Raw genomic sequence first — 224,226 nt, 5'->3', positions numbered from 1 at the left:
CATCTTCGAGATAGATGTCGCTGATGGGCCGGAAACCCAGCGACTGGTAAAAGCCATTGAGATAGGCCTGGCCACCGATGGTGTTCGATTGACCCGGATAGCAGCGACTATGTTCCGCCAAGGCTTCCAGCATCAGCGCCTTCCCGGTGCCATTGCCGCGGGCGGACGCCGCGGTCACCACCCGGCCGATGGACGGCGTCGGGTACTTGTGGCCAGCCGGCACCAGGCGCAGATAGGCGACCAATTGGCCGCTGCCATCACGGCCCAACAGGTGGCGGCTCTCCGGATCGATATGATCGAGATCCGGAAACGGGCATTGCTGCTCGACGATAAACACCGACTGCCGCAGTACGCCGACCTCATGCCACTCGGCTGCGGTCAGCGTATCCAGCGTCGCCCAGCGCCAGTTCAGCATCAGGCATCACCCAGGCGGGCACGGGCGCGAATGATCGCGGCACGAACCTGCTTGGGGGCGGTCCCGCCAATATGGTCGCGGCTGGCGAGCGAGCCTTCTGGTGTCAGTACGTCGAACACATCCCCGCCGATCAACGGCGAAAAGGTTCCGAGCTCCACCAGGCTCAGTTCGGCCAGGTCCTTGCGCTGCTCGCCGGCATAGCGCACGGCCAGGGCCACGGCTTCGTGGGCATCACGGAACGGCAGGCCTTTCTTGACCAGATAGTCGGCCAGGTCGGTCGCGGTGGCGTAGCCCTGCTTCACCGCACGGCGCATGGCTTCCGGCTTGACCACGACACCACGCATCATGTCGGCGACGATACGCAAGGTGGCCGTCAGAGTGTCCACCGTATCGAACAGCGGTTCCTTGTCTTCCTGGTTGTCCTTGTTGTAGGCCAGCGGCTGTGCCTTCATCAGGGTCAGCAGGGCCATCAGGTGGCCGGTGACACGACCGGTCTTGCCGCGGACCAGCTCCGGCACGTCCGGGTTCTTCTTCTGCGGCATGATGGATGAACCGGTGCAGTAGCGGTCGGCCATGTCGATAAAGCCGAAGCGTGGGTTCATCCACAGCACCAGCTCTTCGGAGAGGCGCGATAGATGCGTCATCACCAGTGCCGCGGCCGCCGTGAACTCGATGGCGAAGTCGCGATCGCTGACGGCGTCGAGCGAGTTGTAGCAAACCTCGTCAAAGCCCAGCTGCCGCGCCACGTATTCGCGGTCTATCGGGTAGCTGGTGCCGGCCAGTGCAGCCGAGCCCAGTGGCAGGCGGTTGACCCGCTTGCGGGTATCCAGCAGTCGCTCCACGTCGCGGGCCAGCATTTCCACGTAGGCCATCAGGTGATGGCCAAAGGTGATGGGCTGGGCGACCTGCAGGTGGGTAAAGCCCGGCATCACCGTTTCGGCATGCTTCTCGGCCAGTTCCAGTAGCGCGCGTTGCAGGTCCTGGGCCAGCAGCACCAGTCCGTCGATCTCATGCCGCAGCCACAGGCGAATATCGGTTGCGACCTGGTCATTGCGACTGCGACCGGTGTGCAAGCGCTTGCCGGCGTCACCGATCAGGTCGGTCAACCGCTTCTCGATATTCATGTGCACATCTTCGAGATCCAGCGACCATTCGAAGCGGTCTTCGCGGATAGCGGTCAGTATCGTGCTCATGCCGTCGGTGATGGCCGCAAGGTCGGTGGCGCTGAGCACCCCGACCTTGTTGAGCATCTGGGCATGGGCGAGCGAGCCCTGAATGTCGAATTCAGCTAGGCGTTTGTCGAAAAACACCGACGCCGTATAGCGTTTGACCAGTTCGGCCACGGGTTCGGAGAAGCGGCCTGACCAGGCTTTAGGGGAAGCGTCTTGCATGAACGCAGGTTCCAAGTTTGGTGCGATGGCGCGATTATAGGGCAATAGGTACTTTTGCCGCAGTGCGACAAAGACTTGCAGAGAGTCAGCGTCTATTCAGAGTAGCTGGCTATAATGCGCCGATTCGCGTGGCGTAAGCCGCGCCGCACCAGAGTGGAACATGGGCAAGGACTACAAAAACTCCAGCAGGAAGCCCGCATCGAGCGGCAAACGTGGCGGTGGCAGTGGCGGCGGGTCGGTATTTGCCGGCCTGATCATCGGCCTTTGCCTTGGGGTGGCGATCGCCGTGGCGGCAGCCCTTTACCTCAACAAGACACCCAATCCCTTTGGCAACAAGGCGCCGAGCAGCTCATCCGCACAGCCGGCTGCGCCGAATGCCCCCAAGCAACCCGAAGTCCTCGCGCCCAGCGGCGGCAGCAAGTCTGCACCCGGCAAGGTCGAGGCACAGCCGCCGGCCGCGCAGGCCAAGGCGGGCAATAACCAGCAGGATGACCGGTTCAAGTTCTACGACATGCTGCCGGACCAAGGCAAGGAACCGAAACCGAATACCGTTGCCAAACCGGCCGATGTGACCCCACCGACCACGGTGCAGCCCGCCAAGGGCAGCTATCTGCAGGTCGGCGCCTTCCAGACCGAGAAGGACGCCGACAACCTCAAGGCCAAGCTGGCCCTGCTCGGCATGGAAGCCACCATCCAGACCAGTGAAGTGACCGGCAAGGGCCTGCTGCATCGTGTCCGCGTTGGCCCTCTGGCGGCTGCCGAGGATATTGACCGGGTCCGCGCCCAGCTCAAGATCAACGGCATTGAGTCTGCACTGGTCAAACAGTAACCCGCCATAAACAAACGGAATAAATCAGGAGTCTTGCATGCGGATCGCCAAGCTGTTCACCCGCCTACTTGCCACTGGCCTTGCCCTGGCAGCCTTTAGCGCCCACGCCGAAGTACGCGCCGGGGTGGATTTCGACTACCTGCCCAACGTGATGCCGACCGAGGCGCCCGGCAAGATCGAAGTGATCGAGTTCTTCTGGTATGGCTGTCCGCACTGCTACCACCTGGAACCCAAGGTCGCCGCCTGGGAAGCCACCCTGCCGAAGGACGTCGTGTTCCGTCGTGAGCATGTGATGTGGGATGGCCGCAGCGATATGGCAGGCCACGCCAAGGTTTTCGTCGCGCTGAAGGCGCTGGGCCAGGTCAACGCCCTGACGCCCAAAGTATTCAATGCCATCCAGAAGGACGGCATCGAACTGCGTGACGAGAAGACCCTGTTTGACTGGGTCGCCAAGCAAGGCGTCAACCGCGCCCAGTTCGAGTCGGCATACAAGTCCTTCGGCGCCCAGAGCACCTTCGCCCGTGCCGCTCAGCTGACGCGTGACTACCGTATCGATGGCGTGCCCAACTTCATCGTCAACGGCAAGTACAAGACCTCGCCCAGCAAGACCGGTGATGAGGACAAGCTGTTCGGCGTCATCAATGAGCTGATCGCCAAGGAGCGCGCAGCCAAGCCTGCTGCCGCTGCGGCGCCTGCCGCCAAGCCGGCCAAGAAGTAATCGCGGTCTTGGCCAAAAAAAAAGCGCCCCGTGCAGGGCGCTTTTTTTACGTCCATCGTCATCACTCAGCCGGATCGTCGCGCCAGCAGGAGATAGCCCTCGATGGCCGATACCATCGACCCCACCAGGATGCCCAGCCGGCTGGTGACCAGCAGATGCGGATCGGCGTGCTCGAACGCCAGCCCCGAGATGAACAGGCTCATGGTAAAGCCGATGCCGCACAGTACCGCCGCGCCATAGATCTGGCGCCAGCCGACCCGCTCCGGCAACTGCCCCACTCCGCTCTTCACCGCCAGCCAGGCAAAGGCCAGTACACCGATCTGCTTGCCCAGGAACAGCCCCAGCGCGATGCCCAGCGGCGCCGCCTCCAGCAGGTTGGCCGGTGTCAGGTCGGCCAGCGGCACACCCGCGTTGAAGAAGGCGAATACCGGCAGTACCAGGAAGGCCACCGAGCCATGCATGCCTTCTTCCAGCGCACGCAGCGGCGATTCGCCATGCCGGTTCTTCGCGCGCAAGGGCATGAAGAAAGCCGCTGCCACGCCGGCCAGCGTGGCATGCACGCCGGACTTCAGTACCGCCACCCACAGCACCAGGCCCACGACCAGGTAGACAATCCAGTTTGTCACCCCGCGCCGATTCAGCAGCCACAGCACCAGCAGGCAGGCCCCGGCGATGGATAGCGCACCGAGGTCGATCCCGTGCGAATAGAAGAACGCAATGATCAGTACCGCGCCCAGATCGTCGATGATGGCCAGTGAGACCAGAAACACCTTGAGCCCCATAGGCACGCGGCTGCCCAACAGGGTCAGCACCCCCAGCGCAAATGCAATATCGGTCGCGGCTGGTATCGCCCAGCCCCGCAGGGCCGTCGCATCCGGCCAGGCACAGGCCACATAGATCAAGGCCGGCAGCAGCATCCCACCCACCGCCGCGATGGCCGGCAGCATGGCCTTGCGGCGGTCGGCAAGCTCACCTTCCAGTATCTCGCGCTTGAGCTCCAGCCCCACCAGATAGAAGAACACCGCCATCAGGCCATCGTTCACCCACAGCAGCAGGGGCTTATCGATGGCAAAGCTGCCGAGGCGCACGCTGGTCGGCAGGTCCAGCAACTGGGCATATTGCACCGCCCAGGGGCTGTTGGCCGCAAACAGCGCCAGCACGGTGGCCAGCATCAGCACGATGCCGCCGGCTGATTCATGGTGGATGAACTTCTGGATGCTATTGAGCAAAGGCGCTCCTTTTCGATTATCGGGTGGACAGATCGGCCGGGTGGTCAATCCTTGGCAGAAGCCACCGGCTTCTTCTGGATGAATTCGATCTTGTAGCCATCCGGGTCTTCAACAAAGGCAATCACGGTCGTGCCATGCTTCATCGGCCCGGCTTCGCGGGTCACCTTGCCGCCGCGGCTGCGTACCGCATCGCAAGTGGCATAGGCGTCATCCACCTCGAGGGCGATATGGCCATAGCCGTTACCCAGTTCATAGGCCTCGGTATCCCAGTTGTGGGTCAGCTCGATCACCGCGCCGTCGGCCTCGTCCTGAAAGCCGACAAACGCCAGCGTGAAGCGGCCTTCCGGGTAGTCGTGGCGACGCAAAAGACGCATGCCCAGCACCTCGGTATAAAAAGAAATTGCGCGATCAAGGTTGCCTACACGCAACATGGTGTGCAAAATACGCATCTAGTGGACTCCAAGTCGGGGAACAAGAGGTGCTTAGTTTAACCGCACCGGTGGTCGTTCCCCAGAATTTGCAGCAAAGCTCTTGACGCCGGGAAACATGTCGCTATAATGCGCGGCTCCCTAGGGGTCGTTAGCTCAGTTGGTAGAGCAGCGGACTTTTAATCCGTTGGTCGCAGGTTCGAGTCCCGCACGACCCACCACAGGGAAAACCGAGTAGTACATCGGGGCGTTAGCTCAGTTGGTAGAGCAGCGGACTCTTAATCCGTAGGTCCACAGTTCGAATCTGTGACGCCCCACCAGAACATCAAAAAGCCGTAGCGTAAGCCGCTACGGCTTTTTGTTTTTTCGTTCACGTACCAGCCTATCTACTTAGCCGCGCACCATGCTGCTATGCCAGTGCGGGCCGGACCAACCATCCTGCAACGGACGACGTAAATCGGCCCGCCCTTGGTGCCTAGATCGGTAACGTCACCAGCAGCAGGCCGCCACGCTGGGCAACCACAAAACGGCGATTCCCCTGGTAGCGTATTGCAACTGGGTAATCTAACCCACCCGGCAGCGCGCCAAGCCGGGTACCAATGCGATGACCCGTCTCGTCGCCAGCAACCGTGCTGACGGCGCCATTGCTGACCTTCTGGATCAGGCTTCGTAAATAGTTGGCCAGATAGACGCTGCCGTGCTCATCAACCGCAATCCCCTTGTATTCCCGGTCCAGCATTGGCCCCCGATACAGGGTACTGACTACACCTGCGGGGCTAATTTTCCTTACAGCTGCGGCGGCGAACTGCTCGGAACTGTTGATCGGAAGGCCAGTGTCAAAGACATAGAGATTGCCGTCGGCATCAATGGCCACGGCAGTCATGACGCCAAACTGTGCGTTTTGGCCCGTTCCGTCTGCGGTACCCGGCGTCAGCTGGCCAGCCAGCGTGCTTAAGGTACCATCCGGCGTCAGTTTCTGGACCTTGTAGCCACCGCCAACCACATAAGCATTGCCCGCGGCATCGGTAATGGTTGCCAAGGCCTGTTGCTGGCCGCTGACTGCGGTGCCCGCTCCTGACGGGGAGTACTTGCTGATCAAGTTGGTGCTCGGATTTGCGCCAAACAGGTTTCCGCTCCGATCAACCGAGATGCCGTACAGATTCCACTTGTAGGCATCGTCAGTAAGCGGGGGAGGAAAGGCATAACCTGTCGATACCGCCCCTTCCAGGCTGACTTTGCGCAAATAGCTGCTACCTTTGCTCAGCGGTGTGTCCACAAGGTAGATCAAGCCATTCGCATCCGTGGTCATCGCGATAATGCCGCTAAAGATCGCCTGGCTGCCTACGCCGTCCCTCATCTGGTCGCCCTGGGGGGGCGCTGTGCCGGCCAGGGTACTGACGGTGCCGTCTGGCGCGACCTTGCGTACCGTGCCATTGCCCCGGTCAACCACCAGCAGATTGCCCAGCGCATCCAGGCTCAGACTGTCTGGGTTATTGAAACGGGCGGCCACGCCACGGCCATCTTCACTGCCATGCTGGAACGGCATACCGGCAAACACGGCGGCGGTGCCGTCTGGCGCTATCCGCAGCAGATAGCTTTCGATCACGACAGGGTAGTACCACTGGCCGTTGGTGTAATCACCAACCGCGAAGTAGAGACTGCCCTGGCTATCGAGGCGCATGTCGGAGAACTGGGTACGTAGCAACGGGCCGGTCTGTGAGGGGGGCTCGACATAACCGCCGGGTGGCGGGAAGAGTGTCGGTATCGCAAATTGTCGGTTGATCGTACCGTCTGGCCGGATTACATAGATCGTTCCCGGGCTCGATGTCGCGGCATAGATCATTCCGGCATCATCAACGGCGATCTGTTCGATACGGTCGTTGACGCCGGGAAGGGCCAGCGTGCTGACCTGGCCTGCCGCTGTAATGTGGCGGATCACCTTGGATGGTGCACTGGCCACATTCGGGGTATCAAGCAGATAGAAACCACCACTGCCATCGGCACACAATTCGGATGGCGAGTTGAAGCGTGCGCTGGCCAACGGGCCATCCAGCAGCGTTGCTGGTTCGACTGCGGCGCTTACACCACCCAGGGTAACGACGGTACCGTCGGGGTTGACCCGGCGGATCGTGTTCTCGTCAATCAGGGTGAGATTGCCAGCCTTGTCCGATACCAGGCCAGTGACACGGCTGAAGCGGGCTTCGCTACCCTTGCCATCTTTCAGTTCCCTGCTCATGTCGGCACCGGCCAGTGTGCTGACCACGCCATCCGCGGCGATCTTTCTTACCGTAAAGCGGTAGGCCTCAAAAAGATAGACATTGCCGGCACCGTCACTGGTGATATGGGATGGCGAATGGAATCGCGCATCCCGTGCCTGGGGCGCATCCAGCGTGCCGAGGCCGCCTGTGGTGCCGGCCAGCAGACTGATGGAGCCGACCACGGGAGGCGTCGGGGGCGAGGGTGGCGGGCTGCTATCGCCACCGCCGCCACACGCAGCCAGAGATAGTAGCAATCCGGCACTGGTCACCCCCAGCAGGGCGTGATCGAATCTCCTCGTACTGAATACCATCGAATTCCACCTCAGCTATGTTGTTATTCAATGGTCACCACAGATAGCCTGCAAAAAGGGGGCCGGTTTGTACTCAGCTATCTTGTGAGTGACGCCACGCTACGCATCTTTGCGAAGCAGGGGAATCCTCTACCTGGGGGATGGGCGGTGAGGATTGTGATGCTGCTGAAGCCGGTATGGCTGATTCGATGGACTCGGAATTGACTGTTAACGTCTTTGCCAGACGGTTTGCCGAGAGGGTGCCAAGGCTGTGCTCGGGCTTTTGCCTTGCATGGGCCCGCGCCATGCGAGCCCACGCATCCGACTACTGCAACGCTTCGATCGGCTGCAGCGCGATCGCTAGGCGGACATGCCGCAAGGCGGCCAGACCCGTAATCAGCAAGATAGCGACGCAGCCCAGTCCCAGGGCTAGGACCGGGCCGGCAGTGATGCTTACCCAGTACTCACGCACGAGATCATGAATTCGCTGACGTCCATCCTCAGCCTGAGCCAGATCGCGTTGAGACAACTTGATGAACCTGCTGCGGAACCCGAGTTGCGCGGTGCGCTGGATGCGATCACTCCTCGGGCCAGAAGCCTGTCGAGCTTTGCTGGGACCTATCGCAAAGTCATTCAATGGCCAGTACCCAGCATGGCTTTCATGAGTCTGCAGGACCTGTTTCGGCGTTTGCAACAAGCGATCGAGTCTGACTGGTGTGAGCGTGGCGGGCGGCCGGCTTTGAATTGGCTGCCTCGAGCCTGCTTGCAGATGAATAACAACGGGAACAGGCCATGCTGGCACTTCATTCGCAATGTTGAACAGGTCACGGTGGAGCAAGCCACGCCGCGGCTGTGGGTGCAAGCCCGGCAGGGCCGCGGTGGCCGCCAGCAGATCAGACTGAGCGACAATGGTCCCTGTTTGCACGCGGGTCTGGAGCGGCAGACATTCCTGCCTTTCCTCTGCGCGCGGGAGGGCGGTCAGGGCGTCGGCCTGACCGTGCAAAGACAGCTGATGTACGGCGTGGGCGGGCGGGTCCGCCTTGTTCGTCCGATCGAAGACGACGCCGCCATGGTGCTGAGTGCCTGATCGTTAACGGTTGGCGACGTACATGGCCTTGTATCTCGGTCGCTTCTTGTGCCTAAATGGGCCACCTCAATCCGGTACATGCTCATGTCGTCCTGCCGTCCACTGTGCCTGGTGCTTTTGCTGGCCGCTGGCAGTGCCTCCGCGGAATGGCAGGGCCTGCTCGACCTGCGTGCCGTCCATGCGCAGGGCGCGCCTGGCTGGTTGGAGGCTGGTATGGGCAAGCAGCGTATCGACAGCCGCCATGACGGCTTGCGTCTGGGCCAGGCCATGCTGGTCGGACGTGGTGAACTGATCGATGAGTTGACCGGTACCGTGGTGCTGAATGCGGCTGACGATCGCAGGCACCTAGTTGACATCACCGAAGCCTACCTCAACTGGAAACCCATCCCGCAGGGACCGTGGCGTAGCCGTGTCAGGTTAGGCGCCTTTTTTCCGGCCATGAGTCTGGAGAACGATGGCCTGGCCTGGACCACAACCCGTACCCTGTCGGCTTCGGCGGTCAATAGCTGGATCGGCGAGGAATTCCGGACGCTGGGCCTCGAGTACACCCTGTCACGGCCCGGTGTATTCGTCGGTACACCACACGATCTGTCGCTTACCGCCGCCCTTTTCCAGGGCAATGATCCATCAGGCACCCTGCTTGCTTGGCGAGGCTGGGCCATCGGTGACCGTATTACAGGGCTGACCGAAACGCTCGTTCTGCCCAATCTGCCTGTCTATCGCCCCGATGGGCAAATTTCACGTCAGGACGCCGAGGTCGATAACTTTCGCGAACTGGATCATCGTCCCGGTTATTACCTGTTGGCGAGATACGGCTACGCCGGTCGCTGGGCCGTGGGGGTCATGCATTACGACAACCGCGGTGACCCGCTGGTGGTCAAGCGTGGTCAATACGCCTGGGACACGCATTTCAGCCATATTGACCTGCGGTACCTGCCGGGTGCTGATTGGGAAGTACTCGCGCAGGCGCTGGGTGGCAAGACCAGTATGGGCCCGCGCGCGGTCTATCTGACTTACCGGGCCTGGTATGTATTGCTGGCAAAGCACTTTGGCGAGAACACCCTGGCGATCCGCTACGACCATTTCCTGACTCACCAGAACGACAGGTTGCCGGCCGACAACAATGATGAAAACGGTCACGGCCTTACCCTGTCCTACACCCATGCCATCGACCGGCAATGGCGTCTGACGGGCGAGTGGCTGCATATCAGCAGCACGCGCCCAGCCCGCAGCCTGATCGGCCAGGCACCCTACGCCCGCGACGACAGCCTGACGCTGGCGCTACGCTGGCAGTTCTGAGCGACGACTGGGTAGGCACGATAAGCTGCAACAAAACCGGTGTTAGATGTCGTGGCCGCGGCCGGGGTCTGCTGCTCGAATCGCAACAGTGACGGGGCCGACGGGGGTATCTGCTTGAGTGTGTCGGCCAGCTGGGCGACACTCACTTTCGGCCGTGCAGGTGATCGCTGCCGGTGCAGGTATCGAACTCACCTACCCAGGAGTCATCCACGAATGCAGAAACACATCCGCACCATGGAACCCTCATCCGATGCGACCATGTCCGCATTGATGAAGACACCGGCCACCACTGAACAGCAGCACCTCAAGCAACGACAGCACAAGCGCGAAGTCCGTCGCAAACTCGAGGACTTGCTGGAAATGGCATCCGAGACCAAGGAATTGTGGTGAGCATCGCCTGACCGATATCCCGATACAAGGCCCGTTTACTTCAAGGTAAGCGGGCCTTGTTCTTTCCAGGACCGCCCGTCGCGGTAGTGCCGGTACCAATCCACGAAGTAGCCAAGGCCAAGCGCCAGTGATGTCTGCGGCCGGAATCCCGTCAGCGCTTCCAGTGCATCGGTATTCGCGCAGGTGGCCAGCACGTCACCGGCCTGCATCTCCACCAGCTCCCTGACCGCCGGCCGGCCGATCACCTCTTCCAGTGTCGAGATCATTCGCAGCAGCGGCACGCTCTCGCGGTTGCCCACGTTCAGTATCCGCCACGGTGGCTGGTCGCCCTCGCCAACCGGCGCAAGCGGCAGCAGGCGGATCAGGCTGTCGACGATATCGTCGATATAGGTAAAGTCGCGCCTGAGCTGGCCGTGGTTATGTACCCGTATCGGCCGGCCTTCCAGGATGGCCTCGGTAAACAACCAGGGCGCCATGTCCGGCCGGCCCCAGGGGCCATAGACGGTAAAGAAGCGCAAACCGGTACAAGGCAGGCCGTGCAAGTGCGCATAGGCGTGCGCCATGGCTTCATTGGCCTTCTTGCTGGCTGCGTAGAGGCTCAGCGGGTGGTCGCTGTCATCGCTTTCCTGGTAGGGCAGGCGGGTATTGCCGCCGTAGACACTGGAGCTGCTGGCATACAGCAAATGCCCGATCGCATGTTGCCGGCAGGCTTCCAGCAGATGGCCAAAGCCGACCAGGTTGGACTGTATATAAGTGGCAGGGTGGTTTGCCGCATGGCGCACGCCGGCCTGGGCCGCCAGATGGATGACGGCGTCGAAACGGTCACGGGCAAAACAGGCCTCCAGTGCGGCGGCATCTGCCACATCCACCTGGGTGAAACGAAACCCGTCCAGCGGTTCAAGCTGCGTCAGCCGCGCCCGCTTGAGGCTGACGGCGTAGTAGTCGTTCAGATTATCGATGCCGACCACGGTGTGGCCTGCCCGCAGCAAGGCGCGGGCGGTATGCAGGCCGATAAAGCCGGCCACCCCGGTCAGCAGGATGTTCACGAGCCAGGGTGCTCGTGCCGGTGCCAGCGTTCGATCAGCTTGGCGTATTTGACGAAGGCAAAGAAGCTGCCGATGGCGATGTGGGCGAAGCCGGCGGCACCGTCCAGAAAGCCGAGACGGAATACGTAGTAACGGAAAAAACGCACCAAGGGCGAGGCGATCAGCTTGACTGCCCCTGCCCGCTTGCCTGCTGCGAACAGCTTGTCGGCCTGGATATCGGTATAGCGGTTCTGCTTGTTCAGATAGTGACCGATATGCTCGGCCGAGTCGTGCAGCAGGTCACCCGCCAGCGTACCGGCCTGGCCGCTGGCGAGCCTGACGGTTTCATGCACCATGTCCTCGCTCCAGTTGGCCTGGCGGCGGTCGAACAGCCGCAGGCACCAGTCCGGGTAGGCTTCGCCATGCCGCAGGTAGCGGCCGAAGAAACGGTTGCGGCGCGCAAAGCGATAGGCAATCCGGTCCGGTGCGGCCAGGGCCGCTGCGATGCTGTCGCGCAGCTCGGGTGTCAGGCGCTCGTCGGCATCCAGGCACAGTACCCAGTCATGTTGCGCCAGGCTGACCGCCAGGCGCTTTTGCGGACCAAATCCGAGAAAGGCCTGATGCACGACCCGCGCACCATAGCGTTGGGCAATTGCAACGGTCTCATCCTCGCTGCCCGAGTCGAGCACCAGGATGTCGGCGGCCAGCGAACGGGCCGATTCCAGCGTTTGCGCCAGTTGGCTGGCGGCATTGTGGGTAATCAGTACCAGGGAGAGGGCAGGCGTAGTCATGGGCCGGATTGTAGCGGCGAATCCGCTACGCCGCGCGAGCCCACTGGACAGTGCTGCTAGAATTATCGGATGCCGAAAATCCTGCTGATCCGCCTGTCGTCGATGGGCGATATTATTCATAACTTTCCCGCCCTGACCGAACTGCGCCAGCATTTCCCTGAAGCCGAAGTGCACTGGGTGGTGGAAGAAGCCTATGTGGGCCTTGCCGGCCTGCACAAGGGCATCGACAAGATCATTCCCTTTGCCTTGCGCCGCTGGCGCAAGAAGCTCTGGTCCGCCAGCAACCGGGCGGAGATACGCGATTTCCGCAACACTATCCAGGGCGCCCGTTACGACCTGGCGCTGGATTCGCAAGGCCTGATCAAGAGCGCCTTGGTCGGCAAGCTCAGCGGCGCACCACTAGCCGGCTACAGCCGCAAGACCGCGCGTGACCCGCTCTCCAGTTTCTTCTACGACCGCCCGATCGATATTCCGCGCCTGCATGTGATCGAGCGCGCCCGTCAGCTGACCGGCCGGGCGCTGGGTTATGAACCGCAAGGCCTGCTCGACTATGGCGTCACTCCGCCGGCCGAAAAGCTGTCCTGGCAGCCGGCCGACCCCTACGTGGTCTGCCTGACCGCCACGGCGCGCGATGCCAAGCTGTGGGAGGAGTCCCGCTGGATAGCCCTTGGTCGCTGGCTGAACCAGCAAGGCCTGCGGCCGGTCTTCCCCTGGGGCAACGAACAGGAGAAGCAGCGTTCCGAACGTCTCGCCGCCGCGCTGGACTTCGCCCTGGTCCCGCCGCGCTTCAGCCTGGTGGACGCGGCCCGCCTGCTGGCGGATGCACGGCTGGCCATCGGTGTGGATACCGGCCTGATGCACATGGCCGCCGCGGTCGACATTCCCACGGTCGGCATCTTCTGCGACTCCACCTTCGAGCATGCCGGTGCCACTGCCCGTACCTTCTCGCGCAATATCGGCGGGCTGAGCCAGCAACCACCGCTCGAAGCGGTCCAGTCGTTGGTGGCCGAGGCTCTGCAGCAACCGCCTCGCTCGCAATGATCTGGCGCGCCTTCTACACGCTGGCCTGGTTATTGGCGCTACCCCTGGCCTTTCTCTACCTGTGGCGACGTGGCAGCAAGCAACCGGACTATCGCCTGAACTGGGGTGAACGACTGGGCCGCTATCCCTCGGCACCCGACAAGCCGCTGATCTGGCTGCATGCCGTCTCGGTGGGCGAGACTCGCGCTGCCGTACCGCTGGTGCGGTCACTACTGGCACGCCACCCCGACCACGCCATCCTGCTGACGCAGATGACACCGACTGGTCGCGACACGGCGCGTGAACTGTTCGGTGACAGCGTGATCGTCGCCTACCTGCCCTACGACCTGCCCTTTGCGGTCCGGCGTTTCCTGCGCCATTTCCGGCCACGCTACGGCGTACTGATGGAAATGGAGATCTGGCCCAACCTCTTGCACGGCGCGGCGGCGAGCCAGATACCGCTCTATCTGGTCAATGCACGCCTGTCCGAGAAGTCGCTACGGGGCTATCGCAAGGTGGCAGGCCTGGTGCGCCCGGCACTCGCCTGCCTCACCCGGGTACTGGCACAGAGCGAGGCCGATGCAGACCGGCTGCGCGAAATCGGTGCGCCGTCGCCGCAGGTCCTGGGCAATATCAAGTTCGACATGTCCCTCGAGGAGAGCGTGCTGGCGCGCGGCCGCCACTGGCGGACGCTGTTCGGCGACCGGCCGGTCTGGGCGGCCGCCTGTACGCGAGAGGGAGAGGAAGCCTTGCTGCTGGCCGCGCTGGCCAAGGCCGACCTGCCGGCAAATACCCTGCTGGTGCTGGTGCCGCGCCATCCGCAGCGGTTCGATGAAGTTGCTGCACTGCTGGCGGTACAGGGTCTACGCACCGTGCGTCGCAGCGCCTGGTCGATGGACGCACCGCTGCCGGCGGATACCCGGGTCCTGCTGGGGGACAGCCTCGGTGAACTGGCTGCCTACTACGCGGCGGTGGATCTGGCCTTTGTCGGTGGCAGCCTGCTGCCCTTCGGCAGTCATAGCGTGATCGAACCCTGTGCCCAGGGGGTGCCGGTATTGCTCGGGCCGTCGAGCTACAACTTTGCCGATGCCGTGCGCGACACGGTCGCGCAGGGTGCCGCGCGGCAACTGAACGACGCGGACGAAGTATTACGACAGGTTGGCGAGCTGTTGCGACAGCCGGAACAGCGGCAGCGCATGGGTGAGGCCGGGCTGCGGTTTGTGAGCGGTCATCGCGGTGCCCTGCAACGCATACTGGCGGTCCTGCCCTGAGCCGACAGGTCGGGTGAAGTCAGCGTTTCTGGCGCTTGGCGACCAGTTCCGCGAAGGCGTCGCGCAGCGGAGACGGCGGCAGGGTATCGGCGGCTTCCTGCAGGATGGCAAGGGCCGGCGCGCTGATGGTCAGGTTCTTTGGTGGCTTCTTTTGCTCGTGCGACCGTCTTTCGACTTGTATTCGGCAGCGTATTGCGTTAATTTTCAAGCCCTTATCATTCAGTTGCAGCACGAGCCGTGCTTCCATCTGCCTGAGCTTGCTCGCCACCGCCGCACTGCGGGTCGATACCTCCAGGCAATCTCCCTCTATCCCTACCGCCTCACTCAAGCCGGCAAAGCCGGCAGGTAGCGTCGAGCGCCACAGCTTTTCAAGCTGGCGCTGACCCGCTGCCAGCTTTGCAAGGCGGGCCAGCTCGGGGGATTGCAGGAAGTTCTGGAAGGCGCGGGTGCTCATGGCTTGGCGCCTGGCTGCAACGAGGCTATATCAGTAAGCATGAATATCATTTTAGTCTCCAACCGCCTGTCGAGGGCGGTCACGCTGGGTCCGCGCCACCTGTGGCTGGTCGGCCTCTTCTGTGGATTCGCCCTTCTGGGCCTGCTCACCGTCGCCAGCTGGGCCACCTACAACCTGACCCGGCCCTTTGGCATCTCCCTGCCGACGCTGCCGGGCACACCGGTATCGCAACAGCGGCAGATCGACCTGCTGGCGGTGCGCCTGGGCCAGATGCAGGCGCAGCTGGTCCGGCTCGACGGTCTGACCAAGCGCGTGGCGGATCGTACCGGTATCGACGCCAAGCCCTTCCAGAGCAATGTCGCGGCCCCGCAGGGTGGCGCGGTATCGTCGCTGCCTCAGCATACCCTGGCGCTGAACGATTTGCAGGCCCTGGTGAATGGTGCCAACAGCAAGATCGAGGACGCCATCGACCAGTATGACCTGTTCGACACCATCCTGACCCAACGCAAGCTCAATGCCTTCCAGGCCCCGGCCAATCTACCGACCTCGGCCGGCGTGCGCTCCTCCCCCTACGGTTGGCGTATCGATCCGTTCACCGGCCATCAGACCTTCCATGAAGGTATCGACTTCATCGGCGATGTCGGCACCCCGATCTACGCCGCTGCCGGGGGCAAGGTGCTCAAGTCGGAGTGGCATAACGAGTATGGTAATATGCTCGAGATTGACCATGGCAATGGCATCATCAGTCGCTATGCGCATACGTCGCAGCTGCTGGTGAAGGAAGGCATGCAGGTGAACGTGGGTCAGAAAGTGGCCTTGCTGGGCAGTACCGGGCGCTCCACCGGCCCCCATCTGCACTTCGAGATACGCTACAAGGGCGTGCCACAGAACCCGCTGTATTTCCTGCAGCTTGCCGCCAAGCCGACCACGGTCAATGTGGCTGCAGATTGAAGGTTGTTGCAATCGGTCGGCGTCGCCCCCACATGGCTGAGGCGATCCAGAATTGATTGCAGGGAATTGAGACTGCACGGCGGATCGGTTACCCCCGGTCCGCCGTGTTTTTGCGCACCTAAATAGTTTGGCCGACAGGGCCCATCTGGAAACACCATGATCTCTTCTCTCCTGAAGAAAGTATTCGGTAGCCGCAACGACCGGCTGCTCAAGCAGTACGCCGTCAAAGTCCGGCAGATCAATGCGCTGGAAAGCCAGATGCAAGCCTTGTCGGATGCCGACCTGCAGGCCAAGACACCCGCCTTCAAGGAGCGGGTCGCCAATGGCGAGTCGCTGGAATCCATCCTGCCGGAAGCCTTCGCGGTTTGCCGCGAAGCCTCGCGCCGGGTCATGAACATGCGCCACTTCGACGTGCAGCTGATTGGCGGCATGGCGCTGAACGATGGCAAGATCGCCGAAATGCGTACCGGCGAAGGCAAGACCCTGGTCGGCACCCTGCCCACCTACCTCAATGCCCTGAGCGGCAAGGGGGTGCACGTGGTCACGGTCAACGATTACCTGGCCCAGCGCGATGCCAACACCATGGCCAAGCTCTACAACTTCCTGGGCCTGTCGGTCGGCATCAACCTCAGCCAGTTGCCACACGCCCAGAAGCAGGCCGCCTACGCGTCCGACATCACCTACGGCACCAATAACGAATACGGCTTCGACTACCTGCGCGACAACATGGTCTACACCGTGGCCGAGCGGGTACAGCGTGGCCTCAACTTCGCGGTGGTCGACGAAGTCGACTCCATCCTGATCGACGAAGCCCGTACCCCGCTGATCATCTCCGGCCAGGCCGACGACAATGTCGAGACCTACGCCCGCATGAACCTGATCGTCCCGCACCTGACCCGCCAGGAAAAGGAAGACAGTGCCGAGGGCGATTTCTGGGTCGATGAAAAAGCCCACCAGGTCATCCTCTCCGAGCAAGGCCACGAGCACGCCGAGCAACTGCTGGCCTCCGCCGGCATCCTCGCGCCGGGCGACAGCCTGTATGCCGCCAGCAACATCGCGCTGATGCATCACCTGTACGCTGCCCTGCGTGCCCATGCGCTGTACCACAAGGACCAGCACTACGTGGTGCAGGACGGCGAGATCGTGATCGTCGACGAATTCACCGGCCGCCTGATGGCTGGCCGCCGCTGGTCCGAAGGCCTGCATCAGGCCGTCGAAGCCAAGGAAGGCGTGACGATCAACAAGGAAAACCAGACCCTTGCCTCGATCACCTTCCAGAACTACTTCCGCATGTACGGCAAGCTGTCGGGCATGACCGGCACCGCCGATACCGAAGCCTACGAATTCCAGCAGATCTACGGTCTGGAGACCGTGATCATCCCGACCAACCGACCCATGGTCCGCAAGGACATGAACGACCAGGTGTTCCGGACCTCGCAAGAGAAGTTCAACGCCATCCTGGTCGATATCAAGGGCTGCCAGGAACGTGGCCAGCCGGTGCTGGTCGGTACCACCTCGATCGAGAACTCCGAGCTGCTGTCGAGCCAGTTGACCGAGGCCGGCTACCCGCACAATGTGCTGAACGCCAAGCAGCACGCCCGCGAAGCCGAGATCATCGTGCAAGCCGGTCGTCCTGCGATGATCACCATCGCCACCAACATGGCCGGTCGGGGTACCGACATCGTGCTGGGTGGCAATGTCGAGCCGCAGATCAAGCAGATCGAAGCCGACGAGAACCTGTCGGAAACCGAGAAGCGCCTCGCCATCGACAAGCTGCGGGCCGAGTGGCAGCAGCTGCACGATCAGGTCGTGGCTGCTGGCGGCCTGCATATCATCGGTACCGAGCGTCACGAAAGCCGTCGTATCGACAACCAGCTGCGTGGCCGTTCCGGCCGCCAGGGTGACCCGGGCTCCAGCCGTTTCTACCTCGGCATGGAAGACCAGCTACTGCGTATCTTTGCCGCCGAGCGTATCGGCGCGCTGATGCAGCGCCTCAACCTGCCGGAAGGCGAAGCGATCGAATCGGGCCTCCTGAGCCGTGCCATCGAAAACGCCCAGCGCAAGGTCGAAGGCCGCAACTTCGATATCCGCAAGCAACTGCTGGAATACGACGACGTTTCCAACGAACAGCGCAAGGCCATCTACGCCCAGCGCAACGAGCTGCTGGAATCGAGCGACATCTCCGAAACCATCGCCAACCTGCGCGATGGCGTGGTGGCCGAGCTGGTCGACCAGTTCCTGCCACCGGGCAGCATGGAAGAGCAATGGGATGCCGCAGGCCTCGAAAAGGCCCTGACCGAATTCCAGCTGGACATCCCGGTTGCACAATGGCTCAAGGACGAGACCACGCTCGAGATCGAACAGCTCAAGGAACGCGTGATCGTTGCAACGCGCGAGACCTACGCCAACAAGACCGAAGCGGTCGGCGTCGATGTCATGCGTCACTTCGAGCGTGCGCTGATGCTGCAGATCCTCGACCAGCACTGGCGCGAGCATCTGTCGTCGCTCGACCACCTGCGCCAGGGTATCCACCTGCGTAGCTATGGTCAGAAGAACCCGAAGCAGGAATACAAGCGCGAAGCCTTCGAGCTGTTCGAACACCTGCTGATGAGCATCCGCCGCGAAGTGGTGCAACTGGTGATGACCGTGCAGATCCGTTCGGAAGAAGACGTCGCCGCGCTCGAGCAGCACGACGAGCCGGCCGAACTGCAGTTCCATCACGCCGACTACGAAGAAGCCCTGGCTACGGCCAATGCCCAGACCGCCGAGCAGGCCGTCCAGGAGCCGCAAGTGCGTGCCTTCGAGAAGATCGGCCGCAATGACCTCTGCCCCTGCGGTTCCGGCCAGAAGTACAAGCACTGCCACGGCAAGCTCGCCTGATCGCCTGTTTGAAGTAGTAGGCGGCGAGTAGAGCTGCAGTACAAGCGCCCGGGGGAACCCGGGCGTTTGCATTGGTGGGTGCGGATATAGCTGCGCTCCCTTTAGTGACCCTACTCTTACCGTCCCCACTCGCCCTAAGTCCCCGTTTCGCATGTTCACCAGAAACCCTGGCAGCCCCGCGAGGGAGCCTCGGTCGGCTGAGCGGACATCACTTCATCGCCATGAAAAAAGCCGCCTCAAGGCGGCTTTTTCGTGTGTGGCGCCGGTGCATCACGGCTGCCAGCGGGCGATGATCTGCGCCAGCTCGCCGCTCGCCTGCAACTGCAGCAGGCCGGCCCGCAGCCGGTTTGCCGCGGACGGTGGCTGCTGACGCGACAGCATCAGGTGGAATCGGTACTGGTCCACCACATAGGGCAATACCTCGAGCTGTTCACCCAGTTGGGCGAGTTCGATCTCGCGCTTGAGCCCCTGCAGGCGGTAGTAGAACAGGCGGCCGCGACGATTGACCAGCTTGGCCAGGTTCTGCTGCGGTGCCATGGCCGTGGTATCAAGACGGATATCGCTGCGGCGTTTCAGATTCTCGATCACGCCACTGCCGGCGACCAGGAGCACGGTGTTGTCGCCGGTGAGCTGCGCAACCTCATCCCAGTTGGCGGGTTTTGCCGTGTCACCGCGGCGTACGGCAAAACCGTAGCTGGCTTCGTAGGCGGGGGGCTGGACGACCTGGAATTTATTGGCGCGACTAGGGTTGAGGGCCAGGCCGCAGGCCATGTCCAGGTCACCGGTTTCCAGCATGCGTTCGATACGCGGCAAGGGGTAGAGCTGCTGCTCCCCACTGAAGCGCAGGCCGGCGTCGACCTTGCTCAGGGCCTGTAGCAGTTCTATGCAGATGCCGCCGATCTGCTTGTCCGCCAAGACCACGAACTTGGGGCTGGACCCCTCTTGGGCGGCAGTGCGCAGGGTCAGCGTATCGGCTGCGGCACTCAAGCTCAGCAGCGCCAGCAGCATTGCCCCTCCGAGCCAGCTCATGGATGGCAGCCCATTTTTTATTCCTCCTGAACCTTGTTATAGCAAAGGCTCAGGCGGCTGGCTGGCGAAGGCTAGGTCAGGTTCAGCAGGTTGGCCAATTCCACGGCCGACTTCACGCCCATCTTCTCCAGCACGCGGGCACGGTGTACTTCCACCGTCTTCATGCTGATATCGAGCTCGTCGGCAATCTGCTTGTTGAGCTTGCCTTCCAGGAACAGGGCCATGACCTCCTGCTCGCGCGGGGTCAGTTCACCCAGGCGGCGCTCTACCTGGCGCCGGTTTTCCCAGGCGGTCCGTCGCTCCTGATCCAGGTTGAGGCAACGCTCCACCAGGCTGACCAAGGCATTGTCATCAAACGGCTTCTCGATGAAGTCCACCGCCCCCAGCTTCAGGGCCGCCACGGCCTGCGGCACGTCGCCATGCCCGGTCAGGAATACGGTGGGTGGGGTATAGCCCCTGCCCTGCAGGGTCTGGAACAGCTCCATGCCGCCCATGCCTGGCATGCGCAGGTCCAGTACCAGGCAGGCAAAGCGGCTGGCATCCCGGTCTGCCAGCAACGCGGCGGCGGATTCGAACGGCGCAACCTGATGCCCGCGCGAGGCAAACAGCCATTTCAGCGCGTCGCGTACCGCGGCATCATCGTCAACCAGGGCAATTCGGGGGTCAGACAACATGATCTTCAGCTTCCTTCAAGGGCATCGGCGTGTTCAGGGGGAGGCTGACGACAAAGCGGCTGCCGCCACCATCGCGTGCCTCGACGGACAGGCGGCCCTGATGATTTTCCACAATGGTACGACAGATATTGAGGCCCATGCCCATCCCTTCCGCCTTGGTGGTATAGAACGGCAGGAACAGCTTCTCCACATCGTCCGGCGCAATACCGGGTCCGCGGTCCGCCACGATCATGTCGAGCCACTCACCGCGCACATGGGTCTCCACCGTCAATATCCGGCTCGACTGCACGCCTTCGGCCATGGCCTCGATCGCGTTCTTGCCGAGGTTGAACAACACCTGCTCCAGCATCACGCGGTCGGCGTACAGCACCGTATCGTCCGCCAGGCGTCGCTCCTTCAGTCGGACATGGTGGCGGTTCAGCGGGGCGGCCAGCAAGGACAGCACGGTATCGACCAGGTCACCGACCTCGCAACGCGAGCGCTGCGGCTCCCGCTTTTGCACAAACTCGCGTATGCCCCGCACGATGGAACCGGCCCGGCGCGACTGCTCGGCGATCTTCTGCAAGGCGCCATCGAGCTCCTGCTGGCTCAGTTGGCCGCTGGCGACCAGGTTGCGGCAGGCCGTGCTGTAGCTTGAGATGGCGGCCAATGGCTGGTTGAGCTCGTGCGCCAGGCTGGACGCAATCTCCCCCATCGCAATCAGCCGGGCGGTCTGTTGCAGTTTCTCGGTCTGCTGCCGCTCGCGATCCGCCGCCAGCTTGCGCTCGGTCACGTCGCTGGCGATATCGAGCCAGACATTGGAATGATCCACCCACTGGGTCTCGCGCCGATGATGCTGGTACCAGCGGCCGAGAATGGGATCGAACCATTCGCCGTCCGGGTCGTGGTGACGCAAGGGTAGCGCGCACAAGGGACCGTCGGGTGCCGGCAACTGGAAGGCTTCATGGAAGGCGCGATTGGACAGCAGCAGTTCGCCGTTGCGCCGGTCGGTCACCGCCACCGCCGCATCCAGGCCATTGAGCACCGCCACGAAACGCTCATGCGAAGCCTTGAGCGCTACCCGCTCGCGCTTCAGCTCGGTTACGTCGGTGATCGACGCGACCCAGCCGGTATGCTGCCCGTCGGCGTCGATCAGTGCACTGGAGTACAGCCGCACGTCAAAACGCTCGCCGCCCTTGCGCATATAGCGCAGCGAGAAACCATTGACCGGGCATTCGCCGCGCTGGATGGCGGCATAGACCTGCTCGCACTGCTGCAGGGTCTCCGGGGGCCAGTAGGGGAAAGGCGGTAGGCCGCCCAGCAGCTCGGCCGCCTCGAAGCCTGACATGCGGCAGAAGGCGCGGTTGACGTGCAGCATGCGGCCGGACTGGTCGATGGCGAACACGCCCGATACCAGCGAATCCTCCAGTGCCTGTCGCAGGTTCATTTCCCGCACCAGCGCGCGCTCGGTACTCAATCGCTCGCGCATATGGCGCTTGAGTACCCATAGCGACCACAACATCAAGCCGGACAAGCCCGCCAGCACCCAGTACAGCACGTGCTGCCACAGCGGCCAGCCAGTCTGGAACAGCACGGCACGCAGCTTCAGGCCATAGCCGGGCGGGTCGACCGAAATATCGTAGACCAGCGGGCCGGGGTCGGGCAGCGGCTGCTCGGGCCGGGCCGCCAGGGTCTCGCCTTCGATGTCCACAAAGCCCAGGTGGTAACGCTTGGCGATCCACCAGGGCACATAGACCCGCAACAAGCCCTTGAGCGATACCACCGCCACAAAAGTACCCAGCGTACGGTTGCCCTGTACGGCCGGGAAAGCCATCGCCACCGCCTGCCCGGCGCCAGGGAAGTCGAACGGCGGCGTGCTGGCCGGTAGTCCGATGCGGGCCGAGCGTTGCAGGGGTTCGATCACCGCCGGATGCAGCTTGAGCGGCGCCATGGCCTGGGCCGGATAGCTCCAGACCGCGTCGCCATATTCGTTGGTGTAGGCCAGCGCCAGTACCTCGGGGCTGCCGGCCATGATATTGGCGGCACGTTCGTAGAACGCACCCTCGCTGAGATTGCCGCGCACGAAGTCATGCGCCAGCCCGTCCAGTTGCCCCTGGCGCGTGGCAAGTTCGCTGCGCAGGGTCTGCACCTGCCACAGCGTGTCCTCGACCAGCTTGTCATGCTGCCGCTGCCGCTCGTTGTGGCGTATGAACAGCAGCAAGGCCACGCCGACCGCCAGGAAGCAGATCAGCGCGAGATTGGGCATCGCCCACAACCAGCGGTCCGGTCGGGGCAGGAGAAAAGCACGTCGCATCCAGCTAACGATAAGACGTGGCTGGCCCGATGCCGCTTGGGGCTTTCCCTCATGAGGCTGGGAAAGGGGGGCGGGGGCCGGCTTGACGGAGTAGCCGCTGACCGGGTCGCGCGGCGCGTTAATCCTGAGGGCCCTCATCGGTCTTGGCGCGGGGATGGGCCGCGTCGTAAACCTTGGCCAGGTGCTGGAAGTCGAGCCGGGTATAAATCTGGGTGGTCGCGATACTGGCGTGGCCCAGCAGCTCCTGGGTAGCACGCAGGTCCTGGCTGCCCTGCAGGAAGTGACTAGCACAGGCATGGCGCAAGCGGTGGGGGTGCAGCCGATCGGCCAGGCCCAGCCGGTCGGACCAGCCCGCCAGCCGCTGCTGCACCGCCCGGCTGGTCATGCGGCGGCCAAAACGGTTGACGAACAAGGCGGTCTCATCCGCCTGTGCCAGGCCGGTACGCGTGGCCAGCCAGCGTTGCAATGCCTGGTCGGCTTCTTCGCCGACCGGTACCTGCCGCGTCTTGCCACCTTTGCCCAGGACCTGCAGGCTGGCACCGCCATCGCGGAAGTCACCGCAATCGGCGCCGACCAGTTCCGATACCCGCAAGCCCGATGAATACGCCAGTTCGAACATCGCCCGGTCCCGCAGGCTCAGGACATCGTCGCCGTCCAGGCTCTCGAGGAACCCCATCGTCTCATCGACGGCAACGGGGCGTGGCAGCTTGCGTGGCGCCCGCGGCGCCTTCACCCCGTCGACCGGGTTGGTAGCGAAGCCCGCCTCGCGCACCAGCAGCTTGAACCAGCTGCGCCACGCACTCAGGCGACGGGCGATGCTGCGATGATCATGTCCCTGCAACTTCATTTGCCGCACATAGCTGCGGATCTCTCGCACCGTCAGTGCGTCCAGCGCGGTATCGCCGGCAAAGCGCAGCAACAGTTCGGCGTCGGCCAGGTAGGCCTCGCGCGTTGCCGCAGCTTTGCCCTGCTCACCGGTAAGGTAACGATCCAGCCGCTCCAGGGGGCTCATGCGGGATTCAATCCAGGCAGCGCCCCAGCGCGGCCGATGCCAGCTCGCCGATGCGGGAAAGATACAGCGTCCCCATCTCCGGATAGAAGCGCTGCGGGTCTTCGCTGGCCAATACCAGGATGCCGAAGGGAACCCCCTCGGTCTTGAGCGCAACCTGGGCAAAGGACTTGAGCCGCGGTGCGGATTCGCCAAGCCAGCCCATCACCTCGTCGGTCACGTAGGGACCGCAATAGGGCGTGACCAGGCTTAGCGCGAGCTTGTTCACCTCTTCGCCAACCGGGGCGAACTCGCTCAATGTCGCGTCTGCCTCGCCACCCCACAGTCGCACGGCGAGATGCGGGATCTGGAAGTTCTCCTGCAGGTGGTAGTTCAGCGTACCCAGTACGCCGGCCAGGTCACGTGCCTGCATCAGTGCGATCGACAGCTTGTGGACCTTGTCGCCGATCTGGTCATTCTCTTCGCCAAACTGCAGCAGCTCACCGAGCTTGTTTTCGATCAGCTTGTTCTTTTCCCGCAGCGTCAGGATCTGCCGTTCGGCAATCGGGATCGCGCGTCCGCCGTGCGGATGGGGAATGAAGATCTCCGCCACCAGGTCGGCATATTCCTCGAAGAATTTCGGATTGGCTTGCAGCCAGTTGGCAACATCAGTGCTTTGCATGGCAGTCCTGTCCTTCACGTAGGGTGTGCATCAGATTTCAATTTCGCCTTCGAATACGCTGACCGCCGGGCCGGTCATCAGCACAGGCTGGCCGGGTCCACCCCAGCGTATGGTCAGATCGCCACCACGGGTGTGAACCCGCACCGTGGCATCAAGCAAGCCCCGGCGTATGCCGGCCACCACCGCTGCACAGGCGCCGGTACCGCAGGCCAGCGTCTCGCCTGCCTCGCGCTCATAGACCCGCAGGCGGATCTCGTTGCGGCCGACTATCTGCATAAAGCCCGCGTTCACGCGCTGCGGGAACAGCGGGTGCGATTCGATGATCGGCCCATGGACCGGCACCGCGGCGGTATCCACATCGGGCACCACCTGTACCGCGTGCGGGTTGCCCATATTGACCACGGTCACCTCGATCAGCCGCTCCCCCACCTCGATGGGGTGGCTGATCGCCTCGGCATCGGCCAGGAAAGGGATCTCCGTCGGCGCAAAGCGCGGCGCGCCCATGTCCACCGTGACCAGGCCGTTCTCCTCCAGCTGCGGCACGATCAGGCCACGCGCCGTTTCCACCTTGATCGCCCGCTTCCGGGTCAGGCCTCGGTCGTGCACGAAACGCACAAAGCAACGTGCACCATTGCCGCACTGTTCCACTTCGCCGCCATCGCCACCGTTGAAGATCCGGTAGCGGAAGTCGGCATCGGGGTGGTGCGGATTCTCGACCAGCAGGATCTGGTCGCAGCCCACGCCGAAGTGACGGTCACCGAGCTTGCGCAGCTGTTCGGTACTCAGGGCCAGCGACTGGCTCACGCCATCGAGCACGACAAAGTCGTTGCCCAGGCCCTGCATCTTGGTAAAGCGAAGTTTCATCGTATGGCCGTCGGTGTCAGGAAGGGCGGGAGGGCGATAGCCGGGGCAGGCCCAGGCGTGCATGCTCGACCATGATGCAGCGGTCCATCACCACGATCAGGCCGGCGGCTTGCGCCTTCAGCGCCGCCGCTTCGTTGATGATGCCCTGCTGTATCCAGATGGCCGGCGCACCGATCGCGATGGCGCTGTCCACCACCGCCTCGACCTCGCTGGCATTGCGGAACACATTCACCAGGTCCACCTTGCCTGGCACCTGCTCGAGTTGCGCATAGGCGGTCTCGCCCAGCACGGCATCGACCAGCGGCCGTACCGGCACGATCTGGTAACCCCAGGATTGCATCTGGCGAGAGACACGGAAACTGGGCCTGTCCGGTTTGGGCGACAGGCCGACCACCGCCAGACGGCGGCTTTGCGTCAGCAACTGACGCAGGGTGGCATCGGATGGATTCTGGAACATGACAGGATGATGCCATGACAGCGCGCAACGGCATACCGGCCGGCGGATATTCGGCAGCGCTGGGCAGTGCTGCGCGGCGAACTAGAACAGCAGCGAGAGACCCGCCAGGGTGGCACCGATGCCGGCACCCGCCAGTACATCGCTGGGATAATGCAGCCCCAGCACGGGACGGGAGACGGCTACCAGCAACGTGAACGGAACCAGCAGACCTGCCAGTGCCGGAAAATACGCCAACGTGACCAGGGTCAGGCTGACGGCGTGCAGGGTATGGCCGGAAGGGAAGCTGTACTCGTCCAGCGTCTCATAGGCCCGCAGGATGGCGGCCGAGCGCATGAACGGCCGTGGCCGGGAGGTCGCGCGTTTCAGCCACTTGTACAGCAGCAGGCCGACGACGCCGACCACCACCATGCGCAGTACCGCCGGCAATGCCGCCTTGCCCTGGATCAGCAGCAACAGCGCCATCAGCCCGTACCAGAACACCCCATTGCCGAGCCGGCTGATCATGGCAAAGAAGCCACGCCAGAAGTGATAGTGGCTGGCGCGGTTACAGCGCAGCGTCCAGCGTTGATCAAGGGCCAGCCAGTCTTCACGGTTCAGCGGGATACGCATGCTGTTCTCCTGGCCAGGCCCTGGCTCACGTCAGCGAAGCGGCGGCCCGACCCAGGCCGTCGTCGAGATAGTCATTGCGCCCCAGCGCCGTATAGGCCACTTCCTCGAAGCGCTGCACGATCGTCTCCCAGCCCAGGTGCTCCGCCGTCAGGCGTGCCACGCTGCCCAGCTCACGCATCACATTGGGATAGCGGGCGGCATAGCAGGCCTGCTCGATAAAGTCCGCATCGTCGTCGAAGGTCGCCAGCAAGCCATTGTGGTTATGGCGTATATGCGCCTGCGCAGCCGCATAGTCATAGGTGACCACGCCCAGGCCGCTGGCCATGGCCTCGATCGTCACGTTGCCGTAGGTCTCGGTCGTGCTGGCAAACAGGAAGACATCGGCGGAGGCATAGTGGCTCGCCAGCGCCTCCCCGCGCTGCATGCCGGCGAAGTACTGCTCGGGATGGCCCGCCTGCAAGGCTGCCCGTTCGGGTCCATCGCCTACCCATACCATGCGGCTGTCTGGCCGTATCTGCCGCATCGCCCGGTAGGCGTCGAGTACCAGCGGCAGGTTCTTTTCCGCCGCCATCCGGCCGACATAGGCCACCACCAGCGTGTCGGCACCGGCATGCCAGCCGGCACGCAGCTCGGCCGATCGCTTGGCCGGGTCGAACAGCACGGTATCCACCCCGCGGGAGACAATCTCCAGGTGCCCGAAGCCCTGCCCCTCCAGGCTGGCCTTGACGTCGGCACTCGGCACCAGCGTCGCCAGGTTGCGGTTATGAAAGCTGCGCAGATAGCCCCGAAGCGGGCGCTGCAGCCAGGCCATGCCGTAGTGCTGGCTGTAGCTATGGAAATTGGTGTGGAATTCCGATATCGCCGGAATGCCTAGCTTGCGGGCGGCCCGCAAGGCGCTCCAGCCCAGTGGTCCCTCGGTCACCGCCACCACCAGGTCTGGTCGTTCCCGCCGCCACTGCCGCAGCAGGCGGCCGGTCGCCGGCAGGCCAAAACGCAGTTCCGGGTAGTTGGGTATGCCCAGGCCCCGCACCAGCAGATCCGTCTCGTCCGCACCGGGGTCGGCCTCCTGGCGCGGTCGGACCAGGTCCACCCGGTGCCCCCGGCCGCGCAGGCCCTGCACCATGCGGCCGCAGCTCATGGCTACCCCATTGACCTCGGGCGGGTAGGTTTCGGTAACGATGGCAAGGTGCAGGTGCGATGGCTTCATGCACCGCATGATCCGGAGTGTTCGGTGTCGGTGGCGTGACCGGGCGATGAAGTTTTTATGAACCATCATCGCGCCACCCCGGGTCCGTCCGGCGGCCCGGTGTTCCGCCCGGCCTGTTACACCTCGACCTGCACGTCGGCGGCAGCCGCAAGGTTCGCCGACCCCACCCGGCTGCGCGCCAGGGCGGCACGGTTTGCTTCCAGTGCCTGAAAACAGACACTGCGCCCCAGGCATAGCGCACGGGCGAGAGTATTGAGCTCGGCTAGCTTCTGGCGGGCGATATCCTCCCCCGCCTGATCCGGCCCGGGCGCCCGCTGCAGCAAGGTAGGGCTCGACGCCAACCAGAGTCCCTCCCCCAGCTTGCTGTGCAGCGGCGTGAGGAGGTTGAGGGCGGCATCCAGGTCGGTCTGCTGGTCATCGCGGCCGTCGACGATACCGACCGACAGCACCTTGCCCCGTGACCAGTCGCCAAACCGGGCCAATTGCGCCGGGGCCGAGACCAGATCGATGTGCACGCCCGCCACCGGCAGCGATCGGAGCAGTTCGGCATGCTTGCCTACCCCCTCACCATAGCTGGCCAGCAGGATCTGCGGATGCGCCAGGGCCAGCTCGCGATAAACCGGAGGGAACGCCGCCAGCCAGGGACCATCGAGTTCGGGGCCGAGCAAGGGTTCGTCCAACTGCACCCAGCTACCGCCCTCCGCCGCCAGTTGCCTGAGTAGCCGCACATAGGCCGGCACCAGCCGCGGCAACAGCGCTAGCGCGTCGATGCCATCCACCCTGGCCTGCCTGAGCAGCGTCAGCGGCCCCAGCAACTGCACCTTGGGTTTGAAGCCGGCTTGCACGGCCTCCCGTAGTACTTCGAATAGCCATGCCGGCCCGCCATCAAAGCGGCTGTCGATATCGAACTCCGGCTGCAGGTACGGATATCCGCTGCCAAACCATGGCCGTTGGCTACAGGCAGGCTGCTCGTGATTGCCATGCGCCAGCTCGAAGTACTGTCGACGGCTCAAGTGCTGTGCGTCAAAGCCGAAGCGATGGGGCAAGGCGCCCAGCAGCACCGCGGTATCTAGTACCTGGTCGGCGTAGGTGAAGTCGCCCACGGTGACAAAGCGCTGCCCTGCGGCCTCTTGCCTGCGCCAATACTGCAGCCGCAGTTCGCTACCCAGGGCGAGCCATTCCGCCTCTTCCCGCTCCTTGCGCCGGAATTGTTCGACCACGGCCGGCAGCTCGCCGTGGCGGCCTATGCACGGAAAGCCGAGCAGGTGGGTGGTGATCATGAGCGTGCCTCCGTGAATTGAAGAATATGAATGAATGCTTTGCATGATGCGCGTCAGCTGTCTATGATCAAAACGCATATTTTTCCAATCCAACATCGATACGGCTCATGAACTCCTTGCTCGAATTCCGTCATCTGCGCACTCTGGCCGCGCTGGTGGAAACCGGCGGCGTGGCCAAGGCGGCCGAACGGCTCAACCTCACCCAGTCGGCACTGTCGCACCAGCTCAAGCAGTTGGAGGACCACTTCGGCCTCAGCCTGTTCGAGCGTAAATCCCAGCCACTCAAACTCACCCCGGCTGGTCTGCGCCTGCAAGGCCTGGCGCAGGAAGTACTGCCCAAGATGGCCGACGCCTGCCGCGACATCGCCCGCATCCGCGACGGCGCAGCCGGCAGCCTACGGGTCGCGGTCGAATGCCACACCTGCTTTGACTGGCTAATGCCGGCGATGGATGAATTCCGGCCTCGCTGGCCCGAGGTTGAACTCGACATCGTCTCCGGTTTCCACGCGGATCCGGTCGGCCTGATCCATCAGGACGAGGCCGACCTCGGCATCGTTTCGGAACGCGACCCGGGCGAACCGATGCACTACTTTCCGCTGTTTCGTTACGAGATCGTCGGTCTCGTGGCCAATGACCACGCCCTTGCCGGCAAGCAGCAACTCGACGCCATGGACTTCGCCCAGGAGACCTTGATCAGCTATCCGATTCCCGACGACATGCTCGACGTGGTCCGTCAGGTACTGCGCCCGGCCGGCGTGCAACCCAAGCGACGCAGCAGCGAACTCACGGTTGCCATCCTGCAACTGGTCGCCAGCCGTCGCGGTGTCGCCGCCCTGCCGGCCTGGGCCGTCGCCCCCTACCTGGAGCGCCGCTACGTCACCGCGCTACCGATCACTACGCAACGGCTGTATGGCGAGCTCTATGCGGCCGTACCCAAGGCGCGTGCCGAACTGGCGTATGTGGAGGATTTCGTCGATACCGTAAAGGCAACCTGCGCCGCCAGCCTGCCGGGCATCACCCTGTTGTAAAACGGCTGCCGGCTGCGACGGGGTCCGCAGGCGCACGAAAGCGCGGTGTGGCATGCCCCTACTTTCCCGTGGCGACATGCAAGAATGTTTGCCTTTCAAGCACTTGCTTGGTTAAAGTGAGCGCCGCATGAACGATACCGCGAAACGCATACTCGACCTCGCCGAAGCCCTCTGGCTTGAGCGTGGCTTCAACGGCTTCAGCTACCAGCATCTGGCTGAGCCGCTGGGTATCCGCAATGCCGCCATCCACTACCATTACCCCAGCAAGGCGGATCTGGGCGTGGCGCTGGTGGCCCGCTTCCGGCGCCGTTTTCTGCGGACGGTCGAGCAATACGCCGCGACGACCACCGACCCCTGGGTCAAGCTGGAGTGGTATGTCGACCTGCTGACGATGGACTACGCCGATAGCGAGCGGCTTTGCCCCACCGGCATGCTGGCAGCCGAGTGGGCGACCCTGCCCGATCCGGTACGGGTCGAGGCTCGGGGTTTCATGCGGGAGCTGTATGAATGGTGTGCCTCGGTATTGCGCGATGGCGTCAGCCAGGGGCATTTCCGCTTTGCAGGCAGCTGCGAGGACAAGGCCGCCACGCTGCTGGCCACCCTGCAAGGCGGCCTGCAGGTCGCGCGTTTCGAGCCTGCCTGGCTCGATGCGATCAAGAAGCAGGTACGGCTCGATCTGGGCGCCCGCTAACGGCCCCGGACGTTTCAGGGAATATGAGATTCAAGCGCTGACTGCGGCTTGAGACCACTCCCTTGGCCCGCGTCAGCGTGGGCAGGGGTTTATCTGACAGGAAAGTAGACATGGAAAAGTTCAGCAACGCCTTCAGCCGTATCGTCGCCAAGTTCGAGAAGGTCCCCGGCCCCCTGCGCCGCTGGGCGCGCTCCAAGGCCCTGGGCAGCTATGTGAAGTTTGCCGGCACGGCCGGGATCGATTTCGAGGAGATCAGCACCGAGCGCGTGATCTGCCACATCCGCAATGTCAGCAAGAACCAGAACCATATCAAGGGCGTCCACGCTGCCGCCATGGCCCTGCTGGCCGAGACGGCCACCGGCTTCGCCGTCGGCATGAACCTGCCGGACGACAAGCTGCCGCTGCTCAAGTCCATGAAGGTCGAGTACAAGAAGCGTTCGCAAGGCGACATGAAGGCCGTTGCCGCGCTGACTGCCGAACAGATCGCCAATGTGCGCACGCTGGAGAAGGGCGATGTCACGGTGCCCGTCACCGTCACCGACGAAGCCGGCAACGAACCCATCATCTGCGAAATGATCTGGGCCTGGATTCCCAAGAAGCGCGGTTGAACCCACGGCCGTCTATCCTGTCCCTGATCATTATGAGGTGGCGGTGATCGTCCAGCCTGTGCGTGGACGCCCCCCGCCCTGAACCGAGCGGAGTCCCCATGAGCGTGCCTAGCTACACTACCCTCAGCCTGACGCTGGAAAACCACGTCGCCCATATTGCCCTCAACCGGCCGGATCGTGCCAACGCCATGAACGAGCCGATGTGGCGCGAGCTGCGCGATGCCATGCGCTGGCTCGATCAGGAACCCACCGCCCGGGTGGCGGTGATCAGCGGCAACGGCGCCAACTTCTGCTCCGGTATCGACCTGGGCATGCTGATGGCGGTACAGGGCCGCATCCAGGATGAATGCAACGGCCGCCAGGCCGAGAAACTGCGCCAGTTCATCATCGAGCTGCAGGACAGCCTGACCGCCATCGAGCTATGCCGCAAGCCGGTCATCGCCGCCATCCACGGCTCCTGCGTCGGCGGCGCCCTCGATCTGGTCGCTGCCTGCGACCTGCGTTACAGCACCCGCGATGCCGTCTTCTGCCTCAAGGAAGTAGACCTCGGCATCGTCGCCGACGTCGGTGTGCTGCAACGCCTGCCCAAGATCATCGGCGACGGTCGCACCCGAGAACTGGCTTTCACCGCCCGCAATTTCAGCGGCAAAGACGCCTTGCACATGGGCCTCGTCAGCCAATGCCTGCAGGATCGCGATTCGCTGTTCATGGAAGTGATGACGGTCGCCGACACCATCGCCGCCAAGCCCCCGCTGACCGTTCGCGGCATCAAGGAAAACCTCAACTTCGCCCGCGACCACACCGTCGCCGAGGGCCTGCGCTACGTCGCCACCTGGAATGCGGCCATGCTGATCTCCAAGGACCTGGAAGCCGCCGCCATGGCCCACATCACCAAGCAAGCCCCGACCTATCGCGACTGACCCATCGCGAGCACCAAGCAAAAGCCCGGCATCGCTGCCGGGCTTTTGCTTTTCCTGAGTGCTCGAACCGAAGGATTGTTCGCTGCCTCTTGCTTTAGCGGCTGTCGCCGCGAGATGCGCACTGCGTGCGCTTTAGAGCGGGAGTGCGTCCCGCGGCCGCCTTACTTTCTTTTGCTTCGCCAAAAGAAAGTAAGCAAAGAAAAGGCGACCCCGACAGCGCCGCCCGCTACGCGGGTTCCTTGCGCTTCTCGCGCCCTGCGGCCTGAGAGCGAAACTCGCCGGCAAGCCGGCTCAGACAACGCTCCCCGGACTACCCCGCAGGTCGCTGCGATGCTCAGCAGCGCTCACGGGGGCCTGGGCACTCCGTAGCCCAGAGCCGCGATGCCTTTACCCTTGCAGGGTGGAAAAGCGTAGCGCCTTCCACCAAGAACCTCACCCACAAGCCATCGAAGCCACCAACGAGCGTCAGCGAGGCTCCCTCGCGGCTGCCAGAGTTCTTGGTGAGCTTGCGAACCTAGAACCTGTGCGTGCAGAGCCGGCGAGGGCGGGGGGAGTGGGTGATATAGAAGCAAAAGGCTGCTTACACGTTCATATGCAGCAAAACGCCCGGCTATGCCGGGCGCTTCGTTGAGGTCATTGCTTCACCGATGGTGCTACTTTTCTATCAATGTTGCAGGATCTTCGACAAGAACTGCTGCGCCCGCTCACCACGCTGGCTGCCAAAGAACTCATCCTTGGAGCAGTCTTCCTCGATCTTGCCCTTGTCCATGAAGATCACGCGATTGGCGACCTTGCGGGCAAAACCCATTTCATGGGTCACGCACATCATGGTCATGCCTTCGTGGGCCAGCTGCACCATCACGTCCAGCACCTCATTGACCATTTCCGGGTCCAGCGCCGAGGTCGGTTCGTCGAACAGCATCACGATCGGGTCCATCGCCAGCGCACGGGCGATCGCCACGCGCTGCTGCTGGCCACCGGACAGCTGGCCGGGGAACTTGGCGGCGTGGGCCTTCAGGCCAACGCGGTCCAGCAGCTTCATGCCCTTGTCCATCGCCTCTTCGCGCGAGCGGCCGAGCACCTTCTGCTGGGCGATCGCCAGGTTGTCGGTGATGGACAGGTGCGGGAACAGCTCGAAGTGCTGGAACACCATGCCCACGCGCGAACGCAGCTTGGGCAGGTTGGTTTTGGGGTCGCCGAGCGAGATACCGTCGACGGTGATATCGCCCTTCTGGAACGGCTCAAGCGCGTTGACGCACTTGATCAGGGTGGACTTGCCCGACCCGGACGGGCCGCACACCACCACCACTTCGCCTTTTTTGACATCAGTCGTGCAGTCGGTCAGGACCTGGAAGCTGCCGTACCACTTGGAGACATTGTTGATTGCAATCATGGAGTAATCCTCAAATCCTTAGCGGATGACGGCGATGCGCGCGTGCAGGGTCTTGACCGCGCGCGACAGTGCAAAGCTGACGACAAAATAGATCACGGCGACCGCGGTATACATCACCACCAGCGAGTTATCACGGTGGGCAACCTTGTCGGCCGCACCCAGCAGGTCGGTCGCACCGACCACGTAGACCAGCGAGGTATCCTGGAACAGCACGATGGTCTGGGTCAGGAGCAGCGGCACCACGTTGCGGAACGCCTGCGGCAGGATCACGTAACGCATGTTCTGCATATAGGTGAAGCCCAACGCCTGGCCGGCACCGACCTGACCGCGCGAGATGGACTGGATACCGGCGCGCATGATCTCGCAGTAGTAGGCCGCCTCGAAGATCGCGAAGGTGACATAGGCGGAACGCTCGGCGCCCACGTCGTAACCGGTGATCAACGGCACCAGGATGTAGAACCAGAAGATCACCAGCACCAGCGGGATGGAACGGAACAGGTTCACATAGCCGGAGGCCAGGTTGCTGATCAGCTTGTTGCTGGACAGCCGGCCCATGGCCAGTATCGTGCCGAACAGGATGCCGAAAGTCATGGCAAAGCCGGTCAGCGACAAGGAGTACTGGAAGCCCTGCCAGAGAAAATCGGCAGAACGGGGAAGGGAGGACCAGTCGAGTTGCATTATTTGCCCCCTCCGGTGATATAGCCTGGCACCCGGACACGACGTTCGACGAAGGCCATCAGCCGGTTCACCGAGAAGGCCAGGATCAGGTAGATCGCGCTAACGATGGTCATCACCTCGATCGGATTGGACGGCGCGTACTCACCGGTGATCTGCCGCATCTGGAAAGTCAGCTCGGTCAGGCCGATCGCCAGCGCCACGGCGGAGTTCTTGAACACGTTCATGAACTCGGAAGTGAGCGGCGGAATGATGATCCGGTAGGCCATGGGCAGCAGCACATAGCGGTAGGTCTGCGGCAAGGTGAAACCCATCGCCAGACCGGCATTGCGCTGACCGCGAGACAGGGTCTGGATGCCGGTGCGCACCTGCTCGGCCACCCGGGCCGAGGTAAACAGGCCCAGGCCGATCATCGCGGTAAAGAATTCGGGATAAGGCATGCCCTGCTTCATCCAGTCGCCGGCTGCCTGGGGCAGCAGTTCGGGCAACACGAAGAACCACAGGAACAGTTGCACGATCAGTGGAATATTGCGGAACAGTTCCACATAGGCGGTGGCAAGGCCAGCCAGCCATTTGTTCGGCGCGGTACGCAAGGTACCGACCAGGGAACCCAGCAGCAGTGCGATCACCCAGGCCGACAAGGCCACGGCCACCGTCCAGCCCAGGCCGCTGATCAGCCATTGGTAGTAATGCTCACCGGTACCCATCACCTCTTCGAAGATGATGCCCCAGTTCCATTGGTAATTACCCATCTGTTTCTCCAAGCAAAGAGGGGCCTGACGGCCCCCCTTGCAAGCCCGACTTCAGCCTAATCAGATACCCACGTCGTTCGGGTTCTTGATCGCTTCCTTGAGCTTGTCGCTCATCGGCAGGTTGATCACGATATTCTTCGGCGCGATCGGCTGCATGAACCACTTGTCGTAGATCTTGTTGATCTCGCCCGACTTGTAGATACCGACCAGGGTATCGTCCACCACCTTCTTGAATGCTGGATCATCCTTGCGCAGCATGATGCCGTAGGGCTCGACCGAGAGGGCCGGACCGACGATGGCGAATTCCTTGGGGTTGGTATAGTTGGCGATCAGGCCGGCCAGCAGGATGTCATCCATTACGAAGGCGGAAGCACGACCGGTTTCCACCATCAGGAAGCTTTCCGAGTGGTCCTTGCCGTAGACGTTCTTCACGTCGATCTGCTTGCCCTGCTCGTTTTGCTTGATGTAGCGGTCCGAGGTCGTACCGGTGGTGGTGACCACGGCCTTGCCGTTCAGGTCATCCAGCGACTTGATGCCGGCGTTGGCCTTGGTCAGCATGCGCACGGCGGTCACGTAGTAGTGATCGCTGAAGGCAACCTGCTTCTGGCGTTCCTTGGAGTTGGTGGTCGAACCACATTCCATATCGATGGTGCCGTTGACCATCAGCGGGATACGGGTCTGCGAGGTGACCGGTACCAGCTTGGTGATCAGCGAAGGCTTGTTCAGCTTTTTCTTTACTGCATCGACGACCTTGGTGCAGAGGTCCATCGCGTAGCCGACGGGCTTCTGGTTGGCATCCAGATAGGAGAAAGGGATCGACGATTCGCGGTGACCGACGGTGATGATGCCGCTATCGGCAATCTTTTTCAGCGTACCGGTCAGTTCCTCGGCTTGTGCGGCGCCAGCGAAGGCGGAGGCGACCAAAGCCGAGACGATCAGGGATTTCTGCATTGCCATTGCTCCTTTTTTGGGGGGTGGTTCGACTGCCCTGCAAAAACTATAGCCGCTGCGCGGCGTGACGCGTAGTCCTGTGCGCTCAAGGCAACACGGAATGCCGAAGGCGCCGGCTAAGCTGGCAAAAGAAGGCGGTTCACGACCCCCTTATTTCGGCTCGGCAAGTGTAGCGAGGCCGAACCCCACAGCAAGCGGGGAATCCCTAATAAGTTGTCATAAGCGCGGAAAAGCCCTGAAAAAGGGGGCGTTTTCAGTGAATGTGTCTCGTCCAGCCGACAAACTGCCGGCTGGTGTGGGTACGGGCCGGCGCTTGCCGCATGCTGACGGCGGCGCTGCCGGCCCGGCCGTACTCAGACAGCCAGCGCGTTGGACAGCCGCACGTAGTCGTGGACCGACAGGTTTTCCGGCCGGATGCTGGAATCGATGCCCAATTGCTCGAACAGCGCGTCGTCGACCACGCCCTTGAGATTGTTGCGCAAGGTCTTGCGACGCTGGCCAAATGCCTGCGCCACCAGCCGCTCCAGGGCGGGCACATTGCTGGCCGGCAGCGGGTAGGGGCGGGGAATCATGCGCACGATGGCGGAATCGACCTTGGGCGGCGGATTGAACGCCTCCGGTGGCACATCCAGCAGCTTTTCCATATGGAAGTGGTACTGCAGCATCACGCTCAGGCGGCCGTAGTCGGCGCAGGCAGGCTCGGCCACCATGCGCAGCACCACCTCGTTCTGCAGCATGAAATGACAGTCGCGCACCAGTTCGGCATAGCTCGCCAGGTGGAACAACAAGGGCGTGGAGATGTTGTAGGGCAGGTTGCCGACCAGGCGGATCTGCCCACCGGGTGCAATCTCGCGGGCCAGCGCCGCGAAGTCATACTTCAGCGCATCGGCGTTGTGGATGATCAGCTTGCCCTTGGCGAAGCGGCCACTCAGGCGGGCAACGATGTCGCGGTCGATCTCGACGGCATGCAGCACATCGAGCTTGGCCAGCAGGGGCGTGGTGAGCGCGGCGAGGCCGGGGCCGATCTCGACCATCGCATCATCGGCCCTGGGGTCGATGCAGCTGACGATATCGGCGATCACGGCCTGGTCTTCCAGGAAGTTCTGGCCGAAACGTTTGCGGGGGATATGTGTACTCATGCCGCTATTGTAGGGTGCCTGGCCCCTTCCTACCCAGCACTGCGTAAGCGCAAGGTGCACCTCGCCATGCTCAATGCCTGCGGGAAGCCAGCTCCAGCGCCAATGTCACCGCCGCCGCCAGGCTGCCGCCATCGGCCCGGCCGGTGCCCGCCAGGTCCAGCGCCGTGCCATGGTCCACCGAGGTACGGATCAGCGGCAGGCCCAGGGTCAGGTTGATGCCCTGGCCAAAGGTCGCGTGCTTGAGTACCGGCAGGCCCTGGTCGTGGTACATGGCCAGCACGGCGTCCCCTTGCGCCAGCACCGGCGGGTTGAACAGGGTGTCGGCCGGCAGGGGGCCGATCAGCGTCATGCCCTCGGCCCGCAACTGCGTCAGTACCGGCATGATGACATCGATCTCCTCACGCCCCATATGGCCGCCTTCCCCGGCATGCGGGTTGAGCCCCGCCACCAGGATGCGTGGTGCGGCAAGGCCGAATTTGTCGCGCAGATCGGCGTGCAGAATGCGCAGCGTCTCGGTCAGCAGTGCCGGGGTGACGGCATCCGCCACCTCCCGCAATGGCAGGTGCGTGGTGGCCAGCGCCACCCGCAGTGCATAGCCGGTCGCGACCGCCGGGCAATCTCCGGCCAGCATCATCACGACGCGAGGTGTCGCCGTCAGCTCGGCCAGGTACTCGGTATGGCCGGTGAAGTCATGGTGGCCGGCATCCCGTATCACGCCCTTGTGCAAAGGCGCGGTGACCATCGCGGCAAACTCGCCGGACTGGCAGCCCGCCACCGCGCGGTCGAGCAAGGCCAGCACATAGTCGGCATTGCGCTGATCGAGCTGGCCGGCGGTACTGGCCTGCGCCAACGGTATATGCAGCACCTCCAGGCAACCGGCGGCGGTGGGCTGGTCCGGACGATAGGGCGCCAGCGCGACGGGCCGCGCATGGATGTCGGCCCTCGCCTGCAGCATGTCCCTGTCGCCCAGCAATACCAGGCGAGCCGGAAAATCGGCGCTCGACAGCGCCGCACACAATTCAGGGCCGATACCCGCCGGCTCGCCGGTGGTGATGGCAATGGTCGGGCGCGTAGCAGGCAGGGAAGTCACCGTCATGGCCGGGTCCTCATGTGAAAAGGGCCTGCCAGCTGGCAGGCCCATGGTCGGCGGCGGACAGGGCAGCTAATGCCACCACCGTCTTACTTATCGTCCAGGCGCAGTTCCACGAAGGCGGTATCGCGCTGCTGGCGGATCCAGTCTTCATACTGCTCGTCTGCCTTGCGATCACGCAATTCCATCCGCACGCGGGTGCGTTCTTTATCCTTGGTCACATCCTGCTCGCGACGCTCGATCACCTGGATCAAATGCCAGCCAAACGGGCTGCGGACCGCTTCAGACAGATCGCCAGGGTTCAGCGCGTTCATGGCAGTTTCGAATTCCGGCACGGTATCGCCCGGGGAGATCCAGTCCAGATCGCCGCCCTTCTGGGCCGAACCGTCTTCGGAGTGCAGCTTGGCCAGCTCCTCGAACTTTTCGCCCTTGAGAATACGATTACGCAGATCGTCGATCCGGGCCTTGGCATCGCTATCAGAGTTAAGCTCGTTGACCTTGATCAGGATATGGCGGGCATGGGTCTGCTTGATGATCTCCTTGCCATCGCGCTGGCGCTTTTCAGCCAGCTTGATCAGGTGAAAACCGGCGGGGCTGCGCAAGATCGGCGTCACGCCGCCATTGGACAGCTTGTCGATGGCATCGAGGAACACCGGTGGCAGACGACCGGCGGAACGCCAGCCCAGCTCACCGCCCTGCAACGCGTCACCGGCTTCGGAGAAGCTGGCCGCCACTTCGGCGAACGGCTTGCCGGCCGCCAGTTGGCGTGCGGCTTCTTCCACCCGCTTCTGCTTGGCGGCCACCACGTCCTGGCCGGCACCTTCCGGTATGGCGATCAGGATATGCGCCAGTCGGTATTCCTTCTCGGCCCGGTCCTGGTCCTTGTTGGCGGCAAGGTACTGGTCGATCTCGGCATCGGTCACAAACACGCGGCTGTCGACTTCGCGCTCGCGCAGGCGCTGGATCAGCATGTCCTGGCGGATTTGGTCGCGGAAACCACTGTAGCTGGTGCCCTCACGCTCCAGTGCCAGCTTGAACTGCGGGACCGTCAGCTTGTTCTGCTCGGCGATCCGCTCCACCGTCTGGTCGAGCTGGCGATCGTCGATACGCAGGCCGGTGTCCCCGGCATAATCGAGCAGCACCCGCTCGCTGACCAAGCGGTCCAGCACCTGGCGGCGCAACACGTCTTCCGGCGGCATGGCGACCTTCTGCCGGGCCATATTGGCCTTGACCGACTGGATACGGGTATTGAGCTCGTTTTCGGTCACGACGGACTTGTTGACCACGGCGACGATGCGATCCAGCGTCACGGGTTCAGCGGCAACGGCAGGGACTAGCGTGCTCAGCGCCATGAGCGTGGCGACGATGCGGGGGGTAAAAGAGGTCATGGTGTGTTCAACTTGGTGTAACCGGGAATGCTGTCTTTGAGCGTTTGCAGCGGATTGGAACCGATCCGCCCCACATCGTTCAGCTCAAGCTGCACAAAGAAAGGACTGCTGGTCTGGTTGCCGGAGGTGACGAAGCGTTGGGTAACCATGCGGAACACCCAGCAGCCACCATTGTATTCGAGCCCGACCAGCCGCTCCAAAGAGCGACGATCCTGGATGGACCAGTTCTGGCGGGCGACCAAGTTCCAGTTGCGGGCGATAGGCCACTGCCCGGATACGTCGACCTGCTTGATATTGGTCAGGCGGTCGAGCCGGTAGCGCAGGTTCAGCAGCTTGCCGGATTCCGGCTGGTAGCGCAGGTTGAGCGAAGACTTGTTGGTCTTGCCGCCGTTGCTGTCGGTCTGGATCGACGCATCGACCCACCAGTTGTCATAAGGCTGCCCACCCACGGTCGCGATCAGGTCAGAAGAGTTTACGTCCTGATTGCGGGCCGCTTCGTTCAGCGTCACGCGCTGCGGGCTGAAATAGAAACGCTGGCCGATCGCCACGCGTGCTCGCTCGATACCGGTATCAGCCTCGAACAGGCGCGAGGTGATGGCCATGGTCAATTGGTTGGCATCGTTGATGCGGTCACTTCCGGTGTACTGGTTCTCACCGAACATCTGCGCGAAATTGAAGTCGGCAAGGCCGGAATCAAAGTTCGGGAAGGCCGACTGATCGCGGTAGGGAATACGCAGGTAGTACAGGCGCGGTTCCAGCGATTGCACCACATCATTGCCCATGAAGCTGCCTTCACGGTCAAAGAACAAACCGGAATCCAGGCTGAAGATGGGCAGGTCACGGTTCAGCGTGCGGCCGTCGGCCAGGTTGTAGCGCGTCAGGTGGGCGCCGACCTTAGGCGTGACGAAACCCCAGGCCTGTTCGAGCGGCAGGCTGAAACTCGGGTAAAGCACGGCCCGCTCGCCATTGAGCTGGGTCGGATGACGGAATGACACCGCCTCGCTCTGCAAGTCGAGCCGATAAGGCGACGGCAGGCTGGGCTGGTAATTGAACGTCAGCTGCGGCATCCGTGCATAGGGGATGGCCACGGGGTTGGTCGGATCCTGTAGGGTCTGGTAGCGCTGGAAACGTGCTACGGCCTGCATGCCCGGCTGGGCGTAGCTGATAAAGCCTTCGCGCGGCAGAAAGGTCTGCGAGGCCACCGAGATCCGGTCGCCAAAGTCGGCGAAGTAACGATCGTCGGTTACCTTCTGCAGGTTCATCTCGCCATGCCAGCCCGGCGCAAAATCCTGGCGATGCTGGTAGTTGTAGGCCGCCCGGCTGCCGCCGAACATGCGGTCCTTGCTGATGGTCTCGGCCGACAGCTGCCCGCTGTAGCTCTCTCCAAGGTAACGGAACTCGTTACTCAGCATCACACCGCGCTTGGACATGATGCGCGGCGCAATGGTCGCGTCCATATTCGGCGCGATATTCCAGTAGTAGGGTATCGTCAGCTCCAAACCGCCCGAACTGGAGCCGAAGGACGGCGCCAGGAAGCCCGACTTGCGCGAACCATCCAGCGTGAAGTCCAGGTAAGGCGAATAGAGGAAGGGAATACCCTTGAATTCGATGGTGCTGTTATGCGCTACGCCAATATTGCGGGTGTAGTCGAGCTCCAGATCCTTGGCACGGATGAACCAGTCATCCTGCCCCACGCTACAGGTAGTGAAGCGTGCTGCCTCGAAGCGGTACTTGCTGGGGCCTTCGAACAGCAGCTTGACGGCGTCGCCGCGGCCCTGCCGCTCACCCAGCTGGTACTTGGGGGTCGCGAGCTCACCGGTGCGGGTGTCATTCTTCAGGTACAGCTCCCCCCCCTCGATCACGTCCTTGTCCTGGGTGATGCGTGTCTTGTCGCCCGCGCGGATCTCGGTCGTTTCCTGAAACAGCTTCATCCAGTCCGCCTGGATGCGACGGCCGTCCTGGTCGATCTGCACATTGCCGCGGGCAACGATCTCCTTGCCGTTGGTACCTTCCACGGTATCGGCGAGCAGGGTTGCGGGGCCTGCTGCCTCTTCCGCATGAGCGGTCAGGGCATAGCAAACGGCAAGAGCGAAAGGTAATGGGGCAAAACGCGGCATCGGCGCGGGAAGGGGGATAAAACGAAGTGCGCTAAAATCGCATACTTTCGGGTTACGCACAAACGGGCGATCACCGGCTTGTCACGCTTTCGCATCGCCAGATCGTGGTGACGATGCAATCCTGACGGTAAGAAGCGCGTCGGATAACGCCCCGGCGTCCCGGCAATCCTCAATTAATCAATGGAATACCTGGCCATGGAACGAATCGACTCACTGCGCAATTGGCTACACCAGCAACTCGATGGCGAGTATGCGCTCTCCGCCCCGATCGGGGATGCCAGCCAGCGTCGCTACTTCCGCCTCACGCTGGCCGACGGTAGCCGTCGCATCGCGATGGACGCACCGCCGGCCCATAACGACTGCCGCCCCTTTGTCCGGATGGCCGCCCTATTGCGCCCGGCCATCCGGGTGCCGCTGGTGCTGGCACAGGATATCGAGCAGGGCTTCCTGCTGCTGGAAGACCTCGGTGATATCGACCTGCAGACGGCGCTTGCCGCTACCGACGAAGCCGGCGCCGAATGGCTGTACCGCTGGGCGATCCAGAGCCTGGTCAGTATGCAGAGCAAGGTGGATGTCACCGCCGTACCGGCCTACAGTGCCGAGATCATGGTCGAGGACCTGAACCGTTTCACCGAGTGGTATGCCGACCGCCACCTGGGCCGACCGCTGCAGGGCGACGATCTCGCGGTGTGGGAGCGTAGCCGCGCCCTGCTGGTTGCGCGCGCCCAGTCGCAAGCCAGGACGGTGATCCACTTCGACTTCCACTGCCGCAACCTGATCGTGGCTGACAGTCGCGAGGGGGCCGGCGGCACCGACGCAGGCATGGGCGTCATCGATTTCCAGGATGCCCGCTCCGGCCCCATCGGCTACGACCTGGCCTGCCTGCTCAAGGACATGTACGTGCAATGGCCGGAAGCCTTCCGGCTCGACCTGTGCATACGCTACTGGGAGGCGGCCCGCAGCGCCGGCCTGCAGGTACCGGCCAGCTTCGACGATTTCTACGCCGACTTCGAATGGATGGGTGCCTTCCGCCACATTCGCACCCTGGGCACCTTCGCCCGGCTTGCTCACCGCGATGGCAAGCAGCAATACCTGGCCGACATGCCCATTGCCCTGCACTACCTGCGGGAAACCTGTGTGCGTTACGCCGAGCTGCACCCGCTGTACAAGCTCATCAACCGGCTGACCGATTTCCAGCCCGGTGTCGGCTATACCTTCTGATCCCTGGCCCGGTTTTCCGCCGGGCCGGCCTAACGCTAGGCTGCAATGCCCCTCTCCGCCCTCGCTCTGGTCGTCATCGCCGCCTTCACGCATGCATCCTGGAACCTGCTGGCCAAGCGCGCCGCAGACAGCCGCCATTTCGTCTGGCTGTACTCGGCCGGCACCGTGTTCCTGTGGTTCCCGGTCATCGTGTTGGTCTGCTGGGTCGAGCGCCCGCACATCGGCTGGCCGGAGGCCATCGCTCTGATCGGCAGTGCCCTGCTACATACGGCCTATTCATTAAGTCTGCAACGTGGCTACAAGGTGGGGGACCTGTCGGTGGTCTACCCCATGGCGCGGGGCACCGGCCCGCTGATCTCCTTCTTCGGTGCCATGCTGGTCCTGGGTGAGCGGCCGGGCTGGGTCGCCGCTGGCGGCGCTCTGCTGGTCGTACTGGGCGTATTTCTGCTGGCGGGTGGCCCGCGGCTGTTCAAGCCGGGTGCAGATCGCAAGGGCCTGCTATGGGGTGTGCTGACCGGCATTTTCATTGCCATGTACACCGTCTGGGATGGCCGGGCAGTCAAGGTACTGTTGCTGTCGCCCTTCCTGATCGACTATGCCGGTAACCTGCTGCGCCTGCTGCTGCTGACGCCGCGTGCCTTGTCGGACCGGCCGGCCCTGCTGCCGGAGTGGCGCCGCTACTGGCAGCCTGCGTTGGGGGTCAGCGTGCTCGGCCCGCTGGGTTACACCCTGGTGCTGTTTGCCATGCAGATGGCACCGGTCAGCCATGTCGCCCCGGCGCGCGAGCTGTCCATGATGGTCGGCGCCTGGTATGGCGCTCGCCTGCTGGATGAAGGCGACCTGCACCGCCGGCTGCTGGCAGCCGCGATCATCGTGGCCGGTGTGCTCTGCCTGGCGCTGGGTTGACGCCACCCGTCCTTGATCGCCAGCGTTCGTAGTGGACTTTTCAGCGCTTCTCACCCACTGTTTATCGCCTGTCCCCAGTTGAAGGAACCCACCATGAGCTACCCCCAGGCCCACACCGGCCCCGTCCTGTATGACTTCCGTTCCGATACCGTCACCCGGCCCACGCCGGGGATGCTGGCAGCCATGCAGGCCGCCGAGCTCGGTGACGATGTCTGGGGTGACGACCCGACCGTCAACCGCCTGCAAGCGGTCGCGGCCGAACGCCTGGGCTACGAGGCGGGCCTGTTCGCCCCCTCCGGTACCCAGACCAACCTGATCGGACTGATGACGCATTGCCAGCGCGGCGATGAGTACCTGGTCGGCCAGGACGCCCATACCTACAAGTACGAAGGCGGTGGGGCTGCCGTGCTCGGCAGCATCCAGCCGCAGCCGCTGGAAAACGCGCCGGATGGCACCATTCCGCTCAGCAAGCTGCAAAAGGCCGTCAAGCCGGACGACGCCCACTTCGCCCGTACCCGCCTGCTGGCCCTCGAGAACACCATCGGCGGCAAGGTGCTGCCGGCCGACTATGTCGCCAGCGCGACCGCTTGGGCGCACGGCAAGGGGCTGGCGACCCATCTGGATGGCGCCCGCCTGTGCAATGCCGCGGTCAAGCGCGGCGTCGAACTGGCCGAGATTGCCCGTGGTTTCGATTCGGTATCGGTCTGTCTGTCCAAGGGGCTGGGTGCGCCGGTCGGTTCGCTGCTGCTGGGTTCCCGGGATTTCATCAACCAGGCCAAGCGCTGGCGCAAAATGCTCGGCGGCGGCATGCGCCAGGCCGGCCTGCTGGCGGCTGCCGGCCTCTATGCGCTGGAGCACCACGTCGCCCGTCTCTCGGACGACCACGCCAACGCCGCCAGGCTGGCCCGCGGCCTCGCCGAACTGCCCGGTATCACGGTGGAGACACCACAGACCAATATCGTGTTCATCGAGGTCGCCGAAGCGCACGCCCAGGGCTTTGCCGACCACCTGGCGCGCCACGGCGTGCTGATCAGCGGCACCGCCCAGCAACGCTGGGTGACCCATCTGGACGTGAACGAAGCCGCCGTGGACGGTGCCCTCGCGATCGCCCGACAGTTCTTCGACTGACCACGCCAGTCGGAAGCGGGCATGTACGTGCCCGCCTCCGCTGGCGCATAATCTCGGCGCTTCCCTCAGCCCGACTGAATCACCATGATCGTTCGTCCCCGCCCCCACTGGCTGCGCCTGCTCTTTGTCTGGCGGGGGTCGGTCTTGCCGCGCATCCTGCCGCAGCTGCTGCTGGTCATGGCCCTCTCCATCGCCGTCGTACTGAGCCACGGCGAACTGGCCGACCGCAAGGTCACACTGACCGCCACACCCTTTACCCTGATCGGTATCGCGCTCGCCATCTTCCTGGGCTTTCGCAACAACGCCAGCTACGACCGCTACTGGGAAGCCCGCAAGCTCTGGGGCGCCATGCTGGTGGAGTCGCGCGCCCTGGCGCGACAACTGCTGACCGTGGCTGACCTACCGCCCGAGCACAGCCACCGCCTGATCCGCATGATCATCGCCTGCGTGCATGCATTGCGCCTGCAACTGCGCGAGCAGGCCGATCTCAACGCCCTGGCCGGCTGGCTCAGCGCCGAACAACTGGCCCGGCTCAAGGGCAGCGTTTCGCGCCCGACCCAGATCCTGCTGATGCTCGGTGAGGAACTGCGCCAGCTGCGCCGCGACGGTCAGCTGTCGGAGTGGCTGGCGCCGTCGTTGGAGCGGCATCTCGACGGGCTGGGTGAAGCCGTCGGTGGGTGCGAGCGCATCGCCGGCACACCGCTGCCCTTTACCTATGCGGTGATGCTGCACCGTACCGTCTACCTGTTCTGCTGCCTGCTACCGTTTGGCCTGGTGGACAGCATCGGCATCATGACGCCGGTCATGGTCGGCTTCATGGCCTACACCTTCTTCGCGCTGGAAGCGATCGGCGAGGAAATCGAAGAACCCTTCGGCACCATGCCCAACGATCTGCCGGTCGATGCATTGGCCGCCAATATCGAAATCAATCTGCGCGAACTGAGCGGCGAGACGGACCTGCCTGCGCCGCCCGCCGCCGTGAACTACCTGTTGCGCTGAACGTAATCCGACGAGAGAGCCGCCCATGCGCGCCATGATCCTTGCCGCCGGCCGCGGCGAACGTATGCGACCCCTGACCGACCACACACCCAAGCCGCTGCTGGACGTGGCCGGCACCCCCCTGATCGGTTGGCACCTGCGGCGGCTGGCGCAAGCCGGCATCCGCGAGGTCGTGGTCAACCATGCCTGGTTGGGGGGGCAGATCGAGGCTGCGCTGGGGGATGGCAGCGACTACGGCGTGACGATCCGCTACTCGGCAGAAGCCGTGGCGCTGGAAACCGCCGGCGGCATCGCCAAGGCGCTGCCCTTGCTGGGGGATGCGCCCTTCGCCGTCATCAATGGCGACATCTGTACCGACTATCCTTTCGAGCACCTGCCCTTGCTGGCGGCCAAGCTGGCGCAATCGCCACTGCCCACGGGCCATCTCATCATGGTTCCCAAGCCCGACTACAAGACCGGCGCCGACCTCGCGCTTGACCCCTCCGGCCTGGTACAGCCGTGTACCGAGGGCTGGATACCGCTCACCTTCTCCGGCATGGCGGTCTATACGCCGGCCTTCTTTGCCGGCGTGCCGTCGGATCGTCCCGGCGCCCTGTTGCCGCTATTCCAGGCCGCAATGTCCGAGGGGCGGCTCCATGGTGAGCTGTACCAGGGGGCGTGGCTGGACGTGGGCACGGTGGAACGTCTGGCCCAGGCCCGAGCGCAAAAGCGATCATGAGGCGGGGCGTAGTTAACAGCTTGCCACAGGGTTCTGGCCGCCTGTCGCCGAACTGGCGCAAAAGTATCGGGTATCGCCTATAGCTGCTGTATGGCACCCATATTGCGGTGTTATCAGGAGACCATCATGCGCCTGCTTGCCCTGACCGCCTGCCTCGCCTTGCTTGCAGGCTGTGCAACCCAATCCGAATACGTACTGGATCAACAGTACATCACCAAGGTGAACGAAGGCGCCAGGATCGGCGGCGGCCAGATCGTCTGGATCAACTATCCCACCAAGCGTGTTGCTCAGCAGCCTGCCACTGGCTCCTGACCTCCGTACCCGATCTGCCCACACCCTGTCGACAAGCTGTTGCAGCCATGCTGCAACAGCTTGTTTGCTTTTCAGGGCAGGGGATGAGCAGAAACCCGCAGCCGGGATATCGCCTGGCCGAGTAGGGGTTGGGACTGATCAGTGCTGATGGGCCGTTGCGTCGTGCACGGTAAACAGGGCGGGATGGTCCGGCATGGGCTTGTCGAGGTAATAGCCCTGCACCATGTCGACGCCGAACTCCACCAGCATCTTCAAGGTCTCTTCGTCTTCCACGAATTCCGCCACCGTCTGTTTGCCCATATCGCGGGCAATGGCGGCCATGCCCTTCACAAAGACCTGGCTGTCGTGGTCCCGGGGCAGGTCGCGGATGAACAGGCCGTCTATCTTCAGCACATGCGCCTTCAGGTGCTTCAGATAGGCGAAGGAAGAGAAGCCGGCGCCAAAGTCATCCAGACACACCGTACAACCGGTCGCCCGCAAGGCTTCGATAAAACGCTGGGCATCGCGCATATCGCTGACGGCCGCCGTCTCGGTCAGCTCCACCATCAGCCTTTCCGGCGCTACCTGGTAGTCGCGCAGCAGGTCGCTGATGTAGTTCGGCAGGCTGGTCTCGTCAAAGCTCCGGCCGGAGATGTTCACCGCCACCGACGGCATGTGCGGCTTGGAGGCCAGCAGTCGGATGCTCTGGCCGATCACCCAACGGTCGATGTCTAGGATACGGCCGCTCTTTTCCGCGTGCGGAATGAAATGCCCGGGTGGAATGATCTGGCTCGGATTGTTGGGGTCCTTCATCCGCACCAGCGCCTCCAGATGCGCGACCTTGCGGGTCTTGGCCTCGTAGATGCCCTGGAAGTACAGGACGAAGCCATCGCATTCCAAGGCCTGCTGGATGCGTTCGTTCCAGGTCAGCCGGTTGACCATCTCGCGGCTGCCATCGCGTTCGGCCTGGTACATGCGCCAGGTCGCCTTGCCGGCGCTCTTGGCCTGGTACATGGCGGTGTCGGCATGCGCCACCAGGTCCTCAGCGCTCTCGGCGTGCAACGGATACATGGCGATGCCCAGGCTGGACGAGAGACGCAAGGGCTGGTTGTCGACATTGAGCTGGATGCTGGATACCGTACTCACCACCCGCGCCGCCAGATGGCTGACCTCGGCCTCATCGCAGTTGGGGACCAGCATGGCGAACTCGTCGCCGCCCAGACGGGCGAAGAACTCGTTGCGGCGCACCTGGCCGGAAATATCGTGTGCCACCCGCTTGAGCAGCTCGTCGCCGGCACCGTGGCCAAAGGTGTCATTGACGTACTTGAACTCGTCAAGGTCGAAGTACAGCACCGCGAGCGCGTCCTGGCTGCGCTCGGCCTCGGCCAACATGCGCTCCAGCTGTTCCTGGAAGGCGTGCCGGTTATGCAGGCCGGTCAGCGCATCGCGCTCGGCCAGGAACACCATGCGTTCATTGAGGAAATGCTCCTGGGTCACGTCCTCGTAGACCCACAGCCGGCCGGTGAAGATGCCGGTCTCGTCGCGTACCGTATAGCTGTGCTGGGTGACGATACGACCATCGTTCATGGTCAGGTCCCCGGGGTAGACGTCCAGCGTGGTGATGGCGTCGCTGGCTTCCAGGTGGCTGGTGAAGTCGTAGTTGGCCGGTCGGTTCAGCGCGGTCTGTAATACCTGCCCGATCGGCTTGTCGATGATCACGGTCGCGTCGTCAATCAGCCACAGCGTCTTGAACGCGGGGTTGTGGAACACCACCAGGTTGTCGTTGTCGACAAACAGCACCCCGAAGCGCATGGCGGACAATAGCGCGGTCAGGCGCGCCCGCTCGGCCTCCGCCCGTGACAAATAGGTCTGGTTCAAGGATTGCGATTGCTGCAGTTCGAACACGGCACGCTTGAGCGCCAGCCGGTCTTCCTTGAACTGGCTGTTGTCGTAGATCGAGGCGCGGATACCCAGGTAGTTGGCCTGCGCATCGTAGATCGGTTGCCAGCTCATCGCCGACCAGAAGGTCTTGCCATCGCGGCGCATGGCACGGAACTCGAAGTCCTGCCCCTGGGTACCGGTCAGCGCCTTGTGCAGGGCCTCGCTGAGCTTGTTGCGTTCCTCCAGGACCGCCAGCGGCACCGGAAAGTGCAGCATCTCATGGCATTCGGCCACGGTATAGCCGGTCAGGCGGGTAACCGACGCGTTCACCCACACCAGCTTGCCTTCAGGGTCCAGCCACAGCTCCACCCCGTAGGTGTAGTCGGCAATGGCGAGGAACTTCTCCTCGCTCTGCTTCAAGGCCTCCAGCCGCTCCTGGATGCCGGCCGACATCTGGTTGAAGCGATGCGCCAGCTGGCTGACCTCATCGTCACCGTCGACCAGTATCGGTGCCGGCGCGGGTGCCGACGCCTGCTGCTCGGCCGCATCGATCAGTTGGTAGAGCCGGCGGGTCAGCCAGAAGCCGATCAGGGCCAGCAACAGTGCCGAGACCACGGCACCGGTGATCACCACGCTGGCGATCTGCCAGACGATCCGGTCGGCCGATTCACGCAACAGCTCGGTGGAAATACCAAAGCGCAGCAAGCCGTAGCGCTGGCCCGCCATTTCGATCGGGGTACTGACGTGCACGATAGGCGGCATGTCCTTGCTGGAGGTCAGCAGTCGCAAGTCGTCCGGCGGCGGCAGAGGGCGGCCTATACCCTGCTCACCGGCGTCCCAGCCCTGCTTGGCCACCACCTTGCCCTGCCGGTCGAACAGCACCAGATAATCGATGCCCTCCGGCGTACGGACACCACTCAGCAGCTCGGCGGCGGGCGCATAGTCCAGCGAGGCCATGGAGGGGGCGAGCGAGGCGTTGAGCAGGCGGGCCAGTTCCTGGACCCGGACATCGGTGGCTTTCAGCACCATTTCCGACCAGACCTGGCTGACGCTGGACAGCAGCACACCCAGTACGGCGAACTGCACCACCAGGATGGAAAGCACCAATCTGGCGCGCAAGGTGCGGAAGAAAGGAACCTGCATCGGGCTTAGTCCGCTCTCAGACGACGTTTCAATTCAAGGACGAAGGGGGCGACCGATGCGAGCTCTCCCGGCTTGATGGCATCGACCCCGGCGAAGCCGACACGACCGGCGAAGCTCTCGCCGTGCTCGCGCGAGTTCACGAACCCGGCCAGGCTGTCGGTGTAGGTTTTACGCTGCTGCGGGTCTGCCGCCTTGCTGATCAGGACCACCATATGTGGCAAGGGCCGGGTCTCGGCCAGCACCCGCAGTCCATCGCGGATGTAGGCCGGCATGTTGGCAAAGGCGGTCTTGTTGATGATGGCCGCCTGCGCGTCGCCGTGAATCACCGCCATCGCAGCGGCGTTATGGAAATCATAGTAGCGCAGCGCAGTTCTGAGGCCCTGCTTGCGCAGCCACTCCTCACCCAGCATGGCGGTTGCGGTCAGCGGGTCCGGCATGGCAATGGTGGCCTCGTTGAGCTCGTTCGCTTGCCGCGCACCCTGTTCACGTCGGACCACGACCAGGCCGATCAAGTTGCTGCGGCCGATCAATACCGGGACATAGCCCGCCGTTTCCTCGGCGTAGAGCGCCGTGTGTGGGCCGATCACCACGATATCGAACTCGTTCGCCTCGATACGGCGTACGAACTGTCGGTAGTCCGGCGCGGTCAGCAGCACGACAGGCCGACCCAGGCTTTTCTCCATGGCCAGTTGCAGCGGCTGGAAGCCGGAGATCAGCAGGCGCGGGGTGAAATAGGGCTCGAGTCCGATACGGACGTCCCGGTTTTCCGCGCACAGGAAGGGACTGATTGCCAGGAAGGCAAGCAGGTACAACCACCGCCACATCGTTGATCTCCGCCCGGTCTATGGGTCCGTCCGCCCGGTAGGCGGCGTGTAACCTCGTCGGTTCATTAAGCCTAGCAGATGGGCTGCCCCCCTTGCTTGGGGAAAAGTTACCGGCAGCCTTTCATGCAACGATCACAGTGGTTTGATGAAGACCTTGGAGCGGCGCTGCCAGTTATAGAGCGTCTTCTTCTTCATCGGCAGCACATCGAGGTCGGCCGGCTTGAAGCCGCGCTCGATGAACCAGTGGGCAGTACGGGTCGTCAGCACGAACAACTGCTTGATCTTGAGCCGGCGTGCTTCGCGCTCCACATGCTTCATCAATTGCTCGCCGCGGCCGCCGTCACGATAGTCCGGATGTACCGCCAGGCCCGCCAGTTCGGCGATTTCGCCTTCCTCGAAGGTATGCAGCGAGACGCAGCCGATGATCTTGCGGTCATGTTCCAGCACCGCAAAGCGTTCGATCTCACGTTCCAGCAGCTCACGGCTGCGCTTGACCAGCACGCCCTGCTCTTCCAGGGGCTCGATCAGCGCCAGGATGCCGCCGACATCGTCGATCGTCGCGCGCCGCAAGGTTTCCAGCGACTCGCGCGAGATCATGGTGCCGATTCCCTCATGGGTGAACAACTCGGTCAGCAGTCCGCCGTCCATATGGCGCGAGATTAGGTGGGCGCGGCCCACGCCGTGCCGCACCGCCCGGATGCAGCAGGGAAGGTAGAAGTCGATATCGTCGGTCACCCCGATCTCGGCCGGCACGAACTGCTCGGCTTCGGCGGCGGTCAGCTCATTGAGCAGGATGCCGTCCTCGTCGATCACGCCAGGTTGGTCCAGCAGGAAGATCAGCTTGTCGGCCTGCAAGGCCACCGCAGCCGATGTCGCCACGTCTTCCAGGGTCAGGTTGAACGCTTCGCCGGTCGGCGAATAGCCCACGGGCGAGAGCAGGATGGTTTCACCAAACTCCAGCCGGTCACGCATGGCGGCCACATCGAGCTTGCGTACTTCACCGCTGTACTGCATGTCCTCACCGTCGCGCACGCCCATGGGCTGAGCGGTGACGAAGTTGCCGCCGGCGACGCGGATATCCGCGTTGGCCATCGGCGAATTGGCCATGGCCATGGAGAGACCGGCCTCAATCTCGAAGCGGACCTGCCCGATGGCCTGCAGCACCGGCACGATGGAATCGCGGTCGGTGATGCGGATACCCTGCTCGAAGCGGCAGGGCAGACCAGCTTCGGTCAGACGGTCATTGATCTGGGGGCGGGCGCCGTGTACCAGTACCAGGTTGACGCCGAGGCTGACCAGCGTATTGAGGTCGTGGGCCAGGGGCCCGAAGTCCCCGTCACGGATCAGGTCGCCACCGAAAGCCACCACGAAGGTGCGGTTACGAAAAGCATGGATATAGGGTGCAGCCTGGCGGAACCAGAATACGAATTCGGGGGAGCCTATGTCGGGCATGGCGTTGTGCTCGCGGGCGGGGTCGGGAAACCGCGCAAGGTTAGCAGAAACTGTCGTCAGACCCGTGCAAAAAAAGCCTGCTTGATCCCGCGTTTGTCCGCGTCGCTGCTGATTATTTCACGGGTACTGTCTCACGGGCATTGCGCCAGTCCACGAAGGCCGGCGCCATCATCGGTTTGCCAAACACATAACCCTGGATGCGGTCGCAGCCCATTTCCCGCAATACGTCGACCGTGGCCAGGTCCTCCACGCCCTCCGCCACCACTTTCAGGCCCAGCCGATGACCGAGTTCGATCGTGGAGCGGACGATCTGCGCATCGCCCTCGTTCTGGGTGAGTTCCAGCACGAAGGCGCGGTCGATCTTCAGTTCGGTTACCGGTAGCCGGCGGATATAGGCCAGCGAGGAGTAACCGGTGCCATAGTCGTCGATCGCCAGCGACAGGCCCATGGCACGCAGCTTCTTCAAGGTATCGAGCGCCCGGTTCGGGTCCTCCATCAGGCCGCTCTCGGTAATCTCCAGGCACAACCACTCCGGCGCCAGCTTGGCCCGGTCGAGCAGGCTGGCCACCGTGGCAGCCAATCCCGGGTCCAGCAAGTCCTGGGTCGCGAGGTTGACCGATACCTTGACCGGTTGTCCGGCGTGCGCCCATTCGCCGGCCTGGCGTATCGCGTTGCTTAGCACCCAGCGGGTCACTTCGCGGATATAGCCGGTCTGCTCGGCAAAGGGGATGAACTCGTTCGGTGGTACAAAGCCGCGGGTAGGATGGATCCAGCGCACCAGCGCCTCGGCCTCGTCGGCCCGCCCATCGGCGAGGCTGACCTTGGGTTGGTAGTAGAGGGTCAGCTCATTGTGATCGACGGCTTGCTGCAACTCACCCAGCAAGGACAAGTGCTCCTCGCGGAAGCGCTGCATGCCGGGGTCGTAGACCAGATGGTGCTGGCCGCTGCTCTTGGCACGATACATGGCCATGTCGGCACAACGGATCAGGTCGATGCCGTTGTCGCCATGCTCCGGATAGCCGGATGCACCAATGCCGGCCCGCACATCCAGTTGTCGGCCATCCAGCTCCATCCGCCGCTCCAGCGAACGACGGACCCGGTCGACGCTGTGCATCGCTGTGCCGACGGCAACCCCAGGCAACAGGATGGCAAACTCATCGCCGGACAAGCGGGCGACGACATCGCCCTCGCGCACACACTCCGTCAGGCGCTCACCCACCTTGGCGAGCAGCCGGTCCCCAGCCGGATGGCCAAGGGTGTCATTGACCTGCTGGAAGCGATCCAGGTCCAGCAGCAGCAGGGTCAGCTTGCCGTGATCGCGCTTGGCACGGGCGACGGCCTCATCCAGCAACTGACCGAAGCGTACCCGGTTGGGCAAGAGGGTGAGCGAATCCTGGAAGGCGAGCGTGCTGATTCTCGCCTCCCGTTCGGCAATGGCTACCTGCATGTGGCCGAGGGAGTCCGCGAGCTCGCCGATCTCACTCCTGTCGTCGGTGAGAATGTCCTGCATATAGTGTCCCTGCTTGATCTGCCCGGCCGCCACAGCCAGGTTTTGCAGCGGGCCGGTAATGCGGCGGGCAATGCGAAAGCCGACCAGCAGGCAGACTGCCAGTGCAATCAAGGCCAGCACGATCAGGGTCCCCTGCAACTGGTAGAAGGGCTCCATCACCTCGGCCAGTGAGCCGGCCAGCAGCACATAGATCGGCCCCTCGGGGCTGTCGCCAAGCTTGATCAGGCGGATTTCATAGGCCACCTGGGCCAGCGTCAGGCTGCCGGTCGCCTGTTGGCGGTCCAGCAGGGCCGGCAATGCCTGCCGTTGCTCCGGCGGCAAGGTGGAGGCCTGGATACGCCAGCCCTGGCCACCGTGGCCGAGAAAGGAAACCTGCAAGCCGGACACGGCGCGCAAGTCCTGCGCGGTGCGATCGTTGATCTCGAACCCCATGGTGACCCAGGCGATGATGACCGGACTGCGGACCGGCACGGTGACCAGCTGGTAAAGCCGACCATCGATACGCTCGATGCCACTGGCACCACCACGCTGGCTGGCACGCGTCAACAGGGCCCTGAACGGGTAGGGTTGGCCAGCCCGCTCGGGCCGGACAGTATCGGCCTGTATGATGTTGTCCAGATTGGACAGCATTACCAGATCGGCGCGGATGCGTGCGCCATGGTTTTCCAGTGCTGACAGCAGGGTATCGGCATCATCGGCGGCGATCGCATCGCGCAAGCCGAAATCCTTGGACAGTACCTGGGCGCCTAGCGTCAATTGCTCGCCACGTTGTTCGAGCAGACGGCGAAACACCCGTTCGCCGGTTTCCAGGTCCTGAGCAGCCTCCTGCCGCGAGATACGCAGGTTGCTGAAGCTGACCAGCACGAAGGTCATGAGCAGGACCAGCGCCAGCAGGCTGGAGAAGGAGACGACGATGCGAAAGCCGAGGCTGTGAGTACGCATTCTTCCTGGCAGGTTGCTAATAGGCATTGCCACTCTGACGACTAGGCGGAGGGGCAAGTTTCAATCGGAAATTGAATCGGGTCTCGGCGCCTGCGCCAATCTTGACCTTCTGGCTCGCGGCGGCAGCTGTCTGGTACGGATGCCAGACCTTCAGCTCATAGTCGCCATTGGGCAGATCGGTCAGGACTACCTTGCCCTTGGCGTCGGTCTTGGCAAACCAGGGGGTATCGACGACCAGCAGGAAAGCCACCATCCAGTCGTGGATATTGCAGCCCAGTACCACCTGGCCTTCCTTGTCGAACACGATGGGGTTGGAGGGTGTGCCGGAGTAAAGCTTCAGCTCAAAGCGCTTGGCCGGCGAGAAGGAATAGATGCTGTGGCGGATGTTGTCCTTGTTCGGGAAGCTGATCGCCGTACCAACCTGGACCACGTTGACCAGCGGGGTAAACTCCTTGTTGACTTGGTCAATCACGCCGGTCATCTTGCCCTTGGTCAGTTTGCCGCCTACCGGCTCTGCATACACAACAGTTTCCAGCAGCGCCTGGCCACCGGGGTCCTGCACGGTCACCTCCAGGTTGGCGGCAAGCGCAGGCCAGGCCAGCAAGGTCAGCAGCCAGAACTTCATGGTTTCTTGTCCACTACGTCACGTTTCATCGGTGCCAACAGGGTCAGTAGGGCATTCTTATCGGCTTGCGTCACCCCCCGGGTGTCCAGAATCTCCCGCAGGTGCCCCACCATGCCATAGAACTCGCTCTCGGTGATACCGAGCCCAGCGTGGGATTGCTTCATGGTGTCGCCGCTGTACTTGCAGGGACCGCCAGTCAGCTGGCAAAGCTGCTCGCCCAGCAACTGCTTGAGCCGCTTCATGTTGACCTTGTCGAAGCTGCGCTGGGTGGCCGGATCGCTGGCGCTCCTATCGAGCGTCTCGGCGGCGATGGCGTTGACACCTTGTACGCCACCCAGACGGTCAAACAGGGTATCTGCCGATACTTGCAAGGCCAGGCAGGTGAACAGGGCAAGCAAACCATGACGAATACGCATGATCATTTCCTCCTCAGGTACAAATCAGCAGGTATTTCGTCAAAGTATAGACTGCATGAAAACGCATCATCGAACCAGGAGGAAATCCCATGCGCTACATACCCTGTATCGTGCTCTCGCTGCTGGTCGTCGGCAGCCACGCGGCCGGCGGTCGTCTACCGGCCACCGGCGGGATGACCCAGCTGGAAGGCGCCGGTGGTGCCGGTTTGGCACCCTGGGCCTTGATCGGCAGCTATGCCAGCCGCGATGAAGTGGCCGGCAATGCCTTCTATACCCGGGTTGAATCGCAGGGTTACCGGCTTGAATCAGCCGGTGCCGCCGTGGGTCTGTTCGATCGGGTGGAGCTGTCCTTTGCCCAGCAGCGCTTCAATCTGGGCGATACGGTGCCGGGCGAGCGAATCAGGCAGGACATCCTGGGCATCAAGGTGAAGGTCTACGGTGATGCGGTGTTCGACCAGGACAATCCCTGGCCGCAGGTGGCCGTGGGCCTGATGGCCAAGAAGAATCGCGACTTCGACTTTGTCCCCAAGCTGCTGGGCGCCCGGCATGACAGCGATGTCGAGCCCTATGTGGCCGCAACCCGCGTCTGGCTCGACGGCATCGACGGCAGGACCACCCTGCTCAACGGTACCCTGCGCTATACCCGCGCCAACCAGCTGGGCATCCTGGGTTTCGGTGGGGACAAGTCCGACAAGCGCAAGTTGCGCTTCGAGGGCAGCGCAGCCCTGTTCCTGACCGATGCGCTGGTGCTGGGGGTCGAATACCGGCAGAAGAACAACAATCTGTCGGTATTCAAGGAAGAGCGCTTTGCCGACCTGTTCCTGGCCTGGGCGCCCAATCGCACCTTCTCGGCCACGATCGCCCATACCGACCTTGGCAACATCGCCAACAAGGACAACCAGCGCGGCCCTTACGTCAGTCTCAAGCTCGATTTTTAGACTGGCTTTGTTTCGGGAAGGTATCTGGGAGTAAGCGGCTGTCGCCGCGTTATCCGCACCTTGTGCGGTTTGGGGCGGGAGTGCGTCCCGCAGGCCGCCTTACTCTCTTTTGCTTCGCCAAAAGAGAGTAAGCAGAGAAAAGGCGACCCCGACAGCGCCGCCCGCTACGCGGGTTCCTTGCGCTTCTCGCGCCCTGCGGCCGGAGAGCGAAACTCGCCGGCAAGCCGGCTCAAACAACGCTCCCCGGACAACCCCGCAGGTCGCTGCGATGCTCAGCGGCGCTCACGGGGACCCGGGCACTCCGTAGCTGGCAGACGCTCCGCTTTTGTAGGGAGGAAGCACCCGCAAGGGGTAGGCCGGGATGGTAGGGCGCCGATGGCGCCGACAATCCCGCTCAGCAACGCGCCTTCCACCAGATCCGTGCAAGAAAATGATCAGATGACGCCAAACCATTTCCTGCGGACCGAGCTTGATCGCTATCGAATGTTAACCACTTCGCCCACCGCTGATACCTGCCGTCCACCCCGCCCCCGGTCTACAATCGCCCCCCATGAGCAAACGCATACTGCTGATCGAGGACGAAGCCTCGATTGCCGATACCGTCATCTACGCCCTGCAACGCGAAGGTTATGCCGTGCAATGGCACACCCTGGGCAAGGCCGGCCTTGCCGCGCTGGATGCCGAGGGTGCCGATCTGTTGGTGCTGGATGTCGGCCTGCCCGATATCGACGGTTTTACCTTGTGCCGAGAGCTGAGGCAGCGTCATGGCCTGCCGGTGGTGTTCCTGACCGCGCGTGGCGATGAGATCGACCGGGTGGTGGGTCTGGAGCTGGGGGCGGACGACTATGTGGTCAAGCCCTTCAGTCCGCGCGAGCTGGTCGCCCGGATCAAGGCCATCCTGCGACGGGGGCAGGTCGTTGCGCCGGCCGTCGTGCTGCCGGCCGACCACGGCGGCCTGCAGCACGACGCGGCGCGTGCCCGTATCTGCCTGCATGGTCAGCCGCTGGCCTCACCCGCTATGAATACCGCCTGCTGGCACTGTTGCTGGGCCAGCCAGAACGGGTCTTCAGCCGCAGCCAGCTGATGGATGCGGTCTGGCAGGATTCGGCCGCAAGCTTCGACCGCACCGTGGATGCCCACATCAAGAGCCTGCGCGCCAAGCTGCGGCTGCTCGACCCGGACTGCGACCCTATCCGCACCCATCGTGGGCTGGGTTATAGCCTGTCCTGGACCGGTGACGCCCAGCCATGAGGATCGGCCTGCGGATTTTCCTCGGCTACTTCGTCATGACCGGCCTGGTCGCCTGGTTCCTGCTTTATACCGCGCGCGACCGACTGCAGCCCGCCTTGCGCCAGTCCATGGAAGACACCCTGGTCGATAGCGCCAACCTGCTGGCCGAATTCGCTCGCGAGGACCTCAAGGCCGGCATCGTGAACCAGGGCCAGTTCGCCAGGAATCTTGAGGCTTTTGCCCAGCGTCGCCTCAATGCCGAGATCTGGGGTGTGCGCAAGGACAAGCCCAATCATCGCATCTACCTGACCGATGCCCAGGGCAAGGTGCTGTACGACTCCGACCATCTGGCCGAGGGACAGGACTACTCCCGCTGGAACGATGTCTACCGCACCCTGCAGGGACGCTATGGGGCGCGGACCAGCAGGGGGGACGAAGCGGACCCGGAGAGTTCGGTGATGTACGTCGCCGCACCGGTCATGGATGCCGGCAAGTTGATCGGGGTCGTGACCGTGGCCAAGCCATCGGGTGCGGTACAGCCCTTCTTTGACCAGGCCTTCAACGGCCTGGCCAAGGCCGGAGTCGTGGTGCTGGTAGCTGGCCTGTTGCTGGGCCTCTTGCTGTCGTGGTGGATCACCCGCTCGCTGACCCGGCTCGAGGACTATGCCCATGCTGTAGGCCGTGGTGAACGCATCGGGCTGCCGCGCCTGTCGGGGCGCGAGGTCAAGGTGCTGGGGCGGGCGCTGCAGGACATGCGCGAGCGGCTGGAGGGCAAGCAGTACGTCGAGCACTATGTGCATGGCCTGACTCATGAACTCAAGAGCCCGCTGGCCGGCATCCGTGGCGCGGCCGAGCTGATCGGCCCCGACATGCCGGCGGCCGACCAGGCCCGCTTTCTGGGCAATATCCGCCAGCAGTCCGCCCGTATGACCGAGATCATCGACCGGCTGCTGGCGCTGGCCAAGCTGGAGAGTCGCCAGTCGCTGAGCGATGTCGGCAGGGTAGGTTTGTACGATCTGGTCGAAGAGGTCGTCGCCAGCCGCACGCCTTTGCTGGCGCAACGGCGGCTGCAGGTCAGCAATACGGTCGCACCCACGCTTGAGATACTGGGCGAGCGCTTTCTGCTGGGGCAGGCGCTGGCCAACCTGCTCGACAATGCGATCGCCTTCTCCCCGCCAGACGACACGCTGGTATTCAGTGTCGAGATGCGTGAGGACAGCGTCGGCATCCTGCTGCGTGATCACGGCCCCGGTGTGCCGGACTACGCCCTGCCCAGGGTATTCGAACGCTTCTACTCGCTACCCCGTCCCGACGGCAGCGACAAGTCCACCGGCCTGGGCCTGCCACTGGTGCGTGAAGTCGCCGCCTTGCACGGCGGCAGCGCCAGTCTGCATAACCATCCGCGGGGCGGCGCCGTCGCCCGCCTCGACTTGCCTGCCAGCGTGTCCTGAGGCCGTACCCGGACTTCATACAACTTCACACTGGCCGCACGCTCAGCGCACATGCCGCTTGCACACTGCCCACCATTAACCAAGGAGGGTGTGATGTTCAAGTCCATCATGTGGAAACTGGCGGCCATCGCCGTACTGGCGCTGTTGTTGCTGATCCCGCTGAGCATGGTCGGCGGTCTGGTGTCGGAGCGGCAGCACTACCGTACCCAGGCGCTGGCTTCCATTGCCGACGGGACGGCCGGGGACCAGGTCGTCGCCGGACCGGTCTGGGTACTGCCCTACAAGCAGCGCTTCATCGAAGTGACCGATGAAAAGACCGGTGCCAAGCGCGAAGTCTGGCGTGATGCCCAGGTGCGCATCCTGCCGGACAAGCTGGCCGTCTCCGGCCGCCTGCGGACCGAGCCACTGCGACGCGGCATCTACGAGACGCGTCGCTATACCGCCGAGCTGACCATCAACGGCCAGTTCAAGCTGCCGGCACTGGCGGGCCTGTCGGAAGGACAGGACTATGCCTGGGGCCAGCCCTATCTGAGCATCGGCCTGCAGGATGTACGCGGCATCAAGGCCAGTCCCTCCGTCAACTGGGGGAGTGAGCAAGTGGGCTTTGCACCCGGTGCACAGTTGAAGGCACTGGGCGGCGGTATCCACGCTACCTTGCCGACCTATGATGGCGCGGCGGCCAGCAAGGCCTTCAATCTGCGTCTGACCCTGGAAGGCATGGACGAGCTGCATGTGCTGCCGCTGGGTCGGGATACCGAAGTCTCGCTGCAGTCGGACTGGCAGCATCCCGGCTTTGTCGGTCGCTTCCTGCCCGAGAGCCGCAATATCAGCCCGGAGGGCTTTGTTGCCCGCTGGCGCAGCAGCTGGTTCTCCACCAACCTCAACGAGCATTTCGAGCAGTGTGTTGCCAGCACGGATTGCGACAGTTTCCGTTCCGCACGGCTGGGTGTGCGTCTGGTGGAGCCGGTCGATGTCTACCTGCAGACCGACCGGGCGGTGAAGTATGGCTTCCTGTTCGTGTTCCTGACCTTCTGTACCTTCTTCCTGACCGAAGTCCTGAAGCGCATCGCCATCCATCCGGTGCAGTACGGCCTGGTCGGCATCTCGCTGGCGGTGTTCTTCCTGCTGCTATTGTCCTTCGCCGAACAATGGACTTTTATTCCGGCCTACCTGCTGGCGGCGAGCGCCTGTGTGCTGCAGAACACCTTTTACGCCAGCCATGCCCTCGGTAGCCGTTGGCGTGGGCTGGGCTTCGGTAGTCTGCTCGCAGCGCTTTACGGCCTGCTGTTCGTGCTGCTGCGTTCCGAGGACCACGCCCTGCTGCTCGGCTCGTTGCTGATGTTCGGCTTGCTGACCGTCGTCATGGTGCTGACGCGCCGTCTCGACTGGTACAACCTGAGTACGGTGATGCCCACCGTCGCGGAGCTGGCTCGTGCGGATGAGGTGGCATGATGATCGCGGCCTCGTTTCCTGTCACAGTCCGGGCCGCACAGCGGCCGCGTCTGCGCCTGATTCGGGCAGCGCAATGGTGCGGCTTGCTGCCGGCGCTGCTCGGCACGGTCATCGTCTTCAGCTGGGTACAGACGGCCTCGACCTTGCTACCCTTGCTGGGTGCCCTGAACGTGGTGCTGGGGCTGACCCTGTTCGGCATCGGCCTGGGTCTGCTCTACGGCCTCTACCTGCAGGCGGGTCGTCGCCACCTGCCGGGTACCGGTCTCGCTATTGTCCTGCTGCTGGCCAATTTCCCGCTGGCCGTGGGCTATGGCGTACTGGCTGCGAGGGTGGAGGAGCGTCGGCTGCATGAGGCGCGCTGCACCGTTGTGCCTGCGGATGCCGGCGCAGAACCCACCGGGCTTGCCGATGCGCGCCGCCGGCCGTGCTGAAGTCGGATTTGTGTCAAAAACCAAGAAAACCGGTCCGTCGTGGCGGGTTTTCTGCTCGATGCAGGAGTAGGTCGTCATGCCAACCATCATGACCCATGCCGCAGTCCCGCTCGCCTTGGGCATCGGGCTCGGTAGCAAGGTCATTCCGCCGCGCCTGCTGGTCCTGGGGATGATCCTGGCCATGTTGCCGGATCTGGATGTACTGGATTTCAAACTGGGAATTCCCTACGGCGCCAATCTGGGGCACCGGGGCTTCAGCCACGCCTTGTTGACGGCCGCCTTGCTGGCACTGGGCCTGAGCGGGTTTCATCGGTGGCTCGGCACAGGGTGGCGTATCGCCTGCTGGTTCCTGTTCGGGTCGATGGCCTCGCACGGCCTGCTCGATACCCTGACCAACGGCGGCCATGGTGTCGCCCTGTTCTGGCCCTGGTCCGATGTCCGCTGGTTTGCACCCTGGCAACCCATCGAAGTCTCGCCTATCGGCCTGAGCCGTTTCCTGACCGCCCGCGGGGTGGCGGTGCTGTGGTCGGAGTGCTGCTATGTCTGGCTACCTGCCAGTGTGCTGGCCCTGCTGCTGTTCTGTTGGCGCAAGCGATTCACGCGCGCCGGGCCGGGGCGGCAAGGTGACGCGGGTTCAAGCGTGTTGTGAGGCGGTGGCGTGGGCGAGTTGCACCGCCTGGGTGTGGGTCGAGTACTGTGCCAGGTTGCGTTCGATATGGTGTTGCGAGACGCGGGTCAGGCCTTGTACGCAAACAAACATGGTCAGGCCGACGACGGCAGCGGTACCCAGGCGGAAGAAAGTGTTCTGGTTCTGCATGATGTGGCTCCTTCGTGATTCGGTTTTGATGGACGTATCCTGACAAAGCCGGGCGCACCAGGCAGGCGGCTTGCGACGATATGCAGAAACCGGGCAGCGAATGCCGCTGTGGTGGGATGAAATGCAAGCGGTGTGCTGAAGCAGCGAAAGCCGCTCACAACAAAAGAGGCTGCCAAGGCAGCCTCTTTCAATAACCAGCACACCCGCGATCACAACACGTAGCGCGCCAGGTCCTCCGATTGCGCCAGCTCGCCCAGGCGCTTGTCGACAAAGGCCGCATCCACGCTGACCTGGCCGGCGAGTGCACCGAAGGCGACTTCTTCCAGCAGGCGTTCCATCACCGTGTAGAGACGGCGCGCGCCGATGTTCTCGGTCTTCTCGTTCACTTGGTAGGCAATCTCGGCCAGGCGGTGCACGCCGTCCGGCGTGAAGATCAACTGCACCTCTTCAGTGGCCAGCAGCGCCTCGTACTGCCGCGTCAGGCAGGCGTCGGTGCCGGTCAGGATCTGCTCGAAGTCCGCCACGCTGAGCGAGTCAAGTTCCACCCTGATCGGGAAGCGACCCTGCAACTCGGGGATCAGGTCGCTGGGCTTGGCCAGATGGAAGGCGCCGGAGGCAATGAACAGGATATGGTCGGTCTTGACCATGCCGTACTTGGTGCTGACGGTGGTGCCTTCCACCAGCGGCAGCAGATCCCGCTGCACGCCCTGGCGCGATACTTCGCCACCCTGGCCTTCGCTGCGGCTGGTGACCTTGTCGATCTCATCGATGAACACGATGCCGTTCTGCTCCACGGCGGCGAGCGCCTCGGCCTTCAGGTCGTCCTGGTTGACGAGCTTGCCGGCCTCTTCCTCGACCAGCAGTTTCATCGCTTCCACGACCTTCAGCTTCTTGCGCTTGCGCTTTTGCGGCTGCATGCCGGCGAACATGCTCTGGATCTGGTTGCTGAGGTCTTCCATGCCCGGTGGTGCAAAAATCTCGGCGTTCATGCTGGCCTCGGCCACCTCGATCTCGATCTCCTTGTCGTCGAGCGCACCCTCGCGCAGCATCTTGCGGAACTTCTGCCGAGTCTCGTTCGATTCCCCGGTCGATGCCGGGTGGATGCCGAACTGGGCCGGCGGCGGTGGCAACAGGGCGTCGAGCACGCGTTCTTCCGCGGCATCCTCGGCCAGTGCCTTCACCCGCTTGGTGGCAAGGTCACGCGTCTGCTTCAGTGCCATCTCCACCAGGTCGCGGATGATGCTGTCCACATCGCGGCCGACATAGCCCACCTCGGTGAACTTGGTGGCTTCCACCTTGATGAAGGGGGCGTTCGAGAGGCGCGCCAGGCGGCGGGCGATCTCGGTCTTGCCCACGCCGGTCGGGCCTATCATCAGGATGTTCTTCGGCGTGATCTCGTTGCGCAGCGGCTCGGCGACCTGCTGGCGGCGCCAGCGGTTGCGCAAGGCCACGGCCACGGCGCGCTTGGCCTTGTGCTGGCCGACGATATGCTTGTCCAGCTCGTGGACAATTTCCTGCGGGGTCATCTGGGTCATGTTTTGTCGCCTGTCGGGCCCGGGTCGGTCGCGGCGGGCAAGCCGCCACCCTGCGCTCGGACCGCATCCGGATTACAAGGTTTCGATCACGTGGTTCTGATTGGTGTAGATGCAGATGTCTCCGGCAATCTCCAGCGACTTCTTGACGATCACATCGGGCGGGAGCTCGGTATTGTCGAACAGCGCCTTGGCGGCCGCCTGGGCGAAGGCCCCGCCCGAACCGATGGCGGCGATACCCTGCTCCGGTTCCAGCACGTCGCCATTGCCGGTAATGACCAGGGTGGCCGTCGGGTCAGCCACGATCAGCATGGCCTCGAGCCGCCGCAACATCCGGTCGGTCCGCCAGTCCTTGGCCAGCTCCACCGCGGAGCGCAGCAGATGCCCCTGGTGCTTCTCCAGCTTGGCCTCAAAACGCTCGAACAGGGTAAAGGCATCGGCGGTGCCGCCGGCAAAGCCGACTAGCACCTTGTCGTGATAGAGCTTGCGTACCTTGCGTGCCGTCGCCTTGATCACCACGTTGCCGAGCGTGACCTGGCCGTCGCCACCCAGGGCAACGCTGTTGCCCCGGCGGACGGAGACGATGGTGGTACCGTCAAATTGCTGCATGGATGGACTTCCCGTTTGGTGAAAACGATAGTCCAAAGATGGGAACTGCCAGCAGGATTGCAAGCCAGTCTGGATAACCGGCAGGCGGGAAGGGCTTACTTGCGGCGGATGATGGAAGCGACTTCGGCGATGCCCATGATGCGGAACAGCGCCACGATCAGCTCGTTGGCACCCATGATCACGACCTGCTTGGACTGGGCGGTCAGTGCCACCACGGTATTCATCAGCATGCCGGCGCTGACGAAATCCACCCGGGGTACATGCGAGAAATCGACCCGCACCTGCTGGTGGGTTTCCGCATAGCTGCACAGGCCGGCAAAGGTGGCCTCGCTGGCCGAGATGATCGGGCCTTCGAAGCGATAGGCGTCGACATGCAGCTCAGGCAACGGCGACTCGGCTTGCAGCTTGGCCTCTTCGGCGGCGACTTCGGCAGCCGTCTTGGTCTTGGCGGTGGCATCCCAGGAAGGCGGCGACATCTCGAACGTCACGGCGTAGTCTACCGCCATGTTCTCGAAGTCCTCCTGCAAGCCCAGCATCTGGAACAGCTCCAGCAATAGCAGCCAATAAGGGGCTTCATCTTCTTCGCGGCGCATGACCTCGATACGGGACTTGAGCTTCTCCACCAGGGTCGGGCCGCCGGCGGCCTGGAACTTGGCTTTCTTTTTCTTGAACTTGGCCCAACGCGTCACGATGGCAGCGGCCGCCGCCGGTTCGATCTCGTCGATGCGGCCGAACTCCACCCGTACCGGTACGCCGGCCAGCGTATGTTTTTCCAACTGGTCGAGCTGCGTCTCGATGTTGTCGGCCAGTAGCTTCTGCGGGAACAGGAAGCTCGGCCCGCCTGCCTTGGCAGCAGCGGCCGGGGCGGCAGGCTTGGCGCCACCATTGCTATCCCGCCATACCGGCGCGCTGCGCTCGAACTCGACCACGAACTTCAGGGCGAGCTCGTCGAATTCGGCGTGGCGATTGCGCATCTGGTACAGGTCGAACAGCATCAACCAGGTGTCGAAGGCATGCTGGCCTTCGGCGGTCTCGATATCCGCGGCGATGATGGAGATGGCGTCGTCGATCTGGTCATTGGCAAAACTGACCGCCGCCTGTTCCATGGCCGGCGACAGCATGTCGCTGGATTCGACCACCTGGATCTTGGCACCGGAGACCGTGGTCGGGCCGATGGTGGTGAAGTCGAGCACAGGCAGTTCACGCTGTGCTTTCTTGTCGGTTTCTTCGGTAGTCGATGCGGGAGCGGCCGGTGCGCCGGGCAGCGGTGCAGGCGGTTTGGGCTGGACGAGGCGAGGCCTCGCCGGCATCGACTCTTCCGGCTCTGCGTCTTTTTTCTTGAAGAAGGAAAACACCACAATTAGGCCCCGATTGTCCGCTGTCGCATCGCGCGGTCGGCAGATTCTACTGCCTCTACCCCGCCTTGCGCATCCCGGATTTGTATCAAATCGTTCCTGCACGGGCCTTGCCGGCTAGTGGGATACCCTAAGGGCGTCCCATTTTTTCCCGCAGCGACTTCGTTCCAGAAGCTGAAATTTGACTACAAATCGCGGTTTCCCCTGTTGTTCTACCAGTGCCGGCCAGTAAGCGCCAGCGCCCGGCGTCCAATCCGCGTGAGGGGCGTTGCACCGCGGCAACGCGCCGTCCAGTTGCCAGTTTAGACCGTCTGTCGTGCTGGCGCGAAATCGGATGTGTTGCCGATATCGCCACTCACTCGCCTCCGGACCCGTCCCGACCTCTCTCCAGAATAGACAATGCAAGACCGCCGACCGCCCGAAATGACCGGGCATTCCCTTGCCGGCGTGCGGTGCTGTCTGGAAAAGAATTTTTGTTGCAGTGCGGAACCTGCCAGGAAAAGGCCGGTCGTACCCAGCAGTTGCGTGATATGCCCCGCTTATCGCGTTGCTCTCCTCGTATCCTGTCCCCCAACAGGATAACTGCACGGCGCGGATTCCCCTCCGCGCCGTTTTTTATGGGCGGCTCAGGCGAGCATCAATACTTCGCCATGGCAGGGTCGACCGACTCCGCCCAGGCGGCAACGCCACCGGCCAGGTTGTAGACATCGTCAAAACCGGCCCGCTCCAGGAAGGCTGCGACCTGGTAGCTGCGCATGCCGTGGTGGCAGATCACGACAGTGGGGCGCTCGGCATCGAGTTCGCCATGGCTGGCGGGGATGGTCTGCATCGGGCGGTGCTCGGAGCCGGCGATATGGCAGAGCGCATATTCCCAGTCCTCGCGCACATCGAGCAGCAGCGGTTGCTTGGCACTGGCATCGGCCAGCCAGCTGGCGAGTTCGGCGGGGGCGAGTTGTTTCATGAAGGGTCCCTAGGGCTTGGTCAGGACGGCGATGGTAATGATGCGGCGCCCGCAAAACAAATCCTGCCGTGAGCCAGGGCCGGGCTCAGCTGGACGGACCGGCCAGTTCGGCCGGGTATAGCTCGCTCTTGCCATCGCGTGACATGGCGGTCCGGTTGCGGCCGGTATGCTTGGCCTGGTAGAGCGCGCGGTCGGCCGATTGCAACAGTTCGGTCGCCACCTGCTCGACCGGGAAACCATTCAACTCCTGCGGCAGCGAGGCACAGCCAAAGCTCATCGTTACCGGCACCCGGTCGCCATGCCAGCTGACGCTGGAGCATTCGATCAGCTTGCGCAGCCGGTCCGCCACTTCGGCGGCACTTTCGGTATCCGCCTCTGGTAGCAGAATGGCGAACTCCTCGCCACCGAGCCGTCCCACGGTATCCACCGCGCGGCGGTTGCCGTCGAGCAGCCGTGCCACATGGACCAGCACCGCGTCCCCGGCAGCGTGGCCCAGGGTGTCGTTGACGGCCTTGAAGTGATCGATGTCGGCCATGATGACCGACAGTGCCCGGCCACTGCGCTGGCTGCGCTTTGCCTCGGTCGCCAGCGCCGCCAGGAACTGGCGCCGATTCGGTATGCCGGTCAGCGAGTCGGTGGTGGCGAGCTTGCGCATCTCCGCCTCCACCTTCAGCAGCCGGGTGTGCTGCTCACCCAGCTTGGCATAGGCGCGGGCGTTGGCCACCGCTACCGCCACATGCGCGCTCAGGGTACGGAAGATCAGTTGCTCGCGCGGGCCATAGGCATGCTCGGTCGCCGACTGTATGGTCAGCACCCCCAGCAGCTCCTCACCCACCAGCAGCGGGCCGAACCAGGAGGCCAGCACCTGCTGGGTGCCGGGTATATGCGAGGCCCCAGGCTGGCCGGGCTGGTGCTCGACCAGGATCTCGCGCCGCTCACGGGCACAGCGCGCCGCGACCGAAGTCGGGCTGTCGAGTGGTACCCGCCGGTCCGGCATGGCCTCGCCGTTTTCCACCCCGCGCCGCAGCAGGTCCTTGCCATTGGGCTCCAGCAGTGACATCCCCACATAGGTTACCTGCATCAGTTTGCCCAGGTGCGACACCAGGGTCTGCAGCACGCTCGCAATATCCAGGTTGGCCGTGATGTCGCGGCCGATACGCCCGAGGTTCTCCAGCACCTGCATCGATGCTTCCAGCTCGCGGGTACGCGTCAGCTGGTTGTCGGCCAGCGTACGCTGATGCTCGGCCTCCATCCGCTGCTGTTCGGACTGGTGCCGCAATTCGAGCGCTACCAGCTGGTTGGCCACCCGCTTGTGCTCGGCCTTGTCGGCCTTGGCGTGGGCCTGGCGAGCGTAATCCAGTGCACGCGCCAGGTCGCCGTTCTGTTCGTAGGCCCGGGACAAGGATTGCAGCAGGGTCACGCTCTCGGAGTGCCCACCCATGCTGTTCATGACCTCGATGGCGCGCTCTAGGTGCGGCAGTGCGCTACGGCCCGGTTGCGGAAAGTTGCCGTCAATCTCGGCCAGCGCCTGCAAAGCATCGACCTGCCAGAACGGCAACTGATGTTGTTCGGTCAGTACCAGCCCCGCCTCGACCAGCTGGCGCGCGCGTTCGCCGTCGCCGAGCCCGGCGCAGGCACGTCCCGCCAATATCCGTGCATCGGCCACCACGGCATGGGCGCTGAGCTTGATGGCGATCTGCTCGGCCGTCAGCGCGTGCTGCAGCGCCTCTTCATAGCGGCCGGCGGCGAGCTTGACCTGGCTCAGATAGCAGTTGGCCGTGGCCATGCTGCGGGAATCCGGTACGGCCTTGAGCCAGTCCACCGCCTCGGTCAGCAGGCTGATGCTGCGCTCGGTCTGGCCGACGGCGTGGACCAGGTTGCCCAGCAGCGCCAGGGTTTCGCCCAGCGCAACCGGCCAGCCACTATGGCGCGCCAGCGCCAGCGTCTGCTCCACCCAGGGCAGCGCGCTTTCCTTGTCATCGAGATTGGCAAAGGCGGCGCTCAGCGTATTGCCGATCCGTATGCGCCAGTGCAGCATGCCTAGCCGCTCGGACAAGCCGATCAGGCGGGCGAGGTTTACCGCCGCATGGGCATACTGGCCGGCATTGAACTGATTGAAGGCCTCGGCCATGCCGAGTATGACCTGGGCCGGTTCGGCAAAGTCGGTATATTTTGCGCGCAGATCCTTGACACGCTGCGGGCCATTGGCCGGGTCCTGGTAGCTGCTGGCGTGTGTCGCCCAGGCTGCTGCAATCTGGCCACGGGTTAGGTCGCCTGCGCCTTCGTACCAGGCTGCGGCGGCTTCCGCCTCATGCAGGTTGGCCGCGCTGTCGCCGCGCGCGCTGGCCAGCAGGGCCGCCGCCATATGGCAGTCGCCTAGGCCCAGCGCATCATTCAGCGTCGTGAATACCTGCCTGGCGGTGTTGATCAGCTTGGCCGCCGAGTCAAAGCGGGTAAACAATACCTCGGCCTCCGCCCGCAAGAGGGCGATACGCGCGCGCAAGGACGCGTGTTCGGGGAGATCCTGTGCCAGCCGGGTCGAGGCTTCCGCCGCCAGCATCAAGGCCCGGCGCGTGTCGCGTTGGCGCAAATGCCAGGCCAGCGTCACCTGTCCCAGCGGCGTATAGCCGTCCTGGTCCGCAACGCGGGCCTCTAGCGATACCAGTTCGGCATCGTCGGCATATAAGTCTAGGTACATCGTTTCGGTACCCACGGGAGCGGTGGTGTGACGAACTGCTTCTCAGTAACTTTGCATACTGTTTCACAAAATGGCGTGCTCTGCTGCCAAATTTATATTGCGGCAAAGCAAGCAGGCGCTCGCTAGACCGTGCCTTGCCGCTGCAGCCCGCACCATGCTTGTCAACATAAAAGGCTGCCGGATAGGCAGCCTTTTATCTGTCGTGCCGGACAATCAATCCTGTCCGCAACACTTCTTGTACTTCTTGCCGCTGCCACAGGGGCAGGGATCGTTACGGCCCACCTTGGGCGACTCGCGCACGATGGGTGGGTGCTTGGGCGCATCCTCCAGCTCATCCTCATCGTCCTCATCCGGCTGGAAGCAAGCCCAGCGGCCGATTTCCGCCACGATATCGCGCGGGTAACCCCAGCCGTGGGCCAACTCGTCCTGCTGGCAACTGGCCCAGTCCCGCTCCAGCCGCTTCTGCGATTCGGCAGGCTCCAGAAACGCATCGTCGATCAGGCCGTCCTCGAACCACTCCGCCACGCGCGGGGCCATCTCGCTGGCACCGATCTCCTCCATGGTCACGACCAGTTCGGACAAGTAGTCGGTCTCGGTCCCTTGTTCCGGCTGCAACTTGTCGTCCACCATGCGTTCGGCTTCCCGCTCGCTCTCAGTCTGCAGCCAGGCAAGCAGGTCGGCACGCGGGTAGTCGCCTTCCAGCGTGCGCAAGGCCAATGCCCGAAGTGCGGCCGAACGGCTCCAGAAATAGGCGCCGCGGTCCGACGCCATGGCCTGCAGGGCTGCCTCGTTGCCAGGACAGGTGGCGGCCAGGGCGCGTGGCAGACCCTCGGTCAAGTGGTCACCCAGCAAGTTCTCCAGGGTTTCGCCATCAAGCCGGGCGATGCCCAGCAGCGGCGTAAACGCCCGCGTGTCGCGCAGCGTCGCCATCAGATGCATGGCGTACAGGTGCAGCATCCAGCCTTCGGCATCATCGGTGCGCTTTTGCGGCTCACTCGCGCAAGCTTGCAGCTCGGCCAGGAGGGCATCGCTGTAGGCGGCTGGCTGGTGCAGCACCGCCAGCAGGGCCAATTCCGGGAAGCGTTCCTGGAAACGGGCCAGGTCGGCTTCAACGGCGGCCCAATCCTGGGGCAGGTTGTTGCGCTGGAAGGAAGACAGCGGGGGGAGCGGGCGGGTCATCTGGGGAATCTTTCGTCAGGTACAGGCCTACGTGGCCAATACGGACCGTATTGTAGCCCGTGCCCGAGGCTGTCGCGAAAAGCCGGACCGGACGTACCGCTGTTCGGGCTGCCGCGCAAAGCCATCCCGGCTCATGGCACTATGCACCGCATGCTGCTCTCCACCCTACTTTCCCAACCCTCCTCGCCAGGCCGGTTCATAGGCTTCGCTCTGCTGCTGGCGATGGCGGCGGGTGGTGGCGCCACTGAGACGGTGCCTGCGCCGGCACCCGAGGCCCAGACCCGCGCACCACTGCAATTCACCGGCCTGCGTGATACCGAATGGCGCCGCTACCGGCAGATGGCCGAGGCCTTCACCGCCTACGACAGCTACCGCAAGCACGCCCCGACCGCGCCACTGGTGCTGGAGCTCGAACCGGTGGCCGAAGAAGCCATCCTGCAAGGTGTACGGCTGACCATCGTCAGCGACAACCTGCATATTCCCGTCCCGGTCGACAGCTGGGGGCGTTTCATCCTGCCCTTCAGCAAGGAGGCGCTGGACGAGGACGCCAGCGTGCTGATCAACCGCAAACAGGGCGAGATCAAATGGGGCGTCGCCATCCGTAGCGCCGACGTACCCTACAACGCCGTCCGCCTGGGCGATCTGCGCCTGGCCTGCCGCATCACCTGGGCCGTCGAACAGCTCGACACCCCTCTCGTCGTCCGGGAACGCATCGCCGCCGTCGGCGGCCTATGCGATTCCCCGCGCGCCCAACTCGCCCTGGCCCTGCCCGAGCCCGGCGCGAAGATCACCATGCTGCTGGGCCAGACCCGCACCGTGCTGCCACTGCGTTTCTACACCGGCTCGCAGGCAAGCTGGAAACCACCGGTCTACGACCGCGCCCTGCCGGACGACACCCTGTTCGAATTCGCCTCACCGGACCGTCCCCCCGTCATCCCCGCCGCATGCCAGGGCCGCCGCGCCAAGCACGGCCTGCATCCTGAGGACAACGACTGTTGAAGATGTTCTTGATGCACCGAATGCTGGAGCTTCAGCTCATCGCCCGGCTTATCCCCGCAAGGGGGAGGCCGAAGTAGTAAGCCACCTGAAGGTGGCAACGACTTCGCTCAGCCGGGCGCTAAGCTGCAGTTGATGCTCATACGCGCTTTGCTTTATCGAATCCGCTCCCCCCGAGCTCTGCACGCACAGGTTCTAGGTTCGCAAGCTCACCAAGAACTCTGGCAGCCTCGCCACCGCGAGGGCGCCTCGCTGACGCTCGACAGATGCAGGCTCAGCCGTTATCGAAGGTCCGCACACTGCATCTCCGCATGGTTTAGACCGGGGTAGCAAGCCTTATAAAGACGGCAACAGCCTCGTTTAGCCGAGGGCCAAGCACGCGGGCATCCCGCAGGCGTCGTGTTACTGAGAATGTTATGGGTTAGCGCTTTTGAACGGGGTGGCGAACGCCAACGCGTATTCAGAGGGCTGACGAGCGTCAGCGAGGTTCCCCGCCGGCGGGCGGGGCGGAGGGGTAGGGGTTAAATCAGGGAAGAGCCGCGGGCTCAGCCATCACCAATGGCAAGCGCCCGGGTTTCCCGGGCGCCAGCGCTGCACCTATCTACACGGTGCCGTCAGTAAAGGAGAGAGGCTCAAACCTTGTCGTACAGCTTGCCGCCACCCTTCATGAACTCGATGGATTTCACTTCCATCCCCTTCTGCAGCGCCTCGGTTTCGGCCAGACCCTGCTTCTCGGCAAAGTCACGCACATCCTGCGTGATCTTCATCGAGCAGAAGTGCGGGCCGCACATGGAACAGAAGTGCGCCACCTTGGCACCCTGCTGCGGCAGGGTCTCGTCGTGGTATTCGCGGGCGCGGTCCGGGTCCAGGCCCAGGTTGAACTGGTCTTCCCAGCGGAACTCGAAGCGGGCCTTGGACAAGGCGTTGTCGCGGATCTGCGCACCCGGGTGGCCCTTGGCCAGATCGGCCGCATGGGCGGCGATCTTGTAGGCCATGATGCCTTCCTTCACGTCGTCCTTGTTCGGCAGACCCAGATGCTCCTTCGGGGTCACATAGCAGAGCATGGCAGTGCCATACCAGCCGATCTGTGCCGCACCGATGGCCGAGGTGATGTGGTCGTAGCCCGGTGCGATATCGGTAGTCAGCGGCCCCAGCGTGTAGAACGGCGCCTCGTCGCACCAGTCCAGCTGCAGGTCCATGTTCTCCTTGATCAGCTGCATGGGCACGTGGCCCGGGCCCTCGATCATGGTCTGCACATCGTGCTTCCAGGCAACCTGGGTCAGTTCCCCCAGGGTCTTCAGCTCGCCCAGTTGCGCATCATCATTGGCATCCCAGCCGCTACCGGGGCGCAGGCCGTCGCCCAGGCTGAAGGACACGTCGTAGGCCTTCATGATCTCGCAGATATCCTCGAAATGCGTGTAGAGGAAGTTCTCCTTGTGATGCGCCAGGCACCACTTGGCCATGATGGAGCCACCGCGCGAGACGATGCCGGTCATGCGCTTGGCCGTCATCGGCACATAGCGCAGCAGCACGCCGGCGTGGATGGTGAAGTAGTCCACGCCCTGCTCCGCCTGTTCGATCAACGTGTCGCGGAACATCTCCCAGGTCAGCTCCTCGGCCTTGCCGTCGACTTTCTCCAATGCCTGGTAGATGGGCACGGTACCGATAGGCACCGGGCTATTGCGCAGGATCCACTCACGGGTCTCATGGATATGCTTGCCGGTACTGAGGTCCATGATGGTATCCGCACCCCAGCGCGTACCCCAGGTCATCTTCTCGACCTCTTCTTCGATGCTTGAGGTCACGGCCGAATTACCGATGTTGCCGTTGATCTTCACCATGAAATTGCGGCCGATGATCATCGGCTCGCTTTCCGGGTGGTTGATGTTGGCCGGGATGATGGCCCGACCGCGCGCCACTTCCTGGCGTACGAATTCGGGCGTGATGTCCTGCGGAATCGCGGCGCCGAAGCTCTGACCCGGGTGCTGGCGCGTCAGCAGGTCGACCATGCGGTCCGCGAGCTTGCCACCGGCAAGGCGCAGGGATTCGATGTATTCCTTGCGCTTGAGGTCCTCGCGCAGGGCGATGTACTCCATCTCCGGCGTGATGATGCCGCGCCGGGCATAGTGCATCTGGCTCACATTGGCGCCGGATTTTGCCCGCAACGGCTTGCGGGTCAGCTCGAAGCGCAGGCTGTCGAGCGACTTGTCGCCCTCGCGCGAGCGGCCGTAGTCACTGCTGAGTCCGTCTAGCTGCTCGGTATCGTTGCGTTCGGCAATCCAGTTGGCGCGCAGCGGTGCAAGGCCGTTGCGCACATCGATGCGAACATTCGGATCGGTGTACGGGCCGCTGGTGTCGTATACATAGATAGGCGGGTTCTTCTCGCCACCGAAGCTCGTGGGCGTATCGGTCTGGCTGATCTTGCGCATGGGTACGCGGATATCGGGCCGACTGCCCTCGACGTAGACCTTCTCCGAACTCGGAAATGGTTGGACCGAGGCTTCGTCTACATGGGCGGTTTGCGAGAGATGCTGGTGCGGCGCGTTCATCGTGCTTCCTTTGAACGGCGCAGGGGCGGTGTACGGATATCGGGACCGTGCGACGCTTCCCTACGCCGGTGTTAACCGGATCAGGTGCTGAGGGTTTTTCTCATCCCCTGCTACCTGATAGATAGCAAGCGGAACCCCTAGCGTCTGGCTGACCATGAAATCATGGTGAGCCGAAGTGCTGTGAAGCTAAGGCAAGTATGAAATAATTACAAGGATTTGATTCGATTGCCGACGCCGCCCTCGAGAGCGGCGATTTCGTCTGGAAAGGAAGTCCCCATGGATTGGGAAATAGCCCGTTTCAATATGGTAGAGCAGCAGATTCGTCCCTGGGACGTCCTGGACCTGACCGTGCTCGGCCTGTTGTCTGAAGTAAAACGCGAAGAATTCGTGCCCGCCGCCCGTCGCGACATGGCGCTGGTCGACATGGAAATCCCGCTGACCGCCAATGCCCGCATGTGGCATCCCAAGCAGGAAGCCCGTGCCGTGCAGGAAGTCGCCCTGACCGGCAAGGAACGCGTGCTTGAGATCGGCACCGGTTCCGGCTATCTCGCCGCGCTGCTCAGCAAGCTGTCCCAGCATGTCTACACGGTCGAAATCGACCCGATGCTGGCCAAGCAGGCGCAAGAGAACCTGGCCAAGGCCGGCATCCAGAACGTCACCGTGGAAACCGGCGACGCGGCCCTCGGCTGGAACGCCCACGCGCCCTACGACGTGATCGTCGCCACCGGCTCCTACCCGATTGCCCCGGAGTTCCTGTTCGAACAACTGGCCGAAGGCGGCCGCCTGTTCGCCATCGTCGGTGAAGAGCCTGCCATGAGCGCCACCCTCTTCGTCAAGCAGGGTGGCTCGGTCGTTGCCACCAAGCTGTTCGAAACCGTGGTCGCCCCCCTGGTCAACGCCCCGCAGCCAGAACGCTTCAGCTTCTAAGCAGCACACGCCGTAAATCGAAAAGCCCGGCATTGCTGTCGGGCTTTTTCTTTTCCTGAGCACTCGCGCCTAAGGATTGGTCGCTGTCTATTGGTTTAGCGGCTTACGCCGCCTATCCGTGCTTCGCACGGTTTGGAGCGGGAGTGCGTCCCGCGGCCGCCATACTTTCTTTTGTTTCGCCAAAATAAAGTAAGCAAAGAAAAGGCGACCCCGACAGCGCCGCCCGCTACGCGGGTCCCTTGCGCTTCTCACCCGTCTCGGCCGGAGAGCGAAACTCGCCGGCAAGCCGGCTCAGACAACGCTCCCCGGACAGCCCCGAGACGGGCTGCGATGCTCAGCGGCGCTCACGGGGACCCGGGCACTCCGTAGCTGGCAGACGCTCCGCTTTTGTAGGGTGGAAAAGCGCAGCGCCTTCCACCAAGAAGCTCCCTCGCGGCGGCGAGGGCGGGGGGAGTGGGTGATATCACGGGGCAAGCGCGTGTCTGAACATCAAGTGCCCGCAAACGCCCGGCTGTGCCGGGTGCTACCACTCAGTAATAGCTTGCTTCACCCTCAGGCCGAGTCTTAAAGCGCTTGTGTAGCCAGAAATACTGAGCCGGCTGCTTGAGCACATGCGCCTCCAGGATACGATTCATGCGCTCCGCATCCTGCAGCGGGTCCTCGCCGGGGAAGTCCCGCAAGGCCGGTTCGATCACCAGCGTATAGCCATCGGCCTCGCGCCGCGGATAGCAGGGCAGTACCGCCGCGCCGGACGCCTTCGACAAGCGGGACAGCGCGGTGATCGTCGCGGCCTTCACCCCGAAGAAATGGGCGAACACCGAATCGCGTGCACCAAAGTCCTGGTCGGGCAGATAGTAGAAGCGATAGCCCTGCTTCAGCGCCTTCAACGCCGGCCGCACGCCCGCCTGGCGCGACAGGATGATGCCGGTGTCAAAGCGCAGCCGCTTCTGCTCGACATAGGCGTCCAGCCCCTCGTCCTTCTGGCGCGAATAGATGCTGACCACCGGTGTTTCCAGGGAGATACGCAGGCCGGCCATATCGAGGCCGGTAAAGTGGCCGATGCACAGGATGACTGGTTTGCCCTCCAGTGCCTGCAGATGTTCGATGCCCTCGATGCGCATCAGCGAGGTGAAGCGCTCGCGTGAGGCAAACCAGCAGTAGCCGTACTCCAGCAGCATGCAGGCCAGCAACTTGAAATGCTCGCGCAGGATGGCCTCGCGTTCTGCTGCCGGCATGTCGGGAAAGCACAGTTGCAGATTGGTCTGGCCGATGCGGCGGCGGGAGCCCGCGACGCGATAGAGCAAGGCCCCCAGGGTCCGGCCCACGGATTCCAGCGCCGGGAATGGCAACCAGTGCATCAGCAACAAGGCTGCGGCGGTAAGCCGGGCGATCATGCCATGCCCTCTTCGGCGGTCGGTGCGCCGGTGGGGTGTTTGTAACGGTTGTAGCTCCACAGGTACTGGGCCGGGGCGAGTTGGATCATGGCTTCCACATTACGGTTCAGGGTTTCGGCATCGGCGCGCTTGTCGCCGGTAAAGGCACCTTGCATGGGGAACACGCGCACGACATAGCCGCGCCCCCAGGACAGACGCTCGGCAAAGAAGAACAACACCACCGCATCGGCCGATTCGGCCAGGCGCGGCAGCAGGGTCATGGTGTAGGCGGGCTTGTCGAAGAAATTCACCCAGATGCCTTCGCCGCCGCCCGGCGCCTGGTCCGGCAGGATCACCGTCGCCTCGCCGTTCTTCAGCGCCTTCATCAGCACCCGTACGCCCGCTCCGGTCGCCGGTGCGGTGCGGCCGTTGTCGCGCATGCGGCCGGCCTGCATCAGGGGTTCCAGCCAGCGCAGCTTGGGCGGGCGGTACATGGCCGTGAGCGGGTAGGGCAGCCGGCTGCTGACGTAGCGGCCGGCAATATCGAACCCGCCAAGATGCGGCGTGACAAACAGGATGGCGCGCTTGGCGGCGATCGCGGCCTCGGCATGTTCCCAGCCGTGGCACTCCTTCACCAGCCGGACGACGGCATCGGCCGGGCGGCCCCAGGCCGCCAGCAGCTCCAAAGCACCCTTGCCGTGCTGTCCAATGCTTTTACCAAGCAATCGGTTATAATCGTGCGGATAGGCTTGGCGCAGGTTGTCAAGCAGGCGCCGACGGTAACTGCCGTCCAGCCACCAAGCCAGCCAGCCCGTCAGTACGCCGATGGCGTGCAATATGACAAGCGGCCAGCAAGCCAGGAATTTCAGTAGTAAAGTCAGCATCTACATCATGTTCATTATGAATCCGCCTATTTTAGCGGGTTTGTTCACCCTGCCGCGCTAACTGCGGCACTGCGACAAGAGGAAAAATCCATGCGCGAGTTCCTGTTCTCCTCCGAATCGGTTTCGGAAGGCCACCCAGACAAGGTTGCCGACCAGATTTCCGATGCCATCCTCGACGCCATTCTGGAGCAGGACAAGCATGCCCGCGTGGCAGCCGAGACCCTGGTCAACACCGGTTTGTGCGTGCTGGCAGGCGAGATCACGACCCATGCCAACGTCGACTACATCCAGGTAGCCCGTGAAACGATCAAGAAGATCGGTTACGACAGCTCCGACCTGGGCTTCGACCACAAGGGCTGTGCCGTGCTGGTGGCCTACGACAAGCAGTCGCCGGACATCGCCCAGGGCGTGAACGAAGGCCAGGGTATCGATCTGGACCAGGGTGCTGGTGACCAGGGCCTGATGTTCGGTTACGCCTGTGACGAAACCCCGACCCTGATGCCGGCCGCCATCTACATGGCCCACCGCCTGGTGCAGCGTCAGAGCGAACTGCGCAAGGATGGCCGCCTGCCATGGCTGCGTCCGGACGCCAAGAGCCAGGTCACCCTGCGCTACGACGCCGATACCGGCCGTCCGATCGCCATCGACACCATCGTGCTGTCGACCCAGCATCACCCCGATATCGCCTACGAAGTCCTCAAGGAAGCCGTCATCGAGGACATCATCAAGCCGGTACTGCCGGCCGAACTGATCAAGGGCGACATCAAGTACTTCATCAACCCGACCGGTCGCTTCGTCATCGGCGGCCCGCAGGGCGATTCCGGCCTGACCGGCCGCAAGATCATCGTCGACACCTACGGCGGTGCCGCACCGCACGGTGGTGGCGCGTTCTCCGGCAAGGACCCGAGCAAGGTGGACCGTTCGGCCGCCTACATGGGCCGTTACATCGCCAAGAACATCGTGGCTGCCGGCATTGCCCGCCAGTGCCAGGTGCAGGTGGCCTACGCCATCGGTATCGCCAAGCCGGTTTCGATCATGGTCGACACCTGGGACACGGGCAAGATCAGCAACGACAAGATCGTCGAGCTGATCCAGCGTCACTTCGACCTGCGTCCCAAGGGCATCGTCCAGTCGCTGGACCTGCTGCGTCCCATCTACAGCAAGACCGCCGCTTACGGCCATTTCGGCCGTGAAGAGCCGGAATTCAGCTGGGAAGCGACCGACAAGGCCGACGCCCTGCGCGCCGACGCCGGTCTGTAAACGACCTGTCGTGACGTCCGGAAAAGCCGCCTGCGGGCGGCTTTTTTGCGTCCTGTCCCGGCAGGATGGCGACCGGCGGTCATGGCCGAATCGCCTTCACGCGTGCAAGCGCAATAACCTTGGTTATAATTGCAGCCTACCGGGGAGCGTTGCGAGGTCGTCCGATCCCAGGCCCGGTGTCTAAAACTGCGCTCACCTGACCAACCCCGTGCCGGGCACGGGATGCACAACAGGTGAGAACCGCATCCCGCATTACCCGGCCACATTGTTCAAAGGATGAACACCGTGGCTGAAACCAAAGACTACGTCATTGCCGATCTCTCCCTGGCCGATTGGGGCCGCAAGGAGATCCGTATTGCAGAAACCGAGATGCCTGGCCTGATGGCCATCCGTGAAGAGTTCGCCGCCAGCCAGCCGCTGAAGGGCGCACGTATCACCGGCTCGCTGCACATGACCATCCAGACCGCCGTACTGATCGAGACCCTGCAGGCGCTGGGCGCCCAGGTCCGCTGGGCCTCCTGCAACATCTTCTCGACCCAGGATCACGCCGCCGCTGCCATCGCCGCGACCGGCACCCCGGTCTTCGCCGTCAAGGGCGAATCGCTGGCCGACTACTGGGAATACACCCACCGCATCTTCGACTGGACCGACGGTGGCTACTCGAACATGATCCTCGACGACGGTGGCGATGCCACCGTGCTGTTGCACCTGGGCGCCCGCGCCGAGAAGGACCTGAGCGTGCTGGACAAGCCGGGCAGCGAAGAAGAGACCATCCTGTTCGCCGCCATCCGCGCCAAGCTCAAGACCGACCCGACCTGGTACTCGGTGCGCCTGGACAAGGTCCAGGGCGTGACCGAAGAAACCACCACCGGCGTGCATCGCCTGTACCAGATGCATCAGCGTGGCGAACTCAAGTTCCCGGCCATCAACGTCAACGACTCGGTCACCAAGTCCAAGTTCGACAACCTGTATGGCTGCCGCGAATCGCTGGTTGACGGCATCAAGCGCGCTACCGACGTCATGATCGCTGGCAAGGTCGCCGTCGTGGCCGGCTACGGCGACGTGGGCAAGGGCTCCGCCCAGGCCCTGCGCGCCCTGTCCGCCCAGGTCTGGGTGACCGAAGTCGACCCGATCTGCGCCCTGCAGGCCGCCATGGAAGGCTATCGTGTCGTGACGATGGATTACGCTGCCGACAAGGCCGACATCTTTGTCACCGCCACCGGCAACTACCACATCATCACCCATGACCACATGGCTCGCATGAAGGACCAGGCCATCGTCTGCAACATCGGCCACTTCGACAACGAAATCGAAGTCGCCGCGCTGGAAAAATACCAGTGGGAAGAAATCAAGCCCCAGGTCGATCACGTGATCTTCCCGGACGGCAAGCGCATCATCCTGCTGGCCAAGGGCCGTCTCGTGAACCTGGGTTGCGGTACTGGCCACCCCAGCTACGTGATGTCCTCCAGCTTCGCCAACCAGACCATCGCCCAGATCGAGCTGTTCACCCGCACCGCAGACTACCCGGTCGGCGTCTACACCTTGCCCAAGCATCTGGACGAGAAGGTCGCCCGCCTGCAGCTGAAGAAGCTCAACGTGCAACTGACCGAACTGACCGAAGCCCAGGCCGCCTATATCGGCGTGTCGAAGTCCGGTCCGTACAAGCCAGACCACTACCGCTATTGATCCGTAGGCGCTCGTTCAGGCTTCACGCTCAAACGCCCGGCTCTGCCGGGCGTTTTTGCTGTGGCCTACCCTTCGCGCCCCGGCTCCCGCGGGATCTGCCCGCTGTACCTATGATTCTGGTGCTCTTGTGCTACTAATCGCGTCCCCGGGGGCGACGTAGACTTGCTCTGCTTACCAGCACTTGTCAGTCCCACCCGCGGGACTGTTCCGATTGTCATCCGTCAGGGGATACGCCATGCAGCAAGCCATACCCACGCTCGATACCGCCCGCCTGCAACTGATCCCGCCAGACGAGTCGCACCTCGACGCCCTGCTGGCCTTCTATAGCGATCCCGAGTCGATGGCACACATCCGCGGCGGCCAGACCTTTGATCGTTCCGGCACCTGGTACAAGATCGCCACCCAGCTTGGGCATTGGCAGCTGCGTGGATATGGCTTCTGGTCGGTACGCGAAAAAGCCAGCGGCGCCATCATCGGCAATGCCGGCTTGCTGAATCCCGCTGACAACCCCGCCCTTGAGATCGGCTGGGGCATCAGCAAGGCCTATTGCGGCAAGGGCTATTCGCATGAATTCGCTGCCGCCATCCTGGCCTACGCCTTCGATATCGTCGGCGCGGACCGGGTCATGGCCCATATCGCGCCGGCCAACCTGGCGTCCCTCGCCGTCGCGCGCAAGCTGGGCATGGTGCTCGATGAAGCGATGTCGGACCACCAAGCCAGCATCCTGTTCGTGAACAAGCCGCAGGTCGCCGCATAAGCACATGCATATAATTCATTAACTGGCTTGGTTTGCGGTGCTAGCATTCATGTAATTCAAATCTAGCCTGCCGAGACTGCCGTGAGCCAAACCTTCAGCTTCGAGTTCTTCCCCCCCAAGACTGCCGAGGGCATCGAAAAGCTGCGCAATACCCGCCGGCAGCTGGCGCAGTTCAAGCCGGAATTCTTCTCCGTCACCTTCGGTGCCGGTGGCACGACCCAGGACGGAACCCTGGCCACGGTGCTGGAAATCCAGTCCGAAGGCTTCGATGCCGCCCCCCACCTGTCCTGTGTTGGCTCAACCCGTGCCAACGTCGCCAGCCTGCTGCAGACCTATCGCGACCATGGCATCCGTCGCATCGTCGCGCTGCGGGGCGATATCCCCAGCGGCATGGTCGAGTTCGGCGAGTTCCGCTACGCCAACGAGCTGGTCGAATTCATCCGCGCCGAGCATGGCGACTGGTTCCATATCGAAGTCGCCGCCTACCCGGAATACCACCCGCAGGCCCGCTCCGCCCACGACGACATCACCAACTTCGTGCGCAAGGCCCGCGCTGGCGCCGATTCGGCCATGACCCAGTACTTCTTCAACCCGGACGCCTACTTCGCCTTCGTCGACGAAGTCCGCGCCCGCGGCGTCGAGATCCCCATCGTGCCGGGCATCATGCCGATCAACAATTTCTCGCAACTGGCCCGCTTCTCGGACACCTGCGGCGCCGAAATCCCGCGCTGGCTGCGGCTCAAGCTGCAAAGCTACGGCGACGATACCGCCTCGATCAAGGCCCTGGGCCTCGACGTGATCACCGATCTTTGCCGCAAGTTGCTCGATGGCGGCGCGCCCGGCCTGCATTTCTATACACTGAACGCCGCCGGCAATGTCTCGACGATCTGGCAACGGCTCGGCCTGTAAGTATCGCGTTTCACGGGCACCGAACCGCCCGGTCTGGGTCGGATAGGAAGTGGTTGTTTTTGCACCGTTTGGCCGGTCAAGCATGCGCTTGGCCGGCAGGTGTTTATAATTGCACGCTTATTCCGGAATTCAGATCACTGCATGCTCAAGTATCTTGGCCTCGACAGGCCTTTTTTATTGCTCGCGCGCAAGCTGCTGTTCAGTGTCGTGCGCACCCATACCCTGTCCGATACCCCGCAGGCGCTGGGTCTCGACCCTAGCAAGCCGGTCTGCTACGTCCTGCAGCGCCGCTTCCTCAGCAACATCCTGGTCCTGGAGCGTGAAGTCCGCCGCGCCGGCCTCAATTCGCCGCTCGATGGCCTCAGTACCGACGGCGTGCGCGAAGATCGCGCCTTTTTCTTCACCACCCGGGCCGAAGCCTGGTTTGGCCGCAGCAACCCCACCGGCCAATCGCCGCGCCTCGAGCGCCTGGTCCAGGCCGTCCGCAACCGGCCGGACTTCGATGTCCAGCTGGTACCGGTCAACATCCTGTGGGGTCGCACGCCCGACAAGGAAAGCTCGATCTGGAAGCTGCTGTTCTCCGAGAGCTGGTCGCCGCGCGGCTCGCTGCGCCAACTGTTCACCATCCTGCTGCACGGCCGCAATACGCTGATCCGCTTCAGCCCGCCGCTGTCGCTGCGTGAACTGGTGAGCGACGCCGAAGACAACGAGCGCGCCCTGCGCAAGGTCGCCCGCGTGCTGCGCGTGCACTTCCGCCAGCAGCGCGAAATGGCCATCGGCCCCGACCTTTCGCACCGCCGCACCCAGGTCGAAGGCATCCTCGAGACCGAATCGGTCAAGGCCGCGATCGAGGCCCTGGCGCAGGAACAGGGCGGCGGCGCCAGCGCCACGCTGCGCGCGCAGGAAAAAGCCCGCAGCTACGCCTGGGAGATCGCCGCCGACTACAGCTACCCGGTCGTCCGCGTCTTCCACCGTTTCCTGACCTGGGTCTGGACCCGCCTCTACGACGGCGTCGAGCTCGGCAACTTCGACACGGTCACCAACGTCGCCCCCGACCATGAAATCGTCTACGTCCCCTGCCATCGCAGCCATATCGACTACCTGCTGCTGAGCTACATCGTCTACCAGCAAGGCTTGATGATTCCGCACATCGCAGCGGGTGCGAACCTGAACCTGCCCATCGTCGGTGGCATCCTGCGCCGTGGCGGCGCCTTCTTCCTGCGTCGCTCCTTCAAGGGCAACCCGCTGTACGGCGCGGTATTCAACGAATACCTGCACACCGTTATCTCCAAGGGCTTCCCGATCGAGTACTTCGTCGAAGGCGGCCGCAGCCGTACCGGCCGCCTGCTGCAGCCCCGCCCCGGCATGCTGGCCATGACGGTACAGAGCTACCTGCGCGATGCCAGCCGCCCCATCGTCTTCCTGCCGGTCTACATCGGCTACGAGAAACTGTTCGAGGGCCACAGCTACGTCGGCGAACTGATGGGCAAGCCCAAGCAGAAAGAATCGCTGTTCAGCCTGATCATGAGCGTGCGCGAGCTGAAGAAGAACTTCGGCAAGGTCCACGTCAACTTCGGCGAGCCGATCAAGCTGGCCGACGTACTGTCCGATGCCCACCCCGACTGGCGCGACGAACCCGCACTCGGCGAGGATCGCCCGGCCTGGTTCAGCCAGAGCATCAAGCAGCTGGGCCAGCGCATCGGCGACGGCATCAACAATGCCGCGGTCGCCAACCCGGTCAACCTCTTGAGCCTCGCGCTGCTGGCCACGCCACGCCACGCCATGGACGAAGATCAGCTGGTCGCCCAGCTCGACGGCTACCGCCGCCTGCTCAGCGCCGTACCCTATACCGATCGCGCCCAACTGACCGAACTCGACGGCCAGGGCATCGTCGCCCACTGCGAGAAGCTCAAGTTGATCCAGCGCCATCCGCACGCCCTGGGCGATGTGCTGCACTTCTACCCGGAGGACGCCGTACTCTGCAGCTACATGCGCAACAACGTGCTGCACTGCGTCGCCATTCCGGCGCTGATCGCCTGCCTGTTCTCGCGCAACGCCAGCCTGAGCCGCGAGCAACTGGCCAACCTGACCCGCACCGTCTACCCCTTCCTACGTGCCGAGCTGTTCCTGCGCTGGAAAGAAGACGAGCTCGCTGCTGCGCTCGACAGCTATCTCGCCGCCCTGGTCAGCATGGGCTGGCTGGCCGAGAGCCCAGGCCGCGAAGGCATCTACCACGCGCCCAATCTCAACAGCGACGAACACGCCCAGCTCATGCTGCTGGGCAATGCGGTCCGGCCGGCGCTGGTACGCTACTTCATCTCGCTGTCGGTGCTCACCCAGCAGGGCAGCGCCGCAGTCAGTACCGACGAACTCGAAGGCCTCTGCCACCTGCTGGCCCAGCGCATGTCGCTGCTGCGCGAGTTCAGCGCGCCGGAATTCTTCGACCGCGCGATCTTCCGCACCTTCATCTCCACGCTCAAGCTCAACGGCCTGGCGGCCGAAGACGACGCCGGGAAGCTCACCTTCAACGGCGCCCTGCGCGCCGCTGCGGCGGAATCCCGCTACGTGCTCTCGCCGGATGTCCGCCAGAGCGTGCTGCACCTCACCCGCATCGACCGCAGCACCATGGAACAAGCCCTCTCCCGCCTCGCGGCCAAGGGGAAGGCGTGACCGGGGCATAGTAGGACAAGAAAACGGGGCCTGAATGGCCCCGTTTTTTAATATGCGCTGCGCCGGATCATGGCATATATCCATACCCCGCATAGATCCGCTTCACCACCCCATGCTTGTTCAACTCCATCAACTGGCTGTTGAGCAGGTTGATATGCTCATCCGGCATACCCTTCTGGCAGGCCAGATACATCTCGGTCCGGTTGAACACCAGCACCGGCTCCAACTGGTCGATCTTCTGCTGCTTCAAACGATACTGGCCGATCAGCTTGCCGGTCGCCCAGAAATCGATCCGCCCGGCCAACACCTTCTTCGGGTTCACGTCGTCATTGGGCGCCACATCCACGATATAGCCCCGGGTCTGCAACCAGCTGACGATCGCATCGCCCTGATAGCTGCCGATGCGGGCGTTCTGCAACTGCTCCAGGCTCGCGGGGTGGGTGGCGGGCTTCTTGGCAAACAGCGCCCAGTCATTGGTCACCAGCGGCCCAACCCACTTGTATAGCGTCTCCCGCTCCGGCGTGCGCGACATCGAGAACACGCAGGTATTCACCTGGGTGCTGGCCATCTGGATGGCACGCGCCCACGGGAAGATCCCGATCTCATAGTCAAAATGCGCGGCCTGCATCAACTCGCGCACGATATCGGTCGATACCCCGGTCACCTCGCCCTTGTCGTTGCTCATGTTGTAGGGCGGGTACTCCTCGGTCACCAGCATCAACCGCTCGGCCAGCGCCGCGCCTTGCACCAGGCTGGTGAGCAACAGGATCAGCAGCACGCGCATGATGTACCCCCAGTCCGATCAACAATATATTCACTACCAATCTAGGCCACGGAATCCCCTGCCCGCCCGGCAGGGAGACGGGCGGCGGATACCACTTCCACCACCAAGCAAAAAGGGCCGGATTCAACTGAATCCGACCCCCTTGGTCTGCCCAGTGCCGTCGCGCCGCGACGCCTAGAACTTCTCGTCCGGACGCAGGTAGCGCCATTGCCCCATCGGCAGGTCGGACAAGGGAATCCGCCCGATGCGGATACGCTTGAGCCCCACCACCTTGATGCCGACCAGCTCGCACATGCGGCGGATCTGCCGCTTCTTGCCTTCGCGCAGCACGAAGCGCAACTGGTTCTCGTTCTGCCAGCTCACCTTGGCCGGGCGCAGCGCCTGGCCATCCAGGCTCAGGCCATGGTTCAGCAATGCCAGCCCTTCGTTGGACAACATGCCCTCCACCCGCACCAGGTATTCCTTCTCGATCTTGGTGTCATCACCGATCAGAGTCTTGGCCACCCGGCCATCCTGGGTCAGCACCAGCATGCCGGTCGAGTCGATATCCAGCCGGCCGGCCGGCGCCAGGCCACCCAGGTGGCGACGCAGGAACTCGATGCCGGAGCGGTCGCCCACATAGCGGTTTTCTGGCGTGATCAGCAATACCGCCGGTTTGTAGCCCTGCTCGGCCTGACCGGAGACAAACCCGATCGGCTTGTTCAGCAGGATGGTAACGCGCTGGGTCTGGGCGACCGCGGCCCGTTGGTCGAGCTCGATCCGCTGGGTCGGCAGGACACGGCTGCCCAGTACGTCGACCACGATGCCATCGACCTTCACCCAGCCACGCTCGATGTATTCGTCAGCCTCGCGGCGGGAGCAAAGACCCAGCTCGGCCATGCGTTTGGACAGTCGGAGGGTCTCGTCAGCTTCGCTCATCTTGATGTTCCTGCACTAAAACGCCATTTTAACCGTCTGTACCGCACCACGCCCGCGTAAAATCCAACTCTATGAATACACCAGAAGACCTCGATTACCAACGTCGCTTCGGCGGCGTCGCCCGCCTGTACGGCGATGCCGGCCTGGCGCGCTTCGAGGCTGCGCATATTTGCGTCATCGGCATCGGGGGCGTCGGCTCCTGGGCGGCCGAGGCTGTCGCCCGTAGCGCCGTGGGCCGCATCACGCTGATCGACCTCGACCACGTCGCCCCATCCAATGTGAATCGGCAGCTGCACGCACTCGATGGCAACCTCGGCAAGGCCAAGGTCAGCGCCATGGCCGAGCGCATCCAGGCCATCAATCCGCGCGCCCAGGTCACCGAGATCGACGACTTCCTGACCGACGACAACCTCGCCAGCCTGATCCCGCCTGGCCAGTTTGACTACGTGCTCGACTGTATCGACCAGATGCGGGTCAAGGTCGCCCTGGTCAACTACTGCAAGCGTCACAAGATCCCCTTGCTGGTGTCCGGTGGCGCCGGTGGCCGGCTCGATGCCAGCCGGGTGACGATCGCCGACATGGCCCAGACCACCGGCGACGCCCTGCTCTCCAAGATCCGCGCCGAGCTGCGCCGCAATCATGGCTTCCCGCGGGAAGGAAAGAAGTTCGGTATCGAAGCCGTCTACTCGACCGAACCCATCATCCGCCCCAAGCAAGACGCCTGCGAGCCGGCAGCGCCTGGCGGCGCCGGTCTCAACTGCGCCGGCTACGGCTCTGCGGTCACGGTCACCGCCAGCTTCGGCATGGCGCTGGCCGGCCGTGCGCTGGCCCGGTTGGCGAACCGCGGCGGCTGAGCTTGGTCAGAGCCTCAGGCCCCCATGCTATGATCACGAAAATCACGCTTACGCAAATGTCATGCAGTTTCTCTACCTCATCCGCCCGACCCGATCCGATATGCTGAAGCAAGGCCTGACCGACGCCGAATCACAGGCAATGGCCGCCCACTTCGCCTATCTGCAGGCCGCGCAAGCGCAAGGCCAACTGATCCTCGCCGGCCGCACGCTGGAGGTGGACGAACGTGGCTTCGGCATTGCCATCTACAACGCGACGGACGAAGCGGCCGCCCAGTCCTTCGCGGTGATGGACCCGGCAGTCCAGGCCGGCGTAGTGCGGGCCGAGGTCTATCCTTACCGGGTTGCCCTGATGAGTGCCGCCAACGCGGAGGTCGCCGCATGAAACGCTACCTGCTCCTGGGTTTGCTGGCCCTGCCGGCCCTGGCCGACATCTACAAGCATGTGGATTCCGAAGGCCGTGTCACCTTCTCCAATATCCCGATCAAGGGCGCGCAGAAGCTGGACCTGGGCCCCATTCCGCTGACCGTGCCCGGCCCCCGCGCCAAGACCGGTGCCGGGGCGCCGCGCGCCAGTGCCAACCCCACGCCGGCCAGCTTCCCGCGTGTCGATAGCGCCACCCAGAAGAGCCGCGACCAGACCAAGCTCCAGATCCTGCAGGACGAACTGGGCAGTGAGCAGAAACTGCTCGATGCCGCACGCCAGCGCTACACCGCCAGCCCGGCCGACGTGAAGCAGCGCGACAACGTCACCATGCACGAAAAGAACATCGAGACCCTTCGCAAGGAAATCGCCCGGGTCCAGTAAGCCCGGCCACGCCTCCTGCCTGCAGGGGCGCTATCCCCGCAGGGCATTGCGCCGCATGGCCCTTGGCGTTACCGCTGTCGAATAGATGCTATTGGTCTGGCAGGGCGGGTCTTCAGCCCGCGCATACCGCCTCCGCCAGAAGGCGAAGGGTTAAGCGGTCGACGTCGCCAGCGCCATCCCCAACGCAACCCCACCACCCTCACCTCAATGCACTACTATGGTGCATGAATGCGCCACGACCATGCTCCAAAACGGCGCATGCATGCCCTGCTTTCGTCTGCCGTCGCTAGGGGCTTGATTTCACAAGCGATTTGCAAGGCACACTGGCGTGGCCCGTTAATTGCTAATCCCTAGCCAACCATAGCCTAGCGATACATATGTCTCACCCTGCCTACGCCGGACTGGATCTGCTCGAAACCGCCGTCATCGTGCTCGATACGGCGCGTACCGTCCGCTATCTGAACCCGGCGGCAGAGACCCTGTTCGAACTCTCGGCGCGCGAGACCATCGGTCGCCCACTGTCGGCCTGCTTCTCCGAGCCGACCGAAATCCTGGCCGCGCTCGACGCCGCCGAAAAACAGAACGCCAGCGTCACCGAGCATGACGTCGCCCTCGCGGTCCGCCTTGGTAACACCATCCATGTTGGCTTTACCGTACGGGATGTCGAAGCGCCGGCCCTCACCGTGCTGGAATTCCGCCAGACCGACCAGCAGCGCCGCATCGCCAACGAAGAACGCCTCGCCGCCCAGCAGCAGGCCAACCGCCAGCTGATCCGCAACCTCGCGCACGAGATCAAGAACCCCCTTGGTGGCATCCGCGGCGCCGCCCAGCTGCTCAAGAAAGAGCTGCCGGACCCCGCCCTCAAGGAGTACACCCAGGTCATCACCGACGAGGCCGACCGGCTGCAGAGCCTGCTTGACCGCCTGCTCACCCCGCATCGCCTGCCGCAAGTCGGCGAGCTGAACATTCATGAAGTCCTGGAACGCGTCCGCAGCGTGCTGCTGGCCGAATACCCGAACGGCCTCGCCGTGCGCCGCGACTACGACACCAGCGTGCCGGACCTGTACGGTGACAAGGAGCAACTGATCCAGGCGGTGCTCAACATCGTCCGCAACGCTGCCCAGGCCATGCACGGCGCCGGCCAGATCGTGCTCAAGACCCGCGTCGCCCGCCAGGTCACGCTGAACCGTCGTCGCTTCCCGCTCGGCCTCACGCTCGAGATCATCGACAACGGCCCCGGCATCCCTGAACACATCCGCGAAACCATCTTTTATCCGCTGGTCTCGGCCCGCCCCGGCGGCACCGGCATCGGCCTGCACCTGGCCCATACCTTTATCCAGCAACACAACGGCACCATCGATTTCGAGACGCAACCCGGCCGCACCAGCTTCACCCTGACCTTGCCGCTGAACGGCTGGACGCCGCTCGACGTCAACAAATAAACCACCCAACCGCATGCTGCGCTCCCACGCCTCAATGACCGCCCGCTTGCGGTACCGCCACAAGCGGATAGGCCACCTAACGCAGCCTGCATGCAGCAAAGGTACAAAGGCATGAAACCTGTCTGGATCATCGACGATGACCGTTCCATCCGCTGGGTGTTCGAGAAGGCCCTGGGCCGCGAGGGCATTGGCTTTCACGCCTTCGCCTCGGCGGCGGAAGCCGTGGAAGCGCTCAAGCGTGAAACCCCGGCCGTGGTCGTCAGCGATATCCGCATGCCCGGCGAGTCCGGTCTGGACCTGCTGGCCCAGTTGAAGGAGCGTTTCCCGCGCCTGCCGGTCATCATCATGACTGCACATTCCGACCTCGAAAGCGCTGTCGCCGCCTTCCAGGGCGGTGCCTTCGAATACCTGCCCAAACCCTTCGACGTCGATCACGCGGTCGAACTGATCCGCCGCGCCATGGACGAGAGCCTCAAGCAGGAAGTCATCGAGGCGCCGCTGGAAGAAAGCCCGGAAATATTGGGCCAGGCGCCGGCCATGCAGGAAGTGTTCCGCGCCATCGGCCGCCTGAGCCAAAGCTCCGCCACGGTACTGATCACCGGCGAGTCCGGCGCCGGCAAGGAACTGGTCGCCCGCGCCCTGCACCGCCACAGCCCGCGCGCCAGCAAGACCTTCGTCGCCATCAATACCGCCGCCATCCCCAAGGACCTGCTCGAATCCGAACTGTTCGGCCATGAGCGCGGCTCCTTCACCGGCGCGCAGAACCAGCGCACCGGCCGCTTCGAACAAGCCGAGGGCGGCACGCTGTTCCTCGATGAGATCGGCGACATGCCGCCCGAGCTGCAGACCCGCCTGCTGCGGGTGCTCAGCGACGGCTACTTCTACCGGGTCGGTGGCCACGCCCCGATCAAGGCCAACGTCCGCGTCATCGCCGCCACCCATCAGGCGCTGGAAGAACGGGTCAAGGCCAACCTGTTCCGCGAAGACCTGTTCCACCGCCTCAACGTCATCCGCCTGCGCCTGCCGGCCCTGCGCGAGCGGCGCGAGGATGTCCCGCTGCTGGCCCGCCATTTCCTCGCCAAGTCCGCGCGCGAGCTGGGCGTGGAAGTGAAGCGGCTGACCGAGGATGCCATGCGCATGCTGGCCGGCTTCGAATTCCCCGGCAACGTGCGGCAACTCGAGAACCTCTGCCACTGGATCACCGTCATGGCGCCCGGCCAGGCCGTCGGCCCCAATGATCTGCCACCCGAGCTCAAGGGCGAGACGGCGGTCAGCGAGGGCGGCGACTGGGCCAGCCAGCTGGCGCAGGAAGCCGACCGCCGCCTGAGGGCGGGCGAGCGCGGCTTTATCGAGGCCCTGACCAACCAGTTCGAGCGCACGCTGATCCTGCGTGCGCTCGCCGCCACGGGTGGCAAGCGCATCGAGGCCGCCGAGCGCCTGGGCCTGGGCCGTAACACCCTGACTCGCAAGATCCAGGAGCTGGATCTGGAACGGGAAATCGGCGGCGAATGAGCGCCGGCCTGCAACTCAGGCGGGCCTCGCCCCGCCTGCCCGAGGCCATCGCGCTGATCGACGCGCTCGACGTCTACCAGCGCGCGCTCTATCCGGCCGAATCCAACCACCTTCTGGATATCGCCACGCTGGATCAGCCTTCGGTCAGCTTCCACCTGGCCTATGTGGATGGCGAGGCTGTGGGCTGCGGCGCCGTCGTCTCGCAAAGCGGCTACGCCGAACTCAAGCGCATGTACGTGGTGCCCGCCGCCCGCGGTCAGGGCAGGGCGCGTGCCTTGCTGGCCGCGCTGGAGCAGGCCGCCATCGCCCAGGGCCACACCCTGTTGCAGCTGGAAACCGGCATCCACCAGCCGGAAGCCATCGGCCTCTACCGCCGCGCTGGTTATACCGACTGCCTACCGTTCGGCGATTACCAGCCCGATCCTCTCAGCCTCTTCATGCAGAAGACACTCTGACGCCATCCCGCAGCCTGTCCAAGGCGCCTTGGCGGCCGCGGTTGGTCGCCGTGACGGCATGGTTTTGCCCCCGCTTGCCGACAGCCTGCATGAATCCCGTTCATATCCATAGATCGCCATAGACAAAGGTGCTACGGCGGTGCGTGCTAAAATCCAGGTTTCCCCCGCATTATCAAACGCTTCCCATGACCACGCGCCACGCTACCCTGACTGCCCTGCTCAAAGACCGCATCCTCATCCTCGACGGCGGCATGGGCACCATGGTGCAACGGCACAAACTCGACGAAGCGGGCTACCGTGGCGCGCGCTTCGCCGACTGGCCCAGCGACCTCAAGGGCAACAACGACCTGCTGGTCCTGACCCAGCCGGACATCATCGCCGGCATCCACCAGGCCTATCTCGATGCCGGTGCCGACATCATCGAGACCAACAGCTTCAACGCCACCAGCATCGCCATGGCCGACTACGACATGGAATCGCTGGTGCATGAGCTCAATGTCGAGGCCGCACGCCTCGTCAAGTCGCTGTGCGTGGCGCAGACCGCCCGGACGCCCAACAAGCCGCGCTTCTGCGCCGGCGTGCTCGGCCCGACCAACCGCACCTGCTCGATCAGCCCCGACGTAAACGATCCGGGCTTCCGCAACGTCAGCTTCGATGAGCTGGTCGAAAGCTATACAGAAGCCATCAACGGCCTCGTCGTCGGCGGTGCCGACCTGCTGTTGGTCGAGACCATCTTCGACACGCTGAACGCCAAGGCGGCCGTCTTCGCCATCCACAAATACTTCGATGAGCGCCCGCACACCGAGCGGCTGCCCATCATGATCTCCGGCACCATCACCGACCAGTCCGGCCGCACGCTGACCGGCCAGACCACCGAGGCCTTCTACAACTCGCTGCGCCATGCCGATGCCATCAGCTACGGCCTCAACTGCGCGCTGGGCCCTGACCTGCTGCGCCCCTATGTCGAGGAAATGGCGCGAGTCTCCGAAGGCTACGTCTCGGTCCACGCCAACGCCGGCCTGCCCAACGCCTTCGGCGGCTACGACCTCTCGCCCGAAGTCATGGCGGTGCATGTGCGCGAATGGGCCGACAGCGGCCTCGTCAACATCGTCGGCGGCTGCTGCGGCACCACCCCGGACCACATCAAGGCCATGGCAGACGCCCTGGCGGACCGTCCGGCTCGCCCGCTGCCCGACCTCACCCCCATGTCCCGCCTGTCGGGCCTCGAGCCCTTCAACATCGGTGATCGCGACCTGTTCGTGAACGTCGGCGAGCGCACCAACGTCACCGGCTCGCGTGCCTTTGCCAAGCTCATCCTGGCGGGCGACTACCCGGCCGCGCTGGAAGTCGCGCGCCAGCAGGTCGTGGCCGGCGCCCAGGTGATCGACGTCAACATGGACGAAGGCATGCTGGACGCCGAAAAGGCCATGGTGACCTTCCTCAACTTGATCGCCTCCGAACCCGACATCTCGCGCGTCCCGGTCATGATCGACTCCTCCAAGTGGAGCGTGATCGAAGCTGGCCTCAAGTGCGTGCAGGGCAAGTGCATCGTCAACTCCATCTCCATGAAGGAAGGCGTGCCCGAGTTCATCAAGCACGCCCGCCTGTGCAAGCGCTATGGCGCCGCCGTCATCGTCATGGCCTTCGACGAAGTCGGCCAGGCTGATACCTACGAGCGCAAGATCGAGATCTGCGAGAAGAGCTACCGCATCCTGGTGGACGAAGTCGGCTTCGAACCCGCCGACATCATCTTCGACCCGAACATCTTTGCCGTCGCCACCGGTATTGAGGAACACGCCAAGTACGGTCTGGACTTCATCCAGGCCACCGGCTGGATCAAGCAGAACCTGCCCCACGCCAAGATTTCCGGCGGCGTCTCCAACGTCTCCTTCAGCTTCCGCGGCAACAACAAGGTGCGCGAAGCCATCCACGCCGTCTTCCTGTACCACGCCATCCAGCAGGGTATGACGATGGGCATCGTCAACGCCGGCGCGCTGGAAGTCTACGAAGAAGTCCCGGCCGAGCTGCGCAGCGCCATCGAGGACGTCGTCCTCAACCGCGCAGCCGCCGACGGTGGCGATACCACCGAGAAGCTGATCGCCTTGGCCGAGCGCTTCAAGGGCGACGCCAACGCGCAAAAGGGCGAGGACCTCAGCTGGCGCAACGGGCCGCTGCAGGACCGCATCACCCATGCCCTGGTCAAGGGCATCACCACCTATATCGTCGAAGACACCGAGGAAGCCCGCCAGAGCCTGCCCCGCCCGATCAATGTGATCGAAGGCCCGCTCATGGACGGCATGAACCATGTGGGCGATCTGTTCGGTTCCGGCAAGATGTTCCTGCCCCAGGTGGTGAAGTCGGCCCGTGTCATGAAGGCCGCGGTTGCCTATCTCGAACCCTTCATCGAAGAAGAAAAGAAGCGCCTCGGTATCTCCGACACCTCGGCCAAGGGCCGCATTGTCATGGCCACGGTCAAGGGCGACGTGCACGATATCGGCAAGAACATCGTCGGCGTGGTCCTGCGCTGCAACAACTACGAAGTCATCGACCTCGGCGTCATGGTGCCGGCACAGAAGATCCTCGATACCGCCCGCGAAGTGAAGGCCGACATCATCGGCCTCTCCGGCCTGATCACCCCTTCGCTGGAAGAAATGGCCCACGTCGCCAAGGAGATGCAGCGCCAGGACTTCGCCGTGCCACTGCTGATCGGGGGGGCCACCACCTCCAAGGTCCACACCGCCGTCAAGATCGCGCCCAACTACGGCCAGCCGGTGGTCTACGTACCGGACGCCTCGCGCGCCGTCGGCGTCTGCTCCAACCTCCTGAGTGAGGACCTGGCGGCCGACTACATCACCAAGATTGCCGGCGAATACGACAATATCCGCACCATCCACGCCAACAAGGGCAAGCTCGACCTGCTCAAGCTCGCCGATGCCCGCGCCAACGGCTTCCAGTTCGACTGGCGCAACTACACTCCGCCCAAGCCCAAGCAGCTCGGCCTCATCAAGTTCGAAAAATACCCGCTGGCCGAGATCGCCGACTACATCGACTGGAGCCCCTTCTTCAACGCCTGGGAGCTGTTCGGCAAGTACCCGCGCATCCTCGATGACGAAGTCGTGGGTGAATCCGCCCGCACCCTGTTCGCCGAGGGCCAGGCCATGCTCAAGCAGATGATCGAGGGCAACTGGGTCGAGGCCAACGGCGTCATCGGCCTGTTCCCGGCCAACCGCGTCGGCGACGATATCGAGATCTACGATCCCGCCACCGGCGACAAGCTCATGGCCATGCACTGCCTGCGTCAGCAGAACCGCAAGGCCGAGGGCAAGCCCAACTGGAGCCTGGCCGACTTCATCGCGCCAAGGGACAGCGGCAAGACCGACTACGTCGGCCTGTTCGCCGTCACCGGCGGCATCAATATCGACCCGCATGTCAAACGCTTCGAAGACGCCAACGACGACTACAGCGCCATCATGGTCAAGGCCCTGGCCGACCGCCTGGCCGAAGCCTTCGCCGAACTCATGCACGCCAAGGTCCGCCAGGAGATCTGGGGCTATGTCCCGGACGAAGCCCTGACCGTAGACGACCTGACCGAGGAACGCTACCGCGGCATCCGCCCGGCACCGGGCTACCCCGCCTGTCCGGATCACACCACCAAGACCGACATGTTCCGCGTCCTGGGCGCCGAGGATATCGGCATGATCCTGACCGAAGGCTACGCCATGCTGCCGACGGCGGCGGTCAGCGGTCTCTACTTCAGCCACCCCGATGCGCAGTACTTCGCCATCGGCAAGCTGGAGAAGGACCAGGTCGAGGACTACGCCGCCCGCCGCGGCGTATCGGTCGAACAGGCCGAACGCGACCTCGCCCCCAACCTGGGCTACAACGCCTGACCAGCGCCTGGCATCAGGTGTAGGGCGCAATCCCCGTAGGGCATTGCGCCGCATGAAGGCTCAGGCAAGCAAAAGGCCACCCGATCGCTCGGGTGGCCTTTTGCTAGTCTGTCGGCGCTACACACCGCAGCGCCACGACCAGATCAGGCGTTGGCAGCCTGTGCACCGCTGTAGCGGCTGGGGCGTACGCACGGCAGGTAAGCTTTGCCGCTGTAGCGGGCATCGCTCATGCCGAGCTTGGAGTTGAACCAGACCTGGTATTGGCTACCGATCTGTTCGACGGCTACCACTTCGAAGCGGATCGCTTCGCCGTGGCTTTCCTGGGTGAAATGGTCACCGGCCTTGAGATGTTGAATGATCATGATGTTTCCTCTTGTTGCTTGCCGCCGCATCCGGTCTTGGCCGGATGTGCGGGTGCCGCCGGTCCGCCCCTGTTCAGGCGGGCTGGGCGCGGGCATATGCCTGCGCAGCCTGTCCTGCCCGAGGGGACGGATATGCCGGTAGCGGGAGACGCTTTCAGACTGCGAACGGTGGCCAAGGCCAACGACTAAGCAGAGATGCACGTGCGTCTCAGGCATGCAGTACATGCCAAATCAAATAAACCAGAACGATGCTAAAAGGGGCCTTCGTGCCAGGCGGCTTCGTCTTGGTGCAAAGCCTTCATTACAGCGGGCGAAGCGGGCGCACATTGGGCGCCATTCGGTAACAAGCCTGGAAGGTATCGAGGGCCAGGTGGCTTGCTTTGCAAGGACCTGCCGAGGGGAACTGAGCTTGAAAACTGCAAGGGAGGCATGACCCAACAGAATCAGGTCAAGTAGCGACAATATCACGCTCTTGCGGCGGCTGCAAGCTAAGTGCTTGTTTTTATTTACCTGCCCTCGGGCTGCGCTTGCCGACGAGCCTCAACCACCCCGCCAGGCGCCGTCCGACTCACCAATCTGCAAGACCGGTTGGCACAGCATCTGCACCTCGCCCAAGGGGTAATCGCCGCTGATCACCCGCTTGATCATGCGGGCCATGTGCAGCCCGGTGCGCTGCTGGGTGGGCTGGACGACCGAGGTCACGGACAGGCCGGACAGCAGGGTATCCGGCGGGATGCCGTCGTAGACGATGACCGATAGTTCGCGGCCCAGCGCGATGCCCCGGTCGAGCAGGGCACGGATAGCCCCCTCGCCCGCCAGGTTGTTGTCCACGATCACCGCGCTTGGCCGCTCCGCCAGATCCAGCAATGCCGTCATCGCGGCATGGCCGCTGCTACGGGCAAGGCCGGCGCTGAGCCGCCATTGCGGCTGCAGGGGGAGCCCATGCTGCCGCAAGCTACGCTCGAATCCGGCGTACCGCTGATGGGCAAAGTTGTACTGCAGCGAGGCATGGATATAGCCGATCTGCCGGTGCCCCAGCTCCAGCAGCCGCTCCACTGCCAGCACCGTGCCAGCCTCATTGTCAAAGTCGAACCACGGGTACTGTTCACACTGGGCGCTGCGGCCGTAGGCCAGGAAAGGAATGCCCGCCTGCCGCAGGTAGTCGATCCGCTCGTCCTGGCACAGGGTGCGGGCCAGGATAAAGCCATCCACCCGCTTGCCATGCACCAGCCGGTCATAGGTATCCAGCTCGCCACGATGGGTGGCCGAGGCAATCAGCAAGTCGATATTGGCCGGCGCCAGTCCTTCAGTCAGGCCGGCCACCACTTCCAGGAAGCGCGGGTCCGCCACATCGCCATGCTCCAGCGGATGGACGATACCGATTGCATTGGCGCGTCCCATGGCCAGGCTGCGCGCTACCGGGTTGGGCTGGTAGCCCAGTGTCCGTGCCGCGGCGATCACCCGCTCGCGGGTCTTCTCGCTGACGTCCGAATAACCGTTCAGCGCCCGGCTGACGGTTGTCATCGACAGATTCAGGGTTTGCGAGAGGGCTTTCAGGTCCATGGACGAGCAATCAGTGCGCAGGCGTTGTAAGGGGTTTGCCGCAGTGGCTTGGTCTCAACCTTAGCATGCAGCCGGGTGTGTAGTTTACCTACACAAAAAGATGGCGCGTGGCTGGCTGGTTTGAAACAGCCGGCCTATCGCGCCAGAGAGGAGTGATCAGTAGAACGGTGCAAGGCATCGCTCCGAAATTCCAGATTGCATCCTTCCCCATGTGGCCTCGGTGTGTTCGAGAATCCGGAGTCGGATGACAGCTTCGAGTAAGCTTCAAATGCGTTTTTATGCTTGTGCTTCAAGCAGATGCAGCGATACCGAAATCGATATGATGCTATCCCAAAACGCTTTGGTAAGTAAACTACAAATTGGTGCGCGCCCTGCTCGCTAGCTTGCCTGGGCGCACCCCCGATATCACTGCCGGCGGCGTGGCCGCGCAGGCCTGAGTGCGTCCGTTCGTGGCGCCATGAAAATCAATCCCGGGCACTGATCCGTACCGCCACCGCCCGGCCTCCCCATGCCGGCGCGCGGCCCATCAATTTTCGCCTGGTATTCCCTGACAAGCTGTCCGAAAGGGCAGTGACGCCGCCTGTTTTTTTTCGATTAAATCCGCGCCGATCAAGGACTTGCAGGGTCCGGCAGACAAGTTTCCCCGTGACGGTGTCCCCTCCCTGCTCTGTCGCGGGCCGGTGTTTTATACGTTATCCGTCGCCCCCCAAACGGGGGGCCGCGATGTTCATATGTCATTTCCCGGGTGTAAATCGAACATGGGTATTCTCGTTAAACACGAGTTTTCTCCGGAGGTCAGAAAGCATCTGACGCCGCTGTTTGCCTTGAACAACTGGTCCGGACCGCTGGGTATCGTGGCGGACCTCATGGTGATCATCGCCGCGGTGGCGGCGGCGCAATGGTCGGCCTGGCTGTACCCCCTGGCGGTACTGCTCATCGGTTCACGGCAGCGCGCGCTCGCCTCCTTGCTACACGAGTCCTGTCACAAGACATTGACACGGCATCGCAGGCTCAATGATTTCATCGGACGATGGCTGGCAGGCTTCCCGATCTTTCAAAGCCATCGGGCTTATGTGAAATCGCATGTGCTGCTGCACCACAACTTCTTGGGTGACGCACAGCGCGATCCTGACTACCGGCACTACATCGACAGCGGCCTGTTCCAAGTCAGGGATCGCCTGGACTTCGTCGTCCGATTCGTACTCCGTACCGTGCTGATGCTGAATGTAGGCAGCTACCTGCGCTACCTCTGCAATCATCGCCTGAAGGAAATCGCGGGCGACCGGCGCGAGTGCCTGGGTTTGCTGCTGGTGCATGCCGTGCTCATCGCCGCCTTCACCTTCACCGTCGGCCCCCTGGGCTACGTGGTGTATTGGCTGGTGCCGTTTCTTACCACCTTCCAGGTGATCGGCTGGTTCTCGGAAATTGCCGAGCATTACCCGTTGGCCCTGACGGCACGCACCAATCTCGCCATGACACGGAATCGCTTCCCGACCTGGACCGAGCGCGTGTTCATCGGCATGCATGGCGACAACTATCACCAGGTGCACCACCTGTTCGCGGGCATCCCGTTCTGGAATCTGGCGCGTGCCCATCAGGTGCTGCTCGCGGACCCGGCCTACGCGGCCACCAATCGCCACACGGGGGGCATCTTTACGGCACGACCGGGAGCGCGACCGGTACTGCTAGGCATCCTCGATGAAATCCGCGGCGATATCCGCGTCCCTGCTTTCCATCTGGTCCATGAACAGGTATCCCATGATTGAACTGCACTCCCTTGCGGCTGCGGCGCTGAAGCGCTGTGCAGCGGATCCCGCCCTGGCACGCTCTTTCCGTGATGCCGACAGCGAACTGCGCGCCTGGTTGCGCGCACCCGCCAGCCGCTACATCGTGGCGGGTGATGCGCCGACCGCCGTGCAGCGCATGCGCCTCCTGGCGGAAAAAAACTACGAGGTCGGCTTCGAGTTTGTCGGCGAGAACGTCACCGACCTCAAAGAGGTGCACCTCATTGCCCGCCGCTATGAAGAGCTGATCGGCCTCTTGCCCCAGGGTGGGCTAGGTCGGCGTACCGAGCTCAATTTCGACCTGAGCAATGTCGGCCTGCTGATCTCAAGGTCCCTGGCGGCCGAGACGACGGCCGGTATTCTGCATCGTGCCCAGCAGCAAGGCCTGTTTGTCACGCTGAGCATGGAACGCGCCTGGATGGTGGATGACATCCTCGGCGTCTACTTCGAGCTGGCGCAACGCTTTGGCAACCTGGGCATCACCCTGCAAGCCTATCTGCACAGAACGCCCCGGGACCTGGAAGCCGTATTGGCCCGCGGTGGCAAGATCCGGCTGGTGAAAGGGGTCTACGCCGAGTCGCCGGAGCACGCCATCTCCCGCTCCCCGGCCCTGGATGACCGCTATGTGGAACTGGCATCGCGCCTCGCCGATGCCGGCGTACCGCACAGTCTCGCAACCCAGGATGCACGCCTGATAGATCGCCTGGCCGCCGAAGGCCTGCTGGGCGAGGGCGCGGAACTGGAAATGCTGCACGGGGTGCAACCCGGATTGATGCAGGCCTGGCGTAACCAGGGCGTGCGCTGCCGCGTGTATGGCACCTACGGTGACAACTGGTATCTGCACCTGTTGCATCGCCTGGCCGAGGCCCCGGAAAACATCCTCCAGGCGCTGGCAGACCTGCAAGACCCGTCGCGTGTGATGGCAGGGGCGGAGTACTGAAATGAAGCCCGCCCACTTCAACACCGCCGGTGCCGGCCTCGTCGCGCCGGCGACCATGAGCACCATGCTCGCCTACCTGCAGGCCGAAGCGATGCACGGCGCCTACGAGGCCGAGTCGCTGCACCAGGGACAACTGCTTTCGGTCCGCACGGGTCTTGCCCGCCTGCTGGGTGCGCCGACGGTACGGCAGATCGCCCTGTTCGACAGCGGGACGCGAGCCTGGCAAACCTGCGTCGATGCGATTGCCGACTGGCCCCGGGGCGGTCGCGTCTGGGTCACGCCCTACGAATATGCGGGCAACCTGCTGGCGCTGCAGACCCTTTGTCATCGGCATGACCTGCAACTGGAGCAAATACCCACCTTGCCTGACGGCGACCTGGACATCGACTGGATCGCTCAGCATGCCGACGACACGCTTTGCCTGGTCAGCGTTGTCCACATCCCTTCGGCCTGCGGCATGGTGTTACCGGTTGAGCGCATTGGCCGGATATTGCGCGATGCCTGTCCAAAGGTGCTGTACGTGGTGGATGCCTGCCAGTCGGTAGGGCAGCTGGATATCCATGTCGGCCGCATCGGCTGTGATCTCCTGACCGCCGCCGGCCGCAAATTCCTGCGCGGCCCCAGAGGCACCGGCTTCGCCGCCGTATCGGACAACTGGCTGCAGCGCATAGACGGGCATCCGCTGGACCTGCATGCCGCCGAGGTCCTGTCCCTGCATGAGCGGCAGTTGAACGACCGCAGCGCGCGTCGTCTTGAGCTGTCCGAGATGCACCTGGCGGCGACGATCGGCCTGGGGCAGGCCGTCGCGGATGCGATGCAGCAGGATCTGGCCCCCGGCAGGGCACTGTACCGCCGCCTTTGCGAGCACCTGGCGACACGACGCGAGCTGGAGCTGCTGCATCCCGGTACCGACCACAGCGGCATCGTCACCTTTGTCCATCGGCGGCTGACAGCCACCGAGGTGGTCGGACAGCTGGCGCGCCTCGGCATCAATGCCTGGGCCATCCAGGGAGCGCACACCCCCCTCTACCTGCGTGCAAAAGGCATCGAGCGTGCTGTTCGGCTCTCGGTGCATTGCACCAATACGTCGGGTGATATCGACCGACTCGAATTCGCCCTATCCCTGCTCGAACGACGCGATGTAGCGCGTCAAACGGAGATCACGCAATGATCGATCTGAGAAGTGACACCGTTTCCAAACCAACGCTCGCCATGCGCAAGGCAATTTACGACGCCGAAGTCGGGGACAACTGCTTTGGTGACGATGCGGACACGCTGAGGCTGGAAGCCTACTGTGCAGAATACTTCGGCATGGAGCAGGCCCTGTTCATGACGGGCGGGACGCTCAGCAACCAGGTGGCGATGAAGGCGCTGACCCAGCCGGGTGACGAAGTCGTACTGCATTGCGCCTACCACATCAATTTCTTCGAGGCCGCCTCCACCAGTGCCTTCTCGGGGGTCAACTTCAACCTCCTCGACAGCGAGGACGGTCTGTACGGCGCCGCCGACCTGGATCGCATCTACCACTCCAAGGCGCGCTGGAATGCCAACTATGCGCTGCCGCGCGTCGTGGTGATCGAGAACACCGTCGGTTCGCGTGGGGGTACGGTGTTTTCGCCGAATGGCATGGCCGACATCACCCGGTGGGCCCACTGCGCAGGCGCCAAGGTTTACCTGGACGGCGCCCGTATCTTGCATGCCAGTGCAGCGTCGGGTGTCGGGGTCCAGCAATACACCCGACACGCCGATGCCATGGCGGTCTGCATGTCCAAGGCGCTGGGTGCCCCCATCGGCTCGGTGTTGCTGGGCGACGCGGAATTCATCGCCAATGCACGCAAGTACCGCAAATGGTTTGGTGGCGACATGCACCAGTCGGGCATTGCGGCGGCCGGCGCGCTTTATGCGATGCGCAATCACATCGAGCGGCTCCCGGAAGACCACGACAACGTGCGTTTTCTGTACGACGTGCTGTCCGGCGTCCCCGGCATTACCTGCACCTGGCGCGGCACCAACATGCTGCTGGTCGACGTCAGCGAGCTCGGCGTGCCCGCGAACGAGTTGGTCGCAGCGCTGCGACGCAAGGAGGTGCTGTGCCTGGCCTGGGACGACTGCACCCTGCGCTTCATGAGCTGCCTGGATATTGACCGCAAGACCATGCGCCGAGCGGCGGACATCATCGGTGCCTGCCTTGCCCGCTACACCACCCCAAGCCTGATGGCGCTGTCCTGACCACCGCCAAAGCCTGATCCATCTACCGGACCTACACCACCATGCAGATCAAAAAGCACGTCGCCATCATCGTTGACGCCTTTGTCACCGGTTCCTTCCTCGCTCCTGCACTGCTTGCGCATGGCGTCACCTGCATCCATGTGCGCTCACAGGCCAATGTCCGGGATGCGGTGAAGGCATTCCACCGTCCTGGCGATTTCATCAAGGAAGTGCAGTACACCGACGACGAGAGCCTGCGCGAGGCGCTGAGCGGCTACAAGGTGCAGTGGGTTCTGGCCGGTTGCGAAATGGGTGTCCGCCTCGCTGCACACCTTGCCGAGCTGTTCGATATCAGCGCGCGAAACGACGCGGCGCGGTCCGTATGCTGGCGTAACAAGTATGAAATGCACGAGGCACTCAAGCGCGCCGGTGTGCGGTCGATGCACCATTTGCGCACCCGCGAGCTCGATAGGGTCTTTACCTGGAAGCAGGAGCACCGGCTGGACTACCCCATCGTCGTCAAGCCGATCGACAGCTCGGGCTCGGACAATGTGCATATCTGCGAAAACGAGGCTGAAGTACGGGCCGCTTTCGAGGCGGTGATCTCGGCCACCAATACCATGCTGCAACCGAATACCGAGGTCCTGGTACAGGAATTCCTTCGCAACAACGAATTGATCATCGACAGCGGGACGCAGCAGGCAGGTCAGCATCTGGCCAACGCGGACGTCGAATATTGCGTGAACACGGTCAGCTACGCGGGCCGGCACTTTGTCAGCGAAATCATCAAGGTGCATCGCCTTCGCGTGGAGGGTACCTCCGTACACGATTACAACGAGCTGTTGTGCCCGGTGGCCGACGCGGGCATCTACGAGGTGTTCTCAAAGTACGTGTTCAGCGTGCTCGACGCGCTGGGCATCAAGTACGGCCCCTGCCACAGCGAGCTCATGGTGGTCGGAAAGCAGCCTGTCCTGCTGGAATCCGCGGCCCGCTTGCCGGGCGGGATTGATCTGTCGGCCTATACCAAGGCACTGGGGTACAACCAGTTGATGCTGTGGATCCAGTCCTGCATCAGCCCGCGTGCCTTCATCGAGCTTTGCACCCGGCCGAGACTGCCGCTGAATTTCCATTCCAGCTGCGTGTTCCTCATCAGCGACATCGAAGGCGATATCCAGCACATGCCGGACATTGGCGCCTGGTTGGCGCTGCCCAGTGCCCACAGTGCCAGCGTGCGCGATAACGGTCGGCTGGCACGCACCACGGCCCTGACCAACTATCCGGGCTATGTGTTCTTGCTGAACAAGGACAAGCAGCAGTTGCAGCGTGATCGTAGCGAGTTGCGGCGCCAGGAGCGGGCTGTCTACGAGCGCATGATCGCCGGCTCGGATCGATAGGTCGACGGGAGACACTGCCAATGAGACAGTTTCCGCTCTCGATCAGGGCGCTGCTGCTGGCATCGCTGGGTCTGACCGCAGGCAGGGCGATCACCTTGCCGGTGATTGCCGTGTATCTGTCCCGGGTGCTGGCGCTGGAACCCAGCGCGGTGGGTTATATCCTCGGCGCCAGCCTGACGCTCGGTACGTTATCCAGCCTGTACGGCGGCTATGTCGTCGACCGGGCGGACCGGCGTTTGTTGCTGGTGGGGGGCACGCTGGCTTGCGCCTTGTCGTACTTCGTATTTCCGGGTGTCGGCAGCGCCTGGGCCGCGCTGCTGTTGCTGACGGTCTCCTATGCTACCGCTTCGCTGCTGGATATTACGGTCAAGGCCTACATCGCCCAGTTGGTGACGGCGGAAGTGCGCGTGAAGGTGTTTTCGGTACGCTACACCTTGAACAATATCGGCTTCGCCGTCGGCCCCCTGCTGGGTGCCTACCTGGCAATACACAGCGAGCGCGTGTTGTTTCATGTATCGGGTGCAGTCGCCATCCTCTCGCTGTTGCCCTTGTTCGTGGTCTGGGGGCAACTGGCGGACAAACGCGCCCGCGATGATCTGGCGCCCGTACGCAGCTTCGCCGACACCCTTCACGCCCTGCGTAACGATGACCGCCTGGTCAAGTTCACCTTGGCCGGCATGCTGGCTGCCGTCGTCTACGCGCGGTTTTCGGCCTACCTGTCGCAGTACCTTGCGGTGGTCGTCAGCGCCGAAGTGGCTTACCGCACGGTGGCCTACGTCATCACGGTGAATGCCGTGGTGGTCATTGCCTTTCAATACCTCATCGGCTCGCGCATCACGGTGGACAACCTGCACCGCTGGATCGCCGCTGGCCTGCTGCTGTTCGCCCTCGGTCTGTTCGGCTTCCTCAGTGCCACGGCGCTGCCGATATGGCTTGTCGCCATGGTGGTGTTCTCGATCGGGGAGGTGATCGTCATCCCCGCAGGCTACCTGTTCATCGACGCCATCGCGCCCGAGGACATGAAGGGCAGCTACTTCGGTGTGCAGAGCCTGGGCAATCTGGGTGGGGCTGCGAGTCCTGTCCTGTGCGGCCTGATGCTGTCCGGCGGGCACCCGGCCGCCATGTTCTGGGTCTTGATCGCCATCACGGCGCTGGCGTTGTGGTTGTTCCACATCGGCCACCGTGCAGGGCATGCCCATCCCGCCGTTTCGGTGCCTACCCCCTAACCCTTGCGAGCCAGCTCAGACCATGTCCCATCTTGTGTTTATCGAATCGACCCGCGCCGGCATCCAGATGTTCGACATCGCACGTCGCCTGGGTGTACGGACCACCCTGCTGACTTCGGGGAAGTTTGATTGGCTGTACCCGCCTGCCGACCGGCAGCGTCTGCACGCGCTGGCCGATCAGGTCATCACCATTGCCGACACGCAGTGCGTGGACGATATCGCCATGGCCTTGCGTCGCTGCCATACCCAACACCCGGTCAGTGCCGTGCTGAGTACCTTGCAGATGTGCACGCTGCCGGCTGCGGAGGCGGCGCGCCTGGCGGGCTTGCGGGGAACAAGGGTGGAGGGCATCCGCAACGCCCGTGACAAGCCACAATGTCGACGATTGCTGGCCGCCATCGGTATCCCTTCCGTGGCACACGCGGTGGTACGTGATACGCAGCAGGCCCTGGCCGAGCTCGAGCATATCGGCTACCCCGCGATCATCAAGCCGATCACCGGTCTCGGCAAATGCCTCACGACCATCGTGCACAAGCCGGAAGACGTCGCACCCCACTTCGACCAGGCGGTAGCCGGGCATTCGGCGCTGGCATCGGGTCTGCAACAGGATGTGGGGCTGGAGTTCCTGGTGGAGTCGCTGGCGGAAGGGCCGTTGTATTCGATCGAGGTCGGCATCGGCGACCATGATGAATGGATGCCGCTGGCAATTGTTCGGCGCAAGACGGCACGGCACAACCCCGTCCTCGAGCTGGGTTCCACCATGCCCAGCGGGCTCAGTGACGCCCAGCAGCAGGAAGCGGCCGACTATGCCCGTCGGGTCGCACAGGCGCTGGGGCTGGGTATCGGCCTGTTCCATGTCGAGTTCATCTATACCGCGCAAGGCCCTCGCCTGGTGGAGGTGAATCCCCGCATCGCGGGTGGCTCCATACCCGATCTGATCCATACCGCCACAGGGGTCAACCTGTTCGAAGTGCTGTTGCGGATCTTCCTCGGGGAGCGGCTGGGCCTGAACCAGTTGCCCACGCACATCGCCTGCAGCCAGACCTATCTGTGTGCGTTGAAGGACTGCACCATACGTGAGGACTTGCCGATAGACTGGCTCGACCGGTTTCGCAGTCGCAACGTTGCCGGGCGGACCGAGATCTGGGCGGGGCGCCGACTGAAGGCCCATGACACGAATTTCGACGCCTACGGCATGGTCTCGGTGACGGCACCCTCCTACCAATTGGCGGTCGATTACGCCAACACGGTCCATGGCGACATCATGAAAATGCTGGATGTGGCTTTGGTGGAGGCTGCTTGATGGCGGCAGGCGATACGCCGTGCCGGCGTCGCCGCCGCTTGCCCTGTGCGATGGTGGCGCTCAGCCTGACGGCGGCAGCTGCGGGCAGCACGCTACCGGCCCAGGGCTGGAATGCCACCTTCCAGCTTCGCAGCTTCTATGACCGTCTGGAATCCAGCGACGGGGTCAGGCGCTTCGGTTTTCTGCAAGCCGGTCAATGGGCGATGCAAGGCGCCTGGTCCCCGGAGCCGGTCACGCTGGCGGCCGATGCCAGCCTGTTCGGCGCACTCAAGCTCGATGGCGGAGGCGGCGCCGGGAACCGCGCCTACGTGGGGAGCAACGGGCGCTCCCGGGACCGGGCGGCCTGGGCCTACCTGGGCGAAGCAGCCCTGTCGGCCCGCGGCGCTGCCGGCATGCTAAAGCTGGGGCTGCAGCGGGTGAATAACCCGTTTCTGGAACCCGACGATAGCCGCGCCCTGCCGCCGACCTTCCGGGGCCTGGCGGGAGGCTTTGCGATCTCACCGGAGACGCGGTGGGAAGCAGGTCGCTTCCATGCCGTCATCGCCCGTGGGCATGACCGGCCGCAGTCCCTGGCGACCAGCTACGGCGGTACGCCCGTAACCCGTTTTGACTACGCCGGCCTGCGCTGGCAGTCGGGGCGGGAGGGGGCGCAGCTATTTGCTGGCCGGGCGCAGGACGTATGGCGGCAGTACTACTTCTCGGTCAACCGTACCTTGCTGGATGCCGGCGCCGGCAGCCTGCAAGGCAAGCTGAGCGCCTACGTGACCTCGGAGGATGGGCGCCAGCGACAGGGCGCCATCTCAAACCGGGCACTGAGCGCATCGCTATCGGCATCGACGGCTGGTACGGTACTGACCCTGGGTCTGCAGCGTATTCTGGGCGATCAATATTTCGACTATCTCGCCGAAACCAACGGCATCTTGCTGGCCAATGTCTTCGGTGCGGACTACAACGCGCCGAACGAGCGATCCGTACAGCTGCGGCTACGCCTGGATGGCCGGCAACTGGCGATACCGCAGGCCGATCTCACCGTCTGGGCCATCCACGGCTGGGGCGTCAATGCCGAGGTGGAAGCGGCCCGTCATGCGAACCCGACGGACTATCTGCATGGCCTGTACTGGCGACAGGAGCAACCCATAGCCGGTAGCCATGGCGAGCTTGGCATCCGGCTGGGCTACGGCTTCACCTCAGGTAGGCTGAAGCAGGGGCGGTTGTCTTTGCTGGCCATGTCGCATCGTCAGACTGCCTACTACCCGAGCAAGGATTTCACCAAGCTGCAGATAGTGCTGCAACTGCCCCCCTCGACGCTGTTCCAATAGCCACGTTCGCCAGATCAGCACGGTAGCGGCTGGCTAGCCATCGCCGTTTGCCGTGCCGGAGCCGTCAACCCCAAGGAGCGTTGCGTGGTGTCGTCGAGGTCGATCCAGAAGGCGACTACCGGCTTGCCATCGATCAGCTGCGGCACCGCAATCCGCTGTACCGCGACGCCCATGCGTTTGAGCAGCCGCTCATTGCCGACGGCCGAGAAGGCGATCAGGCGCTGGGCACCGAGCTCGATGGCCGTCTTGACGATGCCGGCCATCAGGCTGCAGGTATTGGCCCACGCCTCCTTGGCATTCAACTGTGCCTGGGGCGGTGGACTGATGGCGAAGCGTGACAACTCCCAGACGCTGGCGCTACGGGGCAGCGGCATCTCGCCAACCAGGTGGGGAAAGATCGACTCCAGCAGGTAGGTACCTGTGGTGGTCAGCAGACGACCACAACCGCAGATGTTGCTTTTTTGGTCCTTGGCGACAACGTACACGGTGCCGTCATGGTCGAACTGATCACGCTCCAGCCCGCCTTGGGCAGGCAACGGCCAGCCGAGCTCCTCAACGAAGATCCGGTGGCGATATTTCGCGAGTGCGTGCTCGGTGGAAGGGTGGATCTGGGCCTTGTTACCGCTCGATATGTGCAGCATGGAGAGTCCGTCAGGTAGGGAACTCCCGCATTAAAAAGGTCTCGGCTATCGGGACATAGCTGACCGATCGGACAGCTGAACCTGGGAGGGCTTGCTGACGGAAAATGCCCGGTTTATCCTGTATTTAATATCGAATTGCCAATCGATTCGATGTAGCCAGGTCTGCAGCAGCGCCTCGGTTTGTTGCTGTCCCAGGTCGTAACCGTAGACATCCCGCAGCATCAGGTTGGTCGAGAATCCCCCCGGCGCCAGTTCAATCGGTGAACCTTCATCAGTCTGCAGCCATGTCCAGCCAATACTGATGGAAAGGGGGCCTGTGTCGCTGGCCCATTCGTCGTGACCTGCAAGGATGGCCGGTAGGCCCTGCATGCATAGCTCTTCCCGCAGTAGATCATCGGTCCAGCTCAGGTGAGGGCGAAATGGCAGTGCTCGAAGATGGCTGAAATCCGTACGCACTAGGCCATCGGGTGCAAGCGTTAGCATCGTATTCCTTCGACGATTCTCAATTGGATGCTACGTCGGCAGCGGCGTAGCGGTCCCGTCATAATGATGTGCTGAGTCATCCTACCCTCGCCCGAGGAGCGGGAAAACCTGCCCAAATGGACATTGAATAGCGGAAAGCAAACGGATGGCTAGGGATTGGCGTGGGGACTACCTATATGCCTTCGCTGCAGTGCAGGATGAGGCGACGGCCTTCGCGACGGCCGACCAGCTCGCGCGCGACCTGGGGTTCGAGTACGCATCGTACGGATTGCGTGTTGCACTCCCGGTAAGCAATCCCAAGTTCTCCCTGCATTCCAGTTATGACAAGGACTGGGCGCTACGTTACGTCGAGCGGAACTACTTCTCGGTCGATCCGACGGTGCGTCACGGTTTGACCAGTACCGAGATCATGGTCTGGTCGGCGGATAGCAGTATCGAGGCCGGCCCCAAGGAATTCTGGTCCGAGGCCCATGCCCATAAGCTCCGGCACGGGCTCTGCATCCCGGTCCAGACCGGGCGCGGCATCAACGGCATGATGAGCTTCGTACGTTCCGCCGAACCCATGACCAACCTTGAGCTCGATGCCAAGGAGCTGCGTCTGCAGTACCTCACGCGTGCGCTCCACACGGTGATCAGTCAAATTGCGGTGCCGAAACTCATGCCGGAGATTACCCTTTCGCTGACCGCCCGGGAGCGCGATGTCCTGCGCTGGACCGCCACGGGAAAGACGAGTCATGAGATAGGACTGATCCTCGCCATTGACGAACGCACGGTGAAGTTTCATATGCGCAATAGCATGAGCAAGCTCAATTCGGCCACCCGGACCGAGGCCGCGGTCAAAGCGGTGAAGCTGGGCTTACTCGACTAGCCGACTGTGGAATGCGCCATTTCCGCCGAAGTGGCGCGTCATGTCTGCGCCGTCCGGCTTTTCCCGTTAATGGGGAAGCTGGTAAATTAGATTTTGCTGATAAATATTTTCCGGGCGCACTCAAGTGCCCGTTTCCGCTGCCGATAGATAGGGATTGTCACCAGGATCTGGCAGCACGAACCGCTCCGGCACCATGCGTATCCATCCCGATCTATCGGCGCTTATACCGTCCGACCACGCATCGCCGCCTGCCCTGTCATCAACAGGTTTGGCGTCGCAGGCTGACGCGCGCACCCTGCTGAGACAGCACCTGTTTCGCCCCATGGTAGAGGCCGAGAACGCCATGCGTCATTTCGCCCAGGCCTGGCAGGTATTGCAGCGTCATCTGGAGGCGGTGCAACCAGCGCTGGCGGAGCAGCAATATGATTTCGTCCTGCTGGATGAAGGTTTCAAGGTCATCTCGCCCACGCTGTCCATGGCCGACACGCAATGGCTGACGGCGCAGCTCAACCGCCAGGTGGGCATGCTGTTCGCCGCCCGCATGTTCTGCCGGTCGGTCATCCGCTATTACACTTCGCCCTGGCCTGCGAAGGACGTCGCCCCGATCAACCGTATCTCGGCATCGGTCTCGGGTGGGGGCATACGCTTTCGCGCCTTGCTGGCCGCCTTGTCGTCACAGGCCAGCCGCGACAGGGACAGGCTGAGCGGCAGCGCGGCGGTCAATAAACTGACGCTCGGCCGGCCCTATCTCTACGCCGTGCGCCTGGTGCCCTACGGCTTGCTTGCCCCCTGATCCGGAACGTGTCTGTTCGGTTATCGCCCGCCCGGCGCTAAGATGGCGCCATGAACTACCTCGCCCACATCTACCTGGCCCGCCAGAGCGATGCAGCGATGGTCGGCGCACTCCTGGGCGATTTCGCCAAGGCCGACATACGCGGCAAATTTCCCGGCGAGATCGAGCGGGAAATCCTGCTGCACCGCCAGATCGACCGCTACACTGACAATCACCCGCTGTTCAAGGCGGCGGTTCAACGCTTCGCCGAAGGTCGGCGCCGCTACGCCGGTATCGCGCTCGACGTGTTCTACGACCACCTGTTGAGCCAGCGCTGGGCGCAGTATGCCGACACGCCTCGTCCCGCCTTCATCGCCCATTTCTACCAGGCCCTGCTGGCGCATCGGCCCATCCTGCCCGAACGCCTGCGCGACATTGCGCCCTGGATGGTGGAGCAGGACTGGCTGGGTTCCTACCATGAGTTCGCCGGGGTGGAATCCGCCATCAACCGGGTCTCCCAGCGCCTGAGCCGCAACGGCCACCTGCTGCGCGCATCGCTGGCGGACCTTGCCCTGCACTATGATGGACTGGCGCAGGACTTCGACCTGTTCTTCCCGGAACTTATCTTGTTTACTGAGCAGCAGCGCAGCCAGCTGCAGCAAGCGGCCGACCCCGATCACGCCGGAGAGGCCACCGCGTCGCAGCCCAGGTAGCCACCTCGCCACCCCTCGACCACCGCAGGAGATCGCCATGCTCATCGTCCTGATCACCCTCCTTGCCCTACCCTGCATCGCCCTGCTGGCCATTGCCGCCGGCATCCTCCGTTTCCATGGCAGCATCAGCGCCCAGCACCTGCGTGGCCGCTACACCTGGGCGGACGAAATGGCCGCACAGGAGGCACAACAAGGCAGCCACGAGGACCGTTGAACAAAACCGACCGTTACGCCGGCTGAGCCGTCAACCGGGCCTGCCGATGTCGCCTGGTCCATGCCACGCCTTGCCAGACTGCCAGCGCATAGATACCGAACAACAGCGGGATGGGCAGCAGGAACGGCCCCAGCCAGAAGACCGGCGTGCACGCCACGAACCAAGCCGGGACGGAAAGCCGGAAAATCCACCGCCATCGCACTGGCGCAATGAACTGGAGGGCGATCAGCCCGATGGAAAACGGCAAGACCAGCAGAATCCAGACCGCTGCGATCAGCAACACCAGACCCATCATGGCTGGCCCGCCACTGGCGTGCGCGCCCGACGACATGCCGGCCACCAGCAACACTGCCAAACGCCTGACCCACCGCCCCATACCCATCTCCCTTCGTCAAAATGAGCGGTCAGTGTGCAAGCCCGGCCGGTAGCGCTGATGCGGTAAGCGTGAAGTTATGTGAACTGGCGGCATCAGGCACACCAGGGATGGAGACGCGGATTTCGTGAAAGCAGGGGTCACCGATTCCGGTCATCGCCAAGGTCAATCCGTACCTCGACGAGCACCGCGAGCTTCCCTCGCGGCGGCAATGCTCAGAGTGCTTAGAGTGCTTGGCCCGTATACGCCGAGAGCCTGTGTGCCCACCGTTGAGCGGTTGAAAGGATTGGATAGAGCGAAGGCCGCTTGAGCCCACGCCACAGTCAAACAACAGGCTGAGTGAAGTCGTTGCCACCTTCTTGTGGCTGACTACTTCGGCCTCGCCCTTGCGGCGAATGCCGGGTCTTATCATTGCTCCGGGCCTTCACTGTTGCCAATCTGTGCCCCGACGAGCGACAGCGAGCTTCCCCTGCGGCGGCACTGCCAGAGTTCTTGGCGAGCACACGAACCTAGAACCTGTGCGTGCAGCGCTGGGCGGAGGGGATGGATTCAATAGAGCGAAGCGCGTATCCGCACCCTATGCAGCAAAACGCCCGGCTTGGCCGGGCGCTGATCGAATGTTCACGCTCTAGCAGCACATCTTCTGTGATCACAGCTTCGGGATACGAATCCGACTGATCATCAACGACCCCGAAATCGCAAACATCAACACCAGCGGATGGAATTTGAAGCCACCGATCACATAGGTGCCAAACCACATCTGCGAGCCGATCGCCCCTTCGCTCACCGCCACGGCCAGTACGATGACCAGCAGCAGGGATGTGGGGATCGGCGTGCCCTCGAAGTACTTCACCTTGTCGCCACCTTCCGACAGCTTCTCGGCGGTGACGTTGTAGCGCGCCAGCCTTGATACGCCCGAGGCGACGAAGAAAAGCAGCACGATGCGGTCGAACAGGCCCTGCATGCCGCAGCCGTAGGCGATGACCGCCGGCGCGACGCCGAAGGAGATCACGTCCGCCAGCGAGTCGAGTTCACGCCCCATGGCCGAACTCTTCTGCCGCCAGCGCGCTATCCGCCCATCCAGCACGTCGAAAGCCAGTGCAACCGGGATCAGCGCACAGGCGAAATAGAGATGCAGCACCTCGGTGGTCTGCAGATAGGTCATCACCGCAAACAGGGCACCCACGCCGCAGAAGGCATTGCCCAGGGTGAACCAGTCGGCAAGGTGGAACTCGCGGATCATCGCGAAAGGCTTGGGTTTGGTCATGGCATCGTCCGGAAACGGGTTGCAGCGGATGGTAAAGCAAACGGCGAGTGCTGGGCAGATAGGCTATCCCCTGCCTTGGGGTAGCAGGCGGCATTCATGGGTCGACCTTTACGCGCCATAGTACCTTGTGGTTCAGGCGTACCGTATAGCTGGCGGGTACCGCGCTGCGGATCGCCTGGCCACCGGCCATCAGCCCGGCCTCGAAAGCATCGAGTGTCCGGTACATGCAGCGGGATCCCTTGCCACCCATCAGGTTGGCATTGGCGATGCTGCCATTGGGACGAACCTGGAAATCCACGCCCTGGATATCGCAGCTGAAGGTATCGCTGGACTGGAACTCGCCGTTCTCGCGTTTTTGCCGGAAGTAGGCCCCCCAGCCATCGCGATGCTTGGAAAAAACATGGCCGACCACCACCGCATAGCTCAGTTGCTGGTTGCGTTGCTTGGCAAACCGCATATTGGCAAACAGGCCGGCCAGCTCTTCGTTGATGGCGTCTTCCAGTGGGCCGGTACAGGCGTTCGGGGTATCCCTCGGGCCGAAGTCTGCAACATCGCCGTCCTTCCCGATCAGGAAGTTGTACACCGGCACCACGCAATCACGCTGCGGGCCGAACAAGGTGTCGTACGCGGCATTCAGGACTGCGTCGGATTTCACCACCACCGGCCCCAGAATATCGTCTGCTCTGGCCGAGGCCATTATTGCGCCTGCCAGCAGTAGGCCCCCATACCATCGCATCCTGCGTTCCTCATCCAGATCAACTCGGCCGGGCCATCTTCCGTGGCCTGACCGGCACGCACCTGCGCGCCAAGGATGGCAGCGTACCGTAATTGCCCCTAATCTGGGATGGCAATGGCAGGGTCTGCGTACCGGGCCTGTTTCTCATCCCGCGTCAGGAGTCGTCCATGTGGCGAACCATCAGTTCCATCACGATGCTCATATTCTGGCTGTCCGCCTGCGGGCCGAGGACGCAGCTTGCCCCGCCTGGCCTCGACAAGGCGGCGTTGCAGGGCAAGGTGATGGAGATGAACCCCATGTGGAATCCGTCCCGCTTTCAGACGGTATGGGCGGAGCTGTTGCCCGGCAAGCTGGTGACGCCAGTGCGATATGAGTTCGATGCAAGCTACGATGTACGCCTGCTTGCGCCACGGCAAGACCTTGACCCCGCCATGATGGCGCAGATCCGCCAGATGGTCGACAGTCAGGGCAAGGCGGCCATGCTGGAGCAGGGCTTGCAGGCACAGGCGGACTACGAGGCATGGCTGGCAAGACGCACCGCCGGCATGAAGGTCGGCGAACTACGTCGCTTTACCGATCATTTCGTCCTGATCAAACGCAATGGTCAGTGGCTGATGGAACACTGGCAGGCGGGTGCCGCACCGCTCACTTTCACGGCCCCGGACCATTGATGCCTGTTATCAGCGCTTCAGTGCGGCCAACACCGCCTGCGGGTCTTCCGTCTCGGCCAGCACAGCCCGGATGCGGTTGAAGGCGGCGCAGGCTTCAGCCGGGTATTTGCTGAACGGAATCAGATTGCTATGCCCCCAGCCCGCAGCGGCCATCACGCTGTTGCGATAAGGACCGCTGTTTTCCCCACCCAGCTGCATCAGTGCCCGGTCGATCAGCACGTGCGGAAACGGGTTGCGGGACAAGGTGCTGAAATGCTCGGCTTGTACTTCATCAAATTGCATGATGATGGCTCCAGACTGGGTAACTTGTTTTCTAGTCTGGTCTGCGCCTTTTTTCCACACACGTCTGTCAGGCCGCGTCGACCGCAACCCTTTGCGTGGGGTGCTCAGCCAAAGCGGATCCGGTTTCGCCCCTCGGCCTTGGCCCGGTAGAGTCGCTCATCAGCCTGCTGCAACATGGCTTCCAGGCCGTTGGCTTCGAGGTCGGCACAGAGCCCCATGCTCATGGTGACGCGCAAGTCCGGGTGAAGCTGCTGCCAGGGAAAGCGTTCCAGCATATCGCGCAATTTCTCACACAGCGCAGCTGCTTGCGGCAGTGCGGTCTCCGGCAGGGCGATGACGAATTCCTCACCACCGTAGCGGGCGACCAGGTCGGATTGCCGCACATGGCTCTGCAGGATGGCCGCCACCTGCCTGAGTACCGTGTCCCCCGTCGCGTGAGAGAACTGGTCATTGATGCGCTTGAAAAAGTCGATATCGGCGATCACCACCGTCAAGGGGTGCCCGTAGCGACGGGCCTGCTCATACATTTGCCGCGCTTGCTCGTCGAAGTGCCGGCGGTTGTAGAGCTCGGTCAGCGCATCCCGTATGCTCATCTCCTTGAGCTGTGCCGCCTGCGCAAGAATGGTCTGGTGGGATGCCTGCAAGGACGCATGGCTCTGCGCCAGCTCCTCGCTCATGGTATTGAATGCCTGTCCCAGCTTGGCGACCTCGTCCCGACCCTGTACCGGTACCCGTTGCAGCAATTTGCCGCCAGCCATGGCCTCGACCGCCAGGGTCAGGCGATGCAGCGCGCCACTCAACCGTCCTGCCAGCAACAGCCCCAGCAAGATCGCCAGCGCTGCCGCGATCCCGGCACCGTACAGCAAGCCCTCTCGCATCGCGCCGAGGTATTCCTGTTCCTGCTTGCTGGGTCCCAGCACGCCTTCCGGCGAGATATACGCGAGCACCTTGCCATTGATCACCACCGCCTGTGCATCGCGGCGGGCATGCTCCGGCAGCAACTCGTCCGGATGGTAGCTGCCGGCACCGAGCAGTACCCGAAACCCGGCGTCTGCCAGAATGAAATGAAACGGCGGCTCGCCACGTGGCGCACGGGGATCTTGGCCCCTGCCCTCCGGCGGGGGCGGCCTGCGCGGGCCCGGTGTGCCGGATTCATCATCCGGCCTGCCGGGCGGGCCTTCGGGCCGGGGTTGGCGCGCCACGAAGGCATGAAAACCCTCTTGCTGTTCCCCTGCCTGCCAGGAGCCATAGCGCTGCAGATAGGCGGTGACCATGCCGCGGAAGTGATCCTCGGCCTGGTGTCGGCGCAGGTCGTCGAACTTCCCGTTCACCCGCAGATAGGCCACCCCGCCGACCAGGGCGACGGCCATCAGGCTGGTAAACAGCAGGGCAAGGATCAGCTTCAATCGCAGGGACATGGAGGTGACCTGTGGGAAATAGGCAGCAATTTTAACGGGCGTGGTTGTCATTGCGATACAGCGATCCCGACACTCGTCCACAGGTCCTGTACGGCCGCCAGCCTGCATGTACAAGCCATTGATTACATTTGCATATTCTTATGTCATGACTCGGCGCCGTGTTGACTAAGCCGCACACCCAAGCGCTTGCTTGTGCAGAGCCCCTCGGCTCAGGTAGCCTAGAGCAAATATTCCAAGGCGACCTGATCGCCATCGGGCCCAGGGCCCGGATTTTCAAAGAAGACAGAGATCGAAGTAGAGGAACGTGCCCCGCCCGCTAAGCGAGGGTGCGACGTTACAAACGCTGGGAGACAAGATGAAAATCGGTAATACGTTCAAGCAGGGCCTGCTGGCTGCAGCATGCCTGTTGGTGCTCAATGGTACGGTGCAGGCTGTGGAAGTCGCAGGTGTCTCGGTCGACGACACGGCCAAGGTCGCCAACGTCGACCTCAAGCTCAACGGTGCCGGCCTGCGCACCAAGGCTTTCTTCAAGATCTACGTCGCCGGCCTCTACCTGGCCGACAAGAAAACCACTCCGGCGGATGCCCTGGCCGTTGCTGGTCCGAAGCGCGTTTCGCTCACCATGATGCGCGAAGTCAGCTCCGACACGCTGAGCCAGGCACTGCTCGACGGTCTCAACCACAACTGCAGCGACGAAGAGAAGTCCCGTTTCTTCAACCAGATGCTCGCCATCGGCCAGATCTTCGGCGCCTATCGTTCGATCAAGCCCAAGGACATGATCACCGTGGACTGGGTGCCCAACGTCGGTACCGTGGTGCACATGAACGGCAAGAAGCTCGGCGAGCCGCTGCCCGACCAGGCCTTCTACAACGCCATCCTGAAAATCTGGCTGGGCGATCGCCCGGCAGAGAACTCGCTCAAGCGTCAGCTGCTGGGCGCGCCTTGATTTAAACAAGCAAGGAAAAACGAAGGGGATGGGCCCATGGCCCATCGCTGACAGGGCGGACTCCCGTAAGGCGGCCCGCCCTTTTTATCGTCAGTGCACCCTAGACCAGCTCGGCTTCATCCGCTTCCTCACCGAGGAAGCCACCGCTCTGGTGTGCCCACAGCCGTGCATACAGGCCACCCTTGGCGAGCAGGCTGGCATGATCGCCTTCCTCCACGATATGCCCCTGGTCCATCACGATCAGCCGGTCCATGGCCGCGATGGTCGACAGCCTATGGGCGATCGCGACCACGGTCTTGCCTTCCATCAGGCGGTAAAGGCTGCTCTGGATCGCGGCCTCCACTTCGGAGTCCAGCGCGCTGGTCGCTTCGTCCAGCAGTAGGATAGGCGCGTCCTTGAGCATGACCCGGGCAATCGCCACCCGTTGCCGCTGCCCACCGCTGAGCTTCACGCCACGTTCGCCCACATGGGCCTCGTACGCCGTGCGCCCCTTGGGGTCGCTCAGGGACTGGATGAACTCATGCGCCTCCGCCCGGCGCGCGGCGGCCACCATGGCCTCGTCGTCCGCATCGGGCCGGCCGTACAGCAGGTTGTCGCGGACCGAGCGATGCAGCAGCGACGTATCCTGCGTCACCATGCCGATCTGCCGGCGCAAGCTGTCCTGGGTGACGTGGGCAATATCCTGCCCATCGACCAGGATACGACCGCGCTCCACGTCATAGAAGCGCAGCAGCAGGTTGACCAGTGTGCTCTTGCCCGCACCGGAGCGGCCGATCAGGCCGATCTTCTCACCCGGCTTGATGGTCAGGTTCAAGTGTTGCACCACCGGCTTGTCCGCGCCGTAGCCGAACATCACGTCCTCGAACTTCACCTCGCCACGGCTCACCGTCAGTGGCTGCGCATCGGCCTTGTCGACCACCGCGATCAGGCGGGACAACGTATTGATGCCGTCCTGCACGGTACCGATCTGCTCGAAAAGGCTGGCCATCTCCCACATGATCCAGTGCGAGATGCCATTGAGCCGCAGGGCCATGGCGGTCGCCGCCGCCACCGCGCCGATGCCGACCTCGCCATGGCTCCACAGCCACAACGTGGCCCCGGCCGTGCTGGCGATCAGCAGCATGCTCAAAAGATGGTTGACCACCTCGAAGCCGCTGACCAGCCGCATCTGCTGGTACACGGTCTGGATGAAGTCCTGCATCGCGCTCTTGGCAAAACTTGCCTCGCGCTGGGCATGGCTGAACAGCTTCACCGTCGCGATATTGGTATAGGCGTCGGTAATCCGCCCCGTCATCAGGCTGCGTGCGTCGGCCTGCTCCTTGGCTACCTTGCCCAGGCGCGGCACAAAGAAGCGCAGGGTCAGGATATACAGCGCCAGCCAACCCAGGAAAGGCAGCAGCAACAGCGGGTCGAAGGTCCCGACCACGGCCACCATGGTGATGAAATAGATGACGATGAACACCATGATGTCGGCGACGATCATCACCGTGTCACGCACCGCCAGCGCGGTCTGCATGACCTTGGTCGCCACCCGGCCGGCGAACTCGTCGCCATAGAAGCTCATGCTCTGGCCCAGCATGTGGCGATGGAAGTTCCAACGCAGCCGCATCGGGAAATTGCCCGACAGCCCCTGGTACTTGCACATGGCCTGCAAGGCGATCAGCAAGGGGCTTGCAATCAGGATCCCGGCCAGCAACAACAGGTTGCCCTTCTCCTGCGCCCACAACTGGCCCGGCGCAACCCGGCTCAACCAGTCGACGACCGAACCGAGCATGCTGAACAGCAAGGCCTCGAAGGCGCCGATGGCGGCCGTAAGCAGAATGACGGAACCGATCAGGCCACGCATGCCTTGGGTGCCCGCCCACAGGAAGGGAAAGAAACCCTTGGGCGGCTGCTGCGGTGGACTATCGGGGTAGACGTTGACGCGACGCTCGAACCAGCTATACACGAAGCTTCCTCATGCAGCAGCCGTCATGGACGATCTCCGTACGGGCGGAGAGCGGGCCATCGCGGGCGCGGCTTATCAGGTTTTGGGGAGTCGGCAGTGTAGCACCACCCCGTTTCTGCGCAGGGCCGGCCGGGCGCAATATAAAGCAAAGCACCGGCCCAGGGCCGGTGCTCGTTGTTTGCTACGCCAGCGAGGGCTGGCGACGCGCGATCAGGACTTCTTTTCCACCTTGGCAGGCTCGGTCGGCTTCGCATCCGCCGGCTTGGCCTCGGTCTTGCCTTCCGTCTTGGCTTCAGCCTTGACCTTGTGCGCCACCTTCTTGTGCTGCTTGGTGGTGGCCTTCTCTGCTGCTGGTTTGGCAGCGGCTTCCGCCGGCTTGGCTTCCGTTGTCGCGACCGGCTTGGCAGCAGGGGCGGCGGCAGGTGCATCGGCAGCCAGGGCGCCGAACGAAGCGGCGGCGAAGGAAGAGGCAATCAGGGTGGCAATCAGCTTGTTCATGGTCAGTTTTCCTTGAGTTCGATCAGTATCTGGGGAGGCGACGTAGTCGTTCAGACTCAGGACTTCTTCTCGGCCTTGGCGGCTTCAGCCGGCTTGGCTTCGGTCTTGGTCTCGGCTTTCACTTCCGCCTTGATTTCGGTTTTGACCTCGGTCTTGTGTGCTTTCTTGTGCTGCTTGGTAGTGGCCTTTTCGGCAGTGGCCGGCTTGGCCGCATCGGCAGGCTTGGCTTCCGTCGCGGTCGCGACAGGTTTGGTGGCCGGGGCGGCGGCAGGTGCATCGGCAGCCAGGGCGCCGAACGAAGCGGCGGCGAAGGAAGAGGCAATCAGGGTGGCAATCAGCTTGTTCATGGTCAGTTTTCCTTGAGTTCGATCAGTATCTGGAGGGGTGACGTAGTCGTTCAGGCTCAGGACTTCTTCTCGACCTTGGCGGCTTCAGCCGGCTTGGCCTCGGTCTTGGTCTCTGCCTTTACTTCGGCCTTGGTTTCGGTTTTGGCCTCGGCCTTGTGTGCTTTCTTGTGCTGCTTGGTGGTGGCCTTCTCGGCGGTGGCCGGCTTGGCCGCATCGGCAGGCTTGGCTTCCGTCGCAGCGGCGACAGGCTTGGCGGCTGGCGCTGCGGCCGGTGCGGCGGTGTCAGCTGCCAGGGCGCCGAACGACGCAGCAGCGAAGGAGGTGGCAATCAGGGCAGCAAACAGCTTGTTCATGGTGTTCATCCTTAGCGAAGGTTTCTTTCCCGGCCCGACCGTTGCACCCTGCAGCGGCCGTCCTTGGAACGCACATTAAGCGCCGCTAGCTGAACGGATCCTGACGGCCGGAATGTGCAGTTTTACCAAGCCAGGCGCGTATTCCAGCCGGGCAGCCGGCGCGTTATCGCGCGAGATTCACGCCCGGGACGACAGGCAAGCCAAGGCATCGGAAGGGGAGAAGCGGCAGCGCAATCACGCCACACGGAGAGGGTGATAACGAGCAGGACAGAAGACGTGCAATGAAATTGCGCGGCAAGGCGGCACCCAAGGTAGGGTGGGTTTACAACCCACCAGTCCTGCCCAAAGGGCCTAAACCGAAAACTGCGCATACGACCCGCAGGCCCGACCTCGCCTCCGGCGCGCACACCCACCCCAATTGCCGTCTACGCCACCAGCCCAACCGCTGCAGCTAACGGAGCAAGGCAGAACGACGTGCGATGAAATAGCGCCGCAAAGCGGCACCCCATGTAGGGTGGGTTTACAACCCACCAATCCGGCCCAAAGGGCCTAAACCGAAGCCTCGTTCAATCCGACCGACAAGCCCGCCCAAGCCGCCACCCGTTCCGCCAACCAAGCCGGATCGTCCAGCGGCAGGTCATGCCCCGCCGTCGGGTGGCTGTACAGCGGCCACAGGCTGGCCCGGGCCATCGCTGCACTGCAGGCTGGGTCTACCAACCGGTCCCGTTGGCTATGGATCAGCAGGGCCGGACAAGCCGGCCACGCTGCACCCGGCCGAAAACGCGCCGCCGCCGCCAGCTGTCGCAACAGGTTGGCGGCACTGACCGGACACTCGGCCTGCCACGCCTGCCAGTCCGCCAGCACCGCCGCCGCGCGTTCCGGCGCATTGCTGCAGATCGCCAATATCGCTTGCTCCCGCGCCGCCAGGCTGCACACCGGCAAGCGCAGCAGGCGCGGATAATTGCGCCAGCGTAACCGCTGCCAGAACGGGCTGAGGCTGGCCAGGCTGGTATTGACCAGCACCAGGCGCGCCACCTCCTTCGGCTGCTGCTGCGCCCAGTCCAGTGCCACCATGCCGCCGAGCGACAAGGCCAGGACATTGACCGGCCCCTCGGCGAGCGTCGTCGCCAGTTGCCGTCGCAATCCCTCGCGCTGGCCCGCGATCGTGGTCGCGCTCGGTTGTTGCCAGCGCTGGCCATTGCCGTCCAGGTCTGGCGCCAGCACCGTCCCGCCATCCAGCGCCTGCGCGAGCAGGGCTGGAAACGCCCCCCAGTGGCGTGCCTCACGCCCCAGACCGCGCAGCAGTACCCAGGGTCGATGGGTCGGATTAGGCATCGCGATACCAGAGGTGCATGGCATCCATCCGGTGCCGGGCACTGCGCTGCCGCCCTGCCAGCCAGCGCTCTTCGCTGCTGGCCACGCGGGTCAGGAACTCCATGAAGGCCAGGTGGGTGCGCATCACCCGCTGCTGGCGGTGTGGCGCAATCGGGTTGAACGCGCCGAGCCGCGACAGCAACTGGCGTGGATTCTTGCGTACCCAGGTCCAGGACCCCATCTCCAGCGTCAACGGCAGGAACAGGCCCTCGGGCTTGAGACGTGACTGCAGGTAGAGGTGGTCCCACAGGTCGCCGTGGGTCAGGTACTGGTGGCTCTGTGGCTCGAACACATAGCGGTGGTGCGGATAAGCCTGGTCGAACAGGGTCTTGAGCGTGTAGATCTCGCCCAGCACCTCGATCGGCCGCCGGCTGCTGGCGAGCGGAAACCAGATGCGATCCCGCAGCCCGAAGCCGGAATGACAATCGAGCGCCAGCGCGAGCGGGCGACCGAGCATTTCCTCTTCCACCACCTGGCACAGCGCCAGGCTCTCCACTGCCATGCCCTCGTCCTGCGCGCCGCGATACCACGGCAGCCAGCGTCCGAACCTGTGCCCGCCAAGCAGCCAGGCCACCGGCTCGTTCGCCTCGATCGGCGCGTTGCGCATCAGGTCGATGCCACCCGGATTGGCGCGCCGGTGCTGCAGCATCCCGCCCGGGTTCACCAGCGGCATGAACAGCAGGCGCACGCCCCTGAGCTGGTGCTCCAGCAGGCTGTCCCAACGTAGCCGCATCAACAGGTTATGGATGAATGCCAGGATCACCTGGGTACCGATACGCTCCAGCCCATGCACCCCGCCGAAGAAACCGACGATGGGTGCCTGCGGGTCCTCGCTGCCCAGGCTCAGTACGCGCACCGGCAGCTCATGCCGGCCGGCCTGCACGCTGGTGACGGTACGCGCCCGCAAGCGGCCCTCACCGTGCTTGATCAGGCGTTCCAGTTCGGCAAGTTCAGGCAGATGGGGATAGGCCGTGCGCATGGTAGGGATGAAGGAAATCCCTCCAGCATAGAGAGCCGCACGGCCCGCGCGGGTGACGGTTTTGTGACATGCCGTCCTGGGCGCCAGGCAGGGGCGGCATTAAGCACCGTTTAAGCGCTTTTGCGCACACTGGCGCCCCTGCTGTCCCAGACCGCCTTCGCCCATGCACCGCCTCATCGTCTACGCCTTCCCCGTCTTCGCCCTGCTGATGGGGGCGGAATTCGCCTACGGTTGGTGGCGTGGCCGCAATACCTACCGCTTGAACGATGCCCTCGGCAGCCTGAGCCAGGGCCTGCTGAGCCAGTTGGTCGCCCTCTGCAGCGAGCTGTTCCAGATTGGCCTCTACGCCTGGCTCTATCCGCATCTGGCGCTGTACCCCGACGTCTCGTTCTGGGATGCCTGGTACGGCTGGTTGCTGGCCATCGTGCTGTTCGACTTCTGCGACTACTGGCTGCATCGGGCCGGCCATGAGTCGGCGCTGTTCTGGGCGGCGCATGTCGTCCACCACCAGAGCGAGGACTTCAACTTCTCCACCGCGCTGCGGCAGGAGAGCACGGTCGCTTTCCTCGGCTGGCCCTTCTACCTGCCCATGGCCCTGATGGGCGTACCGCCCGAGCAATTCGCGCTGGCCGGCCTCGCCGTGCTGCTCTATCAGTTCTGGATCCATACCGAACACATCGGCAAGCTCGGCTGGTTTGACCGCGTGTTCTCCTCCCCGTCCAACCATCGTGTCCACCATGCGGTGAACGACCCGTACATCGACAAGAACTACGGCGCCATGCTCATAATCTGGGACCGCCTGTTCGGCACCTTTGCCGAGGAGGCCGAGCCCTGCGTCTACGGTACCCGCGCCCCGCTACGGAGTTGGAATCCCTTGTGGGCCGTCGCCCACACCTACTGGGGCATCGCCCGCGACATCGGCCGTACCCGCCGCTGGGCCGACAAGTTGCGGCTCTGCTTCAAGCCGCCTGGCTGGCAGCCGGCCGATCTCGCCGCCAGCCATCCCCACCCCACCTTCCGGCTGGACGCGGTCGAACGCTACGATCCGCCGCTGGCAAGCTGGCGGCGCGGGTTTGCCGGCCTGCAGTTCCTGCTCCTGCTCGCCGCCAGCGCGGCGCTGCTGTGGCAGGCCGACGAGCAATCGCTGGGCCTCAACGCGCTACTGGCCGCCTGCATCTCCGCCGGGCTATGGGCACTCGGCGGCACGCTGCAAGGCTGGCGGACAAGGACCGTGGTGCTGGTCCATGCCCTCGCCGCACTGGTGGCGATGCTGAGCTTACATCTGATGGTCACATAGCCCCGCTAGACTCGGGCCATACGCCCGGAGGGCATCGCGGAGCCCCGCCCATGAACCCCAGCTTCACCCCCGCCAACTACGGTTCGGACCATACCGGCCTGGTCTGCGGCTACCTGTTCGAGCCCGGCCAGGTCGGCCAGGAGATCGACTCCGCCGCCATCGAGGCCTGGCTGGCGCTGCCGGCGGAACAGACCGGCACCGCCTTTCTGTGGCTACATTTCAATCTCTCCAACGCCATGTGCGAGAAATGGATGCACCGCCAGCTGCCGCTGTCCGAGGTCTACTACGAGGCCCTGCGCGAAGGCTCCCGTTCCACCCGCATCGAATACGCCGACGGCGCCCTGGTCGCCGTGGTCAACGATGTGGTCTACGACTTCGACTTCGCCGCTTCCGATATCTCCACGCTCTGGCTGCACGCCGACCAGCGCTTGCTGGTCAGCTCCCGCATCAAGCCACTGCGCTCGGCCGACAAGCTGCGCGCCGCGGTCAAGCAGGGCGAGCACTTCGGTTCCCCCTTCGCCCTGCTGGTCCATCTGCTGTCCGACCAGGCCGACGTACTGGTCGACATCGTCCGCGCCACCACCCAGCGCGTCGACGGCATCGAAGACAAGCTCCTGTCCGACCGGCTCAATACCCAGCGCGCGGATCTCGGCGCGTTGCGGCGCGTGCTGGTTCGCCTGCAACGGCTGCTGGCACCCGAACCCGCCGCCCTGTTCCGCCTGCTCAACCGCCCACCGGCCTGGATGGCCGAACGGGACCTGCAGGCCTTGCGCCAGTCGACCGAGGAATTCTCGGTGGTGCTGAGCGACCTCACCGGTCTGCTGGAGCGCATCAAGCTGCTGCAGGAAGAAATCGCCGCCAAGCTCAACGAGCAGACCAACCGCAGCCTGTTCGTCCTGACCGTGGTCACCGTGCTGGCCCTGCCCATCAACATCATCGCCGGTCTTCTGGGCATGAACGTCGGCGGCGTGCCGCTGGCCGATCATCCGCACGGCTTCTGGGTCGTCGTCGCCATCGTCATCAGCTTCACCGCCATCGCCGCCATCTGGGCCTTCCGCAAGCGCGGCGACTGAGCCCGGTTTGCGCAGGCCGGGCTTTGCGCTAGGCTGCCGCCATCCAGAACCCCAACGGTCACTACCATGGACATCGAACGCATCAACCCCGTCGCCCGCTATTCGGACGCCACTATCTACGCCGGCCTGATCCACTTCGTCGAAGTCCCGGCTGACCTTGGCACCGACGCCGCCGACCAGACTCGCCAGATTCTGGCCCAGGCCGAGGCCACGCTGGCGCTGGCCGGTAGCGACAAGTCGCGCCTCCTGATGGCCACCGTCTACGTCACCGACTTGCGCAACGTCCCGGCACTGAACGAAGTCTGGGACGCCTGGCTGCCCAAGGGCTGCGCACCCTGCCGTGCCTGCGTGAAGGTCGAGCTGGTCAGCCCCGGCATGCTGGTCGAGATCGCCTTCGTCGCCGCCCGCCCCTGATCATCTCCATCGCTGGCTAAAGCGCCACGCTTGCCCTCTTGGCGAGCGGCGCGGCTTGCGAGGCGGCGGTCGCCTTGGCGAGAATGCGTCTCCGCTTCCTCACCCCTGATCCGCCATGGACCGCTCCACGCCCGCCACCAGCGTTTTTTCCGACAGCGAAATCGAACGACTGCTGGGCCGCCTGCACAAGGAGGGCCAGGAGTTCCTGCGGGAGCGCTTCCGGCAGATCCGCAAGGGCGCCCGGCCGGACGAGCGCGAGATGCTGCACTTCAAGGTGCTGTCGCGCGCCGAGGTAATCCAGCAGGCTTCGCAGTACACCTTCAGTCGCTGGTGCAGCAGCAAGGCCGAGCTTGAACTCGACGATGCCCGCCGCCTGCTCGAATACCTGGTGGAGCAGGGCCTGTGGGACGAAGTCCGCGAGCAACTGGCCATCGCCCGCGCCCCCGACCAGTACTTCTGGAGCCTGGTGCACGAGCTGGAGTCGGTCCGCACCACCCGTCAGAAACTCAAGGACGCCGCACCCGGTGTCTACCAGCTCTGGCGTCCGGCCGTGGTCTGGCCCGGCCGCTACGTGCTCGGCATGTTGCTGATCTACTTCAACAGCCGCACCGGCGCTATGCGCACGCTGGAGATCCACCGCATCAATGGCGAGCAGGATGACGCGCGCGGCCTGGTCCGCACACCGCAGATCACCGAATGCCTGCGCGGCTACCTGGTCAAGAAGTCCAGCCAGTTGATCATCCACAGCTTCCAGCAGGAAACCCACAACTTCCAGATCACTGTGCTGGCCAACCTGCTGCAGCAGGACAGACAGATCCGTGTCATGAGCGGCCTCTGCCTGGGCCTGATCGGCCAGCGCGGCCTCTTTTGCCGGCCGGTGGCCCTGGTCCGCCAGGCTGGTATCAGCGAGATGCTGCAGGTCTTGCTCGACAGCCAACTGGACGAAGACGGCTGGCCGACCGACGCCTTCCTCGCCGCCCTGGCCGATGACCCGCTCTATCAGTCGCTGAACGTGGTGGAGGGGAGCGAAGTACCGGACTTCGTCCGCCAGCAACTGGCCGAGAGCGCCGGGTTGACGGCGTTCCAGCCGCCGACCTTCTGAACGGGCGCTGCTGCTAAGGGGGCGGATCGGCGCCCGCTATCGCGTCGCCACGATCACATGCGCCGAAATTTTGCCAGCCACCGGGCCTGCGCCCTGGCGACGGGCGATCATCGCGGTTGCACGGTCTGTCGCGAGCGCAAGCAGCCTGGCATCACGTGCCTCGATCTCACTGCGCAGCGGCGTTCCCTGGCAATAGGCGGTGGCGACATCGCGAGCCGAGGGCGCACGACTTACAGCCTCGCGTGTCTCGATCACGATATCGGCAAACCCGGCACGCTCCAGATCCTCGCGGATCAGCGCGATATCATGATAACCGTGCGGCGTACGGGCGAGAAATTGCGGTGGATCGTCTGGAAACACCTCGGCGACGGCCTGCGTGACCGCCTCCGCAAAGGCGTTCTCTTCGATACGGTCCCAGACACTGAACACAAAGCGCCCACCGGGTCGCAGCACGCGACGCGCCTCGGCGTAACCGGCGACCCGGTCGGGAAAGAACATCGCGCCGAACTGGCAGCAGACGATGTCGAACACGGCGGCCTCGAACGGCAGATGCAGCGCATCCGCCTGCCGCCATTCGATACGGCTGTCCGCAGCCTGCCTGCTCGCGGCATGGTCGAGCATGGGCTGGTTGAGGTCGGTCACCACATAGCGTGTGTCGGGGCCGAGCCTGGGCGCCAGCGCCCGAGTGACCACGCCGCTCCCGGCCGCGGTTTCCAGTACCGAGCCCGGAGCCAAGGCCGCGACCCGCGCCGCCAGGTCGGCCGCATAGACCTCGAAGATCAGCGGCACCATCAGCGTGTCGTAGCGCTCCGGGATCGAGCCCGCGAACAGCTTGTCGCTCTCTGCCATGAGACCTCCTTGGAAGTACCGAACGGCATCCTCGGCCACCTGCGCCAGTGCAGGCTGACACACCATCGTGGTCGCGCCCGCCCGCCTCGTCAACGCCGTCCCGCAGACGGCTCCGGCGAGCAAGCAACCGCTCTGCAATTTATCCGCCGCGAAATTGCAGCGATTGCAACGCAGCACACAAACCCTTGCAAAACAGCCAGTTCGGCCGCCCTGTGATTGCAACGCACGGCATGAGAGCCTCCCACTTGTACATACAACGATACGGAGTGGGGAAATCATGGACCAACTGGAACAAGGCCGCTTTGCGGCCGAGGAGCAATGGCGTGCTTATGCGATGGGTGAAGAAGGCGGCAGCTACTACGGGCAGGAAGAAGAAGCGTACCGGGCCGGGCGTATCGCCCGACGGCAGGCAGCCAGACAGGCGAGCCATGCCGCGCACGGAACGCGAGATGTGGCACAGGCCGGCTGGCTGGTCGGAGCACTGCAACAGATCGGACGCCGGCTTGGCCGATGGCGAATACGCACCGAAAGCGGATAGCTGGACGATAGACTTGCAGGATAAAACAGACACAACGGGAGCAGACATGCTCCCGTTTGCTTTTGGCCGGCGCGGTGCGGGCTATAGTGGCGCATCGTCCTCAACGTGCCCATCATCATGCTGAAAAGTCGTGCTCTCCGCCTGCTCCGCTACGCCGGCTTGCTGCTGGTGGGGGTATACAGTCTTGCCTCGGTGGGGCGGATAGAAGCAGCTGGTGGCGATGTCAGCGTGATCGCCCGCAGCGGCGAGATACGCCCCAGTACGGTCGGTAGCTGGCTGGAACCGGGCGACGCCGTGAGCACGGCCGGGGCACAATCCTGGGCCGTACTGCGCATGGAAGACGGCGCCAGCTTCACGCTGCGGCCCAATACCCGCATGCGCATAGACCGCTATCGCTACAGCGAGGACCACCCCGATGAAAACGGCAGCTGGCTGAGCCTGGTCAAGGGTTCCTTGCGCGCAGTGACCGGCTTGATCGGTCGGCAGAGCCCGGACAGCTATCGGCTCAATACCCCGACCGCCACCATCGGCATACGCGGCACCGACCATGAAACGGCCGTGATCGAAGAAGCCGACGCAACCCGCGACATGCCCGCCGGTACCTACGATACGGTGAACGCCGGCGAGACCGTGCTGCGTAGCGACAAGGACGAACAGGTGATCGGCGTGGGCAAGACGGGCTATCTGCAACGCGAGGGCGGCTTTGCACCACGGCTGCTGGCCAAGCGACCCGGCCTGTTCCTACGCTGGCGGCAGTTTGAGCAGCGGCGCGGGGTATTGAAGGTGCTGGGGCGCCTGCACCAGTCGGTAGCCGGCGGCGGCTTTACCGCCCACCCTGACCTGCGCGAACGTTTGAAGCGGGAATGGCAGCGGCGGCAGGACGGTGAAGGTGGCCGACCGGAGGGCGCCGGCGCAAACGCCGAACGCAAGGCCGAGCGGCAAGCCCGGCGCGAAGCGCGACAGGAACGCAGGGCTCAGCACCCACACCGTAAGGAATAAACTAGTCCGGTCGCAGCCAGGCCAACTGGCCGTGACAACTCTCGTTGAGCAAGGCCTGCAGGGCCGCAGCCTGTGCTTCGACCACACTGAACTGCAGGCTGACCTGGCTCGCGTGATCCACCTGCAGCAAGCTCGCGCCCGCCGCAGTGAGCTGGCGGCGCACGGCACCTTCGAGCGCATAGGGCACACCGCAGCGCAGGGTTTGCAGCTTCTGCCGTTCTATCTTCTGCGTAGTGAGCAGGGCTTGGGCAACCGCATCGGTATAGGCCCGCACCAGACCACCCGCACCCAGCTTCACCCCACCGTAGTACCGCACCACGGTCGCTAGCACCCCCTCCAGGTCCTGGTGCCGCAGCACATCCAGCATGGGCCGGCCGGCGGTACCGGACGGCTCACCATCATCGACCGCCGCCGATTGCCCTCCCGCCAGCAAGGCCCAGCACACATGCGCCGCCGCCGGATGCTCAGCCCGAAGCGCCGCCACACGTTGCTGCGCAGCAGCCCGGTCGACCATCGGCTCGACACACCCCAGAAAGCGGGACTTCTTGATATCCAGCTCGCTATGACCGGGACCAGAGAGGGAAAAAGACATGAGTTGCGCTGTACCTCTCCGGATAAAGCTAGCTCAATGCGTGAGCTTACGAGCGTAGCGAGGCCCCCCTGCGTAGGCAGGGGCGGGGGGGATGGGGTCGATCAAGAGAGGGCCACACGTCTGAGCGTGATGCCATGTTTAGCGCCCGGCTACGCCGGGTGCCACCGCAAATGGCTGATACCAGCCCATGCTGATCCGTCAGGCCCTACGCGCAGTTCGCATTCCAGTTCTGTATCGCCGCCTTGCGATTGGGTGCCTGGGCGCTGATCACATTGCAATTACCGTTGCGGCCAAACTTGGCGCACTCCACCCAGAAACGGTTCGAGCCGGCCTTCATCACTTCGCCGGGTGAACCGCATTTCTTGCAAGGCTTGGGGGTGAGGGGAGGGGCGTCACTCATCTACGGGTTCCTGGTTTGCATCGGTCACCTCGCTGCAAGTGCTGCAGCAAGGCCACCAAGCTTAACGCAGAACGCCAATTGATTCGACCGCTCGCCCGGGCCTAGACGTGCTCAAGCAGCTCCTCGACCTGCCCCAGCCGCGCCCGTTCCAGCGGTTCGGACCCACTGCGCGCCCCCAGCCGCTCCATATGCTCCGGCCGCACGCTGACCCGCACCATGCTGCCGTCGACAAAGAAGGCGAGTGTCGGATAGGTGGAAGACGACGCCTCGGTGCGATAGTCGATCCCCAGGTTCAGGCAGCGTATCTCCACGGCCTTGTCATTGTCGGTGTAGACCACCAGGTTGATGTCGGAATGCGCGCCGGCGGTGCCGCTGAGCACCGAGCCGACCAGATAAGGCTTGAACTCGCTGAACTGCCGCATCGCTTCCAGCGCCTTCTGCCGCAGTTCGTCCACGATCTGGCTGTGGCCCGGCTGGTAGAGGCTGCGGTAGTCCCGCAACGCCACCTCTATCTCTTCATTGCTGGGCAGGTTCTTGCCTTCCGGCATGCCCAGCCGCTTGGCGGCCTTGCGCTTGGCAGCGCCAAAATCATCGATATGTTCTTCGGCCATAAGGCGGGCGGCGAGATGGACAATCTGCTCTCGAACGCCGCGTGGAGATCGGTCCCGGTTGTGCATGCTGACCTCGGCTGAGTAAAGAAGGGTGACCTGATTGAAAGATGGCCCGTTTACCTGTACCTAGCGTATCGCATTGCGCCGATGTTTTCATGACTACTGCGTGAACCTGTCACGGGTGTTGCCCGCAACCCCCAACCTCTCCTGTGCAATGCAGCAGAAACGCGGCCAGTCCGGGCCGATGCCGCTACACTGAGAGTTCACCGCCGCCCGCTCCGCCGTCCCATGTCCGCCTCATCCCTCGCCGATCTGCACTGGCTGCTCACCGCCCCCTCCCTGCTTGAGGCAAGCGCGCTGCCATCGGGCGTCCTGCATGGCGATGCCGCCCAGGGCGCCGCCTGGTGGCAGCTGCTCGATCCCGCCGCGCTGACCTTGCCTGAGCCGGACGCCAGTCCAGCATTCCGGCTCGGTCGCTATGCCGAAGGCCTGATGCAGGCTGCCTTTGCGCAGCTACCCGGCCATCGCCTGCTGGCCAACCAGCTCGCGGTGCGCGAACAGGGCACCAGCCTGGGCGAGTACGACTTCCTGCTGGCCCAGCCGGATGGTCTGCCTGCCCTGCACATCGAACTGGCGGTCAAGTTCTACATCGCCCTCCCCACCGAACAAGGCCTGTACTACGTCGGCCCCGGCCTGCGAGACGCCCTTGAGCTCAAGCTGGCCCGCCTGTACGAGCACCAGCTGCGGCTCTCCCACACCCCGGCCGGCCAGGCCGCCCTGCCGGAGCCCCTGGCGATCAGCCCCATGGCCTGGCTGCGCGGCCGCATGTTCTACCGCAACGAGCAGGAACAGGCCTGGGCCGCCCTGGCCAACGACCATCAGCGCGGCTGGTGGCGCTGCTGGGGCGAGGAGCTGCCGCGCAGCCAGGCCGACAGCCGCTGGCGCAGCCTGCACAAGGCCCATTGGCTGGCGCCGGACCTGGCCGCGAGTGAAGCGCTGGGCTTCAAGGACTGGCAGCACCAGGCCGCCAACCATTTCCTGCACAGCAAATGGCCGCTGATGGTGGCCGAATACGCCGCGCCGGAAGCCGGCGGCCAGGAACTGGCACGCGGCATGGTGCTGGCGCCGGACTGGCCGGACCCGGCCATGCTGCAACGACTCTGCGGCCGGCTGGCCGCCCTCGCCTGAGCGGCGCAGCAAAACACTCGCTGCACCGTGAGCGATCAGGGACAATACCGCCCTGGCGGTCTCACCCCGCACGCCAGCATCAAACCGAACCCGCCTGCCAGCCATGACCCACGACGCCGCCCTCCCTTCCGCACATGCCCCGCAGATCGCCATCATCGGCGGCGGCCCGGCGGGCCTCATGGCGGCCGAAGTCCTGAGCGAGGCAGGTCATCGGGTCGCGGTCTACGACGCGATGCCCTCGGTAGGCCGCAAATTCCTGCTGGCCGGGGTCGGCGGCATGAACATCACCCACTCCGAATCCCTCGCTCCCTTCCTGGCACGCTACGCCGAGCGCGAGGCGGAGATCACCGCACTACTGGCCGACTTCAGCCCCGATACCCTGCGCGCCTGGATACACAGCCTCGGCATCGACACCTTCGTCGGTAGCTCCGGCCGGGTTTTCCCGACCGACATGAAGGCCGCACCCCTGCTGCGCGCCTGGCTGCACCGGCTCAAGGCCGCGGGCGTCACCTTCCACGTCAGGCATCGCTGGACAGGCTGGACCGCAAACGGCGCGCTGCGCTTCACGACGTCTGATGGTGAAATAATGGCCCAGCCGTCTGCCACCGTACTCGCCCTGGGCGGCGCGAGCTGGCCTCGGCTCGGCTCGGATGGCAGCTGGCTACCACTATTGCAGGCACGCGGTACCGACGTCGCTCCCCTCAAGCCCGCCAATTGCGGCTTCGAAGTCCCCTGGAGCGAGCATTTCCGCAGCAAGTTTGCCGGTGCTCCGCTCAAGTCGGTCGTACTGTCGTATACCGATCTCGATGGTGTTGAACAGCGGCGCCAGGGCGAATTTGTCGTCAGCGAAGCCGGCGTGGAAGGCAGCCTGATCTACGCCCACGCCGCCCGTCTGCGGGAAATGGTCGCCCGGCAGGGCCAGGCCACCGTCTTCCTCGATATCGCCCCCGGTCGGGATCTCGCCCGCGTGACCGAAGAAGTCGCCCACCCCCGCGGCTCGCGCTCACTCTCCAGCCACTTGCAGAGCCGGCTCGGCATCACCGGCGTCAAGGCCGGCCTGCTGCGGGAATGCCTGAGCAAGGAAGCTTTCAACGATCCCATCCAACTCGCCGCCGGCATCAAGGCCCTGCCGCTGACCCTCTACGCACCGAGCCCGATCGCCGAAGCCATCAGCAGCGCCGGCGGGGTACGATTCGAAGGGCTGGATGAAGGCCTGATGTTGCGCGGGCTACCCGGGGTGTTCTGCGCCGGCGAGATGCTGGACTGGGAAGCCCCAACTGGCGGCTATTTGCTGACCGCCTGCTTCGCCAGCGGCCGTCGCGCAGGTCGCGGCGTCCTCGACTGGTTGACTACCCAGTCTTGAGTTCAGCCGGTTCGACGCCATCTGAGATGGCAAGAAAACACCCCGAAAGCCCCCATGCGCCAGCCCGTCGACCTGAAAAAAGCCTACCGCCTGCTCAACCACGGCCCCACCGTCCTGGTCTCCAGCGCCCACGGCGGGCAACAGAATGTCATGGCCGCCGCCTGGAGCATGCCACTTGATTTCGACCCGCCCAAGGTCACGGTCGTCATCGACAAGAACACCCTGACCCGCGAGCTGGTCGATGCCTCGGGCGAATTCGCCCTGAACATCCCCGCCCGTGGCCTCGCCGCCGCTACCGTGGCGGTTGGCTCCCAAAGTGGACGAGAAGGCGACAAGTTCGCCGAGTTCGGCCTCAAGACTTTCGCGGCCGAGAAGATCGCCGCCCCACTGCTGGAAGGCTGCGTCGGCTGGCTTGAATGCCGCGTGATTCCCGAGCCACACAACCAGCAGACCTACGACCTCTACATCGCCGAAGTCGTCGCCGCCTGGGCCGATCCGGCCGATTTCAGCGACGGCCACTGGCACTTCAGCGCCGATCGCGAGCGCTCCATCCACTACGTGGCCGGTGGCACCTTCTTCGAGACCGGCGACGAATTCAAGGTCTAGCACCCCAAAAGCACAAGGGCGGTAAAAACCGCCCTCGCTTCGTTCAGGATGCCTTGCCCGCCTGTATCAGCTTGACCACCGGCTCCGCCAGCTCATTGGGCACGGGTATGGTCAAATGGTACTGCTCGATCTTCCATTGCCCCTCGATCTTGCGCAGCACCCCGCTGCCCCGGCAACGGCCCAGGTTGGTATTGTCCAGCAACTCGTCGAACCAGGCATGGCTGCCATCGGGTGACACATCCACATGCCGCTCAACCATCTTGTAAGTCCAGCCACGGCCCTTGTCGAAATGCGGCTTGGCGTAGGCCTTGAACTGCGCCACCGTCCAGCGTTCGCCCGCATCGGTGCCGATAAACACCCCATCCGGCGCAAATAACCCGAAGTAGCGATCAAACTGCGCCTCGGCGGCCGCCTGGTGAAAACGGTCCAGCACACCATCAATCACCGCCTCAGGCGCCCCCTGCGCCATGGGCGTCAGCAACAGCACCAAGCCCAAAACCTGGGCACGCAGCAGGGTCATGTCGGATTCCTCACTCAAACGGGTTCGCAGGCGCCTCATTCGTACAGTGAGGCTTCTGGCAGTTTAGACGCGCAACAGCACCATTTTCAGCGGATGCTTGCCATCGCTGCTGGGGAAGTCCTCTTCCGGCGTGATCCACTCAAAGCTTTTGACCTCGCGCCCCGCCTTGACCGTGCTGCGCTGCAGCTGGTCCAGCCAGGCATCGGCATCCACTTGCGCCACATTGTTGCAGCAGATGATCGTGCCGCCTTCCACGGTCGCCAGTAGCGCCGGCTTGAACACCGACGGATAATCATTCACCAGGTCCACCACGCCGAACAGGCTCTTGGCGTAACGCGGTGGGTCCAGGAACACCAGGTCGAACTGCCGGGCTTCCAGCTTGGTGAACGGAGGCATGCGCTTGCCACGCACCATCGTCGGCTGGCCAATGCCGGACAACTGCCGCACGGCCGGGAACACATCGCTTTGCACAAAACGTGGACGGATCGGCAGCTGGTTAAGGCGCGCATTGTCCTTACCCACCATGATGCTCGATTCGGCAAAGTCCACGTTCACCACATACTCCGCCCCCGCCTTGGCAGCGGCAATGCCCACGCCACAGGTATAGGCAAACAGGTTGAGCACCGACTTGCCGGCCGCCTCCTGCATCACCTTACGCCGCCCGGCCCGCAGGTCCAGGAACAGCCACGGGTCCTGCCCGGCATGACGAGCCTGGATACGGTAGCTCACCCCCATTTCCTGCGCCTCACGCGGCAACATGGCGGCATCCAGCTCGTCTTCGGACAACGGATTGCGGATACGCGAATTGGCATCGCTACGATCGTTGTAGATCGTGGTCAGGCCCGGCAGCACGCCGGCGTAGAAGTCGCTGATCGCCGCCAGTTGGCCTTCGGCCAAAGGCTGGTGAAAGGTCTGTACCAGCAGCAAATCGCCATAACGATCCACCGTCAGACCCGCCTCGCCTTCCACGCTGCCATGTAAAAGACGATAGGCATTGGTCTGCTCGGCATGCAGGCGGGTCAACAGCTCGGTACGCTGGGTGTAGGCCGCTTGCAGCAACGGGATAAGGTTGGCGGGCATGGGTACTCCGGAGGCTAAATAATGAATGCCGACGCCCAAACGGGTACGTCGGCCAACAATGTTGATCGGTAAATTGCCGCCATTTTAGCTGGCAACGGCGCTAAGTGCCGGATTGCCTTGATATTCAGCTACAAAGCGACGAGCTCGCCACGTCGTGGACGGCGCAAAAACGCAGCAACTTTCCCTCGTTAGGTGAACCCCGTCGAGAGCCCTGCGCCCCCTCCGAAAAGCTTAACGACTAGGAATCGAGGCTACTAACGAGCAGCAGCGAGGCAGGGGGATGGACGATATGAAAACAAAGCGCGCTCAAGCCTCGATGGCTGATGAACGCTCGGCGCTGCCGAGCCTGACTGATCGCACAGAATGACTAACTGAAGTTCTGTGCTCAATAGTGCGGAGGGATTTCATCCAGCAAGCTAGTCGGCTTGCCCCCATCCTGATTGCGCTGCAACTCCTGCACCTGCCGCACCTCGCGCGCCAGCCACTCCAGTTGCTGCTGCTGCCGTGCCACCACGCGGTTCAACTCATCCAGCAAGTCGTCCTGCAGGGCGATACGGATCTCAAGTTCGGTAATACGGTCTTCCATGATGCTTCCTGCAACCAGAGCGCAGCATCAAAGGACGCCGCAATGCGCCGATGATAGCCCAGTCGCCAAAGAAAAAGCCCGTCGCAGGGCGACGGGCTGATTTCAGTGCGAGAACAGGCTTACTTGCCGGCGACTTGTGCCTTGTCGCCAATATATTTATTAAGGAAGTTCTCGTAGCTGTTTGCCCAGAGGTATTTGTTCTCGGGTTTAGCCCAGCCGTGCCCCTCGCCGTTGAAGACCATCCACTCGACCGTATTACCTTTCTTGAGCAGCTTGTCGCGCATCTTTTCACCGTGAATCAGTGGCACGCGCACGTCTTCCGAGCCATAGGCCATCAGCACCGGTGCCTTGAGCTTGGCCACATTCTCATCGCTAATCGCCGAGGTCTTACGCATGTACTCCATGTCCTTGTCCGGATCGCCATGCATATCACGCTGCTTATATTTGGACCAGGCGCTGCCGGAGGTATCGGACCAACTGACGCTGAACAGCAGGGAGATATCGGTCACACCGACAAAATTCACGCCGCATTTGTACAGGTCAGGGTCCTTTTCCAGGCCGTACATGGTGGCATAACCACCGTAGCTGGCACCCATGATACAGACGCGTTTGGGGTCTACCTTGCCTTGCTTGACCAGCCATTCCACGCCATCGGTGAGGTCGTCCTGCATGGCGAGGCCCCATTGCTTCCAGCCCGCATGGTGCAATTTCCAACCCAGCCCCGTCGACATACGGAACTGTGGCTGCAGCACCGCATAGCCGCGCGATGCCAAATGCTGGACATAGGGGTTATAGCCCCATTCATCACGTGCGTGCGGGCCGCCGTGCACGAACACCACCAAGGGCAACTGGCTTTCTGCCTTACTCTTCGGGAGCGTCAGATAAGCCGGAATCGCCAATCCATCCCGCGCCGGGTATTCCACCACCTGCATGGGCGACATCAACTCCGGCTTGATATCTTCCTTGAAGGCCAGTATTGATTCCAGCGTCTTCTTCTGCTCGTCATACAACAACACCTCACCCGGGTTGATATCCGAAGTGGACCGGATCAGTACCCGGCTACCGCGCTTTTGCATCGAATTGTATGCCTTGGGCAGGGTGACATCGATGCTCGCCTGCAGGTCCGCATAGGCCTGATCGAAGTAGTACTGCTCCGGCTTCATGGCATCGATCGCCAGGCCGATCACCTTCTGGGTACTGGCTTCGCGGATCAGTGTCCCCTCATAGTCGGCACGCGGATGGCGGAACAGCAGCTCCTTGGGCGCATTTTTCGTAAAGTCCCAGGTATAGAGCCCCACCGTATCGGCATCGCCGCGGCCGGAGACATACATGGTCTTGTTGTCCGCATCGAATCCGATTGGCGTGTAGCCATCCTCAAGGAAGCGGTGTTCTTCGATCTTCACCCACGGCGCCTCGTTATTCTCGCGATGATAGACATAGGCCATGAGCTGCTTGCTCGCCTTGTCATTACGTACCGACATCGCAATCCGCACCTGGCCGGCGTTGTCCATGACCCACGACACCACCTTGCCCGGTGAATTGAATGTTTGCAGCTTCGATTTGCCGGTCTTGGTGTCCAGGCGATAGACATCTACGCCACCGAAGTCATCTTCGCCGCCGTCACCATTCCGCTCGTTGTACGTAACATAGATATCGTTGGAATCATCACCAACACGGCCGATATACCTACGTCCGCTGAAGCGCATATCCCCGTCTGCCTGCGCCTGCTTCACTGTCTTGCTCAACATTCGGAAACCCGTACTGTCGATATTGACCGCAAACAGTCCGCCTCCGCGGTTGTCGGCCATGCTGACCTTGTTGTCGCTGATGGAAAACAGCAGGCGCGAGTTGTTGACCCAGACTGGCGAGGTCACATCCCATTCCGGGTCGGCGGCGGCCAGACTGGCTTTCCGACTTTCCAGATCAATCACCACTAGGGCCATGCGGCCCTTGACCGGAGAAACCACGGCAAGGCGCTTTCCATCTGGTGAGAGCAAGGGTTGACCATATTTGGCGTTGCTGAACAACTGCTCGACGGTCACGGAGGACGGCAGGCTGCCGGTCACTTCGATCTTGTCCGCCGCCAGGCTGAAAGGTGCAAAGCCACACATCATGGATGCGGCCAGTAACGATACGGCTAGATTGCGTTTCACGCTTACGTGCTCCCTATTACCTTTTGTATTTGAGTCGTTGCTGGAAGGCGCGGGCAGCTTGGGCCGCTGCTGGCGGCCGATCTGTTTTCTGGCGTCACTTCCGGGCCGAAATCGGTCATCGGCGATCGCTAACATACACAGCCAGTTTGGGCACCGCCACGATGGTCGTCATCCCACCGTCACAGTGTGGTGAAATCAGCAATTCCAGCAAAACCCACCTGGGCGTACCATTCGGCGCTCACCCGCCGTAAATAGAAACACACCATGACCGAGAAGTACGATATCCGCCCCGGCCAGTCCGTCGAGCTGCTCAAGGCACTGCACATCCTCACGCGCGACGGCAAGCTCAATCAGGACAGCCGCCGCAAGCTCAAGCAGGTCTACCACCTGTTCAACTTCATCGAGCCGCTGCTCAAGGATGCACTGGGCAAGCATGCCGATGTCCGGCTGGTGGATCACGGCGCCGGCAAGTCCTATCTCGGCTTCATCCTGTTCGACCTGTTCTTCAAGGAGCAGGCGCCGCAAGGTCATATCTACGGCATCGAAACGCGCGACGCCCTGGTCGACAGCTCGCGCGAGCTGGCCGATCGTGCCGGCTTCAAAGGCATGTCCTTCCTCAATGTCTCGGTCGCCGATTCGATCACCTCCTCGGCGCTGCCAGAGCAGATCGACGTCGTGACCGCCCTGCATGCCTGTAACACCGCCACCGACGACGCCATCCGCTTCGCGCTGGAAAAACAGGCCGAGTCCATCGTGCTGGTTCCCTGCTGCCAGGCCGAGGTTGCCTCGGTACTACGCAAGCACAAGGGCAATATGCTGAAAAACCCGTTGACCGAACTCTGGCGCCACCCCATCCACACGCGCGAATTCGGCAGTCAGCTCACCAACGTCCTGCGTTGCCTGCAACTGGAAGCGCACGGCTATCAGGTCACGGTGACCGAACTGGTCGGCTGGGAGCACTCCCTGAAGAACGAACTGATCGTCGCCCGTCGTACCAACCGCCCGGGCCGCGCCCAGGCCGAGCGGCTCAAGACCCTGCTGGAAGAAGTCGGCCTGACCGAACTCGAAACACGCTTCTTTACGCCGCAACACTAAGCTCGTCCCCATCGGGGAGGGGTGAAACAACAAAAAGCCCGCCACAGGCAAACCTGTGACGGGCTTTTTTTGGGGAGATGCGGTATCAGCCCCGGGTGCAGCTGGTCGAATCACAAACCGCAGTAAACGGTTTGCCATCCTTGCAGAACACGCGATACGCCTCCTTCATGCCGGGCTTGCTGATCAGCCAGGCACCCTCACCTTGGCATCCCGCGGCCTTGGCCATCTGCTCCACGTCATAGGACCAGGTGCCAAGCTTCAGATTGCTGGTGTCCACCTTGGCCGGGGCTTCAGCCGGGCTGGCAACTGGGGCGACATAGACGGGCGTGGCGGCGGGAATCGGTGCCCGAGGCTTGGCGGCGGGAGCTGTCGGTTCCACGGCCACGGGTGTCGGCTTTGCGGTGGCTACAGGCAGCGTTGGTACGTAGCTGACCGTCGGCGCGCTTGTGCCGGGCAAGGGCACCAACTTGGCGTCAACTACCTTCTTGTCATAGACGAACATGCTGCCGGTCTTGGCATCCAGCCAGAACCAACCCAGGGGGCCAAAGGAAAAGACGTTACCAACGCCGTACCAGCGGCTGCCATGTGCATCCAGCTCTTCCTTTTGGGTCTCGTAGCCTTCCTTGTTGAATTCGAGCACATAGTCATTGCGCTGCATATAGCCCGCGCCACGCGGCAAGGCCAGCGTAGTCGGCGTGGTCACTGTCTGCTTGAAGCTGCCATTGCGGGACTTGATCAGCACGCTCGCGCCCGGAGGTTCCGAAATGACGGTCAGTTCGTGCGTGGAACCATTCATGATGGACGCACAGCCCGCCATGAAAACGCTGGTCACAGCCAGCAAGGACAGAAGCAGTCTTTTCATATTTTTCTCCCTGGATAACATTATTTTTTGAAAAAGCCGCGCAGTTTAACAGCAAGCCCTTATTCGGTTGCGCCAGCGGATCGACGGTCCGTCGCACAATCGAGCGACTGACGCATCGGCGCATTAGAATTGTCGTTTTCTGATCTGTCGGAACCCCGAACGATGCGCGATACGCTCGCCAGCAACCCACTGCTGCAAGACTGGAACACCCCCTACGGCCTGCCCCCATTCGACCAGGTCGAGGCCGGCCACTTCGTCGCCGCCTTCGATGTCGCCCTCGCCCAGCACCTGGCCGAGATCGATGCCATCGCCAACCAGGCCGCCGCCCCGGATTTCACCAACACCCTGCAGGCTTTCGATGCCTCGGGCCGCCTGCTCAAGCGCATCGACCTGCTGTTCAGCAACCTGACCGCCAGCGAGACCTCGCCCGCCCTGCAAGCGGTGGAAGTCGAAATGGCCCCGCGCCAGGCCGCCCATGAGAGCGCCATCTACCTGCACGCCGGCCTGTTCCAGCGTATCGACACGCTCTACCAGGCACGCAGCACGCTGGGTCTGGATGCGGAGCAACTGCGCCTGCTGGAACAGGTCCATCTCGACTTCGTCCGTGCCGGCGCCCGGCTGCCGCAAGCCGATCGTGCCCGCTACGGTGAGGTCATGGAAGCCCTGGCCGGCCTCAGCACCCGCTTTACCCAGAATGTCCTGGCCGATGAAGCCGGCTTCGCCCTGGAACTCAAGACCGAGTCCGATCTCGCCGGCCTGCCGGGCTTCCTGCTGGCCTCCGCCCGCGGCGCCGCCACCCAGCGCGGCCTGCCCGAAGGCAGCCACGTCATCACCCTGTCGCCCTCGCTGGCCGAACCCTTCCTGACCTTCTCCGCCCGGCGCGACCTGCGCGAGATCATCTGGCAAGCGCGCATGGCCCGTGGCGCCCAAGCCGGCGAACACGACAATCGCCCTGTCGCCGCCCAGATCATGGCGCTGCGCCAGGAACAGGCGCGCCTGCACGGCTACGCCACCTATGCCGACTATGAACTGGTGAATCGCATGGCCGGCAAACCTGCCGCCGTGCATGCACTGCTCGCCAAGGCCTGGGAGCCCGCCAAGCAAAAAGCCGCCGAGGACCGTCAGGTCCTGACCGACATGGCTGCGCAAATGGGCGAACCCACCCCGATAGCCGCCTGGGACTGGCGCTACCTGGCAGAAAAGGTCCGCCAGCAACGCTACGACCTCGACGACGCCGAACTGAAGCCCTACTTCTCGCTCGACAACATGATCGCCGCGATGTTCGATTGCGCCGGCAAGCTGTTCGGCATCCGCTTCGTCGAACAGCAAGGCATCCCGCTCTACCACCCGGACGCCCGCCTATGGGAGGTCCGCAGCCGCGACGACGTCCTGATCGGCCTGTTCATCGGCGACAACTACGCCCGCCCAAGCAAGCGCAGCGGCGCCTGGATGAGTATCTTCCGCAGCCAATCCGGCATCGCTGGCGGCACCCTGCCCATCGTCATCAACAACAACAACTTCGCCAAGGCAGACACCACCCTGCTGAGCTTCGACGACGTCCGCACCCTGTTCCATGAGTTCGGCCACGGTCTCCACGGCCTGCTCTCCAACGTCCGCTACGAGCGGCTCGCCGGCACCCAGGTCCTGCGGGACTTCGTCGAACTACCGTCGCAGATCTTCGAGAACTGGGCTGAGGAAGAACAGGTCCTGCAGCAACACGCACGCCACTACCAGAGCGGCGAGCCCATCCCCGCCAGCCTGCTGGCCAAGCTCAAGGCCGCCCGCCAGTTCAACCAGGCCTGGGCCACCATCCAGTACACCGGCCCGGCCCTGATCGACATGGCCCTGCACTCGCTGCCGAACGGCACTGAAGTCGACATCGCCGCCTTCGAAGCCGAGCAATGCCGACAACTGGGCGTGCCGGATGACATCGGCCAGCGCCACTACCTGGCTCACTTCCAGCACCTGTTCTCCGGCCCCTGGTACGCGGCGGGTTACTACGTCTATATGTGGGCGGAGGTGCTGGATGCGGACGGCTACGATGCCTTCCTCGAGGCCGGCAACCCTTTCGACGCCGAGACCGCCGCCCGCCTGTACCGCCATATCTACAGCTCGGGTGACACCCGCGAACCGGCCGAAGCCTATCGCGCCTTCCGAGGCCGGGACCCCAAGGTTGAACCCATGTTGCGCAAGCGAGGCCTGATCTGAGCTGATGCACCCCGAAAGCCCCGCCCTGGCGGGGCTTTTCACTGCCTATGTTCGCCCACCCTCTCTGGAGACACGTGCCCCATGACCCCTGTCGACTACGCCCAAGCCCAACTGGAACGCTACAACGCCCACGATCTGGAAGGCTTCCTGGCCCTGTACGCCGAGGATGTCGAGATCTACGACTTCCCCCACACGCTGCGTCTGCAAGGCCGCACCGCCATGCGCGAGCGCTATGCCCAGGTCCTCTATCCCGGTGCTACCGTTCAAGCGGTGGTCAGCCAGCGCATCGTGACCGGTAACCGGGTGATCGATCATGAGCAGGTCAGCGGGCACCCCATCAGCGGGGAAGCCAGCCTCGCGGTGATCTACGAAGTAGGCGACGCCGGCATAGAGCGGGTCTGGTTCATGCGCTGAAGGTGCCGACCCCATGGGGCGCTGCAAGCCGTTTGGCACGATGCCCTGATCGACGGATGGTCCCACCTGCCGCAACAAGTCCTGGCCTGACTTGTTTCTGTGGCTGCGCCTACCTATGATCCCTTGCGAGCGCAGGTCCGCAATCCATAGCGGCTGGCGCCGCCATTGAATGCAAACCTTTCCATATTTTGCGGCAAATACCCCGAGGCATCGCCCTATGGCATCCATTTCCCGAATCGGGGCCGGCTACACCGCGTTTTCCCTGGCGCCGCAAGTCGCCAACAAGCAGGACGCCACCGCACTGCAGGACCTGAAACCAGTAACCACCAGCGGCAGCAAAAGCATCCATGTGGACCTGAGTCCGCTGGCACGCTCGCTTTCCGGCAAAGGCGGCATCGCCGGTGCCGGCGCGAACGATGATATCGACAAGAGCGATCTGCCCCAGCAGATCAAGGACATTCTCAAGCGCATTCGCCAGGTGAAGAAGGAACTGCGCGAGCTGGAAGACAAACTGGCCCAGGTCCAGGCGAATACCCAGTTGAGCGCCGAAGAGAAAAAGGTCCAGACCGAGCAGCTGCAGTCACAGATCAAGTCCACGACCGCAAGCCTGACCACCCTGAACGATGCCCTGGCCAAAGCCGTGAAGGCTCAGAAGCTGAACCCCGCGCAGAGCAGCACGGTGGCCTCGCTGATGGCGAGAGGCTGACAGGGTAAGCGGCGCGTGCGATGCAATGCCCGGCCGGGTTTGTACCTAGGAGGTGGGTGCCAGGTCAATGGCGAACAACAGGAGTTCGCGGTCATCGTCGGGCCGCCGGAATTGCCGAACCAGGCGCAGCCCCAGTTTCTCCAGCACCTTCACTGAAGCCTGGTTGTCAGGCCGGGTCGTCGCCACGACGCGTTTCAGCCCCAACTCAAGGCTGGCGTACCGGAGTACCGCCGCGGCCGCTTCGTGCACATAGCCATGGCCCCAATACAGCGGCAGCAACGCATAGCCGATATCCACATCGTCCAGATAGTCCCGCTTGGCCAGGCCACACATCCCCAGAACCGTACCGGTTTCCTTCAGTTCAACGAGATAGAACCCGAACCCCAGCCGGGCATAGGACTCGACCGGGCCATCGAGTATGTACCGGCGCGCATCCTCCAGCGTACCGACACCCCTGTCCCCGATAAAACGCAGCCAGGAAGGCTCATTCACCAACTTCAGCATGAACGCCGCATCGTCAGTGCAGATATGGCGAAGGATCAGGCGGTCAGTTTCAATCACGATCACGGAAGCACTCACTTTCTGGTCGTAACGCGGTCGCGTAGCTTGGGCGCACCTGCAAGGCGTGGCCGGAACGCTGAGGCGCCAATCCCCCCACAAACGTAGGGTGGAAAAGCGCAGCGCCTTCCACCAGGCACTGACGGGATGGTGGAACGCATCCCGGCCCGATACGCACGGCCTCCTGCATTGGCATCGCGCCGTATTGCCGTATCCTTACTCCCCCGCAACCTTCAACTTCTCACCCTGCACCAGCACCGTATTGGTCCCGTCCGACAGCCACAGCTGCCCGTCCTGTATCGTGGCCTGCAACTGCATGCCACGCTGGTTCATGGCCGCGAGCTGCGCCAGGGTCTCGGTGCTGATGCCGATCACATGCAGGTTCTCCAGGCGCCCGAGCTTGTTCTCGATGCCCTTCCACCACACCTCGGCAGAGCGCCCGCCATAGCTGTAGACCCAGACCTGGTCGGCACGGCCGCAAGCCTGCCGCATCCGCCGCTCGTCCGGCTCACCCAGGTCGACCCACAGCTCGATCTCGTCCGAATAATTCTTCTGCCACAAGGCAGGCTCGTCCTCACCGGCGATATCGCGGGTAAAGCTCAGGCGCTCGTCGGCATGCAGGATGAACACGGCGAGACGCAGCATCAGCCGCTCTATGGTTTCGGACGGATGCTGTGCCAGCGTCAGACTGTGATTGGCGTAGTAACCGCGATCCATATCGCTGATCGATACGTCGGCCTTGTGTATGGTGGCTTTCAATGCCATTGCGTCTAACCCCTCGAGAGAAGGGCGGCAGTGTAGCCAAATCACCGCCGCCCGTCCTGCCGCTCATCCAACTTCCCGTGCGGGATCAGGCGCTTGGGCTGTCTCCGGCGCCACGGGCCAGCACGGCATCGACCCGTCGGGCCAACTCCGGGTCGCGCACGGCAAACACCTCGAACAGACCCAGCGCCGCCAATGCCGGCACCAGGGCGTCCATATCCGCCGCCGCTTCCTCGCGCTGCCGGGGCGTCGCGCCGGGCTCGGCCAGGATGCGGGTATTGGCCAGAAAGGCACCTACGCTGCCCTTGCGCACGGTCATGCCCGCCATCTGCACTTCATTGACGGTATCCGGTAGCAGTTGTTCGGCTTTCATTGCGATGTACGCCTGTGAGTTGAAGAGCCCTCATCGTATCGGCGGGCAGTATTGGCAAGTTATCGTTAAAATGACAATAAATACGTATTCTCTGCCAATGTCCTCATCATCCCCAAGCCTGCAGGCCTACCGCCTGCCACACACGGCGGACCGCCAGACCGCGAGCCATGCCCATGCACAAGGTCAGCTCTATGCCTTGACCGACGGCATGCTCGTCATCCAGACCACCGGGGGCCGTTGGGTCATGCCACCCGGCCATATCGGCTGGCTGCCACCGCGCAGCGAGCACTCGGCAGAAGGTCACGGCGCGCTATCGGGCTGGAGCGCCTACCTGGAGGAAGCCCTGTGTCGTGATCTTCCCGCCCAGCCTTGTGTATTGGCCCCGTCTGCGCTGATCAGCGCCATCGTCGAGCGCGCCGTGCAATGGCCCATCGAACCGGCCGATCCTGATCGCCAGCACCGGCTGATCGCTGTCCTGCGTGATGAACTGATGGGCGCCACGCCCCAGCCACTGTCACTACCCATGCCGAAGGACCGGCGGCTTCGCGCCATCTGCACCGCCTTGCTGCTAGACCTGGCCAGCAGCCGGACGCTGACCCAGTGGGCCGCCTGGGGCGGGCTTAGCGACCGCACGCTCAGTCGCCGCTTCCTGGCCGAGACGGGTCAGCATTTTTCGCTATGGCGGCAACAAGCCCGCCTGCAGCAGGCCTTGCGCTGGCTGGCGCAAGGTCGGCAAGTCGGACATATCGCACCCGAGCTGGGCTACGAGACCGTCAGCGCCTTTATCGCCGTGTTCCGCCAGCAGTTCGGCACCACGCCCGCCCGCTATTTCTCGCCCTACCGCTGATCGACTAAATGCCATTGGCATTGCTATATGTCTTTGTCATTGGCATCATGCACATCCATGCTCATGGCATGGGCTGTGATTGATCAGGACAAGGAATTCAAGATGGACATGTTGGCTGCGATGCGCCGTTATGGCTGGGTTGTGTGTTTGATGGCAATTGCCGTGGGACAGTGTGGTGCTGCCCAGGCGGACGCTGACGTCGAGATCAAGCCCATGCTGGAAAATGTGGATGCCAAGGCCGAGACGCCCCAGCGCCCGGCCGAGGCCAGGTTGCAACTGGCCGCGGCCTCGACGGAAGCCTCAACCACGGCAGTCCGTAGCAGCAACAAGCTGCGTCTGGGCACCTGGTCCTACGAAGTCGAACAGATGGCCAAGGCCAACGGCTGCCAGGGCAGCGGTGCCTGGCTGGTCAAGGATGCTGAGGGCTCGCAGCACTACCGCATGCAATGCGCCTCGGGCGCCGTCTATGCCGCGACCTGTAATACGAACGGCCAATGCCTCGAAGACTAAAGCACGGCTTGGAAAGCCCTTCTGGCGTTGTTGCACGCGCTTGCCGTACTAACGTACTGTCTGCGCTTGTGCGCCTAGCCAGAACCGCTGCGCTGGGCTTTCCAAGCCGTGCTTGAGCAAGCCATTTTCCAAGCCACGCTTGATCTGGCGCAGGGTTGAACCCTGGCCCCACAAAGCAAAAGGCCGTACTGCATGTACGGCCTTTTGCTTTGCTGGATCTAGCCGCGCGCTGGATCAGCGTCCACGCGGCTTGCCGGCGGGTTTGCCGGCCGGCTTGCCCCGGCCGCCTGGCAGGTTGGGTTTGCGCTGGGCCGGGATGCGACCCACCGTGCCGGGGCCACCACCGCCGCGGGCATTGCCCTTGAGCGCCTGCTGCTTGCGCTCCTCGGCCGTCGGGTGCGGCACCAGGCAGTGCGCCGCACCGCCGATCAGGTCGGGGCGGCCCATCTCCACCAGCGCCTCGCGCAGGATCGGCCAGTGCTTGGGATCGTGATAGCGGAGGAAGGCCTTGTGCAGCTTGCGACGGTACGCATCGCGCACATTGTCGACAATCTCCGAGCTGCGGCTGACCTTCTTCAAGGGGTTGCGACGGGTATGCCACATCGTCGTGGCCATCGCCATCGGCGTCGGGGTGAAGGCCTGCACCTGGTCCGGGCGGAAGTTGTTCTTCTTCAGCCAGATCGCCAGGTTCAGCATGTCTTCGTCGCTGGAGCCCGGATGGGCGGCGATGAAGTAGGGGATCAGGTACTGCTGCTTGCCAGCCTGCTTGCTGAACCGGTCGAACAGCTCGCGGAAACGCTCGAACGCCTCCACCCCCGGCTTCATCATCTTGCTGAGCGTGCCCTCTTCGGTGTGCTCCGGCGCGATCTTCAGGTAGCCGCTCACATGGTGGGTGACCAGCTCCTTGATGTACTCGGGCGAACGCACCGCAATGTCGTAGCGCAGGCCGGAGCCGATGGTGATCTTCTTCACCCCCGGTATCGCCCGCGCCTTGCGGTACAACTGGATCAGCGGCGCATGGTCGGTGTTCAGGTTCTCGCAGATGCCGGGGTACACGCAGCTCAGGCGACGGCAGGCCGACTCGATCTTTGGGTCCTTGCACGCCAGCCGGTACATATTGGCGGTCGGCCCGCCCATATCGGTGATATGGCCCTTGAAGCCCTGCGTCTTGTCGCGGATCTCCTCGATCTCGGTCAGGATCGACTCTTCCGACCGGCTCTGGATGATGCGGCCCTCATGCTCGGTGATCGAGCAGAAGGTACAGCCACCAAAGCAGCCGCGCATGATGTTGATCGAGAACCGGATCATCTCCCAGGCCGGGATATGCGCCTTGCCGTAGCTCGGGTGCGGGTTGCGGGCATAGTGCATGCCGTAGACAAAATCCATCTCCGGCGTGGTCAGTGGGATCGGCGGCGGGTTGATCCATACCTCACGTTCACCGTGCTGCTGCACCAGCGCCCGGGCGTTACCCGGGTTGCTCTCCAGATGCAGTACCCGGCTCGCATGCGCATACAGTACCGGATCGTTGGCGACCATCTCGTAGGACGGAATCCGCACCACGGTCTTCAGCCGCGCCGCCAGCTTGGCCTTCACCCGTTCCGCCTTGCTGACGATACGAATCGGCTGCACGCCCTCCGGCAACACCTCACCGGCGATCTGCTTGGGCTGCTCCGGTTCCATCGCATACGGGTCCGGATGCGCATCGACCCGCCCCGGGGTATCCACCGTACTGGAATCCTCTTCCATCCACTCGCTATCGGGCTTCCAGCCCAAGGGCGCCATGAAGGCCGTGCCACGGATATCGCGCATATCGCGCAGCTTCTCGCCGGCGGCCGCCCGCTGGGCAACCTCCACCAGCGCCCGCTCTGCATTGCCAAACAGTAAGATGTCCGCCTTGGCGTAGACCAGGGCCGACTGCCGGACCTTGTCGCTCCAGTAGTCGTACTGCGCAATCCGCCGCAGGCTGGCCTCGATGCCGCCGATCATGATCTGCACCCCCGGGAAGGCCTCCCGACAGCGCTGCGAATAAATCGTCACCGCGCGGTCCGGCCGCTTGTCCGGCGCACCGTGCGGCGTGTAGGCATCGTCCGAGCGTGGCTTCTTGTCCGCCGTGTAGCGGTTGATCATCGAATCCATATTGCCCGCGGTCACGCCAAAGAACAGCCGTGGCCGGCCCAGCGCCCGGAACTCGTCGGCCGTATCCCAGCGCGGCTGGGCAATGATGCCCACGCGCAATCCCTGTGCTTCCAGCAAGCGGCCAATCAGCGCCATGCCAAAGCTCGGATGGTCGATATAGCAGTCGCCGGAGATCAGGATCACATCGCACTCGTCCCAACCCAGCGCATTCATCTCCTCGCGGCTCATGGGCAGCATGGGCGCGGGCGGACGCGTCACGGTACCGGCGGGCAATTCGGAGATAGGCTTGGGGCTGTCGGACATAGTCAGTTCAAAAGCGTGGAGCAATCGGCGATTTTCTCAGAAATACCCCGCCAAGTCTGCAAAAAACCGCTTTGATTTCATTGGGATAACGATCTCCATGCCGGATCGTCAGGTGACGATGCAAGGGCACTCCGCGTCGGAGCCACTTTTCGCCGTCCGTCGGCGCTCAAACCGGGACCTGCCGCGTTACACTCACTCGCCCACCTATCGTCCGCCACCCATGTCCACCACCATCTATCACAACCCCCGCTGCTCCAAGTCTCGCGAGACCCTGGCCCTGCTCGAGCAGCAAGGTGTCGCAGCCAACGTCGTCCTCTACCTCGACACCCCGCCCGATACCGCCACGCTGGAAAAGCTGCTGGCCATGCTGGGCTTCGACGATCCACGCCAGCTCATGCGCCAGAAAGAGGCCGAATACGCCGAACTGGATCTGGCGAACCCCGCCCGCACGCGCAGCGAGCTGCTGGCCGCGATGCAATTGCACCCGCACCTGATTGAGCGCCCCATTGTCGTGAAGGAGGGACGGGCCGTCATCGGCCGCCCACCCGAATCCGTAAAGGTGTTGCTGCAAGGCTAATCAGTCATTGCGTGGATAGCCCGACGAATACTTCCCGGCTATGATCCTGCCGCGCTGCCAGGCCCGATATTGAAGCCTGTGCGGGAGATCAATAACCATATCCGGGAGAATAATATGCAACGGCTTTTTGCTGTGCTGGCTGCTCTGGCGCTGTCCGCTTGTGCCACCAAGGCACCCCCCTACATCCCTTCGGTTGCCAACCTGTCCAAATTGGAAACCCTGCAGCCGGCCAAGGTCGGCCAGATCAAGGTCGCCCAGGAGAAGCTCAACAGCATCGGCCTGCGTGGCTCGAGCATGACCTCACCAGTGGGGGCAGGCTACGGTGACTATCTCAAGGAGGCGCTGGCCCAGGAGCTGAAGATGGCCAACAAGCTCAATGCCGATGCCTCGATCGTGATCAGTGGCGAATTGCTGGAAAACGAGATCGACGCCAGCGGTTTCTCCAAAGGCTACGGCAAGGTCAGCGCCCGTTTCGTGGTGAAGAAGCAGGATAAGGAAACCTACAACAAGCAAAAGTCGGCCGAAAGCCAGTGGGAGTCCTCCTTCGCCGGCCCGGTTGCGTTGCCCACCGCGATGAACAACTACCCCCTGCTGATACAACGTTTGCTGGCGTCACTGTATGACGACCAGGATTTCGTCGCCGCAACGCGCTAAGGAGCAAGACATGTTCGCTATTTCGAATCTGAAAACGCTGTCGTTGGCGGGCCTGGCGCTGCTGCTCGGTGCCTGCGCCCATCCGATCGTGATCAGTCCGGCGCCAGAGGCCATCCGCAATCCGGCTGCCGCAAGCAAGATCGACAAGCAGGTGGCGTATGTCATCTCGCCGGAAAACCGCAACAAGCAGGTGGAATCGCCAGGCGGTGGTGGAGACAAGATCAGCTACTACCCTTATCGGGATCTGGAGCTGGCTTTCTACCAGTCCTTGTCCGAGGTGTTCCGTAAAGTAAAGGTGGTTGGTTCGACGGCCGAGGCGCTGAAGGAGGCTGATGTGGACTACGTGCTCACGCCGACGTTATCGACCACATCGTCATCGACCGGCTTCATGACCTGGCCGCCGACCGATTTTCAATTGACCATCGCCTCCCAGGTTACGGATCGCCAGGGCACCAAGCGCTGGGAGGGCTCGGTGAGCGGTAAGGGCCACGCCGAGTTCTCGGAATTTGTGAAGGATTACCCGCTGGCGGCACGTCGAGCAACAGAAGCCGCGATCAAGCAATTTCGCGATAGCCTGACCCAGGCATCGGCACAGTTCGAGGGCGCAAGCCCACAGGCCGACGTGCGTACCGTGGCGCTCAGCCGCGATACGGTATCGGTGCCGATCGTACCCACGGTGGCCGAGGCTCCCGCTATGGCTGTTCCCGTCCCTGTCGCACCCCAAGTTGCCATTGCGCCGGCCAAGCTCGTAGCGGCGCCGACCGTGGCCCCCGTCGCCTACGCTGCCCCTGTCGCTCCCGTTGCGCCAACCATCAACCTGGATCTTTCCAAGGCCAAGCAGGGGGCCTGGTCGTATGAGGTCGAGCAACTGGCAAAGCGCGAAGGCTGCGTAGGTTCGGGTGCCTGGCTGCTGGCAAAGGAGGAACTGAGCGAACGTTATGTCGTCGTGTGCGACGGTGGCGCCAAGTTCGTCGCTACCTGCAATCGCGATGGTGAGTGCCTGGCTGGCTGATCATCACCACCCTGCTGACGCTCGCACAGACGGGCCAGTTACCTTGGTCGGTAACCGGCCCGTTTACCATCTCGCCGGCGGAACGGTAAGCTAGCAGCATGTCCCAGCACCTCTCCCTCGCCAGCGCCCGCGCCCTGCACCTCGCCGCCCAAGGCCTCCTCAGCCCGCCACGCAAGAAAGCCGTCAAGGCCGATGTCCTGAGCGCCATCGAGCGCATGGCCCTGCTGCAGATCGATACCATCCACGTTGTCGCCCGCAGCCCCTACCTGGTGCTGTTCAGCCGCCTCGGTCACTACGATCCCTCATGGCTGGAGCAGACCCTGGCCGAGGGCGGCCTCTATGAATACTGGGCGCACGAAGCCTGCTTCGTGCCTACGCGCGACTATGGCCTCCTGCGCCATCGCATGCTTGATCCTGCCGCCATGGGCTGGAAGTTCTCGGTCCGCTGGATGGAAACCCATCAGGCGGAAATCGCCGACCTGTTGGCCCGTATCGAGCGGCAAGGCCCGGTTCGCTCCGCCGACTTCGAGCGCAAGGGGGAGGGCAAAGGCACTGGCTGGTGGGACTGGAAGCCCGAGAAACGCCACCTCGAGGTCCTGTTCACCGCCGGCAAGCTCATGGTGGCGGAACGCCGCAACTTCCAGCGCGTCTACGATCTGGCCGAACGGGTAATCCCGCACTGGAACGACGCCCGCGACCTGCCCACGCCGGAGCACGCCCAAGCTGGGATGGTCCGCCGGTCCTGTCAGGCCCTGGGCATCGTCAAGGCCGGCTGGGTCGCGGACTATTACCGCCTCAAGCGCGGCAAGTACGACGCCGCCTTGCACGCCCTGGCCGACTCTGGCGAACTGATCCCGGTCCGGATCGAAGACTGGAAGCACGACGCCTACGTCCACCGCGACCTGGCCCCGCTGCTGGTCGATGCCGAAGCCGGCAAGCTGCAATCCACCGTCACCACGCTGCTCAGTCCCTTCGACCCGGTGGTCTGGGATCGCAAGCGTGCGTCCGAACTGTTCGACTTCGACTATCGCATCGAATGCTATACCCCGGCCGAGAGGCGCAAATACGGCTACTTCGTGCTCCCCATCCTCAGTCGCGGCAAGCTGGTCGGCCGGCTTGATGCCAAAGCCCATCGCAAGGAAGGCCTGTTCGAGGTCAAGGCCCTGTTCCTGGAACCCGGCGTGCGCGTCAGCCAGCGCCTGCTGGCCGATATCCGCACCGCCATCCAGCGCTGTGCCGATTGGCACGGCACGCCTCGCTTCACCGTACTCGATGCCCCCATGGGCGTGGCCGAGGCCCTGACCGCCACGGCCTAATATCGCCTTTCCCGATGGCTGGCTTTGCCTCTCCCCCCGTTCTCAAGCCCCCGTCCGCCGGTTAGGATGCGGCACCGCTAACGAAACGACGAGTGCAGCATGGCAACGCAAGAGGACAAGCAGGCAGCGCTGGCGAACGCCCAGCAGTGGCTGAACGACCACCAGATCGAGTACCTGCTCGCGCAGTTCGTGGACATCCACGGTGCCGCCAAGACCAAGATCGTGCCGGCCCGCCACCTGGACCTGATCACCCACACCGGCGCAGGCTTCTCCGGCTACGCCATCTGGGGCACCGGCATCGCCCGCAACGGCGGCGACTACTACGCCCGCGCTGACCTGGCCACGCTGGCGCCCGTCCCCTGGCTGCCCGGCTACGCCCGTGTCGTGGGCGATGGCCATGTCCACGGCCGGCCCCATCCGCTGTGCTCCCGCGTTTTGCTCAAGACGCAGCTTGCCCGTCTTGCCGATCGCGGCTGGACGCTCAACACCGGCGTCGAACCGGAATTCATCCTGCTCAAGCGCGATGGCAGCGGCGACTACCGCCCGGCCGACGAACTCGATGTGCTCGACAAGGCCAGCTACGACTACAAGGGCCTTTCGCGCGGCCCCAACCGCCAGTTCCTGGAACAGGTGACCGAGGCCATGGCGGCCGTCGGCGCCGACGTCTACCAGATCGACCATGAAGACGCTCCCGGCCAGTACGAGATCAACTACGTCTACAGCGACGCCCTCACCAGCGCCGACCGCTACACCTACTTCAAGATGGCGGCCAGCCACGCGGCCGAACAACTGGGCATGCTCTGCAGCTTCATGCCCAAGCCCTTCGCCGATCGCGCCGGCTCCGGCCTGCATTTCCACTTGTCGATCGCCGATCAGACTGGCCGCAACCTGTTCGAGGACAAAGCCGACCCGAATGGCTACGAACTCAGCGCGCTCGGCTACCACTTCCTGGCCGGCATCCTGCATCACGCCCGGGCACTGACGGCGATCTGCGCGCCCACGGTCAACAGCTACAAGCGCCTGGTGGTCGGCAACTCGCTATCGGGTGCGACCTGGGCTCCCGCCTATATCGCCTACGGCGACAACCGCACCGTGCTGGCCCGCTGCCCCGGCGGCCGCATCGAATGGCGCCTGGCCGATGCTGGCGCCAATCCCTACCTCGTCACCGCCGCCCTGATCGCCGCCGGCCTCGACGGCATCGAGCGCCAGCTGCAACCCGGCAAGAAGGTGGATGACGACCTGTACGAATACGACGCCCGTCAACTCAAGGAAGCCGGCATCGCCTACGTCCCGCAACACCTGGGTGAGGCCGTCGACGCACTGGAAGCCAACCCGGTCCTCGCCCAGGCGCTGGGCCAGGATTTCGTCACCGAATTCGTCCGCCTCAAGCGTATGGAATGGGTCGAATATTCCCGCCACGTCTCCGACTGGGAGCGCAAGCGCTACGCTGACTTCTTTTAGGCGAGGCTCGGCCAGCAGGGTGCGGCTGAGTTCAACTCACCGCCCGGCTTATCCCCGCAAGGGGGAGGCCGAAGTAGTAAGCCACCTGAAGGTGGCAACGACTTCGCTCAGCCGGGCGCTAACCGGCACTTGATGTTCAGACGCGCCCTCGCTTTATCGACTCCATCCCCTCACCCCTGCCGCCGCAGGGGAGCCTGGCTGACGCTCGTTCATGGCTTCGATGAGCTGCTGTAGCAACAGTGCCGTAGGGTGGAAAAGCGTAGCGCCTTCCACCAGGACCTTGTATCCATCCCGTCCTATCAACCGAGCCGATGCTGAGGCTACTTTGCGCCGACAGGCGCTCCATGCCTGAGCGCAGGCCGCCTGTGGCGGTCATTTGCCGTTAGGATGTGGCACCACACCCGTCATTCAGAAGAGCAACCCCATGCGCGCCTTGTTGGCCATCGCACTCGCTGTCACCGCTACCTCGGCCGCCGCCGGACCAAGGATAGGTACGCCCTACATCGTGGTGGTGATGGAGCGAGCCTGCCCGCAGGTCCTGCCCATGCAGGCCGAGCTCTTTCGCAATGCCTTCGGCAAGGTGTTCGGGCTTCCACCCGCCGCGGTGAAGGCGGAGCTGTCCGGTCGGGAGGCGCGGGAGGGGATCGCTGCCGCGCAGCTCAAGTGGGATCTCTCGACCGAGACCGAATGGCTGCAGGCCTGTAGCGAGTTGGCGCGGGATCTAAGCAAGCAGAAGTGAGCCACAGCGGCGACTCTGACACGCTGAACGATGGCGCTCGGCATGCTTGATTGCCCTTTCAATTCGCAACGAACTTTCGCGTTTTTTGAATGAATTGTCGACCTATGAATCTTTCTGAATATTTGATGGTGGGCGAGTTCCGGAACGACAGCCAAACCGATATGCGGCTTTTTCTTGAGATGAGCTGTGAAGAAGTGATTCTATCCCCGGGGCATCACGTAGAACTGTTCGCGATGCTATCGACGGATTTACAGCCAATAACAATTGCGCCTGTTGCCGATGGCTGGCATGTATTCCCGCACAAAGTGTTTGATCCCGACTGGCATATCCGGTTCAACGGGCAGCTAATCAAGGCTGGTTTTCCAACACGCTTGGCGGATTTCAACCCGCCTGGCGATCACGCTACCCAGTGACCGGCGAACAAATCTCCACCAGATAGCCGTTCAAATCCCGCACATAGCTCACCACCTGTCCCCAGGGCTTGTGCTCCGGCATCTTGAGCGCAACGGCGCCGTTCGCGACCGCATGCGCGTAGGCGGCTTCCGGCGCGTCCGTCACCAGGCAGATCTCGGTGCCCGCCGGGGTTTCGCCGGGGCGCTGGGGGCGGATGGCGATGCCGTGCATGTCCGCCATCTTTTCGTCGGCAAAGGCCAGCGCCGTGGCACCGGTCTCCATCTCCGCATACATCCCGCTCTCATGCACAAAGCGGCGTGTCAATGAAAAGGCCTGCTCATAGAAAGCAACGGTGGCAGTGACATCGGGCACGTAGAGGATGGTGTAGCCGAAACGCATGGTGGTCCTTGAACGTTGGATAGGTAACGCCAATGTAGGGCGGCCCGGGCGGCGTGTCTTGAATAAATCGGCCAGGCTTACAGCGGCAGGTCGCCGTGGGTCACCTGCTGTCGGTCGGATGGTGCGAAGCCGCCGAGGCGACGGAATTCCCGTGCCATATGGGCGTGATCGCTATAACCACCTTCGCTCGCGGCAGCGCTCAAACTGAGCGTGGGCTCGGCGCGCAAGAGGCGGGCAGTGCGCTGGAAGCGCAGGATGGAGGCCAGGGTCTTGACCGGCAGGCCGACAGCCTGCTGCATGGCACGGCGCAGGGTACGTTCGCTGCTACCAACCTGTTCGGCGAGGGTCACCACAGACAGGCGACCACCAGACACATGCAACAGGTCGATGGCTTCCTGCGTCGCGGGGCTGGCGGTCGGCTGTGCCTGGGCGGCAAGCCCGGAGGCCAGTGCGCGCAGCGCTGTGTGCAGGCTGCTCAGCTCGCGAGATTGCCGGACGGCGCGCAAGTGATCTCCCAGCAGGTCTGTTACCTCGGCGTCATCCAGGGTGGCATCGCACAGGTCGGCGGGGTGGAGTCGCAGGCAGGCGCCGCCCCAGCCGGCCCGAAAGCGTACGCCCAGAAAGGCGCTATGCCGGGTGACCGGCACCATGAAATAGCGGCGGGAAGGACCGGCGATGATGAACTCCAGCTGGCCGACGCCACCTTGCGGGTTGAGCTGGAAGTGGGCGATGAGGTCGATGCGCCCGTCTGGCAGCACCCGGTGCAGACCATCCGATTCTGCCAGGTAGGACCAGTCGGCTTCGATCGGATGACCGGGCGGCCAGTGGGCGGGGAATTCCTGGTAACCGTAGGGCAGCAGCATGCGTGACCGCAGGGGGTGAGAAACAAGGCGCAGAGTGTGCCGCAGCCTGCCCGGAACCGCCAGGCGCTCGAACCGGCTGCGCCTAACCGATCTCGCTGGGCATGGTGCCGGCTTGGAGCGCCTCGTCCAGTCTATCCGCCGGCATGGGTTTGCCGAGCAGAAAGCCCTGCAGGGCATTGCAACCCAGGCGGGTGAGGAAGGCTTGCTGGTCGGCGGTCTCGACGCCTTCCGCGACGATCTTGAGGTCCAGGGTGTGACCGAGGGCAACGATGGCCGCGACAATGGCCGCATCTTCCGTGTCCCGTGCCAGGTCGCGGACGAAGCCCCGGTCGATCTTGAGCTCGCTCGCGGGCAGGCGCTTGAGATAGAGCAAGCTGGAGTAGCCCGTGCCGAAGTCGTCGATGGAGATGCGCACACCCATATCGTGCAGGATCTGCAGGATACCCAGGCTGGCATCGGCATCGCGCATGGCGGTGGTCTCGGTGACTTCCAGCGTCAGGCCGGCAGGCTCCAGGCCATGCCGGTCGAGCGCATCCCTGACGGTCTGGATCAGCGAGGGGTGGGAGAACTGGATGGCGGAGAGATTGACGGCGATGGTCCAGTCGCTGCGGCCGGCATCACGCCAGACACGCATCTGGCGACAGGCTTCATCCAGGACCCAGGCGCCGATGGAGAGGATCAGACCGGTCTTTTCCGCCAAAGGGATGAAATCGTTGGGCGGTACCAGGCCACGGCTGGGGTGTTGCCAGCGCAGCAGGGCTTCGACACCGATCACCGGCCCGGCGGGAGCGCGGAACTTGGGTTGGTAGTGGAGCACCAGCTCGTTGCGGGCCAGCGCCTGCCGCAGGTCTTGCACCAGTTGCAGTTGGCGGTGCATGTCGGCATTCATGGAGGCCTCGAAGAAGCGGTAAGCGTCCCGCCCTTGCGCCTTGGCGTGGTACATGGCGGCATCGGCATTGCTGAGCAGCTCATCCTGGTGCTCGCCGTCGCCAGGGTACATGGCGATGCCCACGCTGACCGAGATGCGCAGTTCATGACCGTCGATCATGTAAGGGGCGCGGATCAGGGCGGTGAGCTTTTCGGCCATGGCGGCGGCATCGGCCGGCTCGTTGACGCTGCACAGCAATACCATCTCGTCACCGCCGACCCGGGCCAGGGTGTCCTGGGCGCGGATGCTGCGGGTGATGCGCTCGGCAACCGTGACCAGCAGTAGGTCGCCGATACGGTGGCCATACGCGTCGTTGACGCCCTTGAAGCCATCGAGGTCCATGAACATCAGGGCGAAGTGGCCATTGTCGCGACGGATACGCTGAATGGCCTGGGCCAGCCGGTCTGCGAGCAGCACACGGTTGGGCAGCTTGGTGAGATTGTCATGCAGGGCGAGATGCTGCAGCTCCTGGTTGGCTTCATCCAGGGAAGAGGCGAGCACGGCGGTCCGCATTTCCAGGCGCAGGTCGAGTACCGAGACGATGAGTGCGATCGCGAGGATGGCGAAGGTAACCACAATGATGATCAGGGCCAGCCAGCCGGTATTGACGCCACCACGGGCGGCGCCGCAAACGCTGCCGACCGGAAACTGGGCCGCGGCCATGCCGGTGTAGTGCATGCCGACAATCGCAACACCCATGATCACGGCGGCGCCTCCCCGCAACAGGCGGACCTTGGCGCCATGCTGGCGCAGCTTGAAGGCGATCCAGAGTGCCGCACCGGAGGCACCGATGGCGATGACGACCGACAGCAGGAAGGTGGACGGAATGTAGTCTATGCCGGGGACCATGCGCAGCGCGGCCATGCCGGTGTAGTGCATGCAGGCGACGCCAGCCCCCATGAGCAGCGCGCCGCCGGCCAGCCTTGGCCAGGGCAGGGTCTGCTGGCTGACGAGCCAGAGCGCAAGCGCAGAAGAGGCGATGGCGATGAGCAGGGAGAGCCCGGTGATGAAGGGGTCGTAGCCCAGCTCGATCGGCAACTGGAACGCCAGCATGCCAATGAAGTGCATGGACCAGATACCCACGCCCATGGCGCTAGCGCCACCGGCCAGCCACCAGTGCGCGGCGCGCCCCTGCGCCGTGGTAATCCTGCCCGCGAGATCCAGCGCCGTATAAGAGGCGAGAATGGCGACCAGCAGCGACAACAGGACGAGCAGCGGGTTATAGCTGCTGATCAGCATGGATTTTCTTCCTCCGGACTTCGTGCATGAGACGCGTCCGTTTATATCGAGCGTTCAGGTGGCCCGCTTACCTTCCGACTGTAGTTGCTCCACGAGACGAGCGCGCCGCACCCTGCACAATATATTACGTACGGTCGCCGACGACCGTGCTGGCGCTAGGCCGCCTGGCTTTGGCTCAGCAAGCGATCCAGCAAGGGACACAACTGGGCGATCTCGTCGTGCGTCAGGCCCATGGCGTCCAGCAGGGCGGGCGGCACGGCTTCTGCCTTGTTGCGCAAGGTGCGGCCGGCATCGGTCAGCATCACCCTCACTTCACGCTCATTCTCGGCCCGTCGCTCACGGCGTATCAGCCCACTCTGCTCCAGGCGCTTGAGCAAGGGCGTCAAGGTACCCGAGTCCAGCATCAGCCGCTCGCCGATGGACTTCACGGTCACGTCGTCCGCCTCCCATAGCACCAGCATGACCAGGTACTGCGGATAGGTCAGGTCCAGCGCCGCCAGCAAAGGCTGGTAGCAGCGTGTCACCGTGCGGGAGGCTGCATAGAGTCGGAAGCAAAGCTGGGCATCGAGCCGCAGCCAGTCGGTATCGTTCATGATGGTGATCGCCTGAAAAGCACAACGCGGCCCTGATGAACCGCGTTGTGCATTCTACGGATGAGTGAACACAGAGAATAAGTTTCCTTGTGCGTCGCTCCCCCTAAAGGGCCTGGTTCACAATCCGCCTGGCTAACGACGCGACCGCTACGAGCGTTAGCGAGGCTCCCTCGCGGCGGCGAGGGCGGGGGGGTGATAGGTAAGCAAAGCCCGCACGAGTATCAGATGCTGGCCAGCACCTGGCTTTGCCAGGTGGGGTGCTGTCCCAGGCCCCCCACACCTGGTTGACTGTGTTCAAACTAGATGGACATTGACGTCCACATTGCCGCGGGTAGCGTGCGAGTAAGGGCAGATATCGCTGTGGGCGGTCTCGATCAGTTGCTGGGCCACGGCGCGATCCATGCCGGTCAGGGTGACGGCGAGGTCGGCGGTGATGCCGAAGCCCCCGGCAGCACGCGGGCCGACGCCCACACGGGCCGTGACCGATGCGGATTCGATCTTCACACCCCGCTGGCGGGCCACGAAGCGCACGGCACCTTCAAAGCAGGCCGCATAGCCGGCCGCGAACAGCTGTTCCGGGTTGGTCGCTGCGCCGCCAGGGCCGCCCATTTCCTTGGGGATGGCCAGCTTGGCCTTCAGCACGCCATCGGACGATTCGATCTGGCCTTCACGGCCACCAACGGCGGTGGCTTCTGCGGTGTAGAGAACTTGGACGGACATGGCGGTATTCCTCATAAGTGGGTAACAGGTTTTGCCTGCTTGGCGAGACGAAATATAGTCAGCAATCAAATTGTATGCAATTTAATTGTTTCTATTTAAACGATAGCCAAAAAGCGAGCCGACGAACGGTCAAAAGTAGCGGCCCGATTCAGCAAGGATTCAGCCCCTCGGCACCACTATGCGAACCATAGACGGCCACCCCGCCGTGTCCAAGGAGCAAGACCATGCGTAAATCGATTTCCATCCTGTTGCTGGCCGGCGCACTCGCCAGTACGGCGGCGATGGCAGATTCTTCCCGCGCAGTCCTGGGCGGTGCACTGGGTGGCGCAGCTGGTGCGGCCATCGGTTACAACGTCAATGGCCGCGACGGTGCCCTGGTCGGTGCCGCCCTGGGTGGCCTGGTCGGCGTGGCAGCCAGCAGCCGGCACGATGGCTACCATCGCAACGATGGCTACTACCGTGGCGGCAGCAGCTACTCCCGTTATGAAGGCCCACGCGTCATCCGCCGCGAAGTCATCGTCGAACGCCCGCGCTACTACTACCCGCCCGAGCGCGTGGTCTACGTACCGCGCGGTCACTACGACCGGGGCTGGGATCGCCGCTATGACAGCCGCTGGGACCGCCATGATCGTTGGGAACGGCATGATCGCTGGGATCGCCACTCGCGCTGGGACTGATACCCGCCGCGTCCGGTCGCCGCAGACAAGGTAAAATAGCCAGACAGCCTCACCTCAGGGTGGGGCTGTTTTCGTTACCACCCAGGCGCCATGGCGATCAACTCCAAACCCCTTCCGCTCGAACGACTGTTGCAATCGCAAGGCTTTGGCAGCCGCAAGGCCGCCCGCAGCCTGATCGAATCCGGCCGTGTCCTGGTCAACGGCCAGCCCTGTCGGCAGCCGAACGCCAGCTTCTCACCGCAGGACCTGCAGCTGGACGTCGACGGCGAGTCCTGGCCCTGGCGCGAAAAACTCTATCTGGCACTGCACAAGCCTGCCGGGGTCGAATGTTCGCGCAGCCCGCAGCATCACACCCCCGTTTTCGCCTTGCTGCCGCCCCACTTCGTCGAGCGCGGCGTGCAACCGGTCGGCCGGCTGGATGCCGATACCACCGGCCTGCTGCTGCTGACCGACGACGGCCCCTTCAACCATGCGCTCGCCTCGCCCAGGCGCCATGTTCCCAAGACCTATGTGGTCAGTTGCAAGCACCCGGTCGTCGACGAACTGGTGGCCACCCTGCTGGCGGGCGTGCTGCTGCACGACGAGACCGAGCCGCTGGCCGCGCTGGCTTGCCGACAGATCAATGCCCATCAGTTGGAGATGACCATCGACCAGGGCAAGTACCACCAGGTCAAGCGCATGGTGGCCGCAGCAGGTAACCGGGTCGAGGCCTTGCACCGTTCCGCGATGGGCGCGCTGGTGCTGGGCGAGGGCATTTTGGCAGGTCTGGCCGAAGGGGAATGGCGCGAGCTGCCCGAGGACCTGGCATTGGCGCTGAAGGCTTAACGTCACGCCATGACGGCCGGGACCACGTACCGTCCGCAGCAGACAGGCACGCTGGCAGGCAATCGGGCGATTCCAGTAGTCCCGGTTTCTCAGTGAGGCAAGGCGCGAGTGAAAGGTATCGTCGCGCATATATCTGATAGGTAAGGAGATATTTTTCGTGAGCCACGCCGCATCACGACGAAAAAGGGGTTTCTGGAAGTGCCCAATACCCATAAAGAGGGCTGGCATCCTGACCTTTAGCCCCTAAAATGTGCCATCCGCATCCTGATCGCTTCCCGCCCATGTCCCTGCTCGACCTTGCCCAAACTGCCGTCTGCGCTGCCAGCCATTCCCACGGCGGCTATCTGTCCTTTGACCTGAGCGGGACCGACCCGGCCCTCGCCCGCAAGGCGCTCGCACAACTGGGTGAGCAACTGGATGCCTGGGCCGGCGAGGGCAGCGATGCCCGCAACTGCTGGGCAATCGGCATTGGTGCGGAAGCCTGGTCGCTGCTGGTCGGCGACGCAGGCCCCGCCGAGCTGGCGCCCTTCCCGGCATTCGACGACGCGATTCACGCCAACCCCAACACCCCGCACGCCGTTTTCGTCCACCTGCGCAGCGACCGCCACGATGCCTGCTTCATTGCCGGTGAACTGGCCCGGCAGGGCCTGGCCAGCCAGTTTGCCCTGGTGGATGTGCGCAGTGGCTTCCGCTATCGCGACAGCCGCGACCTCACCGGCTTCGTCGACGGTACCGAGAATCCGGCGCAGGACGAACGTCCCGCCGCCGCGTTGCTGGATGATGGCAGCGCCTATGCCGGCGGCAGCTTCCTGCATGTGCAGCGCTATGTGCACGACCTCGCCAAGTGGCGCCGTACCCCGGTCTCCACCCAGGAGCGCACCATAGGGCGGACCAAGGAAGACAATATCGAGATGGACGACGACATCAAGCCGCCCACCTCGCACATCGCTCGTACCGTGATCGAAGAGGATGGCGAGGAGCTGGAAATCCTGCGCCAGTCGCTGCCCTATGGTGAAGTGGGCGCCGAGCAGGGGCTGATGTTCCTGAGCTACTGCAAGACGCCCACCATCTTCACCCGCATGCTGGCCCGCATGGTCACCCGGCGCGACGGTCATAGCGATCACATGCTGCACTTCACCACCGCCGTGACCGGCGCCGCCTACTTCGTCCCACCGAGGGCCATGCTGACGGCCTGGGCTGGCTGAGTCCGCAGTAGCCCGGCGGCGACCGGCAAGGCGCAGGCGACCGACAAGGCGCCAAGCAGATAGACCGAGTCATAGCCGAACTGGCTGGCCGCCAGTCCCGTCAGCGGGCCGGCCAGCCCGAGTGCCAGGTCGAAGAAGGCGGCATACGCCCCCAGCGCCGTACCGCGACTGGCCGGTGACACCCGCTTGACCGCCTCCACCCCGAACGAAGGGAAGATCAGCGAGAAGCCCAGTCCCGTCAGCGCGGCCCCGGCAAAGGCCATCCACTGGCTGCTGGCCTGCCACAGCAGCAACTGGCCGGCACTCTCGATCACCAGGCACACCAGCGCAATGCGTGCGCCACCGAGCTTGTCCGGCAGGCCGGCCAGGAACAGCCGGGTACCGATATAGGTCACCCCAAAGGCGGTCAGCGTGGCCGATGCGTTGGCCCAGCCATGCGCCGCAAAGTGCAAGGTGATGAAGGCCGCAATGGCACTGAAGCCGACCGATGCCAGCGCCAGCCCCATGCCAGGTTGCCAGACGGCGCCCAGCACCCGGTAGAACGGCTCGCGCACACCGGCGGGTATCGCCACGGCCGGGATCATCCGGCTCAGCAGCAAGGCCAGCACCGGCAAGGCGATGACCGCGCCGGCGGCCGCCACAAAACCATAATCCTGCAGCAACAGCACCCCCAGTGGCGCACCGACCGCAATCGCGGCATACATGGCGATGCCCATCCAGGCCATCACCCGCCCGGCATTCGGCAGCCCAACCCGGCCCAGGCCCCAACTCAGCAGACCCGTTCCGGCCAGGCTCTCGCCGCTGCCCAGCAGCAGGCGCCCAGCCAGCAACAACGCCAAGCTCAGGGCTGCCTGCTCACGGACCAGCGCCGCCAGCAAATGCAGGCCCCCCGCCAGCGCCACCATGCTCAACCCCCGCCGGACCGCCACGTCGGCACCCCGGCTATCGGTCAGCTTGCCGGCGTAGGCGCGGGTCAGCAGCGCCGCCAGCGACTGGCTGCCGATCACCACGCCCACCCAAACCGCACCAAAGCCCAGTTGCTGGTGCACAAACAAGGGCAGTACGGGCAGCATGATGCCCAGCGTCAGAAAACAAAAAAACACCAGCAGCGAGATCGGCAACAAGCGTCCCAGCACTTGCTGCGGTGTCAGCGCCGCACCCGCGGCGCCAGAAGTATTGGCCATGGCTGGCTCCCATCCCCAACATCCGGCGAGCAGTCGGTGCGGAGATTGAATATGAATAATTGCTCGCGTTTTCTACGGGCAATGTTAGGGGCAGGTCCGCTTTGGGCATATTCGTGTTCGGTCGCCGCGGGCTGCATCGCAAGCCAGCCAGCAATGACGTGCCGCACGGTGGTTTTCACGGGTAAAGGTCGCGCCAGCCAGGGCAAGGGTGTTCGCATTTGCCGTACTTGCTCGCAAGACAAACAGGGAGGGGATGAATGCAATTCATGCGCATATCTGACCCACGCGATACAACAAGGCTAAAATAGCTTTTTGCCCAATTAAATAATCTGGACTCCCCATGCCTACGCTGATTTGCGGCTCGGTCGCCTACGACACCATCATGGTCTTCCCCGACCGCTTCAAGCACCACATCCTGCCGGACAAAGTCCACATGCTGTCGGTGTCCTTCCTGGTGCCCGAGATGCGTCGCGAATTCGGCGGCTGCGCCGGCAACATCGCCTACAACCTGCAACTGCTGGGCGGCGAGCCGGTGATCATGGCCACCGTCGGTCAGGACTTCGGCCCCTACGCCGATCGCCTCAAGACCCTGGGCATGCGCCAGGACTGCATCCGCGTGATCGACGACCAGTACACCCCGCAGTGCTTCATCACCAACGACCTGGACGACAACCAGATCACCGCCTTCCACCCCGGCGCCATGGGTGAGTCGCACAACAACCGCTTCGACCATGTGCAAGGCCTCAAGCTCGCCATCATCGGCCCGGACGGCCGTGACGGCATGCTGACCCACGTACGCGAACTCAAGGCCGCCAAGGTGCCGTTCATCTTCGATCCGGGCCAGGCCATGCCGCTGTTCTCCGGCCCCGAACTGCTGGATTGCGTCGCCGCCGCCGACTACGTCGCCCTGAACGACTACGAAGCCGCGCTGATGGAAGAAAAGACTGGCAAGGGCATCGCCGACCTCGCCAGCATGGTCAAAGCCCTGATCGTCACCCGCGGTGGCGAAGGTTCCACCATCTATGTCGACGGTAAGGAAATCACCATCCCGGTCGCCAAGGCCGCCGAAGTCCTCGACCCCACCGGCTGCGGCGACGCCTACCGCGCCGGCCTGCTGTTCGGCATCGACCGCGGCTGGGACTGGGAAACCACCGGCCGCCTGGCCTCGCTGCTGGGCTCGATCAAGATCGCCCAACGCGGCGGCCAGAACCACAAGTTCGACCAGGCCAGCCTGCGCGCCGACTTCCGCACCGCCTTCAACGCCGAACTGCCAGCTTGGTAAATCGGCCTATAGGTTGATGGCAGGAAAAGAAAATGCCGCCTTTCCGGGCGGCATTTTCATATCTAGTCCAGGCACGTCCCGGCTATGCACCTCGCTCCGGTAAGAGTGCCAATGAGGCCTGGTGCATTTGGTTGCATGGCTGGACGTAGGTCAGGGGCCGGTAGGTTGGCGCCGAGCTTGCGAGGCCCAACATGGAACGCAATTGCGCCGTCCTGATAGTCAGAATACTTAGGGCGCTATCCCCAAAAGGCATCGCACCGCATTGCCGCTCGTTGCGAGTTTGGATCACCATGGCTCTGCGCGTCGTGCCGTCGGCACCGCGGTGATCTCGAGTAAAGCCGGAGGCCGATACCGAAGTTCGGCGGCCATCTGTCAATATGCTTGATCCGGACCTTGCACCCCCAAGCCCCGGCACTACCCCCGCTTCCGCCAATGACTCACCTGCTGCCCCAGCATGGCACTCAGGCTCGTCGCCACGGCACCCCACAGCATGTCGGCCACCGTCACCGGCCAGGACCATCCGGGCAAGGTAGCGTAGTTGCTCAGGTCGTAGGTGCCGTACGCGCATAGCCCGAAGGCCGCGCCGAGCAAGCCGGTTCGCAGCGTCCGGTCGTGGGGCTGCAGCGGCCGCTGCACAAACAGCAAGATGCCCAGGGTATACAGGAGATAGAACAAGGCGGCCGGCACCCAGCGCGGCTCGACCAGCAACAGGCCGTTCAGTTGCTGCTGGTAGAAGTCGCGGGCCAGCAATCCCAGCCAGACGGCATCCAGCAACAGGAACAGCAGCAAGGTGACCAGCCAGGTCAGGGCATAAAGTCGTACCGTTGTAGTCACGTGGGGTCTCCGATCCGGGTCTTGCCCATGCCGTGAGGCATGGGTAGGCATCCCACTGTAAACAGGGCCGACGGCGCTTACCCCGGTTCCCGCTTGGCGAGAGACAGGCTCTCTGCCCAGCACTGCGTAGGGCGCAATCCCCGCAGGGCATTGCGCCTCATTGTTGCAGGCAGAGGCGCCTGGGTTGCTACAGGGCAGCCCTGAGCGCCGCCAATACCGGCGCCGTATCCGGCCGCACACCGCGCCATGCCAGAAAGGCTTCGGCCGCCTGCTCCACCAGCATGCCCAAGCCGTCCAGCCGCTGTGTTACGCCGTGCCGCGCCGCCTGCTGCAAAAAGGCCGTCTCGGTCTTGCCGTACATCATGTCGTAGGCCAGCACGGCTGGCCGCCACAAGCCGTCCGGCAATAACAGCTCGGCACCGGCAAGGCTGGCCGATGTCGCATTGATCACGATGTCGAATTCACCCTTGCCCAGCGCCGTCAGGCCCACGCCCTGCACCTCCCCAAACTCGCTGAAGTGCGCCGCCAGCGCCTCGGCTTTGTCGGCAGAACGGTTGGCAATCAGCAGGCTGGCGGGCTCCTCGTCCAGCAAGGGCAAAATCACGCCGCGCGAAGCACCACCCGCACCCAGCAACAGGATGCGCTTGCCCTCCAGCGTGGTATGGCGCAGCAGGTCGCAGACCAGACCAGCTCCGTCGGTGTTGTCACCCACCACCCCCTCGTCGTCCAGCCACAGGGTATTCACCGCCCCGGCCAGCTCCGCCCGTTCCGTCAGCTCATTGGCAAAGCGGAAGGCCTCTTCCTTGAACGGCACCGTCACATTGCAGCCGGCGCCGCCCATGGCCAGGAACTGCGCCACCGTCCCTATGAAGTCATCGAGCGGCGCCTCCAGCGTCTCGTAGACCAGTTGCTGGCGGGTCTGCTCGGCAAAGGCAGCATGGATGAACGGGGACTTGCTATGGGCAACAGGGTGGCCGATGACGGCGTAACGATCAGTCATTGAATATTCGCTGGAAAGTTGAAAAGAGAAGGCTCAGCCCTGCGACCAGGGCAGGCCGCGCGCCTTCCAGCCATTGATCTTGCCGCGCTGCCCATGGTCATCGCGGTCGCCTTCAAAGCCTTCGAGCACGTTGTAGCACTCGGTAAAACCATTGGCCGCCGCCAGCGCCGCCGCCTCGTGCGATCGTCCGCCGGTACGGCATAGAAAGAACAGCGCGTCTTCCGCGTCAACCTGGTGCTTGAGCTGCTCCAGGAAATTCGGGTTGGCCAGCATGCCAGGAAAGCTCTTCCACTCGATCTTGACGGCATTCAGCGGTGTCCCGACAAACTGCCACTCGGCACCGGTGCGCACATCCACCAGCTTGCTGGCGGGCAGGGTGCTGAGCAGGGTATGGGCCTCTTCCGGTGTCAATGCCCCGGAATAAGGCAGCTTCTGCGCTTCGGCGCGGGTGCGTGCGCGTTGCAGTATTTCATTGGTCAAGCTCATGACAGGTCTCCGCGTGATGCTGGTCTGCGGCACTGGCATCCCCGTCGGGGCGCCACCGCTGCGAATTCAGAAGTAGAGGGAAGCGCTTCAATTATGGCAAAGATCGGCCGCACACAGGCACTTGCTGCCATCCGCACATCGCCACGCAGGCTGGCAATCGGGCGGCGAACTTGTAACGTGCCAGACAGTCCACCGACAGGCATGCCCACACCGCCTGGCGCGGCCGCACCAAGCGCTGCACCATTTCGGTGCTGATGGCTTATTTGTGATCTAAAATGGTGCGAAAAGTGGTATTGCCATGCCCTCGAATGGCGCATTACTTGGGACTCGATCGCGTGGCATATTTCCTGCTACATTGCTGCCCGAACGCGGGCGCAAAGCATGAGCATGCACCCCGGTTTACATTTACATACTTAAGCACCTCTCCGGCACATATTGCTGCGCCGGTCCCTTCTACCTTCAGGAGTTATGCACATGGCGGTCGCCGACGTACTCAAGCTAATCAAGGAAAACGACATTCGTTTCGTCGATCTGCGCTTCACCGATACCATCGGTAAAGAACAGCACGTGACGGTGCCGTCGCACGTGGTCGACGAAGAGTGGTTCGAGCGTGGCCATGCATTCGACGGCTCCTCGATCACTGGTTGGAAGGGCATCCAGGCCTCCGACATGCTGCTGATGCCGGATCCCAGCACCGCCAACATCGACCCGTTCTTCGACGAGCCGACCGTATTCATCACCTGCGACGTGATCGAGCCGGATACCGGCAAGGGTTACGACCGCGACCCGCGTTCCATCGCCAAGCGTGCCGAAGCCTTCCTGAAGGCATCCGGCCTGGGCGATACCGCTTACTTCGGCCCGGAACCCGAATTCTTCATCTTCGACGGCGTGCAGTGGAACGTCGACATGACTGGTTGCTTCCTGAAGATCACTTCGGACGAAGGCGCCTGGGCATCGAGCGCCGACACCGACGGCGGCAACCACGGCCATCGTCCGCGCGTCAAGGGCGGCTACTTCCCGGTTCCCCCGGTCGACAGCCACCAGGACATCCGCGCTGCCATGGTCATCGCGCTGGAAGAGCTGGGCGTGCCGGTCGAGGTGTTCCACCACGAAGTCGCCAACGCCGGCCAGAACGAAATCGGCACCAAGTTCAGCACCCTGACCCAGCGCGCTGACTGGACCCAGATCCTGAAGTACGTGGTCCACAACGTGGCCCACCAGTACGGCAAGACCGCTACCTTCATGCCCAAGCCCATCGTTGGCGACAACGGTTCCGGCATGCACGTGCACCAGTCGGTCTGGAAAGATGGCAAGAACCTGTTCGCCGGTACCGGCTACGCTGGCCTGTCCGAGTTCGCCCTGTACTACATCGGCGGCATCATCAAGCATGCCAAGGCACTGAACGCCATCACCAACCCGGGCACCAACTCCTACAAGCGTCTGGTTCCGCATTACGAAGCCCCGGTCAAGCTGGCCTACTCGGCCCGTAACCGCTCGGCCTCCATCCGCATCCCGCACGTGGCGTCCGACAAGGGCCGTCGTATCGAGGCGCGCTTCCCGGATCCGCTGGCCAACCCGTACCTGGCCTTCTCGGCCCTGCTGATGGCCGGTCTGGATGGCGTGCAGAACAAGATCCACCCTGGCGATCCGGCCGACAAGAACCTGTACGACCTGCCGCCGGAAGAAGACAAGCTGATCCCGACCGTCTGTGCTTCGCTGGATGAAGCCCTGGACGCGCTCGACAAGGATCGCGAGTTCCTGGTCCGCGGTGGCGTGTTCACCAACGAGTGGATCGATGCCTACATCGAACTGAAGATGAACGATGTGAACAAGATCCGCATGACCACGCACCCGATTGAGTTCGACATGTACTACTCGCTGTAAGCGTACTTGGCCCCGGCAGTCGCTCGGGGAGCCAACACAAAAAGCCCGCACTCACCGTTTGGTGGTTGCGGGCTTTTGTTTAAGTGTTTCGTGCGGCTTCGGCCGGCATCAGCGGTCTTTTTAAAGGCGGGGGCTGTCAAAGTTTTGCGATGACGTGCAAAAATAAGCCCTGATGCATATGCAAGCCTTGTCATACATATCGTTGTGTGCGAATGACGCCTGATCAATGACGTTCTAGGATGGATTTCAATTGAAATATATATACCTGATGATTTCCCTGTTGCTCGTCGCCTGTGGCGGCGGAGGCGATTCTGCGCCGGCGCCTACCCCGGTCGTCCAGCCCATGACGGTCTATACGATAGGCGATTCGGAAACCGCAGGGTTCACGCCGTGCTCGACGCCGCCCTATGCCTGCTACACGCCGGAACATAGCTACCCGACGTATCTGCAAACCTTCCTGCCCGCAAATTTCAAGGTGCATGACATTTCCAAGGCCGGCACGACGGCGCTGGATATGCTGAGGGATCAGTTGCCCCAGGCTGTGGCGGGGAAGGCCAACTATGTTGTGATCATGAATGGCGTCTACGACGATAACCATTCTGTGGGACTGAATGACTACTACAACGCCAACTCCGCCATGGTGCAGCAACTGAAGCAGATCGGCGCGAAAATCATCATTCTTGGGCCTATCTGGCCGCATCATGATGCGGGCCAGATTTTCCTGGCCGACTTTGCTGCCGCAGGTCAGCGTATCGCCAACGAGCAGGGCCAGACTTTCATCGACCTGAAGGCGGCAGACCAGCCCACTTGGTGGGCGTGTGCCGATGCGAGCAATTTCCACCCTTGCCCGGAAGGCTACAAGGCCATCGGCAAGATCGTGGCGGACAAGATCGCCACCTTGAAGTAACTGCTAGTGGCCCATCAACCCGGTGAGGCCTTCTGCTCACCGTGGGCTGGGAAACAAAAAATGGGCCACCGGCCCATTTTTTGTTGGCGGGCAGTCAGTCTAGCCCTGCAGTATGGCCACGACCTGCCCCTTGCTTTCCTTGGCTTCCCTGCGGCCGTCCGGGTTGATGACCTCCTGGCTCGCCACCCAGTCCACGCTGATCTTGGCGCCCGCTTTCAACCCTTTTATCTTGAACAGGAAGTAGGGATTGTGCGCAAGGCCGCCACCCAGGTCGGCAGAGGCCAGGACCCGCTCTTCCGTCTTGATCACCAGTTGCTGAAGAAAGTTGGCGGGGATCAGCTTGCCGGTCTTGCTGTCGGCACGTTGTCCGTCTTCGCTCTGTTGTTGCGCACGTACCTTGATCTCGGCAATACGTTCGCGCAGTTGTGCACTGACTGTGACGCTCACGCTCCGCTTCCTTTCTTCGTCTTGCCGCCCTGGTCGGCGGGAACATAAGGCTCGGCGGCTAGTTTGACTTCCTTGCTCACCACATAAAGCTTGCCGCCTGCCTTGACGACAGCCCGGACGGTGCTGGTGCCTGGCAGCTTGATGGTGAGGCTGACGTCGGGCTCGGCATCGGTCGTCAAGTTGAACTGTGCCACCACCGGGCGCAAGGCCTTGTCGACAAGCAAGGTGATCTGCTCGGTTGCCGGCAGCGTGCTCATCACCCGGATCGGAACGAGATCGCCGCGGTCGGCGATCTCCGGCACTTCAAGCAGGATCCGCCTGCCCGGCTCGGCGGCGCCAGCCTGCAGGGCGTCGATCGCATCCCTGCTGGTCGGGGCGCTGAACAGGGCTTGCGGCCAGGCTGCCAAGGCCCGGGCCGGCAGCAGCAAGGTCGATATCCAGGCCAGCGGCGCAGCGGCAGACCATCGCAAAAGCTTACGGCGAGTGTTGAAAGTATTCATGGTGAGGGATTTTACCGGAGCGATCCGCTGTCAGAAGCCCCATTTGTTAGAATGGCGAACTCTTTATGTCATTGGCCACCATGTCCGATTTGTCGACCGTTCCGCTTGCCACGCCGCTAGGCCAGTTATTGACCGAACGCGCGCTCATATCCAGTGCGGATCTGGAGCGGGCGCTCGCGCTGCAGAAGCAGATCAAGGCCCGGCTCGGCTCGGTGCTGGTGCGCATCGGTGCCATATCGGAAGACATGCTGCTGCCCGTGCTGGCAGAGCAGTTGGGGTTGACGTTGCTCGATGAAGACACCCTTCCTGCCCGTGGCGACGATTACCGTCGCGCCATCGCTCTGACCGGTTTCAACCCCGGCTGGTTCGCAGATCGCGGCGCTTTATTGTGGGAATCTGAAGAAGGTGTCCTGCGCTGTGCCAGCCGCGATCCGATCGACGTGTTTCTGCAGGAGTCCGTCTGCGGCGCCTTGCCGGGGCGCGAGATCCGCTGGCACTTCATCCGCAGTCGCGATGCGGAGCGTTTTACCAAGCTGTTTACCTCCTCGGATGAACCCAACTACTCCGACGACGTCGCCCATCTCAAGGAGCTGGCCGAGGAAGCGCCGGTTATCGAGCTGGTCAACAACCTGTTTGCCGGTGCGACCGACGAGTCCGCATCCGACATCCATGTCGAGCCGGAGGAGCATGCATTCGTGGTGCGCTATCGTGTCGACGGCGTGCTGCAGACGCGCGGCACCTTCCCGCGTGAACGGTTCGATGCCGTCGCATCCCGTATCAAGCTGATCTCCGGTCTGGATATCGCTGAACGCCGCTTGCCGCAGGATGGTCGCATCACGGTGCGTGCTGCGGGTATCGAGATGGATATCCGGGTTTCCGTCATTCCCGGCGTGCACGGCGAGTCCATCGTCATGCGTTTGCTGCCCAAGGAGCGCAAGGACTTCCGTCTGGACAAGCTTGGCATGGAGCCCGATCACCTGGCTTCCTTCGAGCGCTGGGCCAAGGAACCCCATGGCATCGTGCTGGTGACGGGCCCAACCGGTTCGGGTAAATCGACCAGCCTCTATGCCGCGCTGGCGATGGCCAATGATCGCCATCACAAGATCATCACGGTCGAGGACCCGGTTGAATACCAGATGTCCGGGATCACCCAGATCCAGACGCACGCGGAAATCGGCTATACCTTCAGCCGTGCGTTGCGGGCCATCCTGCGGCACGATCCGGACATCATCATGATCGGTGAAATCCGCGACCTGGAAACCGCCGAGATTGCCGTCCAGTCCGCATTGACCGGCCACATGGTGTTCTCCACCATCCATACCAATGATTCCATCTCCACCTTCACCCGGCTGACCGACATGGGGGTCGAACCTTTCCTGGTGGCCTCGTCGGTGCGTGCGGTGGAGGCGCAGCGCCTGGTAAGGCGTCTGTGTACCCAATGTGCGAAGCCGACAGCACCGCCGGCGGGTCTGGGTGAGCTGCTCGCCGAGCTGCAGGACCGCTTCCCTGCCCTGTTCAATACCCCGCCCGCCTTCCGCGAGGCCGTCGGCTGCAGCCATTGCAACCAGACCGGCTATCGTGGCCGGGTCGGTATCTATGAATTCGTGGAAGTCTCGCCGCGTATCCAGAGCGCCATCATGCAGCGCCTGCCCGCGCACGAGCTGGTGGCCATGGCCCGCGAAGGCGGCTACCGCAATCTGCGCGAAGACGGCCTGATCAAGGCCTGGCGTGGGCAGACCAGTGTGGACGAGGTATTGCGCGTTACCGGCCTCAGTGGTGAGGACGAAGCCTGATGCGCTTCAAATACGAGGCGGTCAAGAAGAATGGCTCGCTCATGAAGGGCGAGATCGATGCGGCCTCCGAGCAGGATGCCTTTCGCCTGCTGCAGTCGCAGGATCTGACACCGGTCAGCCTGGGTGCGATCGGTGCTGTGGCGACATCCGGTCTGGATCGGGTGCTGGTGCCCAGCCGGGTGAGCATTCGCGACCGCGCCATCATCATTCGGGAGTTGGCGACCTTGCTGGGCGCGGGCGTGCCACTGGCGGAGGCGGTCGAATCCATCGCCGAGGCGCACGGTGCCGACAGCCTGGGCAGCGCGTTCCGGGTTATTCATGGACAACTGCGGGGTGGCGCCAGCCTGTCGGTTGCTGTCCGTGCTGCCAAGCTGGACGTGCCCGACTACGTTCATCAGTTGATCGCCGCTGGCGAACTGACCGGCAAACTCGCACCGGGCCTCCTGGCGGGTGCAAACCAGATGGAGTACGAAGAGAATCTGCGGCAGGAAATACGCAATGCGCTGATCTACCCGGCAGTACTGGTGTTCTCGGGTCTGGCTGCCACAATGTTGATCTTTGTGTTCGTCGTGCCAAAATTCGCCGGTTTGCTGAAGAATGCCAAGGCGAAAATACCGGATATCTCGGTCTGGGTACTCAAGACCGGCTTGTTCGTGAAAGAGAACCTGGCCTGGTTTGGCTTTGGCACCCTCGTCCTGGTGGCTGCCGCGGTCGTCGCCATGTCCAACCCGCAAGTACGCCGGCGCCTGCTGGAAATCGCCGTCAAGCTTCCCATTGTGGGCGCCTGGCTGATGGAGGCGGAAATCGGCCGCTGGGCCTCCATGCTGGGGACATTGCTGGACAACCGGGTACCCATCGTCAAGGCGATGGAACTCGCGGAAGGCAGCGTGGCTCTGAGTAGCCTGCGTCAGAAGCTCGAACTGGCGGTCAAGGATTTGCGGGCAGGCAAGAAGCTTGCGGATGCGCTGGCGCTGCATCGTACTGTCAGTCCGATGGGCTTGAACCTGGTGCGCGTCGGCGAGCGCTCCGGTGAGTTGCCTGCCATGTTGCGAACCTTGGCGGGTTTGTACGAAACCAGCAGCCGGACCCGCATGAAGCAGTTCGTGACCTTGCTGGAGCCGTTGACCATCCTGCTGATCGGTGGCGCGATTGGCTTCATCATGGTGGCCATCATGCTGGCTATTACCAGTCTTTCGGATGCGGCCCTGTAGCTGCTCCCTGATCATTATGGAGAATAACAAGCAATGAAGAAGCATCTTAACCGCGGTAACGCGGGCTTCACCCTGCTGGAAATGCTGGTAGTACTCGCCATCATCGGCTTGTTGGCCGGTGTATTGGGGCCGCGCATGTTCGGCAAGGTGGACGAATCCAAGATCAAGACCGTCCAGGTCCAGGTCAAGCAGTTCAAGGGCGCGCTGGAAACCATGCGCCTGGACATCAATCGCTTCCCGACTGCCGAAGAGGGCCTGACACTGCTGGTCACCCCGCCCACGGATGAAAAGCTCAAGACCCGCTGGAAGGGGCCTTACCTGGACGGCATCGAAGTGCCGCTGGACCCCTGGGGCACCCCTTACCAGTACTCAACACCCGGTGCGAGCGGCCAGCCATTTGCGCTCTATTCGTTTGGTGCCGATCTGAAAAAGGGTGGCGAAGGTAACGATGCGGATATCGGCATTCTCCCTCCCCAATAAGGGCAAGGGAGGGCAGTTGCTGCAATCTCAGCGGGCGTTCACCTTGCTTGAGTTGCTGATCGTCATGCTGGTGCTGGCCTTGCTGGCCGGCATGGCCTTGCCCCGCTTCGGCCGGCTGCTCGATAGCATTACACACGCCCAGGAGCGCCAGTCCGTCGTCGGCATGCTGGAAGGTTTGACCATGCAGGCCAATCTGCAAGGGCGCACTTTCGAGCTGCAGGCGGATGCCCCGAGCCACGAGATCGCCCGGCTGCCGTTCCTGCATCTGCCGGATGGCTGGAAGATCAAGGTTGCGCGTCCCATTCAATTTCACTTCAGCGGCTATTGCACCGGTGGCGAGGTCGAGCTGTTCGATCCCGCCGGCGAGTCCGAACACCTGCAGATGAATGCGCCGCGATGCAGTATCGAGTCCTGATTCCCCGCCACCGCCAAGCCGCCGGCTTCACCCTGATCGAAGCCGTGGTTGCGCTCGTCCTGATGGCGGTGCTGGGCATGGCGCTGTTTTCCTGGGTCAATACCAACCTGATTGCACTGGGCAGGATAGACGAGCTGAACCAGCGCACTGCCGCGACCTTGAACATCACGCACTACATGCAGTCGGTCAACCCCATGCAGCGGCCAGAGGGCAAGGCCAACTTCGGTCAGTACGAAATCAGCTGGAAGGCGGAGGCTGTCCTCCCGCCGCGCGATGGCACGGGCTATCCCCGCGGTATCAGCCTCTACAGCCTGGGCCTGTACCAGACACGCGTCGTCGTCAGCAAGCTGGACCAGCCCAACTGGTTTGAGTTGCAGCTCAAGCTCGTGGGTTACACGCAGGTGCGATCCAACCGCACCCTGCTGTTCTGATGGTGGCGCCGGACATGCAACGTTCAAAGGGGTTCACCTTGCTGGAAATGCTGGTGGTCATGGTGATCACCAGCCTGATGGCCACCATCCTGTTTTCCGGTCTGCACTGGGTCTTGCAACTCCGGCAGCGCTTTACCGAAACGGCCAGCACCGCGCCTAACCAGGCCATGTATCAGGCCTGGTTCCGGCAGATCATCGAAGGCCTGCAGCCCGACTACCGGGAGGGAAAGGGCTACTTCCGTGGCAGCGAGCGTGAAATCGCCGGCATGACGACCGCCCCCTTCACCACCGAATACGGTGCTCCCGAGCAAATCTCGCTCAGCCTCGCTTACCAGGCGGCGGATAACCGTACCGAGCTCAGGGTGATGCTGAGGGGGCAGTCCTACCTGCTCGACAGCTGGCCAGGGCGGGCCGGGCGCTTCGAATACGAGGACAACGCCGGTCAGCGCACGTCGGTGTGGGAGATCAAGGAGGCGAGTCGTGAGCAGATCCCGGCGGCCATCCTGCTGTATCGGGAGTCCAACGGTCCCCTGGTGGTGGCCGCAACCCCGCTCGGCCCGCACCTGACGCCGATGAATGTCCAGAACGCCATCTCGGGAGGCAAGCCATGAGAAGCAGGCAACAGGGCTTTATCCTCGTGCTCACCCTGTTCGTCCTCGCGGCCTCGGCCATTGCCGTGGGTTTCTTCGGCGAGCGGGTCGAACGCGCCTTGGCCGACGCCGCCGCGCGCCAGCGACGTACGGACGGGCTGGTCGCACTGGATAATACGCGCGCCGAACTGCTGTTCCGGTTCGCGACCTCCTATGTCTCGCCCATCGGCCTCATGCAAGGCACGGACATCCTTTCGCTGGATGACACGCTGTATCAAGGGGATCAGGGAACCTTGTTGCAGGTGCAGGACACCAATGGTCTTTTCAACCTGAACACCAAGAGCCCGGAAAAACTGGCCGCCTTCTTGAAGGCGCTGGATGTGGCGGATGAAAGGATACCGAGGCTGGTCGATACCCTGCTCGACTACACCGACCCCAACAGCACGCTGCACCGGCTTAACGGCGCCACGGCGGCAGACTATATCGCCGCAGGCATGCAGGCGCCGGCAAATCGGCCGCTGCTGTCGCCGCTTGAACTGCAGCGGGTGCTGGGCTGGCGGGAGCTGGTCAGGGAGCCCAGGGACGCCACGATCGAATCCCTCACCACCACCGCCGAGTCCAAGTTCGTCAATCCCGGCACCGCCAGCTGGCAGGTGCTGTTTTCACTGGGCGGCATGACCCGGGAGACCGCGAAATGGATCGTCGCGCAGCGAGATCCGCTGCGCCCGTTCGATGCCACCATGCTGGCCGGGGCAAACGGTGTGGACACATCGAGGTTCCAGTTCACTGCGTTACCGTTCCCGAGTGACACCTTGCGCGTGACTCAGGCGATACCCGGCTACGCCGTGGTGTTGAGATACAATGTTACGTTTACCCCTGATACGCCCGGCGGACCTTGGCGTATCGACAATTTCTATCGTATAGAGCGTCGAGAACAACCCGATACTGCGAATGGCACAACTCCCCCATCTGAACCCAGCAAAGTTGCAAAACGGCTTCCGGCGCTTCCTGAGCAAGCTGTCGCTGCCCTACCGGCTGTCGCTTTTTAGCCAGCAAGGGCTGACCCGCGCCGAAGGCAAATGGGGGCGACACGCGCTGGTGCTGTCGCGCGCCATGATCAGGCACACCTATTTCGATCTGGCGGCCATCCCCCGGCCGCGACGGGGTGCCGCCCTGTTGCTGATGATCCGGCAATGGAGCCCCTTCCCGGTCTACGGCCATCTGGTGAGCTGGGGTAATGAAGGCGCAATGGTCTGGTGCTGGGATGCCGCCGCCCTGGCGAGCAGCAATACCGAACCCGACGCCGCCGTACTGCCCGAAACCATCATGCGTCCGGCCAGCGAAACCGACGGCGTGCGACTGATTACCTGCATCGACGGCGTCGAAGCACAACACTGGCAATCCGGCGAACTGCGCCACAGCCGCTGGTGGGCCGCCCAGCCCAGCCCGGCCGAATGGCAGGCCTTCCAGCGCGCCTGCGGCTCACGCGCTGATGGTGTTGTACCGGCGCAACAAAACATCCCCTTCCAGGACAAGCCCTGGGGCCACATCTGGGAAGGCACCGCCGCCCGAGCCGTCTCCATCGACGGCTGGATCCTCGCCATCCTCATACTGGGTTTAGGATCATTCACCTCCCAGGTATTGATCGAACGCTGGCGCACCAACCAGTCCATCGCAGCACTGCAGACCAAGCTCGCCGACGCAAACAAAACCTCCCTGCCCATCATCCGCGCCCGGAACGAAGCCGAACGCTCCCTGGCCGAACTGGCAATGCTCCGACAACTGAACCCGTACCCATCCCAACTGAGCCTGATGGCCCAAGTCTCCGGCGAACTGGCCGACGACGGCACCTACCTGCAGGATTGGTCATGGGCGGACGAGCGTCTGAAGATCGTCATCAACTCCCCCAACACCAATATCGTGACCGCACGTTACCTGGAAGCGCTGGAATCGTTGGAATCTTTCGAAGATATCAAGTCCATACCTTCTGTCAGTCCCAAGCTGATGGAAGTCAACATGCGGATCAAGCCGTTCAAGGACGTAGAAACCAAGGCCAAAGATGAACGGCGTACTAATTGAACTGAAGCGCAATCCACGGCTGAGGCTGGGTTTGCTCGTCGTGATCGGCATTCTGTTGCTTAACCTGTTGCTTGGCATGCGGGAAGAGAACCAGCGGCTACACGCAAAAGAGCGGGAGCTCGCTCAGCGGCTGGCGCGCCTCGGACAAAATGACCTGACACCCGCCTGGCTAAAGCGCAAGGATGAGATTGCCACGGTATTGAGCCAGGAGCAGACCAAACTGTGGTCCGCCCCTAGCGAAGGCCGGGCTCAGGCTTTTTTCCAGGATTGGGTCACCACGCAGTTCGGTGCGGCGAAGATTCCGCGCTTCAATATGAAGCTCGCGGATGGTGGCGTCGGTTTTGGCGGCCGAAGCCTGGAGGACTCCTTGCCTGCTGGAGTCAAGCGTGTGCGGTTGAAGGTAGATTTTGACTTCGATCCCGTTAGCAATCTGGAATGGATGAAGCTGATCGAATCCGAGCCTAGATCAGTGCAGTTTGAATCCCTGACGATGCATCGCCCACGCATAGAAACGGTGCTGGTTGCTTATTTCCGTATCGAGCCCGACAAGCGTGCCGGCGAGGAGAAGGCCCGATGACTTTGACCCGTCTGATTGTGCTTGCCTTGGTCGGGGTGCTGCTCTTTAGCATCTGGCAAATATCACGTCCCGCAGATATCGCCCAAACCGCCACCGCACAAGGTGTTGCTGCGGCTTGGTTAATACCGCAACGCCCAACCGTGGATCCGGTTGCCGACGTGGCGCAGATTACAGAGAACCATTTATGGGGTGCGCCCCTGATGGGTGGCGCGCTTACCATGGAGGCGCCGCTGACTCCTCCCAACTGGCGAATAACCGGCGTCATCAGTGCCGGCGGCGAGACTTATGCTGTCGTGTCTACAGAGGCTACAAAAATTGGCTTGCTGTTACCGGGCGTGCAGCCACCTAAATATGAGATCAGCCAGCTTCGCGTAGGCGATCGGCTCCCCGGCGGCGCCAGCATCCTGCATATCCAGCCTGACCGCCTGGGCATCTTGCTCAATGGCAAGAAAAGAATACTGAGGGTTTATCAAGAATGAAAAAATTTGCGGCGGTTCGCCACCAATTACCGACCATGCCATTGCGCAACCTGGGCATTTGTATCGCAGCACTGCCGCTGATAGGTGGCTGTGCCTCCGCTGATCGCCCATTTATCCCCGCCCCGCTGAACATCGATGCTCGTCCTGCTGCTGACAATGCGGCCGAGCTTGCCGCACGAGCTGGCGTCATGCAAACCGGAGTCAGTCGCACGCCGCTCCCCCCTGCTCCTGCAAAGCTAACGAACGAGAAAGTCTCGCCCGTCGCGCCCGCGACCAATCAAGTGGCTGACATCACGCTGGCGTTCGATCAAATACCGTTGCCGACCTTGATCCAGCTTGTGTATGGCTCCGCGCTGAAAAAGAACTACAGCGTGGATCCGCAGGTGAGCGCTAGGCAGGATCTGGTTACCATTCGGACGGGAGCGCCTCAGACGGCCAGCCAGGTCGAAGCCACGATGCGCGACTTGCTCAAAAGTTATCGCGTTGCCGTGATTGATGCGGGTGGGTTTTTGCGTATCGTGCCCGATGCGGGTATGGGGGCCTATGCGGCAGAAATTCGTCGTGGCCGTGCACTACCGGATACGCCGCTGCCATTGCGACCTATTTTTTATAACATTGAAATGCAGGCCGTTTCTGCACGAGATGTAGCTGCAACCTTGCAGCAGATGTTTGCCGACAAGATCAAGATCCAACCAAATGCGGCTCAGAACGCATTGTTGTTGTCCGGTCAAAGCAATGACATCGACTCGGCGCTCGAGGCCATTCAGGTTCTCGACCAACCGATGTTGCGTGGCCGACAGGGTGTAAAGGTCGTTCCGGTTTACTGGTCTGCAGAGGAGCTTTCCAAGCGGCTTACTGAAGTGCTGTCTGCGGAAGGCTATTTTGTTGGTGCTCCCACTCAGAATACTTCCATATCTATATTGCCTGTTGCGGCGATCAACGGGCTGATCTTTTTCACTCTGGAGCCGGCCGTGATGAATCACGTGCTGGACTGGGTTCGAGAACTCGATAGGCCTGGGCAAATAAGGGGCGGCGGCTACTTTACCTATCCGGTGAAGTACACCGACGCTGAGGACTTGGCAAAGACGCTAGGAGAGATTATTAGCGGTGCAGCTCCTGCGACGCAGGTTGCTGGGCAAGGTGCTGCACGTACACCTACGCGTGTAGTCGTGAATAGGGCCACTAATAGTCTGATCCTTCAAGGTAATGCTGAAGAGTACACGCGCTGGGTGGGCCTACTGCAAGAGCTGGATCGTCCTGCCAAGACGGCGTTGATTGAAGTTACTGTCGCCGAAGTTAACCTGACCAAGAATGAATCACTTGGGGTGGAGTGGCTGTTCAACGGACGTAACCATACGGTGACCGGTGGGACGTTGGGTGGCCTGGGTATTGGTAGCGAAGGACTTACGGTCACATGGTTGCGTAGTCTCGGTGATGCGCGTGCAGTACTGAATGCGCTGGCTAGTGACAAGAAAGCAAAAATCCTTTCAAGCCCTCGTATCATGGCTCGCAATGGCGAGCAGGCAACAATTACCGTTGGTCAAGATGTACCAATCCTGACCAGCCAGCAGAGCGGCTCTACCACCGGTGTTGGTACCAGCACTGGAATCATTTCAACCATTCAGTACCGAAATACCGGTGTGATTCTGAAGGTACGCCCGATCATCCACTCCGGTGACCGCATCGAGGTGGAGGTCTCCCAAGAAGTTAGCTCCGCTGATGCGACTAAAACGGGTGTGAACACCTCGCCCACGTTCTCTACCCGAAAGATTGATACCAAGCTGCCTATGCGCGACGGTGCGACGGTGCTGCTGGGTGGGTTGATGTCCGAAACCAATTCTGTATCTGATACCGGTGTGCCGTTCCTAAAAGACATCCCTGTTGCGGGGCAGCTCTTCAAGACCAAGTCGGACGCTATCGTCAAGACCGAGTTGATCGTTCTCATTACGCCTTATGTAATACGTGACGACATGGACGCTCAGTCGATTACCGATGCATTCCGTAACCGTCTCGGGCCTTGGGCGCAAGCTCAAGACTCAGGAGGAGGCGTACCGCAGCGACCAGCGCCTGTTGCAGTATTACCTTCTGCTACTCAGGTGACGCCCGATATGTCTACAGAGGCGGCTGTGCCGGTTCCTACGCCTGCGCTTCCGGTGCAACCTCCACGTAATCAATCCATTCCAGTGGAATCTGCTGCGGTGAACGCCGCATCTGTGAAGGCCACAGATGATGGCGCACCAGCTTCTACCGTGGAACCGGCCACTCCTCCGACTGTTGCGAAACCTGCCCAACGAGGTACCGTTGATCCGCTTTCCCAGGCCCCGAGCGCGGCGCGGCTTAATCCCGATGGTACGATTGCGGGGCTGGAGGGCTTGCCGCCCCCGAAGCCTGCGCAAGGGAGTTTGATCAAAAATAACAACACCAAGGCCAGTTCCGGCGCCACAAGCACAAAACGAAAAAAGCGTGGCGAATAAAGGACTTGCTAATACTTGGGATGTACTAGGCGGTAAAGTAAATATTCATTTTGCGTAAACCCCGCGCCAGTGCGGGTCCGGCGTTGACAGGGGTCCGACCTTTGCTATACTTCGCCGGTCTTTCGAAAGACGCGCGTACTCGGTTAAATACGAGCAGTACGTTCCTAGGAAAATTTAAGGGAAAGGAAATTTCCTCATGAAGCAAAACGTTATTCTGAAGGCTGCTGTCGCTGCCGCTCTGGGCGTCGCCGCTGCTGGTGCTTACGCTGGTCAAATCTCGGCCAACCCAAGCATCGTGTACGCCAAGCAAGCTGTTACCTCCACCGGTTCGGCCACCCTGGGTCAGTTCGCATACCAAACCACCAGCACCCTGGCTTCGGGTTCGCCGGTTCAGTTCGTGTTTACCCTGGGTAACGCTGCGACCTTTAACGCTACCACCACCGGTATTACCTTCGCTGGTAGCACCACTGGTGTTTCCGCAGCTACCAACGCGGCTGGCCAGCTGATTGTGACCGTTACGCCATCGCAGTCGGTCGCCTCCGGCCAACTGTTGGTTGTTCCTACTGGTGTTGTGGTTGGTTCGCTGACTGGTGCTCTGGGTACTGGCGCTGCTGGTCAACTGACCGTTACCGCTAACGTTGTCAACGCTATCAATGTGACCATCGAGTCCGCAACTCAGCAAGTGCTGGCCACTTCGGCCGACGCTTTCACCGCTGTGTTCTCGGCCGGTCCTGAGACTGCCAAGATCAACGTGTCGAACGACAAGGTGCTGACCGGTCAAGTTTCGGCTTCCACCACGACCGCTGTTGTCGGTAAGTTCGTTGTGACCAACAACACCATCCAGACCTACGCTCTGGATGGCGTGACTGCTATCAGCGCTGCTACCTACAACCACGCCTTCACGGTCAAGGGTAAGTTTGCTAACTCGACCAACGTTGGTGGTACCACCTTCCTGTCGACCAGCGCTACTTGCGCTACCGCTGACCAAGGCGCTGTGGTTGCTTCGACCGCTCTGAGCTTCGCTACTACCGTTGTCGCTGGTAATGCTCTGGTTGGCGCTGGTGTTGGCACTGCTAGCACCTTGTACTTCTGCCAAGCTGGTAACGGTTCCGTGTCGTTCCTGCCGGTTCAGTACACTGGTGCTCTGACCGCTTCGACCACTGGCCTGGCCACTGTGTCGATCGCTGACACCAACATGTTCAAGCTGGACTACAACGGTGGCGTGGTTCGCGTTTCCAACTTCGTTGGTTCCGACTTCGCATCGGCTGGCTACCAAGGCTTCCTGCGCGTGGTGAACAGCGGCTCCAAGGCTGCTGACATCTCCGTGGCTGCCTACGATCCGGCTACCGGCGTGCTGGGTACCTCGGCTGTCGTGATCACCGCCCTGCCGGCTGGTGCTAGCGCTACCGTGTCGACCAAGGACGTTGAAACCAAGCTGGGCACTGCCTTCACCGGCGGTGTATGGCGTACCCTGCAAGTCACCGGTAAGACCGAAAGCTTGGACGCTGCTTCGCTGGTCGTTGACCCGCGCGGTGGTCTGACCAACGTTTCGTCCATCCAAGGTGGCGCAAACGGCTCCAACCAGTAATCACTGGTCAGAGTTAGTAGGACAAAAGCTGCCACGCAAGTGGCAGCTTTTTTTTAGCGCTCGCTTTTGTGGTAGAGGATATGCAGGCAAATCTCGTATATGACGTTTACAGTCTTTTCGGCCAGAAACGGGTTGAAGAGGCTGCCATGCTGGCGCAAAACGCCGCGATCCAAAATCCCGACTCGCTGGATGCCAAGGTTGCAATGGCTGTGGTCGCTCGTCGGACGCAACGCCTGAATGGTGCGCGTATGCATCTGGAGAAGGTGCTTGCGGTCCAGCCGGATCATGCCCTGGCCAATATGGAATCAGGACGAGTTAGCCTGGATGAAGGGGATCTTGAGGGGGCGCTCAAATTCTTTCTGGCTACATATGAATTGATGCCGAAGGCTGCGGCGATTGCTAAAGATCTCGGACTGACGTTGATGCTGCTTGATCGTCGAGCGGAAGCCATTCCTTATCTGGAAGTGGCCGCCAAAGGTCTGCCGGAAGATTTCGGTGTGCATCAGGCTTTAGGTGTTGCGCTGATAGGGCGTGGCGATACCAAGCGTGGCATGGCTGTTTTGCAGAAAGCCATACCGGGCAAGCGCTCGGAGGCGAGCTGGCAGTGGACCTATTCGCAGATTCTTGCCCAAGGCAAGATGGATGCGCAGGCTTTGCAAGCTGCACGAGTGGCAACTGAGATTGATCCCAAGTTCATTCCCGCGTGGGAAACCCAATACTTCATGCTGCACAATTTTCGTGACAACGAAGGTGCGCTGAAGATTGCGCGGAAGCTGCTGGCCTTGGAGCCCTGCGCGAAGCACCAGATGATGATAGGCCATATGCAGGGTGGGCTTGGTCGCTACGGTGATGCAAGGGAAAGCTTCGAGCGTGCACTGGCACTGGATCCGAGCCATTTGCAAACGCTTAGTGGTTATTGCTTCTTTACGACCTATATGGATGATTTGTCACCCGCCCAGGTGTTCGATATTCATCGGCGCTATGGTCAGGTTGTTGAGTCGATGATAAAACCGGTCGAGCTTGCTGCGCGGAAAGCGGAGCCTGCAAAGAAATTGCGTATCGGCTTGGTATCCGCAGATTTTCGCGAGCATGCTTTTACCAAATGGGCTCTGCCCATGCTTGAGCAGATTGATCGCGACCAGTATTCGCTTTATTACTATTACGCTCACAACCATGTTGATGATTTCAGCATGCGCTACATGGCGACGGCAGAACGCTGGCGCACTGTTATACAGAAATCGGATAGCGAGTTAGCTGCTCTGATTGCTGATGATGAGATAGATATCCTTATTGATTGCTCCGTGCACACTGGGGGTAACCGGTTGCCGGTTTTCGCCTACAAACCTGCGCCCGTTCAGGTAACGTGGGGGGGCTCCCCGTTTACCACGGGCTTATCGCGCATAGATTATCGAATCTCTGATGATCTTCTTGACCCTGTCGGGATGACGGAGCAGTTCCATTCCGAGGAGCTGTGGCGTTTGCCGAGGCTTGCAGGTAGCTTGGAGCCGCGTCCGAGTGAGGTATTACCCGGTACGCTGCCTGCGTTGGAGCGTGGGTTTATTACTTTTGGTGCGTTTAACCGTATTGCCAAGGTTAATGAACTGACGTTGTCGATATGGGCCGATGTTCTAAAGGCTGTTGAGAATAGCAAGCTGATAGTAGTCACCGAGCCAGACCAGGGACAGAATGGTGGTCGTACGGCCTGGTTGATCAGTACGCTGGAAAAGCACGGTATTGCAAAGGAACGCATCACGACTTTGCCGCCTTTGCCGTTGCACCAGTACCTCAGTCTGTACAACCAGGTCGATATCCATCTGGATACCTTCCCTTACACGGGGTCGACCACGACTATCGACGCGTTGGGTATGGGCGTGCCGGTTGTTACCATGGCTAACGAGATGCCGACTTCGCGTGCATCACTGGTTATTCTGGGTTCCGTGGGTCATCTGGAATGGGTGGCGAAGGATCGGGATGATCTGGTGGGCTTGATCAAGCACCTGGCTTCGGATGTTGAGCAGCTTGCCAAGATCCGCGCTGCGTTACCGGATGAAGTGGCAAAGTCGCCTCTGTATGATGCCAAGGGCGCGGCGGAGGCTATGCAGGATGCTTTCCGGGGTATGTGGCGGCGCTGGTGTGAACAACAGAACAAGGCTTGATGTAATTCGATGACTGTAGAGATCAAACTGCTCGTTCCCGATCTGCCGACGGCTGATGAGTTGCTTCCTTTCTTGCGGCAGATTGATCAGAACCGCTGGTATACCAATTTTGGGCCCTTGAACCGCGAGTTCGAGCACCAGTTGGGGCGGCATATTGCGCCGGATGGCAATATGCATGTGACTTCGGTGAGCGATTGCACGGCAGGTCTGGAACTGGTGCTCAATGCACTGGGGCTGAAGCCTGGTGATGGCGTGTTGCTGCCCGGTCTGACTTTTGTGGCTACCGCCACGGCGGTGCTGCGGGCCGGGTATCGGCCGGTGGTGGCAGATGTGGATGCGGCGAACTGGTTGTTGACGCCGGACATTGCGCGCGCTGCCTTAGCCAAGGCGGATATTGCGGCGGTAATGCCGGTGTCCACGTTTGGGGCGACGCAGAATACGGCGGCCTGGGATGTGTTTGTCGAGGAGACCGGGATTCCGGTCGTAATCGACGCGGCTGGGGCGTTCGGGAACCAGCCGGTGGGGCGTTTGTGTACGCTGGTTTTCAGCCTGCATGCGACCAAGGCGCTCGGCATTGGCGAAGGTGGCGCGGTGCTGAGCAGCGACGCGACGCTGGTGGAGAAGGTGCGCGTGCTCAGCAACTTTGGCCTGGAGTGGAAATCCGGCCTGGTGCTTGAGGCAGGGACCAATGCCAAGCTGAGCGAATACCATGCGGCGGTCGGGCTGGCGGCGCTGAAGCGTTGGCCGACGATCGCGGCCAAGCGGCGCAAGCTGCAAGCCGATTATCTGTCGGGGATCAGCAAGCTGGGCCTGCCGGTGCAGTACCAGCAGAAGAATTATGAGGAAGGTGTCTACCCGACCTTCCCGATTGCGGTGAGCACGGAAGAAAAAGCGCTCCAGTTGCGGCAGGGCATGGCGGATGTGGGGATCGAAACTCGCAAGTGGTATTGCCCGCCTATCCATCGCCACCCTGGCCTGTCGGAACGCTCGACGGCGCTCGATACGCCGGTTTGCGATGAGCTGGCTGGCCGTCTGGTGGGGCTGCCGTTCCATACCTCGCTGACCGAGCAGGACCTGGGCAGCGTGCTTGATAACCTGCAGCGCCTGCTGGCCTGATCGGAACGGACGCGCTATGTGGATCAAGGGTCGGACCGTTACGTTGCGGGCCATTGAGGAGGCGGATCTGGCCAGCTTGCACCGCTGGGCCAACGAGCCTGAGCTGCAGCGGCTGCTGGGTGGCTGGCATTTCCCCAACAATCTGCGGGAACAGCACGCCTGGTGGCAGGGGCTCAACTGCCAGTCGGTAAACCAGCGGTTTGCGATTGAAACGGCCGAGGATGGCTTGATCGGTACCGCCAACCTGGTGGATATCGACTGGAAGAACGGCACGGCATTCCAGGGCACCTTGCTGGGTGATGCCGACATTCGCGGCAAGGGCTATGGCACGGATACCGTGATGGCCCTGATGCGCTACGCCTTTGATGAGCTTGGCCTGGCCCGGCTCGATACCACCATCATTGACCACAATCAGGCCTCGCTGCATGTCTATGTGGAAAAATGCGGTTGGCAGATCGAGGGGCGGCAACGTGACTGGTACTACCGGGAAGGTCGCCGCTGGGACAGATTATGGGTGGGTGTGACTGCTGCCGACTACCGGGCCCTGATCGAGCGTAACGAATACTGGAAGTAGATGCCGTGAGCAATCTGAAGTCTGTTGCCGAGTTCCTGAATGAGATTGGTACGCAAGGCTATTCCGTCTTTGAACGGGTGATCCCCGAGGCTGACCTGCCTGCTCTGCGGGCGGATATCGAACGTGCCTGCCGTGATTGCCAGGCCATGCAGCAGGCCAATGGCCTGGGCGAGGGTATGGCGGGTGCGGCACATCACGCCGTCGGTGGCGGTGGCGCGCTGGATGCGTTCCTGTACCAGCACTATCTGGACGAGCATATTGCCGCCTATTTCGGTGGTGCGGCCTATATCCTCAATTCCTACGGTGCGCTGATCAATTTCCCCAGCGGGGCCAGCCATTACGCGCACGGGCATAATTTCCACCGGGATGTACGGACTTATTCCGGGGACTTCAAGCTGATGATCAATATGCTGGTGATGGTAGACGAGTTTACCGAGCAGAATGGCGCCACCAAGTTGATCCCGGGTTCGCACCTGGTCGAAGCCCGGCCGGACGAGGCCTATTTCGAGCAGCATGCAGTGCGCGCGCTGGGGCCGGCCGGTTCCATCGTGCTCTTTGATTCGAACCTCTGGCATTCGGCCGCGCCGAATGTCAGCGACAAGGCGCGCGTTGCGCTGACGCCGACGTTTACCCGGGCTTTTGTCAAACAACAGCTCGACTACCCAAGAATGCTGGGGGAGGATTTCCCCAAGACCGAAAAACTGCGCCAGCTATTAGGCTATCGCGCGCGCGTGCCGGCCAATCTGAATGAGTGGTACCAACCCGCAGAGCGCCGCATGTACTACAAGGACCAAGGTTGATATGCAAGAACGTGATCACAATCAGGAATACCAGAACAACGAAGAGCGTTCGTACGCCTATGAGTTCGACTATGTCCTGCGCGAATACATCCTGACTGCCCTGAAGCCTTATTTCCAGGCCGGCCCGACGCTAGAGCTGGGTTGCTTCGAGGGTGAGATGACCAAGATGCTGGCCAAGCGCTTCGATGACCTGACGGTGTTCGAAGCTGCCTCGGACCTGATCGAAGTGGCCCGCGCCAAGGTACCGGGCAGCGTGCGTTTCGTGCACACGCTGATTGAGACGGCACAGCCGACCCAGGCCTACGACAATATCTTCCTGGTCCATACGCTGGAGCATCTGGATGACCCGATCGGTGCGTTGCAGCGCATCGGCAGCTGGCTGAGCGAGAAGGGCCGGTTGTTCGTGGTGGTGCCGAATGCCAATGCGGCGTCCCGCCAGATTGCGGTGAAGATGGGCCTGATCACGCATAACCAGGCGGTTACTCCGGGCGAGAAGGCGCACGGCCATCGTTGCACCTATTCGCTCGATACGCTGGAAGCGGAAGTGCGGGCGGCCGGGCTGGTGCCGGAGAGCCGCGGTGGCGTGTTCTTCAAGCCGCTGGCCAACTTCCAGCTGGACAAGGCCATGACGACGGGCCTGATCGATCAGGACTTTCTCGACGGTTGCTACCGCCTGGGCATGGTCTACCCGGACATGTGCGCCAGCGTATTCCAGATCTGCACCAAGCCGGCGGCGGAGTCGCGCAGCTGATGTCGGCATTGCCCATCGGTGGTTTCTTTCCGATTGAACCGCCGATGCCAGTTACCGGCAGCGTGCTGAAGCGCTGGGTCAACGCTGGGCAAGCCCATGCGTGCTTCCAGAATGCGCGTTCGGCGATCGCGGCAGTATTGCGTGCCCACGGTAGCAAGCGCCTGCTGCTACCGGCCTATATCTGTGATTCGGTGATCGAGGCGGCGACCGCGGCGGCCTGCGAGGTGGACTACTACCCGCTGGCCGGCGATATGTCGCCGGACCTGATCGCCTTGCGCGCCTTGCTACCCCGATCGGGCGACGCCGTACTGGTGGTGGACTACTTTGGTCGTCCGCCGTCTGCCGAGGTTCGCGCCGAGCTGGTGGCCTTGCCGGCCTTGCTGCTGGAAGACTGTGCCCAGGCGCTCGATCCCGGCGTTGCCCCGTGGGCGGACTGGCGTATCTATTCGCCGCGCAAGCTGCTTGGCGTCGCCGATGGTGGCATCTTGCGCCGCGACAGGGCGCGTGACACATTGCCGGTGGTTGCAGACTTCGCGGCCATTGCGCCGCCGCTGGCGCCCTTGTTGCGATTCGAAGACCCTGCCGCCCTGGCGGGCGAGCGCTGGTATGCGCAGTACCAGCAGGAAGAAGCGCAGCAGGCCGTGTCGTCGCAGCCGATGTCGCGCTGGTCGCACGCCATACTGGATAGTGTCGAACTGGCGGGCCTGTCCGAGGCGCGGCACCGCAACTATGCGCGCTACCAGGCGGCGCTGGCAGCACATTCGCTGCTGGGAGACGCCCGTGGCTACACGCCGATGGGTTTCGTTTTCCGGCATGTGGAGGCGGACCGGATCTGGCGGTCGTTGGTGGGCCTGCGCGTATTCGCGCCACGGCACTGGCGGCAACTCCCCAGCCCGGAAGCGCTCTTTCCCAAGGAACATGCGCTGGCAGCGCAACTGATTACGCTGCCGGTGGATCATCGTCTTAACGAGCATGATGTGGATCGAGTCATCGAGCACGTTGTCTCCCTGCTCTGAGTAACCGTCTTGCATCCCTACGCAACAAAGACCTATGCCCAAGCCCTGCAAGCGCAGGGCCAGGCGCTTGAGCTGCCTGCAACGCACGCCTTTGTCCTGTCTCGGCCGATTGCCGGCTCGAGCTATCGCGATCTGCAAGGCCCCTATCCGCGGCTGGCCGTGCCCGAACCTGGCCTGCTGAAGCAGGACTTGCTGGCGTTGGGGGATGGCAACCATGTCAGCTTTGTTGCGGTGACCGATGCGCTGGCGTCTGCTGATCTTGCCCCGCCTGAATTTGCCGGGATGTTCGAGCGTTGCATCGCGTTCAAGCAGCATCAGGTGCTCGATCGGTCGCAACCGTTCAGCTATGACCGGCACCATCGCTACGAAGTGCGTAGGGGACGGCGGCTGTGCGAGGTCAGCCGGCTGGACTATCACGAGGGGCTGGCTGTCTGGAACAGCCTGTATGCCGAACTGATCCTGCGGCACGCAGTGACCGGCCCTGCCAATTTCTCCGCCGACTACTTCGGCCTGCTGGCAGATCTGCCCGGGCTGGAGCTGTGGGTGGCGAAGGTGGAGGGCGAGGTGGTCGCCGGGCAGCTGTGGATCGTGCATGAGGGGCTGGCGTACTACCACCTGAGTGCCTCCTACCTGGCGGGTTACAAGCATAGCGCCGCCTACGCGATCATCGACTGCGTGCTCGAAGCCCACCCAGAGATTAAACTGGTCGACTTTGGCGCCAACGCCGGCAACAGCAGCGAGGCGGATGGCCTGTTCCGCTTCAAGGCCGGCTTTGCCAACCAGACGCGCCCAGCCTACCTGCTGGGCCAGGTGCTCAATGGGCCGGCCTATGCCGAACTCTCGGCCGGAAAAAGTGCAGGCGGTTTCTTTCCTGCCTACCGGGCGGCCTGAATCGTGTTTTCTTCCCATTTTCCAGGAGGGGGACATCCTCCCTCTGTAAGCTGATCTATGTTTGCAAGACTGTTACCTGTTGATCTATTCCGCCAGCGGGCGCTGATCTATCAGCTCGCCCGGCGGGAGATACTGGGTCGTTACCGGGGCTCCTGGCTGGGCCTGGCCTGGTCCTTTGTCACGCCGCTGCTGATGCTGACGGTGTATACCTTTGTGTTCAGCGTGATTTTCAATGCGCGCTGGGCGGGTACGCACCCCGGCAAGCTCGAATTTGCCCTGATGGTGTTCGCCGGCATGGTGGCTTTTCTGCTCTGTGCTGAAGTGCTGGGGCGGGCGCCTGCGTTGTTGCTGCAGTACACCAGCTATGTGAAGAAGGTGGTGTTCCCGCTCGATACGCTGCCGCTGGTGCTGGTTGGCAGCGCGCTATTTCATGCGCTGGCGGGCCTCGCGGTGCTGCTGCTGTTCGTGGTGTTCAGCCGGGGGCTGGGCCTGACGGTGATCGCCTTGCCGCTGGTCTTGCTACCATTGGTACTCCTGCTGGCGGGGCTGGCCTGGGCGCTAGCGGCACTCGGGGTTTACTTCCGGGACCTGGGGCAGGCGGTCGGGCTGCTGCTGACCATGCTGCAATTTCTCTCGCCGGTCTTCTATCCGCTGGATGCCGTGCCGGAACTGTTCCGCCCCTTCATGGCATGGAGCCCGCTGACCATACCGATCGAGGCGCTGCGGGCTATCCTGTTGCGTGGTGCCTGGCCGGCCTGGGATGCCTTGCTCGGCTACTGGCTGGTTGCCGTCTTCATCGCATGGTTGGGGCACCGGATCTTTGTGCGCCTGCGCGGAGGATTCGCCGATGTCCTCTAAACCCGTGATCCAGATCACCAACCTGACCAAGCGCTACCCGATCTATGAGCGCCCGCACCACCGTCTGCTGGAGGGCCTGTTCGGCAGCCATCGCTACCGCAAGGAGTTCGTGGCGCTGGACGGCATCAGCTTTGAGGTGGCGCGCGGCGAAACCATCGGCATCATCGGCAAGAATGGTTCCGGCAAATCCACGCTGTTGCAGCTGATCTGCGGCACCTTGACGCCCAGCGAGGGCAGCGTGGCCATCAACGGCCGGATCGCGGCCTTGCTGGAGCTGGGGGCGGGTTTCAACCCCGAGTTTACCGGGATAGAGAACGTCTATCTCTACGCCACTATTTTGGGGCTCAGTCGGGGAGAGATTGATCAGCGGCTGGAGGCGATCCTGGCCTTTGCCGACATCGGCGATTTTGTCTACCAGCCGGTCAAGACCTATTCGAGCGGGATGTATGTGCGGCTGGCCTTTGCCGTCGTGGCGCATGTCGATGCGGATATTCTGGTCGTGGACGAGGCGCTGGCGGTTGGCGACGCGTTCTTTACCCAGAAGTGCATGCGCTTTCTCCGGCGTTTCCGCGAGAATGGCACGATCCTGTTCGTGAGCCATGACAGTGGTGCCGTCGTGAACCTGTGCGACCGGGCCATCTGGCTGGATCACGGCCAGATGCAACTGGCGGGCGACGCCAAGACGGTATGCGAGCGCTACCTGGCGGCCAACTACAACCAGGGCAGCGGTGCCCTGGATGCGCTGACGCCGGCCGAGCCCCCTGCTGCCGTACCGGTTCCCGCGCTGCCAGTACGCGACCAGCGCCTGGATTGGCTCAATGTCTCGCCGTTGCGCAACGATATCGAGGTGTTCAGTTTTGATCCCTCGGCTGAGTACTTTGGCACCAGCGCGGCCCATATCACCTCGGTCATGCTGCTCGACGAGGCTGGTCATCCCTTGTCCTGGGTGGTTGGCGGCGAACTGGTGCAGGTCAGGATCGCGGCACACACTCGCGCGGACCTGGAACGGCCCATCATCGGCTTCCTGCTCAAGGACCGGCTTGGGCAGTTCCTGTTCGGCGACAATACTTTCCTCAGCCATCAGTTCCAGCCGGTGGCAACGCCTGCCGGCGGATCGTTGCAGGCCAGCTTCCAGTTCCGCATGCCCATCCTGCCACCGGGTGACTATTCCCTGTGTGCGGCTTTGTCCGATGGCACCCAGGACCACCATGTGGTGCACCAGTGGATACACGATGCCATCCTGCTCAAATCCCACTCCAGCAGCGTGACGACCGGTTTGCTGGGCATACCCATGCAATCTGTCACGCTGGCGCGGACTTAAACCATGTCGACACCTCAGGACGCCATGACCACATTGCGCGATGCCCTCAAGGGGCACGACAACGCCTTTGGCTTTATACGACTGATGCTGGCATTGCTGGTGGTCGTCGATCACGCCTTTCCCCTGGGGGGCTTTGGTGCGGACCGCATGTGGGCCTGGTCCCAGGGTCAGGATTCGCTCGGCGGTATCGCCGTGGCTGGCTTCTTTGCCATCAGCGGGTACCTGATTACCAAGAGCGCCGGCAGTGGTGATTGGCTGCAGTTCCTGTGGCGGCGCGCCCTGCGTATCTTCCCCGCCTACTGGGTGATCCTGCTGCTGACCGGCTTTGTCGTGGGACCTGCCCTGTGGTGGTTCGAGCATGGCGCGCTGACGGGCTACTTCACCATGGGGGTCGGCGGGCCATTCCACTATTTCTACGGCAATATGTGGTTGGACATTGGCCAGTACAGCCTGCACAACCTGTTTGCTACGACCACGCCGTACGGTATCCAGATCAACGAAAGCGTGTTCAACGGGTCGCTATGGACCCTGTTGTATGAATGGCGCTGCTATATGCTGATCGGGGCGATTGCGGCTTTCGGTTTTCTGCGCAAGCTCCCGGTGATGATATGCATCCTGTGCCTGGTGCTCTATTTCCTGATGCTGCTGCAACTGGCGGACCCGGGCTTGACCGGCAAGCTGGCCTCCTGGCTGGCGGACCCCCATACCGTGCGTTACACCTTTCTGTTCATGACAGGTGGACTGATGGCGGTCTACGCCGATCGTATTCCCTTTGATGACCGGATCGGCCTGGCCGCGTGCGGCCTGTTCCTGTTCTGCCTGTTCACGAGCGGTTACGTTTTGGTGTCCTATCCTGCGCTGGTCTATGCCGTATTGTGGCTGGCGGCACGTTTGCCCGCAGCGCTGAAGCGTATCGGGGCGGTCAACGATTACTCCTATGGCGTGTATATCTACGGTTTTCCGATCCTGCAGCTGCTGGCCTACCTGGGTATGCACCGTCATGGCTTTGTCTTCTATACGCTGTTGAGCATGGCGCTCAGTTATCTGTGCGCGGTGGTCAGCTGGCATCTGGTGGAGAAGGTGGCGTTGTCCTATAAGTCCCGTGGCCCAGGCTTGGGCCTGGCTTACTGGTGGCGGGCACTTGGCAGTTTTGGGAAATCAGGTTTCAAGGTTTAGTGATTCAGAACGAAATGACAGATATGAATATTGAGCAAATAGCGCTGGCACTGGCCGGCAAGTCGGTCCTGGTAACCGGTGGTGCAGGATTCATTGGCTGCGCCCTGGCGCGCCGACTTGCCCCCCATGCCGGCCGTTACGTGGTGATGGACAACCTGCACCCCCAGGTGCACGCCCGTGCGGAACGGCCGGCGGCGCTGCATGAGCGGGCCGAGCTGATCGTCGCTGACGTCACCTTACCGGCGAGCTGGGATCAGGTGCTGGCTGCGTTCCGCCCCGATATCATCGTCCACCTTGCGGCGGAAACCGGTACCGGCCAATCGCTGACCGAGGCGTCCCGCCATGGAATGGTGAATGTGGTCGGTACTACCCAGTTGACCGATGCCCTGGGTCGCCATCAGATCCGTCCCGAGCAAATCCTTTTAACCAGCAGCCGTGCGGTTTACGGTGAAGGTGCCTGGGTCGGTGCCGATGGGGTGGTCAGCTACCCGGGCGCGCGTGGTCGTGTACAGCTTGAAGCGGGGCAATGGGACTTCCCCGGCATGGTGTCGCAAGCGGCGGTGGCGGGGCAGACGCAGCCGCAGCCGACCAGCGTGTATGCCGCCACCAAGCTGACGCAGGAACATATCCTGTCTGCCTGGTGCCTGGCCCAGAAGGTGCCGCTGTCTATCCTGCGTCTGCAGAATGTCTATGGACCTGGTCAGTCGCTGACCAACTCCTATACCGGCATCGTGGCGTTGTTCTCCCGCATGGCCAAGGCACAGTCGGTCATCCCCTTGTATGAGGACGGCGAAGTGACCCGTGATTTCGTCTATATCGACGACGTTGCCGATGCCCTGGCTGCTGCCGTGAGCAAGCCGGCAACGCCGGCACGGTTGCTGGATATCGGCTCGGGCGTGGCTACCACGATCCGCCAGATGGCGTCGGAAGTGGCGGCGTACTATGGTGCACCTAACCCGACGGTATCGGGCCAGTTCCGTGATGGCGATGTGCGGCATGCCGCCTGCGCCATCTCTGCCGCGCAGGCCGAACTGGGCTGGGCCCCGCAGTGGTCATTGTCTGCCGGCGTGGCCGCCTTGCAGGTACACATTGCCGACCAGCTGTAACCCGACCGGTCCGTGCCCTGCTACCCAGGGTGCAGGCCGGCCCGATTTTCGTCTGATGCAGCGGCTGTCGCGATTCGTGGCAGCGCGCTCCTTGAATTCCTGTTTCGATTAGGCCTATGAGCGACTCGACCACTCCGACCAAGACTGCACCTACGCTCCGCATACAGTCGATACTCTATGGCAATGCACCGCACCACGTTGAGCTGGCGCTGGAGAACCTGCAGCGGGCGATCCAGCTGGCTGTCACGGACGGCGCCATTGCCCACGCGACAATTGCGCTGGGGGACTGTTCGCCCGAGCGTGTTTTTTCCGATGCACGCATTGCTGAACTGACAGCCTCCTCGCTCGAGTTTGGCATCGATGCGATCGACTACCGTTTCTTTGGCGAGAACAAAGGATCGGCTGCGGGTCACAATGCCTTGCTGGCGGATTTTGACAGCGATCTGGTGCTGATCCTCAACCCCGATACCATCGTTGCGCCCAACCTCTTTATCGAGCTGGTCCGCCCGCTGAGCCGTGCGGATGTCGGCATGGTGGAGGCGCGGCAGTTGCCGATCGAGCATCCCAAGGACTACGACCGGCAGACCGGTGAAACCGGTTGGGCGACGACCGCCTGCGCGCTGGTACCGAAGGCCGTGATCAAGGCCGTGGGTGGCTTCGATGCCGAGACGTTCTTCCTGTACTGCGATGACGTGGATTTTTCCTGGCGGGTACGACTGGCGGGCTACAAGGTGATCTTCCACCCGCCTGCGGTGATCTTCCATGACAAGCGGCTCTCGAACGAGGGGCACTGGATGGTGGGTAATGCCGAGGAGTATTACTCGGCGGAGGCCGCCCTGATGCTGGCCCACAAGTACGGACGCCCGGATCTGGTGGCGCAGTTCAAGGCTGGCCTGTATGCGCAGGGTTCCGAATTGCAGAAGAAGGCGGCGGCGACCTATGACCAGCGGGCGGCGGAAAACCGCTTGCCGGCGGTGATCGAGAACGCGGCCGAGGTGGCTGAGTTCATCGACGGATTTTATGCCAAGCATCGTTATTAATCGTCAGCCTGAGGCGGCATGTACGGAGGTGGCGCTGTCTGCCATCCGCGCCATGTCGACAGGTCTCGAGCGGCAACACGAGGCGCCTGCGGGTGCCGGTGCCGCGCGGTAGGGCTCGCGCACCAATAGGTAGCGGGGCCTTGACGTCCTGGTGCCACATCCCCCCGATTTGCAGGGGCCCCGCCAAGCCGGGGTTCGGGATTTGTTGAGAGATTCGGTAAAGGTCATGCCATGAATGACGTGTATCACTTCAATTTCTATAAGAACAATGTCTACGGTCATGTGGTCGAGCTGATCAAGCAGTACGGTGCGACGACCGGGGTGCATCTGGATATCGGCTGCGGCTACGGTGCCATCGCCGAGCCGCTGCGCCAGATGGGCCTGACCTATGTCGGCGTCGATATCGGTGAATCCGGCCTGGAGGACCTGAAGGCCCGTGGTTTTGAGGTCCATGCCGTGGACCTGCAGGACGTGACGGCCCTGCATGGCAATTTGCAGGCGGTACTGGCGGGCCGCGAGCTGGCGTCGATCTCGGTGCTGGATACGCTTGAGCATGTGCGCACCGATAGCGAGATCCTGGCTGCGCTGCGTGCGCTGGTGCAGGCGACCCCGGTGCCGCTGATGATCAGCGTGCCGAACGTGACCCACCGGGATGTTGCGATCAAGCTGTTTGGCGGGCGCTGGGACTATACCGAGCACGGCCTGCTCGATCACACCCATGTGATCCACCATACCGAATCGCTGCTGACACAGATGTGTGCCAAGGCTGGCTGGCGGCAGGTGGGCGAACTGGATGTCCATATGGAGAAGAGCGACCAGCACTTCCCGGCGGACAATGTGATGCTCAGCCCGAACTCCTTGCTGGGTGGTTACCTGCGGCGCCTGAAAAGCCAGAGCGACCAGAATGCGACCGTGAACCAACTGGTTCGCGCCTATCTGCCCGCGCCGCCGCGACCAGACACTGCCTTGCAGGTGGACCGTGAGCCGCCCGCCCGTCCCTTCCTGTCCATCATCACCCGGACGCAGGGCCGTCGTGCCGGTACCTTGCGCGACGTACTGCTTTGCCTGGCTGCGCAGACCTGCCAGGACTTCGAGCTGATCGTCATCGCCCACAAGGTGTCGGTGGAGCAGCAACTGGTTATCGAGCGGCTGATCGAGGATCAGCCTGCCTATATGCGTAACAAGACGCGCCTGATCCTGCTGGATCATGGCGGCAGAACCGCGCCGTTGAACCTGGGTTTCGAGGAAGCCCGCGGCAGTTATGCTGCCATCCTCGACGACGATGACCTAGTGTTCAGCCACTGGGTGGAGATATTCCGGGATCTGGCAGCCAATGGTGCCAATGGCAACGTGCTGCGTGCGGTGACCGTGGAGCAGGATATCGAGTCTGTGACCTGGTCCAACGGTGTATCGGGTTTCCGCGTATCCGATGCCTTGCGCAAGATTTACCCCAGCGAGTTCGATCTGATCGAGCACTTGACCCAGAACTACACGCCGCCGATGTGCTATGCGATCCCGACCAGCGTGTTCCATGATCTGGGTGTGCGTTTTGACGAGGCGCTGGATACGGCCGAGGACTGGGATTTCGAGATGCAGGCGGCGTTCCTGTGCGGCGTGCAGAGTACGCCGGCGATTACGGCGATCTATCATCGCTGGGTCAAGGGGGAGTCGTCCTATACCGTGCATTCCCGGCATGAGTGGGAGCGCGATCACCGTCGCATCCTTGAGAAGATGGACGCGCAAAGCCAGTTGTTCCCGGCCGGCACGACCCGCCGCATCCGTGAACAGAAAGCCTGGATCGTGCATCTTGAGCGGGAGATCGCCGACCTGAACCTGGTGATCAATGCCAGCCTTACGGTCTGGTTCAAGCGCAAATGCCTGGCCGCCGCACGGCGTGGCTACAATTTTGCCAAGAAAGTGGCGCGCAAGCTTGGTATACGTCGCAGACGCGTTTGATGCCCTCCCTCGACATCTCGATCGTCCTGTATCGGAATACCGTCGAGCAGCTTTCGGGCCTGCTGGCGAGCCTTGCTCGCCAGCGCCTGGAGACGGGTGTGATCGCGAATGTCCTGCTGCTCAACAACGATGTTGACGATGCCGCGGCTGTCGAGGCTCTACTGGGGCGCTGCGAGACGGGTGACCTGGCTGTCAGCCTGCGCCATGCCAGCGTCAACGGTGGCTTCGGTACGGGACAGAACCATAATTTCCAGCACGGCGAAGCCGAGTACTTTCTGGTATTGAACCCGGACTGTGTGCTGGAGGACGATGCCATTGCGTGCCTGCTGGCAGCAGCCCAAGGCGATGATGGGGTGGCCGCCTGGGAAATGCGGCAACTGCCGCATGAACACCCGAAGCTCTATGACCCGGTCAGCGGCGCGACCGACTGGGTAGCCTGCGCGGCCGTGCTGTTCCGCCGCAGCGCCTACGCGGCGGTAGGCGGCTTTGACGAACGCATCTTCATGTATGCCGAGGATGTGGATCTTTCCTGGCGTTTGCGCGCCGCCGGCTGGGGCCTGCGCTATGTGCCGCAGGCCACGACGCGGCATGACAGCTACGCGAACATTCGTGTCCCCAAACCGCTACAGGCTATCGAGAGCGTCTACGGCAGCCTTTGCCTGCGTGCGCGTTATGGTAGCCGTGCCCAGGTGATGGCCGGGCTGGGGTTTGCGTTGCTGCAGATGCTGGCGCCCGAGCGTTTCCCCGGGCGGCGGCGATTGCTCTGGGGAGCGGTGCGGCGTTTTCTCAAGGTGCAGGACGTCTTCCGTACCAGCGGGGAGAGCCTGCGTGGCCAGGGGTTCCTGCCCTATTTCTCGCAATGGAATTTTGCGCCGCATCGACCCGGTGCCTTTCATCAGGCGAGCCTGCCGACACCGGCGCTGGCGCCGCTGGTTTCCATCGTGATCCGGCTGGCAGGGCCGGCACCGGGACTGCTGCATGCCGTCCGGACGGCACTGGGGCAGACCTATCGCCACCTTGAGGTGGTGGTGGTCGAGAATGGACCCGGCGCGCACGAACCTTTACTGCGACCGCTGCTGGCGGACGAGCGGCTTCGCTACCATGCAATTGGCGATACGCTGACACCGGCCGCCTTTGGCAAGTTGGCCTTGCAGCAGGCGCGGGGGGCTTGGATCAATCTGCTGCCCCCGGAGGGGCTGTTGTTCGCCGACCATGTCGAGACCCTGCTGATCGCGGCGACGGAGGCTGGCGCCAAGCCGGCATTTGGCCTGGTCTGGGAGGCAAGCGATTGGGCGCTTCCGACTAGCCGGAAGTTCGGCCTTGCCTGGGAGCCGGCGCCTGGCCGCACGGCGGTGGGAATAGAACAATCGACACCGATACAGGCCGTGCTGTTCCCGCCCAGTGCGATAGCGCGGTATGGCGCCGTGGAGACGGCGAGCGGCGCGCTCGCTGACTGGCAGTTCCTGGCGCTGCAAGACATGGCTGAGCGTTTGCTGTGCGTTGCCAAGGTGACGTCGGTCCTGCCGCTGGCACGACCACTCCCGGCTTTTGCACGGCATGGTACGGAGGAGTTACAGCGCGTCCGCCTGCTGCAGACCTTGCGTGGCGACGATGTGCTTCCCGCATCCTGGCTGACGGCCTATCGCCGACGTCACACCCTGTGCGGCCTGTACGGGCGGGCCAGCCTGATCGTATTGGCGGGCATGGCCGGGGGGAGCCAGGTGGTGGGCTGGCTGGAGGATGCCCGGCAGCGGATGCGCCGCGTATTCAAGCGGGGTGTGATCTGAGATGCCGGCGCAGATCGATATCCTGCTCGCGACCTACAACGGGGCAGTATGGCTACCTGCGTTGTTGGCATCGCTGGAGCGGCAGACGTTACAAGATTGGCGATTGATCGTTCGCGATGATGGCTCGCGTGACGGGACCGTTGCGTTGCTGGAGGCTTTTCAGCGCGCACATCCTGCGCAGGTTAGCCTGCTGGATGGGGATGGTGTCTCTCTGGGGGTGGTGCAGAACTTTGCGGCGCTGGCTGCGGTGAGCGAGGCGCCGTACTCGGTATTTGCCGATCAGGATGATGTCTGGCTGCCGGGCAAGCTGGCGGGCTTGCTTGCCGCAATGCAGCAGCGGGAGCTGGCGACGGGAAGTTCGACGCCGTTGCTGGTGCACCACGATCTGATCGTGGTCGATGCCGACGACGAGGTCATTGCGCCTTCGTTCTGGCAGTTGCAGGGGCTAGATGCCCTGAGGCGCGGTAGCTTCCGCGCCTTGCTGGTACAGAACAATGTGACCGGTTGCGCGACCATGATCAACCGTGCGCTACGCGAGTTGGCCTTGCCGATACCGGCACAGGCCATCATGCACGACCACTGGTTTGGCCTGGTGGCGAGTGCGTTTGGCAAGGTGATCGCCTTGCCGGAAGCCCTGGTGCGCTATCGGCAGCATGGCGGTAACCAGGTGGGGGCCAGCAGCGCGCTGGTGCGCTATAGAAGGGCGATCGTCGATGGCCCCACCGCGCTGCGCCTGCGCGTGACGCGGGGCTTTGAGCAGGCGGCTGCGTTTCAGGCCGGCTATCGGGGGCGGTTGGCCGCGGAGCCTACGAACGTGCTGACCGACTATCTGGCGTTGCCGGACACACCGAGGCCCTGGCGGCAATGGCGCGCAATCCGGGGCGGGTTTCACAAGGCGGGTTTACTGCGGGATCTGGCTTTCTATTGTTTTCTGTAGGCTTGCGGTCCTGACGAAGCATCGTGGTCTGTCCTCAGTGCCAATGCTCGAACAGTGCAAAATGCAAGACCTGACCCTAATCTGTTCGCCCTGTTGCAGATCGGGCTGCCGGAATTACGCAAGAAATTGAAGCCGCGAGACTTGCTTGGCCGTCAGGCTGGGAAGTTTGGAAGGGGTTTCTTGGACAAAGGATTATTGCCCGATGATTAAGATAGTGTTTATTGTTTGCGCCGTCTTATTTGCCCTCAAGATTGTGTGGAATATAGGGACGCCGTTCGTGTTGGCATGGAAATTTCATTCCTCTAAAAAATACGGCGCCGGGAGAGTTGACGAGGCTGAGGAAATTTCCATGATGATAATCATTGAGATTGTTCTCTGGTTGTTAATGTCTTTGATTGCCTTGCTGGTGAATGGGGGGGTAGTGCCGGGTTTCGCTTTCGTGTTCTGGGGAGGTTTTGCAGGTATTTTTTCTTCATACCTGATTGCGGGAGTTGCTTTGACTTTCCTCAGGAAGCATTCTTTTAAAGAATAAAATATGCGGGAAAAGCAAGGGGCAGATCACGATTTTCTATATGTAAATCGTGGTCTGCCCCCTGTTTTATATATTTTTGCAAATTGGAATTTCTGAGTTTGTTCAAAGGTTAATCCAAGCCGCCAAGCAGTGGGGAACAATTAGCACAGGCCTTATTTTGCCAGTCAAAACTATGCCTACGCCTTAGATGCTCTAAGGACGTCTGAAGTGGTGTTTTTTGCCGGAGTGGTGTTGATGAGTGATATGTCGGAAAAGCAAATGATTTATCAGGAATTATTGAAGCTGTCACTTGTTTATCTTAGAAATCAAGCGGCGGGTTCGTGGTGGCAAAGGTTGAATGATCGTTCTGTTTACTATGAAACGGAGCTGATTCACAATCTTCCGATTTCCATGTTTCGAGCTGACTTTGTGGAGCATGATATTTGGTTTCTAAATGTCCAGGCGCGAAACTATTATGATACTTGCAATGCCCAACTGTCTCCGATCTACACTCAACAAATTGCGTATCTGATTAAGTTGTTCGGGCAGGTGCCAGATAGTATGCGCAGCCAGTTGAAATGGGATGGCCCAAAGGATGCTAACCCTCTGTCAATCGGGATGGGCTAAAGAACTGGATCATACCGATCAAGAAAAATAGGGGACAGACCACCATGGCCCGCCCTCTTCGTATCGAATTCTCTGGCGGTCTTTACCACGTCACCTCAAGGGGTGACCGGCGTGAATAAAAATAGGGGGCAGACCACGATTATTTTAGATTTGCTGCCACGGTTAAGACGATCAGTCCAAAAGGTCAAATCTTATGCCCGGCCGCACCCGCCTCTTTGTCCCTAATTTCTCCTATTTTGCTCGTAACTAGAGCCGGAACCGTGCCACCAGCGACTTCAGCTCATTGCCGCGCTGTGCCAGCTGGTTGATGGTGCCGAGTGCGCTCTGTAGCCGCAGATCGGTCTGCTGGGTCATTTCGTTGATGCGCTCGGCGCTGCGCGCCATATCGTTGGCGGCCGTGCCTTGCTCCGAGGTGGCCGAAGCGATTTCGCCCATGCGGGCCGATATGCCCTCGGCGTTGCCCTTGACCTCTTCCACCTGGCCGGCGGCCTGCTGCGACAGCGATACCCCGGATGCCACGCGGCGGCTGGTGGCGTCGGCGTGCTTGTTGGCTTCGCCAGTGAACTTGATCACCGTGTCTATCATCTCGGCAATCTGCACCGTGGCGCTGGAGGTGCGCTCGGCCAGCTTGCGCACTTCATCCGCCACCACTGCAAAGCCGCGCCCGGTCTCGCCGGCCCGCGCTGCCTCGATCGCTGCATTCAGTGCCAGCAGATTGGTCTGGCCGGCAATATCGTGGATCACGCTGACAATGCCGCGGATCTGTTCGGACTGGTTGCTCATATCGCTCATCACGCCGTGCAGCGCACTCACTGCCTCCTGAATGCCCTCCACCTCTTGCTCCACCGCCAGCATGGCCTGGTGCGATCCGCTGGACTGGGTCTTGGAGACGGTGACCAGGTGATCGGTATCGCTCACATGGCTGGCAATATGGTTGATGCTGACGGTGATCTGCTCGATGGTGGCGGCGGTGGCCGACAGCTCGGCCGATTGCACCCGCGAATCCGCGCCGATCCTTTCGGCCACGCAGCTCAACTCCTCGGCATCCTTGGCAAATGCGTCCGACTCGTTACGCACGGTGATAAACATCTCGCGCAACGTGCTCACAAACTGGTTGAAGGACGCTGCGATCTGCCCCACCTCGTCGCGCCGGACCACCGGCAGGGTCTTGGTCAGGTCGCCATTGCCGCTGGCCACTTCCTGCATGGCGCGGTGCAGATCACCCAGGCAGCCCAGCATGCGGGTCACCCCCACGTAGGCCAGGACACCGGCCACGCCCATGCCGGCCACGGTAAGGATGATTAACACCAGCAGCAGCTGATTGACCGGCGCCATGGCGGCCGCATAGGGCACCACCACCCCCATCAGCCAGTTGGTCTTGGGCACCGCATAGAGCGCCACCATCTGCCTGGCCCCATCCAGCTTCACCTGCTGGATCGCGCCGTCCTTGTTCAGCCCGGCCAGGTCAAAGCCGGGGATCACGTCGCTGATCTTCTTGAGCGCGGAATCCTTTTGCGGATGGGCAATCACGTCGCCGTCGCGGGTGATCAGGAAGGCGTATCCACCGCCCGGCAGCTTGGCGGAGACCACCTCCTCCACCACACGGTTCAACATCACATCCGCGCCCGCCACCCCCAGCACAGTGCCGCCGTCCTTGCGCACCTGGGCAAAGGAGATGATGGGCCGCTTGGTGGCGGCGTCGACATAGGGCGGGGTGGCAATGGGACCATCGGTGGTGATGGCGGCCTGGTACCAGGGGCGCACGGTTGGGTCGTAGCCCGGCGGCAAGGCGTCGGCACCAGACTTCTGGGTCATGGTCTTGTCGGGCTGGCCCAGGTAGACGTTGTCAAAGCCGCCGGCGGTATTGGCCTGGTCCAACAGGCCTACCAGTTCGGCCTTGCCCAGCCTTGGCAAGACGGAGGCCAGCGCCTGCTGGCGCGTTCCCACCCATTCAGACACAAAGCCCACTTTGTTCTCGACCGCCATGCGGATCTGGTCATCGATCTGTGCCTCCAGCGCGCTGCCCATCTTCCAGTAGGCCACGCCGCAGAACACGATGGACAAGGTCGCGATGACCGCCAGGACAAATACCGTCAATTTGGTACGTAACAGCATGATGTTCCTTCACAAAGCGCTTATGGGGAGGCACTGCAAACAAGGTGGATGCCGGACTGCTGACGACTATGGCATCGCGCTGACCCCAGCGCAGCCTGCTTTCATGATAGGCACAGCCAGAGCATGTTCAATCGGCAACGGCCTTGTCGCTGCCTTCACCCGCCTGAACCGTTGCTTTACCCATCCAGATGAGGAAGAGAAAAGAGTTGGGCCCATGCAAAATACAAGACCCGACCCCTGGCTCACCTTTCGTTGCTCAACATGCCTGGCCTCGGTATTACAATTGAGACTGGGCGCGGCGCCAAGATACGAGGTCTTGAACTTTGGACACAAGTAGACGATGCAAAATACAAGACCTGACACCAATTTACGAAAACCGTGGTCTGTCCTTAATTTCGTACTTGTTTTCTTAGATATTGGGAGCGAATTGATATGCTCAGGACATTAGTAAACTAAGCCGGAAGTGAATATGGAACTTCTTATGATCGTGTTGCTTTTTTCGTTCATTATTTCCTCCATTGGTGTATCGAACGATGGTCGGTGGTTGTTGAAGAACTTGGGACAGCACTGCGTCGATGTTGATGCGTCTGTTGGCGGTATTGTTAAGTTGGGTTTGTTTGTATTTAATTCTAATTTCGAAAACATAGCGGATGAATTGGTACGGGGAAGGCTGATACGCTATAGGCGTAGGTGGTTTACTTCAATGTGGTTGTTTGGCGGGTTTGTTCTTGTGTTTTTCTTAGTTGCTTTTTCTAAGTGATTCCAGAAGGGGTAGTTGTGATTTTGTAATTAGAACAGGTGGCTAAGTCTCTACGTTATTCGGTAAGATGGATTTACGCTCATCTTGACTCAGTATCTGCGTGGCCTGATTCTCTTTCTGCTCGGGCCACGATAGTCGTGTAAAGCATATAGCGAGTTCCGCCGCTAATTTGCCGAAAAACCATTTCCTTCCTCCCAGCCACTGTGGCGGGAGATACTCAGAGGGGTTGGATAAATATGAAAAATACAAAGCCTGACCACGGGTTTTATAAAAAATTGATAGGTAAAATGGAGAGGTGATGAGTATGGAGTCAGCGGTTGGAGTGAAAAATTCTTCGCCAAGAAAGAAGGTCTTAATTTGGTATGTCCTTATATTTATTTTTGGTGCAGTGCTGATTATGTCGCAAATGTGGGTATCTCAGTTCTCTGGCTTACTTAGTGTGATTGGATTGTATTTGTGGGGAGGGGTGTATTTTCACTCGCTAATTGGAAATTATAAAGATAAAAGGCCGATGTATACTGCGGAAGGGTTGATTAGATTTCAACGGCACCCTTGGCGATTTCGCTTCATCTATTTTGTTTTATTTATATTTGGATTCGGCTTTCTACTTGGCGTGCTGCTTATTAATTTGAGATGATGCTCTTGCCCGCCGGGTCAGCGAGCTGTACCGCTGGGTCATCCAGGCGATCACGGTGTCAGAAAATGTGTGATTGCAACACCTGCCTCCAACTTCCCTGAGTGCCGAGAAGTGCCTTACGCCCTGCTTGGCGGCGGTCTGCGCGGGTCTGAAGACCCGCCCTACAAATGTATTCAAGGGGATGGTCATTGATTGTTGATGATAAGTATCACTTGCTGGCGTTGCACCGCGTCATCATGCAGGCCAAATTTGATGGCGATCCCAGTGATACGGCGATCCCATTTAGCCCGATTGTTTCAGGCATGGCTAATCAGATAGTTGATGAGATCATTTCCGCCCTGAATCAGGAAAACAATCCCCAGGAGGCGGCTGCGTGGAATGAATGGCGTTTGGTCGAGCCGGGGCGGAAAGAGTATTTCCTGATCGAAAAACGATACAGGGACAATGTGGCGCATGATCCCTCAGGGGAATTCGATCGCGATGAATTGTTAATGGTCCTCTCGGCGCCGCTGAGGCTTAGCGAGGTGGCCAAGCGTGCGATCCTGGAAGCTGCACGAGCCCCGTCTGGTTCCCTGGATGATGGGTGAAAGGGCAGCTAGCACCCTACTCCGGCCTACTGCCTTGCCGCGGTAGTTGGCATTCGAGGGCCTTGGTGCCAGCCGCGAGGCCGGTGGCACCCTACCGCTTCAACCACCCCGTCAACGACCACCGTGCCTGCATGGCCGGGCGGACTTCGTGCCAGAAGCGGTCCGAGAGGAACAGGACGAGGCGGCCGCCGCGTGGGGTGATGTCCTGCCAGGCGTCTTCGTCCTTGTTGTCCAGCCAGATCCGCAAAGCGCCGCCATCTTCGTCTTGCCAGTCGGCATTCAAATAGAACACGACCGAAATGGTGCGGGCGTCGTCGTCGCGGAAGCGGTCGATATGGCGTTTGTAAAAGCCGCCGACCGGGTAGTGGGCGTAGTGGAATTCGCCTTCCCGGATGCCGAGGAAAAGATCGCGGTTCAGGGCGGCTTGCAGGGATTCGATCGCCTGCCAGTAGGGGTGTTCGGCGGGGCTGTGGTTGCTGGGATCGAGCCAGCGGACGCTGTCGCCACGGACGTCGTCGCGGACTGTGCGGCCGCCGGCGCGACCAACGCTGGCGCGGTGGAACTGGCCGGCGGTCAGGCGGGCTTCGGCTTCGGTGCGCAGGGCGGCGACTTCTGCGGGTGAGAGGAAGTCATCGCAGACGACCCAGCCGTGCTCTGCCAGCGTATCGATCAGCGCGGGCAGGCGTTGTTGCAAGCTTGCCGTCATGCGAAATGCCGTTCCCAGACGCTTTGCAGGCGGGTGTCCGCCAGGGTGGGAGCCAGGGCGGCCAGCAGCTTGGGGCAGTTGGCCTGGAACCAGTCGCGACCGGGGCGCCAGTGGCTCATGGTGGCGGCGAGCAGATCCAGTGCGGTCAGTTGGTGGGTGAACAGGTAGGGTTCACCGGCCAGTTGTGATTCCACGACGCGCCAGTATTCCTGCAGGCGTGAGCGGGCGAAGGCCTTGAGGGTGGATTGTTCGGCTTCGCCGGTGGTCCAGCGCTCGGGAAAGTCGCCAACGCCGATGGCGGCGTAGTTGTTGGCGGACAGGTAGACCAGCCAGCGCAGGACGGTTGCGCGCTGGGCGGCATCCTGCGGCAGCAAACCGGCAGCGGGGTGTTGTTCGGCCAGCCAGATCAGGATGGCGGCGCTTTCGGTCAGGACCGTGCCGTCGGGCAGGAGCAGGGTGGGGACCTGGACCAGGGGGTTGTGGCGACGCAGTTGTTCGACGCCCGGACCGCCGCGCCAGGGCTCGGCCTCGATCACTTCGAATGGCAGGCCCAGCAGGGTCAGTGCGGCTTCGATGGCGGCCGAGCCGCAGCCTTTGCAGCCATAGAGTCGATACATATGGGCCTCCTGTCTTGTCTATGCCGGCGTGACGTCGTGCTTTTCGAATCGCACCAGGGCGAGGCTGCCCAGCAGGTTGGGCAGGAAGGTGATGCGGCGGCCCTGGTGCATGACGATCTGGCTGGTGATGCGGGCGCCGTGCGATTGCAGCAGGGCCTCGAAATCACGCAGCGTGCAGAGGTGGATGTTGGGCGTGTTGTACCACTGGTAGGGAATGGTCTCGGACACCGGCATACCACCCAGTGCGAGCTGCCAGCGGTTTTCCCAATAACCGAAGTTGGGGAAGGTGACGATGCCGGTGCGGCCGACGCGCAGCATTTCGTCGATGATGGCTTCGACCCGTTTCATGGACTGGATGGTCAGGGACAGGACGACGTAGTCGAAGCTGTGGGCTTCGAAGCCGGCGAGGCCGGATTCCAGGTCGCGCTGGATGACGTTGACGCCGCGGGCGACGCAGCCGATGACGCCGTCCATGTCGATTTCGACGCCGTAGCCGCTGACATTCTTTTGTTCGCGCAGGTGGGCCAGTAGTTCGCCGTCGCCGCAGCCGAGGTCGAGCACGCGGGTTTCGGGGGCGATCCAGCCGGCGACGCGGGCCAGGTCGGGACGGAGGGTGGCGGCGGTGTTCATGCGCCCACCTCGTCGGCGACACGTTTGAGGTAGGCGTCCATCAGCCGCATATAGGGTTCGTCCGTCATCAGGAAGGCGTCGTGGCCGTGGACCGATTCGATCTCGGCGTAGGTGACCGGCTTCTTGGCGTCGAGCAGGGCCTTGACCGTTTCCTTGGAGCGTTCCGGCGAGAAGCGCCAGTCGGTGGTGAAGCTGACGACCAGGTATCGGGCTGGCGAGGCGGCGAGGGCTGCTGGCAGGCTGCCGCCGAAGTGGCGGGCCGGGTCGAAATAGTCGAGGGCCTTGGTCATCAGCAGGTAGGTGTTGGCGTCGAAGACGTCGGCAAAGCGGTCACCCTGGTAGCGCAGGTAGCTTTCGATCTCGAATTCGGTGCCGTAGCCGAACTGGTAGCCGTCGGATTTCAGGGTGCGGCCGAATTTACCGCCCAGGCCTTCGTCTGACAGGTAGGTGATGTGGCCGAGCATGCGGGCGAGCTTGAGGCCGCGCTTGGGCTGGACGCCATACTGGTAGTAGTCGCCGCCGTGGAAGTCGGGATCGGCCAGGATGGCGGTGCGGGCCACGTCATTGAAGGCGATGTTCTGGGCTGTGAGCTTGGGCGCCGAGGCGATGGTGAGGCAATGGCGGACGCGCTGCGGAAAGGTGACGGTCCAGCGCAGTGCTTGCATGCCGCCAAGGCTGCCGCCGATCACGGCGGCCCATTTTTCGATGCCGAGGCGGTCGGCCAGTCTTGCCTGGGCGTGGACCCAGTCGTTGACCACGACCACCGGGAACTGCGAGCCCCAGGGATGGCCAGTGGCCGGGTTGATGCTGGAGGGGCCGGTGGAGCCGTGGCAGCCGCCGAGGTTGTTGACGCCGACCACGAAGAAGCGGTTGGTATCGATGGGCTTGCCGGGGCCGATCATGGTGTCCCACCAGCCCGGGTATTTGTCTTCTTCCGTATAGCGGCCGGCGACATGGTGGTTACCGCTGAGTGCGTGGCAGATCAGGATGGCGTTCGAGCGTTCGGCATTGAGGGTGCCGTAGGTTTCGAACATCAATTGATAGCGCGGGATGACGGCGCCGCCCTGCAATTGCAGGGGTTCATCGAACTCGGCGCACTGGGCGGTGACCAGGCCGACAGAATGCGGATCGTGGCTCATTGCGTATACGGTGGGTGGTTAGCAGGGCAGTGTAGCGAAAGGCCGGGGCAGCGGCCAGTTGCTTCAGGCAGTTGGGCGATTGCTACGGCCGGCCCAGCCCAGCAGCAGGACGACGGCGACAGCGTACCAGGTGAGCAGGAAGCGGTGGACGAACAGGGTATCGGTCAGGCCGAGCAGGATCGTGCCGAGCACCAGGGCCTGGCCTGCCCTTGCGGCTGCACGCTGGCGGCCGTCACCTTGTTCGTAATGACGGAAGGCGCGCCAGGGGAGGTACAGGCCGGCGAGCAGGGCCAGGGCGCCCAGCAAGCCGCCCGAGGCCAGGGCGTAGAGGAGCTCGTTGTGCGCATGGTTGTGCAGCAGCAGGGTCGCTGGACCGTCTCCGTGGTGCGCCATGCCAGCCAGCCAGGGGCCGAAGCCATCTGCGCCCAGGCCCAGCAGGGGGTGGGCCAGGAAGGCTTCCCAGGCGCCGCGCCACATGACGAAGCGCAGGCCGATCGAGGTATCGGCATTGCCCTGGTCGTAGAGCTGGACATCCTGCAGCGCAGCTTGCCAGCGCAGGGCGAGATCCGGGATCAGCAGTGTCAGCAGCAGGACGTTGATGGCCAGCAACAGGGCGATGCCTTGCTGGCGGCGGGAGTTGCGGCCGAAGAACCAGATGCCGAGTACGGCGGTCGCCAGCCAGGCGCTACGAGAGCCGGACAGGATGATGGTGATCATGCCGGCGACGCCTGCGAGGGCCAGGCCCACCCGGCCCGCGCCAGACCGATGCTGCAAGGGCCAGGCGGCAGCGACCAGTGCCAGCATCAGCAGTGCCAGGGCGCCGTAGGTGTTGGGGTAGTGGTGGCCTTGCGCACGGCTCATGCCGAGGTAGAACACCTGCCAGAGGGAGATCCCGGCGGCGATCAGTAGCCCGGCGACCAATGACCACCAGGCGACGCAGACGGACAGCCTGCCCCGGCGGGCGAGCGGGAACAGCAGCAGGGCGAGCAGCGGGCAGAGGTAGGGGACCATTTGCCGGGTGCTGGCATGCACGTTCAGCAGCGAGGTGAGACCGGCGGCCGAGACGAGGGCGATGGCGCCAAGTGCGGCCTTGTCCGGCCGGGGCAGCGCGCCGTCGGATCTGCCGGCGAGCAATGTCCACAGGCCGGCCAGCGCCAGCAGCAGGACGACCTGGTCTGAACCTTTGACCGTGAGGGGCAGCAGGCAGGGGTAGGCAAACAGCAGCAGGCCTGCGAGCCAGGTCCGCCAGTTGGTGCGGTTGATCATCAGGTCGGGGCCATTCTCATGCCAGCTTGCGTGCGGGGGCGCGCTCAGGCGGCCTCGGTGCGCTGTTGTCGATAAAGATTGGCATAGATGCCGTTATGAGCCAGGAGTTCGGCGTGGTTGCCCATCTCGACGACGCGACCGGACTGCATGGCAACGATGCGGTCGGCGTTCTCGATGGTGCTCAGGCGGTGGGCGATGATGAGGGTGGTACGACCCTGCATCAGTACCTCCAAGGCGGCCTGGACCTGGCGTTCGGATTCGGTATCGAGGGCGCTGGTTGCTTCGTCGAGGATCAGTACCGGCGCGTCCTTGTACAGCGCGCGGGCGATGGCGAGGCGTTGGCGCTGGCCGCCGGACAGGCGGGTGCCGTTCTCGCCGATCTGCGACAGGTAGCCATCGGGCAGCTGTTCGATGAATTCATGCGCGTAGGCGGCCTTGGCCGCCGCCATGACCCGTTCCAGGCTGGGCGATGGGTCGCCGTAGGCGATATTGGCGAGCAGGGTGTCGTTGAACAGGACGACTTCCTGGCTGACCAGGGCGATCTGGCGGCGCAGTTCGTCCAGCTTGTAGTCGCGCAGGTCGATGCCGTCGAGCAGGATCTGGCCGCTGCTGAGCTCGTAGAAGCGTGGTAGCAGGCCGGCCAGGGTGCTCTTGCCGCTGCCGGAGCTGCCGACCAGGGCGACGGTCTCGCCGGGGGCGATGTCGAGGGTGACATTGCTGAGGGCGGGCTTGGCGTCGGCGTCGGTGGTGTCGTACTGGAAGCCGACGGCTTGCAGGCTGAGGCGGCCTTCGGCCCGGGCGATGGCTTGCTTGCCCTGGTCCGGCTCGGGTGTTTCGTCCATCAGGCCGAATACCGATTCGGCGGCGGCGAGGCCGCGTTGCAGCGGTTCGTTGATCTTGGTCAGGTTCTTGATCGGGGCCTGCATGGTCATCAGGGCGCCCATGAAGGTGACGAAGGCGCCGGGCGACAGGGCGCCGGACTGGGCGCGGGTGAGGGCGAAATAGATGACGGCGGCGAGCGTCAGGCCCACCAGCATGAGGGTGATGCCGGAGTTGAGGGCCGAGGTGGCCGACTGCTTGACGGCCAGTTGGCGGTTCAGCTTGGCGACGGCGTTGAAGCGGGCTTTTTCATAAGCCTGGCCACCGAAGATCTTGACCACTTTCTGGCCACCGATGCTTTCGTCGAGTACCCGGCTCAGTTCACCCATGGCCAGTTGGCCGCTGTGGCTGAGCTTGCGCATGCGGCGGCCGGCGAAGGTGACGATGATGGCGACCAGCGGCAGGAGGCCGAGACAGAACAGGGCCAGTTGCCAGTCGATGAGGAACAGGGTGACCAGGTAGCCGATGGTCTGCACGCTGTCGCGAACCAGGACGTTGAAGACGTTCAGGCCGGCTTGTGAGACCTGGCTGGCATCGAAGGCCACGCGCGACAGGACGGTGCCGGTGGAGCTATGGTCGAAGAAGCGGTTCGGCAATTGCAGGATGCGTTCGAACATCTTTTCGCGCAGGTCGGTCTGGACCCGGCTGCTGAGCCAGGCGGCGCCGTATTCCCCGGCGAAGCTCGCCAGCATGCGGATCATGGCGAGGCAGAAGATGATGATGGGGATGGCCCACAGTGCCGACTCGTGCGGGTTGAGTGGCTTGACCACCTGCAGCATGTCTTTCACCGAGCCGAGCAGGCCGCCGGACAGCGCCTTGGTGCTGGCGGCACTGGGGGGTTGCATGGCGTCGATCACGGTTTGCAGTTGCGCGACCAGCATCACGTCGTTGATGGCGCCGATGGCGACGGCGAGCAGCGTCAGCAGCAGGGCGCCGCTGTAGGGACGGAAGTGACTGAGCAGGCGGAAATAGAGTTGTCGGTTCGGCTGCACGGTGGCCAGTGGGAGCGAGGGAAGGCGGTATTGTAACCGCCTTCATGACGCGCCCGGCGGCAATGCTGCCGTCGGGCATCGGTGCATGGGTGGCGAGGATCAGGCGGACAGGGTGCTCAGTTGTCCGTTCAGCTCTACCGCGACGCCGGCGAGGCGATTGGCGGTTTCGTCTTCGTCGGCGCAGGCGTGGGCATTGCGTTCCGCCATGTTGGCGATGCGTTCGACTGTCTGCGCGACCGCGTGGCTGGCGGTGGTCTGTTCGCGCGTGGCGTCGGCGATATCGGCGACGATGGTGACGACCTGGCCGGTCTGGGTGGCGATTTCGGCCAGGGTGTCGCCGGCGGCCTCGACGGTTTTGACGCCGTGGCGGGTCATCTGATTGACGATCTGCATGCGTTCGGCGGCGTTCAGCGTCTCTTGCTGGATGGAGGCGACCATCTGGGTAATTTCGCCGGTCGAGAGGCTGGTGCGTTCGGCTAGTTTACGGACTTCGTCGGCCACGACGGCAAAGCCGCGGCCTTGCTCGCCGGCTCGGGCGGCCTCGATGGCGGCGTTCAGCGCCAGCAGGTTGGTCTGTTCGGCGATGTCCTTGATGGTGCGGACGATGCCGGTGATTTCCTTGGAGTGCTCGCCCAGTGCGACCACGGCCTGGGCGCTGGCGTCGACAGCGGCGGAGACTTCGCCCATCTCGACCACGCTGGCGGCGATCCGGCCGCGGCCATCGTTGGCGGAACGACGGACGGCCTCGGCCAGTTCCTGGGCCGACTGGGTATGGGCTGCGACCTCGGCGATGCTTTGCGACAGTTGTTCTACCGCCGCGGCCATTTCCGCCGCCGACTGGCTCTGGTCGAGACTGGCGCTGGCGATGTCGCCGGTCTGGGTCTTGAGCACGCCGGCGGATTCGCTGACCCGCTTGGAGGCATCCGCCACGCCATGCACCAGCTCCGACAGTTTGCCGGCCATGCCGTTGATCTCCAGGGCGAGGCCGTCCATTTCATTGCGGGAGCGGTGATCGCCCTCTGGCACGCGGGTCGAAAAACGGCCCTGGCCGATGGCGGCGAGTCCGGCCTGCACGGCCTTGAGCGGTTTGAGCTGGGAGGCGATGGTGAGGTAGAGCAGGGCGACCGTGGCCAGTGCCGAGACGATGCTCAGCAGGATGAGCTTGTTGCGCAGGTCCAGTGCACCCTGAATGAACTCATCGAGATAGCTGCCGGCGGCAATGTGCCATTTCCAGTTCGGGTTGTAGGCGTAGACGATGAATTTCTCGGCTTGGCCACCATCCTTGGCGGCCTGGTAGTGGTAGTCGCCGCTCTTGTTGCCGAGTAGCTCGCGGGCGACGCCCTGCATGGCGGGGTCGTTGAGCTCCTTGATGGTCTTGCCAGTGTCATTGCGGGCGACCATGAGCCGACCGATCGCGTCGCCTTCTTCGCCTGCCATGGCGAATACCGAACCGGTCTGGCCGATCTGGACGCCGGCCAGGATCTGGTTGATGGCTTCGATATCACCGGTCAACGGGACGCGGACCGAGTAGTAGCCCAGCAGCTTGCCGCTGTCGTCCTTGATCGGCTCGGCCCGGCTGACGCTGTACTTGCCATTGCGGACGATGATGTCCAGGTAGGGCTTGCCGGCCAGGATGGCGGCGGCGACCGGGTCGTCGTCCTTGACCACGCTGCCGATCATGGGCTTGTCGTCTTTTTTCAGCAGTGTGGCGGTGCGGATGAATTTATCGCCGACGCGCTGCACGACGGCGCCTTCCAGCCCGCCACTGGCTTTCTTGAACGCTTCCAGCGGGCCGAGCTGGCCGGTCATGACCTGTTTGTCGGTACGCAGTACCGGGACGGTGTATTGGCCGACCTGCGCATTTTCGCCATCCGCGTGCAGGCGGCCGCCGATGGCGTCGCTGAAGATGGCGATCTCACGTTCGCCCCGCCGCTTGGCGGCGTTGTAGGCGACATCCAGGAGGCCATTGAGGACGTTGATGGTGTTGCCGAGGTTGCGTTTGGCTTCTTCTACCGCGACCGCGCGGGTCTGGGTGGCGACATAGACGGTGATGGCACTAAAGACGATGGTGCAGACCACGGCGCAGACGATGAGTACCTGCAGGGAGATACGCGCGTTTCGGAAAGCTTTGAGCATGGTGGACTCCTTGGGTGCCCGGTGCTGCCAGTTGCTGGTTCTGTATTTTTCCGGTGGATCAACTATAGGAAATAAGTGGCCTGCTCGTACGCACGGTGCCGTGGTGGGCTTTCCGGCCTGCCTGTGGATAAGCGAGATGTGTAGAAATGTAAATCCTCGTTTCGGATGGCCCAGTCCGTAGTACTTACCGAGATCTGTTGCTATCATTCGACCAATGCCATTGGCATAAGAAGTTAATAATATGGCGGGGGTGTTGCGGGCGTAGGAGGGTCTGGATGCAAAGTACGAGAAATCAGGCAAGGCTGCATTTGCCACTGACAGGCAAGGCGATGCACAGCTTTGTGAATACCGAGCCGGCGCGGCTCTACCCTTTGCTGGCGGCGCCGGGTTCGCCCGCGGCTGCGGGTTGGTATGGGGAAGAGCGCCTGGTGCGCTACGAGGGCGCTGTTCTGGTGGCTGAGAACGCCGGCTTCCGTCGGTATGTCTACGGACTTAATTGCATCGTCCGTGCCAGTGATGGCAGCTTGCAGGTGATAGACCCGGAGCACGCCACGTTTGGTCTTGCCGGGCTGGATGTGCGGCTGGCCAGCAAGCGACAGCGGCGCAATCTGGTTGAGCGCATCTACGTGATGCCTGAGGCGCGACGCCAGGGTATTGCGACCTCGTTGGTGCTGCTGGCCAAGCAGGACATGCCTGACTTGTCGCTCGACGGGAAGCTGACCGCCGACGGTGCGGCGCTATTCGGTTACCCATTCAAACACTGACACTTGCCACCGGCGGTGCCGGCCGGCGAGGTTGCATCAGTCTCCGGGCAGGCCTGCCCAGCGCATGACCTGCGGCAGCATGTCGGACCAGTGCTGGAAGCTGTGATCCCCTCCTTCAAAGACAGTCTGGCGTGCGCCCTGGTAGTACTGGAGTGCGTGGCGATAGTCGAGGGTTTCGTCGGCGGTCTCAAGCAGTAGCCAATAGCGTTCGGGCGACAGGGTGGCCGGCTCGAGCGCGATCAGTTCTTCCATATGGTGGTGCTGGAGTTCGTATTCTTCGCCGGTATAGAGGTTGCGTTGCGTGCCTTGCAGGCCGTCGAGCAGGCGGTAGGGGCGGACGGCCGGGTTGATCAGCGCTGCCTGGCAGCCGTAGCGCTCGGCCGCCCAGGTGGCGTAGAAACCGCCCAGCGAGCTACCGATGCAGGTGACTTCTGCGGGGTTCAGTTGATCCATGATGGCCGCTATCTGGGTGGCGGCGGCCTGCGGCGAGTAGGAGAGCGCGGGGCAGTGGAACTGGGCTTGCCAGCCATGCGTGGCCAGCCAGGTGCCGGTCTGTTGTGCCTTGATGGAGCGCGGGCTGCTGTTGAAGCCGTGCAGGTAGACGATGTGGTTCATGGGGGCCTGCTTGGGTATGGGGTGGGCGCGCGGGCTGGCGCGCTGCCCGGAGCACCGGCGGCACTCAGGACCCTTGGCGGCAAGGTGGCAACGGGATGCGGCAGAAAGCGCCGCAAACGGTCAGGAGAGTTCGAACAGGCGGCCGAAGTTGGCGACGTCCAGCACGGCGCGAACGGTGCCGCGGGTATTGGACAGGGCGATGGGACGCTGGGTCAGGCGCTCGCGCAAAAGCAGCAACATGCCGAGGGCGGCACTGTCCATGTAGTCCACGTTGGCAAAGTCGATCTCGACCGTGGTGATGTCCGCGCGGCCCAGGATCTGCTGGGTGGCTTCCTTGAAGGCACGATGGGCCTCGAAGGTGAAGTCGCCCGAGAGACCGATCAGTGCATGGCTGCCATTGATGCTGACGGTGGCTTCCATTGGCTTGTTTCCGTTATCTGTTTGCATTGAGTCTAGCCGAGGTTGGGAAAGGGGCGAGGTGTTTTTGTCCTGGCCTTTCCGTTAAGGTGGCGTCTTTGCTTGCAAGAGTCGTGCCGATGCTGACCAAACGCCCCGACTGGCTGGATGCCCTGCTCAACCGCCGGATGCTGATCTGCGTGTTCACCGGCTTCAGTTCCGGTTTGCCGCTGTATCTGCTGATCAACCTGTTGCCGGCGTGGTTGCGCTCCGAGCAGGTGGATCTGAAAGCTATCGGCCTGTTTGCGCTGATCCAGTTCCCCTACACCTGGAAGTTCTTGTGGTCGCCGTTGATCGATCGCTATGCGCCGGCTACCCGCCTGCTGGGCCGGCGACGCGGTTGGATGGCGCTGAGCCAGTTGGCGTTGGCGGCTTCCATTCCCTTGTTTGGCGGGTTCAGCCCGACGGCGGATATCGGCAGCATTGCGATGCTGGCGGTGGTGATCGCCTTGTTCTCGGCCACCCAGGATATCGTGCTGGATGCCTATCGCCGCGAGTTGCTGCCAGAGCTGGAGCTGGGGCTGGGCAATGCGGTGCATGTGAACGCCTACCGGATCGCCGGCCTGGTGCCGGGGTCACTGTCGCTGATCCTGGCGGATCACCTGCCCTGGAGCAGTGTGTTCACGATCACGGCCTTGTTCATGTTGCCGGGTGTGCTGGCAACCTTGTTGCTGGCACCGAATGCGGACACGGCGGCACCTGCGCCCAAGACGCTGGAGGAGGCGGTGGTGGCGCCGTTCAGGGAGTTCATCGGCCGCAAGGGCTGGTGGTCGGCGCTACAGATCCTGGCCTTTATCTTTTTGTACAAGCTGGGTGACAACATGGCGACGGCGCTGTCGACGCCGTTTTACCTGGACATGGGTTTCAGCAAGAGCGAGATCGGCCTGGTAGCCAAGCATGCCGGACTGTGGCCGGCGGTGATCGGCGGCATTCTGGGTGGGATCTGGATGGTGAAGCTGGGGATCAACCGGGCGTTGTGGTTGTTCGGCCTGGTGCAACTGGCGGCGATCCTGGGCTTCGCGGTATTGGCGCAGGTGGGGCACGACCTGTGGGTGCTGGCGGCGGTGATCAGCCTGGAATACTTCGGCGTTGGGCTGGGGACTGCGGCCTTCGTGGCCTATATCGCCCGCACCACCAACCCACGCTACACCGCGACGCAGCTGGCGCTGTTCACCAGCCTGGCAGCGGTGCCGCGCACGCTGGTAAACGCCAGCACCGGCTGGCTGGTGGAGCAGCTGGGCTGGACGTCGTTCTTTGGCTTGTGCTTTGTGCTGGGCCTGCCGGGCATGCTGTTGCTGCTGCGGGTTGCTCCCTGGAACGGCGAGCGTACGCAGGCGGCGCCTGATCAGGGCTTGAAGTCGTAGTCCGCGATCAGGGGGGCGTGATCGGAGAATTTCACGTCCTTGTAGATGCTGGCCGCGGTGGCCTTGGCGGCGATGCCGGGGGTGGCGATGTGGTAGTCGATGCGCCAGCCCACGTCCTTGGCATAGGCCTGGCCGCGATTGCTCCACCAGGTGTAGCCGGGGGCTTCCGGGTAGAGGGTACGCCAGACATCGACCCAGCCGACGCCGAACAGGGTGGTGAGCCAGGCGCGTTCCTCCGGCAGGAAGCCGGAGTTCTTGAGGTTGCCCTTCCAGTTTTTCAGGTCCAGCGGTGCGTGGGCGATGTTCCAGTCGCCACAGACGACGATCTCCCGCCCCTGGGCGAACAGTTCCTGCATGTGTGGCAGGAAACGATCGAGAAAGGCGAACTTGATGGTCTGGCGTTCTTCGCCACTGGAGCCGGAGGGCAGGTAGAGCGAGACCACCGAGAGGTTGCCGAAGTCGGCCTGCAGGTAGCGGCCTTCCATGTCGATGTCGGGGATGCCGAGACCGGTGACGACCCGGTCGGGCTCGACGCGGCTGTAGATGCCGACGCCGCTGTAGCCCTTTTTCTCGGCCGGATGGAAGTAGCCGTAGTAGCCCTCGGGAGCCAGCATCTCCTTGCTCATGTCGCCGAGCTGCGCTTTGAGCTCTTGCAGGCAGACCACGTCGGCGCCGGTACCTGGCAGCCAGTCGAAGAAGCCCTTGTTGGCGGCGGAGCGGATACCGTTGAGGTTGGCAGAAATAATACGCATGGCGGATGAGCGTTCAGGCGAAGGAAGAGGTGGAATGATATGCTATAAAGCCTCGCAATCCAGTATTCCAGGCCGCGTTATATGAGCACCTCCCGTACCGATTTCATTGCCTTTGCCGTTCAGCAGCAAGTGCTGCGTTTTGGCGAGTTCCAGACCAAGGCTGGCCGTCAGTCGCCGTATTTCTTCAATGCCGGGCTTTTTCATGACGGTGCCAGTATTGGCAAGCTGGCTGCGTTCTATGCTGAGACGGTGCTGGCATCGGGCGTGAGCTTCGACATGCTGTTCGGACCGGCCTACAAGGGCATCTCGCTGGCGGCGACGACGGCGGTGGCACTTGCCGAAAAAGGTCGCAATGTGCCGTTTTGTTTCAATCGCAAGGAAGCGAAGGACCATGGCGAAGGCGGTACCTTGATCGGTGCGCCGCTCAAGGGACGGGTGATGATCATTGACGATGTGATCTCGGCCGGAACCTCGGTGCGGGAATCGGTTGAGCTGATCCGCGCCCAGGGCGCAGAGCCTGCTGGCGTCTTGATTGCGCTGGACCGGCAGGAGCGTGGTCAGGGGGCGCAATCTGCGGTGCAGGAAGTGACCGCCCGCTATGGGATTCCGGTGGTGGCGATTGCCAATCTGACCGATTTGATTGCTTATTTGAATGGTCAGCCCGAGCTGGAACGTAATTTGCAGGCGGTTGAACGCTATCGCGCCGAATTCGGCGTTGCCTGAGGAGGCTACATGCTGCGCCCGTTGTTCCTGACCGTATTGCTGTTGGCAGCGCCCTTGATGGTGCAGGCGGGCGAACGCCTGTACAAATGGGTCGATGAAAACGGCAAGGTTCAGTACAGCGACAAACCACCGCTGCAGCAGAACACCAAGGGCATGACCGAGTTGAATCGGCAAGGCCAGGCGGTGCGGCAGTTCGAGGGGGTGTTGACGCCGGAGCAACGCACTGCCCGCGAGGCGGAGATAATGAAGCAGCGAGCCGAGGCGCAGAAGGCGGAAGATGGGCGCCGGCGCGACAAGGCCTTGATGAGCAGCTTCAACAAGACCAGCGAGATCGATGCGATCCGCGATCGCAATATCGAGCAGCTCAATGCCGGGATTCAGTCTGACCAAATTCGTCTGGGCGTCATCCGCAAGCGGATCGATGGTTTCGACAAGCAGGTGGAGCGGCTGAACAAGGCCAAGCGGCCGATACCGGATAATTTGCAGTCCGATATCAACGACGCCAATCAGGAGCTGAAGAAGATCACCGATCACATCGAGCAGCAAAAGGAGGAGATCGAGCAGACCAATCTCCGTGCAGATGCCGACAAGAAGCGGTTGATCGAGTTGCGCGGCGAGAGCGTGCGCAGCAAGTAAGCAGGACGAAAGCACAAAAAAGCCACCCAGCGGGTGGCTTTTTTGTTTTCAGGGCAGGGCGATGGTCAGGATCGCATAACGCTGTCAGGTGCAACTGGCCGGTGTGGTCACGACGCCGGTACCGAGGATTTGGCGCTTGCCTGCTGTTGCCATTGCGGGAGGTGTACGCCCTTGATGATCAGCCACAGGCTGAATGCCAGCTCGCCAACGAAGGCGGGCAGGAGGATGGCCGGGAACAGGGCGCTGGCCAGGGTCGGCGCCAGTAGCAGGGCGAAGCTGTTGATCAGGTAGCTCAGGCCGGCCAGTGCCAGGAGGATGCCCAGGATGTTGGGCAGGTAGGTGGCCCGGAAGACGAGGTAGCCCCGCACGAGGCAGGCGACACCGAAGAAGAGCAGGCCGATGCCAAAGCCAAAGCCATGCAGCTTGATGGCCAGGTAGGACAGGGCATGCAATTGTGCTGGCGTGAAAGCCTGCAGGTAGCTCGATGGTGCTGCCAGGAACAGGGGGATGAGCAGGTTGAGCTTGTTGGCGGCGAGGACGGCTGTCTGCATCAGGTTGATCCAGCTGGCCAGCAGAGCGAGCGGCTTGCTTACCGGCTTGAGCAGCAGGTAGAGGGCGACGATGACGGGTAGATCGCACAGTTGCATGCAGAGGTCTGCCACGATGCCGGCCCGCCAGAGCTGGGGTGCGGCGGCGATATGGCTTGCGGTTGCGGCGGCATCGCCGTAGATGACCAGTGTTCCCCTGACGTAGCTCTCGCCAAAGAGGCCCAGGGCGATGATGGCGAGATAGAAGAGGCCGGCGAGGCGCAGGTAGCGCGCGGGGGAACGTTCAAAATCGGTGGTCATGAGGCCGGGCATTCCATCCTGTTGGGTGGGCGCATGGTACATGGGCTGATGACCGGATGAGCTGCCGGGAGGGGGCGACGCGTGGCAGTGTCGTTTTCTCGCATGGCACGGGCAGCAAGGGCCTTGCTGCCCGCAGGAAAGGAGCATCCATTGCTGGTGCGCTTTTTATATTTCGCGTGTGAACCGATGGTTGTTACGGGAGGGATGGGCGAGGTGCCGCTGGCCTGCTGGCGAAGTGTCGAGCCATGAACTAAGGTCAAAAGCAGCTGTTGCTGCATACCAACCTTGTGCCTCAAAGCAAGGTGGGAGGGAGGGGAAGTGTTCATCCGTCAACCCAAAGGATCTCCCCGATGAAAGCGTCCATTCTGCGTATCGCCTTGATTGCAAGCGGGCTTGTGCTGGTGAGCGGTGCTGCTCACGCCCTGACCTTTACGACCGAGGACTATCCTCCATTCAATCTCAAGGGCAGCGACGGTAAGGTCGCCGGCATCTCTACCGAGATTGTTCAGGAAGCGCTCAAGCGGGCGGGCCTGACTGCGGGCATCGAGCTGCTGCCCTGGGAGCGGGCCCTCGACATGGCCAAGAAGCAAAGCGATGTGTGTGTTTTCTCGGCGGTGCGCAATGCTGAGCGCGAGAAGCTGTTCAAGTGGGTAGGCCCGCTGGTGGCCGATGATATTTCGCTGTTTGCCAAGGCGGACAGCAGCATCACGCTGGGCAGCGTGGCCGATGCCAAGAAGTACAAGATCGGTGCCTATAACGGCGATGCCTATGGCGACTTTGCCGAGAAGCAGGGATTGAAGCTGGAGCGCGTGCCCAATGATAACCAGAACCTGCCCAAGCTTGCTTCCGGCCGGATCGAGTTGTGGGTGGCCGGTGCCAAGAGCGGCCCCTACAAGGCATCCCGCGAGGGGAGTGGCATCAAGATCAAGCAGTTGATCACGATGGGTGACCCGAAGGACAGCCAGATGTATCTGGCCTGCAATCCTAGCATGCCGGAGGAGACCATCAAGAAGCTGAACGATGCGGTGGCGTCCATCCGTAAGGACGGGACGGCCGACAAGATCGGCAAGAAGTATCAGTAGTTCCCGGTGGGTGGCGCCGCTTGGCGCTACCTGCATCTGCAGGGTGGGTTGCACGGCGGGCTGTTGTCCGACAGCGCGCCGTGCGCGAAGAGTCTAAGCGCGGGAACGATCCATGAAATTCACCCAAAGCATCAGTGGGCGACTTAACGTCCTGTTTGTCGTGATCATCACCGTGGTGCTGGCGGTGCTGGGGGCGTACAACTATTTCGCCACCAAAGCGCGTCTGGAGCAGAAGCTGGCTGAAGAGTCGGGTGCGTTGGCGGCGCGGCTGTCGCTGAGCCTGCCGGCGGCGATCTGGAATTTCGACAAGACGCAGATCAGCCAGGTGCTGGAAGCCGAGATGGAGTCCGCCACCTTCAACGGCATCATGCTGCGCAACGGCAAGGATTTTCTGGCTGGCCGGGTGCGCGACGGTGAGGGCAAGGCCAAGCCTGCCACGGCTGATAGCAAGCTGAGCGGCGGGCTGCGTGAGGTGGAGCTGCAGTTCGACGACAGCGGTACCAAGAAGAAGGTGGCGACCGCCAGCATCTATATTGCCCATGACTCGGTCGATGCGGCCTTGCGCCAGAACGTGATGGTCCTGATCGTGCAGATTGTGGCGGTGGACGTGACCTTGCTGATTGCGTTGTCCTTGAGCCTGTCTGCCATCGTCCTGCGGCCGCTGAAACGCTTGAATACGGCTTTGCGCGAGATTGCCTCGGGCGAGGCGGATCTGACCCGGCGGCTGACCATCAGCGGCAAGGATGAGTTTGCCGATGTGTCGGAATCGTTCAATACCTTTATCGCCCGCTTGCAGGGGGTGATGAAGCAGGTGGCGGATGTGGCGCCACAGCTTGCGGCGGCAGCGGAGCAGACCAGCCGCATCATGGAGAGCAGCAGTGCCGGCATCCAGTTGCAGCAGCAACAGAGTGAGCGGGTGGTGCAGGCTGCGGGCGAACTGAGCCGGCAGGTGCATGAGATCTCGGTCAATACCGGGGCGGCGTCGTCTGCGGCCAATGATGCCGACATCGAGGCGGAGAAGGGTCAGTCGGTGGTCAGCGATGCGATCTGTACTATTGGTGAATCGGCCCAGGAGGTGGAGAACGCTGCCCGCGTGATTACCGAGCTTGCCAAGAACAGCGAGCGGATAGGCAGCGTGCTGGGCGTGATCAATGACATTGCCAAGCAGACCAATCTGCTGGCGCTCAATGCCGCTATTGAAGCGGCGCGGGCAGGTGAGGCAGGGCGTGGTTTTGCGGTGGTGGCCGACGAGGTGCGGACGTTGGCGAACCGTACCCATGATTCCACGACCGAGATCCAGCGTGCCATTACCGAGTTGCGCGAAGGTACCCAGCAGGCGGTGATGGTGATGAACAACGGCCGTGATCGTGCCGAGCAGGGGCTCAAGCGGGCGCGGGAGGCGGGGGAGGCGATCAAGCACCTGGCGGATTCGGCCCGCAAGATTGCCGAGATCAATGAGCAGATTGCCGAGTCGTCCAGCCAGCAGGATCAGGCGGTGACGGGTGTGACCGACAGTATCCGGGAAATCCAGAAGGTGGTCAGCGAAGCGGCCGAAGGGGCTAACCAGACCGCGATCTCGGCCGATGAGGTGGCGAGGTTGGCTATCCAGCTGCAGGTGACCGTGGAGCAGTTCAAGGTCTGATTGTGTAGCGCTTGTGCAAGTAGCAATACAAAAGGCCATCCGGTGCGGATGGCCTTTTGCTTGATGGCGGGGTGGTCTATTCGGCGTAGGCCCAGAGTTCGCTGAGCTGGCTGCCGTTGTCGAGTACCAGTCGCCAGCGTGCAGGTGCGTAGTCGCCGTCGGTGACCGCGATGCCCTGCAGGCTGGCAGGCAGGGCACCGCAGCCGGTGAGGTTGAGGCTCAGCTTGCGCACGCCGGGGAGCAGGGCATCGCCCAGGCTGCCGTTGATGGCGCAGCTGCTGCCTGCGTCGGCGCTCAGCTTGCCATCGGCGCCGAGCGTGAAGCCGACGCTGCCGCTTTGCAAGGGGACGGTGAAGTGGCCGGACAGGCTGCTGGCGTCGGCCGGGGTGAGGTCGACCGCCTTGCTTTGCAGCAGGCTGATGCTGACATCCGAGGTAGCGGCGGGGATACGTTGCCAAGCGGCGTTGCTGCTGCGCTTGTAGAGGGTGCTGGCCTGTTCGTCGGGGTTGTTGACGATCAGCAGGCGGGAACCGTCAGCCGCGCTGTAGTACTGCCCTATCGTTGGTGCCGCTTCGTCACCCAGGCTGACGAGGTAGCTGCCGGTGGGGAGGTCGTCCACTGCAACCTTGGGTGCCGCGACGGTGGGTTCGGTGTCTGAGCCGCCGCAGGCGGCGAGCAGGAGGGTGCCGGCCAGGCTGGCGATGACATATCGGGTCATGGTCGGCTTCCTTACTTCAGCAGATCGCGCAGGCGCAGACGCAGCCATTGCTGGGCTTGTGGCCGGGCTTCGTAGCCGACCTGCATGGCGGTAACGGTGATCTTGCCGGCCGCGTTGGCGGCGGCTTCGTTGTCGGCCTGGCTGGCCGTGGGGGCGTTGGCGGTGCCGAAGCTGATGCCCGGATAGGCGTAGGCGCCAAGCCCGTAGGCCTTGGCGACAGGGTCTTGCGACAGATCGGCGACGAAGCGGGGGCTGAGGCTGTTGTAGCTGCCAAAGCGGGTGAAGGTCCAGGGGAGGCTTGCGGAGGTGCCGGCATCGAACTTGGGGAAGTTGATGTTGAGGGTGACGCCGGTCGGCAGTAGCGGGCCACTGCCCTGGCGCTTTTGCAGGGCGATGATGAAGGCCTGGACCAGGCTGGCTACTTCGTTGTGGATGGCGCCGGCGGTGTTGTCTGCCTTGGTGCTGGTATCGGCACTGAAGGCCAGGGTGGGCAGGCCGCGGCCGGCGGCGATGATGGCGTTGCTGACGGTGCCGGAGCTGGTGACGATGCTGCCGACGTTCTGGCCTTCATTCGGGCCGGAGATGACGAGGTAGGGCGCCTTGCCCCAGCGTGCGGGGGCAAGGACGTCGAGGCCGTACAGCGTGGCCATGACCGGTGTGCCGTCGACGTAGTTGAAGTCGGCATTGCCGGGCTCCTTGCCGGCACCCGGCGAGCCAGCGGGGATGAGGCCGCCGCGACAGGCCTTGGTCAGCGGGGTAAGCGGGGTCAGGAAGTTCATGGAGGCGCCCTTGCCGCTTTGGTCCTGGCAGGGGGCGGAGACGATGACGTCGTGGCCGGCCGCCTTGAGCTTGGCGTACAGCGCGCGAAGATTGGCAGCGGCGACGCCGTCGTCGTTGGTCAGCAGGATGTTCAGGGCGAAAGAAGGGGATGCCAGGGCGGCAACGCTCAGGGTGAGTAGCAGACGGCTCAGTTTCACGGCCAGGTTCCTAGAGGTGGGAGAGAGGCCTGATCAAAACATACAAAAATGTATTTTTAGTGACGCCCGCCCCTCGGCCTCGCTTGAGGCGGCGGTTGGCAAGGTTGGCTGCGGTAGAATCCGCGCCATGAATGCTACCGGGCCGCGTGCCGCCAGAACGCGGCAGACTCTCCTCGATACCACCGGCCTTATCCTCTCCCGGGACGGCTATGCCGCTCTGAACGAGGAATACCTGTGCGCCCAAAGCGGCGTC

Annotated in this window: 215 protein-coding genes, 2 tRNA genes, 2 pseudogenes and 2 riboswitches (2 of these 221 only partly in view); of the genes and pseudogenes, 121 read left to right on the top strand and 98 right to left on the bottom strand. The window is 62.8% G+C overall.

Translation table 11 applies throughout. The features are described from left to right. Nucleotides 1-415: the 5' portion of a GNAT family N-acetyltransferase gene (locus ACYVHK_RS17500; RefSeq protein ID WP_460534712.1), read on the bottom strand. Its footprint begins 41 nt before the window's first position; only the first 415 of its 456 coding nucleotides appear in the window; its start codon is at nt 413-415; its stop codon lies off the left edge, out of view. Then, on the bottom strand, nt 415-1,806 hold the full coding sequence (argH, locus tag ACYVHK_RS17495; protein WP_460534710.1) for an argininosuccinate lyase: 1,392 nt from the start codon (nt 1,804-1,806) through the stop codon (nt 415-417). Before argH ends, ACYVHK_RS17500 begins: the two co-directional genes overlap by 1 nt. Before the next feature lie 160 nt (nt 1,807-1,966). Here argH and ACYVHK_RS17490 point away from each other — a divergent pair, with 160 nt between their 5' ends. Together ACYVHK_RS17490 and ACYVHK_RS17485 are read left to right on the top strand one after the other, a co-directional pair. Further along, a complete protein-coding gene (locus ACYVHK_RS17490; protein WP_460534708.1) occupies nt 1,967-2,635 on the top strand; it encodes an SPOR domain-containing protein in 669 nt (222 codons plus the stop codon). A gap of 37 nt (nt 2,636-2,672) precedes the next feature. Beyond that, nucleotides 2,673-3,353 carry a thiol:disulfide interchange protein DsbA/DsbL gene (locus tag ACYVHK_RS17485; protein ID WP_460534706.1) on the top strand — a complete coding sequence of 227 codons (681 nt, stop codon included), beginning with the start codon at nt 2,673-2,675 and terminating at the stop codon, nt 3,351-3,353. Between the two features lie 65 nt (nt 3,354-3,418). On the opposite strand, the gene nhaA is transcribed toward ACYVHK_RS17485, so the two are convergent. Then, nucleotides 3,419-4,582 carry a Na+/H+ antiporter NhaA gene (gene nhaA, locus ACYVHK_RS17480; RefSeq protein ID WP_460534704.1) on the bottom strand — a complete coding sequence of 388 codons (1,164 nt, stop codon included), beginning with the start codon at nt 4,580-4,582 and terminating at the stop codon, nt 3,419-3,421. 44 nt (nt 4,583-4,626) lie between these two features. After that, the gene (gene gloA / locus ACYVHK_RS17475; protein WP_460534702.1) at nt 4,627-5,031 is read right to left on the bottom strand and encodes a lactoylglutathione lyase; all 405 of its coding nucleotides are present in this window, start codon (nt 5,029-5,031) and stop codon (nt 4,627-4,629) included. 124 nt (nt 5,032-5,155) lie between these two features. Here gloA and ACYVHK_RS17470 point away from each other — a divergent pair. Beyond that, nucleotides 5,156-5,231 (top strand) — tRNA-Lys (locus tag ACYVHK_RS17470). A gap of 23 nt (nt 5,232-5,254) precedes the next feature. After that, nucleotides 5,255-5,330: transfer RNA gene (locus tag ACYVHK_RS17465), tRNA-Lys, on the top strand. A gap of 155 nt (nt 5,331-5,485) precedes the next feature. Here ACYVHK_RS17465 and ACYVHK_RS17460 read toward each other — a convergent pair. Next, complete coding sequence (locus tag ACYVHK_RS17460; RefSeq protein WP_460534700.1) at nt 5,486-7,579, bottom strand: NHL repeat-containing protein; 2,094 nt, start codon at nt 7,577-7,579, stop codon at nt 5,486-5,488. Between the two features lie 457 nt (nt 7,580-8,036). On the opposite strand from ACYVHK_RS17460, the gene ACYVHK_RS17455 reads away from it, so the two are divergent. The 3 genes from ACYVHK_RS17455 to ACYVHK_RS17445 all read left to right on the top strand — a co-directional run bounded on the left by ACYVHK_RS17455 (nt 8,037) and on the right by ACYVHK_RS17445 (nt 10,334). After that, the gene (locus ACYVHK_RS17455; protein ID WP_460534698.1) at nt 8,037-8,645 is read left to right on the top strand and encodes a hypothetical protein; all 609 of its coding nucleotides are present in this window, start codon (nt 8,037-8,039) and stop codon (nt 8,643-8,645) included. A gap of 84 nt (nt 8,646-8,729) precedes the next feature. Next, entirely contained in the window at nt 8,730-9,944 is a 1,215-nt protein-coding gene (locus ACYVHK_RS17450; protein WP_460534696.1) for a hypothetical protein, read from the top strand. A 213-nt stretch (nt 9,945-10,157) separates the two neighbouring features. Beyond that, nucleotides 10,158-10,334, top strand: coding sequence for a hypothetical protein (locus ACYVHK_RS17445; RefSeq protein ID WP_460534694.1), 177 nt, complete (start codon nt 10,158-10,160; stop codon nt 10,332-10,334). Nucleotides 10,335-10,369: 35 nt separating this feature from the next. On the opposite strand, the gene ACYVHK_RS17440 is transcribed toward ACYVHK_RS17445, so the two are convergent. After that, nucleotides 10,370-11,380: a Rossmann-fold NAD(P)-binding domain-containing protein gene (locus ACYVHK_RS17440; protein ID WP_460534692.1), complete on the bottom strand. Its 1,011-nt coding sequence runs from the start codon at nt 11,378-11,380 to the stop codon at nt 10,370-10,372. Then, nucleotides 11,377-12,150: a glycosyltransferase family 2 protein gene (locus tag ACYVHK_RS17435; RefSeq protein ID WP_460534690.1), complete on the bottom strand. Its 774-nt coding sequence runs from the start codon at nt 12,148-12,150 to the stop codon at nt 11,377-11,379. The genes ACYVHK_RS17440 and ACYVHK_RS17435 overlap by 4 nt, the downstream gene beginning before the upstream one ends. Before the next feature lie 69 nt (nt 12,151-12,219). Between ACYVHK_RS17435 and waaC the strand changes: the two genes are divergently transcribed. Next, complete coding sequence (waaC, locus tag ACYVHK_RS17430; RefSeq protein WP_460534688.1) at nt 12,220-13,191, top strand: glycosyltransferase family protein; 972 nt, start codon at nt 12,220-12,222, stop codon at nt 13,189-13,191. Further along, nucleotides 13,188-14,441, top strand: a complete 1,254-nt coding sequence (gene waaA, locus ACYVHK_RS17425; protein WP_460534686.1) for a 3-deoxy-D-manno-octulosonic acid transferase — start codon at nt 13,188-13,190, stop codon at nt 14,439-14,441. The genes waaC and waaA overlap by 4 nt, the downstream gene beginning before the upstream one ends. A gap of 19 nt (nt 14,442-14,460) precedes the next feature. Here the strand turns inward: waaA and ACYVHK_RS17420 are convergent, their stop codons facing one another. Next, nucleotides 14,461-14,895, bottom strand: coding sequence for a DciA family protein (locus ACYVHK_RS17420; RefSeq protein ID WP_460534684.1), 435 nt, complete (start codon nt 14,893-14,895; stop codon nt 14,461-14,463). Between the two features lie 39 nt (nt 14,896-14,934). Here ACYVHK_RS17420 and ACYVHK_RS17415 point away from each other — a divergent pair, with 39 nt between their 5' ends. Both ACYVHK_RS17415 and secA read left to right on the top strand, forming a co-directional pair. Beyond that, the gene (locus tag ACYVHK_RS17415) at nt 14,935-15,846 is read left to right on the top strand and encodes a M23 family metallopeptidase (RefSeq protein ID WP_460534682.1); all 912 of its coding nucleotides are present in this window, start codon (nt 14,935-14,937) and stop codon (nt 15,844-15,846) included. A 156-nt stretch (nt 15,847-16,002) separates the two neighbouring features. Next, nucleotides 16,003-18,726, top strand: coding sequence for a preprotein translocase subunit SecA (secA, locus tag ACYVHK_RS17410; RefSeq protein WP_460534680.1), 2,724 nt, complete (start codon nt 16,003-16,005; stop codon nt 18,724-18,726). 270 nt (nt 18,727-18,996) lie between these two features. On the opposite strand, the gene ACYVHK_RS17405 is transcribed toward secA, so the two are convergent. The 10 genes from ACYVHK_RS17405 to ACYVHK_RS17360 form a co-directional block, all read right to left on the bottom strand. Continuing rightward, nucleotides 18,997-19,734 carry a substrate-binding periplasmic protein gene (locus tag ACYVHK_RS17405; RefSeq protein ID WP_460534677.1) on the bottom strand — a complete coding sequence of 246 codons (738 nt, stop codon included), beginning with the start codon at nt 19,732-19,734 and terminating at the stop codon, nt 18,997-18,999. A gap of 92 nt (nt 19,735-19,826) precedes the next feature. Next, complete coding sequence (locus tag ACYVHK_RS17400; protein ID WP_460534675.1) at nt 19,827-20,429, bottom strand: response regulator transcription factor; 603 nt, start codon at nt 20,427-20,429, stop codon at nt 19,827-19,829. Beyond that, nucleotides 20,419-22,674 carry a PAS domain-containing sensor histidine kinase gene (locus tag ACYVHK_RS17395; protein WP_460534673.1) on the bottom strand — a complete coding sequence of 752 codons (2,256 nt, stop codon included), beginning with the start codon at nt 22,672-22,674 and terminating at the stop codon, nt 20,419-20,421. The genes ACYVHK_RS17400 and ACYVHK_RS17395 overlap by 11 nt, the downstream gene beginning before the upstream one ends. A gap of 166 nt (nt 22,675-22,840) precedes the next feature. Next, nucleotides 22,841-23,734, bottom strand: coding sequence for a tyrosine recombinase XerC (locus ACYVHK_RS17390; protein WP_460534671.1), 894 nt, complete (start codon nt 23,732-23,734; stop codon nt 22,841-22,843). Between the two features lie 7 nt (nt 23,735-23,741). Continuing rightward, entirely contained in the window at nt 23,742-24,392 is a 651-nt protein-coding gene (locus ACYVHK_RS17385; RefSeq protein WP_460534669.1) for a DUF484 family protein, read from the bottom strand. A gap of 30 nt (nt 24,393-24,422) precedes the next feature. Beyond that, nucleotides 24,423-25,256, bottom strand: coding sequence for a diaminopimelate epimerase (dapF, locus tag ACYVHK_RS17380; protein WP_460534667.1), 834 nt, complete (start codon nt 25,254-25,256; stop codon nt 24,423-24,425). Nucleotides 25,257-25,272: 16 nt separating this feature from the next. Beyond that, the gene (locus tag ACYVHK_RS17375) at nt 25,273-25,713 is read right to left on the bottom strand and encodes a CoA-binding protein (protein WP_460534665.1); all 441 of its coding nucleotides are present in this window, start codon (nt 25,711-25,713) and stop codon (nt 25,273-25,275) included. A gap of 81 nt (nt 25,714-25,794) precedes the next feature. After that, nucleotides 25,795-26,322 carry a phosphatase PAP2 family protein gene (locus ACYVHK_RS17370; protein WP_460534663.1) on the bottom strand — a complete coding sequence of 176 codons (528 nt, stop codon included), beginning with the start codon at nt 26,320-26,322 and terminating at the stop codon, nt 25,795-25,797. 25 nt (nt 26,323-26,347) lie between these two features. Then, nucleotides 26,348-27,529 carry a glycosyltransferase family 4 protein gene (locus ACYVHK_RS17365; protein ID WP_460534661.1) on the bottom strand — a complete coding sequence of 394 codons (1,182 nt, stop codon included), beginning with the start codon at nt 27,527-27,529 and terminating at the stop codon, nt 26,348-26,350. A gap of 116 nt (nt 27,530-27,645) precedes the next feature. Beyond that, complete coding sequence (locus ACYVHK_RS17360; RefSeq protein WP_460534659.1) at nt 27,646-28,809, bottom strand: hypothetical protein; 1,164 nt, start codon at nt 28,807-28,809, stop codon at nt 27,646-27,648. A gap of 107 nt (nt 28,810-28,916) precedes the next feature. Here ACYVHK_RS17360 and ACYVHK_RS17355 point away from each other — a divergent pair, with 107 nt between their 5' ends. The 4 genes from ACYVHK_RS17355 to ACYVHK_RS17340 all read left to right on the top strand — a co-directional run bounded on the left by ACYVHK_RS17355 (nt 28,917) and on the right by ACYVHK_RS17340 (nt 32,056). Continuing rightward, complete coding sequence (locus tag ACYVHK_RS17355; protein WP_460534657.1) at nt 28,917-29,837, top strand: LysR family transcriptional regulator; 921 nt, start codon at nt 28,917-28,919, stop codon at nt 29,835-29,837. Nucleotides 29,838-29,964: 127 nt separating this feature from the next. Continuing rightward, entirely contained in the window at nt 29,965-30,528 is a 564-nt protein-coding gene (locus ACYVHK_RS17350; RefSeq protein ID WP_460534655.1) for a TetR/AcrR family transcriptional regulator, read from the top strand. A gap of 110 nt (nt 30,529-30,638) precedes the next feature. Next, nucleotides 30,639-31,136 (top strand): hotdog family protein, encoded by a 498-nt coding sequence (locus ACYVHK_RS17345; protein ID WP_460534653.1) that lies wholly within the window; start codon nt 30,639-30,641, stop codon nt 31,134-31,136. 98 nt (nt 31,137-31,234) lie between these two features. Then, a complete protein-coding gene (locus ACYVHK_RS17340) occupies nt 31,235-32,056 on the top strand; it encodes a Clp protease/crotonase-like domain-containing protein (RefSeq protein ID WP_460534651.1) in 822 nt (273 codons plus the stop codon). Nucleotides 32,057-32,720: 664 nt separating this feature from the next. On the opposite strand, the gene ACYVHK_RS17335 is transcribed toward ACYVHK_RS17340, so the two are convergent. From ACYVHK_RS17335 to ACYVHK_RS17300, 8 genes are all read right to left on the bottom strand, one after another. Continuing rightward, nucleotides 32,721-33,449 carry an amino acid ABC transporter ATP-binding protein gene (locus ACYVHK_RS17335; RefSeq protein WP_460534649.1) on the bottom strand — a complete coding sequence of 243 codons (729 nt, stop codon included), beginning with the start codon at nt 33,447-33,449 and terminating at the stop codon, nt 32,721-32,723. Nucleotides 33,450-33,467: 18 nt separating this feature from the next. Continuing rightward, nucleotides 33,468-34,127, bottom strand: coding sequence for an amino acid ABC transporter permease (locus ACYVHK_RS17330; RefSeq protein WP_460534647.1), 660 nt, complete (start codon nt 34,125-34,127; stop codon nt 33,468-33,470). Beyond that, nucleotides 34,127-34,876 carry an amino acid ABC transporter permease gene (locus tag ACYVHK_RS17325; protein WP_460534645.1) on the bottom strand — a complete coding sequence of 250 codons (750 nt, stop codon included), beginning with the start codon at nt 34,874-34,876 and terminating at the stop codon, nt 34,127-34,129. Before ACYVHK_RS17325 ends, ACYVHK_RS17330 begins: the two co-directional genes overlap by 1 nt. 60 nt (nt 34,877-34,936) lie before the next feature. Further along, complete coding sequence (locus tag ACYVHK_RS17320) at nt 34,937-35,827, bottom strand: transporter substrate-binding domain-containing protein (protein ID WP_460534643.1); 891 nt, start codon at nt 35,825-35,827, stop codon at nt 34,937-34,939. A gap of 353 nt (nt 35,828-36,180) precedes the next feature. Beyond that, nucleotides 36,181-36,966, bottom strand: a complete 786-nt coding sequence (gene rsmA / locus ACYVHK_RS17315; protein WP_460534641.1) for a ribosomal RNA small subunit methyltransferase A — start codon at nt 36,964-36,966, stop codon at nt 36,181-36,183. Nucleotides 36,967-37,036: 70 nt separating this feature from the next. Beyond that, the gene (pdxA, locus tag ACYVHK_RS17310; protein WP_460534639.1) at nt 37,037-38,062 is read right to left on the bottom strand and encodes a 4-hydroxythreonine-4-phosphate dehydrogenase PdxA; all 1,026 of its coding nucleotides are present in this window, start codon (nt 38,060-38,062) and stop codon (nt 37,037-37,039) included. 83 nt (nt 38,063-38,145) lie between these two features. After that, nucleotides 38,146-39,444, bottom strand: a complete 1,299-nt coding sequence (locus tag ACYVHK_RS17305; protein WP_460534637.1) for a peptidylprolyl isomerase family protein — start codon at nt 39,442-39,444, stop codon at nt 38,146-38,148. Beyond that, complete coding sequence (locus ACYVHK_RS17300) at nt 39,441-41,561, bottom strand: LPS-assembly protein LptD (RefSeq protein ID WP_460534635.1); 2,121 nt, start codon at nt 41,559-41,561, stop codon at nt 39,441-39,443. Before ACYVHK_RS17300 ends, ACYVHK_RS17305 begins: the two co-directional genes overlap by 4 nt. A 195-nt stretch (nt 41,562-41,756) precedes the next feature. Between ACYVHK_RS17300 and ACYVHK_RS17295 the strand changes: the two genes are divergently transcribed. The 6 genes from ACYVHK_RS17295 to ACYVHK_RS17270 all read left to right on the top strand — a co-directional run bounded on the left by ACYVHK_RS17295 (nt 41,757) and on the right by ACYVHK_RS17270 (nt 46,845). After that, nucleotides 41,757-42,782: an aminoglycoside phosphotransferase family protein gene (locus tag ACYVHK_RS17295; protein WP_460534633.1), complete on the top strand. Its 1,026-nt coding sequence runs from the start codon at nt 41,757-41,759 to the stop codon at nt 42,780-42,782. A 45-nt stretch (nt 42,783-42,827) separates the two neighbouring features. Beyond that, a complete protein-coding gene (locus ACYVHK_RS17290; RefSeq protein WP_460534631.1) occupies nt 42,828-43,688 on the top strand; it encodes an EamA family transporter in 861 nt (286 codons plus the stop codon). Nucleotides 43,689-43,781: 93 nt separating this feature from the next. Then, complete coding sequence (gene ltaE / locus ACYVHK_RS17285; protein WP_460534629.1) at nt 43,782-44,816, top strand: low-specificity L-threonine aldolase; 1,035 nt, start codon at nt 43,782-43,784, stop codon at nt 44,814-44,816. 84 nt (nt 44,817-44,900) lie between these two features. After that, the gene (locus tag ACYVHK_RS17280) at nt 44,901-45,815 is read left to right on the top strand and encodes a bestrophin family protein (protein ID WP_460534627.1); all 915 of its coding nucleotides are present in this window, start codon (nt 44,901-44,903) and stop codon (nt 45,813-45,815) included. A 25-nt stretch (nt 45,816-45,840) separates the two neighbouring features. Further along, on the top strand, nt 45,841-46,533 hold the full coding sequence (gene murU / locus ACYVHK_RS17275) for a nucleotidyltransferase family protein (RefSeq protein WP_460534625.1): 693 nt from the start codon (nt 45,841-45,843) through the stop codon (nt 46,531-46,533). 126 nt (nt 46,534-46,659) lie between these two features. Next, a complete protein-coding gene (locus ACYVHK_RS17270) occupies nt 46,660-46,845 on the top strand; it encodes a hypothetical protein (RefSeq protein ID WP_460534623.1) in 186 nt (61 codons plus the stop codon). A gap of 138 nt (nt 46,846-46,983) precedes the next feature. Here ACYVHK_RS17270 and ACYVHK_RS17265 read toward each other — a convergent pair whose 3' ends face one another. The 6 genes from ACYVHK_RS17265 to ACYVHK_RS17240 all read right to left on the bottom strand — a co-directional run bounded on the left by ACYVHK_RS17265 (nt 46,984) and on the right by ACYVHK_RS17240 (nt 55,617). Beyond that, the gene (locus ACYVHK_RS17265; RefSeq protein WP_460534621.1) at nt 46,984-49,848 is read right to left on the bottom strand and encodes an EAL domain-containing protein; all 2,865 of its coding nucleotides are present in this window, start codon (nt 49,846-49,848) and stop codon (nt 46,984-46,986) included. A gap of 5 nt (nt 49,849-49,853) precedes the next feature. Continuing rightward, entirely contained in the window at nt 49,854-50,672 is an 819-nt protein-coding gene (locus ACYVHK_RS17260) for a phosphate/phosphite/phosphonate ABC transporter substrate-binding protein (protein WP_460534619.1), read from the bottom strand. A 132-nt stretch (nt 50,673-50,804) separates the two neighbouring features. After that, the gene (gene argA / locus ACYVHK_RS17255) at nt 50,805-52,124 is read right to left on the bottom strand and encodes an N-acetylglutamate synthase (RefSeq protein WP_460534617.1); all 1,320 of its coding nucleotides are present in this window, start codon (nt 52,122-52,124) and stop codon (nt 50,805-50,807) included. 112 nt (nt 52,125-52,236) lie between these two features. Then, on the bottom strand, nt 52,237-54,576 hold the full coding sequence (locus ACYVHK_RS17250) for a putative bifunctional diguanylate cyclase/phosphodiesterase (protein WP_460534615.1): 2,340 nt from the start codon (nt 54,574-54,576) through the stop codon (nt 52,237-52,239). A 16-nt stretch (nt 54,577-54,592) separates the two neighbouring features. Beyond that, the gene (locus ACYVHK_RS17245; RefSeq protein ID WP_460534613.1) at nt 54,593-55,201 is read right to left on the bottom strand and encodes a hypothetical protein; all 609 of its coding nucleotides are present in this window, start codon (nt 55,199-55,201) and stop codon (nt 54,593-54,595) included. Then, nucleotides 55,198-55,617, bottom strand: a complete 420-nt coding sequence (locus ACYVHK_RS17240) for a group I truncated hemoglobin (RefSeq protein ID WP_460534611.1) — start codon at nt 55,615-55,617, stop codon at nt 55,198-55,200. Before ACYVHK_RS17240 ends, ACYVHK_RS17245 begins: the two co-directional genes overlap by 4 nt. A gap of 89 nt (nt 55,618-55,706) precedes the next feature. On the opposite strand from ACYVHK_RS17240, the gene ACYVHK_RS17235 reads away from it, so the two are divergent. The 7 genes from ACYVHK_RS17235 (at nt 55,707) to ACYVHK_RS17205 (ending at nt 61,768) form a co-directional block, all read left to right on the top strand. After that, entirely contained in the window at nt 55,707-56,555 is an 849-nt protein-coding gene (locus ACYVHK_RS17235) for a DUF3034 family protein (RefSeq protein ID WP_460534609.1), read from the top strand. 550 nt (nt 56,556-57,105) lie between these two features. Next, a complete protein-coding gene (locus ACYVHK_RS17230; RefSeq protein ID WP_460534607.1) occupies nt 57,106-57,639 on the top strand; it encodes a response regulator in 534 nt (177 codons plus the stop codon). Then, nucleotides 57,597-57,806 (top strand): winged helix-turn-helix domain-containing protein, encoded by a 210-nt coding sequence (locus tag ACYVHK_RS17225; protein WP_460534605.1) that lies wholly within the window; start codon nt 57,597-57,599, stop codon nt 57,804-57,806. Before ACYVHK_RS17230 ends, ACYVHK_RS17225 begins: the two co-directional genes overlap by 43 nt. Beyond that, nucleotides 57,803-59,236, top strand: coding sequence for a sensor histidine kinase (gene creC / locus ACYVHK_RS17220; RefSeq protein ID WP_460534603.1), 1,434 nt, complete (start codon nt 57,803-57,805; stop codon nt 59,234-59,236). Before ACYVHK_RS17225 ends, creC begins: the two co-directional genes overlap by 4 nt. A gap of 93 nt (nt 59,237-59,329) precedes the next feature. Then, on the top strand, nt 59,330-60,688 hold the full coding sequence (creD, locus tag ACYVHK_RS17215) for a cell envelope integrity protein CreD (RefSeq protein WP_460534601.1): 1,359 nt from the start codon (nt 59,330-59,332) through the stop codon (nt 60,686-60,688). After that, nucleotides 60,685-61,119 carry a hypothetical protein gene (locus ACYVHK_RS17210; protein WP_460534599.1) on the top strand — a complete coding sequence of 145 codons (435 nt, stop codon included), beginning with the start codon at nt 60,685-60,687 and terminating at the stop codon, nt 61,117-61,119. The genes creD and ACYVHK_RS17210 overlap by 4 nt, the downstream gene beginning before the upstream one ends. Nucleotides 61,120-61,195: 76 nt before the next feature. Next, complete coding sequence (locus ACYVHK_RS17205) at nt 61,196-61,768, top strand: metal-dependent hydrolase (protein WP_460534597.1); 573 nt, start codon at nt 61,196-61,198, stop codon at nt 61,766-61,768. On the opposite strand, the gene ACYVHK_RS17200 is transcribed toward ACYVHK_RS17205, so the two are convergent. From ACYVHK_RS17200 to ACYVHK_RS17165, 8 genes and pseudogenes are all read right to left on the bottom strand, one after another. Next, nucleotides 61,754-61,936, bottom strand: coding sequence for a hypothetical protein (locus tag ACYVHK_RS17200; protein WP_460534595.1), 183 nt, complete (start codon nt 61,934-61,936; stop codon nt 61,754-61,756). The genes ACYVHK_RS17205 and ACYVHK_RS17200 overlap by 15 nt on opposite strands. Before the next feature lie 209 nt (nt 61,937-62,145). Further along, complete coding sequence (gene hslU / locus ACYVHK_RS17195; RefSeq protein WP_460534593.1) at nt 62,146-63,471, bottom strand: ATP-dependent protease ATPase subunit HslU; 1,326 nt, start codon at nt 63,469-63,471, stop codon at nt 62,146-62,148. 72 nt (nt 63,472-63,543) lie between these two features. After that, entirely contained in the window at nt 63,544-64,077 is a 534-nt protein-coding gene (gene hslV, locus ACYVHK_RS17190) for an ATP-dependent protease subunit HslV (protein WP_460534591.1), read from the bottom strand. Nucleotides 64,078-64,172: 95 nt separating this feature from the next. After that, the gene (locus ACYVHK_RS17185; RefSeq protein WP_460534589.1) at nt 64,173-65,387 is read right to left on the bottom strand and encodes an STAS domain-containing protein; all 1,215 of its coding nucleotides are present in this window, start codon (nt 65,385-65,387) and stop codon (nt 64,173-64,175) included. A 682-nt stretch (nt 65,388-66,069) separates the two neighbouring features. Then, nucleotides 66,070-66,393 (bottom strand): rhodanese-like domain-containing protein, encoded by a 324-nt coding sequence (locus ACYVHK_RS17180; protein ID WP_460534587.1) that lies wholly within the window; start codon nt 66,391-66,393, stop codon nt 66,070-66,072. Between the two features lie 85 nt (nt 66,394-66,478). Continuing rightward, on the bottom strand, nt 66,479-69,091 hold the full coding sequence (locus ACYVHK_RS17175) for a diguanylate cyclase (RefSeq protein WP_460534585.1): 2,613 nt from the start codon (nt 69,089-69,091) through the stop codon (nt 66,479-66,481). A gap of 213 nt (nt 69,092-69,304) precedes the next feature. Beyond that, nucleotides 69,305-69,388, bottom strand: a pseudogene (locus ACYVHK_RS17170) (SEC-C metal-binding domain-containing protein); the annotation flags it as partial. A gap of 69 nt (nt 69,389-69,457) precedes the next feature. Beyond that, nucleotides 69,458-70,270 (bottom strand): annotated as a pseudogene (locus ACYVHK_RS17165) (DUF1186 domain-containing protein); the annotation flags it as partial. Nucleotides 70,271-70,420: 150 nt separating this feature from the next. Between ACYVHK_RS17165 and ACYVHK_RS17160 the strand changes: the two are divergent. Then, nucleotides 70,421-71,269, top strand: a complete 849-nt coding sequence (locus ACYVHK_RS17160; RefSeq protein ID WP_460534583.1) for a hypothetical protein — start codon at nt 70,421-70,423, stop codon at nt 71,267-71,269. Nucleotides 71,270-71,898: 629 nt separating this feature from the next. Here ACYVHK_RS17160 and thiC read toward each other — a convergent pair. Further along, nucleotides 71,899-73,815: a phosphomethylpyrimidine synthase ThiC gene (gene thiC, locus ACYVHK_RS17155; protein ID WP_460534581.1), complete on the bottom strand. Its 1,917-nt coding sequence runs from the start codon at nt 73,813-73,815 to the stop codon at nt 71,899-71,901. Nucleotides 73,816-73,855: 40 nt separating this feature from the next. Next, nucleotides 73,856-73,964: riboswitch (TPP riboswitch) on the bottom strand. 127 nt (nt 73,965-74,091) lie between these two features. Here thiC and ACYVHK_RS17150 point away from each other — a divergent pair. After that, nucleotides 74,092-74,742, top strand: a complete 651-nt coding sequence (locus tag ACYVHK_RS17150) for a protein-L-isoaspartate O-methyltransferase family protein (protein ID WP_460534579.1) — start codon at nt 74,092-74,094, stop codon at nt 74,740-74,742. Nucleotides 74,743-75,272: 530 nt separating this feature from the next. Here ACYVHK_RS17150 and ACYVHK_RS17145 read toward each other — a convergent pair. Then, nucleotides 75,273-76,136, bottom strand: coding sequence for a lysophospholipid acyltransferase family protein (locus ACYVHK_RS17145; RefSeq protein ID WP_460534577.1), 864 nt, complete (start codon nt 76,134-76,136; stop codon nt 75,273-75,275). Beyond that, the gene (locus tag ACYVHK_RS17140; RefSeq protein ID WP_460534575.1) at nt 76,133-76,999 is read right to left on the bottom strand and encodes a lysophospholipid acyltransferase family protein; all 867 of its coding nucleotides are present in this window, start codon (nt 76,997-76,999) and stop codon (nt 76,133-76,135) included. Before ACYVHK_RS17140 ends, ACYVHK_RS17145 begins: the two co-directional genes overlap by 4 nt. A gap of 90 nt (nt 77,000-77,089) precedes the next feature. Between ACYVHK_RS17140 and metK the strand changes: the two genes are divergently transcribed. From metK to plsB, 5 genes are all read left to right on the top strand, one after another. After that, nucleotides 77,090-78,259, top strand: a complete 1,170-nt coding sequence (gene metK, locus ACYVHK_RS17135) for a methionine adenosyltransferase (RefSeq protein ID WP_460534573.1) — start codon at nt 77,090-77,092, stop codon at nt 78,257-78,259. Between the two features lie 135 nt (nt 78,260-78,394). Further along, nucleotides 78,395-78,460, top strand: a riboswitch (S-adenosyl-L-homocysteine riboswitch). A 75-nt stretch (nt 78,461-78,535) separates the two neighbouring features. Then, a complete protein-coding gene (gene ahcY, locus ACYVHK_RS17130; protein WP_460534571.1) occupies nt 78,536-79,945 on the top strand; it encodes an adenosylhomocysteinase in 1,410 nt (469 codons plus the stop codon). 235 nt (nt 79,946-80,180) lie between these two features. Further along, nucleotides 80,181-80,702: a GNAT family N-acetyltransferase gene (locus ACYVHK_RS17125; protein WP_460534569.1), complete on the top strand. Its 522-nt coding sequence runs from the start codon at nt 80,181-80,183 to the stop codon at nt 80,700-80,702. A gap of 81 nt (nt 80,703-80,783) precedes the next feature. Then, on the top strand, nt 80,784-81,611 hold the full coding sequence (gene metF / locus ACYVHK_RS17120; protein WP_460534567.1) for a methylenetetrahydrofolate reductase: 828 nt from the start codon (nt 80,784-80,786) through the stop codon (nt 81,609-81,611). Between the two features lie 141 nt (nt 81,612-81,752). After that, a complete protein-coding gene (gene plsB, locus ACYVHK_RS17115) occupies nt 81,753-84,281 on the top strand; it encodes a glycerol-3-phosphate acyltransferase (RefSeq protein WP_460534565.1) in 2,529 nt (842 codons plus the stop codon). 67 nt (nt 84,282-84,348) lie between these two features. Here plsB and ACYVHK_RS17110 read toward each other — a convergent pair whose 3' ends face one another. Next, the gene (locus ACYVHK_RS17110; RefSeq protein ID WP_460534563.1) at nt 84,349-85,065 is read right to left on the bottom strand and encodes a substrate-binding periplasmic protein; all 717 of its coding nucleotides are present in this window, start codon (nt 85,063-85,065) and stop codon (nt 84,349-84,351) included. A gap of 174 nt (nt 85,066-85,239) precedes the next feature. Further along, nucleotides 85,240-85,983, bottom strand: coding sequence for a pseudouridine synthase (locus ACYVHK_RS17105; RefSeq protein WP_460534561.1), 744 nt, complete (start codon nt 85,981-85,983; stop codon nt 85,240-85,242). 71 nt (nt 85,984-86,054) lie between these two features. Here ACYVHK_RS17105 and ACYVHK_RS17100 point away from each other — a divergent pair, with 71 nt between their 5' ends. The 7 genes from ACYVHK_RS17100 to metH all read left to right on the top strand — a co-directional run bounded on the left by ACYVHK_RS17100 (nt 86,055) and on the right by metH (nt 94,940). Further along, entirely contained in the window at nt 86,055-86,837 is a 783-nt protein-coding gene (locus ACYVHK_RS17100; RefSeq protein ID WP_460534559.1) for a tRNA threonylcarbamoyladenosine dehydratase, read from the top strand. A 61-nt stretch (nt 86,838-86,898) separates the two neighbouring features. Further along, a complete protein-coding gene (locus ACYVHK_RS17095) occupies nt 86,899-87,219 on the top strand; it encodes a YciI family protein (RefSeq protein WP_460534557.1) in 321 nt (106 codons plus the stop codon). Further along, entirely contained in the window at nt 87,216-87,641 is a 426-nt protein-coding gene (locus ACYVHK_RS17090; RefSeq protein ID WP_460534555.1) for a DUF4124 domain-containing protein, read from the top strand. Before ACYVHK_RS17095 ends, ACYVHK_RS17090 begins: the two co-directional genes overlap by 4 nt. Before the next feature lie 377 nt (nt 87,642-88,018). Continuing rightward, nucleotides 88,019-89,083, top strand: a complete 1,065-nt coding sequence (gene glnL / locus ACYVHK_RS17085) for a two-component system sensor histidine kinase NtrB (protein ID WP_460534553.1) — start codon at nt 88,019-88,021, stop codon at nt 89,081-89,083. Nucleotides 89,084-89,194: 111 nt separating this feature from the next. After that, nucleotides 89,195-90,595: a nitrogen regulation protein NR(I) gene (gene ntrC, locus ACYVHK_RS17080; protein WP_460534551.1), complete on the top strand. Its 1,401-nt coding sequence runs from the start codon at nt 89,195-89,197 to the stop codon at nt 90,593-90,595. After that, nucleotides 90,592-91,050 carry a GNAT family N-acetyltransferase gene (locus ACYVHK_RS17075; protein WP_460534549.1) on the top strand — a complete coding sequence of 153 codons (459 nt, stop codon included), beginning with the start codon at nt 90,592-90,594 and terminating at the stop codon, nt 91,048-91,050. The genes ntrC and ACYVHK_RS17075 overlap by 4 nt, the downstream gene beginning before the upstream one ends. Before the next feature lie 185 nt (nt 91,051-91,235). Next, nucleotides 91,236-94,940: a methionine synthase gene (gene metH, locus ACYVHK_RS17070; RefSeq protein WP_460534547.1), complete on the top strand. Its 3,705-nt coding sequence runs from the start codon at nt 91,236-91,238 to the stop codon at nt 94,938-94,940. 143 nt (nt 94,941-95,083) lie between these two features. Here metH and ACYVHK_RS17065 read toward each other — a convergent pair whose 3' ends face one another. Beyond that, entirely contained in the window at nt 95,084-95,302 is a 219-nt protein-coding gene (locus ACYVHK_RS17065) for a hypothetical protein (protein WP_460534545.1), read from the bottom strand. A gap of 540 nt (nt 95,303-95,842) precedes the next feature. Continuing rightward, the gene (locus tag ACYVHK_RS17060) at nt 95,843-96,865 is read right to left on the bottom strand and encodes a helix-turn-helix transcriptional regulator (protein ID WP_460534543.1); all 1,023 of its coding nucleotides are present in this window, start codon (nt 96,863-96,865) and stop codon (nt 95,843-95,845) included. 758 nt (nt 96,866-97,623) lie between these two features. Between ACYVHK_RS17060 and gntB the strand changes: the two genes are divergently transcribed. From gntB to ACYVHK_RS17020, 8 genes are read left to right on the top strand one after another with little or no spacing between them, the layout of a single operon-like run. Continuing rightward, nucleotides 97,624-98,631, top strand: coding sequence for a guanitoxin biosynthesis L-arginine gamma (S) hydroxylase (gntB, locus tag ACYVHK_RS17055; protein WP_460534541.1), 1,008 nt, complete (start codon nt 97,624-97,626; stop codon nt 98,629-98,631). Continuing rightward, nucleotides 98,624-99,589, top strand: a complete 966-nt coding sequence (locus ACYVHK_RS17050; protein WP_460534539.1) for a proline dehydrogenase family protein — start codon at nt 98,624-98,626, stop codon at nt 99,587-99,589. Before gntB ends, ACYVHK_RS17050 begins: the two co-directional genes overlap by 8 nt. A gap of 1 nt (nt 99,590) precedes the next feature. Then, nucleotides 99,591-100,760, top strand: a complete 1,170-nt coding sequence (locus ACYVHK_RS17045) for an aminotransferase class V-fold PLP-dependent enzyme (protein WP_460534537.1) — start codon at nt 99,591-99,593, stop codon at nt 100,758-100,760. Then, nucleotides 100,757-101,818, top strand: a complete 1,062-nt coding sequence (locus ACYVHK_RS17040; protein ID WP_460534535.1) for a threonine aldolase family protein — start codon at nt 100,757-100,759, stop codon at nt 101,816-101,818. The genes ACYVHK_RS17045 and ACYVHK_RS17040 overlap by 4 nt, the downstream gene beginning before the upstream one ends. 41 nt (nt 101,819-101,859) lie before the next feature. Continuing rightward, on the top strand, nt 101,860-103,191 hold the full coding sequence (locus tag ACYVHK_RS17035; protein WP_460534533.1) for an ATP-grasp domain-containing protein: 1,332 nt from the start codon (nt 101,860-101,862) through the stop codon (nt 103,189-103,191). A gap of 20 nt (nt 103,192-103,211) precedes the next feature. Further along, nucleotides 103,212-104,417, top strand: coding sequence for an MFS transporter (locus ACYVHK_RS17030; RefSeq protein ID WP_460534531.1), 1,206 nt, complete (start codon nt 103,212-103,214; stop codon nt 104,415-104,417). A 22-nt stretch (nt 104,418-104,439) separates the two neighbouring features. Continuing rightward, on the top strand, nt 104,440-105,720 hold the full coding sequence (locus tag ACYVHK_RS17025) for an ATP-grasp domain-containing protein (RefSeq protein WP_460534529.1): 1,281 nt from the start codon (nt 104,440-104,442) through the stop codon (nt 105,718-105,720). Further along, nucleotides 105,720-107,039 carry an OprD family outer membrane porin gene (locus ACYVHK_RS17020; protein WP_460534527.1) on the top strand — a complete coding sequence of 440 codons (1,320 nt, stop codon included), beginning with the start codon at nt 105,720-105,722 and terminating at the stop codon, nt 107,037-107,039. Before ACYVHK_RS17025 ends, ACYVHK_RS17020 begins: the two co-directional genes overlap by 1 nt. 14 nt (nt 107,040-107,053) lie before the next feature. Here ACYVHK_RS17020 and ACYVHK_RS17015 read toward each other — a convergent pair whose 3' ends face one another. Then, nucleotides 107,054-107,680, bottom strand: a complete 627-nt coding sequence (locus ACYVHK_RS17015; protein WP_460534525.1) for an acyl-homoserine-lactone synthase — start codon at nt 107,678-107,680, stop codon at nt 107,054-107,056. 45 nt (nt 107,681-107,725) lie between these two features. Continuing rightward, nucleotides 107,726-108,163: a DUF4902 domain-containing protein gene (locus ACYVHK_RS17010; protein WP_460534523.1), complete on the bottom strand. Its 438-nt coding sequence runs from the start codon at nt 108,161-108,163 to the stop codon at nt 107,726-107,728. A gap of 145 nt (nt 108,164-108,308) precedes the next feature. Between ACYVHK_RS17010 and ACYVHK_RS17005 the strand changes: the two genes are divergently transcribed. From ACYVHK_RS17005 to ACYVHK_RS16990, 4 genes are all read left to right on the top strand, one after another. Beyond that, the gene (locus ACYVHK_RS17005) at nt 108,309-109,031 is read left to right on the top strand and encodes an autoinducer binding domain-containing protein (RefSeq protein ID WP_460534521.1); all 723 of its coding nucleotides are present in this window, start codon (nt 108,309-108,311) and stop codon (nt 109,029-109,031) included. A gap of 343 nt (nt 109,032-109,374) precedes the next feature. Next, nucleotides 109,375-109,824 carry a hypothetical protein gene (locus ACYVHK_RS17000; RefSeq protein ID WP_460534519.1) on the top strand — a complete coding sequence of 150 codons (450 nt, stop codon included), beginning with the start codon at nt 109,375-109,377 and terminating at the stop codon, nt 109,822-109,824. A 50-nt stretch (nt 109,825-109,874) separates the two neighbouring features. Continuing rightward, a complete protein-coding gene (locus ACYVHK_RS16995; RefSeq protein WP_460534517.1) occupies nt 109,875-110,516 on the top strand; it encodes an acyl carrier protein phosphodiesterase in 642 nt (213 codons plus the stop codon). Nucleotides 110,517-110,553: 37 nt separating this feature from the next. After that, the gene (locus tag ACYVHK_RS16990) at nt 110,554-110,730 is read left to right on the top strand and encodes a hypothetical protein (RefSeq protein ID WP_460534515.1); all 177 of its coding nucleotides are present in this window, start codon (nt 110,554-110,556) and stop codon (nt 110,728-110,730) included. Nucleotides 110,731-110,743: 13 nt separating this feature from the next. On the opposite strand, the gene ACYVHK_RS16985 is transcribed toward ACYVHK_RS16990, so the two are convergent. The 3 genes from ACYVHK_RS16985 to ACYVHK_RS16975 form a co-directional block, all read right to left on the bottom strand. Next, nucleotides 110,744-111,079 (bottom strand): hypothetical protein, encoded by a 336-nt coding sequence (locus ACYVHK_RS16985; protein WP_460534513.1) that lies wholly within the window; start codon nt 111,077-111,079, stop codon nt 110,744-110,746. A gap of 673 nt (nt 111,080-111,752) precedes the next feature. Beyond that, nucleotides 111,753-112,370: a CDP-alcohol phosphatidyltransferase family protein gene (locus ACYVHK_RS16980; protein ID WP_460534511.1), complete on the bottom strand. Its 618-nt coding sequence runs from the start codon at nt 112,368-112,370 to the stop codon at nt 111,753-111,755. Nucleotides 112,371-112,464: 94 nt separating this feature from the next. Further along, on the bottom strand, nt 112,465-113,067 hold the full coding sequence (locus tag ACYVHK_RS16975; protein WP_460534509.1) for a hypothetical protein: 603 nt from the start codon (nt 113,065-113,067) through the stop codon (nt 112,465-112,467). A gap of 206 nt (nt 113,068-113,273) precedes the next feature. On the opposite strand from ACYVHK_RS16975, the gene ACYVHK_RS16970 reads away from it, so the two are divergent. After that, nucleotides 113,274-113,777 carry a hypothetical protein gene (locus ACYVHK_RS16970; protein ID WP_460534507.1) on the top strand — a complete coding sequence of 168 codons (504 nt, stop codon included), beginning with the start codon at nt 113,274-113,276 and terminating at the stop codon, nt 113,775-113,777. A gap of 9 nt (nt 113,778-113,786) precedes the next feature. Here ACYVHK_RS16970 and ACYVHK_RS16965 read toward each other — a convergent pair whose 3' ends face one another. After that, nucleotides 113,787-114,059 carry a hypothetical protein gene (locus ACYVHK_RS16965; protein WP_460534505.1) on the bottom strand — a complete coding sequence of 91 codons (273 nt, stop codon included), beginning with the start codon at nt 114,057-114,059 and terminating at the stop codon, nt 113,787-113,789. A gap of 104 nt (nt 114,060-114,163) precedes the next feature. Further along, nucleotides 114,164-115,477, bottom strand: coding sequence for a GGDEF domain-containing protein (locus tag ACYVHK_RS16960; RefSeq protein WP_460534503.1), 1,314 nt, complete (start codon nt 115,475-115,477; stop codon nt 114,164-114,166). Between the two features lie 355 nt (nt 115,478-115,832). On the opposite strand from ACYVHK_RS16960, the gene ACYVHK_RS16955 reads away from it, so the two are divergent. Continuing rightward, nucleotides 115,833-116,423: a chalcone isomerase family protein gene (locus ACYVHK_RS16955; protein ID WP_460534500.1), complete on the top strand. Its 591-nt coding sequence runs from the start codon at nt 115,833-115,835 to the stop codon at nt 116,421-116,423. Between the two features lie 100 nt (nt 116,424-116,523). Here ACYVHK_RS16955 and ACYVHK_RS16950 read toward each other — a convergent pair whose 3' ends face one another. The 6 genes from ACYVHK_RS16950 to ACYVHK_RS16925 form a co-directional block, all read right to left on the bottom strand. After that, complete coding sequence (locus tag ACYVHK_RS16950; RefSeq protein ID WP_460534498.1) at nt 116,524-118,371, bottom strand: ABC transporter ATP-binding protein; 1,848 nt, start codon at nt 118,369-118,371, stop codon at nt 116,524-116,526. Nucleotides 118,372-118,581: 210 nt separating this feature from the next. Beyond that, nucleotides 118,582-118,869, bottom strand: coding sequence for a hypothetical protein (locus ACYVHK_RS16945; protein ID WP_460534496.1), 288 nt, complete (start codon nt 118,867-118,869; stop codon nt 118,582-118,584). A gap of 56 nt (nt 118,870-118,925) precedes the next feature. After that, nucleotides 118,926-119,216: a hypothetical protein gene (locus ACYVHK_RS16940; RefSeq protein ID WP_460534494.1), complete on the bottom strand. Its 291-nt coding sequence runs from the start codon at nt 119,214-119,216 to the stop codon at nt 118,926-118,928. Between the two features lie 56 nt (nt 119,217-119,272). Further along, nucleotides 119,273-119,569, bottom strand: coding sequence for a hypothetical protein (locus ACYVHK_RS16935; RefSeq protein ID WP_460534492.1), 297 nt, complete (start codon nt 119,567-119,569; stop codon nt 119,273-119,275). A 549-nt stretch (nt 119,570-120,118) separates the two neighbouring features. Continuing rightward, the gene (locus ACYVHK_RS16930) at nt 120,119-120,904 is read right to left on the bottom strand and encodes an alpha/beta fold hydrolase (protein WP_460534490.1); all 786 of its coding nucleotides are present in this window, start codon (nt 120,902-120,904) and stop codon (nt 120,119-120,121) included. Then, on the bottom strand, nt 120,897-121,922 hold the full coding sequence (locus ACYVHK_RS16925; protein WP_460534488.1) for a M14 family metallopeptidase: 1,026 nt from the start codon (nt 121,920-121,922) through the stop codon (nt 120,897-120,899). The genes ACYVHK_RS16930 and ACYVHK_RS16925 overlap by 8 nt, the downstream gene beginning before the upstream one ends. A gap of 163 nt (nt 121,923-122,085) precedes the next feature. On the opposite strand from ACYVHK_RS16925, the gene ACYVHK_RS16920 reads away from it, so the two are divergent. From ACYVHK_RS16920 to ACYVHK_RS16905, 4 genes are all read left to right on the top strand, one after another. Then, complete coding sequence (locus tag ACYVHK_RS16920; RefSeq protein WP_460534486.1) at nt 122,086-123,219, top strand: sterol desaturase family protein; 1,134 nt, start codon at nt 122,086-122,088, stop codon at nt 123,217-123,219. 50 nt (nt 123,220-123,269) lie between these two features. Next, nucleotides 123,270-124,292 (top strand): transporter, encoded by a 1,023-nt coding sequence (locus ACYVHK_RS16915; protein ID WP_460534484.1) that lies wholly within the window; start codon nt 123,270-123,272, stop codon nt 124,290-124,292. A gap of 66 nt (nt 124,293-124,358) precedes the next feature. Further along, on the top strand, nt 124,359-124,706 hold the full coding sequence (locus tag ACYVHK_RS16910; protein WP_460534482.1) for a RidA family protein: 348 nt from the start codon (nt 124,359-124,361) through the stop codon (nt 124,704-124,706). A gap of 115 nt (nt 124,707-124,821) precedes the next feature. Then, a complete protein-coding gene (locus ACYVHK_RS16905; RefSeq protein WP_460534480.1) occupies nt 124,822-125,808 on the top strand; it encodes a hypothetical protein in 987 nt (328 codons plus the stop codon). A gap of 36 nt (nt 125,809-125,844) precedes the next feature. Here the strand turns inward: ACYVHK_RS16905 and ACYVHK_RS16900 are convergent, their stop codons facing one another. Then, on the bottom strand, nt 125,845-126,657 hold the full coding sequence (locus ACYVHK_RS16900) for a class I SAM-dependent methyltransferase (protein WP_460534478.1): 813 nt from the start codon (nt 126,655-126,657) through the stop codon (nt 125,845-125,847). A 277-nt stretch (nt 126,658-126,934) separates the two neighbouring features. On the opposite strand from ACYVHK_RS16900, the gene ACYVHK_RS16895 reads away from it, so the two are divergent. Beyond that, nucleotides 126,935-127,195 carry a hypothetical protein gene (locus ACYVHK_RS16895; protein WP_460534476.1) on the top strand — a complete coding sequence of 87 codons (261 nt, stop codon included), beginning with the start codon at nt 126,935-126,937 and terminating at the stop codon, nt 127,193-127,195. 117 nt (nt 127,196-127,312) lie between these two features. Next, the gene (locus ACYVHK_RS16890; protein ID WP_460534474.1) at nt 127,313-128,194 is read left to right on the top strand and encodes a FecR family protein; all 882 of its coding nucleotides are present in this window, start codon (nt 127,313-127,315) and stop codon (nt 128,192-128,194) included. 1 nt (nt 128,195) lies between these two features. Here the strand turns inward: ACYVHK_RS16890 and ACYVHK_RS16885 are convergent, their stop codons facing one another. The 3 genes from ACYVHK_RS16885 to ACYVHK_RS16875 form a co-directional block, all read right to left on the bottom strand. Next, on the bottom strand, nt 128,196-128,786 hold the full coding sequence (locus ACYVHK_RS16885) for an IMPACT family protein (RefSeq protein WP_460534472.1): 591 nt from the start codon (nt 128,784-128,786) through the stop codon (nt 128,196-128,198). Between the two features lie 205 nt (nt 128,787-128,991). Next, nucleotides 128,992-129,186 (bottom strand): Lar family restriction alleviation protein, encoded by a 195-nt coding sequence (locus ACYVHK_RS16880; protein WP_460534470.1) that lies wholly within the window; start codon nt 129,184-129,186, stop codon nt 128,992-128,994. Between the two features lie 101 nt (nt 129,187-129,287). Continuing rightward, entirely contained in the window at nt 129,288-129,863 is a 576-nt protein-coding gene (locus tag ACYVHK_RS16875; protein WP_460534468.1) for a nucleotidyltransferase family protein, read from the bottom strand. 222 nt (nt 129,864-130,085) lie between these two features. Between ACYVHK_RS16875 and ACYVHK_RS16870 the strand changes: the two genes are divergently transcribed. From ACYVHK_RS16870 to ACYVHK_RS16860, 3 genes are all read left to right on the top strand, one after another. Continuing rightward, the gene (locus ACYVHK_RS16870; protein ID WP_460534466.1) at nt 130,086-130,985 is read left to right on the top strand and encodes a DUF1853 family protein; all 900 of its coding nucleotides are present in this window, start codon (nt 130,086-130,088) and stop codon (nt 130,983-130,985) included. Nucleotides 130,986-131,088: 103 nt separating this feature from the next. Then, a complete protein-coding gene (locus tag ACYVHK_RS16865; RefSeq protein WP_460534464.1) occupies nt 131,089-132,348 on the top strand; it encodes a Rossmann-fold NAD(P)-binding domain-containing protein in 1,260 nt (419 codons plus the stop codon). Nucleotides 132,349-132,402: 54 nt separating this feature from the next. Continuing rightward, nucleotides 132,403-132,954: a flavin reductase family protein gene (locus tag ACYVHK_RS16860; RefSeq protein WP_460534462.1), complete on the top strand. Its 552-nt coding sequence runs from the start codon at nt 132,403-132,405 to the stop codon at nt 132,952-132,954. Between the two features lie 43 nt (nt 132,955-132,997). On the opposite strand, the gene ACYVHK_RS16855 is transcribed toward ACYVHK_RS16860, so the two are convergent. From ACYVHK_RS16855 to ACYVHK_RS16840, 4 genes are all read right to left on the bottom strand, one after another. Beyond that, nucleotides 132,998-133,474: a nuclear transport factor 2 family protein gene (locus tag ACYVHK_RS16855; protein ID WP_460534460.1), complete on the bottom strand. Its 477-nt coding sequence runs from the start codon at nt 133,472-133,474 to the stop codon at nt 132,998-133,000. 63 nt (nt 133,475-133,537) lie between these two features. Beyond that, nucleotides 133,538-134,554 carry a class I SAM-dependent rRNA methyltransferase gene (locus ACYVHK_RS16850; protein WP_460534458.1) on the bottom strand — a complete coding sequence of 339 codons (1,017 nt, stop codon included), beginning with the start codon at nt 134,552-134,554 and terminating at the stop codon, nt 133,538-133,540. 385 nt (nt 134,555-134,939) lie between these two features. Continuing rightward, nucleotides 134,940-135,140 carry a SlyX family protein gene (locus tag ACYVHK_RS16845; RefSeq protein WP_460534456.1) on the bottom strand — a complete coding sequence of 67 codons (201 nt, stop codon included), beginning with the start codon at nt 135,138-135,140 and terminating at the stop codon, nt 134,940-134,942. A 119-nt stretch (nt 135,141-135,259) separates the two neighbouring features. Then, nucleotides 135,260-137,293, bottom strand: a complete 2,034-nt coding sequence (locus ACYVHK_RS16840; RefSeq protein WP_460534454.1) for a S9 family peptidase — start codon at nt 137,291-137,293, stop codon at nt 135,260-135,262. Nucleotides 137,294-137,557: 264 nt separating this feature from the next. On the opposite strand from ACYVHK_RS16840, the gene ACYVHK_RS16835 reads away from it, so the two are divergent. Further along, on the top strand, nt 137,558-138,388 hold the full coding sequence (locus ACYVHK_RS16835; RefSeq protein ID WP_460534452.1) for a class I SAM-dependent methyltransferase: 831 nt from the start codon (nt 137,558-137,560) through the stop codon (nt 138,386-138,388). Nucleotides 138,389-138,473: 85 nt separating this feature from the next. Here ACYVHK_RS16835 and ACYVHK_RS16830 read toward each other — a convergent pair whose 3' ends face one another. Next, nucleotides 138,474-139,250 (bottom strand): SPOR domain-containing protein, encoded by a 777-nt coding sequence (locus ACYVHK_RS16830; RefSeq protein WP_460534450.1) that lies wholly within the window; start codon nt 139,248-139,250, stop codon nt 138,474-138,476. Nucleotides 139,251-139,412: 162 nt separating this feature from the next. On the opposite strand from ACYVHK_RS16830, the gene ACYVHK_RS16825 reads away from it, so the two are divergent. From ACYVHK_RS16825 to ACYVHK_RS16815, 3 genes are all read left to right on the top strand, one after another. Beyond that, complete coding sequence (locus ACYVHK_RS16825) at nt 139,413-141,458, top strand: M3 family metallopeptidase (protein ID WP_460534448.1); 2,046 nt, start codon at nt 139,413-139,415, stop codon at nt 141,456-141,458. An 81-nt stretch (nt 141,459-141,539) separates the two neighbouring features. After that, entirely contained in the window at nt 141,540-141,872 is a 333-nt protein-coding gene (locus ACYVHK_RS16820; protein ID WP_460534446.1) for a nuclear transport factor 2 family protein, read from the top strand. 217 nt (nt 141,873-142,089) lie between these two features. Further along, nucleotides 142,090-142,578: a hypothetical protein gene (locus ACYVHK_RS16815; protein WP_460534444.1), complete on the top strand. Its 489-nt coding sequence runs from the start codon at nt 142,090-142,092 to the stop codon at nt 142,576-142,578. A 45-nt stretch (nt 142,579-142,623) separates the two neighbouring features. On the opposite strand, the gene ACYVHK_RS16810 is transcribed toward ACYVHK_RS16815, so the two are convergent. The 3 genes from ACYVHK_RS16810 to ACYVHK_RS16800 all read right to left on the bottom strand — a co-directional run bounded on the left by ACYVHK_RS16810 (nt 142,624) and on the right by ACYVHK_RS16800 (nt 144,271). After that, nucleotides 142,624-143,145 (bottom strand): GNAT family N-acetyltransferase, encoded by a 522-nt coding sequence (locus ACYVHK_RS16810; protein ID WP_460534442.1) that lies wholly within the window; start codon nt 143,143-143,145, stop codon nt 142,624-142,626. A gap of 207 nt (nt 143,146-143,352) precedes the next feature. Next, nucleotides 143,353-143,901 carry a YaeQ family protein gene (locus ACYVHK_RS16805; RefSeq protein WP_460534440.1) on the bottom strand — a complete coding sequence of 183 codons (549 nt, stop codon included), beginning with the start codon at nt 143,899-143,901 and terminating at the stop codon, nt 143,353-143,355. 85 nt (nt 143,902-143,986) lie between these two features. Continuing rightward, nucleotides 143,987-144,271, bottom strand: coding sequence for a hypothetical protein (locus ACYVHK_RS16800; RefSeq protein ID WP_460534438.1), 285 nt, complete (start codon nt 144,269-144,271; stop codon nt 143,987-143,989). Between the two features lie 97 nt (nt 144,272-144,368). Between ACYVHK_RS16800 and ACYVHK_RS16795 the strand changes: the two genes are divergently transcribed. Both ACYVHK_RS16795 and ACYVHK_RS16790 read left to right on the top strand, forming a co-directional pair. Then, nucleotides 144,369-145,118 (top strand): AraC family transcriptional regulator, encoded by a 750-nt coding sequence (locus ACYVHK_RS16795; RefSeq protein ID WP_460534436.1) that lies wholly within the window; start codon nt 144,369-144,371, stop codon nt 145,116-145,118. 63 nt (nt 145,119-145,181) lie between these two features. After that, nucleotides 145,182-145,628: a hypothetical protein gene (locus ACYVHK_RS16790; protein ID WP_460534434.1), complete on the top strand. Its 447-nt coding sequence runs from the start codon at nt 145,182-145,184 to the stop codon at nt 145,626-145,628. A 234-nt stretch (nt 145,629-145,862) separates the two neighbouring features. Here ACYVHK_RS16790 and ACYVHK_RS16785 read toward each other — a convergent pair whose 3' ends face one another. Next, complete coding sequence (locus tag ACYVHK_RS16785) at nt 145,863-148,067, bottom strand: B12-binding domain-containing radical SAM protein (protein WP_460534432.1); 2,205 nt, start codon at nt 148,065-148,067, stop codon at nt 145,863-145,865. Between the two features lie 220 nt (nt 148,068-148,287). Here ACYVHK_RS16785 and arsC point away from each other — a divergent pair, with 220 nt between their 5' ends. From arsC to ACYVHK_RS16750, 7 genes are all read left to right on the top strand, one after another. Next, a complete protein-coding gene (arsC, locus tag ACYVHK_RS16780; protein ID WP_460534430.1) occupies nt 148,288-148,644 on the top strand; it encodes an arsenate reductase (glutaredoxin) in 357 nt (118 codons plus the stop codon). A 114-nt stretch (nt 148,645-148,758) separates the two neighbouring features. After that, entirely contained in the window at nt 148,759-149,298 is a 540-nt protein-coding gene (locus tag ACYVHK_RS16775; protein WP_460534428.1) for a hypothetical protein, read from the top strand. A 10-nt stretch (nt 149,299-149,308) separates the two neighbouring features. After that, nucleotides 149,309-150,310: a hypothetical protein gene (locus ACYVHK_RS16770; RefSeq protein WP_460534426.1), complete on the top strand. Its 1,002-nt coding sequence runs from the start codon at nt 149,309-149,311 to the stop codon at nt 150,308-150,310. A gap of 98 nt (nt 150,311-150,408) precedes the next feature. Next, nucleotides 150,409-151,626, top strand: a complete 1,218-nt coding sequence (locus ACYVHK_RS16765; protein WP_460534425.1) for a winged helix-turn-helix domain-containing protein — start codon at nt 150,409-150,411, stop codon at nt 151,624-151,626. A 99-nt stretch (nt 151,627-151,725) separates the two neighbouring features. Further along, the gene (gene glnT / locus ACYVHK_RS16760; protein WP_460534423.1) at nt 151,726-153,087 is read left to right on the top strand and encodes a type III glutamate--ammonia ligase; all 1,362 of its coding nucleotides are present in this window, start codon (nt 151,726-151,728) and stop codon (nt 153,085-153,087) included. A 424-nt stretch (nt 153,088-153,511) separates the two neighbouring features. Next, a complete protein-coding gene (locus tag ACYVHK_RS16755; protein WP_460534421.1) occupies nt 153,512-153,826 on the top strand; it encodes a hypothetical protein in 315 nt (104 codons plus the stop codon). 104 nt (nt 153,827-153,930) lie between these two features. Next, nucleotides 153,931-154,239 carry a hypothetical protein gene (locus tag ACYVHK_RS16750; protein WP_460534419.1) on the top strand — a complete coding sequence of 103 codons (309 nt, stop codon included), beginning with the start codon at nt 153,931-153,933 and terminating at the stop codon, nt 154,237-154,239. Here the strand turns inward: ACYVHK_RS16750 and ACYVHK_RS16745 are convergent. The 5 genes from ACYVHK_RS16745 to ACYVHK_RS16725 all read right to left on the bottom strand — a co-directional run bounded on the left by ACYVHK_RS16745 (nt 154,229) and on the right by ACYVHK_RS16725 (nt 158,961). Beyond that, complete coding sequence (locus ACYVHK_RS16745) at nt 154,229-154,618, bottom strand: VOC family protein (RefSeq protein ID WP_460534417.1); 390 nt, start codon at nt 154,616-154,618, stop codon at nt 154,229-154,231. The genes ACYVHK_RS16750 and ACYVHK_RS16745 overlap by 11 nt on opposite strands. A 77-nt stretch (nt 154,619-154,695) precedes the next feature. After that, nucleotides 154,696-155,481 carry a helix-turn-helix domain-containing protein gene (locus tag ACYVHK_RS16740; protein WP_460534415.1) on the bottom strand — a complete coding sequence of 262 codons (786 nt, stop codon included), beginning with the start codon at nt 155,479-155,481 and terminating at the stop codon, nt 154,696-154,698. An 82-nt stretch (nt 155,482-155,563) separates the two neighbouring features. Next, nucleotides 155,564-157,648, bottom strand: coding sequence for a putative bifunctional diguanylate cyclase/phosphodiesterase (locus tag ACYVHK_RS16735; RefSeq protein WP_460534413.1), 2,085 nt, complete (start codon nt 157,646-157,648; stop codon nt 155,564-155,566). Nucleotides 157,649-157,803: 155 nt separating this feature from the next. Further along, on the bottom strand, nt 157,804-158,241 hold the full coding sequence (locus ACYVHK_RS16730) for a MarR family winged helix-turn-helix transcriptional regulator (protein ID WP_460534411.1): 438 nt from the start codon (nt 158,239-158,241) through the stop codon (nt 157,804-157,806). A gap of 294 nt (nt 158,242-158,535) precedes the next feature. Next, on the bottom strand, nt 158,536-158,961 hold the full coding sequence (locus ACYVHK_RS16725) for an organic hydroperoxide resistance protein (protein WP_460534409.1): 426 nt from the start codon (nt 158,959-158,961) through the stop codon (nt 158,536-158,538). Nucleotides 158,962-159,185: 224 nt separating this feature from the next. Between ACYVHK_RS16725 and ACYVHK_RS16720 the strand changes: the two genes are divergently transcribed. From ACYVHK_RS16720 to ACYVHK_RS16710, 3 genes are all read left to right on the top strand, one after another. After that, nucleotides 159,186-159,638: a YMGG-like glycine zipper-containing protein gene (locus ACYVHK_RS16720; protein ID WP_460534407.1), complete on the top strand. Its 453-nt coding sequence runs from the start codon at nt 159,186-159,188 to the stop codon at nt 159,636-159,638. 90 nt (nt 159,639-159,728) lie between these two features. Beyond that, nucleotides 159,729-160,463 carry a pseudouridine synthase gene (locus ACYVHK_RS16715; protein WP_460534405.1) on the top strand — a complete coding sequence of 245 codons (735 nt, stop codon included), beginning with the start codon at nt 159,729-159,731 and terminating at the stop codon, nt 160,461-160,463. Between the two features lie 281 nt (nt 160,464-160,744). Further along, nucleotides 160,745-161,668: a Dyp-type peroxidase gene (locus tag ACYVHK_RS16710; RefSeq protein WP_460534403.1), complete on the top strand. Its 924-nt coding sequence runs from the start codon at nt 160,745-160,747 to the stop codon at nt 161,666-161,668. Here ACYVHK_RS16710 and ACYVHK_RS16705 read toward each other — a convergent pair. After that, the gene (locus tag ACYVHK_RS16705) at nt 161,623-162,852 is read right to left on the bottom strand and encodes an MFS transporter (RefSeq protein ID WP_460534401.1); all 1,230 of its coding nucleotides are present in this window, start codon (nt 162,850-162,852) and stop codon (nt 161,623-161,625) included. The two genes, ACYVHK_RS16710 and ACYVHK_RS16705, sit on opposite strands and share 46 nt — an antisense overlap. A 340-nt stretch (nt 162,853-163,192) precedes the next feature. On the opposite strand from ACYVHK_RS16705, the gene ACYVHK_RS16700 reads away from it, so the two are divergent. Continuing rightward, nucleotides 163,193-164,134 carry a carbohydrate kinase family protein gene (locus ACYVHK_RS16700; RefSeq protein ID WP_460534399.1) on the top strand — a complete coding sequence of 314 codons (942 nt, stop codon included), beginning with the start codon at nt 163,193-163,195 and terminating at the stop codon, nt 164,132-164,134. A 414-nt stretch (nt 164,135-164,548) separates the two neighbouring features. On the opposite strand, the gene ACYVHK_RS16695 is transcribed toward ACYVHK_RS16700, so the two are convergent. The 3 genes from ACYVHK_RS16695 to ACYVHK_RS16685 form a co-directional block, all read right to left on the bottom strand. Then, complete coding sequence (locus ACYVHK_RS16695; RefSeq protein ID WP_460534397.1) at nt 164,549-164,968, bottom strand: DUF2177 family protein; 420 nt, start codon at nt 164,966-164,968, stop codon at nt 164,549-164,551. A 187-nt stretch (nt 164,969-165,155) separates the two neighbouring features. Then, nucleotides 165,156-165,968 (bottom strand): shikimate dehydrogenase, encoded by an 813-nt coding sequence (gene aroE / locus ACYVHK_RS16690; RefSeq protein WP_460534395.1) that lies wholly within the window; start codon nt 165,966-165,968, stop codon nt 165,156-165,158. A 33-nt stretch (nt 165,969-166,001) separates the two neighbouring features. Continuing rightward, nucleotides 166,002-166,454, bottom strand: a complete 453-nt coding sequence (locus ACYVHK_RS16685; protein ID WP_460534393.1) for a rhodanese-like domain-containing protein — start codon at nt 166,452-166,454, stop codon at nt 166,002-166,004. Nucleotides 166,455-166,928: 474 nt separating this feature from the next. Here ACYVHK_RS16685 and glnA point away from each other — a divergent pair, with 474 nt between their 5' ends. Further along, complete coding sequence (glnA, locus tag ACYVHK_RS16680) at nt 166,929-168,338, top strand: glutamine synthetase family protein (protein WP_460534391.1); 1,410 nt, start codon at nt 166,929-166,931, stop codon at nt 168,336-168,338. 250 nt (nt 168,339-168,588) lie between these two features. Next, nucleotides 168,589-169,245, top strand: a complete 657-nt coding sequence (locus tag ACYVHK_RS16675) for an SGNH/GDSL hydrolase family protein (RefSeq protein WP_460534389.1) — start codon at nt 168,589-168,591, stop codon at nt 169,243-169,245. 99 nt (nt 169,246-169,344) lie between these two features. On the opposite strand, the gene ACYVHK_RS16670 is transcribed toward ACYVHK_RS16675, so the two are convergent. After that, the gene (locus ACYVHK_RS16670) at nt 169,345-169,692 is read right to left on the bottom strand and encodes a thiosulfate oxidation carrier complex protein SoxZ (RefSeq protein WP_460534387.1); all 348 of its coding nucleotides are present in this window, start codon (nt 169,690-169,692) and stop codon (nt 169,345-169,347) included. After that, the gene (locus ACYVHK_RS16665) at nt 169,689-170,192 is read right to left on the bottom strand and encodes a thiosulfate oxidation carrier protein SoxY (protein WP_460534385.1); all 504 of its coding nucleotides are present in this window, start codon (nt 170,190-170,192) and stop codon (nt 169,689-169,691) included. Before ACYVHK_RS16665 ends, ACYVHK_RS16670 begins: the two co-directional genes overlap by 4 nt. Before the next feature lie 65 nt (nt 170,193-170,257). Here ACYVHK_RS16665 and ACYVHK_RS16660 point away from each other — a divergent pair, with 65 nt between their 5' ends. From ACYVHK_RS16660 to ACYVHK_RS16520, 29 genes are all read left to right on the top strand, one after another. Then, the gene (locus ACYVHK_RS16660) at nt 170,258-171,985 is read left to right on the top strand and encodes a GspE/PulE family protein (RefSeq protein ID WP_460534383.1); all 1,728 of its coding nucleotides are present in this window, start codon (nt 170,258-170,260) and stop codon (nt 171,983-171,985) included. Next, nucleotides 171,985-173,196, top strand: coding sequence for a type II secretion system F family protein (locus ACYVHK_RS16655; protein ID WP_460534381.1), 1,212 nt, complete (start codon nt 171,985-171,987; stop codon nt 173,194-173,196). The genes ACYVHK_RS16660 and ACYVHK_RS16655 overlap by 1 nt, the downstream gene beginning before the upstream one ends. Before the next feature lie 33 nt (nt 173,197-173,229). Then, nucleotides 173,230-173,676 (top strand): type II secretion system major pseudopilin GspG, encoded by a 447-nt coding sequence (gspG, locus tag ACYVHK_RS16650; RefSeq protein ID WP_460534379.1) that lies wholly within the window; start codon nt 173,230-173,232, stop codon nt 173,674-173,676. Nucleotides 173,677-173,692: 16 nt separating this feature from the next. Then, on the top strand, nt 173,693-174,091 hold the full coding sequence (locus ACYVHK_RS16645; RefSeq protein ID WP_460534377.1) for a pilus assembly FimT family protein: 399 nt from the start codon (nt 173,693-173,695) through the stop codon (nt 174,089-174,091). Next, the gene (locus ACYVHK_RS16640; protein ID WP_460534375.1) at nt 174,073-174,522 is read left to right on the top strand and encodes a PulJ/GspJ family protein; all 450 of its coding nucleotides are present in this window, start codon (nt 174,073-174,075) and stop codon (nt 174,520-174,522) included. Before ACYVHK_RS16645 ends, ACYVHK_RS16640 begins: the two co-directional genes overlap by 19 nt. A gap of 14 nt (nt 174,523-174,536) precedes the next feature. Beyond that, a complete protein-coding gene (locus ACYVHK_RS16635) occupies nt 174,537-175,133 on the top strand; it encodes a prepilin-type N-terminal cleavage/methylation domain-containing protein (RefSeq protein WP_460534373.1) in 597 nt (198 codons plus the stop codon). Beyond that, nucleotides 175,130-176,161, top strand: coding sequence for a type II secretion system minor pseudopilin (locus ACYVHK_RS16630; protein WP_460534371.1), 1,032 nt, complete (start codon nt 175,130-175,132; stop codon nt 176,159-176,161). The genes ACYVHK_RS16635 and ACYVHK_RS16630 overlap by 4 nt, the downstream gene beginning before the upstream one ends. Then, nucleotides 176,064-177,191, top strand: coding sequence for a hypothetical protein (locus ACYVHK_RS16625; protein ID WP_460534369.1), 1,128 nt, complete (start codon nt 176,064-176,066; stop codon nt 177,189-177,191). Before ACYVHK_RS16630 ends, ACYVHK_RS16625 begins: the two co-directional genes overlap by 98 nt. After that, a complete protein-coding gene (locus ACYVHK_RS16620; RefSeq protein ID WP_460534367.1) occupies nt 177,172-177,768 on the top strand; it encodes a hypothetical protein in 597 nt (198 codons plus the stop codon). Before ACYVHK_RS16625 ends, ACYVHK_RS16620 begins: the two co-directional genes overlap by 20 nt. Beyond that, nucleotides 177,765-178,247, top strand: coding sequence for a hypothetical protein (locus ACYVHK_RS16615; RefSeq protein ID WP_460534365.1), 483 nt, complete (start codon nt 177,765-177,767; stop codon nt 178,245-178,247). The genes ACYVHK_RS16620 and ACYVHK_RS16615 overlap by 4 nt, the downstream gene beginning before the upstream one ends. Further along, entirely contained in the window at nt 178,244-180,721 is a 2,478-nt protein-coding gene (locus ACYVHK_RS16610) for a type II secretion system protein D (protein ID WP_460534363.1), read from the top strand. The genes ACYVHK_RS16615 and ACYVHK_RS16610 overlap by 4 nt, the downstream gene beginning before the upstream one ends. 196 nt (nt 180,722-180,917) lie before the next feature. Next, on the top strand, nt 180,918-182,309 hold the full coding sequence (locus ACYVHK_RS16605; protein ID WP_460534361.1) for a hypothetical protein: 1,392 nt from the start codon (nt 180,918-180,920) through the stop codon (nt 182,307-182,309). Nucleotides 182,310-182,389: 80 nt separating this feature from the next. Continuing rightward, nucleotides 182,390-184,465, top strand: a complete 2,076-nt coding sequence (locus ACYVHK_RS16600; protein WP_460534359.1) for an O-linked N-acetylglucosamine transferase, SPINDLY family protein — start codon at nt 182,390-182,392, stop codon at nt 184,463-184,465. Between the two features lie 9 nt (nt 184,466-184,474). After that, nucleotides 184,475-185,581, top strand: a complete 1,107-nt coding sequence (locus ACYVHK_RS16595; protein ID WP_460534357.1) for a DegT/DnrJ/EryC1/StrS family aminotransferase — start codon at nt 184,475-184,477, stop codon at nt 185,579-185,581. 16 nt (nt 185,582-185,597) lie between these two features. Then, nucleotides 185,598-186,155 (top strand): GNAT family N-acetyltransferase, encoded by a 558-nt coding sequence (locus ACYVHK_RS16590; protein WP_460534355.1) that lies wholly within the window; start codon nt 185,598-185,600, stop codon nt 186,153-186,155. Nucleotides 186,156-186,160: 5 nt separating this feature from the next. Then, nucleotides 186,161-186,955 carry a phytanoyl-CoA dioxygenase family protein gene (locus ACYVHK_RS16585; protein ID WP_460534353.1) on the top strand — a complete coding sequence of 265 codons (795 nt, stop codon included), beginning with the start codon at nt 186,161-186,163 and terminating at the stop codon, nt 186,953-186,955. A gap of 1 nt (nt 186,956) precedes the next feature. Beyond that, nucleotides 186,957-187,706: a class I SAM-dependent methyltransferase gene (locus ACYVHK_RS16580; protein ID WP_460534351.1), complete on the top strand. Its 750-nt coding sequence runs from the start codon at nt 186,957-186,959 to the stop codon at nt 187,704-187,706. Continuing rightward, nucleotides 187,706-188,722, top strand: coding sequence for an aspartate aminotransferase family protein (locus ACYVHK_RS16575; RefSeq protein ID WP_460534349.1), 1,017 nt, complete (start codon nt 187,706-187,708; stop codon nt 188,720-188,722). Before ACYVHK_RS16580 ends, ACYVHK_RS16575 begins: the two co-directional genes overlap by 1 nt. 9 nt (nt 188,723-188,731) lie before the next feature. Next, entirely contained in the window at nt 188,732-189,613 is an 882-nt protein-coding gene (locus ACYVHK_RS16570) for a GNAT family N-acetyltransferase (RefSeq protein WP_460534347.1), read from the top strand. Nucleotides 189,614-189,670: 57 nt separating this feature from the next. Next, nucleotides 189,671-190,471 (top strand): ABC transporter permease, encoded by an 801-nt coding sequence (locus ACYVHK_RS16565; protein WP_460534345.1) that lies wholly within the window; start codon nt 189,671-189,673, stop codon nt 190,469-190,471. Beyond that, nucleotides 190,461-191,792: an ABC transporter ATP-binding protein gene (locus ACYVHK_RS16560; RefSeq protein ID WP_460534342.1), complete on the top strand. Its 1,332-nt coding sequence runs from the start codon at nt 190,461-190,463 to the stop codon at nt 191,790-191,792. Before ACYVHK_RS16565 ends, ACYVHK_RS16560 begins: the two co-directional genes overlap by 11 nt. A 3-nt stretch (nt 191,793-191,795) precedes the next feature. Further along, nucleotides 191,796-192,968, top strand: coding sequence for an acyltransferase family protein (locus ACYVHK_RS16555; RefSeq protein ID WP_460534340.1), 1,173 nt, complete (start codon nt 191,796-191,798; stop codon nt 192,966-192,968). A 23-nt stretch (nt 192,969-192,991) separates the two neighbouring features. Continuing rightward, nucleotides 192,992-194,074 carry an NAD-dependent epimerase/dehydratase family protein gene (locus ACYVHK_RS16550; RefSeq protein ID WP_460534338.1) on the top strand — a complete coding sequence of 361 codons (1,083 nt, stop codon included), beginning with the start codon at nt 192,992-192,994 and terminating at the stop codon, nt 194,072-194,074. A 116-nt stretch (nt 194,075-194,190) separates the two neighbouring features. After that, entirely contained in the window at nt 194,191-195,114 is a 924-nt protein-coding gene (locus tag ACYVHK_RS16545) for a glycosyltransferase family protein (protein ID WP_460534336.1), read from the top strand. A 231-nt stretch (nt 195,115-195,345) separates the two neighbouring features. Continuing rightward, entirely contained in the window at nt 195,346-197,070 is a 1,725-nt protein-coding gene (locus ACYVHK_RS16540; protein ID WP_460534334.1) for a methyltransferase domain-containing protein, read from the top strand. After that, nucleotides 197,070-198,857 carry a glycosyltransferase family 2 protein gene (locus ACYVHK_RS16535; RefSeq protein ID WP_460534332.1) on the top strand — a complete coding sequence of 596 codons (1,788 nt, stop codon included), beginning with the start codon at nt 197,070-197,072 and terminating at the stop codon, nt 198,855-198,857. Before ACYVHK_RS16540 ends, ACYVHK_RS16535 begins: the two co-directional genes overlap by 1 nt. A gap of 1 nt (nt 198,858) precedes the next feature. Continuing rightward, a complete protein-coding gene (locus ACYVHK_RS16530; RefSeq protein WP_460534330.1) occupies nt 198,859-199,794 on the top strand; it encodes a glycosyltransferase family 2 protein in 936 nt (311 codons plus the stop codon). Between the two features lie 145 nt (nt 199,795-199,939). Continuing rightward, nucleotides 199,940-200,326, top strand: coding sequence for a hypothetical protein (locus ACYVHK_RS16525; RefSeq protein WP_460534328.1), 387 nt, complete (start codon nt 199,940-199,942; stop codon nt 200,324-200,326). A gap of 234 nt (nt 200,327-200,560) precedes the next feature. Next, nucleotides 200,561-200,932, top strand: coding sequence for a hypothetical protein (locus ACYVHK_RS16520; RefSeq protein WP_460534326.1), 372 nt, complete (start codon nt 200,561-200,563; stop codon nt 200,930-200,932). Nucleotides 200,933-201,178: 246 nt separating this feature from the next. Here the strand turns inward: ACYVHK_RS16520 and ACYVHK_RS16515 are convergent, their stop codons facing one another. Then, nucleotides 201,179-203,047 carry a methyl-accepting chemotaxis protein gene (locus ACYVHK_RS16515; RefSeq protein ID WP_460534324.1) on the bottom strand — a complete coding sequence of 623 codons (1,869 nt, stop codon included), beginning with the start codon at nt 203,045-203,047 and terminating at the stop codon, nt 201,179-201,181. A gap of 1,585 nt (nt 203,048-204,632) precedes the next feature. Between ACYVHK_RS16515 and ACYVHK_RS16510 the strand changes: the two genes are divergently transcribed. Beyond that, nucleotides 204,633-205,031 (top strand): hypothetical protein, encoded by a 399-nt coding sequence (locus ACYVHK_RS16510; protein ID WP_460534322.1) that lies wholly within the window; start codon nt 204,633-204,635, stop codon nt 205,029-205,031. A gap of 91 nt (nt 205,032-205,122) precedes the next feature. Here ACYVHK_RS16510 and ACYVHK_RS16505 read toward each other — a convergent pair whose 3' ends face one another. From ACYVHK_RS16505 to ACYVHK_RS16475, 7 genes are all read right to left on the bottom strand, one after another. After that, the gene (locus ACYVHK_RS16505) at nt 205,123-205,737 is read right to left on the bottom strand and encodes a 2OG-Fe(II) oxygenase (RefSeq protein ID WP_460534320.1); all 615 of its coding nucleotides are present in this window, start codon (nt 205,735-205,737) and stop codon (nt 205,123-205,125) included. Then, nucleotides 205,734-206,354, bottom strand: a complete 621-nt coding sequence (locus tag ACYVHK_RS16500; RefSeq protein ID WP_460534318.1) for a glutathione S-transferase family protein — start codon at nt 206,352-206,354, stop codon at nt 205,734-205,736. The genes ACYVHK_RS16505 and ACYVHK_RS16500 overlap by 4 nt, the downstream gene beginning before the upstream one ends. Nucleotides 206,355-206,372: 18 nt before the next feature. Further along, the gene (gene metW / locus ACYVHK_RS16495) at nt 206,373-206,984 is read right to left on the bottom strand and encodes a class I SAM-dependent methyltransferase (protein WP_460534316.1); all 612 of its coding nucleotides are present in this window, start codon (nt 206,982-206,984) and stop codon (nt 206,373-206,375) included. Further along, nucleotides 206,981-208,123 carry a homoserine O-acetyltransferase gene (gene metX, locus ACYVHK_RS16490; protein WP_460534314.1) on the bottom strand — a complete coding sequence of 381 codons (1,143 nt, stop codon included), beginning with the start codon at nt 208,121-208,123 and terminating at the stop codon, nt 206,981-206,983. The genes metW and metX overlap by 4 nt, the downstream gene beginning before the upstream one ends. 63 nt (nt 208,124-208,186) lie before the next feature. Beyond that, on the bottom strand, nt 208,187-209,389 hold the full coding sequence (locus ACYVHK_RS16485; RefSeq protein WP_460534312.1) for an O-antigen ligase family protein: 1,203 nt from the start codon (nt 209,387-209,389) through the stop codon (nt 208,187-208,189). 44 nt (nt 209,390-209,433) lie between these two features. After that, on the bottom strand, nt 209,434-211,260 hold the full coding sequence (gene msbA / locus ACYVHK_RS16480; protein ID WP_460534310.1) for a lipid A export permease/ATP-binding protein MsbA: 1,827 nt from the start codon (nt 211,258-211,260) through the stop codon (nt 209,434-209,436). 99 nt (nt 211,261-211,359) lie between these two features. After that, complete coding sequence (locus tag ACYVHK_RS16475; RefSeq protein WP_460534308.1) at nt 211,360-213,396, bottom strand: methyl-accepting chemotaxis protein; 2,037 nt, start codon at nt 213,394-213,396, stop codon at nt 211,360-211,362. A gap of 275 nt (nt 213,397-213,671) precedes the next feature. On the opposite strand from ACYVHK_RS16475, the gene ACYVHK_RS16470 reads away from it, so the two are divergent. Continuing rightward, nucleotides 213,672-214,160 (top strand): GNAT family N-acetyltransferase, encoded by a 489-nt coding sequence (locus tag ACYVHK_RS16470; protein ID WP_460534306.1) that lies wholly within the window; start codon nt 213,672-213,674, stop codon nt 214,158-214,160. Between the two features lie 36 nt (nt 214,161-214,196). Here ACYVHK_RS16470 and ACYVHK_RS16465 read toward each other — a convergent pair whose 3' ends face one another. Next, nucleotides 214,197-214,775: a YqiA/YcfP family alpha/beta fold hydrolase gene (locus ACYVHK_RS16465; RefSeq protein ID WP_460534304.1), complete on the bottom strand. Its 579-nt coding sequence runs from the start codon at nt 214,773-214,775 to the stop codon at nt 214,197-214,199. 120 nt (nt 214,776-214,895) lie between these two features. After that, nucleotides 214,896-215,195 (bottom strand): STAS domain-containing protein, encoded by a 300-nt coding sequence (locus ACYVHK_RS16460; RefSeq protein ID WP_460534302.1) that lies wholly within the window; start codon nt 215,193-215,195, stop codon nt 214,896-214,898. A 116-nt stretch (nt 215,196-215,311) separates the two neighbouring features. Between ACYVHK_RS16460 and ACYVHK_RS16455 the strand changes: the two genes are divergently transcribed. Continuing rightward, a complete protein-coding gene (locus ACYVHK_RS16455) occupies nt 215,312-216,595 on the top strand; it encodes an AmpG family muropeptide MFS transporter (RefSeq protein WP_460534300.1) in 1,284 nt (427 codons plus the stop codon). Here the strand turns inward: ACYVHK_RS16455 and ACYVHK_RS16450 are convergent. Beyond that, on the bottom strand, nt 216,577-217,347 hold the full coding sequence (locus tag ACYVHK_RS16450; protein ID WP_460534298.1) for an exodeoxyribonuclease III: 771 nt from the start codon (nt 217,345-217,347) through the stop codon (nt 216,577-216,579). The genes ACYVHK_RS16455 and ACYVHK_RS16450 overlap by 19 nt on opposite strands. 81 nt (nt 217,348-217,428) lie before the next feature. On the opposite strand from ACYVHK_RS16450, the gene pyrE reads away from it, so the two are divergent. Together pyrE and ACYVHK_RS16440 are read left to right on the top strand one after the other, a co-directional pair. Next, complete coding sequence (gene pyrE, locus ACYVHK_RS16445; RefSeq protein WP_460534296.1) at nt 217,429-218,070, top strand: orotate phosphoribosyltransferase; 642 nt, start codon at nt 217,429-217,431, stop codon at nt 218,068-218,070. A 9-nt stretch (nt 218,071-218,079) separates the two neighbouring features. Continuing rightward, the gene (locus ACYVHK_RS16440) at nt 218,080-218,706 is read left to right on the top strand and encodes a DUF4124 domain-containing protein (protein ID WP_460534294.1); all 627 of its coding nucleotides are present in this window, start codon (nt 218,080-218,082) and stop codon (nt 218,704-218,706) included. A 107-nt stretch (nt 218,707-218,813) separates the two neighbouring features. On the opposite strand, the gene ACYVHK_RS16435 is transcribed toward ACYVHK_RS16440, so the two are convergent. Further along, the gene (locus tag ACYVHK_RS16435; protein ID WP_460534292.1) at nt 218,814-219,554 is read right to left on the bottom strand and encodes a DUF4386 domain-containing protein; all 741 of its coding nucleotides are present in this window, start codon (nt 219,552-219,554) and stop codon (nt 218,814-218,816) included. Between the two features lie 350 nt (nt 219,555-219,904). On the opposite strand from ACYVHK_RS16435, the gene ACYVHK_RS16430 reads away from it, so the two are divergent. Continuing rightward, nucleotides 219,905-220,636 (top strand): substrate-binding periplasmic protein, encoded by a 732-nt coding sequence (locus ACYVHK_RS16430; RefSeq protein WP_460534290.1) that lies wholly within the window; start codon nt 219,905-219,907, stop codon nt 220,634-220,636. Nucleotides 220,637-220,748: 112 nt separating this feature from the next. Further along, nucleotides 220,749-222,278, top strand: a complete 1,530-nt coding sequence (locus ACYVHK_RS16425) for a methyl-accepting chemotaxis protein (protein ID WP_460534288.1) — start codon at nt 220,749-220,751, stop codon at nt 222,276-222,278. Nucleotides 222,279-222,354: 76 nt separating this feature from the next. Here ACYVHK_RS16425 and ACYVHK_RS16420 read toward each other — a convergent pair whose 3' ends face one another. Together ACYVHK_RS16420 and ACYVHK_RS16415 are read right to left on the bottom strand one after the other, a co-directional pair. Beyond that, nucleotides 222,355-222,996: a hypothetical protein gene (locus ACYVHK_RS16420; RefSeq protein WP_460534286.1), complete on the bottom strand. Its 642-nt coding sequence runs from the start codon at nt 222,994-222,996 to the stop codon at nt 222,355-222,357. 11 nt (nt 222,997-223,007) lie between these two features. Further along, nucleotides 223,008-223,973, bottom strand: coding sequence for a 5'/3'-nucleotidase SurE (locus ACYVHK_RS16415; protein ID WP_460534284.1), 966 nt, complete (start codon nt 223,971-223,973; stop codon nt 223,008-223,010). 127 nt (nt 223,974-224,100) lie between these two features. On the opposite strand from ACYVHK_RS16415, the gene ACYVHK_RS16410 reads away from it, so the two are divergent. Continuing rightward, nucleotides 224,101-224,226, top strand: partial view of a TetR/AcrR family transcriptional regulator gene (locus ACYVHK_RS16410; protein ID WP_460534282.1) — the beginning only. Its footprint extends 507 nt past the window's final position; the window shows 126 of its 633 coding nt (coding positions 1-126); its start codon is at nt 224,101-224,103; its stop codon lies off the right edge, out of view.

Source organism: Chitinimonas naiadis (assembly GCF_054780835.1).
Note: the sequence above shows the minus strand (reverse complement) of the source record. Positions and strands in the feature narration are given on the sequence as shown.

What these genes read in the sequence shown, in the direction of transcription:
- ACYVHK_RS17015 (WP_460534525.1), bottom strand. Translation starts at nt 107,680, where the DNA reads ATGCTGCACATATCGAGCGGTAACAAGGCCCAGATCCACCCTTCCACC.
- waaA (WP_460534686.1), top strand. Translation starts at nt 13,188, where the DNA reads ATGATCTGGCGCGCCTTCTACACGCTGGCCTGGTTATTGGCGCTACCC.
- ACYVHK_RS17490 (WP_460534708.1), top strand. Translation starts at nt 1,967, where the DNA reads ATGGGCAAGGACTACAAAAACTCCAGCAGGAAGCCCGCATCGAGCGGC.
- ACYVHK_RS16905 (WP_460534480.1), top strand. Translation starts at nt 124,822, where the DNA reads ATGGACCGCTCCACGCCCGCCACCAGCGTTTTTTCCGACAGCGAAATC.
- gntB (WP_460534541.1), top strand. Translation starts at nt 97,624, where the DNA reads ATGGGTATTCTCGTTAAACACGAGTTTTCTCCGGAGGTCAGAAAGCAT.
- ACYVHK_RS16750 (WP_460534419.1), top strand. Translation starts at nt 153,931, where the DNA reads ATGAATCTTTCTGAATATTTGATGGTGGGCGAGTTCCGGAACGACAGC.
- ACYVHK_RS17145 (WP_460534577.1), bottom strand. Translation starts at nt 76,136, where the DNA reads ATGATCGCCCGGCTTACCGCCGCAGCCTTGTTGCTGATGCACTGGTTG.
- ACYVHK_RS17345 (WP_460534653.1), top strand. Translation starts at nt 30,639, where the DNA reads ATGGAAAAGTTCAGCAACGCCTTCAGCCGTATCGTCGCCAAGTTCGAG.
- ACYVHK_RS16615 (WP_460534365.1), top strand. Translation starts at nt 177,765, where the DNA reads ATGACTTTGACCCGTCTGATTGTGCTTGCCTTGGTCGGGGTGCTGCTC.
- ACYVHK_RS16735 (WP_460534413.1), bottom strand. Translation starts at nt 157,648, where the DNA reads ATGCTGATCAGCAGCTATAACCCGCTGCTCGTCCTGTTGTCGCTGCTG.
- plsB (WP_460534565.1), top strand. Translation starts at nt 81,753, where the DNA reads ATGCTCAAGTATCTTGGCCTCGACAGGCCTTTTTTATTGCTCGCGCGC.
- ACYVHK_RS16540 (WP_460534334.1), top strand. Translation starts at nt 195,346, where the DNA reads ATGAATGACGTGTATCACTTCAATTTCTATAAGAACAATGTCTACGGT.
- ACYVHK_RS17060 (WP_460534543.1), bottom strand. Translation starts at nt 96,865, where the DNA reads ATGGACCTGAAAGCCCTCTCGCAAACCCTGAATCTGTCGATGACAACC.
- gspG (WP_460534379.1), top strand. Translation starts at nt 173,230, where the DNA reads ATGAAGAAGCATCTTAACCGCGGTAACGCGGGCTTCACCCTGCTGGAA.
- argA (WP_460534617.1), bottom strand. Translation starts at nt 52,124, where the DNA reads ATGCCCGACATAGGCTCCCCCGAATTCGTATTCTGGTTCCGCCAGGCT.
- ACYVHK_RS16545 (WP_460534336.1), top strand. Translation starts at nt 194,191, where the DNA reads ATGAGCGACTCGACCACTCCGACCAAGACTGCACCTACGCTCCGCATA.
- gloA (WP_460534702.1), bottom strand. Translation starts at nt 5,031, where the DNA reads ATGCGTATTTTGCACACCATGTTGCGTGTAGGCAACCTTGATCGCGCA.
- ACYVHK_RS16925 (WP_460534488.1), bottom strand. Translation starts at nt 121,922, where the DNA reads ATGCGCACGGCCTATCCCCATCTGCCTGAACTTGCCGAACTGGAACGC.
- ACYVHK_RS17265 (WP_460534621.1), bottom strand. Translation starts at nt 49,848, where the DNA reads ATGCAGGTTCCTTTCTTCCGCACCTTGCGCGCCAGATTGGTGCTTTCC.
- ACYVHK_RS16610 (WP_460534363.1), top strand. Translation starts at nt 178,244, where the DNA reads ATGAAAAAATTTGCGGCGGTTCGCCACCAATTACCGACCATGCCATTG.
- ACYVHK_RS17110 (WP_460534563.1), bottom strand. Translation starts at nt 85,065, where the DNA reads ATGCGCGTGCTGCTGATCCTGTTGCTCACCAGCCTGGTGCAAGGCGCG.
- ACYVHK_RS17010 (WP_460534523.1), bottom strand. Translation starts at nt 108,163, where the DNA reads ATGCTAACGCTTGCACCCGATGGCCTAGTGCGTACGGATTTCAGCCAT.
- ACYVHK_RS16910 (WP_460534482.1), top strand. Translation starts at nt 124,359, where the DNA reads ATGGACATCGAACGCATCAACCCCGTCGCCCGCTATTCGGACGCCACT.
- ACYVHK_RS16960 (WP_460534503.1), bottom strand. Translation starts at nt 115,477, where the DNA reads ATGTCCCTGCGATTGAAGCTGATCCTTGCCCTGCTGTTTACCAGCCTG.
- ACYVHK_RS17340 (WP_460534651.1), top strand. Translation starts at nt 31,235, where the DNA reads ATGAGCGTGCCTAGCTACACTACCCTCAGCCTGACGCTGGAAAACCAC.
- ACYVHK_RS17270 (WP_460534623.1), top strand. Translation starts at nt 46,660, where the DNA reads ATGCGCCTGCTTGCCCTGACCGCCTGCCTCGCCTTGCTTGCAGGCTGT.
- ACYVHK_RS17095 (WP_460534557.1), top strand. Translation starts at nt 86,899, where the DNA reads ATGCAGTTTCTCTACCTCATCCGCCCGACCCGATCCGATATGCTGAAG.
- ACYVHK_RS16870 (WP_460534466.1), top strand. Translation starts at nt 130,086, where the DNA reads ATGTCCGCCTCATCCCTCGCCGATCTGCACTGGCTGCTCACCGCCCCC.
- ACYVHK_RS17020 (WP_460534527.1), top strand. Translation starts at nt 105,720, where the DNA reads ATGGCGGCAGGCGATACGCCGTGCCGGCGTCGCCGCCGCTTGCCCTGT.
- ACYVHK_RS16475 (WP_460534308.1), bottom strand. Translation starts at nt 213,396, where the DNA reads ATGCTCAAAGCTTTCCGAAACGCGCGTATCTCCCTGCAGGTACTCATC.
- ACYVHK_RS16970 (WP_460534507.1), top strand. Translation starts at nt 113,274, where the DNA reads ATGTGGCGAACCATCAGTTCCATCACGATGCTCATATTCTGGCTGTCC.
- ACYVHK_RS16420 (WP_460534286.1), bottom strand. Translation starts at nt 222,996, where the DNA reads ATGACCCGATATGTCATCGCCAGCCTGGCCGGCACCCTCCTGCTCGCC.
- ACYVHK_RS17125 (WP_460534569.1), top strand. Translation starts at nt 80,181, where the DNA reads ATGCAGCAAGCCATACCCACGCTCGATACCGCCCGCCTGCAACTGATC.
- ACYVHK_RS17330 (WP_460534647.1), bottom strand. Translation starts at nt 34,127, where the DNA reads ATGCAACTCGACTGGTCCTCCCTTCCCCGTTCTGCCGATTTTCTCTGG.
- ACYVHK_RS16720 (WP_460534407.1), top strand. Translation starts at nt 159,186, where the DNA reads ATGCGTAAATCGATTTCCATCCTGTTGCTGGCCGGCGCACTCGCCAGT.
- ACYVHK_RS16555 (WP_460534340.1), top strand. Translation starts at nt 191,796, where the DNA reads ATGTCGACACCTCAGGACGCCATGACCACATTGCGCGATGCCCTCAAG.
- ACYVHK_RS16705 (WP_460534401.1), bottom strand. Translation starts at nt 162,852, where the DNA reads ATGGCCAATACTTCTGGCGCCGCGGGTGCGGCGCTGACACCGCAGCAA.
- ACYVHK_RS17300 (WP_460534635.1), bottom strand. Translation starts at nt 41,561, where the DNA reads ATGCCGCGTTTTGCCCCATTACCTTTCGCTCTTGCCGTTTGCTATGCC.
- ACYVHK_RS17210 (WP_460534599.1), top strand. Translation starts at nt 60,685, where the DNA reads ATGATGATCGCGGCCTCGTTTCCTGTCACAGTCCGGGCCGCACAGCGG.
- ACYVHK_RS16790 (WP_460534434.1), top strand. Translation starts at nt 145,182, where the DNA reads ATGGCATGGGCTGTGATTGATCAGGACAAGGAATTCAAGATGGACATG.
- ACYVHK_RS16860 (WP_460534462.1), top strand. Translation starts at nt 132,403, where the DNA reads ATGCGCCAGCCCGTCGACCTGAAAAAAGCCTACCGCCTGCTCAACCAC.
- ACYVHK_RS17090 (WP_460534555.1), top strand. Translation starts at nt 87,216, where the DNA reads ATGAAACGCTACCTGCTCCTGGGTTTGCTGGCCCTGCCGGCCCTGGCC.
- ACYVHK_RS17445 (WP_460534694.1), top strand. Translation starts at nt 10,158, where the DNA reads ATGCAGAAACACATCCGCACCATGGAACCCTCATCCGATGCGACCATG.
- ACYVHK_RS16440 (WP_460534294.1), top strand. Translation starts at nt 218,080, where the DNA reads ATGCTGCGCCCGTTGTTCCTGACCGTATTGCTGTTGGCAGCGCCCTTG.
- ACYVHK_RS16515 (WP_460534324.1), bottom strand. Translation starts at nt 203,047, where the DNA reads ATGCTGTTACGTACCAAATTGACGGTATTTGTCCTGGCGGTCATCGCG.
- ACYVHK_RS16850 (WP_460534458.1), bottom strand. Translation starts at nt 134,554, where the DNA reads ATGCCCGCCAACCTTATCCCGTTGCTGCAAGCGGCCTACACCCAGCGT.
- ACYVHK_RS17200 (WP_460534595.1), bottom strand. Translation starts at nt 61,936, where the DNA reads ATGCAGAACCAGAACACTTTCTTCCGCCTGGGTACCGCTGCCGTCGTC.
- secA (WP_460534680.1), top strand. Translation starts at nt 16,003, where the DNA reads ATGATCTCTTCTCTCCTGAAGAAAGTATTCGGTAGCCGCAACGACCGG.
- ACYVHK_RS16655 (WP_460534381.1), top strand. Translation starts at nt 171,985, where the DNA reads ATGCGCTTCAAATACGAGGCGGTCAAGAAGAATGGCTCGCTCATGAAG.
- ACYVHK_RS17485 (WP_460534706.1), top strand. Translation starts at nt 2,673, where the DNA reads ATGCGGATCGCCAAGCTGTTCACCCGCCTACTTGCCACTGGCCTTGCC.
- ACYVHK_RS16835 (WP_460534452.1), top strand. Translation starts at nt 137,558, where the DNA reads ATGACCGAGAAGTACGATATCCGCCCCGGCCAGTCCGTCGAGCTGCTC.
- ACYVHK_RS16725 (WP_460534409.1), bottom strand. Translation starts at nt 158,961, where the DNA reads ATGTCCGTCCAAGTTCTCTACACCGCAGAAGCCACCGCCGTTGGTGGC.
- pyrE (WP_460534296.1), top strand. Translation starts at nt 217,429, where the DNA reads ATGAGCACCTCCCGTACCGATTTCATTGCCTTTGCCGTTCAGCAGCAA.
- ACYVHK_RS16975 (WP_460534509.1), bottom strand. Translation starts at nt 113,067, where the DNA reads ATGGCCTCGGCCAGAGCAGACGATATTCTGGGGCCGGTGGTGGTGAAA.
- glnA (WP_460534391.1), top strand. Translation starts at nt 166,929, where the DNA reads ATGGCGGTCGCCGACGTACTCAAGCTAATCAAGGAAAACGACATTCGT.
- ltaE (WP_460534629.1), top strand. Translation starts at nt 43,782, where the DNA reads ATGAGCTACCCCCAGGCCCACACCGGCCCCGTCCTGTATGACTTCCGT.
- ACYVHK_RS16875 (WP_460534468.1), bottom strand. Translation starts at nt 129,863, where the DNA reads ATGCACAACCGGGACCGATCTCCACGCGGCGTTCGAGAGCAGATTGTC.
- ACYVHK_RS16900 (WP_460534478.1), bottom strand. Translation starts at nt 126,657, where the DNA reads ATGGCAGAGAGCGACAAGCTGTTCGCGGGCTCGATCCCGGAGCGCTAC.
- ACYVHK_RS16945 (WP_460534496.1), bottom strand. Translation starts at nt 118,869, where the DNA reads ATGAACAAGCTGATTGCCACCCTGATTGCCTCTTCCTTCGCCGCCGCT.
- ACYVHK_RS17065 (WP_460534545.1), bottom strand. Translation starts at nt 95,302, where the DNA reads ATGATCATTCAACATCTCAAGGCCGGTGACCATTTCACCCAGGAAAGC.
- ACYVHK_RS17415 (WP_460534682.1), top strand. Translation starts at nt 14,935, where the DNA reads ATGAATATCATTTTAGTCTCCAACCGCCTGTCGAGGGCGGTCACGCTG.
- ACYVHK_RS17140 (WP_460534575.1), bottom strand. Translation starts at nt 76,999, where the DNA reads ATGCTGACTTTACTACTGAAATTCCTGGCTTGCTGGCCGCTTGTCATA.
- thiC (WP_460534581.1), bottom strand. Translation starts at nt 73,815, where the DNA reads ATGAACGCGCCGCACCAGCATCTCTCGCAAACCGCCCATGTAGACGAA.
- ACYVHK_RS17365 (WP_460534661.1), bottom strand. Translation starts at nt 27,529, where the DNA reads ATGAAGCCATCGCACCTGCACCTTGCCATCGTTACCGAAACCTACCCG.
- rsmA (WP_460534641.1), bottom strand. Translation starts at nt 36,966, where the DNA reads ATGAGTACACATATCCCCCGCAAACGTTTCGGCCAGAACTTCCTGGAA.
- ACYVHK_RS16625 (WP_460534369.1), top strand. Translation starts at nt 176,064, where the DNA reads ATGGCACAACTCCCCCATCTGAACCCAGCAAAGTTGCAAAACGGCTTC.
- ACYVHK_RS17075 (WP_460534549.1), top strand. Translation starts at nt 90,592, where the DNA reads ATGAGCGCCGGCCTGCAACTCAGGCGGGCCTCGCCCCGCCTGCCCGAG.
- ACYVHK_RS16805 (WP_460534440.1), bottom strand. Translation starts at nt 143,901, where the DNA reads ATGGCATTGAAAGCCACCATACACAAGGCCGACGTATCGATCAGCGAT.
- ACYVHK_RS16605 (WP_460534361.1), top strand. Translation starts at nt 180,918, where the DNA reads ATGAAGCAAAACGTTATTCTGAAGGCTGCTGTCGCTGCCGCTCTGGGC.
- ACYVHK_RS16530 (WP_460534330.1), top strand. Translation starts at nt 198,859, where the DNA reads ATGCCGGCGCAGATCGATATCCTGCTCGCGACCTACAACGGGGCAGTA.
- ACYVHK_RS17150 (WP_460534579.1), top strand. Translation starts at nt 74,092, where the DNA reads ATGGATTGGGAAATAGCCCGTTTCAATATGGTAGAGCAGCAGATTCGT.
- ACYVHK_RS16450 (WP_460534298.1), bottom strand. Translation starts at nt 217,347, where the DNA reads ATGCGTATTATTTCTGCCAACCTCAACGGTATCCGCTCCGCCGCCAAC.
- ACYVHK_RS17180 (WP_460534587.1), bottom strand. Translation starts at nt 66,393, where the DNA reads ATGAAACAACTCGCCCCCGCCGAACTCGCCAGCTGGCTGGCCGATGCC.
- ACYVHK_RS16710 (WP_460534403.1), top strand. Translation starts at nt 160,745, where the DNA reads ATGTCCCTGCTCGACCTTGCCCAAACTGCCGTCTGCGCTGCCAGCCAT.
- hslV (WP_460534591.1), bottom strand. Translation starts at nt 64,077, where the DNA reads ATGCAGCAATTTGACGGTACCACCATCGTCTCCGTCCGCCGGGGCAAC.
- ACYVHK_RS17460 (WP_460534700.1), bottom strand. Translation starts at nt 7,579, where the DNA reads ATGGTATTCAGTACGAGGAGATTCGATCACGCCCTGCTGGGGGTGACC.
- ACYVHK_RS16685 (WP_460534393.1), bottom strand. Translation starts at nt 166,454, where the DNA reads ATGAGCTTGACCAATGAAATACTGCAACGCGCACGCACCCGCGCCGAA.
- ACYVHK_RS16565 (WP_460534345.1), top strand. Translation starts at nt 189,671, where the DNA reads ATGTTTGCAAGACTGTTACCTGTTGATCTATTCCGCCAGCGGGCGCTG.
- ACYVHK_RS16435 (WP_460534292.1), bottom strand. Translation starts at nt 219,554, where the DNA reads ATGACCACCGATTTTGAACGTTCCCCCGCGCGCTACCTGCGCCTCGCC.
- ACYVHK_RS17350 (WP_460534655.1), top strand. Translation starts at nt 29,965, where the DNA reads ATGAACGATACCGCGAAACGCATACTCGACCTCGCCGAAGCCCTCTGG.
- ACYVHK_RS16770 (WP_460534426.1), top strand. Translation starts at nt 149,309, where the DNA reads ATGTTCGCTATTTCGAATCTGAAAACGCTGTCGTTGGCGGGCCTGGCG.
- ACYVHK_RS17185 (WP_460534589.1), bottom strand. Translation starts at nt 65,387, where the DNA reads ATGCCGGCGAGGCCTCGCCTCGTCCAGCCCAAACCGCCTGCACCGCTG.
- hslU (WP_460534593.1), bottom strand. Translation starts at nt 63,471, where the DNA reads ATGACCCAGATGACCCCGCAGGAAATTGTCCACGAGCTGGACAAGCAT.
- ACYVHK_RS16425 (WP_460534288.1), top strand. Translation starts at nt 220,749, where the DNA reads ATGAAATTCACCCAAAGCATCAGTGGGCGACTTAACGTCCTGTTTGTC.
- ACYVHK_RS17420 (WP_460534684.1), bottom strand. Translation starts at nt 14,895, where the DNA reads ATGAGCACCCGCGCCTTCCAGAACTTCCTGCAATCCCCCGAGCTGGCC.
- ACYVHK_RS17455 (WP_460534698.1), top strand. Translation starts at nt 8,037, where the DNA reads ATGAATTCGCTGACGTCCATCCTCAGCCTGAGCCAGATCGCGTTGAGA.
- ACYVHK_RS17250 (WP_460534615.1), bottom strand. Translation starts at nt 54,576, where the DNA reads ATGCGTACTCACAGCCTCGGCTTTCGCATCGTCGTCTCCTTCTCCAGC.
- ACYVHK_RS16520 (WP_460534326.1), top strand. Translation starts at nt 200,561, where the DNA reads ATGAGTGATATGTCGGAAAAGCAAATGATTTATCAGGAATTATTGAAG.
- ACYVHK_RS17370 (WP_460534663.1), bottom strand. Translation starts at nt 26,322, where the DNA reads ATGCGTATCCCGCTGAACCGTGAAGACTGGCTGGCCCTTGATCAACGC.
- ACYVHK_RS17035 (WP_460534533.1), top strand. Translation starts at nt 101,860, where the DNA reads ATGCAGATCAAAAAGCACGTCGCCATCATCGTTGACGCCTTTGTCACC.
- ACYVHK_RS17360 (WP_460534659.1), bottom strand. Translation starts at nt 28,809, where the DNA reads ATGATCACCACCCACCTGCTCGGCTTTCCGTGCATAGGCCGCCACGGC.
- arsC (WP_460534430.1), top strand. Translation starts at nt 148,288, where the DNA reads ATGTCCACCACCATCTATCACAACCCCCGCTGCTCCAAGTCTCGCGAG.
- ACYVHK_RS16595 (WP_460534357.1), top strand. Translation starts at nt 184,475, where the DNA reads ATGACTGTAGAGATCAAACTGCTCGTTCCCGATCTGCCGACGGCTGAT.
- ACYVHK_RS16455 (WP_460534300.1), top strand. Translation starts at nt 215,312, where the DNA reads ATGCTGACCAAACGCCCCGACTGGCTGGATGCCCTGCTCAACCGCCGG.
- ACYVHK_RS16500 (WP_460534318.1), bottom strand. Translation starts at nt 206,354, where the DNA reads ATGTATCGACTCTATGGCTGCAAAGGCTGCGGCTCGGCCGCCATCGAA.
- ACYVHK_RS17005 (WP_460534521.1), top strand. Translation starts at nt 108,309, where the DNA reads ATGGCTAGGGATTGGCGTGGGGACTACCTATATGCCTTCGCTGCAGTG.
- ACYVHK_RS16980 (WP_460534511.1), bottom strand. Translation starts at nt 112,370, where the DNA reads ATGACCAAACCCAAGCCTTTCGCGATGATCCGCGAGTTCCACCTTGCC.
- ACYVHK_RS16775 (WP_460534428.1), top strand. Translation starts at nt 148,759, where the DNA reads ATGCAACGGCTTTTTGCTGTGCTGGCTGCTCTGGCGCTGTCCGCTTGT.
- ACYVHK_RS16990 (WP_460534515.1), top strand. Translation starts at nt 110,554, where the DNA reads ATGCTCATCGTCCTGATCACCCTCCTTGCCCTACCCTGCATCGCCCTG.
- ACYVHK_RS16620 (WP_460534367.1), top strand. Translation starts at nt 177,172, where the DNA reads ATGAACGGCGTACTAATTGAACTGAAGCGCAATCCACGGCTGAGGCTG.
- ACYVHK_RS16580 (WP_460534351.1), top strand. Translation starts at nt 186,957, where the DNA reads ATGCAAGAACGTGATCACAATCAGGAATACCAGAACAACGAAGAGCGT.
- ACYVHK_RS17160 (WP_460534583.1), top strand. Translation starts at nt 70,421, where the DNA reads ATGCTGCTCTCCACCCTACTTTCCCAACCCTCCTCGCCAGGCCGGTTC.
- ACYVHK_RS17260 (WP_460534619.1), bottom strand. Translation starts at nt 50,672, where the DNA reads ATGTGGCGGTGGTTGTACCTGCTTGCCTTCCTGGCAATCAGTCCCTTC.
- ACYVHK_RS16800 (WP_460534438.1), bottom strand. Translation starts at nt 144,271, where the DNA reads ATGAAAGCCGAACAACTGCTACCGGATACCGTCAATGAAGTGCAGATG.
- ACYVHK_RS16635 (WP_460534373.1), top strand. Translation starts at nt 174,537, where the DNA reads ATGCAACGTTCAAAGGGGTTCACCTTGCTGGAAATGCTGGTGGTCATG.
- ACYVHK_RS17305 (WP_460534637.1), bottom strand. Translation starts at nt 39,444, where the DNA reads ATGACCTCTTTTACCCCCCGCATCGTCGCCACGCTCATGGCGCTGAGC.
- ACYVHK_RS16460 (WP_460534302.1), bottom strand. Translation starts at nt 215,195, where the DNA reads ATGGAAGCCACCGTCAGCATCAATGGCAGCCATGCACTGATCGGTCTC.
- ACYVHK_RS16995 (WP_460534517.1), top strand. Translation starts at nt 109,875, where the DNA reads ATGAACTACCTCGCCCACATCTACCTGGCCCGCCAGAGCGATGCAGCG.
- ACYVHK_RS16730 (WP_460534411.1), bottom strand. Translation starts at nt 158,241, where the DNA reads ATGAACGATACCGACTGGCTGCGGCTCGATGCCCAGCTTTGCTTCCGA.
- ACYVHK_RS16485 (WP_460534312.1), bottom strand. Translation starts at nt 209,389, where the DNA reads ATGATCAACCGCACCAACTGGCGGACCTGGCTCGCAGGCCTGCTGCTG.
- ACYVHK_RS16765 (WP_460534425.1), top strand. Translation starts at nt 150,409, where the DNA reads ATGTCCCAGCACCTCTCCCTCGCCAGCGCCCGCGCCCTGCACCTCGCC.
- creD (WP_460534601.1), top strand. Translation starts at nt 59,330, where the DNA reads ATGTTCAAGTCCATCATGTGGAAACTGGCGGCCATCGCCGTACTGGCG.
- ACYVHK_RS16600 (WP_460534359.1), top strand. Translation starts at nt 182,390, where the DNA reads ATGCAGGCAAATCTCGTATATGACGTTTACAGTCTTTTCGGCCAGAAA.
- glnT (WP_460534423.1), top strand. Translation starts at nt 151,726, where the DNA reads ATGGCAACGCAAGAGGACAAGCAGGCAGCGCTGGCGAACGCCCAGCAG.
- ACYVHK_RS17100 (WP_460534559.1), top strand. Translation starts at nt 86,055, where the DNA reads ATGAATACACCAGAAGACCTCGATTACCAACGTCGCTTCGGCGGCGTC.
- ACYVHK_RS17105 (WP_460534561.1), bottom strand. Translation starts at nt 85,983, where the DNA reads ATGAGCGAAGCTGACGAGACCCTCCGACTGTCCAAACGCATGGCCGAG.
- ACYVHK_RS16660 (WP_460534383.1), top strand. Translation starts at nt 170,258, where the DNA reads ATGTCATTGGCCACCATGTCCGATTTGTCGACCGTTCCGCTTGCCACG.
- ACYVHK_RS16470 (WP_460534306.1), top strand. Translation starts at nt 213,672, where the DNA reads ATGCAAAGTACGAGAAATCAGGCAAGGCTGCATTTGCCACTGACAGGC.
- ACYVHK_RS17050 (WP_460534539.1), top strand. Translation starts at nt 98,624, where the DNA reads ATGATTGAACTGCACTCCCTTGCGGCTGCGGCGCTGAAGCGCTGTGCA.
- ACYVHK_RS16505 (WP_460534320.1), bottom strand. Translation starts at nt 205,737, where the DNA reads ATGACGGCAAGCTTGCAACAACGCCTGCCCGCGCTGATCGATACGCTG.
- creC (WP_460534603.1), top strand. Translation starts at nt 57,803, where the DNA reads ATGAGGATCGGCCTGCGGATTTTCCTCGGCTACTTCGTCATGACCGGC.
- ACYVHK_RS17400 (WP_460534675.1), bottom strand. Translation starts at nt 20,429, where the DNA reads ATGTTGTCTGACCCCCGAATTGCCCTGGTTGACGATGATGCCGCGGTA.
- ACYVHK_RS16890 (WP_460534474.1), top strand. Translation starts at nt 127,313, where the DNA reads ATGCTGAAAAGTCGTGCTCTCCGCCTGCTCCGCTACGCCGGCTTGCTG.
- ACYVHK_RS16965 (WP_460534505.1), bottom strand. Translation starts at nt 114,059, where the DNA reads ATGCAATTTGATGAAGTACAAGCCGAGCATTTCAGCACCTTGTCCCGC.
- murU (WP_460534625.1), top strand. Translation starts at nt 45,841, where the DNA reads ATGCGCGCCATGATCCTTGCCGCCGGCCGCGGCGAACGTATGCGACCC.
- ACYVHK_RS16550 (WP_460534338.1), top strand. Translation starts at nt 192,992, where the DNA reads ATGAATATTGAGCAAATAGCGCTGGCACTGGCCGGCAAGTCGGTCCTG.
- ACYVHK_RS17175 (WP_460534585.1), bottom strand. Translation starts at nt 69,091, where the DNA reads ATGTACCTAGACTTATATGCCGACGATGCCGAACTGGTATCGCTAGAG.
- ACYVHK_RS16590 (WP_460534355.1), top strand. Translation starts at nt 185,598, where the DNA reads ATGTGGATCAAGGGTCGGACCGTTACGTTGCGGGCCATTGAGGAGGCG.
- ACYVHK_RS16630 (WP_460534371.1), top strand. Translation starts at nt 175,130, where the DNA reads ATGAGAAGCAGGCAACAGGGCTTTATCCTCGTGCTCACCCTGTTCGTC.
- ACYVHK_RS16930 (WP_460534490.1), bottom strand. Translation starts at nt 120,904, where the DNA reads ATGCCTAATCCGACCCATCGACCCTGGGTACTGCTGCGCGGTCTGGGG.
- ACYVHK_RS16535 (WP_460534332.1), top strand. Translation starts at nt 197,070, where the DNA reads ATGCCCTCCCTCGACATCTCGATCGTCCTGTATCGGAATACCGTCGAG.
- ACYVHK_RS17280 (WP_460534627.1), top strand. Translation starts at nt 44,901, where the DNA reads ATGATCGTTCGTCCCCGCCCCCACTGGCTGCGCCTGCTCTTTGTCTGG.
- ACYVHK_RS16795 (WP_460534436.1), top strand. Translation starts at nt 144,369, where the DNA reads ATGTCCTCATCATCCCCAAGCCTGCAGGCCTACCGCCTGCCACACACG.
- ACYVHK_RS16740 (WP_460534415.1), bottom strand. Translation starts at nt 155,481, where the DNA reads ATGCTGCTGCCCTACGGTTACCAGGAATTCCCCGCCCACTGGCCGCCC.
- pdxA (WP_460534639.1), bottom strand. Translation starts at nt 38,062, where the DNA reads ATGACGGTGACTTCCCTGCCTGCTACGCGCCCGACCATTGCCATCACC.
- ACYVHK_RS17235 (WP_460534609.1), top strand. Translation starts at nt 55,707, where the DNA reads ATGCGCTACATACCCTGTATCGTGCTCTCGCTGCTGGTCGTCGGCAGC.
- ACYVHK_RS16920 (WP_460534486.1), top strand. Translation starts at nt 122,086, where the DNA reads ATGCACCGCCTCATCGTCTACGCCTTCCCCGTCTTCGCCCTGCTGATG.
- ACYVHK_RS16640 (WP_460534375.1), top strand. Translation starts at nt 174,073, where the DNA reads ATGCAGTATCGAGTCCTGATTCCCCGCCACCGCCAAGCCGCCGGCTTC.
- ACYVHK_RS17230 (WP_460534607.1), top strand. Translation starts at nt 57,106, where the DNA reads ATGAGCAAACGCATACTGCTGATCGAGGACGAAGCCTCGATTGCCGAT.
- ACYVHK_RS17325 (WP_460534645.1), bottom strand. Translation starts at nt 34,876, where the DNA reads ATGGGTAATTACCAATGGAACTGGGGCATCATCTTCGAAGAGGTGATG.
- ACYVHK_RS17030 (WP_460534531.1), top strand. Translation starts at nt 103,212, where the DNA reads ATGAGACAGTTTCCGCTCTCGATCAGGGCGCTGCTGCTGGCATCGCTG.
- ahcY (WP_460534571.1), top strand. Translation starts at nt 78,536, where the DNA reads ATGAACACCGTGGCTGAAACCAAAGACTACGTCATTGCCGATCTCTCC.
- ACYVHK_RS16575 (WP_460534349.1), top strand. Translation starts at nt 187,706, where the DNA reads ATGTCGGCATTGCCCATCGGTGGTTTCTTTCCGATTGAACCGCCGATG.
- ACYVHK_RS16830 (WP_460534450.1), bottom strand. Translation starts at nt 139,250, where the DNA reads ATGAAAAGACTGCTTCTGTCCTTGCTGGCTGTGACCAGCGTTTTCATG.
- ACYVHK_RS16785 (WP_460534432.1), bottom strand. Translation starts at nt 148,067, where the DNA reads ATGTCCGACAGCCCCAAGCCTATCTCCGAATTGCCCGCCGGTACCGTG.
- ACYVHK_RS16560 (WP_460534342.1), top strand. Translation starts at nt 190,461, where the DNA reads ATGTCCTCTAAACCCGTGATCCAGATCACCAACCTGACCAAGCGCTAC.
- ACYVHK_RS16865 (WP_460534464.1), top strand. Translation starts at nt 131,089, where the DNA reads ATGACCCACGACGCCGCCCTCCCTTCCGCACATGCCCCGCAGATCGCC.
- glnL (WP_460534553.1), top strand. Translation starts at nt 88,019, where the DNA reads ATGTCTCACCCTGCCTACGCCGGACTGGATCTGCTCGAAACCGCCGTC.
- metK (WP_460534573.1), top strand. Translation starts at nt 77,090, where the DNA reads ATGCGCGAGTTCCTGTTCTCCTCCGAATCGGTTTCGGAAGGCCACCCA.
- ACYVHK_RS16845 (WP_460534456.1), bottom strand. Translation starts at nt 135,140, where the DNA reads ATGGAAGACCGTATTACCGAACTTGAGATCCGTATCGCCCTGCAGGAC.
- ACYVHK_RS16855 (WP_460534460.1), bottom strand. Translation starts at nt 133,474, where the DNA reads ATGACCCTGCTGCGTGCCCAGGTTTTGGGCTTGGTGCTGTTGCTGACG.
- ACYVHK_RS17405 (WP_460534677.1), bottom strand. Translation starts at nt 19,734, where the DNA reads ATGCTGCTGGCGCTGCTGAGCTTGAGTGCCGCAGCCGATACGCTGACC.
- metX (WP_460534314.1), bottom strand. Translation starts at nt 208,123, where the DNA reads ATGAGCCACGATCCGCATTCTGTCGGCCTGGTCACCGCCCAGTGCGCC.
- ACYVHK_RS16935 (WP_460534492.1), bottom strand. Translation starts at nt 119,569, where the DNA reads ATGAACAAGCTGTTTGCTGCCCTGATTGCCACCTCCTTCGCTGCTGCG.
- ACYVHK_RS17355 (WP_460534657.1), top strand. Translation starts at nt 28,917, where the DNA reads ATGAACTCCTTGCTCGAATTCCGTCATCTGCGCACTCTGGCCGCGCTG.
- argH (WP_460534710.1), bottom strand. Translation starts at nt 1,806, where the DNA reads ATGCAAGACGCTTCCCCTAAAGCCTGGTCAGGCCGCTTCTCCGAACCC.
- ACYVHK_RS17240 (WP_460534611.1), bottom strand. Translation starts at nt 55,617, where the DNA reads ATGCGTATTCGTCATGGTTTGCTTGCCCTGTTCACCTGCCTGGCCTTG.
- ACYVHK_RS16895 (WP_460534476.1), top strand. Translation starts at nt 126,935, where the DNA reads ATGGACCAACTGGAACAAGGCCGCTTTGCGGCCGAGGAGCAATGGCGT.
- ACYVHK_RS17025 (WP_460534529.1), top strand. Translation starts at nt 104,440, where the DNA reads ATGTCCCATCTTGTGTTTATCGAATCGACCCGCGCCGGCATCCAGATG.
- ACYVHK_RS16755 (WP_460534421.1), top strand. Translation starts at nt 153,512, where the DNA reads ATGCGCGCCTTGTTGGCCATCGCACTCGCTGTCACCGCTACCTCGGCC.
- ACYVHK_RS17045 (WP_460534537.1), top strand. Translation starts at nt 99,591, where the DNA reads ATGAAGCCCGCCCACTTCAACACCGCCGGTGCCGGCCTCGTCGCGCCG.
- ACYVHK_RS16745 (WP_460534417.1), bottom strand. Translation starts at nt 154,618, where the DNA reads ATGCGTTTCGGCTACACCATCCTCTACGTGCCCGATGTCACTGCCACC.
- ACYVHK_RS17450 (WP_460534696.1), top strand. Translation starts at nt 8,730, where the DNA reads ATGTCGTCCTGCCGTCCACTGTGCCTGGTGCTTTTGCTGGCCGCTGGC.
- ACYVHK_RS16815 (WP_460534444.1), top strand. Translation starts at nt 142,090, where the DNA reads ATGGCATCCATTTCCCGAATCGGGGCCGGCTACACCGCGTTTTCCCTG.
- ACYVHK_RS17000 (WP_460534519.1), top strand. Translation starts at nt 109,375, where the DNA reads ATGCGTCATTTCGCCCAGGCCTGGCAGGTATTGCAGCGTCATCTGGAG.
- ACYVHK_RS16430 (WP_460534290.1), top strand. Translation starts at nt 219,905, where the DNA reads ATGAAAGCGTCCATTCTGCGTATCGCCTTGATTGCAAGCGGGCTTGTG.
- dapF (WP_460534667.1), bottom strand. Translation starts at nt 25,256, where the DNA reads ATGAAACTTCGCTTTACCAAGATGCAGGGCCTGGGCAACGACTTTGTC.
- metH (WP_460534547.1), top strand. Translation starts at nt 91,236, where the DNA reads ATGACCACGCGCCACGCTACCCTGACTGCCCTGCTCAAAGACCGCATC.
- ACYVHK_RS16880 (WP_460534470.1), bottom strand. Translation starts at nt 129,186, where the DNA reads ATGAGTGACGCCCCTCCCCTCACCCCCAAGCCTTGCAAGAAATGCGGT.
- ACYVHK_RS16915 (WP_460534484.1), top strand. Translation starts at nt 123,270, where the DNA reads ATGAACCCCAGCTTCACCCCCGCCAACTACGGTTCGGACCATACCGGC.
- ACYVHK_RS17385 (WP_460534669.1), bottom strand. Translation starts at nt 24,392, where the DNA reads ATGCAAAGCACTGATGTTGCCAACTGGCTGCAAGCCAATCCGAAATTC.
- ACYVHK_RS17040 (WP_460534535.1), top strand. Translation starts at nt 100,757, where the DNA reads ATGATCGATCTGAGAAGTGACACCGTTTCCAAACCAACGCTCGCCATG.
- metW (WP_460534316.1), bottom strand. Translation starts at nt 206,984, where the DNA reads ATGAACACCGCCGCCACCCTCCGTCCCGACCTGGCCCGCGTCGCCGGC.
- ACYVHK_RS16715 (WP_460534405.1), top strand. Translation starts at nt 159,729, where the DNA reads ATGGCGATCAACTCCAAACCCCTTCCGCTCGAACGACTGTTGCAATCG.
- waaC (WP_460534688.1), top strand. Translation starts at nt 12,220, where the DNA reads ATGCCGAAAATCCTGCTGATCCGCCTGTCGTCGATGGGCGATATTATT.
- ntrC (WP_460534551.1), top strand. Translation starts at nt 89,195, where the DNA reads ATGAAACCTGTCTGGATCATCGACGATGACCGTTCCATCCGCTGGGTG.
- ACYVHK_RS17390 (WP_460534671.1), bottom strand. Translation starts at nt 23,734, where the DNA reads ATGAGCCCCCTGGAGCGGCTGGATCGTTACCTTACCGGTGAGCAGGGC.
- ACYVHK_RS17320 (WP_460534643.1), bottom strand. Translation starts at nt 35,827, where the DNA reads ATGCAGAAATCCCTGATCGTCTCGGCTTTGGTCGCCTCCGCCTTCGCT.
- ACYVHK_RS16940 (WP_460534494.1), bottom strand. Translation starts at nt 119,216, where the DNA reads ATGAACAAGCTGATTGCCACCCTGATTGCCTCTTCCTTCGCCGCCGCT.
- ACYVHK_RS16885 (WP_460534472.1), bottom strand. Translation starts at nt 128,786, where the DNA reads ATGTCTTTTTCCCTCTCTGGTCCCGGTCATAGCGAGCTGGATATCAAG.
- ACYVHK_RS17290 (WP_460534631.1), top strand. Translation starts at nt 42,828, where the DNA reads ATGCCCCTCTCCGCCCTCGCTCTGGTCGTCATCGCCGCCTTCACGCAT.
- ACYVHK_RS16820 (WP_460534446.1), top strand. Translation starts at nt 141,540, where the DNA reads ATGACCCCTGTCGACTACGCCCAAGCCCAACTGGAACGCTACAACGCC.
- aroE (WP_460534395.1), bottom strand. Translation starts at nt 165,968, where the DNA reads ATGACTGATCGTTACGCCGTCATCGGCCACCCTGTTGCCCATAGCAAG.
- ACYVHK_RS16955 (WP_460534500.1), top strand. Translation starts at nt 115,833, where the DNA reads ATGAAAATCGGTAATACGTTCAAGCAGGGCCTGCTGGCTGCAGCATGC.
- ACYVHK_RS16700 (WP_460534399.1), top strand. Translation starts at nt 163,193, where the DNA reads ATGCCTACGCTGATTTGCGGCTCGGTCGCCTACGACACCATCATGGTC.
- ACYVHK_RS17295 (WP_460534633.1), top strand. Translation starts at nt 41,757, where the DNA reads ATGGAACGAATCGACTCACTGCGCAATTGGCTACACCAGCAACTCGAT.
- ACYVHK_RS16665 (WP_460534385.1), bottom strand. Translation starts at nt 170,192, where the DNA reads ATGAATACTTTCAACACTCGCCGTAAGCTTTTGCGATGGTCTGCCGCT.
- ACYVHK_RS17205 (WP_460534597.1), top strand. Translation starts at nt 61,196, where the DNA reads ATGCCAACCATCATGACCCATGCCGCAGTCCCGCTCGCCTTGGGCATC.
- ACYVHK_RS17435 (WP_460534690.1), bottom strand. Translation starts at nt 12,150, where the DNA reads ATGACTACGCCTGCCCTCTCCCTGGTACTGATTACCCACAATGCCGCC.
- ACYVHK_RS17245 (WP_460534613.1), bottom strand. Translation starts at nt 55,201, where the DNA reads ATGAAGTTCTGGCTGCTGACCTTGCTGGCCTGGCCTGCGCTTGCCGCC.
- ACYVHK_RS17335 (WP_460534649.1), bottom strand. Translation starts at nt 33,449, where the DNA reads ATGATTGCAATCAACAATGTCTCCAAGTGGTACGGCAGCTTCCAGGTC.
- ACYVHK_RS17395 (WP_460534673.1), bottom strand. Translation starts at nt 22,674, where the DNA reads ATGCCCAATCTCGCGCTGATCTGCTTCCTGGCGGTCGGCGTGGCCTTG.
- ACYVHK_RS16825 (WP_460534448.1), top strand. Translation starts at nt 139,413, where the DNA reads ATGCGCGATACGCTCGCCAGCAACCCACTGCTGCAAGACTGGAACACC.
- ACYVHK_RS16465 (WP_460534304.1), bottom strand. Translation starts at nt 214,775, where the DNA reads ATGAACCACATCGTCTACCTGCACGGCTTCAACAGCAGCCCGCGCTCC.
- ACYVHK_RS17375 (WP_460534665.1), bottom strand. Translation starts at nt 25,713, where the DNA reads ATGTTCCAGAATCCATCCGATGCCACCCTGCGTCAGTTGCTGACGCAA.